This window comes from Marimonas lutisalis (assembly GCF_005434965.1).
Lineage (GTDB): Bacteria > Pseudomonadota > Alphaproteobacteria > Rhodobacterales > Rhodobacteraceae > Marimonas_A > Marimonas_A lutisalis.
Map to the genome: position 1 here is coordinate 473,808 of NZ_SKCI01000001.1, position 169,136 is coordinate 642,943.

The following is a 169,136-nucleotide window of genomic DNA, read 5'->3' on the forward strand; positions in this document are numbered from 1 at the left end:
GCGGCGAAATAGAGCCAGTGCACGCCGGCGATGAACATCACCGCACCGCCGCCCAGAACCAGCAGGATCGAGGTGCCGAGGTCGGGCTGCTCCAGCACGAGCGCGGTGGGCACGAGGATGATGCCCAACGGGAGGAGCACCCAGAGCGGGTGGGAGACTTTGGACACGGGCAGCCAGTCGTAATAGGCGGCCAGCAGCATCACCAGGGTGATCTTCATCAGTTCGGAGGGTTGCAGGCGCATGAAGCCGAGGTTGATCCAGCGCTGCGCGCCCATGCCCACATCGCCGATCAGCGCCACCAGCACGAGAAGCCCGAGTGAGCCGAGATAGGCCAGAAGCGCCACGTTGCGCCAGAAATAGATCGGCACCATCGCGAGGCCTACCATCAGCGCAAAGCCGAGGGCAAAGCGTTTCATCTGCGGTTCGGCCCAGGGGCTGTAGGAGCCGCCGGCGACCGAGTAGAGCATCAGGAAGCCGATCGCCGCCACGGCAGAGAGCAGGAGCGCGATGGGCCAGTTGAGGTAGAACACCTTGCGCGGGCCCGTCGGCACGTATTTGACGGTTTGTTCAAGATAGCTCATGCGCGGGTCGGCCTGTCGTCGTCCTGGGGCGGGCGCATCTGGCGCAGGCGTTCCTGCTGGGCGCGGATGCGGCCGTGATCCTTGGCCGGGTAGGCCGAAAGCGGCGGGTCTTCGCCATAGAGCGCCTGGAGGGTGATGTCGCGGGCGATCGGCGCGGCCGCGGTCGAGCCGCCGCCGCCATGTTCGACCACCACCGCCACGGCGATGCGCGGATTGTCATAGGGGGCGAAGTTGACGAAGAGCGCGTGATCGCGCCGGTTCCAGGGCAGGTCCTCGTTGCGGGTCACGCCGGCGCGGCGCTCGGCCTCGGTGATGCGGCGGACCTGGGAAGTGCCGGTCTTGCCGGCCATGCGGTTTTCCTCGGCCATGATGCGCGAGGAATAGGCGGTGCCCCGGCGCGAGTTCGAGACCGCGAACATCGCCTTGCGGACGGCGCGCAGGTGGTTTTCCTTGATGCCCAGCGGTTCGCCATGGCCGGTGGGTTGCTCCACGCCGTCGATGGATTTCAACAGGCGCGGTGTGACCGAGCGCCCGGTCGCGAGCCGTGCCGACATCACCGCCAGTTGCAGCGGCGAGGCCAGCACGAAGCCCTGGCCGATCGAGGCGTTGACGCTGTCGCCGATCACCCAGTCCGCGCCCTTGGATTCGCGTTTCCACTCGCGGGTGGGCACAAGCCCCGAAAGCACGCCTGACATCGGGATGTCGTAGCGTTCGCCAAGGCCCAGACGGTGGGCCATTTCCGAAATCCGTTCGATGCCGGCCTTCAGCGCCAGTTCATAGAAATAGACGTCGCAGCTTTCGCGCAGGCCGGTGTGCAGGTCCATGTTGCCGTGGCCCGCGCGTTTCCAGCAGTGGAAGCGGTGATCGGACACTTCGAGAAATCCGCGGCAGCGGAAGGTGTCTTCGAGGGTGACTTCGCCAGCTTCCAGCGCGGCCAGCGCGGTGACCATCTTGAAGGTGGAGCCGGGCGGATAGACGCCCTGCACCGATTTCGCCACCAGCGGGCGGTGATCGTTTTCGATGAGCGCCTTGTAGTCGCTGGAGGAGATGCCGTTGACGAAGAGGTTGGGATCGAAGGCGGGCGCCGAGGCGACGGCGAGGATATCGCCGGTTTCGGTGTCCATCACCACGGCGGCGGCGCTTTCTTCGCCCAGCCGCGCCTGGCAGTAGTTCTGCAGCATGTGGTCGATGGTCAGCTGCAGGTCGGCGCCGGGCTGGCCTTCGCGGCGGTCCAGTTCGCGCATGACGCGCCCGGCAGCGTTGACTTCGACCCGTTTGACGCCGGCCTTGCCGCGCAGCAGGTCTTCGCGGCGGGCCTCGACCCCGGTCTTGCCGATCTGGAAGCGGGGGAGCAGGAGAAGCTGGTCGGGGTCTTCGATTTTCGACAGGTCGTAGTCGGAGACAGGCCCGACATAGCCCACCACATGGGTGAAGTCCTGCCCCAGCGGGTAGGTGCGGGTCAGGCCCACCTCGGGGGTGACGCCGGGCAGGGCGGGGGCGTTGACGGCGACGCGGCTGAGCTCGTCCCAGGTGACGCGGTCGGCCACGGTGACGGGCGTGTCGCCGCGGCGTTTCTCCAATTCTTCGAGGGCTGTGGCGATTTCCTCGGGCTCGAGGTCGACCAGGGTGGAGAGCCGGGCGAGCACCGCTTTCACGTCGCCCGCATCCTCGCGCTTCATGATGATGCGGTAAGAGGGCACGTTGCGGGCGATGATCCGCCCCGTGCGGTCGAAGATTTCGCCGCGGGCGGGGGGGATGAGCTCGATATTGATGCGGTTTTCCTCGGCGAGGAAGCGGTACTGGTCGGCCTCTTCGACCTGCAGGAAGCGCATGCGCATGGCGATGCCGCCCATCACGCCCAGCTGCAACCCGCCCAGGACCAGGCCGCGCCGGGTGATCCGGCGCTGGCTGAGGGCGGTTTCACGGGGGCTGCGGCGCATCGGAGTCTCCTATTGGCGCTGGCCGAGGGCGTTGACCTCGCCCAGCTGGGCCTTGCGCAGGCCAAAGCCGAAGCGGGTGAGCACGACGGCCAGCGGATAGACGAGGATGGTGGCGAAAAGGCGCATCAAGAGCAAGCCGAGCGAGGGATCCTGGACCAGGAAAACGGCGAGCAGAAGCCTGTAACCCAGCATGACGGAGGCCATGGCGATGGCCACGGTCAGCCATTCGACGGTGAAGGGCATATCGCGCAGGCGCGGCGCGCGGGCGCGCAGGTTTTCGAAGGCGATCAGCGCGAGCGCCGCCCAGAGCCCGGGCGGACGGCCGAGCATAAGGTCGGCGAGAAAGAGCAGCACGGCGATGAGTGGCAGGGGCACGTATTCGGGACGGCGCAGCACCCAGGCAAAGCCGAAGGCCATCACCAGATCGGGACCCGCCCAGCGGCGCGGCGTGGTTTCGAGCGGCAGGAGGCTGAAGAAGATCACCGCAAGCGTCAGCGCGGTGAAGAGCGCGCGCATCAGCCACAGGCGGGTGATCGACAGCTCACTCATCGGATGCCCCGTTGGTGGCCTCGGCTGTGTTCTGCGGCAGCGGGTCGGGCAGGATCAGGTCGCCGGGGTCGACGATGCGTTCCTGGCCGTGGTGGCGCAGCACACGAAGGAATTCGAGCCGTTCGTAATCGGCCGCGAGGCGCACGCGCATCCGCCCGCCCGGGTCGATCGCGACCTCGCCCACCAAGAGCCCGGCGGGAAAGACCTGGCCGTCGCCCGATGTGACGACCCGGTCGCCGGGGCGCACCACGTCGAGGTTTTCAAGGAATTCGAGCGCCGGCGCCATCGTGTTGTCGCCGACCAGCAGCCCGCGCTGGCCCGAGGCCTGTACGGTGACGGGAATACGCGAGCTGGCGTCGGTGAGCAGGACGACGCGGCTGGTTTCGCGGCCGACGCCGGAGATGCGCCCGACGAGGCCTAGCCCGTCCATCGCGGCCCATCCATCGAGGATGCCGTCGCGCGTGCCGATATTGAGCACCACCGACTGGCGGAAGGGCGAGCCTGAATCGGCCATCACCACGCCGGTGATGAAGGTCAGGCGCGGATCGAGCCGGACCTTGTTGAGATCGAGTAGCTTGGCGTTTTCCTGGGAAAGCTGCACAGCGGCCTCTTTCCATTTCTTCATTTTCTGAAGTTCGCGCTTGAGCTCTTGGTTCTGTTCGTAAAGCGCCTGGTAGCTTTGAAAATCGCGGATCAGGTTCACCGTGGCGGTGACCGGAACCATGGCCCATTCGAAGCTGGGCAGGACGCGGTCGATCACCTGGGCGCGGAAGCGCTCGACGCGCGGGGAATCGATGCGCCAGACCAGGAACACCGCGAGAAAGAGCACGACGAGAATGCCGGTCAGCAACCGCTTGAGCGGGCCGGTGTAGTCTTCGGAATTCGAGCGGTCGCGTGCCATGCGCGCGTCTATAGCATGGGGTTGCGGCGGGGTTGAGGGGGAATCGGTTCACGACTGCGTTGCGGCAGTTGGACGACTGAACTCCGTGGGCGGAAAGCCGCCTTTCGTTACGATACGGCCGGATGACGGATGGCGGGCAGGGCGCATGTTGTAGCCATCCGGTACGGCGGTTCGATCCGCGCAAACCAGATTGAGGCTTCCCACGCGCGCCGCCGGGTGTAGTGTTGCCGTGAATAGACGTGCCAGGCATCAATCACGATCCGACGGGGAGAATGACCATGAAAGTCTTCATTGCGGGGCTTGCGACCGAGACCAATTCCTTTTCACCGATCCCGACCGGGCGGCTTGCCTTTGAAGACTCGTTCGTGAGCCGCAACGCGACGGCGGAGCCGGCCAACCTGTTTTCGGCGCCGTTGCACGAATGGCGCGCCATGGCCGAGGCGCGGGGATGGCAGGTGGTGGAGAGCTTGGCCGCCTTTGCCCAGCCCGCCGGGCCGACCATCCGCGAGACCTATGAGAGTTATCGCGACGAGATTCTGCGCGACCTGGCCGCGGCGCAGCCCGATATCGTGCTGTTGTCGATGCATGGCGCGATGATTGCCGAAGGGTATGACGATTGCGAAGGCGACATGCTGATGCGGGCGCGCGAGGTTGCGGGCAAGGATGCCGTGATCGGTCTGGAGATCGACCCGCATAACCACCTGACGCAGGAAATGCTGGACGCCGCCGACCTGATCGTGTCCTACAAGGAATATCCGCATGTCGACAGCCCCGACCGTGCGCGTGAGCTGTTTTCGATGGCGGCCGACACGGCGGAGGGCAAGGTCAGGCCGGTGATGCGCGATTTCGATTGCCGGATGATTGCGATGTTTCACACCACCCGCGCACCGATGCGCGGTTTCGTTGATGACATGCAGGCCCGCGAGGGGCGGGACGGCGTTTTGTCGCTGTCGCTGACGCACGGGTTTCCTTGGGGCGATTGCGCGCGGGTGGGCGCGCGGATGCTGGCGATTGTCGATGGCGATGCCGGCAAGGCCGAGGCCGTGGCCCGGGAGTTTGGCGAAAGGCTCTGGGGCCTGCGCGAACAGATCCGGGTTGACTGGCCGTCGATCGGCGGGGCGCTGGACCGGGCGGAAGCGGCGAACGCGAACCCGGTCGTGCTGGCGGATTTTGCCGACAATGCCGGTGGCGGGGCGCCGGCGGATTCGACCTTTGTGCTGCAGGAGGTGCTGAACCGCGGCCTGCGCGACGTGGCGCTGGGCATTTTCTGGGACCCGGTGGTGGTGCGCATGTGCCAGGATGCCGGCGTGGGCGCGACGATGCGCGTGCGGCTGGGCGGCAAGATCGGCGCGATGTCGGGCGATCCCGTTGACCTGACCGTGACCGTGCGTGGGGTGCGCGAGAACATGCACCAGATGATGGGCGAAAGCCGGATGCCGATGGGCACGGGCGTGTGGCTGGAGGCCGATGGCGTGCACCTGGTTCTGAGCGACAAGCGGACACAGGCCTTTCACCCCGTTGGCTTCACCGACCTGGGGCTTGACCTGTCGCAGATGAAGATGGTCGTGGTGAAATCATCGCAGCATTTCCACGCGGGCTTTGCGCCGATCGCCTCGGAAGTCATCTATATCTCGGGGCCCGGCGCGATTACCCCCGACTATGCCAAAATTCCCTACACCAAGCGCGACGGCAATTTCTGGCCAAAGGTTGAAAACCCGTTCGCAAATGCCTGATTTCTGGTCATTCCGTGGATGCCCAGCAATCGAGCAAACCTGCGCAAAAGCCGATCATGGCGGCATTTGACGGAACGTTCCGGAGCATCGAAAGATTTGACTCTACGTCAACTCGCCCGTTTACTTAATTCAGCGCATGCAAAAAATGCGCCTGACGACAACAGGGAGTTGAAAATGTTTGATACCGCAAGACGCGGCCTTCTGAAGGGTGCCGTGGCCGCGATGGTGATGAGCCTGGGCCTGACGGTCGCAGGGTCGGCCGCGCAGGCCGAAACCACCCTCAAGGTCGTTCCGCATTCGGACCTGAAGATCCTCGATCCGATCTGGACCACCGCCTATATCTCGCGCAACCACGGCTACATGATCTATGACACGCTGTTTTCGCTGGACGAGGCCGGGAATATCCAGCCGCAGATGGTCGACACAGTGACGACATCGGATGATGGCCTGACGATCACCATGACGCTGCGCGATGGGCTGAGCTGGCATGACGGCGCGCCGGTGACGGCGGCGGATTGTGTCGCCTCGATCAAGCGCTGGGGCTCGAAGGACGCGATGGGCCAGAAGATGATGAGCTTCGTCGATTCGCTGGAAGCGACCGACGACAAGACCATCACCTTCAAGCTGAACTCGCAGACCGGCCTGGTGACGCTGGCGCTCGCGAAGCCCAGCTCGAACGTGCCGTTCATGATGCCCGAGCGCGTTGCGAACACGCCGGCCTCGGAGCAGATTTCGGAATTCATCGGGTCCGGCCCGTTCGTTTTCAAGAACGATGAATGGGAACCCGGCACACGGATCGTGTACGAGAAATTCGCGGACTACGTGCCGCGTTCGGAGCCTGCATCGGGTCTTGCCGGTGGCAAGATTGCCAAGGTCGACCGTGTCGAGTGGCTTCCGATCCGTGACCAGCAGCAGGCGGTGAACGCGCTGAAGGCGGGCGAGTTGGACTACATCGAAGGCTTGCCGCATGACCTGCTGCCGCTGGTCGAGAGCGACGAGAACATCAAGATCGTCGACTTCAACCCGGCGGGTAACCAGTTCACTTTCCGCTACAACGTGCTGCATCCGCCGTTCGACAATCCGAAGATGCGCCAGGCGCTGCTTTATGCCTTCAACCAGGAAGATTTCCTGCAGGCGCAGATCGGCAACCCGGACTATTACAAGCTGTGCAAGGCGATGTTCGGCTGCGGCATGCCGTTCGAAACCACGGCCCATATGGACGGGCTGCTGGAATCGAACTTCGACAAGGCGCGCGAGCTGATCAAGGAAGCCGGTTATGACGGTACGCCGATCGTTCTGATGCACTCGACCGACCTGGCAGTGCTGACGAACCTGGCGCCGGTCGCCAAGGACCTGATGGAGGCCGTGGGCCTGAATGTCGACATGCAGTCGATGGACTGGCAGACGCTGGTGGCACGCCGCGCCAAGAAAGACGCGCCGGCCGATGGCGGCTGGAACGCCTTCATCACCTCGTGGACGGCGGGTGACCTCTTCAACCCGGTGGCCATGGCCTTCCTGAACTCGGGCTGCGACAAGGCTCTGTTTGGCTGGCCGTGCGACGAGAAGATCGAAGGTATGCGCGATGCCTTCGCCCGGGCGACCACGAAGGAAGAGCAGCTGAAGATCGTCGAGGATATCCAGGGGGCCTGGTTCGAATACCCGACCCATATCCACCTGGGCCAGTGGAACGGCCCGACGGCGACGCGTTCGAACATCGACGGCGTGCTGCCGACGGGTGCGGCGGTGTTCTGGAACATCGCCAAGAACTGAGCGAAACCGATCCGGCGCGGCGGCTGAACTGCCGCGCCGGTCCCTTTTTTCCCGCGCCATCAATCCCGTCGGAGTCCCATGCTCAGCTATCTTTTTCGCCGCCTGCTTGCGACCATACCGGTGATGCTGCTGGTCGCGGTATTCGTTTTCATGCTGCTGCGCCTCACGCCGGGCGACCCCGCGGCAATCATTGCCGGGGACTATGCCAGCGATGCGCAGATCGCCGAGATTCGCGGCAAGCTCGGCCTCGACAAGCCGCTGGCCGTCCAGTTCATGGTCTGGATCGGCAATATGTTCCAGGGCGATTTCGGCGAGAGCTTCTTCTACAAGAAACAGGTGGGTGAACTGATCGCGGCGCGGCTGGAACCAACGCTGTCGTTGTCGCTTCTGACCATTTTTCTGACCGTTTGCATCGCCGTGCCGATGGGAACGCTGGCCGCCTATCGCCAGGGGAGCTGGCTTGACCGCGGGATCATGGGCTTTTCGGTGCTCGGCTTTTCGCTGCCGGTTTTCGTGATCGGCTACATGCTGATCTATCTTTTCTCGATCGAGCTGGGCTGGCTGCCGGTGCAGGGCTATCAGCGCATCGGCGATGGATTGTGGGGATGGCTCTCGCGGTTGATCCTGCCATCGCTGGCGCTGTCGGTGGTTTTCGTGGCGTTCATCGCCAGGATGACCCGGACCAGCGTGCTGGAAGTGCTGGGCGAGGACTATATTCGCACCGCCCGCGCCAAGGGGCAGACCGAGACCCGGGTGCTGATGCGACATGCGCTGCGCAATGCCGCCGTGCCCATCGTCACGGTGATCGGCCTTTCCTTCGCGATCCTGATCGGCGGGGTGGTGGTGACCGAATCCGTCTTCAACCTTCCGGGTCTCGGCCTGCTGACGGTCGAGGCGGTGCTGGCGCGCGATTTCCCGACGATCCAGGCCGTCATCCTGCTTTTCTCTTTCATCTACGTGCTGATCAATCTGGCGATTGACGTCAGCTATACCCTGCTTGACCCGAGGATCCGGTACTGATGTCCACTGCTTCCATCTCTCCGGGCCGCCAGACGCTGTGGCGGATGATGCGAAACCCTTCTGTCATCATCGGCGGTGCGCTGGTTCTGGCGGTCGTTCTGATGGGGCTATTGGCCCCGCTGCTGGGCGCGCGCGATCCGGCCGATATCTCGCCCAAGGACCGCAACAAGGCGCCGGGGTATGAAACCACGGTGCGCGACAGCAGCGGCCAGAAGGTGCCGGTGGTCTACCGCCTGGGCTCTGACACGCTGGGCCGCGATGTCTATAGCCGCATCATCTATGGCGCGCGCATCTCGCTGATCGTGGGGGTCTCTGTTGCCGCCATCTCGATCGTGATCGGCATGGCCATCGGGGTGCTGGCGGGTTACGTGCGCTGGCTGGACGGGATCATCATGCGGGTGATGGACGGGCTCATGGCGATCCCCGCGATCCTGCTGGCCATCGCGGTGGTGTCGCTGTTCAGCGCCGGCCTGACAAGCGTGATCATAGCCATCGTCGTGCCAGAAGTGCCACGGGTGGTGCGCCTCGTGCGCTCGATCGTGCTGTCGATCCGGGAAGAGCCCTATGTCGAGGCGGCGATCACCGCGGGCACCCGCACGCCGGTTCTTCTGGTGCGGCATATCCTGCCCAATACCATTGCGCCGCTGATCGTGCAGGGCACGTTCATCGTGGCCTCGGCCATCATCGTCGAGGCGATCCTGTCCTTCCTGGGTATCGGGATTCCGCCCGAGATTCCGACCTGGGGCAACATCATGGCCGAGGGCCGTTCGGTGTTTCAGCTTTACCCGCACAACATCTTCTATCCGGGGCTGGTGCTGGCGCTGACGGTGCTGGCGGTCAACATGCTGGGCGACGGTCTGCGCGACACGCTGGATCCGCGCTTTGCCAAGCGGCTGTGAGGGGAGCGACGAGATGAGCCAGGAAAACGTCCTCGAGGTGAAGAACCTCACGGTGCGCCTGCCGAAGAGCGCCGACCGCACCAACGCGGTCGAAGATATCAGCTTTACCGTTGCCCCGGGCGAGATCGTCTGCGTGGTGGGCGAAAGCGGGTCGGGCAAGTCGGTAACCGCCTCGGCGGTGATGGGGCTTCTGCCCGAGGCGCTGAAACCCTCATCGGGCGAAACCCTCTTGCAGGGTGAAGACACGCTGAAGGCCAGCAAGACGCGGCTGCGCGACCTGCGCGGCACGCGCATGGCGATGATCTTCCAGGAGCCGATGACCGCGCTGAACCCGGTGACGCGAGTGGGCGAGCAAATCTCGGAGGTGCTGGAGATCCATACCGATCTGTCCGCCTCGGAGCGGCGTGCGCGGGCGATCGAGATCATGGAAGCGGTGCATCTGCCCGACCCGGAAAAGATGATCGACAGTTTCCCGCATCAGCTGTCGGGCGGGCAGCGTCAGCGGATCATGATCGCGATCGCGCTGGTGCTGGATCCGGCGCTTCTGATCGCGGACGAGCCGACAACTGCGCTGGACGTGACCACGCAGGCGCAGATCCTGAAACTGATCAAGGAAATGCAGGAGCGGCGCGGCACCGGTGTTCTGTTCATCACCCACGATTTCGGCGTGGTGGCCGAGATCGCCGACCGTATCGTGGTGATGCAGAACGGCAGGATCGTCGAACACGGCGACCGCGATGACGTGCTGCGCCGACCGAAAGAGCCCTATACCAAGATGCTGATGGCCTCGGTGCCGTCGATGACGCCGCCGGAACGGGTGCCACGCACCGGCGACATGGCGGTCGAGGTGAGCAAGCTCGACAAGATCTATGGCCGCACCGGCTGGTTGTCGAAGGATCGGATCGTGCATGCGGCGGCGGACGTGAACCTGCATGTGCGCAAGGGCGAGACGCTGGGGATCGTGGGCGAGTCGGGCTCGGGCAAGTCGACGGTTGCGCGCTGTATCGCGCGGCTGATCGATCCGACCTCGGGTTCGATCAGCCTGCACGGAATCGAGATCGCGAACCTGCCGCAATCGCAGTTGCGGGCGCATCGCAGGCGGGTGCAGATCGTGTTCCAGGATCCCTACCGATCGCTGAACCCGCGGCGCACCATCGGCCAGTCGCTGATCGAGGCGCCGGTGAATTTCGGCGTCCCGAAGGAGCAGGCGCTGCAGACGGCGCGCGACCTGATGGAGCTGGTCGGGCTGTCGGGAGATGCGCTGGAACGGTATCCGCACCAGTTTTCCGGCGGCCAGCGCCAGCGTATCTGCATTGCCCGCGCGCTGACCGTTGAGCCCGATGTGCTGATCGCGGACGAGGCGGTATCGGCGCTGGACGTGTCCGTTCAGGCGCAGGTGCTGGAACTGCTGGACGATATCCGCGAGCGGTATGACCTGGCGATGTTGTTCATCACCCACGACCTGCGCGTCGCGGCCCAGATCTGCGACCGCCTGATCGTGATGAAAAAGGGCGTGGTCGTCGAACAGGGGCCGACCAAGGAGGTCTATTCGAACCCGCAGCACGAATATACCCGGCTGCTGCTGGAGGCCGCGCCGGGACGCGATGTCACCTTCGGCTCGGACACGGCCGCCTGAGGCCCCGGGCTTACCACGAAAGGAAAATTCCCATGGGAACTCTTCCCGTCATCGAAGAAAGCAAGGACGAGCTGGAAGCGATCTTTAAGGACCTGCACGCGCATCCCGAGATCGGCTTTACCGAAACCCGCACCGCGGCCAAGGTGGCCGAAAAGCTGCGCGCCTATGGCGTGGACGAGGTGCATGAAGGTATCGGCAAGACCGGCGTCGTTGCCCTGATCAAGGGCAAGGGGGGCGGCAACCGCCGCGTCGGGCTGCGCGCGGACATGGACGCGCTGCCGATCAACGAGGAAACCGGGCTCGACTATGCCTCGCAGAATCCCGGGGTGATGCATGCCTGTGGGCATGACGCGCATACCACGATGCTGCTGGGCGCGGCCAAGCACCTGGCGGAGACGCGCGATTTCGACGGCACCGCCGTTCTGATCTTCCAGCCGGCCGAGGAGGGGCTGGGCGGCGCCCGGGGCATGCTGGCCGATGGGCTGTTCGAGAAGTTTCCCTGCGACGAGGTTTACGGCATGCATAACTGGCCCAATGGCCAGCCGCAGAAATTCGGCATCGTCAAGGGCGCGGCGATGGCCGGGTCGAGCTTTTTCGACATTCATATCAAGGGCAAGGGCAGCCACGGCGCCATGCCGCATGAATCGCGCGATCCGCTCATTATCGCCTCGTCGCTGGTGGGCGATATCCAGACCATCGTGTCGCGCAATGTGCCCGCGCTGGATGCCTGCGTGGTGTCGGTGACGCAGATCCATGCGGGATCGGCCTATAACGTGGTGCCGGACACGGCGACGCTGGCCGGCACGATCCGCTATTTCAAGGACGAGGTCTGTGAGCTGGCCGAGAAGCGGATGAAGGAGCTGTGCGACGGGTTCGCGCTGGCCTTCGGGGTCGAGATCGAACTTGAATTGCGCAACGTTTTCAACGTGCTGCAAAACGATGCCGAGCTTTCGGACGCCTATATGGAGGCGGCGGGCGACATCGTGGGCGCCGAGAACGTGATCGAGCGCAAGGAGCCGGTTACCGGGTCCGAGGATTTCGCCGACATGCTGCGCGTGGTGCCCGGTGCCTATTGCACGCTGGGCCATGCCGGAACGGTGGCGGTGCACAACCCGAAATTCGTGATCGACACGGGCATCCTGCCGGTGGGAGCCTCGATCATGGCGCGTGTGCTGGAACGCCGCCTGCCGCTGGCGGGGTAGGCCGATGTCCTATCTCGACCTGCCGTTCGACACAGATGAGATTCTGGCCGGGCTGAAGCCGTGGATCGAATGCGAAAGCCCGACTTTCGACGCGGGTGCCGTCGACCGGATGATGGACCTGGCGGCTTATGATCTGGCCGGGCTGGGCACGGTCGAGCGTATCCCCGGCCGCATGGGCTTTGGCGGGTGCCTGCGCGTGCGCCTGCCGCATCCGAACGCGGGCCAGCCCGGCATCCTGATCGCGGGGCACATGGACACGGTGCACCCCATTGGCACGCTGGAAAAGCTGCCGTTCCGGCGCGAGGGGGATATCTGTTACGGCCCCGGTATCCAGGACATGAAGGGCGGCAATTTCTGCGCGGTCGAGGCGCTGCGCCAACTGGCGCGCGCGGGGATGCAGACGCCGCTGCCCGTTACGGTGCTCTTCACCCCGGACGAAGAGGTGGGCACACCCTCGACCCGCGAGTTGATCGAGGCGGAGGCGGCGCGCAACAAATACGTTTTGGTGCCTGAACCCGCCCGCGACGATGGCGGCGCGGTGATCGGGCGCTATGCGATTGCGCGGTTCAACCTGCGTACGGTGGGAAAGCCCAGCCATGCCGGCGCGCGGCTGGCGGAAGGCAAGTCGGCCATTGCCGCGATGGCGCGCAGGATCCTGGAGATCGAGGCGATGACGGGGCCGGACTGCACCTTCAGCGTCGGCGTGATCCGCGCCGGGCAATGGGTGAATTGCGTCTCGTCCTCCTGCGAGGCCGAGGCGCTGAGCATGGCCAAGAAGCAGGACGACCTGGATGACGGGGTGGCGCGGATGCTGGCGCTGGCGGGGGAGGCCGACGGCGTGGAGTTCCAGGTGACCCGGGGTGTGACCCGCCCGGTCTGGGAGCCCGGCCAGCCCGGCACCATGGCGATGTTCGACCTGGCGCGCGAGATCGCCGGCGAGCTGGGCTTTGACCTGACGGCCGACAGTGCCGGTGGCGGATCGGATGGCAATTTCACTGGGGCGATGGGGATTCCGACGCTGGATTCGATCGGTGTGCGCGGCAAGGGCCTGCATACGCTGACCGAACATATCCAGGTGGAGAGCCTGCCCGAGCGCGCCCGCCTGATTGCCGGGTTGCTGATGCGCCTCAGCTGAGGCCCCGCGAGTTCAGCTGTCGTAGTCGATGGCGTGCTTGAGCTGCTTTTCGTATTCCAGCGCCTTGCCGGTGCCGAGCGCCACGCAGTTGAGGCTTTCGTCGGCGATGGAGACGGCAAGGCCGGTCTGTTCACGCAGCGCGAGATCGAGATCGCCCAGGAGCGCGCCGCCGCCGGTGAGCATCACGCCCCGATCGACGATGTCGGCGGCGAGGTCGGGCGGCGTGGTTTCCAGCGCGGTCATCACCGCTTCGCAGATCTGTTGCACGGGTTCCGAGAGCGCCTCGGCCACCTGGGCCTGGGAAATCTCGGTTTCCTTGGGCACGCCGGTCAGCAGGTCGCGGCCGCGGATCTGCATCGAGGTGCCGCGCCCGTCATCGGGCATGCGCGCGGTGCCGATCGAGGTCTTGATCCGCTCGGCGGTGCTTTCGCCGACGAGCAGGTTCTGCTGGCGGCGCAGGTAGGAGATGATCGCCTCGTCCATGCGGTCACCGCCGACGCGGACGGAGCGGGCATAGACGATATCGCCGAGCGAGAGCACGGCCACCTCGGTGGTGCCGCCGCCGATATCGACGACCATGTTGCCGGTGGGATCGGTGATCGGCATGCCGGCGCCGATGGCTGCGGCGATGGGTTCGGCAATCAGGCCAGCGCGGCGGGCGCCGGCGGCCAGTACCGAGGAGCGGATCGCGCGTTTTTCTACCGGGGTGGCGCCGTGGGGCACGCAGACGATGACCTTGGGCTTGTAGAAAGTGGAGCGCTTGTGGACCTTGCGGATGAAGTGCTTGATCATCTCTTCGGCCACGTCGAAATCGGCGATCACGCCTTCGCGCATCGGGCGGATCGCCTCGATCGAGCCGGGGGTGCGGCCGAGCATCAGTTTCGCATCCTCGCCCACGGCGAGCACCTTCTTGACGCCGTCCTTGACATGGTAGGCGACGACCGACGGTTCCGAAAGGATCACGCCGCGGCCCTTGACGTAGACGAGCGTGTTGGCGGTGCCGAGGTCGATGGCCATGTCGGAGGAAAACAGGCCGGGCATTTTATCGAAGAGCGACATGTGCGGTGGGCACCCCGTGGATCGAATTGAATTTGGCCCGCGACTCGGAACGAGTGACACGGGCGCCTCTATATAGGCGCGTGGCCGGATATGCGAAAGGGGGCAATCCCGGCCGGATCGGCGTGAACCTGCCGCAGGCGGGTGGGGGCGCTGCCCCCACACCCCCGGAGTATTTGCGGCAAGATGAAGCCAGGCGTGTGCGTTGGCCGCGGAGCATGCGCGGTGTCCTGTGCCCGGCGAGCGGGAGCGGAACAGACAGTGCCGCCGCGATGCGCGACCAGCCGCTGGGGCTGGCCGCCCTGCCGGGCGCGATGCGCCGGCGTCAGGAGCGATCAGCTCATGTCGCGGTAGCTGATTTCCTTCTGGTCCTCGCCCAGCTTGCCGCGGCGCACCAGCAGGCGGTTCAGGGCGTGGATATAGGCCTTGGTCGAGGCGACGACGGTATCGGTATCGGCCGACTGGCCGGTGGCGATATTGCCGCCTTCCTCGAGCCGGACAGAAACGGTGGCCTGGGCATCGGTGCCTTCGGTCACGGCGTGAACCTGGTAGAGTTGCAGATGCGCATCCGAGGGGTGCAGATCGCGCACCGCCCTGAAGCTTGCGTCCACCGGGCCGTCGCCCGACATGGTGGCGGTTTTCTCGGCGCCATCGATCTCCATCACAATCCGGGCCTCGGCAGGGCCGCCGGTGCCGCAGGTGACGCGCAGCGACTTGAGCTTGAGCCGGTCGTTTTCGCCGTCTTCGCCCACGCGCATCAGCGCGATGATATCGTCGTCGAAGACCTCTTTCTTGCGGTCGGCGAGATCCTTGAACCGCACGAAGATGTCCTTGAGCTGGTTGTCGCCCACGTCGAAGCCCAGATTGTTGAGCTTGTCGCGCAGGGCGGCGCGGCCGGAATGTTTGCCCAGCGGCAGCGAGGATTCCGAGAGGCCCACATCGGCGGGGCGCATGATCTCGAAATTCTCGGGGTTCTTCAGCATGCCGTCCTGGTGGATGCCGGATTCGTGGGCGAAGGCGTTCTTGCCGACGATGGCCTTGTTGAACTGCACCGGGAAGCCCGAGACGGTTGCCACGCGCCGGGAAATGCCCATGATCTTGGTGGTGTCGACGGCGGTGCTCCAGGGCATGATGTCATGGCGGACCTTGAGCGCCATCACCACCTCTTCGAGCGCGGTGTTGCCGGCGCGTTCGCCGAGGCCGTTGATGGTGCATTCGATCTGGCGCGCGCCACCGGCGACGGCGGCCAGCGCGTTGGCGGTGGCCATGCCAAGATCGTTGTGGCAGTGGGTGGCAAAGACCACCTCGTCGGCGCCGGGCACGGTTTCGATCAGCCGGCGGATCAGGTTGGCCGACTCCTCGGGCGCGGTGTAGCCGACGGTGTCGGGGATGTTGATCGTGGTGGCGCCGGCCTTGATCGCGATCTCGATCACGCGGCAGAGGTAATCCCATTCGGTGCGCGTGGCATCCATCGGCGACCATTGCACATTGTCGCAGAGATTGCGGGCATGGGTGACCGTTTCATGGATCCGGTCGGCCATTTCGTCCTGCGTGAGGTCAGGGATCTGGCGGTGCAGCGGCGAGGTCCCGATGAAGGTGTGAATGCGCGGCCGGGCGCTTTGCTTCACTGCCTCCCAGCAGCGGTCGATATCCTTGAAATTGGCGCGTGCCAGCCCGCAGATCACAGCATCCTTGGAACGCTGGGAAATTTCGGACACGGCGCGAAAATCGCCCTCTGAGGCGATGGGAAAACCGGCCTCGATGATGTCGACGCCCATGTCATCGAGCATCTCGGCGATCTCGAGTTTCTCTTCATGGGTCATGGTGGCGCCGGGGGATTGCTCGCCGTCGCGCAGAGTCGTGTCGAAGATCAAGACGCGGTCTTGGGAAATCGTATCGGTCATGTGGGGTCTCTTTCGTTTTTCCTTAGCCTCTTGGCGCGAATTCCATCCTCTGAGCGCTCGCGCCGATTGGCACGCTCAGAGGCGGCTAAGGAGAAGGAGCAGGGCAGCACGACGGGCACGCGCGCAGCATGCGGAAGGTGCGATATGGCCCCGAGTCATCATGGGCGCGAATATACGGCAAGATTCGCGAAAGAAAAGCGCGGAATTTCATTGTTTTGAACCGGGGCGCGGCGTGGTGCGTAAGAAAGGTATGACAGAACGCGCATTGATACTGGGATCGACAGGCGGGATTGGCCGGGCGATCTGCGCCGCGCTGGAGGCGCGGGGCGTGGATGTGACAGGGTTGAGCCGCGCGGATGGGATGGATTTTGCGCGGCCTGAGAGCGTTGAGACGGCGCTGGCCCGGCTGGAGCCGGGGTTTGACCTGATCTTCGTGGCCAGCGGCATCCTGACGGGCGTGGCCGAACGGCCGGAAAAATCGCTGAAGGAAGTGAGCGCGGAGGAGATGGCGGCGCAGTTCGCGGTCAATGCCATCGGTCCGGCGCTGGTGCTGCGCCATGCCGCGCGGTTGCTGCCACGCGATCGGCGGGCGGTGTTCGCGGCACTGTCGGCGCGGGTGGGCTCGATCGGGGATAACCGGGCCGGGGGCTGGTATTCCTACCGCGCATCCAAGGCGGCGCTGAACCAGGTGCTGCATACCGGGGGGATCGAGCTGGCGCGGACGCACAGCCACGCCGTTTGCGTGGCGCTGCATCCGGGCACGGTGGCGACGCGGTTCACGGCGGATTTTCCGGCGCATGACAAGCACAGCCCCGAGCAGGCGGCCGAGCACCTGCTGGCGGTGATCGACGGGCTGGCGCCCGAAGACACCGGGCAGTTCTTCGACTGGAAGGGCGAGAGGGTGGCCTGGTGAGGCTGATCCTGGTTCTGGGCGATCAGCTGAGCCATGACCTGACGGCGCTGCGCGCGGCGGAGCCGGGCGACGTGGTGGTGATGGCGGAGGTGGCCGACGAGGCGGGTTACGTTCAGCACCATCCCAAGAAGATCGCGCTGGTGTTTTCGGCGATGCGGCATTTCGCCGAGGAGCTGCGCGAGGCGGGGCGTGACCTGCTTTATACCCGGTCGGATGATCCCGGGAATGCCGGATCGATCATGAGCGAGCTGATCCGGCGGGCCGAGGAGACGGGCGCGGGCGAGGTGATTGCCACACGGCCCGGCGAATGGCGGCTGATCGCGGCGCTGGAAGACGGGCCGTTGAAAGTGACACTTTTACCCGACGACCGGTTTGTCTGTTCGCTGGAGGAGTTCGACGCTTGGGCCGAGGGGCGCAAGGAATTACGGATGGAGTGGTTCTATCGCGAGATGCGGCGCAAGACCGGCCTGATGATGGATGGCGACAAGCCTGCGGGCGGCAAATGGAATTATGACCATGACAACCGCAAGCGGGCGGAGCCGGACATGTTCCGCGCCAAGCCGATGCAGTTCACGCCGGACGATATCACGCAAGAGGTACTGGACGTTGTCGAGGCGCGGTTCGGGGACAATTTCGGCGAGCTGCACCCGTTCTGGTTCGGCGTCACGCGCAGGCAGGCGCTGCGCGCGCTGGACCATTTCGTGAAGTATTCCCTTCCGGGGTTCGGGGATGTGCAGGATGCGATGCTGCGCGATGACCGGTTCCTGAACCATTCGCTGTTGTCGATCTATCTCAACCTCGGGCTTCTGGGCCCGCTGGAGGTGTGCGAGCGGGTGGAGAAGGCGTGGCAAGCAGGGGGCGTGCCGATCAATGCGGCGGAAGGATTCATCCGCCAGATCATTGGCTGGCGCGAGTTCGTGCGCGGGGTTTATTTCCGGGAAGGGCCGGACTATGCGCAGCGCAATGCGTTGAATCATCAGCGCAAGCTTCCGGCGCTTTACTGGGGCGGGGAAACAAACATGGCCTGTTTGCGGGCGGCGGTGGACCAGACCCGCGAGGAGGCCTATGCCCACCATATCCAGAGGCTGATGGTGACGGGTAATTTCGCCCTGCTGGCCGGGGTGAACCCAGCGGAGGTGCATGAATGGTACCTGGCCGTCTATGCCGACGCGTTCGAATGGGTCGAGGCGCCCAACACGGTGGGCATGAGCCAGTTTGCCGACGGGGGTGTCGTGGGATCGAAGCCCTATGTGAGTTCGGGAAATTATATCAACAAGATGAGCGATTATTGCGTGGGCTGTTCCCATGACGTGAAAGCGAGGACGGGCCCCAAGGCTTGCCCGTTCAACCCGCTTTACTGGCATTTCCTGAACCGCCATCGCGACCGGTTCGCGAAGAACCCGCGCATGGCCAACATCTATCGCACATGGGAGCGGATGAAAGCGGTCGAGCAGAGCCGGATTCTGAAGGAGGCCGAGGCGATTCTGGACCGGCTTTCGACGGAGGAGGTGGTGTGAGCCACGATCTTTCCTTGACCTGAATCAATGTTGTTGCGCGAGAGCGCAATAATATGTCGCATATTGAAGCGCGCGCGAAACCATTATGCACGACGCTGACCGGCCGGGTCAGAAGGGTGTCCTGTGGCCGCGTACTCATGGCAAGCGGTGGCGGATTGCCGCCGTATTAGAAAGGACAAGACCAATGGCACATGTTGTCGTGCTGGGTGCCGGGCTGGGCGGCACCATTCAGGCCTATGAGCTGAAGGAAACGCTGTCGAACAGCGATCAGCTGACCCTGATTTCGAACAAGCCGTATTTCCAGTTCACGCCGTCGAACCCCTGGGCCGGCGTTGGCTGGCGCGAGAAGAAGGACATCACCGTCGACCTCGCGCCGATCATGAAGCGGCGCGGCATCGACTTCATCTGCGATGGGGCCGTGAAACTGGACCCCGAGGCCAACAAGCTGACGCTGGAGAGCGGCCGCGAGGTGGACTACGACTACCTGGTGATCGCGACGGGGCCGGAACTGGCCTTTGACGAGATCGAGGGGTTCGGGCCCGAGAACCACACCGCCTCGGTCTGCTCGATCGAGCATGCGGAAGTGTCAGGGCAGAACTGGGATGCGTTCTGTGCCGATCCCGGCCCGATCGTGGTGGGCGCGGTGCAGGGTGCGTCGTGCTTTGGCCCGGCCTATGAATACTTGCTGACCATCGACACCGACCTGCGCAAGCGCAAGATCCGTCACAAGGTGCCGATGACATTCGTTACCAGCGAACCCTATATCGGCCACCTGGGCCTGGGCGGTGTGGGCGACACCAAGGGGATGCTGGAATCGATCCTGCGCGACCGCGACATCAAGTGGGTGATCAACGCCAAGACCAACAAGTTCACCGAAGACGCCGTGCATATCACCGAGCATGACGAGAAGGGTGAGGCCATCGGCGACCACGAGATTCCGGCGAAATACAAGATGATGCTGCCCGCGTTCCGCGGCATTCCGGCGCTGATGGGGATCGAGGGTCTGGTCAACCCGCGCGGTTTCGTCATCACCGACGAATACCAGCGCAACCCGAAATACCCCAACATCTTCGGCATCGGCGTCTGCATCGCGATTGCACCCAAGGATCCGACGCCGGTGCCCACCGGCGTGCCGAAGACGGGTTTCATGATCGAGAGCATGGTCACCGCCACCGCGCATAACATCCCGCGGATCCTGTCGGGCGAGGAGCCCAACGAGAAGCCCACGTGGAACGCGCTGTGCCTCGCGGATTTCGGCGATCGTGGCGCGGCCTTCCTGGCGATGCCGCAGATCCCGCCGCGCAACGTGAACTGGGCGAGCGAAGGCAAGTGGGTGCACTGGGCCAAGCTGGCCTTTGAGTGGTATTTCATCCGAAAGGTGAAGCGCGGCGTCAGCGAGCCTTGGTACGAAAAGACCATCATGAAAATGATGAAGATCACCAAGCTGGAAGACGCCAAGTAGGGCTTTGACAAACAAGGAAAGCGGGCGCTTAGAGAGAGGCGCCCGTTTCATTTTCCGGCGTGGTTGGTGCGCTTGGGCCCGGCGTGGCATCGCCACGGAAACGCCGCGCCGACCCGCAGGGTATTTCCACAGGCTCGAAACTTTTTGGCCCTAATTTGGCCAACATCCCCGAACAGACTGTTTCCGATTGAGAAGCAGTTCAGCCGGGGACACATCGGTGCGCGACGACGACAGAAAAGAAAAGCTGGCGACATGGGCCGGAGCCGTGATGGCGGGTTTCCTTGTCATGGTGTTTTTCGCCTGGGCGGCGTTGCAGGCCCTGCTGCAACCGGCGACTGTCGGCGCGCCGGGGCGCGTGGCGCTGAACCTTGCGATGCTTCCCAGCAAGGTTGCGGAAGCCTGGGACGAGGCAAAAGGTATCGTGACCGGGCAGGAGGCGACGCGCTTTCTTTCGGTGCCGCGGCCGGATGTGGACATGGCGGGCTTTCGCCCCGTCCGCGGGCCTGAAGGCACGGCATTTTCCGAATTGATGGTGCGTGGCGATGCGCATGGTGCCGACCGGGGCTGGCGTCTGCTGGGGGGCGCGATGCAGGCGGACGGACGGGCCGGCAACATGGCGGTTCTGCTGGATCCCGATCTGCGCGTGGCGCGGGTGTGGGACCTGCATGAAGACGATGTAGAGGTCAGCAACAAGGCGCGCGAGTCGCGTCGGGTGGTGCACGGGTTGCAGATATTGCCGGACGCCTCGATCGTGTTCGGTTTTGATCACGGGGCGGGCCTGCAACGGCGCGATGCGTGCAATCGGCCGGTCTGGGTAACGCCGGGAACATATCACCATTCGGTCATGGTGCAGCCGGACCAGGAAACACTCTGGGCGCTGCGTGACTGGGGCTTTGCCGATGAGGGCGAGGGTGCAAATGCCCCGCCGGGCACTGGGCCGGTCGAGCTGGACCTGGCGACGGGCGCGGTCAGGCGCGAGATCAGCCTTGCCGCGATAATGGCGGCCAATCCGCGGCTGGGCCTGTTTGAACTGGCCCGCAAGGATGAAAACGCGGTCGAGACCAACGCGACCGAGACCATTGGTCAGTGGTTGGGCGACCCGGTGCATTTCAATGATGTCGAGCCGCTGCCTGCGGAAATGGCGGATGTTTTCGACGGATTTGCCGCGGGCGATCTGCTGATCTCGGCCCGCGATCTGAACACGGTTTTTGTGGTCGATCCCGAGACGCTGAAGGTCAAGTGGCATCACACCGGGGGTATGCTTCGCCAGCATGATCCAGACTGGCGCCCGGATGGCACGATTTCGGTTTTCGACAACGCGATGGGGCTGGGCACAAGCCGGATCATCACGATCGATCCCGAGACGCACGCCACCCAGATTACCTATGATGGCGAAGAAAACGGGTTCTATACCCGCATTCGCGGCAAGCACATGCGCACGGCCCGCGGCGATCTGGCGATCGTCAGCCCACAGCAGGGGCGGGCCTTTGAACTGGGACCGACGGGCGCGCCGGTTCTCGAGTTTATCAACCTCAAGCCGGGGGTGGCGGACAAGTCGTTCGTTCTGACCGAATACCTCTGGCTTCCTGAAACAGCGCTTGATCTGGAGGATGTGACATGCACAGACAGCTGATCCTTTTGACCTCGGTTTTCGCCCTGATGCCTGCCATGGCGCAGGCCTATATCGGCCCCGGCATGGGGCTGGGCGCGGTGGCGTCGCTTCTGGGGCTCGTCGCCGTGTTCTTCATGGTGATGATCGCCTTTATCTGGTTCCCGATCAAACGCCGGATCGCCAAGCGGCGTGCGGCGGCGGAACACGGCGTGAAATGATGCCGATGCTGGCCTCTGCGGCGGCGCTGGCGGCGCTGACGCTGATCCTGGTGCAGATTGCGCTGCGCCTGCCGCTGGTCCAGGCGGTGGGCGCGATCACGGGGCCGAGCCTGCGCTCGATCGCGGTTTTGCGGGCGCGGGGCATATCCGACCACTGGAAAGAGCGCGCGATGAAGCATTATGCGCGGCGCACCTTTGGCGGGGTGCTCTGGTTCTCAGGCCAGATCGTGCTGTTGGCGGTGGTCGCGCTGGGGATCGGGGCCGGGGTGGCCCGGATCGTTCCGGGATTTGTGGAATTCTCGTTCGGCTGGCAGGGATTGATCCTGTCGATTGTCGTGGCGACCGGCTGGATCATGCTGCGCGGCGTGCTGGACGGGCCGGCGGAAGCGTCTGCGAGTGCCTATACGCCGATGGAGCAGATGATGCACCGGCTGGCGCTGGGGAACGGGGCGGTCGCCGAGATGGCCTTTGGTCTCAATCAGGTGATCGCGCGGCCTGATCCGGAGGTTGCGAAAGACGGCGCGCATGTTTTCGTGGCGGGGCTGGCCCGCGCGGGAACGACGGTTCTGACCCGGGCCCTGCATGAGAGCGGAGCGTTCGGATCGCTGAGCTACCGCGATATGCCCTTCGTTCTGGCACCGAACCTGTGGAGCCGGTTGAACGGGGGCGGCGGTGTGGCCGCCGCCGAACGGGCGCATGGAGACGGGATTGCCGTGGATCTCGATAGTGTCGAGAGCCTGGAAGAGCCGTTCTGGCGCGTGTTCGATGGCAATGCCTACCTGAAATCAGACCGGTTGTTGCCGCACAGGCCGGGTGCCGCGCTGGTGCAGAAATATCGCTGCTACGTGGCGGCCATCCTGAAGGCGCGCCGGGCGAACCGCTACCTTGCGAAGAACAACAACAACACAATGCGGCTGAATGCACTGGCCGAGGCGTTTCCGAACGCGCATCTTCTGGTGCCGTTCCGCGATCCTGTTGCGCATGCCGGATCGCTTCACCGGCAGCATGCGCGGTTCGTGCAGATGCATCGTGACGACCCGTTTTCGCGCGATTACATGGGATGGCTGGGCCATCACGAGTTCGGCTCGGACCATCGCCCCTTCGCGCCCGGGGCGAAACCGCAAGGTGATCCGCAGACGCAGGAGTATTGGCTCGAGGAATGGTGCGCGGTTTATCAATGGCTGCTGGACACGGCGCCCGGGCAGGCGCGGTTCGTGTGCTACGAAGACCTGTGCAATGATCCCGGTGCATGGGATGGCCTGTGCGCCGAGCTGGACATAGAGGCGGTCGATGCAGCGTTCCGTCCGGCGCCGCTGGCATCGCGCAGTGAGCTCAATCCGCTTCAGATGCGGGCCTATGAGATCTATGACCGGCTGCGCATGCGCAGCCGGTGAGCCTTAGCCGCGTGCCACGTTGCCCGAGCGGGTGGGCAGGCCGAATTCCTCGAAGCAGACATCGGCGAGTTTCGCGACGCCTTCGCGGATGGTATCGAGCGGGGCATGGCCGAAGCAGAGCCGCATCCGGTGGCGGTGCTTTTCGCCCTCGACGGTCCACTGGCTGCCCTGGTTGATCTCGATCCCGTGTTTCAGCGCAGCCTCGTAGAGGCGATCGGTATCGACGGTTTCGGGCAGGGTGACCCAGAGATAGATTCCGCCAACGGGCCGGTCATAGCTGGCAGCGGCGCCGAAATGCTCATCCAGCGCGGCACAGAGCGTATCGGCCTTTTCCTGAAGCATCGGCAGCAGCGCGTCGACATGGGCGTCGAACCGGCCCGGCAGGTATTCGGCCAGCGCCATCTGTTCCAGTGCGCCGGACCCGGCATCGGTCTTGAGCGGCAGGATGTGCCCCATGAGCGGCCAAGGCGCGACCAGGAAGCCCATGCGCAGTGCCGGCGCGATGGTTTTCGAAAACGTGCCGCAATAGATCACGCGATCTTCGTCATCGAGCGCGTGGATCGCGGGCGGGCGGGTGCCGGAAAACACGAGATCGGCATAGCAATCGTCTTCGAAGATCGGCACGTCGTATTTCTTCGCCAGGGCCAGCATCTGGCGGCGGCGGTCTTCCGGCAGGACCGAGCCGGTAGGGTTCTGGATCGTGGGGATGGTGTAGATGAACTTGGGCTTGGTGCCCTGGTTGGCCAGCGTTTGCAGCGCCTCCTCCAGCGCATCCATGCGGATGCCGTGTTCATCGAGCGCGACGGGATAGGGCGTGACGCCAAGGGCGCGCAGCTTCTTGATTGCGCCCATGTAGTTGGCTTCTTCCAGCAGCACCACGTCGCCGGGATTGAGAAGCGCCTTGTTGACAAGGTCCATTGCCTGAAGCGAGCCGGTGGTTACCAGCACCTGTTCTGGCGGCACGTTCATCCCGGCGCGACGGTCGAGGATGGCGCAGATTTCCTCGCGAAGCGGCAGATAGCCCTGCGGGCCGCTGTCCATGAAATACTTGCCCATGGCGTGACCCTCTTCGCGGATCACGCGGGCGACGGCCTCGGCCAGAGCGTCGGCGGGCACGGTAGGTTCATCGATGTTGCCGCCGACGAAATGGTATTTCGGCAGGCCTTGGAACGGTTGGGCCTGCTGCGCGGCGGCGGTGGTGGAAAGGAAATCGTCGAAGGCGAAACTCATTTTGCGCTGTCCCTGTTGGTGGTGGCTTTTTGAAACGAGTTTAGGGCGGGCTTACCCGCCGGTCCATGCCATGTGACGCAACGAAAAAGGGCGCCCGGCGGGGCGCCCCTGTTGGTTGATCGCGAGTGGTATTCCGACGGTGATCAGGGTTTGATGTAGGTGTAGCCCTGAGCCTGCAGGTGGCTGAGCTCGGCGACGCCGGAGGGCACGACATCCTCATCGTAGGCGTCGAAGAGGTCGTTGTTGAGGTCGATGTTCCGGCCGCGCAGCGTGTTGGCGCAGATGTGGAAGGCAACCTTCTGATTCTTCAGTTCCAGAATGCGGCCCTGCATGTTCTTGTTGCCTTTGGCGGCCTGCAGAAGGCCGACGCCATTGCCGTGCATCACGACCTTGATTTCCATGTTTTCGGCGCCGACGGCGTTGATGTGGTTCTGGATGTTGCGCATCGCGCCCATGTACTTCTTGTTCTCGTCACCACCGGGATAGTTGATGTGGTAGACGACCTTTTGCTTGCTGTAGCGTTCGTTGGCGTCGGCTTGGCCGGCGCCGAAGCCCAGAAGCGCGAGGCCCAGCGACAAGGCGACGATACCCGCGGCGAATTTCTTGAGAATGGTCATTTGTGGTTCCTCCCTTTGGTCCGGTCCTGTGTTCGGATGTTCCGGATGGATAAAGTGTCGCAGGCGGGCGAAGGGCAGGAAACCCGCAGCATTACCGGAAAAAGCGGGAAAATACCCTAGGGGAATCCCTAGGTTGGCGCGGTCGGGGCCTGTTTGGCAAGGCTTTGCGCGGCCTTGTGCACGAGTTCGGCCGTTGTGTTGGTGTCATACTTGCGCAGGAGGTTCGAGCGGTGGAATTCCACGGTCTTTGGGCTGATGCCCAGCTGCCGGGCGATCTGCTTCGATGACAGACCTTGCGTAACCAGATCGAGGACTTCGCGTTCCCGCTGGGTAAGCGCCACGGCGGGCCTGTCGGCGGTGGGGGCCGGGGCGGCCGGGGCCGGTTTGCGCCGGCGCGACAGCATCCAAAGGCCAAGGAGCGCGCCGATCAGGGCCGCGCTTGCGATGAGTCCCGGCAGGAGAAGGCGGGAGATGCGTTGCTGCCGGTCGAGCCGCGCGGCATAGGCCTGCGACAGGGCCACGACGGCGTGATAGCTGCGCGGCGCGCCCCAGCCGTCGCGCAGGCCGTGGGTGGTGCGCAGCGTGGCGTCCTGCGTGGCCAGAAGCGCCAGCGCCATGCGGTCGCGCAGTCCTTCGTCCGTGCCCGACATCGCCAGGAAGGGCCATTCGGGATAGAGCCGGGTCGAAAGCGTGTCGGGGTAGGTATAGGAGGCGTTGGCGTTCAGCACCTTGATCTGCGCGGGATCGAGCTTGCCCTCTGCGGCCAGTTCCTCGATCAGGCCGCTGCGGATGATGCCGATCTCGGTGCGGCCGGCGCGCACATCGTCGATGATCCGATCCATCGGGAAGCCGACGAAATCGAGTGCTGCGAAATCCGAAAACGGGTCGATCCCCTGTTCGACGAAGGCGGCCCAGGCGACCTGGAACCCGCCGAAGGCATTGGGGCTGATCGCCGTGACGCGTTGGCCGGTGGCCTGCTTCAGGCTGTCGATCGGGCTATCGGCGGAGGTGATGATGGCGCTGCCGAATTCGGACACGTAGGAGCCATCCGAAAGCCTGCGCTTGCGCGTGGCAAGAACGCTCATCGGGCGGGTGCGGGCGAGATCCACGTAATGGCCCGGGTTGGTCACCAGGAAGTGCACGCCGCCATTGTCTATCAGCGGCCCGGCCGAGGCCAGCGTGACCGGAACGAGGCGGGTGGGCTGGCCCAGCTGCCGGGCGATATAGCGTTCCAGCGGTTTCCATTGCGGTTCGGTTGTGCGCCAGCCGCGAAAGGCCAGCACGCCGATGCGCACTTCGTTTTCCGGGGTGTCCTGCGCAAAGGCGGGGCCTGGCACGCCGGAAAACGCGGCGAGCACGATCAGCAAAGAAGCGAGCGCAATGCGCATGCGTATCCTCCCAGCCGGGCCGAAGGCGGGGTGAGCGGGATTAGTTCGATTTGAGCGCGCCGTTTTCCCAGGTGCCGCTTTCCTCGCCGCCTTCGGCATAGACCATGGTCCCGGTGCCCTGGCGTTTGCCGTTCAGGAACGTGCCGGTATAGACATCGCCGTTGGCATAAGTGGCCTTACCTTCGCCCGAAATTTCGCCGTCCTGCCACTGACCGGTATAGGTGAACCCGTCGGGCATGACGATTTCGCCTTGCCCGTGGCGCTGGCCGTTCGCGAATTCGCCCTTGTAGACGGTGCCATCGGGGTAGCTTGCCTGGCCCTGGCCGTGGCGCTGGCCCATCTGCCAGTCACCTTCATAGCGGTAGCCGTCGGCATAGGTCATCACCCCGAGGCCATGGTTCTTTGCGTCCTTGAACGCGCCTTCGTAGACCACGCCGTTGGCATAGGTGGCCTTGCCCTGGCCCTCGATCACGCCGGCCACCCAGAGGCCCTCATAGGTGGAGCCATCGGGGTAGGTGATCTTGCCGGTGCCATCGGCCAGGTCATTACGGAACTGGCCGGTATAGACCGAGCCGTCGGGATAGGTCACGGTGCCGTCGCCTTCGATACGCCCGGCGACCCAGGAGCCTTCGTAGCGATAACCATCGGCACCGGTGAAGATGCCCTGGCCTTCGCGCTTGTCGTCCTTAAATTCGCCTTCGTAGACATCGCCATTGGCATAGGTGACCTTGCCATTGCCTTCGCGGCGGCCGGCCACCAGCATGCCTTCATAGATGTCGCCATTGGGCTGCGTCAGCTTGCCGTCGCCGTTGATCTGGCCCTCTTTCCACAGCCCTTCATAGACCAGCCCGTCGGGCATGGTGAGCGTTCCCTGGCCTTCGCGCGCGCCCTGTACGATCTGGCCTTCGTAAATCGCGCCATCGGGATAGGTGATCTTGCCCATGCCATCCTTGACACCGTTCACCCAGTCGCCGTCGTAGACATAGCCGTTGGGCGAGGTCATCACGCCGCGGCCGTGATGCATCGCGTTGCGGAAACCGCCTTCGTAGCGCACGCCGTTGGCATAGATCGCAACGCCCTGGCCGGTAATCTTGCCATCGACCCAGTCGCCTTCGTAGGTGCCGCCATCGGAAAAGACGATCTTGCCCACGCCTTCGGGTTTGCCCTTGGCAAATTCGCCCTCATAGACCGAGCCGTTGGGAAAGCGCGCCACGCCTCGGCCGCGAATCTCGCCTTCGACCCAGTCGCCGGTATATTCATAGCCATTGGGCAGCCGATATGTGCCGGTACCATGCTGCAGGCCGTTCTTGAACGTGCCTTCGTAAACGCCGCCGTCATCATATTGCTTGGTCTGCGTTTCGCTGTCCTGCGCCAATGCGGGCATGGCCAGCGCCAGTGCCGCGGCAGAGGCGAACAGACCTGTGCGAAGCGGTGATGTCATCGTGCACGTCCCCCTGAACATCCCCCGCCTGCGGCAGGGGTGGGCGGAAATCTAAGCGAGGCGGGCGCGCTGGGCAACGCCCTTTTCCCGCGACCGGCCCAAATCGGCTTCCCCTCGGGCGGTGATCTGCTAAATCTGGCGGGCAAGAGCATGAGGAAAGCCGATGAGCGATCAATTCCGCCTGACACTGGCCCAGCTGAACCCGATCGTGGGCGATATCGACGGCAATGCCACCAAGGCGCGCGCCGCGTGGGAGGAGGGGCGTGCGGCCGGTGCGGACCTGGTGGCGTTTCCGGAGATGTTCATCACCGGCTACAACACCCAGGACCTGGTGATGAAGCCGATCTTTCACCAGACCGCGATCGCCGCGATCGAGGCGCTGGCGCGGGACTGCGCCGAGGGCCCGGCATTGGCCATCGGCGGTCCGGCGATCGAGGGCGCATCTCTTTACAACGCCTATTTCATCTGTTCGGGCGGGCGGATCGTGACCACGGTATTGAAACACCACCTGCCGAACGAGACGGTGTTCGACGAGGTTCGGATATTCGACAGCGGGCCGATTGGCGGGCCCTACGCGGTGGGCAACACCCGCATCGGCAGCCCGATCTGCGAGGATGCCTGGCACGAGGACGTGGCCGAGACGCTGGCCGAGACGGGCGCCGAGTTCCTGCTGGTGCCCAATGGCAGCCCCTATTACCGCAACAAGTTCGACACCCGCGCCAACATGATGGTCGCGCGCGTGATCGAGACGGGCCTGCCGCTGGTTTACCTGAACATGGTGGGCGGGCAGGATGACCAGGTGTTCGACGGCGGGTCCTTCGTTCTGAACCCGCATGGCGAGTTGGTGGTGCAACTGCCGGTCTTCGATGACTGCATCGCGCATGTGGATTTCGAGCGCGGGCCAGACGGCTGGCGCGCGAAGCCGGGCGAAAAGGCGCACCGGCCGGATGAGTGGGAGCAGGATTATCGCGCGATGGTCGAAGCGTTGCGCGACTATATGCGCAAGACCGGGTTCAGCAAGGTGCTGCTGGGTCTTTCGGGAGGGGTCGACAGCGCGATCGTGGCGACGATCGCGGTGGACGCGCTGGGCCCCGACAACGTGCGCTGCGTGATGCTGCCGTCGGAATATACCAGCGAAGCGAGCCTGGAGGACGCCAAGGCGGTGGCCGAGGCGCTGGGCTGCCGCTACGACTTCGTGCCGATCTCAGGTCCGCGCGCGGCGGTGACCGAGGCGCTGGCGCCGCTCTTCGAGGGGCGGGGCGCGGATATCACCGAGGAAAACATCCAGTCGCGGTTGCGCGGGCTTCTGCTGATGGCGCTGTCGAACAAGTTCGGCGAGATGCTGCTGACCACAGGCAACAAATCGGAGGTCGCGGTGGGCTATGCCACGATCTATGGCGACATGGCGGGCGGCTACAACCCGATCAAGGATCTTTACAAGACGCGGGTGTTCGAAACCTGCCGCTGGCGTAATGCCAATCACCGGCCCGACTGGATGATGGGCCCGGAAGGCGAGGTGATCCCGCCGCGGGTGATCGACAAGCCGCCAAGTGCCGAGCTGCGCGAGGATCAGAAGGACGAGGACAGCCTGCCCCCCTACGAGGAGCTGGACGCGATCCTGGACATGCTGGTGGACCGCGAGGCGAGCGTGGCCGATTGCGTGGCGGCAGGGTTTGACCGCGAGACGGTGAAACGCGTGGAACACCTGCTTTACATCAGTGAATACAAGCGCTTCCAGTCGGCGCCGGGCACGCGCCTGACGCCGCGCAGTTTCTGGCTGGACCGGCGTTATCCGATCGTCAACCGCTGGCGCGATCCGGGCTGATCCGGGCAACGGGGTGGCATGGCGCGCCGGATTTGCTAGGGTTCAGGGTATTGGATCAGCAATTTGGAGGGCACCATGCCGGGAATTTCGAGCCGAATGATTTCAGCATTTGCAGCGGTTCTGATCGCCGGGAGCGCGATGGCCGCCGATCTGACCGCGCCGTTCGAGAAGATCGGCGAGATGCAGGTGGACCTGGGCGGCGACACGATGATGCTGGTCGTTGCGCGGAACACTGAAAAAGGCAGCGCATATGCCGAGCAGAAGATGATCATGGGATCGTTTCTGACGGTGAACGTGGTGGGCCGCGCGGTGACGGACGAGGGCAAGCCGGGCCGCCCGATGCTGCAGATGACGTTCCAGAAACAGGGCGGCGCGCTGAACCTTCTGTCGGCGGAAGTGTTCGACGATCAGGGATTTGACGCGCCGATGGTGATGGACCCGGATTTCGGCGAGAAGGGCCCGGTCACGGTCAGCTTCGAGAATGACCATCTCGAGGCGACGGTGGAGGGCGCGTTTCTGCGCCTGACCGGATATGCCAAGGGGCAGCCCGTGCCGGCCGAGGGGGCCAAACCCGTTCCGGCAGCGATCAAGGTGAGCGTGGACGTGCCGCCGATGGAATGACGCCGGGCGGAAAGCGACGCCGGTGTCGGGGATGGGCGGGACGCCGGGGTGCAACTCCGGCATGAGCGGCGGAAAGCTCTACAGGATGGCCGCCGCCAATGCAGTTTCGCCCCGTTCCGGACGCGTTTTCGAAGGATCAGTGTGACAGGATCGTCGCCGCGGCCCGCGCGGCGAAGGCCAGTGACGCGCGGCTGGTGCGCGGCGACCGCGACCACAACCTGCGCCGGGCCGACCTGGTTTGGATCGACGACCTGGACGGCATGGGTTGGGTGGCCGAGCGTCTGTTCGAGGTGGTGCGCGAAGTGAACCGCGATTTCGGGTTCGACCTGGATGCCATGGCCGAGAGTCCGCAGGTGGCACGGTACGGGGCCGAACGCGAGGGGCATTTCGGCTGGCACAGCGATATCGGCGAGGGGGCGGCGGCGGGGCGGCGCAAGCTGACGCTGGTGGTGCAGCTGAGCGAGCCCGAAGGCTATGACGGCGGGGCGCTGGAGCTGATGCCGGGAGCGGGCATCCTGACGGCGCAGAGGGTGCGGGGCAGCGCAGTCGCGTTTCCGTCCTTCGTGATCCACCGGGTCACGCCGGTAACCCGCGGCGAACGCCATTCACTGACGATCTGGGCCCACGGGCCGGCCTTCCGGTAGGGGGTGGCAGGCTTAGGCCCGCCCTACGCCGGACGCGAGCGTGTTGTCTGCGGTCAGCCGGCGTTCACTCCCACCAGCGGTCGATGGTGGCGATGTCATCGTCGGACCAGCCGAAATGGTGGGCGAATTCATGCACGGTGACATGCGCCACCAGCTCTTCGATCGTGACATCGCCGCGATCGCGCCATTCCGCGAGGATGGGTTCGCGAAAGAGCCAGACCGTGTCGGGGCGCTGGGGCTGGTCGAACACGGATTTGTGGGTGAGCGGGATGCCTTCGTAAAGGCCCGTCAGCTCGATCGGGTCGGCGATGCCGAGATCGCGCAGCATCTCGGGTGCGGGCCAGTCGGTGACATGGATCACGACGCCCGAGGCCGGGCCGAGAAACGGTGCGGGAAAACCGGCCACGGTATCACGGGCGATCTGTTCGATGCGGGTGGCGGAAAAGAGCGGGCCTGTCATGCCCGCAGATATGGTGGGCCGCGGCGGCAAAGAAAAGCGCCGCGGCCCGGGGTTTTAGGAATTATTCCATCATCAGCTGATAGCTGGCGGGCACGTAGTGGAACCCGTCACCGCGGGTTTCGACATAGCCCTTGGCCGGCCAGGGCATATGGTAGCCGATGAAGGGGATCTTGTCGGCGGCCATCATGCCCAGCATGCGGCGGCGGGTTTGCGCTGCCATTTCCTTGTCGCGGTCGAATTTCACTTCCCAGTCGGGGTAGGCCAGCGACCACACATAATGGTTGGCGAAGTCGGCGCCGAGCACGAGTTGCTGGCCATCGCTTTCGATCATGTAGGCCATGTGGCCCGGGGTGTGGCCGAAGGCGGCCATGGCGGTGATGCCCGAGGCGACACTGCCGCCATCGTCGAGCATGGTCATCTTCTCGGCCAGCGGGCGGACCTTTGCTTCGAACCCTTCATTGCCTGACATGTCCCAGGCGTCGAACTCGGCCGCGCCGGTCATGTAGGCGGCATTGGCGAAGGTCGGCGTGGTGCCATCGGACAGACCGCCGATATGATCGCCATGCATGTGGGTGATGACCACCTTGTCCACCTGTTCGGGGCTGTAGCCAGCGGCCTTGATCGCGCCGGAGATGCCCCCGGGGTTAAGGCCGGTATCGAACAGGATCAGCTCGGACCCGGTGTTGACGACCGTGGGGGTGAAGAAGAACTGTGCTTTGTCCGTGGGAATGTGCGCGGCGGCGGAGGCGGCGGCGAACTCATCTGCCGAAACGTTCATGCCGAAGATCGACTGGGGCTCGGGCACGGTGCGGGTGCCGGCCAGCAGCGCGGTCACCTCGAAACTGCCCAGCTTGAACCGGTTGAAACGGGTGGTGGCCATGCCCAGCATTTCGGCCGCGGCAAAGGCGGGCGAGGTGGTGGCGGCGGCGAAAGGCAGGGCCGCAGCCCCCATCAGGGCCTGGCGGCGGGTGATTGAAAAGGCAGGTTTCGTCATGACTTTCTTCTCCCAGTTGATATGCAATTGCCAGGAGGATACGCGCGATGGGCTGAAATGGATGTCACGAGCGTGTGAAGAATGATGCACAGCAATGGTGCGGAAACGCGCATATCCCGAAGGCCGCGGACCGGCAGGCATGCCAGGCCCACGCATGGGTTTTCCTGCCGTGAACGAGCCGGGGCTTTTCTATCCTCGGCGTGCGGATAGGATGAGGCCATGATTGCGGTTCTTCTCCACCCGGTCTTCGGACGGCTTTTCGCGGCCCAGGTTGTGGCCCTGCTTGGCACCGGGTTGCTGACCGTGGCGCTGGGCCTGCTGGCCTATGAGCTGGCCGGGGCGCGGGCGGGCGTGGTGCTGGGCGCGGCGTTGACCATCAAGATGGTGGCCTATGTCGGCCTGTCGCCCGTACTGGGCGCGCTGGTTGCGCACTGGCCGCGCAAGGCGGTGCTGGTGGGCACCGATCTGGTGCGCGCGGCAGTGGCGCTGTGCCTGCCTTTTGTCAGCGAGGTCTGGCAGGTCTACGCGCTGGTCTTCGTGCTGCAGGCGGCCAGCGCGACATTCACCCCGGCGTTCCAGGCGACGATCCCCGATGTTCTGCCGGAGGAAGAGGACTACACGAGGGCGTTGTCGCTGTCGCGGCTGGCCTATGACCTGGAAAACCTGCTGAGCCCGGCTCTGGCGGGCGTGCTTTTGCTGGTGATGTCGTTTCACTGGCTGTTCCTGGGAACGGTGACGGGTTTTCTGGGGTCTGCCGTGCTGGTGCTTTCAGTGGCGCTGCCGCGGACCGAGCCACGCAGGCAACGCCCGTTCCGCGAGCGTCTGACACGCGGGATACGGATCTACCTGGCGACGCCCCGGCTGCGCGGTTTGCTGGCGCTGAATTTCGCCGCGGCGGCCGTGGGGGCCTTCGTGCTGGTCAACTCGGTCGTGATCGTGCGCGGAGTCTACGGGGGCAGCGAGGCGGATCTGGCGCTGGCGATGGCGGGGTTCGGCGGGGGATCAATGGTCATGGCGCTGGTTCTGCCGCAGCTGCTGCACCGGGTCAGTGACCGGCGGGTGATGATGCAGGCGGGAGCCGGACTGTCGATGCTGGCGCTGGCGGCGGGCCTTTTCGTCGTGTTGTTGGATGCGCCCGGCTGGCGCGTGTTCTGGCTGAGCTGGGTGGCGGTCGGCGCGCTGTATGCCGCGGTGCTGACGCCGGCGGGGCGCCTGCTACGGCGCTCGGCCCACGAGGAGGACCGGCCTGCGATCTTTGCCGCGCAATTCGCGCTGAGCCATGCCTGCTGGCTGATCGCCTATCCGTTCGCGGGCTGGGCCGGGGCCACGCTGGGCCTGGGGGCGGCACTGGCGCTGGCGGGGGCGGCCGGGGTTGTGGCCGTGGTCCTGGCTGGACGGTTCTGGCCCGAAGGATCGGGTGCGCCGATCGTGCATGAGCACCCGGATCTGCCCCCCGATCACCCGCATCTGAAGGCGCATGGCGGGCGCCGACACGCCCATGTTTTCGTGATCGATGACGAGCACCGGGCCTGGCCCACGCAGGGCTGAGGCCACGCGGTTTCTGGACAAAGGCGCGGCGTTGTGAGATGTGCCGCGGCAACACCCCAGGAGGCACTTATGGTCACCACACGTTTCGCCCCGTCGCCCACCGGATACATCCATGTGGGTAACCTGCGCACCGCGCTGATGAATTTCCTGATCGCGCGCAAGGCGGGCGGGCAATTCATCCTGCGCATCGACGATACCGACCCGGAACGCTCGAAAGAGGAATATGTCGATGCCATCAAGGAAGACCTTGAGTGGCTCGGGCTTCAATGGGACCGGGTGGAGCGGCAATCGGCACGGCTGGACCGTTATGCGGCGGCGGCCGACAAGCTGCGTGAGATCGGACGATTCTACGAGTGTTTCGAGACGCCGACCGAGCTGGACCTGAAGCGCAAGAAACAGCTGAACATGGGCAAGCCGCCGGTTTATGACCGCGCGGCGCTGGACCTGACGGACGAGGAAAAGGCCAAGCTGCGCGAGGAGCGCGGTGGCTACTGGCGTTTCAAGCTGGACCAGGAGCGGATCGAGTGGGAAGACGGCATCGCCGGGCCGGTGTCGATCGACGCGGCCAGTGTTTCCGATCCGGTGCTGATCCGGGCCGATGGGCAGGTGCTTTACACGCTCGCTTCGGTCGTGGATGACACAGAGATGGGGGTGACGCACGTGGTGCGCGGGGCGGACCACATCACCAATACCGCCACCCAGATCCAGATAATCGAGGCCCTGGGCGGTACGGTGCCGAATTTCGCCCATCACAGCCTGCTGACCGGGCCGCAGGGCGAGGCGCTGTCGAAGCGGCTGGGCACGCTGGCGCTGCGCGACCTGCGCGCGCGCGGCGTGGAGCCGATGGCGCTGTTGAGCCTGATGGCGCGGCTGGGATCGAGCGATCCGGTCGAACTGCAGGACGACATGGGCAAGCTGATCGACGGGTTCGACATCACGCGTTTCGGCACCAACCCCACGAAATTCGACGTCAACGACCTCTATCCGTTGACTGCGCGGGTATTGCACGCCGCGCCGATCGAAGAAATGGCCGAGGATATTCGCGCCGCCGGCGTGCCCGACGATCAGGCCGAAGCCTTCTGGGGCGCGGTGCGCGAAAACGTGGAAACGCGCAAGGATATCGCGGCGTGGTGGACGCTGTGCCGGGACGGTGCGAAGCCGGTGATCGACGAGGAGGATGCCGCGTTCGTGGCCGAGGCGATGGGGATGCTGCCCGAGGGTCCGTTCGATGGCGAGACCTGGGGAAAATGGACTTCCGCCGTGAAAGAGGCGACGGGCCGAAAGGGCCGTGGGCTGTTCATGCCGCTGCGCAAGGCCCTGACGGGCATGGACCACGGGCCTGACATGGGCAAGCTGATGCCGCTCTTGCAGGTGATCCGCGCGCGGGATTAGGCCCGCGCGCTTCCCTGATCGTGTTTCGTGGTCTCAGGGGATGTAGACCTGACGCACGTAGACCGGGATATCCATGATGGCGACGGCGTCCTGCGTTCCGTCGAGAAGGCCGGACAGACCTTTCAGCTTGTTGGTGATTTCGAATTCACCGGCCATCGGTTTGCCCAATCCGTCGCTTTTCAGTACGTCGACAAGTTGCGTGTAATCGAACAACCGCGCGATTGACGGGTCCGCGTTGGAGAATACCTTGGCCTTTGATGGCGCCCAGTTGCGGCGACCGGTTTTGAAGGCGAGTTTCATCTCAAGCCTGCCGTCATCCGTGCTTAGAGACCAGTGATCGGTGCGGTCCTGGCCACCGTCCTCGGCGGGCTGGCTGGTCGTTGCGCGGGTGATTTGCGACACGACCGTGTTGCCGTATGTGTCGAACGCGTCATTCGTCGTATAGACACGAAGCACGTAAAGGCGCACGTCGTCGCCGGCCTCTTGCTTGGCAAGACCAAGTATTGCGACTGCGCGGCTGGTTGCGGGCGGTCTGGGCTTGCCTTCGGCGTCAAGCGCCATCTGACGATCCTCGAACCCGACAAGCAGGTTGGCGCCCTTCATCGGTCCTGCGGGAAAGCCGATCGACCGCCATCCCTCGGGCATGTGGGACTGCACCGCTTCGGCGTTGGTTTTGAAGCCGACGAGAACGCGGCTGTCGATGTTGGAACCTTCGAGTGTCTGGCTGTACGCGGTGCCGGCAATCGTCGCCACCGCCAGAGCGGTGAGCATCATTTTGCAATGTTTGATGAGTGGTGTCATGGAACGTCCCCTCCCTTTGACGGTTATCAATCGCCGCCTTAGGCAAATGCCCGCTCCAAAAAAACTCGCTGATTTCGCCTTTTGGCAACGAACCAGATTATCAAAGGAAATCTGTCAAACGTCGTTGACCCTGCTCAAAGACGGCGGTGTTTCCCTTTGAACACCGGTCGAATTGCAGTGTCCTACCAGGCAAGCGCGGAAAAAACGAAGGCCGGCGCTGTGGCCGGCCTTCGAACAGGTGTCTTGGCTCTGGATCAGCCGAGCAGGGCCTCGAAGGCGTCGAGATGGTAGCTCGATCCGGTCAGCAGGTTTTCATAGACGCCGGCCAGAACCGTGCCTTCGACATCCTCGATGGCGGCGGCGATATCGACCATGTCTTTCTCTTCGATGATCACGCCCACCTCGAGCGCGGCGGTCAGCGACTCGCTGCCCATTTCGATCAGCGTGTCATAGAGTTCCTGCAACTCTTCGTTCTCGAAGGTGCCGGCCTCTTCAAAGACGAAGACATCAGTGTCGATCCCCAGGTTTTCGGCCTGTTGAATCAGCGCGTCGAAATGCCGGTCCTCGGACTGGGCGATGTTGTCGAAGATCGGCAGGCCATACATGTCGTAGAAGGCCTCGTAGACATCACCGGCGAGCTTTTCTTCCTCGATCATGAAGATCAGTTCCGCGATTGCCTCGTCGCTGTAGGTCACGGTCGTGGTTTGCGTGCTCGTATCGGTGGCGCCGATGTCTTTTGACGCCGTTCCGAAATCGGTTTGCCCGCCTTTATAGCCATATTTGAATTGAGCCTCAGCTTTCATTCTTGCTGCCATTCTCATCAGATTACCTCTTTGTTTTTCTTCGGGTAATCGCGCGTTTCCCGAATATCATGACTTTATAATGTGACTTTTTGGCGGCTGCAAAGCAGGGTGCGGCAAATTGCGCTGAAACTTGCCTTTGAGTCGGCGGGATGCAGCCGAGTCGGTTGCGCGGTTTTTGGTCGCAGGGTCTGGAAATCCGGACTGTCCGGCCGAACGGATTCCGCCGTCAGACCGGGTGCTGGTCGATGATGGTGACGTTCAGGCGGCGCAGCGCGGCATCGACGAAATCCCGCTCGTCCGGAGCAAGGACCTGGTGGCGCGAATAGACCGGGTTTTCGCGATCGTCCATCACAGGCGCGTCCCAGCCGGTGGTGGTATCGAAAAACCGTTGCGCGCCTTCTTCGCCGAATTCGCGCAGATAGCCCTGAATGACGACATCGACATAGGAGAGCAGCACCGGGTGGGCCGCATCAGGATGGCCGTGGGCGTCATGCGGGATCGAGTAGATCGCTACGTCGAGACGGTGCGGCAACGGGTGGTCGATATCGTCGGGCACGCGGACCCGGGCATAGGCGTGTTCGCGTTCGTCGAGCGCGGTCCAGTCATCGCCCGGCACATGGGCGATCATGCCGTCGATGGTGCAGGCGGGATCGGGCACGGCGGTGAGAAAAGCCACGGGGCGCAGATGCGTGTGCCGCCAGGCCCGGCGCCAGCCGCGCGCCTTGGCCGGATGGGCATCGGCGTAATCATGTGTGGCAAGGTTCACCAGCGAGCCGTAGCCGAAGAAATATGCGCCATTGGGATCGGACATGCGGCCAATGTGCGCATGGATTGATCCATGTCAAACAGGTATTGGCAGTAAATAATTATAAGTTCCACATCTTTTCACCTGCGGGGGCCAGCCACGTGCGGATCACCAAGAGAACCAACATCGCCATTCGTGTCCTGATGTTCTGCGAGGTCAATCGTGGGCGATTGGTGACCAAGGCCGAGATCGCCGAGTGCTGCAACACGAGCGAGAACCACCTGGCGCAGGTGATCAACCAGTTGGGCCAGTTGGGGTATCTGCACACGCAGCGCGGCCGTAACGGCGGAATCGAACTGGGCCGGCCGTCGCGCGAGATCGTGATCGGCGAGGTGTTTCGCGCGCTGGAAGGGCATGTGCCGCTGACGGAATGCTTTGCCGATGTCGACAATACCTGCCCGCTGGTCGATGCGTGCCGCCTGCGCCTGGCCATTCAGGACGCGGCCGAGGCGTTCTATGCACAGCTGGACGAGGTCACGCTTGATGCGCTCGTATGCGACAACGACCCGCTGAGAGCTATCATGGCGCCGGGCATGTGCGGCAACCGGAAAGCCGCCGAGGACACCGCCGGTTGAACCCGCGCCCCGGCCAAGCATGAGCCGGACGGCAATATCAATATGAACCGAATGACGGATCAGCCCCCTTGCGGCGCAAGGGGCGGTATACTAGCGTATGCGCATCATCGGACCGGGAGAACCGTGATGCACGGTGCCGAAGGAGCAACCGCCCCGGAAACTCTCAGGCCAAAGGGACCGGCCGGTGAAAAGGACTCTGGAGAGACCCCGGATAATCCGGGGCGCCGAAGGGATAGCGATCTCAGGCAAAAGGACAGAGGGGGCATCAGGACGCGTGGAACCCCACGCGTAACAATGATGCCGGTTGCCCCAGACCAGGACCGGTGAACGCAAGGGAGCACGCGATGCCGGACCTGCTGAAAACGCCGCTGTTTGATCTGCATGTCGAACTGGGGGCCAAGATGGTGCCCTTTGCCGGATACGAGATGCCGGTGCAGTATCCGCTGGGAGTGATGAAGGAGCATCTGCACACCCGCGCCCGGGCCGGATTGTTCGACGTGAGCCACATGGGCCAGGTGATCGTGCGCGGAGCGGATGACAATGGCGCCGGCGCATTCGAGGCGCTGGTGCCGCAGAGCATTAAGGGCCTGCCGGAAGGGCGGCAGCGATACGCGTTTTTCACCGATGAGAATGGCGGCATTCTGGATGACCTGATGGTCGCCAACCGGGGCGATCACCTGTTTGTCGTGGTCAATGCCGCGTGCAAGGCCGATGACATCGCGCATATGAAGGCGCGTCTGCCCGGCTGCGAGGTGGAGGAGTTGACCGACCGGGCGCTGCTGGCGCTGCAGGGGCCGGAGGCCGCCACCGTGATGGCCGATATCGTGCCGGCGGTGTCGGATATGCGCTTCATGGACGTGATCATCGCCGACTCGGTTTTCGGCGAGCTGTGGGTTTCACGCTCGGGCTATACCGGTGAGGACGGGTTCGAGGTTTCGGTTGCAGCGGGGCAGGCGATGAACCTGGCGCATGTGCTGCTGGCCTATGACGAGGTCGAGCCGATCGGCCTGGGCGCGCGGGATTCGCTGCGCCTGGAGGGTGGGCTGTGCCTTTATGGCAATGACATCGACACCGGGACGAGCCCTATCGAAGCGGCGCTGGAGTGGGCGATACAGAAGGTGCGGCGCCGCGGCGGCGAGCGCGAGGGTGGTTTTCCGGGCGCCGACCGTATCCTGGCGGAGCTGGAAAACGGCGCGGAGCGGCGGCGCGTAGGCTTGTCACCGGAGGGACGCGCGCCGATGCGGGCCGGAACCGAGCTATACGAAACGAACGAGGGTGGTACGCCGGTGGGCGCCGTCACCTCGGGCGGATTCGGGCCGAGCGTGGGCGCGCCGGTGGCGATGGGCTATGTGCCGGCGCGCTTGTCAGGAACCGGAACACGTCTTTACGGTGAGGTGCGTGGCAAGCGCCTGCCCGTCACGGTGGCGCAGCTGCCATTCGTGGCCGCGAATTTCAAACGTTGAAACAGAGGGGATGAAACCCATGAAATACACCGAAGAACACGAATGGCTGCGCGAAGAGGATGGCGTGATTGTCGTGGGCATCACCGAGCACGCCAGCGAGCAGCTGGGCGACGTGGTGTTCGTCGAACTGCCCGAAGTCGGCGCCGAAGTGACCAAGGATGACGAAATTTGCGTGATCGAAAGCGTCAAGGCGGCGAGCGACATTCTGGCCCCCCTCGATGGCGAGATCGTCGAAGTGAACGAAGCCATCGTCGAGGACCCCGGCAAGGTGAACGAGGATCCGCTGGGCGATGCGTGGTTCTTCAAGATCAAGCCGTCGGACCTGTCGCCGATGGACGATTACATGGACGAAGCCGCCTACAAGGATTTCATCGGCTGAGTATGGGCCCGCCGGAGGTTTTCGGCGGGCATTTTTGGGCAAGATGCAGCAGGGGTGCGGATGATCCGGCCCCGGGGGAATTGAAATGGCTTTCACACCGACCGACTACCTGCCTTACGATTTCGCGAACCGCCGCCATATCGGGCCCAGCCCGGCAGAAATGGAGGAAATGCTAAAGGTCGTGGGCGCGGACAGCCTCGAGGGGCTGATCGACGATACCCTGCCCAAGGCGATCCGTCAGAGCGATCCGCTGAACCTTGGAAAGGCCAAATCAGAGCGGGAGCTACTTTATCACATGCGGGTGACGGCCTCGAAGAACAAGGTGCTGAAATCGCTGATCGGGCAGGGCTATTACGGCACCGTCACGCCCCCTGCGATCCAGCGCAATATCCTGGAAAACCCGGCTTGGTACACCGCCTATACCCCCTACCAGCCCGAGATCAGCCAAGGCCGGCTCGAGGCGCTTTTGAATTTCCAGACCATGGTGAGCGACTTGACAGGGCTGGAGATCGCCAATGCGTCTCTGTTGGATGAGGCAACGGCCTGCGCCGAGGCGATGACCATGGCGCAACGGGTCGCGAAATCGAAGGCGACGGCGTTTTTCGTCGACCGCGATTGCCACCCGCAGAACATTGACGTGATCCGCACGCGGGCCGAGCCACTGGGCATCGAAGTGATCGTCGGCAACCCCGACAAGATGGACCCCGAAAAGGTGTTTGGCGCGATCTTCCAGTATCCCGGCACCTATGGCCATGTGCGCGACTTCACCAAACTGGTCGAAAAGCTGCACGCGGCGAAAGCGATTGCCATCGTGTCGGCAGATATCCTGGCGCTGACCCTGCTGAAAGAGCCGGGCGCGATGGGCGCCGATATCGCCGTGGGCAACACCCAGCGCTTTGGCGTACCGATGGGATATGGCGGTCCGCACGCGGCCTACATGTCGTGCCGTGAGGCCTATAAACGGGCGATGCCCGGGCGGCTGGTGGGGGTTTCAATCGACAGCCACGGCAACCGCGCCTACCGCCTGGCGCTGCAGACCCGCGAGCAGCACATCCGGCGCGAAAAGGCCACGTCGAACGTTTGTACCGCGCAGGCTCTGTTGGCGGTGATGGCCAGCATGTATGCGGTTTACCACGGGCCCGAAGGGCTGAAGGCCATCGCCCAGCGTATCCACCGCAAAACGGTGCGCCTCGCGAAAGGGCTGGAAGAGGCGGGCTTCAAGGTCGATCCGAAGGTGTTTTTCGACACGATCACGGTGGATGTCGGCCCGCTGCAGGCGGCGGTGATGAAATCGGCCGTCGATGAAGGCGTCAACCTGCGCAAGGTGGGCGAGCGGCGCGTCGGTATTTCCATCGACGAAGCCGTGCGCAGCGCCGATATCGAAGCCGTCTGGCGGGCCTTCGGAATCGTCCGCAAGGATGACGATTTCACCCCCGAATACCGCGTGCCGGAGGACCTGCACCGCCAGAGCGATTACCTGACCCACCCGGTTTTCCACATGAACCGGGCCGAGACCGAGATGATGCGCTACATGCGCCGTCTGGCCGATCGCGACTTGGCGCTGGACCGCGCGATGATCCCGCTGGGCAGCTGCACGATGAAGCTGAACTCGGCCGCCGAGATGATGCCGGTCAGCTGGCGCGAGTTTTCGATGCTGCACCCGTTCTGCCCTGAAGACCAGGCGCTGGGCTACAAGGAGCTGATCGACGACCTGAGCGCGAAACTGTGCCAGATCACCGGTTATGATGCCTTCTCGATGCAGCCCAATTCGGGGGCGCAGGGTGAATATGCCGGTCTGTTGACGATCGCCGATTATCACAAGTCCCGCGGCGAAGGACATCGCAAGGTCTGCCTGATCCCGATGAGCGCGCATGGCACAAACCCGGCCAGTGCCCACATGGTGGGCTGGGACGTGGTGCCGGTGAAATCCGCCGAAAACGGGGATATCGACCTGCAGGATTTCCGCGAAAAAGCCGAGAAATACAGCGAGAACCTGGCCGGCTGCATGATCACCTATCCCAGCACCCATGGCGTGTTCGAGGAAACCGTGATCGAGGTCTGCCGCATCACCCATGATCACGGCGGGCAGGTCTATATCGACGGGGCCAACCTGAACGCGATGGTGGGGCTCAGCCGCCCTGGTGATCTGGGCGGCGACGTCAGCCACCTGAACCTGCACAAGACCTTTGCAATCCCGCATGGCGGTGGCGGGCCCGGCATGGGGCCGATCGGGGTGAAAGAGCACCTCGTCGCCCACCTGCCGGAAAAATCCGGCGCGGTCAGCGCAGCGCCTTTCGGCTCGGGCTCAATCCTGCCGATTTCATGGGCCTATATCCTGATGATGGGCGGCGAGGGCCTGACCCAGGCCACGCGGGTGGCGATCCTCAATGCCAACTATATCGCTCGGCGCCTCGAAGGCGCTTATGACGTGCTCTACAAGGGGCCCACGGGCCGGGTGGCGCATGAATGCATCATCGACACGCGCCCCTTTGCCGACAGTGCGGGCGTGACGGTTGATGACATCGCCAAGCGGCTGATCGACAACGGGTTTCACGCGCCCACGATGAGCTGGCCTGTGGCCGGCACGCTGATGATCGAGCCGACGGAGAGCGAGACAAAGGCCGAACTGGACCGGTTCTGCGATGCGATGCTGTCGATCCGCGAGGAGATCCGCGCCATCGAGGAAGGCCGGATGGACCCGGAGAACAACCCGCTCAAGAACGCGCCGCACACGATGGAAGATCTGGTCAAGGACTGGGACCGGCCCTACAGCCGCGAAGAGGGCTGTTTTCCTCCGGGCGCTTTCCGGGTCGACAAGTACTGGCCGCCGGTCAACCGCGTCGACAATGCCTGGGGCGACAGGCATCTCGTGTGCATATGCCCGCCGGTCGAAGCCTATGGCGAGGCGGCGGAATAGTCTGGCGCCGCGTCCGGGCCTGTCGCGGAAAAGATGACGCCGGTAACGATCCCCTGCTTCATCTGACGGCAAATACCTCGGGGGTCCGGGGGCTGGCCGCCGGTTCCGGCGCTACGGCGCAAGCGCCGGTGCGATCTTGTCGCGCAGCCGGGTCCAGCTATCCTCGGACGCGGCGCAGAGCAGATGGCCTTCGGTCACCGTGATGTCGTAGTCGCGCCCGTCGAGGAAGCGGGCGACGCCGCCTGCGCGCCGGCAGATCATCGCGCCGGCGGCATGGTCCCATGGGTTGAGCGTGCCGGACAGCACGAAATCCACCGCCCCTTGCGCCAGGAGCCGGTATTCGTGGCACGAGCAGCGCAGGGCGCCGATACGGGCGAAGTCGGGAATCAGCGGGGCCAGTGCCGCTTGCTGGTCCTTGGGCAGCAGCGACAGATGCACGATGCCCGAAAGATCACCCAGCGGTCCGCCTGCCGATGTCGAGAGCCTGCGCGGGGCCTGGGCCACTTCCGATTGCAGGGCCGGCCCGTCCTCGGTCGCGGTGATCCAGTCATCGGTGATCGGATCGTAAAGCATACCGAAGATCGGGTGGCCGAAGCGGGTGACCGACAGGATCACGCCGAAGAGCGGCAGGCCATGGGCGAAATTCCAAGTGCCGTCCACGGGATCGATGATGATGGCAAGTTCGGCCTCGGCGGCGCGTTTGCGCAGCGATGCGTCTCGCGAGGCGGCCTCTTCGCCGAGGATGGCGGCGTTGGGAAAGAGCTGCCGCAGTCCGCGTTCGATCATCGCCTCGGCGGCATGATCGGCATCGGTCACCAGGTCTGCCGGGCCGGTTTTTTGCGAAATCTGGCCTTCGGTCAGGTTGCGAAAGCGCGGCAGGATCTCGGTTTTCGCGGCGCGACGCACCAGGTTGATGATGGTGGAAATCTGCGCCTCGGTCAGGCGCGTGATGGGTTGGGGCAGGGTTTCGGCGGTCATGGGGTCATGCAACTGGGAACTGTCGGCATAGGGATCGCATCTGGGTGCGGGCTGTGCAAGCAAGAAGGGGGCGGGCCGGCTATTCGCGGGCCCGCAGCACCTTGGCCGGGCGCAGGACGAGGGCCCGCGCGGCAAAGCCCGCGCTGGCGGCAAGCGTGGCAAGGATGCCGCCCAGAACGATTGCCATGGCCGACGGCCAGATCACCTGGAACCCTGTTTCGAACACGAAATGGCTGACTGCCCAGCCGCCGGCGATGCCAGCGGCCATCGCGACGACGCCCGCCGTCAGGCCCAGAAGGCCCGCGCGGAGCAGGAAGCTCGTCAGGATGCGCGCCCGGCTGGCGCCCAGCGTCTTGAGCACCGCGGCCTCATGCGCACGGGCCGGCGTGCCGGCCGCCGCGGCGCCGATCAGCACCAGGAAACCGGTGAGCAGCGTGGCCGCCGCGCCCCAGGATGTTGCGGCAGCGATGGAGCCCAGAACCTCGGCCACGCGGTCGATGGCATCCTTCACGCGGATCGCGGTTATGTTCGGATAGGCGGTCGACAGATCGCGCAGGATGGCGGCCTCGGCCTGCGGGTCGGCATAGACGGTGGCAATGAAACTGTGCGGGGCGGCGGCGATGGCAGCGGGGTTCATCGACATGATGAACCCCATGCCCGCGGTGGAGAAATCGACCTCGCGGAACGAGGCGATGCGCGCGGTGATATCGCGGCCGAGGATATTGATGGTGAGCGTGTCACCAAGAGCGAGGCCCATTTCGGCGGCTTCCTCGGCGGCGAAGCTGACAAGCGGCGAACCGGCGTAATCGGCCGGCCACCACTCGCCCGTCGTCACGGTTGTGGTTTCGGGTTTGTCGGCGGCATAGGTGATGCCGCGGTCACCGTTCAGCACCCAGTGATCCCCCGCGACCTCCTTGGCCGGGCGGTCATTGATGTGGGTGATGACGCCGCGCAACATCGGCGCGCTTTCGATGCGACTGACCTGTGCGTCGCTTTCCAGGCGATCAAGGAAGCCCGGCATCTGGTCCTTCTGGATGTCGACGAAGAAGAAGGATGGCGCGCGGGTGGGCAGATCGCGCTGGATCGCGCCGCGCAGGTTACCGTCGATCTGGCCGACGGCAGCCAGAACCGAGAGCCCGAGGCCCAACGACAGAACCACCGGCCGCGCGTCCGAACGCGGACCGCCGATGGCTGCCAATGCCCAGCGCAGCGCCGGACGGCCATGGGCGCGTACATGGGCGCGGCGTGCCAGGAATTGCGCCACCAGCGCGGCGATTGCCAGGAAGAAGAGCGCAGCGATCAGCCCGCCCGCCGTCCAGAGTGTCAGCCGGAACGAGCCCGAGAAGAGCCCGGCGGCGGCAACAAGCCCCAGGAGCAGCGCCGCCGTGGCCAGGGCATAACGTGCCCGGGGCAGGGAAGGTGTGCCGCCGAGCGCATCGCGAAAGAGCGTTGCCGCGCGGATCGTTTCGGTGCGTGCGAGCGGCCAGAGGGTGAAAAGCGCGGCGGTCAGCAGGCCATAGGCAGCGGCCTCGGCCAGGGGCCGGGGATATAGCGCGAAGAGCGCGGGCACGGGCAAAAGCGCGGTGAGCAGGGGTGCAAGCAGAAGCGGGACCAGTCCGCCGAGCGCCAGGCCGATGGCGATACCCAGGGCCGAGAGAGCGGTGATCTGCAAAGCATAAGCGGCAAAGATCGTGGCATTGGTGGCACCCAGCGTGCGCAGGGTGGCGATGGTTTCGGTCTTGCCGGCGAGATAGGCGCGCACCGCCGCCGAGACGCCGACGCCCCCCACCGCGAGACCGGAGAGGCCCACGAGGATCAGGAACGCCGAGAGCCGTTCGACAAATCGCGCCACCCCCGGCGCGCCGTTGCGGGCATCGCGCCAGCGCAGGCCGGATTGATCGAGTGCCGCGCGCGCGGCCTGCTCGGTGGCGGGCAGATCGCTGCCTTCGGGCAGGTCGAGCCGGTATTTCGTGGAAAAGAGCGTACCGGGTTGCAGAAGCCCCGACCGGGCCAGATTCGATGTCCGCACCAACGTGCGCGGGCCGAGGCCGAACCCGCCGGTGGCATTGTCAGGCTCGCGCGTGAGCGCGGCGTTGAGGCGGAAGTTTTGTTCGCCGAGTTTGAACGTATCGCCAATTTCCAGTCCCAGCCGCGCGATCAGCACCGGGTCCATCACGGCGCCGGGCAGGTCGCTGCCGGAAAGTGCCCGTGCAAGAGGTTGGGGCGGGTCGAGCTGAACCTGACCCATAAGCGGGTAAGCCGCATCGACGGCCTTGACCTGGGTCAGGGCCCGGGTCTCGTCCGTGGTGGCCATCGAGCGGAAATCGACGATTTCCGAGACGGCATCGGCCCGGTCCTGCATCCAGCTGCGTTCCTCGCCGGTTGCGAAGCGATATGTCAGCTCGATCTCGGCGTCGCCACCAAGCAGGGCCGCGCCTTCCTGCGCCAAACCGGCCTCGATGGCGGCTCGGACCGAGCCGATGCCCGCGATAGCGGCCACGCCGAGGGCAAGGCAGGCAAGGAAGATGGAAAAGCCGCGCAGGCCCCCTCGCAATTCGCGCCGGGCGATCCGGGCGGCCATGGCAAGGCTCATTGCGCGGCCTCGGCATGTGCGACGAGCCGACCATCGCGCAGGTGCAAAATGCGGTCGCAGCGCGCGGCCAGCGCTTCATCATGGGTGACGAGCACCAGCGTGGCGCCGTGTTTCGCGCTGAGATCGAAGAGCAGGTCGATGATCTGTGTCCCGGTGGAGCTGTCGAGATTGCCGGTGGGTTCGTCCGCCAACAGGATGTCCGGCCGTGGTGCTGCGGCACGGGCAAGGGCCACGCGTTGCTGCTCGCCACCCGAAAGCTGGCTGGGATAGTGATTGGCGCGATGGGCAAGGCCGACGGATTCAAGTTCGGACAGGGCACGGGAAAAGGCATCGGCGTGCCCGGCCAGTTCCAGCGGGGTGGCCACGTTTTCCAGCGCTGTCATCGTCGGGATCAGGTGGAAAGACTGAAAGACGACACCCATGTGATCGCGCCGGAGCCGGGCTAGCGCGTCTTCGGACATCGCGGTCAGGTCATGGCCCAGGGCGGTGATCTGTCCGGACGTCGCGCGTTCCAACCCGCCCATGAGCATCAGAAGGGAGGATTTGCCCGAACCCGACGGGCCAACCATTGCAAGCGTTTCGCCGCGGTTTACATCCAGGGTGATGCCATGGAGAATTCCGATGCGGCCCGCGTTTCCATCAAGCGAAAGCGAGGCGTCGGTCAGCGAAAGTGCAGGAGATGTCATGCGGGTAAATCTTTGTCTCGGGGCCTTGTTTCCATATGGGGTGGTGCGCGCTGTGGGCAAGGCGCTGGCGGCAGGGATTTTCGCGCTGGTGCTGGCGGGGCAGGCCGCAGCGGAAAAGGTGCACCTGATCGCTTTCGGCGACAGCCTGACGGCGGGATGGGGCCTTCTGGACCACGAAGGCTTCGTGCCGCAACTGCGCCAATGGCTTGAGGCGCAGGGCGAAGATGTGCGCATCGTGCTGGCCGGCGTGTCTGGCGATACCACCGCTGGCGGGCTGGCGCGGATGGACTGGACGCTGACGGATGAATTGCAGGGCATCATTTTGCAGCTGGGTGGCAACGATGCATTGCGTGGAGTTGATCCGGCAGTGACGCGCGAAAACCTGGACCGGATGATGCGGATTGCCAGCGACAGGGGGCTGGAAATTCTGCTGGTGGGAATCGCGGCGCCAGGCAATTACGGGGCCGACTACCAAACGTCGTTCGCGGCGACCTACCCCGAGCTCGCCAAGGCGCATGACGCGCTGGTCTACCCCGATTTCTTTGCCGCGCTCGGCGACACGCCGGCCGGGGCGTTGCCCTACATGCAGGAGGACGGCATTCACCCGAATGCCGAGGGGGTACAGCGGATTGTCGGGGATATCGGACCCGAGGTGCAGGCGTTGATCGCGCGTATCCGGGCGGGCGACTAGGGCCCACGCAAAACGGGCGCCCGATGGGCGCCCGCTGCAATCGCTGGCTTGCGGAAAACCCGCCGGCGATCAGGCCAGCGCGATGTTCACCGCAGCTTCGCGGCCGTCACGGCCGGCTTCGACGTCGAAGGTGACCTTCTGATCGTCTGCCAGACCGGTGAGGCCCGAACGCTCAACGGCCGAGATGTGTACGAACACATCCTTGCCGCCCGATTCCGGTGCGATGAAGCCGTAGCCTTTGGTGGTGTTGAACCATTTGACGGTGCCATTTGCCATCGTCGTTTCTCCTTTTTGTCTGCCCGCGGAATTGCGGCAGGTCGGCGTAGTCAGTGCAAGATCGAGTGACTGAGCCGATAAAGGAGCAGTGGTCGATAGTGGTAACGTCGCAAAAGCGCATATGGGGGTTGTGCACTGACATAGCAAGAAAAACTTTTTCGACGGGTGGTTAACGGCATATCCATGCCGCTCGGGGACAGGAAAGCCTTCAGCCGTTGCTGTGCACCTCGGGTTCCGCCTCGAGGGCGGCGGCGAGCGATTGAAACCGGGACTCGGCGACCTCGCCGAAAAGGGGTGTGGCCTCTTGCGAGAGGGTCAGTTCGAGGACCTTTTTCTTGGGGTAGAGCTTCATCTGTCCCAGCTTCGCATCCTTTTTGAGCCAGAGCATGGCGCCGAAGCGCATGGCCTTGCCGACGACTTCTGCTGCTTTCTGGTCGGCTTCGGGCAGCAGCTCATAGAAAGGCTCGAAGCGCGCGCCGCTGCGCGAGTTCGAGTAGCGGTGCAACAGGGCAAGTCCGAGGAAGATGCGTTCGGAATGGCGCAGGCCACCCATGTTGGCGCGGGTGGCATAGTCGAAACAGACCTCGCCGCGGTAGTCGGGGTGGGCGCGCCATGTCACGTCGTGCAGGAGGCAGGCGGCCTTGATCAGGCGGAGGCGGTCGCGGGTGGCTTTCTTGAACAGCGGTTCGATGAATTTGTAGAGCACGCGGCCGAATCCGGGCAGGCGCGCGTCTTTCGATTCGGCGAAATAGCAGGCCTCGATCAGCGGGTCGCGATCGCGCAGTTTCTTAGGCATTTGTTCATACAGCATGCCTTCGCGGATGCCGTAGGAGCTGATCGCGATGTCGCGGGGGCCGAAGGTCTTGACCACTTCCTTGAGCACTTCGGCGGCGATCGGCACTAGGGCCATGCGGGACGAGGAAATACCGCAGCGCGCGCGCAGTTCCTCGGGATCGTTCTCGGCGATGAACCGGGCGGTGGCGGTGACGGCCTTGCGGCTCATCCTATATTCGTGAAGCACGCGCAGGGGGTAGCCACGGCGCTCCATATCGACCCTGGCGATGGCCCGCCAGGACCCGCCGACGAGAAAGAGGCGGTTGTGCTGTTCGCCCATTTTTTCATGCAAATCGCTGAGAACATTGCGGATATGTTCCTTGCGCGCTTTCTTGCCGCCCTTGATACCGCGCAGACGCAGGGGGCCGAGCTGAGAACTGACGCGACGCCCGACCTGACCGTCATTGATCTCGGCCAGTTCCATCGAGGCACCGCCGATATCGCAGACGAGCCCGTAAGAGCCGGGCCAGCCCAGAAGCACGCCCTGGGCCGAGAGGCGCGCCTCTTCGAGCCCGTCGATCACGTGCAGCTTCAATCCGGTCTCGGATTCCACCAAGTCCCTGAATTCCGGACCATCTTCGGCATCGCGTACGGCGGCGGTGGCGACGGCGGTCAGCGGGCCAGTACCCATGCCTTCGGCCAGGCGTTGAAAGCGCCGAATCGCCGACAGCGCGCGAACGCGGCCCTGGGGATTGAGGCGGCCGGTTTCGGCGAGGCCATCACCGAGCGCACACATAATCTTTTCGTTATAGAAATAGGCCGGCGAGCGCGCGGCGCCGTCGAAAACGACGAGGCGCACCGAGTTCGAGCCGACATCGACCACACCGACGCGCGACAGGGCGCGGGCCTCGGGATCGGCGAAGAGCGGGCGGCCAAAAGGCCCCCAATCGGTTGATGTTGCTGGGTTTTCCGCGTCCATGCATTCCCCCGGGGCCGTTCCATACCTGTTATGGCAAGGGGGGCGGCAGCGGTCAACGCCAAGGACCGATTAAGGCCGTCTTGCCGCACCGTCCCGCCGGGTTAACGCCGCTGGCAGGCCGAAAAGAGGGGGGTGATTTGCGTGCACAGCGCGTGCACCGCCCGGCTGCCCCCGGATTTGACCGCGGGATTGCGGAATTTGGTTAACCGGGCGTGCGCTGCGCTTGATCCCGGGCGGCGCGCGCCCGTAAGCTCAAATCGAATTCGGGAGTTCTGATAGGAAATTCCAATCATGATCGACAAACTGGAAATGTTCATCGCCCTGTCGCGCGAGAGCCATTTCGGCCGCGCGGCCGAAAGCCTGAATATTTCGCAACCAACCCTGTCGGCGGGGATCAAGCAGCTGGAGGAACAGCTGGGCGTGCAGCTGGTGTTTCGCGGCTCGCGCTTTGGCGGGCTGACGCCCGAAGGGCAGAGCGCGCTGGTCTGGGCGCAGAAGATCGTGGGCGATGCGCGCCAGCTGCGCGACGAGATGCGCGCGAAACGCCACGGTCTGTCGGGCGAGTTACGCCTGGCGGTGATCCCCACCGCGCTGACCTGGGCGGTGGAGTTGACCACGGCGTTTTCGCGAAAGCATCCGAACGTGCGGTTCACAATCCTGTCGCGCAATTCGCGCGAGATCCTGTCGATGCTGGAAAACTTTGAGGCGGATGCGGGCCTGTCCTACCTGGAGAACGAACCGCTGGGGCGGATGGACAGCGCGAAACTCTACGATGAGGTTTACATGCTGGTCTGCGCGGCAGGATCGAAACATGCCGGGCGGAAATCGGTCGCGTGGCGCGAACTGGAAGGCGAGGCGTTGGCGCTGCTAACACCGGACATGCAGAACCGCCGGATCATCAACCAGCACCTGGCCGAGGCGGGGATCGCGCCCGAAACGGTGATCGAGTCCAATTCGATCATCGCGCTGGTGGCGAGCGTCGTGTCGGGACAGTGCATGTCGGTGCTGCCGTCGGATATCGCGGAGTTCCTGGCCACCGGCAAGGATGTCACGCTGATCCCGCTGGAGGGGGCGGGGCGGGGGCATCCGGTGGGGCTGGTCGTGCCGCATCGGGACCCCAGAACGCCGGTTCTGGAGGCGCTGATCTCCGAGGCTGTGCGATTGAAAAAGCCCATGTGACCGTCGATTCCTGATAGGAAATCCTGATCAATCGACGCGACAGCTTTATTGATCGGACCCGGTCCGAAATGGGATACTGCGCCAAAGGAAAGGACGAACCTGCCATGGCATCAGACATGTCCGCCGCGTCGCTGGAGGAACTCCGGCAGATCATAGACGCGCATCTGCATCTTGAAGGGCCGCTTCTGCCGATGCTGCACGGCATCCAGGAGGCGTTCGGCCATATCCCGGCCGAGGCGCATGCGCCGATTGCCGAGGCGCTGAACATCAGCCGCGCGGAACTGCATGGCGTGATCAGTTTCTACCATGATTTCCGCGAGAAACCGGCGGGCCGGCACGTGCTGAAGATCTGCCGCGCCGAGGCCTGCCAGGCGGTGGGCGGCGAGGCGCTGGCCGAGGCGACGCTGAGTAAGCTGGGGCTGGACTGGCACGGCACCACGAAAAACGGCGCGGTGACGGTTGAGCCGGTTTATTGCCTGGGCCTGTGCGCCTGCGCGCCCGCGGCGATGATGGATGACCGGGTGGTGGGCCGCGTGGACACGGCGCGGATGGACGAAATGCTGACGGAGGCCGGGGCATGAAGATCTGGGTTCCGATAGACAGCGCCGCGAAGGCGCTGGGGGCCGACGCGGTGACCAGGGCGCTGGCGGCCGAGGCCGAGGCGCAGGGCATGGATGTCGAGATCATCCGCAACGGCACGCGCGGGATGATCTGGCTGGAACCGCTGGTCGAGGTCGAGATCGACGGGGTGCGCCACGGCTATGGCCCGGCCGAGCCCGGCGATGCGGTGGGTATCCTGTCGGGCGACAGCGCCAAGGCGCTGGGCCCGGTCGAAGACCTGGACTGGATGAAGCGGCAGACGCGGCTGACATTCGCGCGGGTGGGCGTGATCGACCCGCTGTCACTGGCCGAGTACGAGGCGCATGGCGGGCTGGCCGGGCTACGCCGCGCGGCGGCGATGAGCGGCCAGCAGATCGTGGACGAGGTGAAAGAAAGCGGGCTGCGCGGCCGCGGCGGCGCGGGCTTTCCCACCGGTATCAAGTGGCAGACGGTGCATGACGCCGAGGCGGCGCAGAAATACATCGTCTGCAATGCCGACGAGGGCGACAGCGGCACCTTTGCCGACCGGATGATCATGGAGGGCGACCCCTTTACCCTGATCGAGGGCATGGCGATTGCCGGGCTCGGCGTGGGGGCCACCAAGGGCTATGTCTATCTGCGCTCGGAATACCCGGATGCGATCCGGGTGATGCGCCGCGCCGTCGAGATCGCGCGGCATGCGCGGGTGCTGGGGGCCGATGTGCTGGGATCGGGCCGGGCATTCGACATGGAGATCCGCGTGGGCGCGGGCGCCTATGTCTGCGGCGAGGAAACTTCGCTTCTGAATTCGCTGGAGGGCAAGCGGGGCGTTGTGCGCGCGAAACCGCCGCTGCCGGCGCTGGAGGGGTTCCTGGGCCGGCCGACGGTGGTGAACAACGTGATTTCGCTGGCCACGGTGCCGGTGATTTTCGAGAAGGGCGCGCAGGCCTATGCGGATTTCGGGCTGGGCCGGTCGCGCGGCACGGTGACCTTGCAGATCGCGGGCAACGTGGCGCGGGGCGGGCTTTTCGAGACCGCCTTCGGCATCAGCCTGGGCGAGGTGGTGAACGAGCTGGGCGACGGCACCGCCACCGGGCGGCCGGTGAAGGCGGTGCAGGTGGGCGGGCCGCTGGGCGCCTACCTGCCGGTGTCGAAATTCGATGCGCCGCTGGGTTATGAGGAACTGGACGCGGAAGGCGGGCTTCTGGGCCATGCCGGGCTGGTGGTGTTCGACGATAGCGCCGACATGCTGAAGATGGCGCGGTTCGCCATGGAGTTCTGCGCAGTGGAGAGCTGTGGCAAGTGCACGCCCTGCCGGATCGGCGCGGTACGCGGTGTCGAGACGATCGACCGGATCGCGGCGGGCGATGCGGGCGCGGTGCCGCTCCTGAGCGATCTGTGCGAGACGATGAAGGAGGGCTCGCTCTGCGCGCTGGGGGGCTTCACGCCGTTCCCGGTGATGTCGGCGCTGACGCATTTCCCGGACGAGTTCACGGGCCAGAAGGAGGCTGCGGAATGAAGGATTTCATCATCCCCTGGGACGATCGTGACATGGGCACGCCCGCGAAAGAGGGCGCGCCGGTGACGCTGAGCATCGACGGGTTCGAGGTGACGGTGCCCGAGGGCACGTCCGTGATGCGGGCGGCGGCCGAAGCGGGCATCCAGGTGCCCAAGCTGTGCGCCACCGACAGCGTTGAGGCGTTCGGCTCGTGCCGGCTGTGCGTGGTGGAGATCGAGGGACGGCGGGGCACGCCGGCCTCGTGCACGACGCCGGTGGCCGAGGGGATGGTGGTGCACACGCAATCCAGCAAAGTGCGCAAGATCCGCAAGGGCGTGATGGAGCTTTACATCAGCGATCACCCGCTGGACTGCCTGACCTGCGCGGCCAATGGCGATTGCGAGCTGCAGGACATGGCCGGCGCCGTGGGGTTGCGCGACGTGCGCTATACCGCGCCCGGGAATGCGGGGCTGGCCAACCATTTCGAGGCGCGCAACACCTCAGGCGAGGCGAATGCGCAATGGATGCCCAAAGACGAGAGCAACCCCTATTTCACCTATGATCCCAGCAAGTGCATCGTCTGTTCGCGCTGCGTGCGCGCCTGCGAGGAAGTGCAGGGCACGTTCGCGCTGACCATCGCGGGGCGCGGCTTTGACAGCCGTGTGAGCGCGGGCGGCGCAGCCGACGATTTCCTCTCCTCCGATTGCGTCAGCTGCGGCGCCTGCGTTCAGGCCTGCCCGACCGCGACCCTGCAGGAAAAGAGCGTGATCGAGATGGGCACGCCGGACCGCTCGGTCGTGACCACCTGCGCCTATTGCGGGGTGGGCTGTTCGTTCAAGGCCGAGATACAGGGCGACCAGCTGGTGCGGATGGTGCCCTACAAGCATGGCAAGGCCAACCGCGGCCATAGCTGCGTGAAGGGGCGGTTCGCCTATGGCTATGCCACCCACCGCGACCGGATCCTGCACCCTATGATCCGCGACAGCATCGACGAGCCGTGGCGCGAGGTGAGCTGGGACGAGGCGCTGAGCTTTGCCGCCGCGCGGATGCGCGGGCTGCAGGAAAAATACGGGAAGAAGAGCATCGGGGTCATCACCTCGAGCCGCTGCACCAACGAGGAGACCTTCCTAGTGCAGAAGCTGACCCGGGCGGTGTTCGGCAACAACAACACCGACACCTGCGCGCGGGTCTGCCATTCGCCCACCGGCTACGGGTTGGGCCAGACCTTTGGCACCAGTGCGGGCACGCAGGACTTCGACAGTGTCGAACATACCGACGTGGTGATCGTGATCGGCGCCAACCCCACCGACGGCCACCCGGTCTTTGCCAGCCGGTTGAAGAAACGCCTGCGGCAGGGCGCGAAACTGATCGTGATCGACCCGCGGCGGATCGACCTGGTGAAATCCGCGCATATCGAGGCGGCGCATCACCTGCCGCTGCGCCCCGGCACCAACGTCGCGGTGGTGACCGCGCTGGCCCATACGATCGTGACCGAGAAGCTCTATGACGAGGCCTATATCCGCGAGCGCTGTGACTGGGACGAATTCCAGGACTATGCGGAGTTCGTGAGCGATGCGCGCCACAGCCCGGAAGCGACCGAGATGCTGACCGGCGTGCCGGCGGACGAGCTGCGCGCGGCGGCGCGTCTGTTCGCGACCGGCGGCAATGGGGCGATCTATTACGGGCTGGGCGTGACCGAGCACAGCCAGGGCTCGACCACGGTGATGGGGATCGCCAACCTGGCGATGCTGACCGGCAACGTGGGCCGCAAGGGCGTGGGCGTGAACCCGCTGCGCGGGCAGAACAACGTGCAGGGCAGCTGTGACATGGGAAGTTTCCCGCATGAATTGCCGGGCTATCGCCATGTGAAACTGCCCGAGGTGCGCAAGATTTTCGAGGAGGCCTGGGGCGTGGAGATCGACCCGGAGCCGGGGCTGCGCATCCCCAACATGCTGGATGCGGCGGTGGATGGCACCTTCAAGGGGCTTTACTGCCAGGGCGAGGACATCCTGCAATCGGACCCGGACACGAAACACGTGGCCGCGGGGCTGGCGGCGATGGAATGCGTCATCGTGCATGACCTGTTTCTGAACGAAACCGCCAATTACGCGCATGTGTTCCTGCCCGGCTCGACCTTCCTGGAGAAGGACGGGACGTTCACCAATGCCGAACGCCGGATCAACCGCGTGCGCGAAGTGATGAAGCCGATGAACGGCTACGCGGACTGGGAAGTGACCCAGATGCTGGCCAATGCGATGGGCGCGGGCTGGAATTATACCCATCCCAGCCAGATCATGGCCGAGATCGCCGAGACCACCCCGTCCTTTGCGGGCGTGAGTTACGAGGCACTTGAGGAAAAGGGCAGCATCCAGTGGCCCTGCAACGAGGCGCACCCGGACGGCACGCCGCTGATGCATGTGGACGGGTTCGTGCGCGGCAAGGGGCGGTTCATCGTCACCGAATACGTGGCGACCGATGAAAAGACCGGCCCGCGTTTCCCGCTGTTGCTGACCACCGGGCGGATCCTGAGCCAGTACAACGTGGGGGCGCAGACACGGCGCACCGAGAACGTGGTCTGGCACGATCAGGATATCCTGGAAATCCACGCCCATGACGCGGAAAACCGCGGGGTCAAGGATGGCGACTGGATCAGGCTGGCGTCACGCTCGGGAGAGACGACACTGCGCGCGCATATCACCGACCGGGTGAGCCCGGGCGTTGTTTACACCACCTTCCACCATCCCGACACGCAGGCCAACGTGGTGACCACGGACTATTCCGACTGGGCCACCAACTGCCCGGAATACAAGGTGACGGCGGTGCAGGTGAGCCCGTCGAACGGGCCGACGGACTGGCAGGAGGATTACGCCGCGCAGGCCGAGAAGGCCCGGCGTATCCTGCCGGCGGCGGAGTGAGCGCCATGCCGTTCAAGCGCGCACAGAGCATTCCGGGCCGGTCGCATCAGGGCGATGGCGCCTTTGCCGTGCACCGGGCGCTGCCCGAGGAGGTGCCAGTGGCGATGGTCTATAACGGCACGAGCCACGCGGTGATGATGGCGACACCCGCCGATATCGAGGATTTCGCGCTGGGGTTTGCCCTGACCGAGGGCGTGGTGGAGCGCGCGGACGAGTTCGAAAGCTTTGAGGTGGTGCATCACGAGGCGGGCATCGAGGCGCGCGCCTGGCTGAGTGAGGAGCGCGCCGGCGCGCTGGGCCGGCGGCGCCGGGCGATGGCCGGGCCGGTGGGCTGTGGCCTGTGCGGGATCGACAGCCTGGAAGAGGCCAGCCGCGCGTTGCCGCAGGTCGGCGGGCGCGGCGTGCGCCTGAGCCGGGCCGAGGTGGCGGGCGCGACCGATGCGCTGCGTGGCCACCAGCCGCTGCATGACCGCACGCGAGCGACCCATGCCGCGGGCTTCCTGCGCCCGGGCGGGGGCATCGTGATGGCGCGCGAGGACGTGGGCCGGCACAACGCGCTCGACAAGCTGATCGGCGGGTTGCAGCGCGCCGGGATCGACCCGGCCGAGGGCGCCTTCGTGATGACCTCGCGCCTGTCGGTCGAGCTGATCCAGAAGGGCGCGATGGCGGGCTGCCCGGTGATGATCGCCGTGTCGGCGCCCACGGCGCATGCGCTGCGCCTGGCCGAGGGGGCGGGCATGACTCTGGCCGCCTTTGCCCGCGGCGGCGGGTTCGACCTTTATGCCCACCCCCATCGCATTATCGACGAGGTAACGGATGTCGCCTGAGAAAATGGTTCGGATGGCGAACCAGATCGCCACGTTCTTCAAGACCCAGCCGGGCCAGGATGCCGCCGAGAAGGTGGCAAGCCACCTGCGTGATTTCTGGGAGCCGCGGATGCGCGCGCAGCTGAAGACCTATGTCGAGGAGGGCGGCGCGGGGCTGGATGACGCGGTGATCGGGGCCGCGCGCCAGCTGTGAGGCCCGTCAGCGGGCCAGCAGCGCCTCGATCTGCCGGGTGATCGCGGGGGACAGCGGTTTGACCGGGGAGCCGTAGGTTTTGACCACGCGGCCATCGGGGCCGATCAGCACCTTGTTGAAATTCCAGCCCGGCTCGAACCCGGTTTCGGCGCGCAGCGTTCGGTAGAACGGGTGCGCCTTGCCGCCACGCACATGGGTAATGGTGGTCATCGGCATGTCGAGGCCGAACTGCACGTCGCAGAATTCCTTGACCGCGGCGTCGCTGGAAAGCTCCTGCCTGAAATCATCCGACGGGACGGCGAGCACGACAAGGCCGCGATCGCGGTAGCGGTCATAGAGCTTCTGCAGCCCGTCATATTGCGGGGTGAAGCCGCATTGCGAGGCGGTGTTCACCACCAGCACCGGCTGGCCCGCCCATTGCGAGATCGAAAGCGTGCCGCCGTCGATATTGTCGAACGGCGCGTCGAGATCGAGCGCCTGGGCCTGGGTGCCCAGAAGGATGGCGACTGTCAGGGCCAATATGCGAAGCATGGGGGCCTCCTTTCACTACTGGTGTTACGGGACCTGCACGCCCGTGGATCAATACAAGCCGGTGCGGGACGAACGCCCCGGCCGTGAGTGACACCCGGCCTGCATGGCCGTGCCGTACGCCTCAGGCACGGTTGTTCGCATGCTCGATCACGAAGAGCTGTTTCTGAAGCGAGGCTTTCTGCACGGCCTGACCCGTCGTCTCGACGCCCAGTCTTTCGCGCGCCAGCCGCAGGTGCTTTTCAACCGTGACAGAGCTGAGCTTCATGAGTTTGGCGATGTCGTTCACGGTCTTGCCATCCGCCACCCACTGCAGGACCTCGCGTTGCCGCGGCGACAGAGGATTGCGCTGGCCGGCATGGGGCATCTGCGAAATCTTCAGATGCATGAGGTTGTTGAGAAGGAAAATCTCGTGGCCCTTCTCGTTCCAGAGGGCATCGACATCATCTTGCGACAGCCCCCGGCGGGCACACAATCCGATGACACTCCTGCTACGTTGGTTGAATTCGTCGAACCAGATCGTATAGCCCGCGACGATTCCCCATTTGGCACGCAAGGTGCTGAGTTCCTGTTCAGCCTCGGTCAGGTCTCCGGTTTTTTCCCGCTCGGCGAACGCGCGCCAACTGTGCGCGCCCGGTTCGTATTTCTCACGCGGCACGACGGCAGCCCTGTTGTTCAGTCCGCCGCGCACAATGACATCCGTGACTTCCTGTTCGTAACTGCTGAGAAACAGCATGTCGGACACGTCACCCCAGGCGCCATGGGTCCAAAGATTGGTCGTGCCATAGATCAGGCGATCGAAGCCGTAGTCCTTCATTTTTTCCAGGTGGAGGTCCCAGACTTCCTCAATCGACCGGCATCGGAGAACGCGTTCGGCGTGCTCGAAGAAAGGCGGAATTTTCCCCATGCGTTGAAACAGCTCTTAGCAGTTGCAAGTAAGGTGTTTCCGTCAGAAATGGGCTTTTCTCTGACCGGATTCAATCGCAATTGCCGGTTTCAGCCCCCGCGTGGCCTCAATCCTCGCTATGGGTCAGCTGCGGCACGTCCGAGGCGCCGGCGGAGCCGCGTCCGGAAAGCGAGGGATGCTCCATGAAGAAGCGGTGGGCCGAGAAGGCGAGGCTGTCTTCGGGTAGCCTTGCCCGGGAGAAATGGCCATCGGGGGCCATGACCCAGCTTTGCGCGACATCAGCCATGTTGGCGGCCATGATCTGTTCGGTGATCTGCGCCTTGACGGTCGGGTTCTGAATCTCGACCAGGGTTTCCACGCGGCGGTTGAGGTTGCGGCCCATCCAGTCAGCCGACGAGATGAACACGCGCGCCTTCTTGTGCGGCAGGCCCTTGCCGTTGCCGAAGCAGACGATGCGCGAATGTTCCAGGAAGCGGCCGATGATGGATTTGACACGGATGTTTTCCGACAGGCCCTTGATGCCGGGGCGAAGCCCGCAGATGCCGCGCACCACGAGCGAGATTTTCACGCCCGCCTGAGAGGCGGCATAAAGGGCGTCGATCACCTCGGAATCGATGAGCGCGTTCATCTTGGCCCAGATTTCAGCGGGCTTGCCGGCCTTGGCGTGCTCGATCTCGGCGGCGATCATTTCAAGAAGCTTGGGTTTCAGGCTGAGCGGTGAGATCGAGAGGTTTTCCAGCGCCTCAGGCTGGGCATAGCCCGAGAGGTAGTTGAACACCTTGGTGGCGTCGCGGCCAAGTGCCGGATCGCAGGTGAAAAGCGACAGGTCGGTATAGATGCGCGCGGTGATCGGGTGATAGTTGCCAGTGCCGTAATGGGTGTAGGTGACCAGCCGGTCGCCTTCGCGGCGCACCACGGTGGAAATCTTGGCGTGGGTCTTGAGGTCGAGGAACCCGTAGACAACATGCGCGCCCGAGCGTTCCAGCCGGCGCGACTGGCGGATATTGGCGGCCTCGTCGAAGCGGGCCTTGAGCTCGACCAGCGCCGTTACGGATTTGCCGTCTTCGGCGGCTTCGCAGAGCGCCTCGACGATCGGGCTGTCGCGGGATGTGCGGTAGAGCGTCTGCTTTATCGCCACCACGTCAGGATCGGCGGCGGCCTGCTTCAGGAAGCGCACCACCATGTCGAAGGTTTCGTAGGGGTGGTGCAACAGCATGTCCTTTTGCCGGATGGCGGCGAACATGTCGCCATCGAAATCCTGCACCCGTTCGGGCACGCGGGGCGTGAAGGAGGGCCAGAGCAGGTCGGGGCGTTCGTCGAGCACCAGCTGGCCCAGGTCGGCGATGCCGATCAGCCCGTCGATCTCGACGATCTCGTCGTCGGTGACGTGCAGTTCGCGCTTGATGAGTTCGAGCAGGGCAGGTGGTGCATCGGCGGAGATTTTCATGCGCACCACCTCGCCACGGCGGCGGCGCTTCAGGGCGGTTTCAAACTCGCGCACCAGGTCTTCGGCCTCTTCCTCGACCTCGAGATCGCTGTCGCGCAAGACGCGGAAGGCGCAATGGCCCCGGAGCGTATAGCCGGGAAAGAGCGAAGAGATATGTTCGAGCAGCAGGTCTTCGAGCGGCAGGAAGCGGTGGGTGCCATCGGCGGCGGGCAAGCGCACAAAGCGGTCGATCTGCTGCGGGATCGGCAGGAGCGCCTTCAACTCGCGCTTGTCGGTTTTGCGTTCGAGCTGAAGCGCCAGGGCAAAGCCGGTGTTGGGGATGAAGGGAAAGGGATGTGCCGGGTCGATCGCCAGCGGCGAGAGCACCGGGAAAACACGCGACAGGAACACGTCGCCGAGATAGGCGCGGTCGTCCTTGCTGAGCGTGTCGCGGGTGCAGAGCGAGATGCCGGCCTGCTGCATTTCGGTGGTCAGGCGGTCGAAGGTTTCCTGCTGGTGCGCCATCAGGCGGCGGGCATCTGCGTTGATAAGGACCAGCTGTTCGGTGGGCGAGAGGCCGTCGGCGGCGGGCGTGGTCACGCCTTCGCGGGCCAGTTCGCGCAGGCCGGCGACGCGGACGGTGTAGAATTCATCGAGGTTGGTGGCCGAGATCGAGAGAAAGCGCAACCGTTCGAGAAGCGGCACACGGGGGTTTTCGGCCTCTTCCAGCACACGCCAGTTGAAGCCCAGCCAGCTGAGTTCGCGGTTGTAGAAGCGGCCCGGGCCGGTGATGTCGACGTCGGGCAGATCGACCGGAGCAGCAAAGGGAGCGGCGAGGAAATCAGCGTTGGACATGGGCGACGATTACGAAGCCTTTGCGACAGATGCATAAACGGGCGGATCGGGATAGTGCGCCTTGTGCGGGGGGATGTCCAGATGCTGCCTGTTTCAGTAGAAACCGATTTCGCGGACGTCGACCTGTGCCTGGTGATCGCGCCCGAAGGCGACGATGCCCACCGATTTGATCCCGGTGGTGCGCGGCGTGTTGCGCAGCAGGCGACCCGAGGGTTTGAAAGCCGAGAATGGCAGGCGGATATCGGTCCACTCGCCGGGCGCGTCGAATCCCGCCTGGTAGTATTGCCAGGGCAGGACGGTGCCGGCGGTGCGCAGGTGTATGAAATAGCGCTGGTCGTTGCCGCGGACGATCAGGCGCAGGCCGGTGGCATCGGCGGGCGGCGGCGCGGGCAGGTCCATCCGCATCTGGATGAAACCGCCATTGTTGGCGGTGCTGACGGTGCCGGTGAGACGGGCGAAGGCGTTGCTACCTTCGGCAAGAAAGGAGACCTGGCCGCGCGAGAGGCCGCCCATCACCGTATCGGCGATGAAGCGCCAGCGGGTTTCGGGGGTGTTTTCGAAGGTTTCGAGCATCGTGGACTGAGCGGTTGCCGTGAGAGGGATGCCCAGGGTCAGCAGGGCGATGGCGGCGATTTTCAGGAGCGGGCGCATGCGTGTGGGATGATCCGGCTGGTGTGGCGGTTGGGAAAGATATGGGCGCATGGGCCGGCGCGCGCAAGCGGAGCGCCTAGCCGATCAGCCCGCCCACGACCTCGGCGGCGAGGTTGCGGTTGATCTCGCGCCCTTTTTCCAGCGCGGCATCGTCGAGCGCGGCGACCACGCGGCGGGCCATGTCGAAACTGCGGTCGATATGGCGGACAAGATAGGGAATGGTGTCGGGCGTGGGCGAAAGCTGCCGATCGGTGAAGAGCTTCATCAGCACGGCTGAGAGAAGCTGGTCATCGGGGCTTTCGACGATGACGGCCGAGGTGCCTTCAACGCGGCTTTTGAGATCGGGGAGAACGAGGCCCCAGCGCGAAGGCGCGATATGGGCTGTCATCAGGAGCGAATGGCCCTCGGCCAGCGCCATGTTGTGAAGGTGGAAGAGCGCCACTTCGGCCTGGGGATTGCCGGCGATCACGGGGGCGTCCTCGATCACGATGTTGCCGCGGGCGAGGGTGGGAATGTCGAGCGTGGGCAGGCTGCGCGCGGGCACGATCACGGCGCCAGACAATTCGGCCCAGACATGGGCGAGATGGGTCTTGCCCGCGCCCGACGGGCCGATCAGCGCCAGTTTATGGCTGGGCCAGTTGGCCCAGTTTTCGATCATCGCGACGGCTGTGGCATTGGCGGGCGAGACGAAGAACTCCTCGCGCCCGAGCGCCGTTCTGGCGGGCAGGTCGAACGTCAGTTGCCGGGCCATTATTCGGCGTCCTGCTCCGCGGCGGCCTCGCGCTCGGACAGTCCACGGTAGAGGCGGCTTTTGCGGTAGCGGTCGGCGAAGAAGCGGGTGAGCACGCCGATGGCAGCCGCGAGCGGCACCGCGACCAGCATGCCCACAAAACCGAAGAGCGAGCCGAAGACCGAAAGCGCGAAAATGAGCCAGACCGGATGCAAGCCGACCGATCCGCCGACGAGTTTGGGGGTCAGCAGGTTGCCTTCGATCACCTGGCCCAGCACGAAGATGCCGGCGACGAGGCCCAGCGAGATCCAGTCGCCCCAGAACTGGAAAAGCCCAAGCCCGATGGCCAGCGCGCCGCCGAGAATGGCGCCGACATAGGGGATGAAGGTGAGCGCGCCGGCGACGAAGCCCACAACGAGGCCGAATTGCAGGCCCACCAGCATCAGCGCCACGGCGTAATAGGTGCCGAGGATCAGGCAGACGGTGCCCATTCCGCGAATGAACGAGGCCAGCACGTTGTCGATCTGGCCGGCCAGATCGCGGATCATCGGGGCGTGGTCGCGCGGCAGGAGCTCGTCGATCTTGGCGACCATGCGATCCCAGTCATAGAGCAGGTAGACCGCGACCACGGGCACGATGACGAAAAGAAGCGCGATGTTGATGATCGAATAGGCCGAGCTGAGCACCGCCTCGAGAAGCTGGCCGCCGCGTTCCTGCACCTTTTCGCCCACCGTCAGCAGCGACTTGCGCAGCGTGCTGTCGGCATCCATCAGCGAGGGAAATTTCTCGGTCAGGAAAGCCTGAAGATCCTGCGCGAGCCGTGGGGCGGTGTTGAACAGTGCGATCGACTGTTCGACCAGTGTCGGGATGACGAGCAGGGCCATGATGACGAAGATCAGCACGGCGAAAAAGGCGATGATCCCGGTGGCCACGGCGCGGCTGGCGCCCATGGCTTCTAGGCGGTCGGCCACGGGATCGAGGAAATAGGCGACCGCGCCGCCCAGGACGAAGGGCAGGATCACATCGCCCAGGTACCAAAGCGCCAGCACGAAGACGAGCGTCGCGATGCCCCAGTATTTCAACTGATCCCGAACCGGAAGTGCCATGTCGTTCCTTACCCTTGCCGCCCCTATGTCGCCGCTGGGCGGGTGCAATTCAAGGGCTTATTGGCTGGCGTGCTCTTCCCGGCGCTTGCCCGCAACGTGAAGACCCCGCCCCCGGGGGAGGGCGGGGCCGTCTTTCGCCGCGGGGACCGCGCCGATGTCAGGCGGGTCGCATGCCGGGCAAAAGAACCTTGCCGATCATTGCCGTCCTCGCCGCGATGGTGCGATCGTGGCGGCGACGAGCAGGTTACATGCAGGACGGATCGTTGCCCGGCAGGATCACCTTGTCGATGACGTGGATGACGCCGTTCGAGGCTTCGATATCGGCGATCACCACCTTGGCCATGCTGCCGGAACCGTCATCGAGCATGACGCCGTCATCACCCTTGGTCACGCAGACCTTGGCGCCATCAAGCGCGGTGTCGGCGCCCATCGTGCCCGCGGCGATATCGCCCGACATCACCTTGCTCGGCACCACGTGATACATCAGCACATTGGTCAGATCGCCCTTCATTTCCGGTTTGAGCAGGTTTTCGACGGTGCCCGCGGGCAGGGCGTCGAAGGCGTCATCGGTGGGGGCGAAGACGGTGAACGGGCCTTCGCCGGCGAGCGTTTCGCCAAGCCCCGCGGCGGTGACGGCGGCGACCAGCGTTTCAAAGCGGTCGTCGCCCGCGGCGATGTCGACGATGGATTGGGAATGCGACCCGGCATGCGCGGCGCCTGCGGCGGCAGCAAATGCGGTGGCAGCAAGAGTGGTCTTCAGAAACGTCTTCATTGTGGTCCTCCTATAAGGGCCGTTGATCGAGCCCGTTGCTGTTGATCGTGTGGGCACTACGCGCAGAGGGGGCGGGGCGGATCACCATCCTCAAGCGTGTGTGAAGCGATGTCAGGTGCGCGTGATCGGGACGCGGTGCTTGTATGCCTGCGCGCAAGCGCCTAAACGGAGATCGAATGCGAAATGACCAGAGGTTCGTGATGCGCCTGTCCCGCTATTTTCTTCCCGTTCTCAAGGAAAACCCCGCCGAGGCCCAGATCGTCAGCCACCGGCTGATGTTGCGGGCTGGCATGATCAAGCAGGCCAGTGCCGGCATCTATTCCTGGCTTCCCTTGGGCTTCAAGGTGCTGCGCAAGCTGGAAAACATCGTGCACGAGGAACAGGTGCGCGCGGGCCATATCCCGATGCTGATGCCGACGCTGCAATCGGCCGACCTGTGGCGCGAGAGCGGACGCTATGACGATTATGGCGAGGAGATGCTGCGCATCACCGACCGGCACGGGCGCGACATGCTTTACGGGCCCACGAACGAGGAACTGGTCACCGATATCTTCCGCGCGCACGTGAATTCCTACCGTGACCTGCCGCTGACGCTCTATCATATCCAGTGGAAGTTCCGCGACGAGATCCGCCCGCGTTTCGGCGTGATGCGGGGGCGCGAGTTCCTGATGAAGGACGGCTATAATTTCGACCTGACCAAGGAAGACGCGCTGCATGCCTATAACCGCCACCTGGTTACCTATCTGCGCACCTATGAGCGCATGGGGCTGCAGGCGATCCCGATGCGGGCCGACAGCGGGCCCATTGGCGGCGACGACACGCATGAATTCCTGGTGCTGGCCGAAACCGGCGAGTCGGAGGTGTTCTATGACAGTGCCGTCACCGATATCCGCCTGGGCGAGCGCGAGATCGATTACGACAGCGTTGAGCAGTGCCGGGCGGTGATGGAGGAGTTCACCTCGCTTTACGCGCGGACGGACGAGACCCATGACGAGGCGGCCTTCAACGAGATCCCCGAGGAGCGCCGCCGCGTTGCGCGCGGTATCGAAGTGGGCCAGATCTTCTATTTCGGGACCAAGTATTCCGAACCGATGGGGGCCACTGTGCAGGGCCCGGACGGCAAGCCGGTGCCGGTGCACATGGGCAGCCACGGCATCGGGGTGAGCCGCCTTGTCGGCGCGATCATCGAGGCGAGCCACGACGACAAGGGCATCATCTGGCCCGAGGGCGTGACGCCGTTCCATGCGGGGGTGGTGAACCTGAAGGTGGGCGATCCGGAGGCCGACCTGGCCTGCGACGCGATCTGCACGGCAATGGAGGCGGTGGGCCTTGAGCCGCTTTACGACGACACTGACGAGCGTGCAGGCGCGAAGTTTGCCACTCAGGACCTGATCGGCCTGCCGTGGCGGATTACCGTGGGGCCGCGGGGCCTGAAGAACGGCGTCGTGGAACTGACCAGCCGCCGCACTGGCGAGAGCGAGGAGCTGTCGCCCGAGGAAGCGGTGAAGAAGCTGGCGAAGATCTACGAAGGTCATCTGGTGCGCGGGCTCTGAGCATGCTGGCGCGCCTGCTGACCCTGCTGCTGTGCCTTGGCGTGGCGGCGGGTGCGGCGGGGGCGCAGGACCGGGCCACGATCGACCGCGTAAACGCGGCTGTTGAGAGCTGGGCGAACGGGATCGGTGCGCGGGAAACAGCCCACGCCGTAACCTATCGCGGCGCTTTGGTTGCCCGTGAGGGCGAGGACCGCCCGGTCGAGCTGGCCAGCCTGTCGAAGATGATCGCCGCCGTCTGCGTGGCGCAGGCGGTGACGGCCGGGCGCCTGACCTATGACGACACGCTGGGCGAACTGCTGGGTGAACGGGTGCGCTTTGGCGATCCGCGCGTGGCCGGGGTGACGGTGGGCCAGCTGATCACCCACAGTTCCGGGATATGGCCCGATGGCACGCAGACGGTGATGCACGAGTGGGTGGATGACCCGGAGCCGCGTCACTGGCAGGTGGCCGAGGCGGCGCTGGAGCGCGGCTGGCAGGCGGGCACGCCAGGTGCATTTCGCTATAACAACGAGAATTACGCGATCCTGGGGGCCGTCTATGATGCTGTGACAGGTGGGCAATACGCGGCAGAGTGTGGAGCAATGTCAGGCGCGACGCCCTCGCCCAGGGCGGGCGCATACCTGGCTTGGGGCGGCTGGCAGATGCCGATTGCCGAGCAGGCGTTATTCTGGGCCCGCTGGTTCGGCGATGGGGGCGAGATTTCGGAAGCGCCCGAAACCTATCCGCATATCGTGGTCGAGGGCGGCGCGGGCTATGGCATGGGTGTGTTCCAGCGCAGAACGGGCGAGGCATGGAATTTCTGGCATGCCGGGGCGCTGTGCATGCCCGGGCGACTGAACGCCGGAAGCTGGGCGGTGATCTGGCAGGGCGAGTGGGGCGTCAGCGTGGCGGTCGATACCTGCCCCGCCTGGGAGGATTTCGGCGCATTGGACCGGGCGCTGATCGCGGCGGTATTCAGGTAGCGCCATTACTGGTATGATCTGCGGAAAACGAGGCAGAGCATGTTCCTGAGAGCGATCACTTTGGCCGGCGGACTGGCCGGGGCGGCGGGGCTGTCGCAGTTTCCCGAATTCAGCCAGCAATACGTGCAGCGGCTGGGCGGCGCGGTGGACGAGCTGGCGCGCTTTGTCGCCGAGTTCGATGCGGATGCCGCCGCGGTGGGCATGGAGCGCAGCGCGGCGCTGGCCGACTTGGCGCAGGGTGGTGCGATGGGCGCAAAGCGAGCCGAAACCATGGGGCGCACGATCACCCGGTATGAGCGGCTGTCGGGCGACCTGGCGGCGCTGAAGGCGGCGGGGCCGTTCACGCGGGCCTATCGCGCGGGCCACCTGGGCGATGCCGAGATTGCGGCGGCCGCGTGGAAAGAGTTCAAACCGGCGCTGCCCCTGAATTTCGAGGGGGCCGTGTTCGGCGGCGCCGGGTTCGTGGCGGGTTTCGCGATCGTGGGCGCGGCGTTGGGATTGCTGGGCCGGCTGTTTAGGCGGCGGAAACCGGCATCGGGCGCGGCATCAGCTTGACCTGACCCGCCCCGCGGCGCAGATTGCGCGCAAACAACCCTGAGAGCAGGCATGGCAGGCAGCACACCCCCCTTTGCCCCCTTCGAATTCATGATCGCCTGGCGATACTTGCGGGCGCGTCGGGCCGAGGGCGGCGTGAGCGTGATGACCTGGATCAGCCTGATCGGCATCACCCTGGCGGTGATGGCGCTGATCGCGACACTGGCGGTGCGGTCGGGCTTTCGCGCGGAATTTGTCGACACGATCCTGGGCGCCAATGCGCATGTGACGATCTACAATTCGGCGCAGGTGGACGAGCGCGGACGTGTCGACCGCACGATCCGGGATTACGAGGACATGGCCGAGCGGGTGCGCGCCGTGCCGGGCGTGGAACGCGTGGCGCCGCTGGTCAAGGGCCAGGTGATGGCCAATGCGGGCGGGCGCAATGCAGGTATCGAAGTGTTCGGGATCAGCGCGGCGGACCTGAAAACAATTCCGCGCATCGTCGAGCCGCAGGCGGCCTTTGGCGATATCGAGCGCTTTGGCGGCGACAACGCGGTTGCGATCGGATCGGGGGTGGCGCGCGAACTGGGCGTGGCGGCGGGCGACCGCATCAAGATCATCAGCCCCAACGGGGTGAAGACCGCCTTTGGCACCAGCCCGCGGGTAAAGGCCTATGAGGTGGTCTATGTCTTTACCGCCGGGCGCTATGACATCGACCGGACACGGGTTTACATGCCCTTTGCCGAGGCGCAGGCGTTTTTCAACCGCGAGGGCGTGGCCGACGAGCTGGAAGTGATGGTGGCCGATCCCGAGAGGATCGAGGAGATGAGCGTGCCGCTGCTGAAGGCGGCGGGCGAGAGGGCGCTTTTGTGGAGCTGGCGCGATGCCAGCGGCAGTTTCCTGCGCGCGCTGGATATCGAGGACAACGTGATGTTCGTGATCCTGTCGATCCTGGTGCTGATCGCGGCGATGAACATCACTAGCGGGCTGATCATGCTGGTCAAGAACAAGGGGCGCGATATCGGCATCCTGCGCACGATGGGGCTGACCGAAGGATCGGTTCTGCGGGTGTTTTTCATCTGTGGGGCCTTCACCGGCATCATCGGCACGGCGATGGGGGTGCTGCTGGGCTGCCTTTTCGCGATCTATATCGATCCGATCTTCGCCGTGATAAACGCGCTGTCGGGCGGCAATGTGTGGGATCCGGCGGTGCGGGGGATATCGTTCCTGCCCGCCAAGCTGCAACTGGGCGACGTGATGAGCGCGGTGCTCTTGTCGCTGGGCCTGTCGTTCATCGTCACCATCTTCCCGGCGCGCCGGGCGGCGCGGATGAACCCGGTGGAGGCGTTGCGCTATGAGTGAGGCGGCGCTGGAGCTGAAAGGGGTCGAAAAGACTTACAACAAGGGCAAACCCAACGCGGTCGAGGTGCTGTCGGGCGCCGATCTGCGGGTGGCCGAGGGCGAGCTGGTGGCGCTGGTGGCGCCATCGGGGGCGGGCAAATCGACGCTGTTGCACATTGCCGGGCTGCTGGATGTAGCGGATGCGGGATCGGTGCGGATCGGCGGGCATGAGATGGTGGGGCTGAGTGATCGCCGGCGCACCGCGGTGCGGCGTCAGGAGGTGGGTTTCATCTACCAGTTCCACCACCTGCTGCCGGAGTTCACCGCGCTGGAAAACATCGTGCTGCCGCAACTGGCCAATGGCGTTGGCCGGGCCGAGGCCGAGACCCGTGCCGCCGACTTGCTGGCGCGGGTGGGGATCGGCAACCGGGCCGATCATCGCCCGGCGGCGATGTCGGGCGGGGAGCAGCAGCGCGTGGCCTTTTGCCGGGCCTTGGCGAATGAGCCGCGGCTCTTGCTGGCCGACGAGCCCACGGGCAACCTTGATCCCGCAACCTCGGACACGGTGTTCGAGACTCTGATCGAGCTGGCGCGCGGCACCGGCCTGTCGGCCCTGATCGCGACGCATAACATGGAGCTCGCGGCGCGGATGGACCGGGTGCTGCGGATGGAAAACGGGGTGCTGGTGGCGGACTGAGGCCCCGGCCCCGGACACGGCGCCCACCCACCCACCCCGCCGTGCCCGGGGCCGGGCGCACCCCGCCGGTGCCTGCGCGGTTTGGCAGCGGCGGGAAAATGAGTATTTTTGCCAAGAAAGAGCATGGGGAGAGACGAGATGGTGAGCGTGACGCGGACCGAGATCGAGGCGCAGACGAAAAAGGCGCTGGTGGCGCACGGTGCCGAGGACTGGGTCGCCGCAAGCGTGGCCGACGCGGTGGGCGAGGCCGAAGCGGCCGGCAACCGGATCTGCGGGCTGTATTACCTGGAAAGCTATTGCCAGCAGCTGCGCAGCGGCCGGGTGAAAGGCGATGCCGTGCCCGAGGTGTGGCGGCCGAAACCGGGCGCGGTGATGGTGGATGCGAAGCTGGGCTTTGCCCAGCCCGCGTTCGAGCGCGGGTTGCCCGAGGCCCTGGCCGCGGCGCGCGAATGCGGGGTGGCGAGCCTGGCGGTGGGCCATGCGCATACCTGCACGAGCCTTGGTTATTTCACCGGCCAGATCGCGCGGGCGGGTATGATCGGGCTGGGGTTCACCAATGCCTCGCCCATCGTGGCGCCGCCGGGCGGCAAGACGCGGGTGATCGGCACCAACCCGATCGCCTTTTCGGTGCCGGACGGCAAGGGCGGCGTGGCGATGCAGTTCGACCAGTCGACGACGACGGTGGCGCTGGGCAAGATCACCATGGCCAAGGCCGCGGGCGAGAGAATTCCGGAAGGCTGGGCCGTGGATGCCGAGGGGCGGCCGACCACCGATCCGGAGGCCGCGCTGGGCGGGTCGCTGGTGAGCGTGGGCGGCTACAAGGGCTGGGGGTTCGGCCTGATGGCCGAGTTGCTGGCGGCGGGGCTGACCGGCGGCGTGGTGAGCCGGGACGTCAAGCCGCTGAAGGCGCCCGAAGGGCCGCCGCATGATCTGGGCCAGTATTACCTGCTGATGGACCCAGACCTGTCGGGCGTGTTTATGGAGCGTCTGGCCCAGGTGGCCGAGGGGGTGGCGCTGGACGAGGGCGCACGGATGCCGGGGCAGGGCAAGGTCCTGGCCGACCCGATCGAGGTGGAAGACAAGGTCTGGGCGCAGACGCTGGAGCTGGCGGGGGTCTGAGCGCTGGTGCGGGCCAGCTCAGGGTAGGAAGAAAGTCGCGGTCGCGGTGGCCACGGGTTTTTCCGACGGCTCGGCGATTAGGGAGGCGCGGGTGAAGATCAGCGCCTTGCCGGCGCGCACGATCTCGGCTTCGCAGCGGATGCGGTCGCCGGTGCCGGGGCGCAGGAACTGGGTGTCGAGATTGGTGGTGGCGACGGGGCGAAACTCGCCCAGCATCCCGGCGCAGGCAAAGACCATCGCGGTATCCGCCATCGCGGCGAGCGCCTGACCCGAGACGATCCCGCCGACGCGCATCAGCTGATCCGAGACCGGCATGGTGAGCGTCGCGCCCCGGGCGTCGATGCGTGCGATGGTGAGATCGAGCGCCTTGACCCAGGGGGCGAAATTTTCGTCGAGAAAGCGTTGCGCGACGTCGGTGGTGAGAGACATGGCCTGGTCCTGTATCTGGTGCACACGGAGTTTTGCACGCGGCGGGTTGATGATCCAGATCATTGATTTCGTGCAGGTAAGCGGCCATGGTGGGATGACAGACGCTAAAGAAAGGCGCGAGCAATGAGCAGGACGGCGTGGAGTATCGCTGTGGCAGGGACAATGGCCGCGATGGTGGCGGCCTGCACCGACATGGCGCCGCATCCCGGGCGACAGACCTTCAATCTTTATTGCGCGAGCTGCCACGGGCAAAGCGGTATGGGCGACGGGGCGATGGCCGACGGCCTGCCGGTGCCGCCAGCCGATCTGACCGTACTGAAGGCCGGCAATGACGGGGCGTTTCCGACCGAGTTCGTGATGGCGACAGTCTATGGCTATCCCGGTAAGCACGAGTTTTCTGTGATGCCGGAATTCGGCCCGCTGCTGGAGGGGCCCAAGCAGATCTGGGTATCGCCCAAGGGCGAGGAACTGATGACACCCGTGGCGCTGATGGAACTGGTCGGTTATCTGGAAACGATCCAGCGCTAGGGCATGATCGGGATCAAATGGCCCGGCGTGAAAGTTGTGTTAGAGTTAATTCGATAAACTTGGGGCGATGGTTTGAAGGAGAGGCCCATGATCTGGCCGATGGAACGAAAATGGCGGCAGCTGGTCGCGGGTGTGATGATGCTGGCGGCGGTACCGCTGGCGGTGCGTGCACAGGATGCCGGCGAGGGTCAGCGGCTTTATGAGCAGCATTGCGCCACCTGTCACGGGCTGGATGGCAAGGGCGCGGGGCCGATGGCCTCGGTCCTGCTGGTGCAGCCGGTGGACCTGACGCGGCTGGAGGCGGACAATGAAGGCGCCTTTCCACTGTTGCGGGTGATCCGCAGGATCGACGGGCGCGACCCGCTGGTCAGCCACGGCAGCCCGATGCCGGTTTACGGCGATTTCTTTGAAGGTGACGACACGCCGATGAAAACGCAAAGTGGCCAGCCGGTGATGACCAGCAGGGCGATTGCCGATCTGATCGCCTATCTTCAGGGGCTGCAGGCCGCACCGGAATAAGGGCCGAGACGAACAGGGAGACGGCGATGACCGCAGGATGGAAAAGCGTACTGGCGGGCAGCGGTGCCACGCTGGCGCTGGTCGGATGCATGAGCCAGGAAATGCCGGGGCCAGGCGAGGGCGCCCTGCTGTTCGCGGAGAATTGCGCGATGTGCCATGGCGTAACGGCGACCGGTGATGGAGAGCTGGCCCGCGAGTTCAAGGCCGAGACCGGGCGGGCGCCGAGCGACCTGACGACGATCACGCGGCGGCACAAGGGCACGTTTCCGCGGGCCTATGTGCTCTCATACATCGACGGCTATACACGCGGGCGACTGCCGCAGCAGAACATGCCCGAGTTCGGGTTGCTGCTGGAAGGGCCCGAGGTGCCGCTGGATACGGGCGATGGCGTGATGTCGCCGGTGCCGCGGCCGCTGGCGGCGTTGCTGGCCTATCTGGAGAGTATCCAGCGCTGACGTGGCTGGGTTTCAACTCGCGGCCGTGATGGCGCGCGCTGCTGCGATGGCGGAGCTCCACGCCCATTGGAAGTTGAACCCGCCGAGCCATCCCGTGACATCGAGGCATTCGCCGACGAAGTAGAGGCCCGGCAGATTGGCCGACATCATGGTTTTCGAGCTGATCCGCGCGGTGTCGACGCCGCCGCCGGTCACTTCGGCGGTGCGCCAGCCTTCGGTGCCCGACGGGATGAGCGCCCAGTGATGCACGTGGTCGCACAGGGCGCGCAGGGCGGTGTCGGACTGATCGGCGAGGTTGCCGGAAAGCGCCCACTCTTCTGCCAGGGATTGCGCAAGGCGCGCGGGCAGGAACTGTGCCAGGGCGGTTGCCATGGATTTGCGGCCGGCCTCGTGGCGCAGGGCGCGCAGCTGGTCGAAAATGTCGGTGGCCGGCGCGAGGTCGACCTCGATAGGTGTTCCCTCTTGCCAGAAGCTGGAAATCTGCAGGATCGCGGGGCCCGAAAGGCCGCGATGGGTGAAGAGCATCGCTTCGTCGAAATGCATGTCGCCAGCCGTGGCGCGCACCGGGAGCGAAATGCCCGCGAGCGGCGCGAAACGGTTCTCGGGGAAGGTGAGCGGCACGAGGGCGGGGCGGGGGGTGACGATATCGTGGCCGAACTGGCGCGCGATGTCATAGGCGAGCCCGGTCGCACCCATTTTCGGGATCGATTTGCCGCCGGTGGCAACAACGAGGTTGCGCGACCGCACGGTTTCATGCCGTCCCGCGCTTTCGAGCGTGGAGACAAAGCGCGCGCCGTCATGTGACAGATCGACCAGCGCGGTTTGCAGCTGCAGCAGTGCGCCGGCCTGCGCCATCAGGCCGCGCAGCATGTCGACCACCTGGGTGGATTTGCCATCGCAGAAGAGTTGGCCCAGCGTTTTTTCGTGCCAGGCGATGTTGTGGGCATCCATCAGCGCGATGAAATCCCACTGAGTATAGCGTGCGAGCGCAGACTTGGCGAAATGCGGGTTCTGGCCGTGAAAATTGGCTGGTTCCGTCCACATGTTGGTGAAGTTGCAGCGCCCGCCGCCGGAGATGCGGATTTTCTCGCCCGGGGCTTTGGCGTGGTCGATCACAAGCGTGCCCGGGCCGGCATGGGCCGCGCACATCATGCCGGCGGCGCCGGCGCCAAGGACGAGGGTTTCGAGTTCCATGGGCGGGAGGTGGCGCAGGGCTGGCCTGAGATCAAGGGAAAATCTGCCCGGTCCAAGCAACGGATCGGGCGTGGATTTGCTTTATCGTCCGGGCGCGGTGCGCTAAGGGAAGCCGAGCGATCAGTGCGACGGGAGCAGGTGCATGAAGAAATTCGGAGAGTTCTGGGTGCCTGACGCGGATGCGCGCGGAGCGAGAAATCGCCGGAAGATGGAAGGCGCGTTCGTGGGCAAGCAAGGCTCGATCGAGCCTCTGCTGAAGGCGATCGAGATCATGCAGGCGCAACCGGGCGCCGAGACGCTGGCGGACAGGAGCGCCATTGACGCGGGGGCCAATGTCGGCTCGTACACGCGGGTCATGGCGCGGCATTTCGCCCATGTCCTGAGCCTTGAGCCGTCGCCCGATACCTTTGCCTGCCTGGAGCGCAACGTCTTTGAATGGGGCATCCTGCCCAAGGTGCAGCCCTACATGGCTGCCGTGTCCGACAGCCGGTCCTACGTGCGTATGGGCACATCCTTTGGGCGTCTGTCGATCACCCGCAAGGTGACGGGCAAGGGCAACATCCCGGCGTTGGCGCTGGACAGTTTCGGACTGCAAAACGTGGGTCTGCTGAAGCTCGATGTTGAGGGATTTGAGGAAAAGGCGCTGATCGGGGCCAAGGCGCTGATCGCGGACTCCCGGCCATATGTTTTCATGGAGGTGAAGCCGAAGGAAGAAGAGGCGAGCGAGCGCCCCTATGCGGCGCAGAACCTGCTGCTTGGCATGGGCTATGAGGTGATCGCCGAACTGGGGGCGAACCGGCTGTACAAACCCGTGTGAGGCCAAAGGCCGCCGCCGGCGCGAATCGCATGCTTCCCTTGAGCGAATCGCCGTGATAGAGTGCCGGAAACGACCCCGAAAACGGGGCGGATGAGGCAGATTTGGCGGTGATTTATCCATGACGGAAATGGTCTATGGCGCGGTGCCCGTGCAATCGGGCGAACCGATCTTGCCCAAGTGGTGGCGCACGGTGGACAAGTGGACCTTGTCCTGCATCATGATCCTCTTTGGTATCGGCCTTCTGCTGGGGCTGGCCGCCTCGGTGCCGCTGGCCGAGAAGAACGACTTTGGCGCGTTCCATTACGTGACCCGGCAGGCCGTTTTCGGCGGTGCGGCGCTGGTGGCGATGCTGATCACCTCGATGATGAGCCCGAACCTGGTGCGGCGCCTGGCGGTGCTGGGCTTCCTGGCGGCCTTCATCGCGATCCTGGGCCTGCCGTTCCTGGGCACCGATTTCGGCAAGGGCGCGGTGCGCTGGTATTCGCTGGGCTTTGCCAGCGTGCAGCCGAGCGAGTTTCTGAAACCCGGTTTCGTGGTCGTGGCGGCCTGGATGATGGCGGCAAGCCAGGAGATCAACGGACCGCCGGGCAAGAGCCTGTCGCTGATCCTGGCGGGGGTCATCGTGATCCTGCTGGCGTTGCAGCCCGATTTCGGGCAGGCGGCGCTGATCCTGTTTGGCTGGGGCGTGATGTATTTCGTGGCCGGCGCGCCGATGATCCTGCTGGTGGTGCTGGCCGGCCTGGTGGTTCTTGGCGGGTCCTTCGCCTATAATTCGTCCGAGCATTTCGCCCGCCGGATCGACGGTTTCCTGAACCCCGATGTCGATCCCCGCACGCAGCTGGGCTATGCCGCCAACGCGATCCGCGAGGGCGGATTTTTCGGTGTTGGCGTGGGCGAAGGCCAGGTGAAGTGGAGCCTGCCCGACGCGCACACCGATTTCATCATTGCCGTGGCCGCCGAGGAATACGGGCTGGTCCTTGTCCTCGTGATCATCGCGCTATATGCGAGCGTCGTCGTGCGCTCGCTGATGCGGCTGATGCGCGAGAGGGATCCGTTTATCCGGCTCGCGGGCACGGGGCTGGCGGCGATCTTCGGCGTGCAGGCGATGATCAACATGGGGGTCGCGGTGCGGCTCTTGCCGGCCAAGGGGATGACCCTGCCTTTTGTCAGTTACGGCGGATCCTCGCTGATTGCCGGGGGGATCGCGGTGGGCATGCTTTTGGCCTTTACGCGGACGCGGCCGCAGGGTGAGATCGACGAGATTTTCCGGGGGCGGGGACGCTGACCGGCGGACGGTGCGCGATGGCGCGCACCTTACGGAGTGAGAGATGGCAGAGAAGCAACCGCTTCTGGTAATCGCGGCGGGCGGCACGGGCGGGCATATGTTTCCCGCCCAGGCGCTGGCCGAGGTGATGCTGCGCAAGGGCTGGCGGGTGAAACTGTCGACAGACGCGCGCGGGGCGCGCTACACGGGTGGGTTCCCGCATAGTGTCGAGATCGAGCAGATGGCGAGCGCGACCTTCGCGCGGGGCGGGGTGCTGGCCAAGCTGGCGGTGCCGTTTCGCATTCTTGGCGGTGTGCTGGCGGCTACCTGGCGGATGCGGCGCGACCGGCCCGACGTGGTGGTAGGCTTTGGCGGATACCCGGCGATCCCGGCGATGGGTGCGGCGTGGCTGTTGCGCCTGCCGCGGATGATCCATGAGCAGAACGGCGTGCTGGGCCGGGTGAACCAGGTTTTCGCCAAGCATGTGGACAAGGTCGCCTGCGGAACCTGGCCCACCGATCTTCCTGAAGGCATAGAGGGCGTGCATGCCGGCAACCCGGTACGCGGTGCGGTGCTGGAACGCGCGGCGGCCCCCTATATCGCGCCCGGAGATTACCCGATGTCGGTGCTGGTGATCGGGGGCAGCCAGGGCGCGCGCATCCTGAGCGACGTGGTTCCGCCGGCGATCGCGTCGCTGCCGGTGGAGATGTTGCACAACATCCGCGTGAGCCACCAGGCGCGCGACGAGGATGGCGAGCGGGTGGCCCGTTTCTATGAGGAGCACGGGATCGCGGCGGATGTGCAGCCGTTTTTCCAGGATGTGCCGCGCCGTATGAGCGAAGCGCAGCTGGTGATTTCGCGCTCGGGCGCGTCAAGCGTTGCCGATATCAGCGTGATCGGGCGCCCGGCTATCCTGATCCCCTATGCATATGCGGCGGGCGATCATCAGACAGCGAATGCACGGGGCCTCTCGGGGGCAGGCGGTGCGATCGTCATTCCCGAAAGCCAGCTGGGCGTCGAGGTGATGGCTGAGCAGATTGCCAACGTGCTGGGAAATCCCGACGGAGCGTCGCAGATGGCGCGGGCCGCATTGTCGGTTGGCAAGCCTGAGGCGACCGAGGAACTGGTGGCGCTGGTGGAAGAGTTGGCAGGGAAAGACAAGGCATGAATGCAGCGACGAAACTTCCCGGGGACGTGGGGCCCATCCATTTCGTTGGGATCGGCGGCATTGGGATGTCGGGGATTGCCGAGGTGCTCTTGAACCACGGCTACGTGGTGCAGGGCAGCGACCTGAAACGCTCGAAGATCACTGAGCGGCTGGAAGGCATGGGCGCGACGATCTTCGAGGGCCAGACCGCCGAGAACCTGGAAAACGCCGAGGTGGTGGTGATTTCGAGCGCCATCAAGCCGGGCAATCCCGAGCTGGACGAGGCGCGCCGGCGCGGTCTGCCGGTGGTGCGCCGGGCCGAGATGCTGGCCGAGCTGATGCGGCTGAAATCGAATGTCGCGGTTGCCGGAACGCACGGCAAGACGACGACCACGACGATGGTCGCGGCACTGCTGGATCATGGCAATTTTGACCCGACGGTGATCAACGGCGGTATCATCCATGCCTATGGATCCAACGCACGCGTGGGCGACGGCGAATGGATGGTGGTCGAGGCCGATGAAAGCGACGGCACCTTCAACCGGCTGCCTGCGACGATCGCCATCGTCACCAATATCGACCCCGAGCACATGGAGCACTGGGGCACGGAGGAGAACCTGCACCGCGGGTTCTATGACTTCGTGTCGAACATCCCGTTCTACGGGCTGGCGGTGTGCTGTACTGACGATCCGGACGTGCAGGCGCTGGTGGGCAAGATCACCGACCGGCGGGTTGTGACCTTTGGCTTTAACGCGCAGGCGGATGTGCGGGCGGTCAACCTGAGCTATGAGAAGGGCGTGGCGCATTTCGATATCGCGCTGCAGGCCGAAGACAAGGTGATCGAGGGCTGCACCCTGCCGATGCCGGGCGACCACAATGTCAGCAATGCGCTGAGCGCAGTTGCGGTGGCGCGGCACCTGGGCATGAAAACCGACGAAATCCGCGAGGCGCTGGCCGCGTTCAAGGGCGTCGGACGGCGATTCACCCGCGTGGGCGAGGTGAACGGCGTCACGATCATCGACGATTACGGCCACCACCCGACCGAGATCGCCGCCGTTCTGAAGGCCGCGCGGCAGGCCACGGAGGGCCGGATCATCGCCGTGCATCAGCCGCATCGCTATACCCGGCTGCATCACCATTTCGACGAGTTCTGTTCGTGTTTCAACGAGGCCGACGTGGTGGCGATTGCCGAGGTTTATGCCGCCGGCGAAGAGCCGATCGAGGGCGCGAACCGCGATGCGCTGGTGGCCGGGCTGATCGCGCATGGGCACCGGCATGCCCGCGCCATCGACGATCTGGACGATCTGGTGCGGCTGGTGAAGGAACAGGCGCAGCCGGGCGACATGGTGGTCTGCCTTGGCGCCGGCACGATCAGCGCCTGGGCCAATGCGCTGCCCGAGAAGCTCAAGGTGTGACGTGGAACTGGCCTGGGCGATTGTCGGGATTGTCGTGCTGCTGGCGCTGATCGCCGCGTCACGGCTCTTGCGGCGGTTGGTCCTGGCGTTTGCAATTGCGGCCGTGGGGCTTTTGTTGTTGCATATGCAGACCGCGCCGGGCGAGGCACTGGTCGCGCTGGGCGCAATGGGCGGCGGCGTGGTGCTGGCGCGGCCGCTGCGGCGGATGTTGTGGGGTGGTTTCCCGACCTGACCGCCGGAAGCGGGGGGGGTGGAGCGAAACACGGCGTTGCGCCGGGACGCGCTGACGGGAATTGATGCGGGCAATGGGGCGCTGATGGCGGAGCAACTCAAACGCGAGATCGGAACCGGACTTCTGACCGCCTATGGCGTTGGCATCATGGTGGGCGCGGGGATCTACGTGCTGACCGGGGCCGCAGCGGGCCAGGCGGGGATGTGGGCGCCGGTGGCGTTCCTGATCGCCGCGCTGGTCGCGGTGCCGACGGCGCTTTCGTTTTCCGAACTGTCCGCGCGCATTCCCGAGGCGGCGGGTGACAGCGCCTATGTCGAGATCGGACTGAACCAGCATTGGCTGGCCGTGCTGGTGGGCTTCATCAACGTGGTGGCGGGCACGATAGCGGCCGCGGCGGTTCTGCGCGGCGGCGTGGGATACCTGATATCCTTTGTCGATATTCCCTTTGCCTGGGCGGTGGTCGGCTTGGGCATCGCCCTGACGGCGATTGCCATCATAGGTGTGGTCGAGAGCCTGGCCTTTGCTTCGCTTTTGACGCTGATCGAGGTGACGGGCCTGATGCTGGTGATCTGGGCGGGGTTCAATGCCGCACCTGTTGAGGCCTATGCCCTGCCTTTGCCCGCGCCGGAATGGAACGGGATCACAACGGCGGTGCTGTTTGCCGTTTTCGCCTTTATCGGCTTCGATGACGTCGTCAACATGGCCGAGGAAACGCGTCAGCCCGGGCGCACGATGCCGCGCGCGATCCTGCTGGCGCTGGCGATCACCGCGGTGCTTTACGCGCTGGTGTCGCTGGCCGCGGTGCGGGCGGTGCCGCGCGAGGTGCTGGGCGCGTCCGAACGGCCGCTGGCGCTGGTCTGGGAGGCGGGTATGCATTCGAACCCGGCCTTCCTGGCGGCGATTGCGGTGGCGGCGGCGCTGAACGGGGTGCTGGCGCAGATCGTGATGGCAAGCCGGGTGCTGTTTGGGCTGGGGCGGCGCACGCCCTGGCTCGAGATGTTCTATCACGCGCATCCGCGTTTCGGCACGCCAGTCCTGGGCTCGGCGATGATCGGCGGTGTGGTGATCGTGGCCGCGCTGGCGCTGCCGGTGGCGACGCTGGCCGAGGTGACGACCCTGGCGCTTTTGATCGTTTTTTCCATCGTCAATGCCGCCCTGATCGGGGTAAAACGCACGCAGCCCGAGGCCGAGTTCTCGGTTTCGGTGATCTGGCCGTGGCTGGGCATATTGCTTTGTCTCGGCGTGTTCGTGGCATCGATTGCTAGGAACCTGATATGAGCCTTCCGCTGTTGCTGGGATGTCTTTGGGTGGTTGCGGCGACGGTGGTCGCGTTTCTGCCGATGCGCCGGCAATACGCGCCGGGGATCGCGCTGCTGATCGCGGCGCCTGCGCTGATCGTATGGATCGGTTTTACGCACGGGATGTGGATTGCCGTGGCGGGGTTGGCGGCCTTCGTGTCGATGTTTCGCAACCCGCTGCGGTACCTGTGGCGGCGCGCGAAGGGCGAGAGGCCGGAATTGCCGAAGGAGTTTCGCAAGTGAACCTGTCGCTAATCGCGCTTTTCGTGTGGCTGGTGGCCGCCAACCTGGCCGCGATGATCCCGTCGAACGACAACCACTGGCGCCGGGCCTATGTGCTGATGGGCACCGGGTTTCCGCTGCTGGTCTGGATTTTTTGGGAAAATCCTTGGTGGGTTGGCCTGCTGGCACTGACGGCAGGGATGAGCGTGCTGCGCTGGCCGGTGATCTACCTGATGCGGTGGATCCGGCGGAAGCTCGGGGCATGAGCCGGAAACAGGCGGGGCTTCGTGCCGTCGCCGTCCTGGTCGTGGCCGAGTTCGGCCTCTTCGCGGTGAGCGACAACGAGGATCAGTGGAAGGCCTACAACCTGCTTGCCGGCGGGATCTTGGCACCCGCTGTCGCGACCGGGGTTCTGGTGCGGCTGGAGTGGTGGTGGGTGGCCGTGGCCCTTTGTGTGCTTATCGGGCTTGTGGGGGTGGTCGTTCCCATATGGATCGTGGCGGACGGCGCGCCCTGGTCCGAGGTGCTTGCGTTGATGGCGCTGGCCTGGATTGTCCTGATGCTGCTGGCAGCTTTGGCCGGTTTCTGGAGCGGGCGGCGCTGGCTGCGGCGGGCTTCTCCAAAAAGCAGGGTGGGTTGAAAACCCACCCTACGGGTTTCGCGGGGTCATATCTTGTAGTATGAGGCCGAAAACAACGCGAGCGGTGGCCCATGACTGACATGCCCGAGGTGCGGGGGAAGCTGATCCCCGGCAAGGCGCTGAGCGAGCTGACCTGGCTGCGCGTGGGCGGGCCCGCGGACTGGCTGTTCATGCCGGCGGATGTGGAGGACCTGGCGCAGTTCCTTGCTGCCCTTGATCCGGGCATCCCGGTTTTTCCGATAGGAGTGGGTAGCAACCTGATCGTGCGTGATGGCGGCATCCGCGCGGTGGTGATCCGTATGGGGCGCGGTTTCAACGCGATCGAGATCGAAGGCGCGCGCGTGCGCGCCGGGGCTGCGGCGCTGGATGCGCATGTGGCCCGCAAGGCCGCGGAGGCGGGGACCGACCTGACCTTCCTGCGCACCATCCCGGGCAGCATCGGCGGGGCAGTGCGGATGAATGCGGGCTGCTATAGCTCTTACGTGGCTGACGTATTCGTCGAGGCGCGGGCGGTGACACGCGAGGGCGAGATCATCACCCTAACGGCGGAGGACCTGAATTTCCGCTATCGCCAGACCGACCTGCCCGAGGGGTGCGTGATCGTCGAGGCCACGTTCGAGGGGGACGCGGGCGATCCGGAAACGCTGGCCGCGCGGATGGAGGAACAGCTGCGCAAACGCGACGAGACGCAGCCCACGAAGGACCGCAGCGCCGGCAGCACCTTTCGCAACCCGGCGGGATTTTCCAGCACCGGGCAGGCGGATGACACGCATGACCTGAAAGCCTGGAAGGTGATCGACGAGGCCGGCATGCGCGGTGCGACGCGCGGCGGTGCGCAGATGAGCGAAAAGCACTCCAATTTCCTGATCAATACCGGGCAGGCAACCGCCGACGACCTGGAATCCCTGGGCGAAGAGGTGCGAAAAAAGGTTTACGATTCAAGCGGTATCACGCTAGAATGGGAAATTATGAGGGTTGGCGAACAGAGCCCCGAAAAGGACCCGGACGACTGACAGGCATGTCCGGGCGATAAAACGAAACAAGGGCCACCAAAAAGGCCCGGGACATTGAGGCGGTGAACGAGGGCATGTCGGGCAGGGCACCCCTGAAAGTTGCGGTATTGATGGGCGGTCCATCGGCCGAGCGCGAGGTATCGCTTGCGTCGGGCAAGGGCTGTTCCGAGGCGCTGCGCGGCGAAGGCTTCGACGTGGTTGACGTGGATGCCGGGCGCGACCTGGCCGCGCGCCTGGACGAGATCAAGCCCGATGTCGTGTTCAACGCGCTGCATGGCCGCTGGGGCGAAGATGGCTGCGTGCAGGGGCTGCTGGAATGGATGGGCCTGCCCTACACCCATTCGGGCGTTCTGGCCTCGGCGCTGGCGATGGACAAGCAGCGCACCAAGGATGTGTACCGTGCCGCCGGATTGCCCGTTGTCGACAGCCGCCTGGCCTGCCGCGAGGAGGTCGCCGCGCGCCACGTGATGGAGCCGCCCTATGTGGTCAAACCATACAATGAAGGCTCGTCGGTTGGCGTTTACATCGTGCACGAGGCGGCGAACGCGCCGCCAAAGCTGGCCGAGGACATGCCCGAGATACTGATGGTGGAACAGTTCGCGCCGGGCCGTGAACTGACCACGACGGTGATGGGAGACCGGGCGTTGACGGTGACGGATATCATCACCGAGGGCTGGTACGACTATCACGCCAAGTATTCCGAGGGCGGATCGCGCCACGTGGTGCCCGCCGAGGTGCCGGGCGAGATTTTCGAGGCCTGCCTGGACTATGCGCTGCGCGCACATCGGGCGCTGGGTTGCCGGGGCGTGAGCCGCACCGATTTCCGCTGGGACGAGGCGAAGGGCCTTGCGGGTCTGGTGCTGCTGGAGACCAATACCCAGCCGGGCATGACGCCTACGTCGCTGAGCCCCGAACAGGCGCAGGCCTGCGGCATGAGTTTTGGCGAGCTGTGCCGCTGGATGGTGGAGGATGCCTCATGCAATCGCTGAGGGGCGACAAGCGGATGGCCAAGGCCGACCCGGCGCCGAGCCGCTGGGCCTATCGCTTTCAGCGGCTGATGCTGACGCCGGTGTTTCGCAAGCTGTTGCGGGTGGGTGTGCCCTTCACGCTGAGCCTGGCGGTGGGCACCGCCTATCTGGCCGATCAGGATCGCCGCGACGCGATCCAGTTGGCGATTGCCGATTTCCGCGCCGAAATCCATTCGCGCCCAGAATTCATGGTGCGGTTGATGGCGGTGGACGGCGCGAGCGAGAGCGTGAACGAGGATATCCGCGAGATCGTGCCGATCGATTTCCCGATCTCGTCCTTCGACCTGGACCTTGAGGCCATCCGGCAGGAGGTTTCCGGCCTTTCCGCGGTGAAGACGGCAAGCGTGCGGATCCGCAATGGCGGCGTGTTGCAGATCGACGTGGTGGAACGCCAGCCCGTGGTGCTGTGGCGCACGGCTGAGGGACTGTTCCAGGTTGATATCGAAGGCGTCGTTCTGGGAGAGGTGCAGGCGCGCGGCGATCATGCCGGGCTGCCGCTGCTGGCCGGGGCAGGGGCGGAACGGGCGCTGCCCGAAGCGCTGGAGATTTTCGCGGCGGCCGAGCCGCTGAACGCGCGGCTGCGCGGACTGGTACGCATGGGCGAGCGGCGCTGGGACGTGGTGCTGGACCGCGATCAACGCATCCTGCTGCCCGAGGCGCGACCGGTGCAGGCGCTGGAGCGCGTGATCGCGCTGAGCGCGGCGCAGGACATGTTGGCGCGCGATCTTGTGACGGTGGATATGCGTCTGGCCGAGCGCCCGACGATCCGCATGAACAAGGACGCGGTCGAGAACTGGTGGAAAATCCGGAACATTTCGGTGGGGAACGACGGACAATGATCGAGCTCTATGAATCCCAACGGGCGATGCGCAACATGCGCAAGGCGGCGATGCAACGCGGCGTGGTGGCCGTGCTGGATGTGGGCACATCGAAGATCGCCTGCCTGGTCCTGCGCTTTGATGGTGGCGACCCGGCAGGCGGCGATGTCGGCTCGATGGCGGGGCAGGCGGGTTTTCGCGTGATCGGGGCCGCGACGACACGGTCGCGCGGCGTGCGCTTTGGTGAAATTGAGGCAATGGCCGAAACCGAGCGCGCGATCCGCACCGCGGTGCAGGCGGCGCAGAAGATGGCCAACATCCGGGTCGATCATGTCATCGCCTGTTTCTCGGGGGCCGAGCCGCGCAGCTATGGCCTTGCCGGGGAAGTGGATCTTGAGGGACATGTCGTGACCGAGCAGGATGTCAGCCGGGTGCTGAGCGCCTGCGACGTGCCTGAATACGGAGCGGGGCGCGAGGTGCTGCATGCCCAGCCGGTGAATTTCGCACTCGACCATCGCTCGGGGCTGATCGACCCGCGCGGGCAGATGGGCCAGCGGCTGGCCACCGACATGCACATGGTTACGATCGATGCGGCGGCCGTGCAGAACCTTGCCCATTGCGTGCGCCGCTGCGACCTGGAACTGGCGGGCATTGCCAGCTCGGCCTACGTGTCGGGCGTGTCCGCGCTGGTCGAGGACGAGCAGGAGCTGGGCGCGGCCTGTATCGACCTGGGCGGCGGCAGCACGGGTCTGTCGATCTTCATGCGCAAGCACATGATCTATGCCGATGCTGTGCGCATGGGTGGTGAGCATGTCACGAGCGACATCTCGATGGGGCTGCAGGTGCCGGTTTCGACCGCCGAGCGGATCAAGACCTTCTATGGCGGGGTCGTGGCTACGGGCATGGACGACCGCGAGATGATCGACCTGGAAGGCGAGACCGGCGACTGGGAACACGATCGCCGACAGGTGAGCCGCGCCGAGCTGATCGGAATCATGCGGCCGCGGGTCGAGGAAATCCTGGAAGAGGTGCGTGCGCGGCTGGATGCGGCAGGGTTCGAGCATCTGCCCAGCCAGCAGATCGTGCTGACCGGTGGCGGCAGCCAGATCCCCGGTCTGGATGGTCTGGCGTCCAAGATTCTGGGCCAGCAGGTGCGGCTGGGCCGGCCGCTGCGCGTGCACGGGTTGCCGCAGGCGGCGACCGGGCCGGGATTTGCCAGTGCTGTGGGGATGTGCCTGTTCGCGGCGCATCCGCAGGACGAATGGTGGGATTTCGAGATCCCCGTCGACAAATACCCCGCACGATCGCTGCGCCGGGCCGTCAAGTGGTTCAAAGACAACTGGTGATCAATCTGCCCCAGGCGTGGCCCGGAAGGTCGACCGCAGGGCAAGCCAGATCGCAACGAGGCTGAGCAGAAGCCAAAGCCCGCCCCAGAGCATCGTGGCGCCGCCGAATTCCTCGGCCAGCATGCGCGCATCGGATCGCAGATGCGCGCGGCTGAGCGTGTCGGAGAAAATATCGAGCGGGACATAGATGATCGAGGTCAGGCCGATGAGGCGCAAGAGCAGGTCGTTAGGGCCATGGCCGAGCCAGCGGGCCGAGGCCAGCATCAGCACGCCCGCCCCGGTGCAGAAGGCAAGGCCGAAGGGATCGCGCACGTAAAGCAGAGTGACCAGCAGGATGACGAGGCCAAGTGCGCCGGTGATCCAGTGATCAAACCGGCCGGAAAGCGCGGCGCGAAACAGCGCAAGGCCGATCAGCAGCGAGCCGAGATAGCCCGCGGACAGCGTGAGAAACCGGTTGCCCCCGCGCGACAGCACCGCCCCGCCCTGGTGCGGGGTGAGCGACAGGCTTTCGGGGGTTCCGCCGGTCAGGAGCACGGTGACGAGATGGGCCAGTTCGTGAAACAGAACCACGAGCAGCTTGAGCGGCAGCAGAACGGGCGTCTGCCAGAGCGCGACGATGATCGCGGCCATCGCGAGAAGGGGCCATTTGACGCGAAGGAACTGCGAGTTATCGCCGATCTGGTTGGGTTTTCGCGCAGTCTGCAGGTTTTCGCGGCGTGAAAAACCCCTAGATTGAAAACGCGCACGTTAAAGGAGGCCACGAGATGCAGATCACCGTCAATGGCGAAACCCGCGAGGTGGATGTCGAAGAGGACATGCCGCTGTTGTGGGTGCTGCGCGATGAACTGGGCATCAAGGGCGTGAAATACGGCTGTGGCATCGCGCAATGCGGTGCCTGCACCGTGCATATCGATGGTGAGGCGGTGAAATCCTGCCAGGTGTTCGCCGGCGATGTCTGGGGCGAGGTGACGACGATCGAGGGGCTGGGCACTCCGGACGCGCTGCATGCGGTGCAGGCGGCCTGGATCGAGCACCAGGTCGCGCAATGCGGCTATTGCCAGTCGGGCCACATGATGCTGGCCGCGTCGTTTCTGAGCGAAACGCCCGACCCGAGCGAGACGCAGATCGACGCGGCGATGAGCGCGAACCTGTGCCGCTGCGGCACCTATCCGCGTATCCGCGAGGCGGTGAAGACCGCCGCGAAGATGATGAGGGAGGGCTGATCATGGGCAAGGTTGGAACAATCGCGCGACGCACGTTCCTGATCGGCTCGGCGGCGGTGCTGGGGGGCGTGGCCTTTGGCTATTACATGTACAAGCGGCCGGCGGCGAACCCGCTGCTGCATGGCCTGGGCGAGGGTGAGGCGGCGCTGACGCCCTATGTCCTGATCAACGCCGACGGCGTGACGCTGATCACGCCCAGGGGCGACAAGGGGCAGGGCGCTTATCACGCGCAGGCGGCGCTGATCGCGGAGGAACTGGACGTGGACCTGGCGGCGATCAACGTGGACCCCGGCCCGCCCAGCCCGGCCTATTACAACACCGCGCTGAGCAGCGAGGCGGTGCCGTTCGCGTTTTACGATGATGGCTTTTTGGCCGAAACGATGCGGGGCGTGATGGATGCGCCGATGAAGTTCATCGGCATGCAGATCACCGGCGGCTCAACCACGGTGCCGGACGGCTGGGAAAAGCTGCGTGTTGCCGGCGCCGTGGCACGCGAGACGCTGAAGGCCGCGGCGAGCCAGCTTTCGGGGATCAACACCACGGCGATCAAGACGGAAAATGGCCGGGTCATTCTGCCAGATGGGCAGGAGATGACCTATGAGGAGCTGGCGCCGGTGGCCGCGGGCATCGCGCCGGTGACCAAGGTCCGGCTGCGCGGGCCCGATGAGTGGCGTTACATCGGCAAGCCGATGCAGCGTATTGATATCGTGGCGAAATCCACCGGCACACAGGAATATGGCATCGACGTGGATCTGCCGGGCATGGTGCATGCGGCGGTGAAGCTCAATCCGCGGCAGGGCGGTGACCTGATCGCCTTCGACGCGGCCGAGGCGCTTAAGCTGCGCGGGGTGAGCGACGTTTTGCAGATCACCGGTGGTGTGGCGGTGATCGCCGACAATACCTGGCGCGCGTTCCGGGGGGCGGAGGCCGTATCGTGCGACTGGGGGCCGGCGCTGTTTCCGCCCGAGCAGGAGGAGCATTGGACAGCCCTGGCGCAAGCGATCGAGACGGGCGACCATGACAGCCGCCAGCGCGATGACGGCGCCGCCGCCGAGGCGGTGCAGGGCGGGATCGAGGCGGAATACCGCGCGCCTTACCTCGCGCATGCGCCGCTGGAACCGGTGAATGCGACCGTCTGGGTGCAGGAGGGTCGCGTGGACGTGTGGACCGGCACGCAGGTGCCGCGTTTTGCCCAAGCGCATGTGGCCGAAATCTGCGGCGTCGACGCCGAGGACGTGCATGTGCACGTGCTGATGATGGGCGGCAGTTTCGGCCATCGGTTGGAAGATGACGTTGTCCGGCGCGCGGCCGAGGTTGCGGCGCAGCTGAAAGGCACGCCGGTCAAGCTGACCTATTCGCGCGAAGAGGACATGCTGCATGATTTCCTGCGGCCCGCCGCGCTGGGGCGGATGAAGGGTGCGGCAAAGGCTGGCCAGGTGGCGGCGATGGACTATCACGTCGCAGCCCCGTCGATCGCCGACAGCCAGTTTGCGGAACGGCAGGGGTTGGGCTTTCCGGGGCCGGATTCGACCATCGTGCAGGGCGCCTGGGACCAGCCCTATGCGATCCCGGATTACCGCGTGACGGGATACCGCGCGCCGAAGCTGGCGCCGGTCAGTTCCTGGCGGTCGGTCGGGGCCTCGGTCAACGGGTTTTTCCACGAGGGGTTCCTGGATGAGTTGATCCATGAGGCCGGCGCGGACCCTTTGGAAGAACGGCTGCGGCTTTGTTTCCATGAGCCCACGCGCAAGGTGCTGGAGGCGGTTGGCGAGATGTCGGACTGGTCCGGGCCGCGCCCGGCCGAGGGCGTGGGCCGGGGCGTGGCGATGGTGGCCTCGTTCGGGGTGCCCTGCGCGCAGGTGGTCGAGGTGCGGATGACCGGAGATGGTCTTCGCATCGATAAGGTCTGGGTGGCGGCGGATGTCGGCCGCATTGTCGATCCGGTGAATTTCGACGGGTTGGTCAAGGGCGGCGTGGTCTTCGGCCTGGGCCATGCCATGCTGGGCGAGATCACGATTGCCGATGGCCGGGTGGAACAGGAGAACTATGACCTGTTCGAGGCGATGCGGATGGACCGGTGCCCCGACATCTTCGTTCGCGGGCTGGAAACCGGGGAAAAGATCCGTGGCATCGGCGAACCGCCGGTACCCCCGGCCGCACCGGCGCTGGCCAACGCGATTTTTGCCGCGACGGGGCAGCGCCTGCGGGAAATGCCTTTCGCAAGATTTGTCGATTTCGCCTGAGGCAGACCCGAGAGCGCCCCCCTTTCCGGCGCGCCCACCCACCCGCCCCGCGCCGAAAACGGCGGGCCGGGATCGGGCGGGCGAGGTGGGGGCGCTGCCCCCGCACCCCCGAGGTATTTATGGTCAGATGAAGCAGGGGATCATGCTTGAAGCATCGCGGGCCGCGGCCTAGGGTTGGCGGCGTGGCGAGGGGAGTTGCGATGATCTACAAGCTGCCGATCCGGGTTTACTACGAAGATACCGACATGGCCGGTATCGTCTATTATGCCAATTACCTCAGATACATAGAGCGCGGGCGCAGTGAGTGGGTGCGCGAGGTCGGGCTGGACCAGAACAGGATGAAGGACGAGGACGGGATCGTGTTTGCCGTTCGTCGCGTGGAGGCCGATTACCTGGCGCCGGCGCGCCTGGATGACGAGCTGGTGGTCGAGACCTGGGTGGAAAGCCGCAAGCCGGTGCGCATGGTCATGGGCCAGGAGGTCAAGCGCGGCGATCAGGTGCTGTTCCGCGCGATGGTGACGGTGATCTGCATGACGCTGGATGGCAAGCCCGTGCGCCTGCCGCACTGGGACGAACCGGCCGCCTGAGCGGCGGGTTTTCGCCGGGCGGGGTGGCGCTTGGGCGGAATGATGCAAAGCCCATGGCTTTCCCCTTGGAAATAAGATAGTTTCGGCTGCAATAAGGGCCGCCAAAGACGGCCGAAACAACGAGCAGGCAGATGGAAGCAGAAACCCTTGCCCTGGCGCAGGAGATTGATTTCTCCCTGTGGGCCCTATTCGCGCGCGCCACGATCACTGTGAAACTGGTGATGATCATGTTGATCGTCGCTTCGTTCTGGTCGTGGGCGATCATCGTTCAGAAACTCATCGACTATCGCAAGGCGCGGCGCGAGGCATCGGCGTTCGACCGGGCCTTCTGGTCGGGCGAGCCGCTGGACCAGCTGTTCGAGCAGATCGGCGCGGATCCGGGCGGACATTCGGAAAAGATATTCGCCGCCGGCATGATCGAATGGCGGCGGTCGCACCGGGCGGATGGCAAGTTCATCGCCGGGGCGCAGGCGCGCATCGACCGCAGCATGGACGTGTCGATCGCCAAGGAGGCCGAGGGGCTGCAGCGCGGGTTACCGGTGCTCGCCACCGTGGGCTCGACCGCGCCGTTCGTGGGACTCTTCGGCACGGTGATCGGGATCATGAACTCGTTCATCGAGATCGCGCAGCAGCAGAACACCAACCTGGCCGTCGTGGCGCCGGGGATTGCCGAGGCGCTTCTGGCCACGGGTCTGGGCCTGCTGGCGGCCATCCCGGCGGTGATCTTCTACAACAAGCTGAGCGCTGACAGTGATCGGATCATCGCCGGCTACGAGGCGTTCGCCGACGAGTTCTCGACCATTCTCAGCCGCCAGCTGGACGCCTGAGCCATGGGCGCGGGTGTAATCAAATCGAGCGGGGCAGGCGGTGGATCACGCCGCCGCCGCCGTGGTGGGCGCGCGGTGCCGATGAGCGAGATCAACGTCACGCCATTCGTCGACGTGATGCTGGTGCTGTTGATTATCTTCATGGTGGCGGCGCCGCTGATGACGGTGGGCGTACCTGTGGAACTGCCCAAGACGGCGGCCAACGCGTTGCCGACCGAGGCCGAGGAGCCGCTGACCGTGACGATCACCGCCGAGGGCACGGTGCTGCTGCAGCGTACCGAAGTGGCGCGCGACGAGTTGATCGGAAAGCTGCGCGCGATTGCGGCCGAGCGCGAGAGCGACCGGGTGTTCCTGCGCGCCGATGGCGCGGTGCCTTATGAACAGGTGGTGCAGGTGATGGGCGCGCTGAACCGTGGCGGATTTTCCAATATCGGGCTGGTGACGGATACCGGCGGCCCGGATCTGGATTCGGGGAACTGACAGGTTCATCCATGAATGCCGGCCAGGTCATATCGGGGATGGGGCATATCGGCCTCATCGGCTGGCTGCTCTTCGGGGGGCAGTTCCAGTCCGAACCCCTGCCCTTCGAGGTGACGGATGTGGCGGTGATCTCGGGCGAGGAGTTCGAGGCGATGATGGCCGCGCAACGGGCGCCCGAGACGGTGACGGACGTGGCGATGCCACAGGCCCCCGAACCCGATACGCCGCCCGCGCCGCAGATCGAAGCCGCGCCGGAAAGCGCGCCGGACCAGGTGGAGCCCGAGGTAGCCGAAATTCCCCCGCAGGACGACACCCCGGCACCTGTCGAGCCCGCGCCGCCGACGCCGACCGAGGTGGAGGACCGTCCGCCCGAAATCGCGCCGCCGACCGAGGAAGATGTCGCCGCGCTGGTGCCGCAGACCTCGCCCCGGCCGCAGGCACGACCGGTGGAGCGCGTGGCACCGACACCGGTGGCCCAGCCGCCCGAGCCCGAGGCCGCGCCGGACAACGTGGTGCGCGAGGAAACATCGGACGCGCCAGCCGAAGAGGCGCGTCCCGAAGAAGAGGCGACGGCGCCCGAGGAAACCGTGACCGAGATCACGCCGGAAGCGGCAGACGAGGTGACGGCGGCGCCGACACGCTCGGTCCGCCCGAAAACACGGCCGCAGCGAACCCAACCGCCGACCGAGACCGCCGAGAGCGGAAGCAGCACCTCGGATGCGGTCAACGCGGCGCTGCAGGCCGCGCAGCAAGGCGGCGGCGAAACCGAGGCGCAATCGACCGCGCCGCAGTTGAGCCAGGGCGAGCGCGATGCGCTGATCGTGGCGGTGTCGGATTGCTGGGCCGTAGATCCCGGCGCCCCTGCCGCGCAGGTGACAGTTGTGGTATCGGTGGAACTGAACCGTGACGGTACGTTGGCGGGGACACCCAAACTCGTCGGTGCCGAGGGCGGGGACGGGGCGGCGCAGGCCGTGGCCTTCCGCAATGCGCGCACGGCGGTGATTGCCTGCGGACGGGGAGGGTTTAACCTGCCCGAGGACAAGTACGAAGCATGGCGCGAAATCGAAATGACGTTCAATCCGGAGAAAATGAGGCTCAGATGATGATGAGACTGCTCGGAACCTTCCTGTTGGTGTTGTGTGTTTTGGGGTTGCCCGCGCAGGCGCAGAACGGACCGCTTCGGATCGAGATCACGGATGGCGTGATGGAACCCTTGCCGTATGCGGTGCCGGATTTCGTGCCCGAGAACGGCGCGGCCTCGGAGATGGCGATGCAGATCGCGCGGGTGGTGGCCGATGACCTGACCGGCACCGGGCTGTTCCGTGAGGTTGGCAAAGAGGCTTATATCAGCCAGATCACGAGTTTCGCGAGCCCGGTTCAATTCCCCGACTGGAAGGCGATCAATGCGCAGGCGCTGATCACCGGGGCGGTGGCGGTGAACGGCGATAGCGTGACGGTGAAATTCCGTGTCTGGGACGTGTTCGCGGGCCAGGAACTGGGCAACGGGCTGCAGTTCGCGGGTACCACCGCCGGTTGGCGGAGGATGGCGCACAAGGTGGCCGACGAGGTCTATTCCCGCATCACGGGCGAGGCCGGCTATTTCGACAGCCGGGTGGTGTTCGTCAGCGAGACAGGGCCGAAGAACGAGCGCAAGAAGCGGCTGGCGATCATGGATTACGATGGCGCCAACGTGCAGTACCTGACCGACAGTTCGTCCATCGTGCTGGCGCCGCGCTTTTCGCCTACGGGCGACCGGGTGCTTTATACCGGCTTCGAGACCGGTTTCCCGCGTATCTATGTGCTGGATGTCGCGAATGTCGGCCGCCGCGTGCTGCAAAGCCAGGAAGGCACGATGAGTTTTGCCCCGCGGTTCAGCCCGGACGGCCAGCGCGTCGTGTTTTCGCTTGAGGCGGGCGGCAACACGGATCTCTACGTGATGGATATCGCCAGCGGCGGACAGTCGCGGTTGACCAATGCGCCCTCGATCGAAACCGCGCCCAGCTATTCGCCCGATGGCAGCCAAATCGTGTTCGAAAGCGACCGGTCGGGCTCGCGGCAGCTTTATGTCATGTCGGCCGGCGGCGGCGAGGCGCGCAGGATCAGCCAGGGCACGGGCAATTACGGCACGCCGGTCTGGAGCCCGCGTGGCGACCTGATCGCGTTTACCAAGCAGTCCAAGGGACGGTTTCACATCGGCGTGATGAAAACCGATGGCAGCGCCGAGCGCCTGTTGACGGCGTCGTTCCTGGAGGAGGGGCCGACATGGTCGCCCAATGGCCGGGTGATCATGTTCACCCGCGAAACGCAGGGGGCGCAGGGGCAGGCGAGCCTTTACACGGTGGATATCACCGGGCGGAACCTGAAGAAGGTGCGCACCCCGGGCGGTGCATCAGACCCGTCCTGGAGCCCGCTGCAGAAATGAACATCGGCAGCGCCCCGCGCATCGCCCGGGGCGCACCGGACGAGATTCACACGGGCGTTTGCCTGTGCTAGAAGATGCAACAGCAGAAAAACGCATATGAGGCGCGTAACATGACCTATCTGGCAAAATCCATGATGCTGGTGGCGGGGCTGAGCCTGGCCGCCTGCACGAATGCAGGCCGTTTCGACAACGATCCGGCGGCGGGCGCGGGCAGCGGGGTGAACACTTCGTCGGCCATCGCAGGCACGGCGAGCGATCCGCTGTCGCCGCTCTATTTCCAGCAGACAATCGGTGACAGGGTGCTGTTCGCCGTCGATCAGCACACGCTGAACGAAGATGCCAAGCGCACGCTGGATGGGCAGGCGAGCTGGCTGACCACGAATACGGACTACAACGTCGTGATCGAGGGCCACGCCGACGAGCAGGGCACGCGCGAATACAACCTTGCCCTGGGCGCGCGCCGCGCGAATGCGGTGCGTGAATACCTGTTGTCACGGGGCCTGGCCGGCACGCGGATGAAGACCGTGAGCTATGGCAAGGAGCGTCCGATCGAAATCTGCAGCGAGGAAGCCTGCTATGCCAAGAACCGCCGGGCGGTGACCTTGCTTTCCAGCGGTCTGAGCGGTTAAGCGGAGGATCCGATGCGCTGGTTTCTGGGTGCTGTTCTGAGTGTCGTGCTTGTGCTGCCGGTGGCGGCACAGGAGCGCGAAGAGACGTTGGCCGATATCCGTCAGGAACTGACGGTGCTGCATGTCGAGATCCAGAAGCTCAAGCGTGAGCTGTCGACCACGGGGGCGACGGGCAACGCGACGCAGGGCGGTTCGGCGCTTGATCGAATCAACGCGATCGAGGCCGAGTTGCAGCGCCTCACCGCCAAGACCGAGCAGTTGCAGTTTCGTGTCGATGCCATCGTGACGGACGGGACCAACCGGATTGCTGATCTGGAATTCCGGCTGGTCGAACTGGAAGGTGGCGATGTCAGCCAGCTGAAGGAAACAACGACGCTGGGCGGCGAAGCGGCCAAGCCCGAGACGCCCGTCGCGCCGGTGCCATCGGCCCAGCAGGACGGGACTGCGCCGGCGGGCCCCGAACTGGCGATGGGCGAGCGCGCCGATTTCGACGCGGCACAGACCGCGCTTAACGAAGGCCGCCATGCCGAGGCGGCGCAGGCCTTTGCCCGCTTCAACGAGACATACCCCGGCAGCCCCATGGCCGTGCCTGCGCATCTGGGGCGTGGCCGCGCGCTTGAAGCCGCGGGCGATCTGACCGGCGCGGCGCGGTCCTATCTGGAAGCGTTCAGCTCGGATCCCAATGGCAGCAATGCCCCCGAGGCGCTCTATGAACTGGGCCGCGGGCTGGGCCGTCTGGGCCAGACCAACGAGGCCTGCGTGACGCTTGAAGAGGTGGGCGTGCGGTTCCCGGGGGGTGAGGCGGCAACGAAGGCGCGCGATGAGATGGCGCGCCTTGGCTGTTCGTGAGCGCCACAACCGCGGAACTTGAAGCCCTGATCGAGGGCGCGTTTGCGCCCGATCCGCCGGCGCGGCTAGGTGTTGCCGTCTCCGGTGGGGGTGATTCGGTGGCCCTGATGCATCTTTTGGCGGCCTGGGCGAAAAAGACCGGCGTCGTGTTGAAGGTAGCGACCGTCAATCACGGGCTGCGCAAGGAAGCGGCAGACGAGGCGGAATTCGTGGCGCAGGTGGCACAGCAACTGGGCCTCGCACACGAAACGCTGACATGGCAGGGCTGGCAGGGCGATGGAAACCTGCAGGATGCCGCCCGGCAGGCGCGTTATCGGTTGTTGGCCGATTGGGCCGTCCGCGAGGAGCTGGCGGCGGTCGCGGTCGCCCATACCCGCGACGACCAGGCCGAGACGGTGTTATTGCAGCTGGCGCGCATGGCCGGCGTGGATGGGCTGGCCGCGATGCCGGCACGCAAGTGGCAGCACGGCATGTGGTTCCAGCGTCCGCTGTTGCGGGCTGGACGTGCGGATTTGCGGGACTACCTGCGCGCGATCGGCCAGCGCTGGATCGAGGACCCGTCGAACGAGGATCGCAGCTTTGACCGGATCAAGGCGCGCGATACGCTGGCCGTGCTGTCGGAGCTGGGAATCGATGCCGCGACGCTTGCCGGTGTGGCCGCCAACATGGCCAAGGCGCGCGATGCGCTGGACTGGCACGCGTTTCTGTCGGCGAAAGAGGTGGTGCGCATCGACCGCGGCGACGTCGTGATCGACCGCAAGGGCTGGCGCGCGTTGAATGACGAGATCGCCCGCCGCATCCTGAAGCGCGCGTTGCTGTGGGTGGGGCGCGCGCCTTATCCGCCGCGGCAGGCAAAGCTGGCGCAGCTGATCGGGGCGTTGAAGCGCGGACAGGGCCAGACGCTGGGCGGTTGCCTGGTGGTCGTTGAAGAAACGCAGATCCGGATTTGCCGCGAAGCGTTGGCGCTGCGGGGTATCCGGCTGCCGCAGCACGCCATCTGGGACGGGCGCTGGCGGGTGATCGGCCCGGTCGAGGAGGGCGCCGAACTGGCCGCGCTGGGTGAGGCTGGCCTGCGCGCCTGCCCCGAGTGGCGCGCAAGCGGCTTGCCGGCCGCATCCCTGAAATCCTCACCGGCGATCTGGCGGAAAGACGAGCTGGTCGCGGCCCCACTTGCCGGTTTCAACCCGCTTTGGCGGGCCGAGCTTCTGGGGGGATCGGAAAGTTTCTTTGCCGGAATGCTGCCACAAGCGAAATAGCGCATTGAAGATGCCGGTCCGATCTCTATTTTAGACGGGTGGGCGCGCGCCGGGCGCCGCGCCAAAAGAATTCGAAGGAGAGTATCCTTGGGCAACGCGAGAAATATCGCCTTCTGGGTCGTGCTTTTTCTGCTGATCCTGGCGCTGTTCAACCTGTTCAGCGGTGGCGGCAACACGCTTCAGAGCCGCGAGATCAGCTATTCCGAGTTCGTCGCAGCCGTGGGCGAAGACCGGGTCAGCTCGGTCACGCTTGACGGGGAACAGGTGCGGTTCCGGGGCAGTGACGGCAAGGACTATGTTGCCATCAAGCCCGAAGACGCCGAGATCACCAACCTGCTGATCGACAACAACATCCCGATCAAGGCCGAAAGCCAGGAGCAATCGGGCTTCCAGACCTTTATCCTGAGCCTGCTGCCGTTCCTGCTGCTGATCGGTGTGTGGATCTATTTCATGAACCGCATGCAGGGCGGCCGCGGCGGCGGAGCGATGGGATTTGGCAAGAGCCGCGCCAAGCTTCTGACCGAGAAGCATGGCCGGGTGACCTTTGACGACGTCGCCGGCATCGACGAAGCCAAGGAAGAGCTGGAAGAGATCGTCGAATTCCTGCGCAACCCGCAGAAGTTTAGCCGCCTTGGCGGCAAGATTCCCAAGGGCGCGCTGCTCGTGGGCCCTCCGGGTACCGGTAAGACGCTGCTGGCGCGCGCCATCGCGGGCGAGGCGGGCGTGCCCTTCTTCACCATCTCGGGCTCGGACTTCGTCGAGATGTTTGTTGGTGTCGGCGCCAGCCGTGTCCGCGACATGTTCGAACAGGCCAAGAAGAACGCGCCTTGCATTGTGTTCATCGACGAGATCGACGCCGTGGGCCGGCACCGTGGTGCGGGCTATGGCGGCGGCAATGACGAACGCGAACAGACGCTGAACCAGCTTCTGGTGGAAATGGACGGGTTCGAGGCCAATGAAGGCGTGATCATCATCGCCGCGACGAACCGCAAGGACGTGCTGGACCCTGCGCTGCTGCGACCGGGACGCTTCGACCGCCAGGTGACGGTACCGAACCCCGATATCAAGGGCCGCGAGAAGATCCTGAGCGTTCATGCGCGCAAGACGCCGCTGGGCCCGGATGTCGATCTGCGCATTATCGCGCGCGGCACGCCCGGGTTTTCGGGCGCGGACCTGGCCAACCTGGTGAACGAGGCGGCGCTGATGGCGGCCCGCGTGGGCAGGCGTTTCGTGGCGATGGAAGATTTCGAGATGGCCAAGGACAAGATCATGATGGGCGCCGAGCGCCGCAGCATGGTCATGACACCGGCGCAGAAGGAAATGACCGCCTATCACGAGGCGGGCCATGCCATCGTCGGCCTGACGCTGCCCAAATGCGATCCGGTCTACAAGGCTACGATCATTCCGCGCGGTCAGGCCCTGGGCATGGTGATGAGCCTGCCGGAAATGGACCAGCTGAACTATTTCAAGGACGAGCTGGAGCAGAAGATCGCCATGACCATGGCCGGCAAGGCCGCCGAGATCATCAAATATGGTGACAACGCGGTCTCGAACGGGCCGTCGGGCGATATCATGCAGGCTTCGGGGCTGGCGCGCGCGATGGTGATGCGCTGGGGCATGTCCGACAAGGTGGGCAATATCGACTACCAGGAAGCGGCCGAAGCCTTCCGCGGCAACGGGGCCGGTGGCTTTTCGATCTCGGCGCATACCAAGGAGCTGATTGAGGAAGAGGTCAAGCGCATCATCGACGAGGGCTACTCGGAAGCGCATCGTATCCTGACCGAACGCCAGGAAGACTGGGAGCGCTTGGCGCAGGGTCTGCTGGAGTACGAGACCCTGACCGGCGAGGAAATCGAGCGGGTGATCCGGGGCGAGCCGCCGCACAAGGAAGATGACGAGGACGACAAGCCCGATACCGGCAGCGCGCCCTCTGTCACCGCGATCCCGAAGACCAAGCCGCGCAGCAAGCCCAAGGGCGGCGAGGGCGGCATGGAGCCCGAGCCGACCTGATGGCGGCGGTATCCGTTCAGAAAGACTGGAATCCCGGAGCCTATGCCAGGTTCCGGGGTTTGCGTTTGCGCCCCGCGCTTGACCTGATGCTGGCCGTCCGCTCGGTGGGCGGCGGTGACGTGATCGACCTGGGCTGTGGCAATGGCGCGATGGGCCAGAGCCTGAGGGAGCGTTACCCGGGGCATCGGATCGTCGGTGTGGATGCCAGCCCGGCGATGCTGGCAAAGGCGCGGGAGACGGGCGCCTATCACGCGTTGGATGAGAGCGACATTGCCGATTGGTCGGAGGACCGGGCCGGGTTGATCTATTCCAATGCTGCGCTTCACTGGCTGGCCGGGCACGAGGCGCTGTTCCCGAGGCTGGCCGGCATGCTGGCGCCGGGAGGAACCCTGGCTGTGCAGATGCCGCATCAGAACAACGCGCCCTCGCACCGTGTCTGGGTGAGCCTGGCTGACGAGCTGTTCCCGGGGCGTGTGGACATGTCGACGGGCCCGGGCGTGATGAAGGCGCCGCGCTATCATCACATGCTGGCGGAAGTTGGCGAATTTTCCCTGTGGGAGACCGAGTATTACCAGGTGCTGGGAGCCGACAAAAGCGGCCACCCGGTGCGGCGCTTTACCGAGAGCACCTTTGCCCGCCCGATCCTGGCGGCGCTGGAGCCGGATGAACAGGCCGAACTGGTCCGGCGCTATGAAGAGGTGATGGAGACGGCCTATCCGAGGCGCGACGACGGCACGGTTCTTTTCCCGTTCCGGCGGATGTTTTTCACACTGACGGTATGAAAGACGCCCGAGAGCGCCGCCCGCCCACCCGCCCCGGCGCCCTCGGGCGTCTTTGGTGACGGCGCCAACGGCCCGGCCCGCGCTGAGCAGAGCGGTGGACATTCGAGTATTTTCACCAAGAAAGAGCCGCAGATCAGTTGCCGATCTCGATCGTCGTGCTGGCCTGGCTGAGGGTTTGGTTGTCGCGCTGGAGCGTGACCGTGCCGTGGTAGGAGCCCGGCGGCCAGGCCGAGGTGCTGCGTTTCTTGCCCGAGGCGCGGAAGTAGAGCGCGGTCGGTTTGGACAGGTCGTGGAGATGGCGATGATGGAAACCGTCGGGGCCGGTGATGTCGATCTGCACAGCATCACCTGCGCGGCCGCCAAAGCCCAGCCCCCAGACCACCAGCGCCGGGGCATCACCGGGCAAACCGGCCGCTGCGGCGGTACCTGCCTTGATCGCATCATAGTCTGGCACATGATCGGCAAAGCCGACGGCAAGGACGCCGCCGGGAACATAGTCCGGCGGTGACTGCCAGAGGGTGTTTTCGGGTACTGTGCCGCAGCGCGCCGCTCCGTCGGGTTTGAACGGATCGACGACCGCGCCATTGTGCCGGACCGAAAGGTGCAGATGGGGGAATTCGGTTTTCCCCGAGAGGCCCACTAGGCCCAGAACATCCCCGGTATCGACCTGCTGGCCCTGGCTGACGGCGATGCTACCGAAGCGCATATGGCAATATTGCGTGCGCCAGCCATCGCCGTGGTCAATGGCAACGCCGTTGCCGCATTCGCGCCCATCGACCGAACCGGGATCGGCGAGAAAGGCGCCATCCGCCATGCCGTCGCGCAGACCGACCACGCGGCCCGGGGCCGCGGCGTGCACGCGAACCCCGCGCGCCATGTCGGCGCGGGAGGGCAGAGCGAAATCGGTCCCCTTGTGCCCATCATAGGATAGCTTGTTGCAGGTGAAATCGGCATAGCCGGGACCGGGATCGGCATCGACGAAATTCTGGATGTAACAGGTTTGGCCCAGGTCACAGTCGATCGGCAGGGCCAGCCTTGGTGCATCGGCCCGGACCACCGGGGCGGCAACGCTGGCAACCCAAAGGGCAAGCCCAAACGCCACCCGCGCGGCGGGGTGCCCTGCCGCGCGGGAGTGTTTTGAAAACTGGGGGCGCATCGGAGAGCGGGCTTAATCCGCCGTCAGAAGCCGCGGCTTGTCGCCCTTGAGGCGGGGTTTGCCGGGGCCTTCGATACGCAGATCCAGTTCGCCATCCTTGACGCCGACCTTGACGACACCGCCCTTGGACAGTTTGCCAAAGAGCAATTCCTCGGCGAGGGGTTTCTTGATGTGTTCCTGGATTACGCGGCCCAGCGGACGGGCGCCCATCTTGTCGTCGTAACCCTTGTCGGCCAGCCACTCGGCGGCGGGCCGGGTGAGCTCGATCGTGACGCCACGGTCGAGGAGCTGAACCTCGAGCTGGAGCACGAATTTTTCGACCACCTGCAGGATGACTTCCTTGGGCAGCGGTGCAAAGGACACCACGGCATCAAGGCGGTTGCGGAATTCCGGCGTGAACGTGCGCTCGATCGCGGCGGTGTCCTCGCCCTCGCGCCGGTCGCGGCCGAAGCCGATCGCGGCCTTGGCCTGCTCGGCGGCGCCGGCGTTCGACGTCATGATCAGGATCACGTTGCGGAAGTTCACCGTGCGGCCGTTGTGATCGGTCAGCTCGCCATGGTCCATCACCTGCAGCAGGATGTTATAGACATCCGGGTGGGCCTTTTCGATCTCGTCAAGCAGCAGCACGCAATGCGGGTGCTGATCGACGCCATCGGTGAGCAGGCCACCCTGATCGAAGCCGACATAGCCCGGCGGCGCGCCAATCAGGCGCGAGACCGCGTGTTTCTCCATGTATTCCGACATGTCGAAGCGCAGCAGTTCCACCCCGAGGATATCGGCCAGTTGCTTGGCGACCTCGGTCTTGCCCACCCCGGTGGGACCGGCGAAGAGGTAGTTGCCGATGGGTTTCTCCGGTTCGCGCAGACCGGCGCGGGCCAGCTTGATCGCCGAGGCGAGGGTTTCGATCGCCACGTCCTGGCCGAAAACCACGCGCTTGAGCGACTTCTCGAGATCCTTGAGCACGGCGCTGTCGTCCTTGGAGACGCTTTTCGGCGGGATCCGGGCGATCTTGGCGACGATGGCCTCGATGTCCTTGACGCCGATCGACTTGCGCCGCTTCGAGGCGGCCAGCAGATGCTGGGCCGCGCCGGCTTCGTCGATGACGTCGATCGCCTTGTCCGGCAGCTTGCGGTCATTGATGTAGCGCGCAGAAAGCTCCACCGCGGTCTTGATCGCGTCAGCGGTGTATTTCACGCCGTGATGCTCCTCGAAATAGGGTTTGAGGCCCTTGAGGATCTTCACCGTGTCATCGACCGAGGGTTCGTTCACGTCGATCTTCTGGAACCGGCGGGACAGCGCGCGGTCCTTCTCGAAATGCTGGCGAAACTCTTTGTAGGTGGTCGAGCCCATGCAGCGCAGCTTGCCGCCCTGCAGGGCGGGCTTGAGCAGGTTCGAGGCGTCCATCGCGCCGCCCGAGGTGGCGCCGGCGCCGATCACGGTATGAATCTCGTCGATGAAAAGCACCGCATCGGGATGCTCTTCGAGCTCCTGCACGACGGCCTTGAGCCGTTCCTCGAAATCGCCGCGGTAGCGGGTGCCGGCCAGAAGTGCCCCCATGTCGAGCGAATAGATCGTGGTGTTGGCGAGAACCTCGGGCACTTCGCCATTGACGATCTTGTGGGCGAGACCTTCGGCGATGGCGGTTTTGCCGACACCGGGATCACCGACCAGAAGCGGGTTGTTCTTGCGCCGGCGGCACAGCACCTGGATGCAACGCTCGACCTCGTGGGCGCGACCGATCAGCGGATCGACATCGCCCTTCCGAGACTTAGCGTTGAGGTCGACGCAGTACTTCGCCAGCGCCGAATCCTTGCCTTCGCCCTCGGCAGCGTTCTGGGCTTCTTCTTCGATATCAGCACCTTGCACGGGGCGCGCTTCGCCAAAGGCGGGGTCCTTGGCCACGCCATGGGCGATGAAATTGACCGCGTCATAGCGGGTCATGTCCTGTTCCTGCAGGAAATAGGCGGCGTTCGATTCGCGCTCGGCGAAGATCGCCACCAGCACGTTGGCGCCGGTCACCTCGGTGCGGCCGGAGCTTTGCACGTGGATGGCCGCGCGTTGAATCACGCGCTGGAAGGCGGCGGTGGGCACGGCCTCGGAGCCTTCGATATCGGTGACGAGGTTGGATAGGTCGTCATCGATGAACTCCACCAGCGTCTGGCGCAGCTCTTCGAGATCGACCGAGCAGGCCTGCATCACGCGGGCGGCGTCGGGCTCGTCGATCAGCGCCAGAAGCAGATGCTCCAGCGTTGCGAATTCGTGGCGGCGGGCATTGGCGAGCGCGAGGGCGCTGTGAATGGCCTGCTCAAGAGTGGTCGAGAATGAAGGCATGGTTACCTCATGCTCCTTTTTGCTGCGATGCCGAAGGGCCCGGCGATCTTGGCCTCATGGTCTTAAAGTTTGGTCGATTGTGCCGTGGCTTCAAGGCTTTTCTGGGAAAAACCGATCACATTTCCGGATTCGGCCGCAGGAAATCGTGATTTGCGGGCAGAATCCCACGGCGCACAACGCGCGGAATGGTTAACGCCAGCGCACGCTCGAAAACCGGGGGGTGACTCGCGTGCACCCCCCGGCTGACATCCGGCTGCCGTCAGAAACGGCCCTGGTTAACGCGCGTTAAGGTTAATCGGGCGTGCGCTGCGCCCGGACCGCGCGGGGCGGGACCGGCTCAGAAATGCCGGTCGAAGGCGTTGGCGATGTCGGAGACAAGCGCGCCGCCGCCATAGGTGACGCCGTTGAGTTCCCACTCTTCCTTGCCGTTGACGAAGATCACGAAGCCATTGCCGGTCTTGCGGTCGATCAGGAAGCGCGAGCGGAAACCATCCTGAGCGCCACCGTGCCAGATGGTGCGGGGATAACCATCGTGAATGGTCGTCGACAGGTGAACGCCGAGGCCATACCAGTCGTCGCTGTCGGTGACCAAGGGCTTGCGGCACTTGCCGACCAGGCATTGCTCGCCCCCCGCGCAGGCGCTGTCGGCTGTGCAGGCCTGAAGCGACGAGCCGATGTTCCAGATCGGGATGAGCATCTTGTCGACATGCGCGGCAGGGATCACCTGCGCGCCGGTTTCATCGCGGCCCATGTTGCCGAGCATCGCCACCAGGCGGGCGAATTCCTCGGGGTGGGCGAGAAGACCGCCGGCGAATTTCACCACCGTGTGCTTCACGTCGAAGCCGCAGATCGAGCGCGAGCAGCCGCGCGCGAGATTGTCCATGTCCTTATCGGCGGTATCGAAGGTGGATTTGGTGAGGCCGTAGGGTTTGAGAATCTCGTTGTTGAGATAGACCCGCGCGGATTTGCCCGACGCCAGTTCGAGCATGTGTTCGGCCACCACGTAACCGCCGCCAGAATAGTCCCATTTGGTGCCCGGCGCATGGATCGGGTTGGTCGCCGAGATGCCGCAGGTCAGTTCTCCCATCATCAGGTTGCGCATCTTGGTGGGGCAGTCGGTCTTGGCGGTGCCGATGCCGTGCTTGTCGAGCCCGGCTGTATGGGTCATCAGGCGGCGCACCGAGATGTCGGGCAGGTAGTGCTCTTCCGCGCGGTCGAACTTGCGCCGGGTCCAGTCATCGAGGTGGCTGTTTGGATGTGCTGCCGCCGCCTTGTTGACGCGCCGGCCCAGCGTGGGGCCGTGGCCCGAGAAATGCGCCTTGGCCATGGCGAGACCGGCCACCATTTTCGACATCGAAGCGGCCTGCCAGAGGGTCTGCGAATTGGCCGGCAGGTTGTCCTTGTAATCGCGCAGGCCGTAGGTGCGCACGGTCGTGACCTTGAAATCCTCGATGATGGCGACGGCGGCGCCGGCGACGCGGTGCACATCGATCGCTTCGTTGATCGTCATCGTGGTGGTGCGATCATCGGTGCTGACCTTGACGCGGATGTCCTGTTCCATCTCGGAATAGGCGACGGTCGTGGGCTCCTGGATAATGCGGAAGGTGGGTTTGGCGCAGTGCAGCGCAAGGCCGACGATTTCGTCGTCGTTGTATTCGATGTCGAAGCCGACGGCGGCCTGGCCCGTTGGGCAATCACGCACCTTTTTCCAGTCCTTGCAGTTGGCGCGCGAGAATTGCCGGATGGTGTTGGCATCCGTCACCTTGCCGGAATTGTTCCTGTCGATGTAGCCGCCCCAGAGTTTCACGCCCTTGAGGCGGCTGTTGTTCTTGTTGTTGGTGCAGACCTGGAGCGAGGTCACCGCCTTGCGGTCGCGCACGGCGTCGGTCAGGATCGCCTCCTTGTCGCCGTTCACCGTCTTGCCGCAGACGTTGAAACGGGTGGTGAAATCCTGGCGCAGGTCCTGATCGGTGAAGCGCCACCAATAGGCCTCGACAAAGCAGGGACGGTCGCCCACTTCGTCCATCTTCATCCCGTAGAGCCAGGCATGCTGGCCCGGCCGCTTGGTGGTGTCGTCATCGCCATGCGGGCCCGAGACCTTGGTCTTGGTGTCCGAGCCGGGGGTCCATTCGATCACCCGGGTGACCGGGTCGTTTTTGGACATGGTGGTCTGGGCCAGCGCCGGCATGCAGCAAAGCACGGCGGCAGCAAGGCCCGAAATAAGCCCTTTGAAAGCCATTTGGGTATCCCTTTCTGAAAATGGTTGGGTCCTTGAAATGACACAACCCTAGCGGGATACCCGGTGGCCCGGAAAGTCAGGAATTCCGGAAGGCCGGGGCCTAGAAATTGTCCTTCGCGTTGCGCACCGCGGCAAAGACCTGCGCCGGGTCGGCGCCTTCGAGCCCGACCGACTTCTGCACTTCGGCGACGTGGCCGCGCAGGAAGGGGTTGGTATCGAGCTCGAGCTGCAGCAGCGAGGGCACGGTGAATTTGCCCTTGGCGCGGGCGGCCTCGGTATCGCTGGCGCGTTGCTGCAGGGCCGCGTTGCCGGGTTCGATGGTCAGCGCGAAACGGGCATTGGCGGCGGTGTATTCGTGGCCCGAGCAGATCAGCGTATCGGGCGCGAGGCTGGCAAGTTTCGTCAGGCTGTCGAACATCTGGTCGGCCGTGCCTTCGAAGAGCCGCCCGCAGCCGAGCGCCATCAGGCTGTCGCCGGTGAAGGCATAGCCGGATTCGGGGAAGTGATAGGCGATGTGGCCGACGGTGTGGCCGGGCACCTCGATCACGTGGATCCATTCGATGCCGACGGTCACCGTGTCGCCCTCTTTCACCTTGATGTCGAGCGGCGGCAGGCGGTGGGCGTCGGCCGCGGCGCCGATCACGACCGCGTCGGGGTAATCCTGTTTCAGCTCGTCCAGCCCATCGATGTGATCGGCGTGGTGGTGGGTAAGCAGCACATGGGTCAGCGTCCAGCCCCGTTTTTCCAGCGCGGCGGCGATGGGCGCGCTTTCGGGCACGTCGACAACGGCGGTATCGCCGGTTTCCTCGCAATGGACGAGAAAGGCGTAGTTGTCGTTGAGGCAGGGAATGGTGACGAGGTCTAAGGCCATGGCTTTTCACATCGCTGTTGTTATGGTGGGCCCCAGAGTGACCGATCCGGAGCCGGGCTGCAATGCATCTCGATGTGCAGGACCTGCGCAATTTCTATTACCGCAGCACGCTGGGGCGCGCGGTGCAGCAGGTGATCCGTGAACAGATGCTGGAACAGTGGCCCGAGGCGAAGGGCCAGACGGTGCTGGGCTTCGGCTTTGCCGTGCCGCTGCTCAGGCCCTACCTGGAGCAGGCGCGGCGGGTGATCGCGCTGATGCCCGGGCCGCAGGGCGTGATGCCCTGGCCCGCGGGCCAGCCCAACGTGAGCGTGCTGTGCGAGGAGACCCACTGGCCGGTCGAGACGGGCCGGGTGGACAAGCTGATCGTGATGCACGGGCTGGAAACGAGCGAGATGCCAAGCGCGGTCCTGCAGGAGTGCTATCGGGTGCTGGGGCCGGGGGGCAAGGCGCTGTTCATCGTGCCGAACCGGGCCGGGCTGTGGAGCCGCAACGACCGCACGCCCTTTGGCTATGGCCGGCCCTACACGCTGGGCCAGCTGGATGCGCAGCTGAAGAGCCACGGGTTTCTGTCCGAGGACCAGCGCACGACGCTTTACCAGCCGCCGAGCGGGCGGCGGTTCTGGCGCAAGACGGCGGCGTTCTGGGAGCGCACGGGCCGCGCGCTGCCGGTGATCGCGGCAGGCGGCGTTCTGATGGTGGAGGCGAGCAAGCGCGTGCCGGCGCCCAGCGGCGGGCTGGGCGAACGGGTGAAGCGGCCGATCTCGATCCTGAACCCGGTGCCCAAGCCCACCACCTCGCGCCTGGGCGAGGGGTGAGGGGGCTCAGGCCGCGGTGGCGGCCTGGGTCACGGTGATGTCGCCAAGCAGCGTGCTCGGCGAGGCGGGGTTGACGAAGACCACCAGCGCCTCGCCGTCGTCGGTCTGGATGATGGCCAGATCGTTGGTGCCGTCGCTGGTTTCAAACACCGAAAGCGGGCCTGTCACCTCGGGTGGCAGGTTGATGGTGAGCTGCGAGGGCAGGATGTATTCGCCGAGCGCCAGCGGGGTCTGGTCGCCGGCGAGATCCTCGGCGGTGACGTTGAGGGTGATCTGATCGCCATCGACGAGGGTGGAATCCTCGATATCGCCCAGCCGGTTCATCAGCGTGAGTTCGATCACGTCGGCGCCTTCGCCGCCCGACAGGGTGGTGTCGAAGGTATCGAGGGCTGTCAGGGTATCGTCGCCCTCGTCGCCGAAGAGCTGGAAGGCGCTGCCCGCGGTGGCGGTGATCTGGTCGTTGCCGGCATCGCCATGGACGATCTGGTTGAAGCCGTCGACGGTGATCTCGTCGTCGCCGGTGCCGCCCAGGATGTCGAGCCCTTCGGAGGAGGCCGCAAAGATCGTGTCGGCGCCTTCGCCGCCTTCGATCAGCACGAACTGCTGCCCCGACATCTGGAAGCTGTCGTCGCCGTCTTCGCCCAGGAATTCGGCGCCGGTGGCATCGTCGGATTGCAGGAGGTCGTTGCCCTCGCCGCCGAAGGCCAGGAAGTTCGACCCGGTGGCGATGATCGTGTCGTTGCCGGCGTTGCCGAAGGCCTCGAACTCGGTGTTCGACACTTCGAGCAGGTCGTTGCCATCGCCGCCGCGCGCGAAATAGGACGAGCCGTCATCGACGTCGATCGTGTCGTCGCCCGCGCCGCCATCGAGGGTGAGGCTGCTGCCCGAGGAGATCAGCACATCGTTGCCGGCATCGCCATAGGCCTGGCTGTTGTCGCCGATGGTGATCGTGTCGTCACCGTCGCCGCCGCGGCCGATGGCGGTATCGAGCAGGTTGATCACGTCATTGCCGCCAAACCCGAACACCTCGACATTGCTGCCGCCGTTGATCGTATCGTCGCCGTCACCGGGGCCGCCGCCGGTTCCGCCGCCGCCGTCATCCCCGCCGCCGGTCGAGCTGAACTCATCCGCGCCGCCTGAACCGGTGTCGGCCAGGCTGAGCAGGGCACCCAGCCCCAGCAGCACAAGTATCGCGTATCCCATGATTTCCCCCCCAGGAAATGCAAATGAAAAATATCTTTTCAGGCTAGGGCCTTCGCCACGCAGCGGTCAACTGGCTATGGCGGGCAATTGTTTCCCATCGGGAAACTAAGCGTTTTGTCGCAGAGGCGCCTAACGATCGATCTCGACCGATCCGGCGATGGCCCCCGAGATCGACAGGGCGGGGCTGTCGTTGATGTGGCCAAAGGTGTGGCGCTTGCCGGTTTCGGGGTCGGTATAGTAGCCACCATTGCCCAGCCAGATCCAGGCGATGGCGCGGAAATCGGGGGCGCCGAGGCTGCTGGCGAAGCGCCGGGCGAGTTCGCCGGAAGTGAGCGGATCGCTGCCAGGCGGCGTCTGCACCAGAACGATCGAGGCGTGGAGATCGCGGCTGCCATTGGTGCCGGACTTTTCATTGAAGCGCACGGCATAGATCGGACCGCCGGAGACCGGCGCGAGCCGCAAGGTGAGGCTCGAGCCGGGGTGCGACAGGTCGAAGAAGCGTTCCGGCGGCGGACCGTCGTGGCGCCAGTCATGGGTGTAGTCGAACACCATGTCGGCCGGATCTTGCGTGGCGTCCCCGGCCGGCATCCGGGTGCTGGGATAGAGCCCGTTTCCGGTCGGCGTGGCGGTGTCTTCGCTTTGGCGCCCGTGCATCAGGCTGTCGCCATCCGTGAGCGAGATGATCGCAACAGCATCGGCCGTGACATGCCTGACCCCGGGCAGGCGCAGGTGATAGCGCGGACCGGTGCGGGTGGTGATCACGGTGACATCGAAACAGTCGAGCGCGGGGTGACGGTGCAGAACCAGGCGCGGCTCGGCCCGGGCCAGCACGGTGTCGGGCAGGGCGATGACAAGTATGTCATCGTCCGGATCGAAATCGCGGACTTCGCAGGAGCGGCCGGGAAGGGCATCGAGAAAGATCATTCAGGCAAACCGGTCAATCGCAACCACAGTCATCGGCACAAGCGCCGGATGACCGGCAGAGTGGGGGGCACTTTCGGCATCGGTTAACGCAGAGTCAATTCCGGATCTTGCAGAGCTTCACGAGGCAACGCCGCCCTGCTTTTGCATGGTAGCGTTAACGGATTTGCCCGCACTTGTGCAAGGAATCGCGAAAAGATGTGCATTTGCCGGGTTTTTTCGCTGCCTGTTTTTCGCGCAAACGGTCGCACTTGCGTCAAGTAACTGAAATATAAGGATTTCCGCGAGAGTCGTTTTCGTCTGTAGCAGGTTGCTAGGCAACACGGGCTCTGCTACACCCGCCCCGATTTCGATGCTTTGTGAATTCAAGGCGAGCAAACGCCCCCGGATGCCAAGCGGCACGAGCGATCGCTCTGCGCCGCGACGGCTGTGAAAACCGGGGCCAGAAAATCGGAAGGGTGGACGTGTCCGAACCAGCTTCGATCTCAACCGGCATTGCCGCACGCTATGCCACGGCCGTGTTTGAACTGGCCAAGGAATCCAAGAACGTGAAAGCGCTGGAAGGCGATATCGCGGCGCTGGAGGAAGCGCTGGCTGGCAGCGCCGATTTCAACGCTTTGATTTCTTCGCCGATCTACACGCGTGATCAACAGGCCGCCGCGGTGACTGCCATCGCCAACAAGATGGGCCTGTCGGAACTCATGAGCAACACGCTGAGTCTGATGGCCGGCAAGCGGCGCCTTTTCGTGCTGCCGCAGCTCGTGCGGGCCCTGCGCGCCGCGATTGCCGAGGACAAGGGCGAGGTGACGGCCGACGTGGTCAGCGCCAAGCCGCTGACCAAGGCCCAGCTCACCAAGCTTGCCAAATCGCTGAAAGCCAGCGTCGGCAAGGATGTGAATATCAATGCGACCGTCGATGAAGCGCTCATCGGCGGTCTTGTCGTCAAAGTGGGTTCGAAAATGATCGACACGTCGATCCGCTCGCGCCTCAACTCTCTCCAGAATGCAATGAAAGAGGTCGGATAAATGGGTATCCAAGCAGCAGAGATTTCTGCGATCCTGAAGGACCAGATCAAGAACTTCGGCAAGGAAGCCGAAGTGGCCGAAGTTGGCCGCGTGCTGAGCGTCGGCGACGGGATCGCCCGCGTTTACGGTCTGGACAACGTCCAGGCCGGTGAGATGGTGGAATTCCCCGGCGGCATCCGCGGCATGGCGCTGAACCTGGAGGCCGACAACGTCGGCGTCGTGATCTTCGGTTCCGACCGCGACATTAAAGAAGGCGACACCGTCAAGCGGACCAACGCGATCGTGGACGTGCCCGCCGGTGACGCGCTGCTGGGCCGCGTTGTCGACGCACTGGGCAACCCGCTGGACGGCAAGGGCGAGATCAAGGCCAGCGAACGCCGCCTGGCCGACGTGAAGGCCCCGGGCATCATCCCGCGTAAATCGGTGCACGAGCCGATGGCGACCGGCCTGAAGGCCGTTGACTCGATGATCCCGATCGGCCGTGGCCAGCGGGAGCTGATCATCGGTGACCGTCAGACCGGCAAGACCGCCGTGGCGCTGGACGCGATCCTGAACCAGAAATCCTATAACGACGCCGCGGGCGACGACGAGAGCAAGAAGCTCTACTGCGTCTACGTCGCCGTCGGTCAGAAGCGTTCGACCGTGGCGCAGCTGGTGAAAAAGCTGGAAGAAACCGGCGCGATCGACTACTCGATCGTGGTGGCCGCCACCGCTTCCGACCCCGCGCCGATGCAGTTCCTGGCGCCCTATGCCGCGACGGCGATGGCCGAATATTTCCGCGACAATGGCCGCCATGCGCTGATCATCTATGATGACCTGTCGAAACAGGCCGTGTCGTATCGCCAGATGTCGCTGCTGCTGCGCCGTCCGCCGGGGCGTGAAGCCTATCCGGGCGACGTTTTCTACCTGCACTCGCGTCTGCTGGAACGTTCGGCGAAGCTGAACGAGGATCACGGCGCAGGTTCGCTGACCGCGCTGCCGATCATCGAAACGCAGGGCGGCGACGTGTCGGCCTTTATTCCGACGAACGTGATTTCGATCACCGACGGCCAGATCTTCCTGGAAACGGAACTGTTCTACCAGGGTATCCGCCCGGCCGTGAACACCGGTCTTTCGGTGAGCCGCGTTGGTTCGTCGGCTCAGACCAAGGCGATGTCGTCGGTTGCCGGTCCGGTGAAACTGTCGCTCGCGCAGTATCGCGAGATGGCGGCCTTTGCCCAGTTCGGTTCCGACCTCGATGCCGCGACGCAGCAGCTTCTGAACCGGGGCGCACGCCTGACGGAACTGATGAAGCAGCCGCAATACTCGCCGCTGACCAACGCCGAGATCGTCGTCGTGATCTTTGCCGGCACCAACGGCTACCTCGACAAGATCAACGTTCGCGAAGTGGGCCGGTTCGAGGCCGGGCTGCTGGCGCATATGCGTCAGAAGCACCAGGACGTTCTGGACTGGATCACCAACGAGGATCCGAAGATCAAGGACGAGGCCGCTGACCGTCTCAAGGCAGCGATTGACGAGTTCGCCGCTGACTTCGCGTAAGGGGAGACGAGGCAATGCCAAGTCTTAAGGACCTTAAAAACAGGATCGAGTCGGTCAAATCGACCCGCAAGATCACCAAGGCCATGCAGATGGTTGCGGCGGCCAAGCTCCGCCGTGCCCAGGAATCGGCCGAGCAGAGCCGGCCCTATACCGAGCGTTTCGCCGCCGTTCTGACGGCGGTGGCGCAATCGGCCAAGGGCTCGGATGATGCGCCGCTTCTGCTGCGGGGCACGGGCAGCGATCAGACCCATCTTCTGGTGGTGATGACCGCGGAACGTGGCCTGTGCGGCGGCTTCAACAGTTCGATCGTGAAAAAGGCCAAGGCCCAGATCGACGAGCTTCAGGGCAAGGGCAAGACGGTCAAGATCCTGACTGTCGGCAAGAAAGGCCGTGAGCAGCTCAAGCGTGACCACGCGGACAAGTTCGTGGGTCACGTCGATCTGAGCGATGTGAAGCGCCTGGGCTATGACAACGCCAAGGACATCGCCACCGACCTTCTGGCGCGGTTCGATGCCGGCGAGTTCGATGTCGCGACGATCTTCTATTCGCGCTTTGAATCGGTGATCAGCCAGATCCCGCAGGCCCAGCAGATTATCCCGACCCCGGTGGATGCCGAGGCGGGCGATGGCACGGTTTACGATTACGAGCCCGATCAGGACGAGATCCTGGCCGAACTGCTGCCCAGCGGCGTGGCCACGGCGATCTTCAGCGCGTTGCTGGAGAACGGCGCGTCCGAGCAGGGCGCGCGGATGAGTGCGATGGACAACGCCACGCGCAACGCCGGCGAGATGATCGAGAAACTGACCATCGAGTTCAACCGTTCGCGTCAGGCCGTGATCACCAACGAGCTGATTGAAATCATTTCGGGCGCCGAGGCGCTCTAAGAGACAACCGGAGACGAAACACATGGCAAATGCAAAAGGCAAAATCACCCAGGTGATCGGCGCTGTCGTGGACGTGCAGTTCGATGATCACCTGCCGGCGATCCTGAACGCACTGAACACCGACAACAACGGCAACAACCTGGTTCTGGAAGTGGCCCAGCACCTTGGTGAGAACACCGTGCGGACCATCGCGATGGACGCCACCGAAGGTCTGGTGCGCGGTCAGGAAGTCGTGGACACCGACGGCCCGATCACCATGCCGGTGGGGAACGCCACCCTGGGCCGCATCCTGAACGTCGTGGGTGAGCCCGTGGACGAAAAAGGCCCGGTCAACGCCAAGGAATTCCGCGCCATCCACCAGCCCGCCCCGGATTTCGAAGAGCAGTCGACCGAGTCGGAAGTTCTGGTGACCGGCATCAAGGTGGTTGACCTGCTGGCCCCCTACGCAAAAGGCGGCAAGATCGGCCTCTTCGGCGGCGCCGGCGTGGGCAAGACGGTTCTCATCATGGAACTGATCAACAACATCGCCAAGGTGCACTCGGGCTTCTCGGTGTTCGCCGGTGTGGGTGAACGGACCCGTGAAGGTAACGACCTGTACCACGAGATGATCGAATCCAACGTTATCAACCCCGATAACCTGGAAGAGAGCCAGGTGGCCCTGGTTTACGGCCAGATGAACGAGCCTCCGGGAGCACGGATGCGCGTGGCACTGTCGGGCCTGACGCTGGCTGAGCAGTTCCGTGACCAGTCGGGCACCGACGTTCTGTTCTTCGTCGACAATATCTTCCGCTTTACCCAGGCGGGTTCCGAGGTGTCGGCGCTTCTGGGCCGGATTCCTTCGGCTGTGGGTTACCAGCCGACGCTGGCCACCGACATGGGCGCGATGCAGGAACGCATCACCTCGACCAAGGGTGGCTCGATCACCTCGGTGCAGGCGATCTACGTGCCTGCGGACGACCTGACCGACCCCGCGCCGGCCACCTCGTTTGCGCACCTCGACGCAACCACCGTTCTGTCGCGTGCGATTTCGGAACTGGGCATCTACCCCGCCGTGGACCCGCTCGACTCGACTTCGCGTCTGCTGGACCCGGCCATCGTGGGCGAAGAGCACTACAAGGTCGCCTCGGACGTGCAGGAGATCCTTCAGCGCTACAAGTCGCTGCAGGACATCATCGCGATCCTCGGGATGGACGAACTGTCGGAAGAAGACAAACTGACGGTTGCCCGTGCCCGTAAGATCCAGCGTTTCCTGTCGCAGCCCTTCGACGTTGCGAAAGTGTTCACCGGCTCGGACGGTGTGCAGGTGCCGCTGGAAAAAACCATCGCGTCGTTCAAGGCCGTTGTGGCCGGCGAATACGACCACCTGCCCGAAGCCGCCTTCTACATGGTCGGCGACATCGACGAGGTGATCGCGAAAGCCGAGAAACTGGCCGCGGAAGCCGCGTAATCTCAGCCGCCCCCCGGGCCGCCATGGCGGGTGGGGGGGCAGGCTCCGGAAAGGAGACAGACATGGCTGACACGATGCAGTTCGATCTGGTGAGCCCCGAGCGCAGCCTGGCATCCTACCAGGCCTCGGAAGTCCAGATCCCGGGCGCCGATGGCGACCTGACGGCGATGCCGGGCCACACGCCCGTCGTTACCACGCTGCGCCCCGGTGTTCTGAAGGTCAAGGGCCCCGAGGGTGAGCACGATTACCTGGTCACCGGCGGGTTTGCCGAGGTGAATGCCGAGGCGACCAGCATCCTGGCCGAGATGGCCAAGCCGCTGGGCGATGCCAAGGCCGCGGACCTGGAGCCGCTGATCGAGGCCGCGACGGCCGCGGCGGCGGAAGCCACCGGTGCCGCGCGCGACATGGCCGACAAGCAGCTGGCCGATCTGCAGGCGCTGCGCGACACCGTCGGCGCCTGAGCCCGCGCCAGAGCATGAAATCGAAGGCCCCGCATTGCGCCGGGGCCTTTTTCCTTTGCAATACCCGAATTTTGCCGGAATTTTAAGGCAGGTATTGGTTATTGATGAATTCAGGTCGGATGCATGAAGAAGATCAGCGCGCATAGCATCGGGATCGCGCAGGGCAGCGACACGATCTTTGAGGATTTCGAGGATGGCGGCGAGATGTGGACCGGCACCGGCCACCGCGAACGCCGCAAACGGGTGGCGTTCCGCGAGCCGTTCAAGGAGCCGCCCGCGGTGCATTGTTCGCTGACGTTGTGGGACGTTGACAGCGCCACCAACGTGCGCGCCGACATCGAGGCCGAAAACGTGGGCGAGGATGGTTTCGACCTTGTGTTCCGGACCTGGGGCGACACCAAGGTTGCCCGGGTGCGCATCGGCTGGATGGCGGTCGGGCCGGTCGGAAACGAGGACGACTGGGAGCTTTACTGAGGCGGCGGCAGGTGCCTCAGAAAATGCCTTCGTAGATCGGCTCGAGCATGTCGGTGTCGAAGAGCGAGCTGACCGAGGTGCCGTTCCAGATATTCAGGATCGCCTGGGCGAAAAGCGGGGCGGTGGGCAGAATACGGATATTCGGCGCGGCCTGCACGGCCGCGTTTGCTTCGATCGAGTCGGTGATGACCAGCGATTTCATAACCGATTTGGTGATCCGCTCGACCGCGGGGCCCGAGAGCACGCCGTGCGAGATATAGGCGTGCACTTCTTTCGCGCCACTGTCCTTGATCACCTCGGCGGCCTTGCACAGCGTGCCGGCGGTATCGCAGATGTCATCGACGATGATGCAGCGCTTGCCCTCGACATTGCCGATCACCGTCATCTCGGCCACTTCGCCGGGTTTTTCGCGGCGTTTGTCGACGATGGCGAGCGGCGCGTTGATCCGTTTCGCCAGTTCACGGGCGCGGGCCACGCCGCCCACGTCGGGCGAGACGATCATCACGTCGGCCATCTGCTTGGCGAACTGTTTCTTGATGTCGAGCGCGAAGATCGGCGAGGCGTAGAGGTTGTCGACGGGGATGTCGAAGAAGCCCTGGATCTGGGCGGCGTGCAGGTCCATCGTCAGCACGCGTTCGATGCCGGCCTCGACGATCATGTTGGCGACCAGCTTGGCCGAGATGGGCGTGCGCGCCTTGGTGCGGCGATCCTGGCGGGCATAGCCGAAATAGGGGATCACGGCGGTGATGCGACGGGCCGAGGAGCGGCGCAGCGCGTCGGACATGATCAGAAGTTCCATCAGGTTGTCATTTGCCGGGTTCGACGTGGACTGGATGATGAACATGTCTTCGTCGCGGACATTGTCGAAGACCTCGACAAAAATTTCGCCGTCGTTGAAGCGTTCGACGCGGGTATCGACCAGCTGCGTATTGACGCCGCGGTGCATCGACATGCGACGGGCAATACCCTTGGCCAGAGGCATGTTGGAATTGCCCGAAATGAGCTTCGGTTCATTGATTGTCGGCATGGTTGCGTGGTCCCCGGCGGTGGCGTTCCGTGACAGAATCGTGACGTTGACACCGCTTAGCATCTCTCTAGGGTCGGGCAAAGCTTTGGCATCCCGACAGTCGCGCAAAGGACGGAAATTGTGGCACATATCGACTATTTTTTCTCCACGCTGAGCCCGTTTGCCTATTTCGCCGGGACGCGGCTGGAGGAGATCGCGGGCCGGCATGGCGCGGGCATCACCTACAAGCCCTATGACATTCTGGCGCTTTATGACCGGCTGGGCGCGCCGCGCCCGCAGGACCGGCCGCAGGGCCGCAAGGATTACCGCCTGCAGGAACTGCGCCGGATCTCGAAAAAGACCGGGCTGCCGTTGAACATGCAGCCGGCCTTCTGGCCGACCAACGCAGCACCATCCTCCTATGCGATCATCGCGGCGCAGAAGGCGGGCGGCGGCGACATGGGCGCGCTGGTGCATGGGCTGTTGCGCGCCTGCTGGGTCGAGGAGAAGGACATTGCCGACGACGCGGTGATCGGCGCCTGCCTGGAGGCGGCGGGATTCGACAAGGGGCTGAGTTTTTCCGGGATGCTGTCGGGCGCGGAGGAATACGCGGCCAACCTGGAAGAGGCGCATACAAGGGGCGTATTCGGCGCGCCTTTCTATATCTGCGACGATGATGAGCGGTTCTGGGGGCAGGACCGGCTGGCCGACCTGGACGCACATCTGGCCGGTGAGTTGTGACATGACGCAGGACATGCGGGGCGGTCACCCGACCTATTGGACCGAGTTCGGACAGGGGTCGCGCAAGGCGCTGATGATCCATTGTTCGCTGGCCCATTCCGGCGCCTGGAAGGGTGTGGCGGGCCTCATGGGCGAGCGGCTGACGATGCGCGCCTATGATCTGCCGGGGCATGGCCGCAGCGGCGACTGGACGCCCGCGCGCGACATGCAGGAGCTGTCGGTGGCGATGGCGGTGGACGTGATCGGCGCGGACGGGCCGATGGACATCATCGGCCATTCCTTCGGCGCCACGGTGGGCCTGCGACTGGCGATTGAACGCCCCGACCTGGTGCGGTCGCTGGTGATGATCGAGAGCGTGTTCGTGGCGGCTGCGCTGGCGGACGACCCGGCGCTGGCCGAGACCCATCATGACATGAACGCGGGCTATATCGAGGCGCTGGAGCGCGGCGACCGGATGGCGGCGGCGAAGTCTTTCATGACCGAATGGGGCGACGGGCGACCGTGGGAGGCATTGCCCGATGAACACAAGGCGTTCCTGGCAAGCAAGATCCACCTGATCCAGGCGAACCAGGCCACCGTGCTGGAGGACCGGCCCGGCATCCTGCGCGACAAGCGGATCGAGGCGCTGGACGTGCCGGCGCTGCTCATTCGGGGGGCCGAGAGCTCGGCCTTCGTGGAGCCGATCCACGCCGCCATTGTCCGGCGATTGAAGGGATCGCGCGATATTGCGCTGGAGGGGGCGGGGCACATGGTGCCGATCACGCACCCGACCGAGACGGCGGCGCTGATTTCGGAGTTTCTGGATACGGTACCGGAGCAGCCTGTGGTGGCGTGAGGTTGTGGGGGCCAGCCCCACACCCCCGGGATATTTGGGGCAAGATAAAGGGGCTGGTGTGTTTAGCCTATTGCCGTTTCGATGAAGCGGTCGATGGTGGCGTCGGTGACCGACCAGTCGCAGACAAGGCGCGCGGGCAGGGGTTCGTCGGGATCGCCCGATGTCACGTCGCCGGCCATGATGTAGTAGACCGCGCCGGCGGCCTGCAGGCGCTGGTGCGTGGCGCGCGGCATGTGCAGGAAGATGATATTGGCCTGCGGCTCAAAATCGAAGCTGACGCCGGGCAGGTCGCGCAGACCGGCCGCGAGCCGGGCGCAGGCGGCATTGGCGCTTGTGGCGTTGCGGGTCCAGAGATCATCGGCGAGATAGGCCTGCATCTGCGCCGAGAGGTAGCGGTGTTTCGAGAAGAGGTGACCGCCGCGTTTGCGCCGCAGTTCGAACTCCCAGGCGTGGGCGGGATCGAAGAAGATCACCGCTTCGACACCCATGCAGCCGTTTTTCGTGCCGCCGAACGAGACCGCGTCGATCCCGGCCTTCCAGGTCATCTCAGCGGGCGTGCAGCCGAGCGCGGCAAGCGCATTGGCGAAACGCGCGCCGTCGAGATGGGTGTTGAGGCCGTATTCGCGAGCGACGGCGGTGAGTGCGTTGAGCTCCTCAAGCGAATGGACCTGGCCGCGTTCGGTGACCTGGGTGATCGAGACCGGGCCACGTTGGGGGCCGTGGACGCCGCGGGTTTCCTCGCCCTCGATGGCGGCGCGGAGCGCGTCGGGCGTCATCTTGTCCTCGGTACCCGCGAGGGTGAGCTTGGCGCCGCCGGTGTAGAATTCGGGGGCGTTACACTCGTCTTCGTGGATATGCGCGGTGGGCGAACAGAAGATCGTTTCCCAGGGGTTGGTCAGCGTGGCGAGCGCAAGAGAATTCGCCGTGGTGCCGGTGGCGACCAGATGGATGCTGGCCAGCGGCGCCTCGAAGATCTCGCGCAGCTGCGCGCGGACTTCGTCCATGATCGCGTCGGCGCCATAGCCCATGGCATAGCCTTCGTTTGCGCGGGTGAGCGCTGCGAGGATTTCGGGGTTGGCAGGGCCGCCATTGTCGGAAGCAAAGAACATCAGGTCGGCTCCTCTATGATGTGATCTTCCCAGTCGTCTTCGTCGATTTCGAATTCGGGCACGGTGCGGTGGCGCATCGACACGCCGGCATCATGCACCGATTGCGCGGTACCTGAAAGCAGCGGGTGCCAGTCGGGCAGGGGATCGCCCTGCCACAAGAGTTTGTAGGCGCAGGTCTGCGGCAACCAGTAGGCGTGTTTCTCGATCGTCGAGGGATCGAGGGTGATGCATTCGGGCACGAATTGATGGCGGATCTCGTATTGCGCGCAGCGGCAGGTTTCGTCGTCGAAGAGCCGGCAAGCGACGCGGGTGAGGGCCACTTCGCCGGTATCGGCGTCCTCGAGCTTGTTCAGGCAGCACTTGCCGCAGCCGTCGCAGAGCGCCTCCCATTCCTTGCGGGTCAGGCGTGAAAGCGGCGTGGTTTCCCAGAAGCGCGGGCGCAGGCCGGTGCGGTCGATCGGGTCGCTCATATGCTTTTCAGGATCTCGCGGGCGCGGGCGCAATCGGCATCCATCTGGGCGATCAGCGCATCGAGGCTGTCGAATTTTTCCTCGGGGCGGAGATAGTCGACAAGGCCGATGGAGACGGTCGCGCCGTAAAGATCGCCGGAGAAGTCGAAGAGGAAGGTTTCGAGGTTGGGCTTGTTCACGCCGAACATCGGGCGCACGCCCATCGAGGCGGCGCCGTGGTAGCTGCCCTTGTGGGGGCCATCGAGCACGTCGGCCAAGACGGCATAGACGCCGAAACGGGGCGGGTGCAGGCCGTCGATCGACATGTTGGCGGTGGGATAGCCCAGTTCGCGGCCGCGCTGATCGCCGCGGATCACGCGGCCTTCGATCCGGTGCCAGTGGCCCAGCATCGCGGCGGCGTCGCGTGGGCGGCCCTCGGACAACGCGTTGCGGATGGCGGTGGAGGACACCTGTTCGCCGTTGCCTTCCAGCAGTTCGGCGATGGTGACACCAAAACCCATTTCCGCGCCGAAGCGCAGGAGATCCTCGACATTGCCGGCGCGGCCCTTGCCAAAGCAGAAATCGGCGCCGACGACCACGTGCCGGAGGCCCAAACCATCGGTGATGACCTTGCGCGCGAACTCGTCCGGCGTGAGCGCCGAGAGCGCGGCGTTGAAATTGAGCTCGTAGAGCCGTTCGACGCCGAGCTTTTCGAGCCGGTGGGCGCGGGCGGCGGCGCTCATCAGGCGGAAGGGCGGGGCGTCGGGGGCGAAGTATTCGCGGGGGTGCGGCTCGAAAGTGACGATGCCCAGGGGCGCGCCGGTCTGCGCGCCTGCGTTGCGCGCGATGTCGATCACCGACTGGTGGCCCAAATGCACGCCATCGAAATTGCCGATGGCGGCAGAGGCGCCCTTGTCGGCGGCGTCAACGAATTGATAGTCGCGGATGATACGCATGAAGGCTGGTTAGCGGCCTGTCGCGACGGGTGCAAGTACGGATGCTTTTGCGGCGTGTCAGTCGAACTTGCCCGAGGGGGCGAGCACGGTGGCCTCGCCGATCAGGACCTTCTTGCCGTTGACCATGCAGCGGCAATCGAGCTGCACCCGGCGCTTGGCGTGGTCGATGCCGATCACCTCGACCTCGGCCAGGACGGTGTCGCCGGGGCGCACGGGGGCGAGGAACTTGAGCGTCTGGCCCATGTAGACGGTGCCGTGGCCCGGGAGCTGTTCGCCGATCACCGCGGAGATGAGCCCGGCGGTAAGCATGCCGTGGGCGATGCGGCCTTCGAAGATGGTGTCGTTGGCGTAATCGTCATCGAGATGCACCGGGTTCCGATCGGTCGAGACCTGGGCGAACATCTCGATATCTTCGTCGGTGACCACTTTGCGCAGGTGGCGCGTCATCCCCATCTCGATTTCCTCGATGGTGATGGTTCCGCGTGGCAGGTTATCCAACATTCCGCCCTCCAAAGGCTCCGGCTTTGCGCAATTTTCGGACGCTGACGCGCCCGGTGTTGGAACTTTATTACTTTGCAGGCGCAGAAAATCAAGCCCCAAATTGGCCTAGCGCAGTTGCCCGATCGCGTAGGAAGGAGAGATCATTTCCTTTTCAATATAGGCGTTTAGCGCATCCGGATCGGGCTGATGCGACGTTTTGGTGATCTCGCGGGCGAGCCCGCCGGTGATGAAGAGAGAATCGATGTCCTCGCCCATCGCCCCCTGGATGTCGGTGTGCAGCCCGTCGCCGATGGCCAGAATGCGCGAGTCGGGCACGGATTTGCCGAGGCTTGCCATGCGGCGGCGTGCCAGATCATAGATCGGCGGGTGGGGTTTGCCGAAATAGAGGCTTTCGCCCCCCATTTCCGTATAAAGTCGCCCCAGCGCCCCGGCGCACCATTCGCGCCGTTCGCCGCGGTCGACCACGATATCGGGGTTGGCGCAGAGCAGTTTCAGGCCCTTCTGCTTGGCATAGAGGAAATCGGGGCGGTTTACGTCCGGGTCGGCCATCGGGTCGAAGGGGCCGCAGCAGACGATGCCCTCGGCCTCGGGCAGCGGGACGAGCTGGATATCGACCGGATCGTCGATCACTTCGAGCGGTTCGAAGAATTCCTCGTCGCGTGCCCACTCGCCCATGAAATAGACCTTCTGGCCGACCACGCCGCGGAACATGGCAGCGCGGGCGGAATCGCCGGAGGTGGCGATTACGTCCCAGCTGTCGCGGGCGACGCCAAACCCGTCGAGCTGCACCGCGACGCCGGCGCGCGGTTTGGGCGAGTTGGTGACCAGCACCACGGTGCCGCCCTTGCGGCGATACTCTTGCAATGCGGCGACGGCGGAGGGGATGGCACGGACCCCGTCATGCACGCAGCCCCACAGATCGACGAAGATAACGTCGTAACGGTCAGAGATGTCGGAAAGGGCATTGATGATGCGTGTCATGAGCTGGGTCGTTCTCCTGATTTGCGTCCTTCCATCTATGACGCAGTGCCCGGGGCTTGGCCACCGGGAATCGGCAAGTGGAATGCGCAGGATTCTGCGAAAAGCTGTGCGGAAAATGGCCATAAACGAATGGCTTAAAGCGCAGCTTTAGAGAGGCAGTTTAGGACGCCCTTCTATTTTCGGCCACAATTCGGGGATAGCCATCGGGGCACGCACAACAACTGAAAAACACGAGGTAACACAATGAAAACACTTATTCTTGGGGCAGTCGCCACGATCGCACTTGCAGGTCCTCTTATGGCTGCGCATGCCAATCCTTGGGCAACCGATGACGATACGGTTCTGTCGAAAGAGCATGATGACAACCAGGCCCGCAGCATCGGCACGCCGGGCGAAGACGAGATGCTGGGCAACATGGTGCAGAACGTCAGCCCGCTGGCCGGAAGCGGCGCCGCGGGGCGCGGCGGCGAAGGTGATGGCTCCGGTGGGGGCAGTACCGGCGCAGGTGGAGGCGCCGGAGCAGGTGGTGCAGCTGGCGCTGGCAACGGGGGTGGCCACGGTGGCGGCGGAAATGGTGGCGGCCAAGGCGGCGGTGGCCACGGTCGCAACTAAGCCCGGGCAAGACTTGTCGAAGGCACCCGCGGTTTCGTCCGCGGGTGTTTTCTTTTCGCGCTCAGGCGAGGGTGGGATGATCGCGCAGCTCCTGTGCGAGCAGGCCCGCCCAAAGGCGATAGGCTGGTTCGCTGGGATGAAAGCCGTCTTCGGCGACATAGGCCGCGTCGAAGGGTAGATCGAGCGGCACGTGAGTGAGATCCGGGTCGCCCGCGCAGAGCCCCGCCAGGGCGGTGTTGAAGCGCCGGGCGGTGCGCCCCATCGTCCAGCGTAGCGGTTGCGGCAGAAGCGGGAAATGGCCCATCGGCGGCAGGCCCGAGCGCAGGATGAGGCGCGTCCCATGCCGTTCGCGCAGCGTATCGTGCAATGCCCGTTGCCCGGCCAGCCAGCGCGGGAGCGGCACCGACCGGGTGACATCGTTGACTCCGATCGCGATGATCGCGACGTCGAATTTGGTTGTATCTTCAATGGTCTGCAGGCGGTGCAGGCTGTTGCGCGTGGTGTCGCCGGTGCGGGCGAGCAGGCGCCAGTCGAGCGCGTATTCGGTGGAAAGCAGGCTGCCCAGCTGCCCCGAGAGGGCGCGGGCCTGATCCGTTGCGCCAACGCCGGCGGCGGAACTGTCGCCAAGGATCAGAAGGCGCAAGGGCGCGCCGGTGCCGATGCGGCCCTGCCGCGGGCCGGGCGGTTCCGGCAGGATGAGCGCGCGGCGCCGGACCTGCAGGGCCTGGGCCACGAGCAGAGGCGCGAGGGTGATCTTGGCCAGCGTGTCGATCATGAGGCCCCCGGAAATGACGAAAGGGCGCCGATGCGGCGCCCTTTCGTGCGGGATTTCAACAGATTACACCGCCAGGTTCGGGATGATCTGCTTTTTGCGCGACATGACGCCGGGCAGCACCACGGTGTCGCCGCTCGCATCTGCGCCAAAGCTTTTCTTGGCGACGGTTTTCACCAGGTCGTTCGGCACCAGCAGCGTGGCCTCTTCGTTCAGGATGTCGACGACGAAAAGCAGGACCTGGTCAACGCCGTCTTCTTTCGCCACATCCGCCATCGAGGCCATCAGGCTGTCCTTGCGGTCGAGCACGGTGGCGGGGGCGGTGGTTTCCAGCACCGAGACGCGGAACTTGGTGCCCGAAACCTCGTATTCCTTGCTGTCCATGCGGATCAGCTCGGCATCGGAGAAGGCCGACACGTCGGATTTGGCGGCGAACATCTCGGCGGCGTAGTCGGGGATCGAGATGCCGAGGTCGGCGGCCAGTTTCTCGGCTACTTCGCGGTCGTGATCTGTGGTGGTCGGGCTGCGGAATTCCAGCGTATCGCTGAGAATGCAGGTAAGCGCCGCGCCTTTCATGTCATCCGGCATCTTGCTGTAATCATTGCCGATCTTGTCGATCATGATCGTCGCCGTGCAGGCCAGCGGGCGGATGGTGATGTCGATGGGGCCGCGGGTTTCGAGGCCGCCGACGAGTTTGTGGTGGTCGATGATCTCGCGCACGTCCGCGCCGTTGATGTTGGCGGGCAGCTCGGCGGGGTTGTTGGTGTCGACGACAACGCAGGGCTGGTCGTCGGCGACGTCGGAGATGATCTCGGGCTTGTCGAGCATCCAGCGCGTCAGCATGAAGGCCGCCTCGGTGTTGGGTTCACCCAGAAGAACAGGTTCGGCCTCCACCCCTTTGATTTCATTGAGATACCAGGCCCAGAGAATGGGCGATCCGGTGGAGTCGGTGTCGGGCGATTTATGGCCGAAAACAAGCGTGGTCATGGCGGGTCAGTCCTTCGGAAATCGTGAATTTGCGCGCCTTATAGGCCGCGCGGGCGCGCTTGTCACGGGGGGCTGGGGCGCGAATTTGCCGCGCTGCGGCATGGGTGGGTTAACGCCACCGCGCGGTCGAAAATCGGGGGGTGATCTGCGTGCACCCCCCGGCTGCCTTCCGGCTGCCGGGGAAATCGGCCCGGGTTAACGCGCGTTAAGGTTAACGCGGCGCGCGGCGGGGCTTTCGCAAGGGGCACACGGCGGCTAGTCTCGCGCCATGGGCAAGCCAACGGAAACCGATCTTTACCCGCCGGTGAAGGCGTATCTGGAGGCCCGGGGCTATGAGGTGAAGGGCGAGGTGGGCGCCGCCGACGTGGTGGCGCTGCGCGGGGAAGAAGAGCCGCTGATCGTCGAGCTGAAAACCGGGTTTTCGCTGACGCTGTTGCAGCAGGCGGTGGCGCGGCAGGCGGTGAGCGATACGGTCTACGTGGCGGTGCCGCGCTGGAGCGGCAAGCCGGGCTGGCGGACCTTCAAGGGCAATATGGGACTATGCAAGCGGCTGGGCGTCGGCGTTCTGTCGGTGCGGGTGAGTGATGGCCATGTACAGGCGCATTGCGACCCGGTGCCGTTCCAGCCGCGCAAGTCGAAGCCCAGGAAGGCGGCGCTGCTGAAGGAGTTCGCCGCGCGCGAGGGCGATCCGAACCACGGCGGCATGGCGCGCGAGACGATCATGACCGCCTATCGGCAAGGCGCGATGAAATGCGCGGCCTACCTGGCCGAGCATGGGCCCTGCAAGGGCGCGGTGGTGGCGCGCGAAACCGGCGTGGCGCGGGCGACGACGATGATGCGCGACAACCATTATGGCTGGTTCGAGAAGGTCGAAACCGGGATTTACGGGTTGAGCGAGGCCGGAAGACGCGCACTGGAGTGAGGCGCCGCGGCATCTGTTGTTGCGCGCCGGATGGTGCTAGAGCGCGCGCAACACCACGGAGGAGGGAGAACGGCAGATGGGTGAATCGCGGGTGATGATCGCGGGCGGCGGGATTGCGGGGCTGTCGCTGGCGCTGACGCTGCACCAGATCGGGGTGAAGGCAACGGTCTTTGAAAGTGTCGAGGAACTGCGCCCGCTGGGCGTGGGTATCAACCTGCAACCCAATGCCGTGCGCGAGCTCTATGACATGGGGATCGGCACCGGAGAGCTGGACAAGGTCGGCGTGCCGGCGCTGGAATGGGCGCTGGTGGGGCTGAACGGCAATGACATCTATGCCGAGCCGCGCGGGCTGGAGGCCGGATACAACTGGCCGCAATACGCGGTGCACCGGGGCAGGTTCCACATGGCGCTGTATCATGCGCTGGTCGAGCGCGCCGGGGCCGAGAGCGTGGTGCTGGGCGCGCGGGTGACGGGATACGAGAACAACGCCGACGGCGGCGTGACGGCGATTGTCGAACGCGCGGACGGGCGGGTTGAACGCGAGAGCGGCACGCTGTTGATCGGGGCCGATGGCATCCATTCGGCCATTCGGGCGCAGATGCATCCCGATCAGCCGCCGATCCACTGGGGCGGGGCGGTGATGTGGCGCGGCACGACGCGCGCCAAACCCATTCGCACGGGATCGTCCTTTGTCGGGCTGGGCACGCATAGACAACGCATGGTGATCTATCCGATCAGCCATGTGGGCGCGGACGGCATGGCCGATATCAACTGGATTGCCGAGGTGACCTATGACGATCCCGACGCGCGCGACAGCGGCTGGTTCCGCCCGGTCGAAATCGATGCGTTCGTGCATCATTTCGATGGCTGGTCCTGGGACTGGCTGGATGTGCCCGAGCTGATCCGGGGCGCCGATATCGCCTATGAAAACCCGATGATCGACCGCGACCCGATCCCGACATGGCGCGATGGCGCGGTGGCGCTGATGGGGGATGCGGCGCATGCGATGTATCCGACCGGGTCGAACGGGGCGAGCCAGGCGATCGTCGATGCGCGGGTGATGGGCGCGAAGATGCTGGCGCATGGCGTGAGCGCCGAGGCGCTGGCCGCCTATGACGACACGCTGTGCGGCCCGGTTTCGGAGCTTATCCTGCGCAACCGCGGGGCGGGGCCGTTTGGCCTGCTGAACCTGGTGGATGAACGCTGTGGCGGGGAGTTCGAGGATATCGATGCCGTGATCTCGGCAGAAGAGCGCGCGGCGTTCATGGCCGGCTACAAGGCCGCCGCCGGTTTTGCCATCGAGAAGCTGAACAGCGCGCCGCGCACGATTGCCGAGGGCGCGACAGTGACGGGCTAGGGCGGCCGTTTCGCTGTGCGCCGCGTTGCGGGGACGGCGATTTTTCTGCGAAAAATCGGACGGGCGGCGGCGCCTGTGACCGCTAGCCCTGCCGGCGGATGAAATCGGCCACGAGCGAGACGACCTGCGGCGCCAGCATGGGCGTGATGATATGGCCCATGCCCTTGATCGCGTGATATTCCGAGCCGGGGATATGGGCGGCGATTTCGGCACCCAGTTCGACCGGGATCAGCGTGTCATCGACGCCGTGGATGACCAGGCAGGGGATGGTGACGGATTTCAGCGCCGGGCGGCGATCCTGCGCCGCCATGGTGGCCAGAAGCTGCCGGTTGACGCCATCGGCATCGTTGCCGCGCGACCAGGCCAGGCGGGCCTCGGCGCGGATGTCTTCCTCGGCCATGGGGAAGCCGGGTGAGCCGAAGCTGGCATGGCCCGCGACCCAGTTGTCCTGCGCCTCGTCCAGCGTTTCGGGGCGCATCAGCAGGCGCGGCAGCAGATCGCGCACGGCGCCGCGTTCCACCAGCGGGCGGCAGGCGGTCATCACGATGGTATCGGTGAGGATCCGGTCGGCATGGTCGATGGCGAGGATCTGGGCAATGGCGCCGCCCATCGAGATGCCGAAGACATGGGCGCGGGCGATGCCCAGCGTATCCATCAGCCCGGTCACGTCGCGCGCCATGTCATCGAGCGTATAGGCCGGGGCGATCTCTTCGCCGGCCATCACGCGGGCGGTGATTTCATCGGCGTCGCCGGGCACGCCGGGGGCGGGGCAACGCTGGCTGAGGCCCACGTCGCGGTTATCGAAGGTGATGGTGCGAAAGCCCGCGTTGACGAAGCCCTGCACGAAGTTGGCCGGCCAGTGGACGAGCTGCGTGCCGAGGCCGCGGATGAGGATCATGGTGGGGGCGTCTCGGGGGCCGTGATCTTCGACCTCGAGGGTGATGCCGTTGGCGGTGAGTTGCATGGGGGCGGTCCTTCAGTCGAACGAAAGGGGGGTGATGGTGTAGCCATCGCCTTCGAGCAGGGTGAGCAGGCCATCGGGGCCGGGCAGGTGGGCGGCGCCGACGGCGACGAAGACATCGCGGCCCGGCGCCTCCTGGCGCAGCACCTGGTGCCAGGCATGGTTGCGCTGGGTCAGCAGGACGCGCTCGAACTTGGCGAAATCGGCCTCGGCGGTGGGGCCGCCATATTCGATCGAGAGGGAGCGGCCGAGCTCCCACAGGAGCGCGGTCTTGCCGTCGGCATAGGCGTTGAACATGGTCGCGGCCATGTCATCGGGATCGAGCGGCAGGTCGAGCGCGAGGCGCAGCATGTCGATCTGTTCCTCGCGGGAGAAGGCATCAAAGACCTTCAGGGTGGTCAGGTAATCCTCGATCGAGCGGGTATCGCGGCCTTCGGCATGCAGGAATTCGGCCAGGGCGTGGTCGATCCCCTTGGCGCCGGATTGCTGCCGGCGCATCTGGCAGGGGCTTAGGCCCAGCATCATCGAGACGAAGATCGGTTTGAGCTTGGCCGCCATGAAGCCGGGAAAGCCGCGCTCGGCCAGGCGGGTGCGCAGGGTTTGCCATTCGTCCTCCTCGAGCTGCTCGGGCAGGGTGGGGCCGGTGGCGTTGAAGATCACATCGGGCCGGGTGGAGGCGGCGCGCTGGAAGCGGTCGATATCGGGCGCGGCCATTTCGAAATAGACGATGTCGGCGGCCTGCGCGCGTGGCAGGAGCCGGTCGAAATGCGCCTGCGTTTCGGCATGGGGCAGGTGGTAGGTGCCAAAGAGCGTGATCGTGCCGTCGGCGCGGCTGGCCTGCCAGTAGAGCCCTTCGCCATAGCGCGTCTGCGCCGCGCGGGTTTCGATGGCGGCGCGCTTTTGCGGGGCCATGGTGGTGAAGAGATCGCTGCCGCCGCACTCGAAGGCGCGAAGTGGCGTGGCGAGCAGGAACAGGAAGGTCAGGAGATATCGCACGTCGGGTCGTTATCCTGGGCTGGTTTCGCTTTGCTGCAGGCTAGCGGGTTCCGGCGCGAAGCTGAATCGGTTTTTCGGCGATGTCCGTTGACGGATATTGATCGGGCGCAACGTCATCGCCCCGCATCGTGGTAAGAATGGCGGTGATGACTGGAGCGAGACGCGCGCGCGCATTCCTGCTGATGGCCGGGCTTTGCCTGGCCGCGACGCCCGCGATGGCGGATATCCCGATGACATGGGTCATCGGGATCCTGAAGTTCGGCGCGTGGCCCGTGCTGCTGCTGATCGTGCTGATCGAGGCCGTGGCGCTGGCCCTGGCCTGTGGGTTGCGGGCGGGGCGGGCCGTACGCCTGTCGCTTTATGCGAACCTGTTTACCGCGGCACTCGGGGTCGTGCTTTATCCGCCATTCGCGGGCGTGATCTATCCGCTGTTCCAGGCGGCCCTGCCGGGATCGGTTGCCCAGGGCTGGTCGATGGAATGGATCATAACGCGCGCCGCCGGTGTGACGTTGTTGTTCACGGTGATCGACACGGCGCTGGAGCTGCCTTTCCTGGCGCATGTGGGCAAGCTGAGGATCACGCTGAAGGCGGCGGCGCTGTATTTCCTTGCCAATTTCATCGGCATGGCCATTCTCGTCGGGGTGGTGTTGTCGGGCGAGGGTGTGTTCAAGCCGCCGATCCCGGACGAGGAGATTGCGCGGTTCGAGCAGCACTATGCCCCCGAGATCGCCTTTATGCAGAAGACACTTGGTGAGTTCGAGGCGCTGACATCGCGGCCGGGCTGGAAACGTGAGGACGAAAATGGCACCAGCCCCGTGGATACGTGGATTGCACAGGTTGAGGCCGAGGCCCGGGAATACCGGTTTCGCTGGCTGACCGTTTCGCGCCAGTACATGTACCCGATCTATCGCGACGAGGCGGCAAAGGGGGTGTCGCAGTGGACGGGCGAGCAATGGTACAGGCGCGGCAACGTGGAGGTCTATGCCAGCAAGGCAAACCGGGGCATATGGTATTTCGTTTACAAGATCACCGTCCCCGGCACCCCACATGATGCGCAGATCCGGGCTTGGCTGGACCCGTTGTGACGGGTCTGAGCATTCCCCGGCGAACCGGCAAAATTTCCCCGATCGATGTCTTGACTCGCGCAATCCATCTCCCTAGCTATGCGCCGTTAGCACTCGGAGGAGTCGAGTGCTAATAGGCGCTCCGTGCCAATCGGGCGGGGCGGCTTAGGGAGAAACAGAGATCTCATTCAAGAGAGGAGCCAAAAGATGGCATTTACTCCGCTTCATGACCGCGTGGTGGTTCGCCGCGTCGAAAGCGAAGAGAAAACCGCAGGCGGGCTGATCATTCCCGACAGCGCCAAGGAAAAGCCGGCGGAAGGCGAAGTTGTTTCGGTTGGCGCTGGCGCGCGCGACGATGATGGCGACCGCATCCCCATGGACGTGAAAGCCGGCGACCGCGTGCTGTTCGGCAAATGGTCGGGCACCGAGGTCACGATCGACGGCCAAGAGCTGCTGATCATGAAAGAATCCGACATCATGGGCATCATCGGCTGATCGGCCGGATCCCTGAATTCCAACGCTAACTAGGAGCAAACAACGATGTCCGCAAAAGACGTGAAGTTTGATACCGACGCCCGCAACAAGATGCTGAAGGGCGTGAACATCCTGGCCGATGCCGTGAAGGTGACCCTGGGCCCGAAAGGCCGCAACGTGGTCCTGGACAAGGCCTTTGGCGCACCGCGCATCACCAAGGACGGTGTTTCGGTCGCCAAGGAAATCGAGCTGGAAGACAAGTTCGAGAACATGGGCGCGCAGATGGTGAAAGAAGTCGCCAGCCGCACCAATGACGAAGCCGGCGACGGCACCACCACCGCGACGGTTCTGGCCCAGGCCATCGTCAAGGAAGGCATGAAGGCGGTTGCCGCCGGCATGAACCCGATGGACCTGAAGCGCGGCATCGACATGGCGACCGACAAGGTGGTCGAGGCCATCAAGGCCGCTGCCCGCGAAGTGAAGGACAGCGACGAGGTTGCACAGGTCGGCACCATCTCGGCCAACGGCGAAGCCGAAATCGGCCGCCAGATCGCCGACGCGATGCAGAAAGTGGGCAACGAGGGTGTCATCACCGTCGAGGAAAACAAGGGTCTGGAAACCGAGACCGACGTCGTGGAAGGCATGCAGTTCGACCGCGGCTACCTGAGCCCCTACTTCGTGACCAACCCCGACAAGATGATTGCCGAGCTGGAAGACTGCATGATCCTGCTGCACGAGAAGAAACTCTCGTCGCTGCAGCCGATGGTGCCGCTTCTGGAAAGCGTGATCCAGTCGCAGAAGCCGCTGCTGATCATTGCCGAGGACGTGGAAGGCGAAGCGCTGGCCACCCTCGTGGTGAACAAGCTGCGCGGTGGCCTGAAGATCGCCGCCGTCAAGGCGCCGGGCTTTGGCGATCGCCGCAAGGCCATGCTGCAGGACATCGCCATCCTGACCGGTGGTCAGGTCATCAGCGAAGACCTGGGCATGAAGCTGGAATCGGTGACCATGGACATGCTGGGCACCGCCAAGAAGATCCAGATCACCAAGGACGAAACCACCATCGTTGACGGTGCCGGCGAGAAGGCCGAGATCGAAGCCCGCGTGGCCCAGATCCGCACCCAGATCGAGGAAACCACCAGCGATTACGACCGCGAGAAGCTGCAGGAGCGTGTTGCCAAACTCGCCGGTGGCGTCGCCGTCATCCGCGTGGGCGGCATGACCGAGGTCGAGGTGAAAGAGCGCAAGGACCGCGTCGATGACGCGCTGAACGCAACCCGTGCCGCCGTTCAGGAAGGCATCGTGGTCGGCGGCGGCGTGGCGCTGGTTCAGGCCGGCAAGACGCTGGAAGGCCTGGAAGGCATGAACGCCGACCAGAACGCCGGTATCGCCATCGTGGCCCGCGCCATCGAGGCACCGTTGCGCCAGATCGCCGAGAACGCCGGCGTCGACGGTGCCGTGGTGGCTGGCAAGATCCGCGAATCGAGCGACGTGAAGTTCGGCTTCAACGCGCAGACCGAGGAATATGGCGACATGTTCAAGTTCGGCGTGATCGACCCGGCGAAAGTGGTGCGCACCGCGCTGGAAGACGCATCGAGCGTCGCCGGCCTGCTGATCACCACCGAAGCCATGGTGGCCGACAAGCCCGCCAAGGAAGGCGCAGCCGCCGGCGGTGGCATGCCCGACATGGGCGGCATGGGCGGCATGATGTAAGCCGTCCTGTCAGGACAAAGGGAAAGGGGCCGCGGTTCGCGGCCCCTTTTTCGTTGGGCGGACGGATCAGAAATTGCCCGCACTGGCGCCGGATTTCAGCGCAAGGCGCAGCGCCGCGTCGGTGCTGGGCGAGATGCTGGACGGTGTTCCGGGGGCGGGCAGCCGCGTGAGGCGGCCGTCGCAGGATTTGCGGCGCGCCGGCAACTGCATCCGCCGTACGATACGGCGCAGCAGAGCGGATAGGTGCAAGCGTGCGAATTCCGGCTGCGGGCTGCGGGTGATGTGGTTCGTCGTGATCAGGGTCATGGTGGATACCTTTCCTTGGCGGGTGGTTGGATTGTCGATGTGTCCAGCCTGCCGGAGAGGCTTGGCCTGCGGGTAGTGCAGGGGATGAACCGCCCCCGCTACACATCGTGAACTGGATCGGAGGAAAGGGTTTCGGCTAGGCTGTGACCAAGGAGGTGCTGACGATGTCAAATGGCCCTTACGGCATGATCTGCCCGATCACCCATGCCTGCCAGGTTTTGGAACCGAAATGGACGATCCCGATCCTGACGGAGCTGTGGGCGGGTTCGACCCGGTTCAACGAATTGCGGCGGGGGATAGGTAATATCTCACCGGCGCTTTTGACGCGGCGGCTGAAGGAACTTGAAGCCTTTGGCCTGGTGGAACGGGTCGAGGATCCGGCGACCGGCAGCGTGGATTACATCCGCACCCAATCGGCCATTGATCTCGAACCGGCGCTGAACGCGCTGGCGATGTGGGCGCAGAAACATGTCGAGGCCGAGACCGTCCTGTGTGATATCGACGTATCGGGCCTGATGTGGCAGATGCGCAAGCGGATCGCCGTCGAGGAGTTGCCCCGGCGCCGGATCGTCATGCAGTTCCGCTTTGCAGACGAGGGCCTGGACTATGACACCTACTGGGCGTTGATCCAGGACGGGACGGCGGTAGAAGTTTGCACCGCTATCCCGGGCTATGACGTGGACCTCTATGTCGAAACCGACTCGGTCTCGCTGGCGGCGGTCCTGACCGGGCGCAGCACGGTCGCCCGCGAGTGTGACGCGGGAGCCTTGTTTCTGAGCGGAGATGCGCTTTTGATCAGGACCATCGAACGCTGGCTGAAGAAATTTCCCTATGAACCCGAGGGCGGCGCTGCGCAGCTGATGCGCGGGACGGGCCGTTGCCGGACCGCCGCAGGCGGCTGAGCTGTTCGCTCTGAACGCGATGGTGGCCTTTCCCTTTCCTGCCCGCCCGGTAGGGTGGAGCATGAAAGGAGCGACCATGGTTCAATCCCACGATTTCATGCGCGAGATGCGGGCCGGCGAGGAGGCGGAGGTCGAACGGCTGTTGCAGAAGGCGTTTGGCGGCAATGACGAGGCGCGGCTGGTGCGGCTCTTGCGCAAGCAGGGCGCGATTGCGGGCGAGATGGTGATCCCGGGCGAGGACGGGATCGCGGCCTATTACGCGCTGAGCCATTTCGTGAAGCCCAAGGGGTGGCTGTGCCTGGCGCCGGTGGCGGTGCGCCCTGACCTGCAGGGCAAGGGCATCGGGCGGCGGATGATGGGCCTTTTGACCGAATGGGCCAGGATTTCGGGGAACACCGTGGTGGTTCTGGGCGAAGTCGGGTTCTACGAGCGTGGCGGGTTTTCGCAGGCGCGCGCCGCGCGGCTGAGTTCGCCCTATCCGGTGGAACATACGCTGCTGGCGGGGCCCGGCAGTGACGTGCCGGAGGCCGAGTTGGTCTATCCGACGGCGTTTTCTGCGCTTTGATGCGCAGACCCCTTGCGCGCATGCAGGGCGACAGGATGCGCGATCTTTCCTAAATGGAATGCAAAGGAGACAGGAAACATGCGCAAGATCCAGACCCAGGGGGTGCATCACATCACGCTGACCGGCGCCGACCGGCAGACCAGTATCGACTTCTGGGAAGGGGTGCTGGGCATGCCGTTCGTGTTCGACCAGCCGAACCTGGACAACCCCGACGAGGGGCATTTGTATTTCGATCCGGGCGACGGGCGGCTGATCACCATCTTCACCAATGAAAACCGCACGCCGGACCGCCGCCGCACGCCGACCGAGCCGGGCTGTGTGCATCACCTGGCGTTCAACGTGAGCCGGGCGACGTTTTCGCAAGCCATCGAGCGGTTGGAGGCGCGCGGTATCGGGCATTCAGGGGTGAAGGACCGCGGCTTCATGGACTCGATCTATTTCAAGGATCCGCTGGGCCTGCTGATCGAGCTGGCGACCTACAAGTTCGAGCCGCCGGTGGGCTGCACCCATGCCGACGTGATGATCGAGGCGCACAGGCTGCGCGTCGAGCGCGGTGACTACAACATCGGGGAAGTGCACCTGGCCGACGCGATCGAGATGCTGGTGGAGCGCAAGCAGCAGAGCCTGAGCGAGGACCGCGGCGCGAAGAACCCGTATTGAATGCAGCACCCGGGGATGCCCCGGGTGTGACGCAACCATTCAGCGAATTCCGGTTATTTCCTCACCTTTCGCAAAAGTTTGCCAGATTTGCCCGCTAACCATGGGGGCGTGGCAAGTGAAGGTGAGACCCATGGAACAGATGAGCTTTGAGGATCGGTTGGCCAAGATCGAGGACCGGTCGCGGCAGGATTTGACCGAGCGCCGCTTCGACTCTGAGCTGCAAGGGATGCGTGGAAAAGCCCGCCGCCAGGCCGGGCATGTCCCGGAGGACGAGGATGAGGACAGCGACGTGGTGTTCTGGGTCATCTACGCGGCGCTGGCGATCCTGATGGCCGCGGCCTATGTGCAGGTGCCGCAGTTTGCCTATGACATCAAATGGCATGTGTTCCCGGTTTTCGCCCTGGTCGGGATCGTGAAAGTTTTCCTGACCATGCGCCGGCGGGGCCTGTCGATCACGCGCGACGGCGACAATCTTCTCGACCTGGCGGATACGATTTCGGGGCTTTACAGGCTGTTCAAGTAAGCACCGGCCAGGTCAGGCCAGGGTGTGTTCTGTAGACGGGCACCCGGCGGTCGCCTAGACTGCCGCGATGCGCCTTTTCCTGCTGACAACGCTGACGATGGTGGCCTTTGCCGCCAATTCGATCCTGAACCGCCTGGCGCTTGATGCGGGCGGGACGGGACCGGCGAGTTTTGCCGCGATCCGGCTGGCGGCGGGGGCCGGGATGCTGGCCCTGCTGGTGGCGTGGCGCAGCGGGGCGCCGCGCTGGCGCACCGGGGCCGGCGGGCCGGCGGCGCTGGCGCTTTACGTTCTGGGGTTTTCCTTTGCCTATCTCAGCCTGCCGGCCGGGGTGGGCGCGCTGATCCTTTTTGGCGGGGTGCAGGTGACGATGTTCGCGGGCGCGATCCTGAGCCGCGAGGCGGTGCCGGTGCAGCGCTGGCTGGGCGCGGGGCTGAGCCTGGCGGGGCTGGGTTATCTGATGTGGCCAGCGGGCGGCGCGGCGCCAGATGCGATGGGCGCGGGCCTGATGGCGGCGGCGGCGCTGGGCTGGGGCGTCTATTCGCTGATCGGGCGCGGCGCGCGTGACCCGCTGGCGGCGACGGCGGCGAATTTCCTGTGGGCGATGCCGGTGGGGCTGCTGATCTGGCTGATCCGGCCGGACGGGGTGGACGGCGCCGGGGCAGCGCTGGCGGTGGTGTCGGGGGCCGTGACCTCGGGGCTGGGCTATGCGCTGTGGTACAGCGTTCTGCCGGCGCTGGGCGCCAGCCGGGCGGCGGTGGCGCAGCTGACCGTGCCGGTGATCGCGCTTGCCGGGGGGATCGTGTTGCTGGGCGAGGCGCTGAACCTGCGGATCGTGCTGGCCTCGGCGCTGGTGCTGGGGGGCGTGGCGCTGGCCAATTACGCCTTTACCAGCCGTTCCAGGGGGTCATAGGCGCAGGCCGCGCCGTCCCAGGCCGCGCCGGGCAGGGCATCGGGTTTGAAGCGGATCTTCGACATCTCGTCGCGCGTGAACCAGCGGCGGCGATGCACGATGCCCTCGGGATCAGTCCAGCTGTCTGACAGCGCGCCGTCGGTGACGGTGCAACGGAAGAACACCTCGACCTGGTGAAAGCCGTCCTCGGGATTATGGAACTCGTTCACGAGCGCGGGCGGGCCGACGGCGATCGTCAGGCCGGTTTCCTCGAACACCTCGCGGGCGAGGTTTTCGGGCATGGAGGCGTGTTTTTCCATGCCGCCGCCGGGCGCGCACCAGAGCGTCGCCTCGGGGCCGGGAAAGGCGTTGACCAGCAAGAGCCGGTTGTCCTGCAGGATGAGCGCGCGGGTGGCGAGGCGGATGGGGCGTGACGTCATGCGGTCTTTCATAGTCACGGGTTTGAGCGTATCTCAAGCATTATGCGATGGTTGATTGCCCTTCTGATGTTTCTGCCCGTGGCGGCGCGGGCCGACTGCGTGATCCTGCTGCACGGGCTGGCGCGGACGGAAAACTCGTTCCTGCTGATGCAGGAGGTGCTGGAGAACGAAGGCTACAAGGTGGTGCGGCCGGGGTACCCGTCGACGGAAGAGACCATCGTTTCGCTGGTGGTGAAGACGCTGCCGCGGGCGGTGGACGATTGCGGCGATCAGAACGTGCATTTCGTCACCCATTCGATGGGGGGCATCCTGGTGCGCACCTGGCTGAAGACCTACACACCGCCCAAGCTGGGCCGGGTGGTGATGCTGGCCCCGCCCAATCACGGCTCGGAACTGGTGGACAAGCTGGGCGATATCGCGGTTTTCGGCTGGGTCAACGGGCCGGCGGGGATGCAGCTGGGCACGGGGCCGGATGCGCTGCCCCAGCACCTGGGGCCGGTCGATTTCGAGCTGGGGGTTATCGCGGGCGACCGCAGCCTGAGCCCGGCCTATTCGGTGCTGCTGCCCGGGCCGGATGACGGCAAGGTGTCGGTCGCCTCGACCAGGGTGGAGGGGATGAAGGACCACCTGGTACTGCCGGTGACGCATACCTTCCTGATGAACAGCCCGGTGGTGATCGCGCAGGTGGTGCATTTCCTGAAACACGGCAAATTTGACCCCGAACTGGGGCTGAGCGACCTGGTCTGGGGGAAGGACGAGTGAGCCTGAGCCTGAGACTGACCGGGGCGCAGGTGCTGTGGCCCGAGGGGATGGGTGAGGGTGACCTGGCCCTGGCCGCGGGCGTGATCGCCCCGCAGGCCGACGCGCGCGCGGTGGACCTGTCGGGCTACACGGTGCTGCCGGGGATCGTCGACATTCATGGCGACGGGTTCGAGCGGCACGTCGCGCCGCGGCGGGGCGCGATGAAGGACATGGCCGGCGGGCTGGAGGCCTGCGCCGCGGAGCTGGCCGCGAACGGGATCACCACAGCCGTCCTGGCGCAGTTCTTCAGCTGGGAGGGGGGGCTGCGCGGGCCGGACTTTGCCCGCGACATGCTGGACGCGCTGGCGGCGATGCGCGACCGGGTCGAGAGTGACCTGCGGGTGCAGCTACGGCTGGAGACGCACCTGCTGGACGACTATGACGCCTTCGAGGCGCTGGTGGCGGCGCATGATGTCGACTACGTGGTGTTCAACGACCACCTGCCGCATGACCGTCTGGCCGCCGGCAGGAAACCGGCGCGGCTGGCAGGCACGGCGCTGAAATCGCGGCGCAGCCCCGAGGCGCTACTCGCGCTGATGCAGGAGATGCACGCGCGCAGGGAAGAGGTGCCCGGCGCGGTGGCGGCGCTGGCCGACCGGCTGGCGGCGCGGGGGGTGCGATTAGGCAGTCATGACGACCACACGGCCGGGGACCGCGCCGCGTGGCGGGCGCGGGGGGCCGGAATATCCGAGTTTCCCGAGACCGCAGAGGCGGCGGAAGCAGCGCGCACAGGCGGCGACGGGATCGTGCTGGGGGCGCCGAACGTGATGCGGGGGGGCTCGCACAAGGGCAATGCCTCGGCGCTCGACCTGATCGCGATGGGGCTGTGCGATGCGCTGGCCTCGGACTATCACTACCCGTCGCTGTGGCGCGCGGCGTTGTTTCTGGAGCAGGCGGGCGTTGTCGACCTGGCGGGGGCCTGGGCGCTGGTGTCGGAGGGGCCTGCGCGGCTTCTGGGACTGGAGGATCGCGGGACGCTGGCGCCGGGCAAGCGCGCCGATTTCGTGGTGCTGGAGCGCGACAGTGGCCGGCTGGTGGCGACCTTCGCCGGTGGCCGGGTGGCGTGGATGGCGGGCGACGTGGCGGGGCGGTTCCTGGGCGCGCGCACTTGACCTTCCTGCGTGGGAGGGGCGCAAGAGCGGCGTGCGCAAAAGGACCGGTGGGACGAAATGAACCTGAAACAGGGGATCGGCGCGGCGATCGTAATCGCGGCGGCGGCGGGGCTTTGGTGGATCGGCCGGGCGCCGGGGCCGGGCGAGGCGGTGCCGCGCGCGATGACGAGCACGGATCTGGGTCGGATCGCCGCGGGCGCGGCGATCGTGGCGCCCGCGCTGCCCGCGCGGCTGAGCGCCGAGGCGGAGGCGGGCCGGGTGCTCTTCGAGGCCAATTGCATTGCGTGCCATGGGCGGAACGCCGCAGGCGTGAATGGCAGCGGGCCGCCGTTGATCCACAAGATTTACGAGCCTTCGCATCACGCCGATTACGCCTTCGTCCTCGCGGTGACGCAGGGCGTGCGGGCGCATCACTGGCCGTTCGGGGACATGGCGCCGGTGGCGGGGCTGACCCAGGAAGATGCGCTGTTGATCGCGGCGTATGTGCGCGACGTGCAGAGGGCCAACGGGATCGGCGTGAAGTGACATGGCGCGCCTGGCCGCAGCGTCGATGCGGGGGCCAGCCCCCAAGGTGCAAAACGCAGGGCGTTTTGCACCATCCCCCGGGATATTTGCAGCAAGATGAAGGGGCGGGTCAGGTGACGTGGAGGTCAGGCGAAGTGGCAGGTGACGTGGCCCCAGGGGCCGAAATCGGCGTCAATCTCGGTGCCGGGCGGGCATTCGAGTGGGCGGATGAAGCTGCCCGAGAGGATGACCTGGCCCGGCTCGATCGACTGGCCGTATTGAGTCATCCGTTCGGCCAGCCACACGATCCCCATGACTGGATCGCCCAGAACGCCCGCGCCGAGGCCGGTTTCCTCGACCGTGCCGTTTGCCGAGACGATGGCGCCGGCCCAGCGGAGGTTTTCGGTGGCCGGGTCGAACCGGCCGTCGCCCAGCACGATGCCGGCATTGGCGGCATTGTCGGCGATGGTGTCGAAGATTTTTCGCGGTTGGCCGGTGGCAGGATCGGCGCGCAGGATGCGGGTATCGAGGATTTCGATCGCGGGGGCCACGTAGTCGGTGGCGGCGAGGATCTCTTCGCGGGTCGCGGCGCCGCGGAGGGGGGCCTTCATGACGAAGGCGATTTCGGCCTCGATGCGGGGCTGTATGAAGCGGCCGGCGGGGATGGTGGCGCCGTTGGCAAAGGCCATGTCATCGAGGAGCACGCCACTGTCGGGGGTGGTGATGCCCAGCGCCTGTTGCATGGCGCGCGAAGTGAGGCCGATTTTCCAGCCGATGACGGAGCGGCCAGCGGCGATTTTCTTGTCGATCAGGGCGGACTGGATGGCATAGGCGTCATCCATGGTGATGCCGGGATGGGCGACCGAGAGAAGCCCGGTTTGTGTGCCGGTTTCCTCGGCCTCGAAGAGCGCGTGCGCCGCCTTGGCGATCTCATCGGGGGTCATGCCTCGTCCTCCACGCCGTTCACCAACGTGCCGATGCCTTCGGCGGAGACCTGCACCTCGTCGCCGGGTTCGAGGAAGCGGGGCGGATCGAAGCGGGCGCCCGCGCCGGTGGGCGTGCCGGTGACGATGATGTCGCCGGGGGCGAGCGTCGTGAAGGTGGAGATGTATGCGATCTGGCGGGGGATGGAGAAGATCATCCGGCTGGTGCGGTCATCCTGGCGCAACTCGCCGTTCACATGGGTGGTGAGACGGATATCGTCGAGCTGTGCGGGATGGGTGAAGGGGACGAGCCAGGGGCCCATGGCGCCGGAGCGGTCCCAGTTCTTGCCTTGCGTGACGTTGAATTTCGCATGGCGCACCCAGTCGCGCAGCGTGCCTTCGTTGCAGAGCGTAATGGCGGCGATGTGATCGTAGGCCCGGTCAGCGGGGATACGGCGGCCGCCGGTGCCGATGACCACGGCGATCTCGCCCTCGTAATCGAGCTGGGGTGTTTCGGGCGGGCGGACGAGGTTTTGCCCGTGGCCGACGAAGCTTTGCGGGAAACGGATGAAGAGCGAGGGGTTGGGCGGGGCCTCCTGCCCGTCCTTGTATTCGGCGTTGCGGTCGGGGAAGTTGACACCGACGCAGATGATTTTCCCCGGGTCGGGCAGGGGGATGTCATAGGTGAACTGGCCGGTTTCATGGGTGACGGCACGGCCCATGGCGGCCTGGGCGAGATCCTTGAGCGCGCCGGCGCGGATGACGTCGGTCAGGGTTTCCCACTGCGGATAATCGGGCGAGAGGGCGATGAAGCCCGCATCGGTGACGATGCCGTATTGCCGGCCCTGGTCGGTGGTGACGGTGGCGTAGCGCATGCGGGTTACCCTTTCCGGTCGAGAAGTTCGATTTCGATGAAGGCACAGGGAAAATCATTGCCGCTTTTGACATCGTGTTCGACGCCGAGTTCGCGGTAATAAGGCTCGCCCGTGCGCAGGTCGGCGGTCACGGTTTCGCCGCCGGGCAGGTCGATCTCGAGCGTGCCGTCGAATTGCGGGACGACGACATAGTCATGTTCGTGGCGGTGCCAGCCGGTGTTGTCGCCCTTTGCCGCGAAGGACCAGCGGGTGACGCGCACGCGGCCATTGTTGATCAGGACGTCGCCGGTGGCGGTGCCTTGGGTGGTGTCGCACATGGGCTGTCCTTTCAGGGGGCGATGATGGGTTGGGCCTTGAGCTGGGCCGGGACGGGCTCCTGACCCTCGAAAAGCGAGCCTTCCTCGAACCAGGAGCGTGGGGCGGGGGCGCCCCAGAGGGTCTGGCGCTGGGGATCCTTGAGGTCCCACTTGATCGGTTCGAGATCGGGATCGACGGTCTGGTAGTCGGAGCAGTAGATCTCGATCCGGTGACCGTCGGGATCGCGGATATAAAGAAAGAAGGCGTTGGAGATGCCGTGGCGGCCGGGGCCGCGCTCGATATTGGCGACCCAGCCGGTGGTGGCCATGAGATCGAGAAGGTCGATGATATTGAGCGGCGTGGGCACCCAGAAGGCGGTGTGATGCAGGCGCGGGCCGGTGCCGTTGGTGAACGCGATGTCATGCACGCCGCCCTTGCGATGGGTCCAGGCGGCCCAGAGGCGGCCGCTTTCCTCGTCCTCGGTATACTCGGTCACGCGGAAGCCCAGATCGTTGTAGAAGGCCACGCTTTCGTCGACATTGGGCGAGAAGACGTTGAAATGGTCGATCCGGAGCGGTTTGACGCCCTTGTAGAGCGCGTATTTCTGGTGGATCGGCGGCAGGCGATCCATTTTCACGTAGAATTCCAGCGGGATGCCGTGCGGATCGCGGGTGCGGAAGGTGCGCGACTGGTAAGGGCGGTCGACCCAGTCCACGGGGAGCGATTTTTCTGCGAAAAATCGGGCGGCGCGGTCGAGGTCGTCCTCGGAATAGAGCTTGAAGCCGAGATCGCGGGCGCAAGGCGCCTCACCCTTGCGCAGGACGAGGCAATGGTGGCCGCGTTCCTCCATCGCGCGGAGATAGATAGTTTCGCTGTCTTCGTCCGTGACCTGCAGGCCGAGCGTATCGACGTAGAAGGCGCGGGAGCGGGCAAGATCGGTGACCACCAGTTCGACATGGCTGAGCCGGACGATGTTGAATTCCGGGTAGAGGTTCGGGGCGGGGATAGGCATGGTGCGTTTCCTTTGGCGGTGCGGTGGGGTGAAACCCCACCCTACACGGGAAAGATGACGTTGGTCTGGCCGGTGCCGGACGAGGGGAAATACTCGGTCACGACCTCGCATTTGCCGTCATACTGATCCCAGCCGAGCGCGCCGTAAAGCATGGCGGTGTCATGCATCGAGCCTTCGCCGCAGCAGTGATCGGCATAATCCTTGAGCATTTTCAGGAAGGTGGCGTGATCGCCGCGCTGCCACATGTCGAGCACGTGCAGGTCCATCTGGCGGTTGAACTCGGACGAGATGGTGAAGGTGCCGTTATTGGCGGCGTAGTCCTTGTTCGGCCAGATCTTGTGGCTGAGCGAGCCCGAGGCGACGAGCAGGACCTTGGAGTCGCTGGCTTCGACCGCGTCGCGGATGGCTTCGCCGATGACGCGGGATTCATCGTGGTCGTGCACGGTGCACCATGCGGCGATAGAGACCACTTTCATTTCATGTTCGCGCGACATGAAGCGCATGGGCACCAGCGTGCCGTATTCCAACTCGAGACTGTCGAGATGGTGGGAGAGGGTGAAAACGCCCTTGTCGCTGGCGGATTTGGCGATCGCGTCGCCCAAGCCTGGGTTGCCGTCATAGGCGTAGGGCAGGTCCTGAATGAACTGCGGAAACTCGTTCGAGGTAAACAGCCCCTCGAAGCGGGCGTTGGCGTTGATGTGAAAGCCTGCGTTGATCACCCAGTGGGTATCGCAGATCACCACCGTGTCGGCGCCGAGCGCGCGGGCGCGGCGGGCGATTTCCATATGCCCGTCGATGGCGGGCTGGCGGGTGCCTTTTAAAGGGCCCTCCTGCTCGGACATGAGCATGGTGGGCACGTGGGTGCATTTGGCAGCGAGAACGATCTCTCCCATGGTCTCCTCCCGTTTTTTGGGTCGCATTTTCGAACGGAAAACCGGAAACCACTTTTCCTGAAAATGCTCGTGTCTGCGCGTTTCCTCAGAGTCCCAGTTGCGGAATCTTGTGTTGGCCGGTGGCCAGGCCGATATGTTTCTGCTCCATGTAGAATTCGAACGACCAGTCGCCGCCATCGCGGCCGATGCCGGATGCCTTGACCCCGCCGAAGGGGGTGGGCAGGTGGCGGACGTTTTCCGAGTTCACCCAGATCATGCCGGCCTCGAGCCTTTCGGTAAAGCGGAGCGCGCGGGTGAGATCGTTGGTCCAGACATAGCCGGTGAGGCCGTATTCGATGGCATTGGCCATTTCGAGCGCTTCGTCCTCGGTCTCGAACGTGAGGGCGGTGAGGACGGGGCCGAAGATCTCTTCGTTCGCGATGCGCATGTCCTGGGACGCGCCGGTAAAGAGTGTGGGGGCGACGAACCAGCCGGTGTCACCCACGCGGGTGCCGCCGCAGGCGATGGTGGCGCCGTCCTTTTGGGCCACGTCGAAATAGCTGGTCACCTTGTCGAAATGGGTCTTGTGGATAAGCGGGCCGACCTCGGTTTTCGGGTCGAGCGGGTGGCCGACACGGATGTTTTCCACGCGTTTCTTCAGCTTTTCGATGAAGTCGCTGGCGATCGTGGATTGCAGCAGGAGCCGCGAGGACGAGGTGCAGCGTTCGCCGTTCAGCGAATAGATCATGAAGATCGCCGCATCGAGGGCGCGGTCGAGGTCGGCATCGTCGAAGACCACGACCGGGTTCTTGCCGCCCAGTTCGAAATGCACGCGTTTGAGGGTGTCGGCGCCCTGTTTCATGATCATCGAGCCGGTTTTCGACTCCCCGACAAAGGCGATGGCCTTGATTTTCGGATGCTCGGTGAGCGCGCGGCCCGCGTCTTCGCCAAACCCGTTGACGAGGTTCCAAACGCCCGGCGGCAGGCCGGCCTCTTCGGCGATTTCCAGCAGGATGCGGGCGGTGATGGGCGAAAACTCCGCCGGTTTGTGCACCACGGTGCAGCCGGCGGCGAGGGCGGGTGCGATTTTCCAGGTGCTGAGCATGAAGGGCGTGTTCCACGGCGTGATGACGCCCACCGGGCCGATCGGCACGCGGGTGGTGATGTTCATCAGCGTGGGCGAGGGGAGCGTCTGGCCATCGCGGGCCGAGGGCGCGCGGTCGGCGAAGAAACGGAAGTTTTCAGCGCCGCGCAGGGCGGCCTTTTGCATGAAGCGCAGGGCCTGGCCGGTGTCGAGGCATTCCGCGAAGGCGATCTCCTCGGCGCGGGCGACGATGGCGTCGGCGATCTTGTGCAGGATCTTCTTGCGTTCGGCGCCGGAAATCGCGGCCCAAGCCGGGAAGGCCTCATGCGCGGCCTGGGCGGCGGCGTCGATATCGGCGGCGTCCGAGCGGGCGACCTTGCACAGGAATGCCTCGTCCACTGGCGAGTGGTTGTCGAAACTGGCGCCCGAGGCGGCGGGGCGGTCGGCGCCGCCGATGCGGTTCATCACGCCGGTTTCCTTGAAGCGGGCGAGGTAGGTTTGCGCCTTGGCGATGTTGTCTTGAAGCTCGGACATGTCAGGTCTCTTTCAGGTGGTCGCGAATGGTGCCGGTTTTTGGGCTGAGGTCTGGGTCGATGTCGCGCATTTCCATCGAGAGCGCGATGGAATGGCGGGCCAGAGCAGGGGCCATGAACGCCTGCAGGGCCTTGAAGATATGGTCGGTGGCGCGTTTGCGGGTATCGAGATCGCGGCCGCCGCGCAGGCGGACCGAGAGATCGAGGAAGGCGTGTTTGTCATCGCCATCGGCGATCGAGACATGGGCGGCGCGAAAGGCGCGGACGCGGATGCCGGGCACGAGGAAAACGCCGGTTTCGATGGCCGCGCGGCGCAGGTGATCGCAAAGCGCGGCGATGTCGACCATGTCTTCGAGATTGGCCGAATACTCGATGCTGAAATGCGGCACGTCGATTGCTCCTCCCAGTTCAATTAACATGTTAAGTAACTTGTGCGCGTGAGTCAACAATCATGCCATGAGCCGTTGTCTTCGCGGGTGACAGCACGGAATTGGAGTGATAAGATTATTAAATATCGTCCGAAAGAGACGTGACCGAGGGTCGAGCAGGGACCCCAAAAACCAAACTCGAACTGCGACTCGCGCGATCTTTGCAGATTCCGCGAGGGGAATCGTATATTTGTGTCAGTAATGCGATGACCCGCAATATCTGCGCAGATCGGCGAAATACCGCGTAAGTTGGGCGTTTTTTGACGATATTTTGTGGTTTTCCCGTGTTTTTTTGGTGACGATTGGGGCGCCAAAGGTTAAGAGAAGAGCGGAACAGGCAGAAAAAACCCGCTTTGGCGGGTCAACAAATCAGGCGGACAGTAGCAATGACTTTGAACCTCACCATGCCCGGACAGGAAGATTTGAAGCCCCGGATCACCGTTTTCGGTGTGGGTGGCGCCGGTGGCAACGCGGTCAACAACATGATCGAAAAAGCGCTGGAGGGCGTTGATTTCGTGGTCGCGAATACCGACGCGCAGGCGCTGCAGCAAAGCCAGGCGTCGAACAAGATCCAGATGGGCGTGAAGGTAACCGAGGGTCTGGGCGCGGGCGCCAAGGCCAGCATCGGCGCCGCAGCCGCCGAGGAATCGATCGAACAGATCGTCGATCACCTGGCGGGCGCGCATATGTGTTTCATTACCGCCGGCATGGGCGGCGGCACCGGCACGGGCGCCGCGCCGATCATCGCACAGGCCGCGCGTGAACTGGGCGTTCTGACGGTTGGCGTTGTCACCAAGCCGTTCCAGTTCGAAGGTGGCAAGCGCATGACCCAGGCCGAGGACGGCGTCGAGGCGCTGCAGAAGGTCGTCGATACGCTGATCATCATTCCGAACCAGAACCTGTTCCGCCTGGCCAACGAGAAAACCACCTTTACCGAAGCGTTCAGCATGGCTGACGACGTGCTCTACCAGGGTGTGAAGGGCGTGACCGACCTGATGGTGCGGCCGGGCTTGATCAACCTGGACTTTGCCGATGTGCGTGCCGTGATGGACGAGATGGGCAAGGCGATGATGGGCACCGGCGAAGCCACCGGCGAGGATCGCGCCACGCAGGCCGCGGAGAAGGCGATTGCCAACCCGCTGCTGGACGAGATCAGCCTGAAAGGCGCCAAGGGCGTTCTGATCAACATCACCGGCGGGCACGACCTGACCCTGTTCGAGCTGGACGAGGCCGCCAACCGCATCCGCGAGGAAGTGGACGCGGACGCCAACATCATCGTCGGCAGCACGCTGGATACGGGCATGGAGGGCATGATGCGGGTGAGCGTCGTCGCCACGGGTATCGATGCCAGCGCGATCGTGCATGACGTTCCGGTGCCGCGCCGGTCGCTGGCCGAGCCGCTGAAGCCCACCGTGTCGGCGGAAGAGCCGCAGGACGAGTTTGCCGAGGCACCGCAGCCGCAGGTGGCGGCGCGCGCCGCCGAGGAGCCGTCGCTGTTCGAGGATCTGGAGGATGCCGAGGCCGCCGCTGCCGAGGACCAGATGGAAGACATCTTTGGCGAAGACGCGCCGCAGGTTGCCGCGCAGGTGCAGGATGACCTGCCGCCGCCGGCCTATCAGCCGCGGGTGGCGCAGTTCCAGCCGCAGCCCGATGCGCTCGAGGCCGAGCCCGAGGAGTTCGTGGCGCCCCGTGCCCCGGCCCCCGGCACGCCGAGCCCGGATGCGCTGGCCCGTCTGCAGGCCGCTGTGCAGCGTGCGCCGCAGGCAACTGCCAACCGCCGCGCCGATCCGGCACCGGAGCAGCCCGCCGCCGCGCCGCGCAACGAAGCCGAGAAGCCGCGGTTCGGCATCAACTCGCTTATCAACCGGATGACCGGGCATGGCGCCGAACAGCCGCAGCAACCGCCGCGCCAGCAGCCGCAGGTGCAGGCACAGCGCCACGCGCCGGCACCGTCCGCAGAGGACGAAGCCGAGCAGGAGCGGATCGAAATCCCCGCATTCCTGCGCCGTCAGGCCAACTGACCCAAGGTCACAACTGATCCGGAAAAGCCGCCCGATGGGCGGCTTTTTCTTTTCGGGGCAGGGGGTTGGCTCATGTGTGGCGGTTATCCGCCGATCCCGCCGGGGGGATGTTTCATACCGTTACAAAGATTGAATTGAGGGCTGGCACCCCTTCCTTTACGTTCCCGTCAGATTGCAGGAACAGCCTGCGACACCCTGAGGATTTTCGTGCAGACCACGATCAAAACCCCCGTAAGCTTTACTGGTGTAGGGCTTCATTCCGGCAAACCTGCGCGGGCCACGATCCATCCGGCTTCGGCCGAGCATGGCATCTGGTTCAAGCGCAGCGATATCGCCGTTGGGGATGCCCTCGTGCCGGCGCGCTGGGACGCGGTGAACCAGACCCCGCTCTGCACCCGGATCGAGAATGCCCGGGGCGTTTCGGTGTCGACCATCGAACACATCATGGCGGCGCTGGTGGGCTGCGGGGTGCACAATGCGCTGATCGAGATCGACGGCCCGGAAGTGCCGATCCTGGATGGCAGCGCGGCGAGCTTCGTGAAGGGCATCCTGTCGCGCGGGGTGGTGCGGCTGGCCGCACCCGTGCGCGCGATCGAGGTTCTGCAGCCGATCGAGGTGCGCAAGGGCGAGTCGCTGGCACGGCTGGAGCCGGGCCGGGGGCTGACCATCGATTTCCGCATCGAGTTCGAGGATGCGGCCATTGGCGTGCAGCGCAAGGTTCTGAACATGTCGAACGGATCCTTCGTGCGCGAACTGTGTGACAGCCGCACCTTCTGCCGCAAGGCCGATGTGGATGCGATGCGGGCGCAGGGGCTGGCGCTGGGCGGTACGCTGGACAATGCCGTGGTGGTCGATGGGACCGAGGTCCTGAGCCCGGGCGGGCTGCGCCATGCCGACGAGGCGGTGCGCCACAAGATGCTGGATGCGCTGGGTGACCTTGCACTGGCAGGGGCGCCGATTCTGGGTCGTTACATCGGTCATCGCGCGGGACACGCCCTGACCAACGACCTGTTGCACAAGATGTTTGCCACGCCGGGCGCCTTCCGCATGGTGGTTTGCGACGCGGAAACCGCCGAACAACTGCCCGGTGCCGGGGTGCATCTGGGCGAAGTGCCGGCCGTCGCCTGACGCCCGTACCGGCAAAATCCGCACAAGATTTTGTAATCCGCGCCAAATTGCCTGCTGCAATCGGTGTCAAAGGCGTTTTGCACCGGAATTTTCTGTGCTAGGAAGTGCCAGAGCAGAGGGGCAAAAGGCCCACCATCTGGATCGGACAAGGGTGAGATCGGCGATGACAGGCGGCAGATTCCGGGCAGGGGCGCTGAGCGCTGTTGTGGCGGCGGCATTGCTGAGCGGCTGTGGTGACACGGCCGAGCTGGCCCGCCGCGGCGATATCCCGATGGAGAGCTTTACCGCCGAGCAGATCTTTGAACGCGGCGAATACGAGTTGAACCGGCGCCAGGCGGATCAGGCGGCCTTCTATTTCGGCGAGGTCGAGCGGCTTTATCCCTATTCGGACTGGGCGAAGCGCGCGCTGATCATGCAAGCGTATTCCTATCACCAGGGAAAAGACTACGAGAACAGCCGCGCCAGCGCGCAGCGCTATATCGATTTCTACCCGACAGATGACGATGCCGCCTATGCGCAGTATCTGCTGGCGCTGAGCTATTACGACCAGATCGACGAGGTGGGCCGCGACCAGGGGCTGACCTTCCAGGCGCTGCAGGCGCTGCGCGCGGTGATCGAACGCTACCCCGACAGCGAATACGCCAAATCGGCGGTTCTGAAGTTCGACCTGGCCTTCGACCATCTGGCGGCCAAGGAAATGGAGATCGGGCGCTATTACCTGCGGCGCGATCATTACACCGCGGCGATCAACCGGTTCCGCGTCGTGGTCGAGGATTTCCAGACCACGAGCCACACCGCCGAGGCACTGCACCGGCTGGTGGAAGCCTACCTGTCACTGGGCCTGACCGACGAGGCGCAGACCGCAGGCGCCATCCTGGGCCATAACTTCCGCGGGACCGACTGGTACGAGGACAGTTACAAGCTGTTGACCGGACGAGGCCTGGAGCTGAAGGCGGCTGGCGACAGCTGGCTGCGGCAGATCTATCGCCAGATGATCAAGGGGCAGTGGTTGTAGGCCATGGGGGATGGTGGGGTGCACCCACCCGACGGGTGACATGCTGCGCAGCCTTGAAATTCGTGACATGCTGATCATCGACCGGCTGGACCTGGATTTCCAGCCGGGCCTGAACGCGTTGACCGGCGAGACCGGGGCAGGAAAGTCCATCCTGCTCGACTCGCTTGGTTTCGTGCTGGGCTGGCGCGGGCGCGCGGAACTGGTGCGCGCAGGGGCCGAACAGGGCGAGGTGATGGCCGTGTTCGACCTGCCCGAGGGGCACGCGGCCCATGCCATCCTGGAGGAAGCGGGCCTGCCGGCGGGTGACGAGCTGATCCTGCGGCGGGTGAACACCCGCGACGGGCGCAAGACGGCCTGGGTAAATGACCGGCGCTGTTCGGGCGAGGTGCTGCGGCAGCTGTCGGAGGTTCTGGTCGAGCTGCATGGCCAGCATGACGATCGCGGGCTGCTGAATCCGCGCGGGCACCGGGCGCTGCTGGATGCGTTTGCCGGCGCCGAGGAGCAGTTGGCGGGGCTGCGCGCGTTGTGGAATGCGCGTTCCAAGGCCTTGAAAGAGCTGGAAAAAGCACGCGAGCGGATTGCCGCGGCGCGCGAGGAGGAGGATTTCCTGCGCCACGCGGTGGCCGAGCTGGACATGCTGGACCCGCAGCCGGGCGAGGACGAGGCGCTGGACACGCAGCGCCGCCGGATGCAGGGGGCCGAGAAAGTGCGCGAGGATATCGCGCGCGCCCTGCAGGTGCTGCAAGGCGAGGGCGGTAACGCCGAGGGCGCGGCGGGCGATGCGCTGCGCTGGCTGGAAGGTGCGGCCGGGCCCACCGAGGGCCTGCTGGACGAGCCGATCGAAGCGCTGGGCCGTGCCCTGAACGAGCTGGCCGAGGCCAGCGACGGGGTGAGCCGGGCGCTGGATGAGCTGTCGTTCGATCCGCATGAGCTGGAGGCGTGCGAGGAGCGGCTGTTCGCGATCCGGGCCCTGGCGCGCAAGCACGGGGTGCTGCCCGACGAGCTGGGCGGCTTTGCCGGGGAGTTGCGCGGCCGGCTGGCGGCGCTGGAGCAGGGCGATGCCGACCTTGCCGAGCTGGAGAAGGCGGCGAGGGCCGCGCAGGCCGCCTATGACAAGGCCGCGGGCGAGATGCGCGACATCCGCCGGAACGCGGCAGGAAAGCTGGACAAGGCGGTGATGGCCGAACTGGCACCGCTGAAGATGGAGCGCGCGGTGTTCGCCACCGAGATCACCGAAGCCGAACCGGGCCCCGAGGGCATCGACGCGGTGAGCTTTACCGTGGCCACGAACCCCGGCGCGCCGTCGGGGCCGCTGGCCAAGATCGCCTCGGGCGGGGAGCTGAGCCGGTTCCTGCTGGCGCTGAAAGTGTGCCTTGCGCAGGGTAACAGCGGCATCACCATGATTTTCGACGAGATCGACCGCGGCGTGGGCGGAGCCACGGCCGATGCGGTGGGCCGCCGCCTGGCCGAGCTGGCCGAGGGCGCGCAGGTTCTGGTGGTGACGCATTCACCGCAGGTGGCGGCCAAGGCGGCGCATCACTGGCGGGTGGAAAAGCGGGTCGAGCGCGACATGACGCTTTCGACCGTGGTGCCATTGATGAGCGGTGAACGGGTGGACGAGATTGCCCGGATGATCTCGGGTGATCAGATCACCGACGAAGCCCGCGCCGCGGCGGAACGCCTGATCGGATAAGCGAAAAGCGGCCCCGTCAGGGTTAGCGCCAATACGCTGCGCCATTGCCCATCGGGGACCGCTTTCCGTTGGCCGGGGGACACCGACCGGATTTGAAACCGCATGCCCGGAAACCCGAAGCTGCGCATTAAGTAAAATTTCTGGCCCTGAGGCAGTTTGAAAATGTCTTTGTGAGGTCACATTGGCCGAGTCGCGGACGGCTGTCATACCCCATATGGGGTAAACCCCGCGTTTCAGAGATATCTTTCCACCAATTCAATCACTTCAGGCCATCTTTGGAAGAAGATCAGCTGACCTGAATCCTCGTAGGTGGTGAAATCGATCCAGGGGTAGTCCTGCCTCAGTTCGGTCAGCGTGTCGCGCGGGATCTGCGGATCCTGTAAGCCGTTCAGGAAATGCACGGGCACCTTGCCGCGGATACGCTCGACCGGGCCGCGCCAGTCGGTGGTTTCCTGTTCGATCACTTCCGCCGAGAAGGCGGCATGGGCGATGTGGTCCTTCGACAGCGAGACCTCGGAGCCGACGACCATGGCTTCGAACACCTCGGGGTTTTCGAAGGTTTCGACATCGGCGGGCGAGTTACCATAGACTGCGTGCACGAAGGCGCGTTTGCCCAGCCGGCGCGCCAGCGCGAAGCCGGCCTTGACCATGAAGGGCAGCAGATGCGGGGTGTAGCGCGCGCCTGCGAGGATGAAGCGGTGCCATTTCTCCATCCGCTCATACTGTTCGGCCCGGGTGAGGGGCAGCACGCCGGCACAGGCGATCAGGGCGCTGACGCGGTCGGGGTAGGCATCATGGAAATGGGCGGAAAAGAAGAAATCGCCGCCAAGCGAGATCATCGGCAGGCGGTCGATGCCCAGGTGATCGAGCAGGTGGGCATAATCCTGGGGGATGACCCTGGAAAGTTCACTGCCACGCGGCAGGGGCGTGGATTGCCCGAAGCCCGCGCGCACCGGGACGACCACCTTGATCCCGCGGCGCGCGGCTTCGGCTTCGGCCGAGGCGGGCCAGCGGGTGAGGCCGTAATCCTGCGGACCGAAGAAACAGGGCCGTCCATCGGGATCACCGAGGATCAGGTAGTCGAACCGCCGCCCGTCCGGCAGGGTGAGCGTTTGGAAGGGGCGCGGTTCAAGCGATTGGAAGCCCCTGGAGTGGCTGGGTGCCGCGGCTGCCGCGTCCTGGGTGAAGGTGGCGATGTCCATGGTCGAGAGCGTGAGCCGCACCAGTTCGGCCTGGCTTCGGGTTTCGGTTTTCGACTGGAGCGATTTAAGCTGCGCGCGCACGGTTTCCACCGAGCGGCCACGTATATCGGCGATTTCCTTGAGTGAATGGCATTCGGAGAGTGCGCGCAGGATCTCGGTTTCCGCATCGGTCAGTTCAAACACGCTCTTGAGAAAACCGTCGAACCCGTCGGGCCAGATCAGTTCGGAGGTGACGGCGACAACGAAGGGGGCGGCATCGGCCGGGCGGATGACGCGAAGCTGGATCACCATAATGCGCGATTTGCCGGTGACACGGGCGCGGAACATGGTGGGCAGATCGACATTCGATTGCAGCATCCGCGCGATCTGCGCCTGCAGGGCATCGAGATCATCCTCGTCCAGCGGCAACTGGCCGAGCGACTGGCCCGGGCCGAGCGACAGGATCGCGGCAGCGGGCGGGTTGACCGCGCCGATAGAGAGATCGCGCATCACGGTAAAGGCAGCGGATTTCTCGAACCGCGAGAGAAGGTCGGCACTGTCGCTTTCGGCGCTGCGGTCGGGGTCGATGCTGTCGAGCAGTTTCGAGGCGCGCTGGAAATGAGATTCGAAATCGATCGCGGTCAGCGCGATGGGCGTATCGAGGCCCTTTGCACGCCGATAGGGGCTGATCATGGTTTCCCACTGATCGAGCAGTTCCTCGTACCGGATCGGATCGACGGCGACGTCATAAAGCCGGTCGATTACGTCCTGCGCGAGCGCGTTCGGATTTTCCGCGCGCGTGCCGTTGGTTGGCAGTTTGGCATTCATGATGCCGTTGTCCCCCTGATCACCGGGCGAAACTATAGCGCAGATCGGGTTTTTCCAAGGGAAACAGACTGTTTCGGTTTTGGGCGCGCTCAGAGCCGGCGCGGGGCGGATATCGAGAAGAGCTCGGACGGGTGGAGCACGAGATCGAGCCCGAGCTTGAGGCAAACGGCGAGCACCAGCAGGGCGAGCAGGATGCGCAGCTGTTCGGCCTTGAGCAAAAGGCCGATGCGGGTGCCGATCTGGGCGCCGATCACCCCGCCCACGAGCAAGAGAACGGCCAGCACCGTGTCGACCGTGTGGCTGGTATAGGCGTGCATCATCGTGGTGTAGGCGGACACGAAGATGATCTGAAAGAGAGAGGTGCCGACTACGACCTTGGTTGGCATACCGAGGATGTAGATCATCGCGGGTACGACGACGAAACCGCCGCCCACCCCCATGATGGCCGAGAGGACGCCGACGAAGAAACCGACGAGCAGGGGCGGGAAGACCGAGATGTAAAGCCCGGAGGCGCGGAAACGGAACCGCACCGGCATGGCATGCACCCAGTCGCGCCCGCCTTTCCTGCGTTTGGGCTGGGGGCCTTTGACCCGGGCCTTGCGGATGGCGTTCAGGCTTTCCACGAACATCAGCGCGCCGATCAGGCCGAGAAATACGACGTAGAAGAGATTGACCAGCAGATCGACCTGGCCGAGTTGGCGCAGCAGGTTGAAAATGTAGACCCCGACGGTCGAGCCGGCGAGGCCGCCCACCATCAGCGCGATGCCCATCGGGAAATCGACGGTGCGGCGTCGGATATGGGCGAGGATCGCCGAAAAGGACGAGGCTACGATCTGGTTGGCGGATGTGGCCACGGCAACGGCGGGCGGAATGCCGATGAAGAACAGAAGCGGCGTGATCAGGAACCCGCCGCCCACGCCGAACATGCCTGAGAGCAGGCCCACGACGAGTCCGATCGAAAGAAGGAGTGGGCCGTTCACCGACACTTCGGCGATGGGCAGATAGAGTTCCATGGGACCCGGATGTGCCTGTTTGGATATGCGCCGCGCCTACGCCTGTGCCGGGGCGGTGGCAAGAGAGCGGGCCCGTCAAACCCCGGGTCTGCGTCAGTTCGCCCCGCTCGGAGCCGGCGCCATCAGTTGCGGGGTGGGACCATCTTGCCGGGGTTGAGGATATTCTGTGGGTCGAGCGCCTGCTTGATCGCGCCCATTACCTGCCAGCCCTGGCCGTGTTCCGCCTGCATGTATCCCATCTTGCCCACGCCGATGCCATGCTCACCGGTCATCGTGCCGCCCATGGCCAGAGCCCGTTCGACCATCCGGTTCGAGGCGGCCTTGACCCGTTCGAGCGCGGCCTGATCCGCGGGGTCGAACATGATGACCGAGTGGAAATTGCCATCGCCGACATGGCCCAGGATGGGGCCGTAAAGGCCGCTGTCGCGCAGGTCGGCGGCGGTTTCGTTCACCGCTTCGGCCAGCCGGGAAATGGGCACGCAGACATCGGTGACCAGCGATTTCCAGCCCGGCCGCGCCGCGTAGATCGCATAGGCGCCATTGTGGCGCATGGTCCAGAGCGCGTTGCGGTCTTCGGGCCGGGTGGCCCAGTCGAAGCCGTGACCGTTGTGATCGGCGATGATCGCGCCGAAGGTTTCGGCCATTTCGGCCACGCCCGTTTCCGAGCCGTGAAACTCGACCATCAAGTGCGGGCATTCGGGCATGGAGGCACCGGCATAGGCGTTGAACGCCTTGGCGGTTTCGGCATCCAGCAGCTCGATCCTGGCCATGGAGAGGCCCATCTGGATGGTGTCGATCACCGCGCGCACGGCATCGTCGACGGTATCGAAGGCGCAGATCGCGGCGGTGATCGCCTCGGGCTGGCCGTGAAGTTTGAGGGTGAGCTCGGTAATCAGGCCGAGCGTGCCTTCGGCGCCGACGAAGAGGCCGGTAAGATCGTAGCCCGCAGCAGTTTTGCGGGCGCGGGTTCCGGTGCGGATGATGCGGCCATCGGCGAGCACCACTTCGAGCCCCAGCACGTTGTCGCGCATGGTGCCGTAGCGCACCGCGGTGGTGCCGCTGGCTCGGGTCGAGGCCATGCCGCCGATCGAGGCGTTGGCGCCGGGATCGACGGGAAAGAACAACCCCGTAGCGCGCAGTTCCTCGTTCAGCGCCTCGCGGGTGATGCCGGGCTGCACCGCCACGTCCATGTCGCCCTGGCGCAGGTCGAGCACCCGGTTCATGCGCGAGAAATCGACGACCACGCCGCCGGAGAAGGCCACCGCCTGACCTTCAAGCGAGGTGCCGGTGCCCCAGCCCACGACCGGCAGTTTGTGCGCGGCGCAGATCCTGACCAGGTCCGAGACCTCTTGCGTGGTTTCGGGATAGGCCACGGCATCGGGGGGCGTGGTGGGGAAATACGTCTCGGAGCGGCCATGCAGTTCCAGATCGGACTTGGACAGGCTGAGCCGTTGGCCTAGTAATGTGGACAACTCGGCAAGTGCAGCTTGAATCGGCATAATTTCCCCCGGCATGTGTTTGCCGAAAGCCTAAGGGAAGCGGGTGGCGCGGGGAAGGGGAGCCCTTTTCAATTTGCTTAAAATTGCCCGAAGTTGAGGAGCGATGACGCAGAAACGGGGATCCTTCCTGTCCGAAAGCCTGGCCAAGGGCTGGCAGGACCTTTGCCGGGGCGTCGAGGTGTTGCGGGACCGCGGGCCGAGCCATTTCCAGTTCTGGCTGATCGCGCTGGGTATCGGGATCGGCGCGGGGTTTGCGGCGCTACTGTTCCGCACCGGGATCGAGGCCTTGCAGAGCTGGGCCTATGGCACGGAAAACGTGAACCGCCTGCATTCCTTCGTCGAAACGCTGCCCTGGTACTGGGTGCTTGCCATCCCGGCGCTGGGGGGCTTGGCCGTGGGGCTGATCCTGCATCATTTCACGGATGACGGGCGGGTGCGCTCGGTCGCAGAGGTGATCGAGGGATCGGCGCTTTACCAGGGGCGGGTCGAGGGCAAGGCGGGGCTGGCCTCGGCCGTGGCGTCTATGATCACGCTGGGCACCGGCGGATCGACCGGGCGCGAGGGGCCGGTGGTGCATATGGCCGCGCTTGTGTCGACCTGGGTAAGCGACCGGATCCACGCCAATGGCGTGACTGGGCGCGATCTGCTGGGCTGTGCGGTGGCCGCGGCGGTATCGGCCAGTTTCAACGCGCCGATTGCCGGGGCGCTTTTCGCGCTGGAGGTTGTGTTGCGCCATTTTGCCCTGCATGCCTTTGCGCCGATCGTGATCGCATCCGTCGCCGGCACGGTGATCAACCGGCTGGCCTTCGGCGATGTGACCGAGTTCACGCTGCCCGGCACCTCGGCGCTGGAATTCTATGTCGAGCTGCCGGCCTACCTGATCCTGGGGCTGGTCTGCGGCGTGGTGGCGGCGGCGCTGATGCGATCGGTGTTCTTCGCCGATGACGTGGCCAGCCACATGCAGGCGCGGGTGGGGCTGCCGCGCTGGCTGCGCCCGGCGATCACCGGGCTGATGCTGGGCGGGCTGGCGATCTGGTTTCCGCATATCGTCGGCGTGGGATACGAGACGACGAGTGCCGCGCTTACCGGGCAGCTGGTGCTGCACGAGGCGGTGGTGTTCGCGGTGCTGAAGGTGGTGGCGGTGGCGATCACCATGGCGGGCCGGATGGGGGGCGGGGTGTTTTCGCCCTCGCTGATGCTGGGGGCGCTGACCGGGCTGGCCTTTGGCCTGATCGCCACCTCGATCTTCCCCGAGGTTTCGGGCTCGCACACGCTTTATGCGCTGGCGGGCATGGGGGCGGTGGCGGCGGCGGTGCTGGGTGCGCCGATCTCGACCACGCTGATCGTGTTCGAGATGACCGGCGACTGGCAGACCGGGCTGGCGGTGATGGTGGCGGTCAGCATGTCGACGGCGCTGGGATCACGGCTGGTGGACCGGTCGTTCTTCCTGACCGTGCTGGAACGGCGCGGCGTGCACCTGGCGGCGGGACCGCAAGCCTATCTGCTGGCGATGTTCCGGGCGGCGGGCCTGATGAAACCGCTGGGCGACCGCGAATGCCCCGAGGAGGCCGAGCTGTGGGAGATGGTGCAGGACGGCGTTTACGTGGACGCCAATGCCACGTTGGAAACCGCGATGCCGGTCTTCGAGCGTTCGGGCGCGGCCTATCTGCCGGTGTTGAGCATCGCGGGCGAGGATCAGCCCCCCGAGCTGTGGGGGGCATTGTGGCATGTCGATGCTCTGAAGGCCTATAACAAGGCGCTGGCGGCGACGGCGGCGGAAGAGCATTCGTGAGATGGCGAGAGGTGGGTTGAAAACCCACCCTACGCTGTCAGACGCGTTCGACGGCGACCTTGTCGCTGACGTAGAAGGCCAGGTGATCCTTGATGCGCGCGACGTCCTCGTTCGGGGTCTCGTAGGACCAGGCGGCGTTTTCCAGGGTGGTCGATTTCGTCACGATCGAGAAATAGGTGGCCTCGCCCTTCCAGGGGCAGGTGGTCTTGTGATCGCTGGCATCGAGAAAGGCCGTGGCGATATCTTCGCGCGGGAAATAGATCACCGGGGGCAGGTCGCCCTCGGTAAGTTCCAGGGCATTGCGGGTTTCGCCCAGAACGGCGCCGCCGGCGCGGACGACCCAGGTGCCGGGCGCACGGACGATGGTGATTTTCGGAGCCATTGGCCAATTCCTTCCCATTTCGGATTGCCCCGCAATAGCGCGTGAATGTTGCGCAATCGTGTCAGAGGGGCTCGGTTGCTTGCGCCAACCATAGACGAGCGGCATCGGAAACCCGAGGGCTGATTTTGTCGCGGCAGGCAGCATGGTAGCGGTTGAGCCAGTCGATCTCGCCCGCGGCCATCATCGCGGGCAGGATCAGCCGGCGGTCGATCGGCACATAGGTGAGCGTGCGGAAATCGAACATCTCGCGATCATCGGCGCCGTCGAGGGCGGCCGCCTCGTGCACGACGATCAGGTTTTCGATGCGGATGCCGAAGGCGCCTTCGCGGTAGTAGCCCGGCTCGTTCGACAGGATCATGCCGGGTTTGAGCGGCACGTCAGAGACCCGCGAGAGCCGTTGCGGGCCCTCGTGGACGCAGAGATAGACGCCGACGCCATGGCCCGTGCCGTGGTTGAAATCGAGCCCGGCAAGCCACAGCGGGTAGCGCGCCAGCGCATCGAGATCGCGGCCGGCGAGGCCCTTGGGAAAGCGTGTGCGGGAGATGGCGATCATGCCCTGCAATACGCGGGTGAAGCAGCGGCGTTCCTCGTCCCCCGGCGCGCCGACAGGCAGGGTGCGGGTGATGTCGGTGGTGCCGTCGATATACTGGCCACCCGAGTCGACGACGATGAGCTGGCCCTCATCCAGCCGCGTGTTGCTGTCTTCGGTCACGCGGTAATGCATCACCGCGCCATTGGGGCCGGTGCCGGCGATGGTGTCGAAGCTGACATCGAGAAGCGCGTTGGTGGCGCGCCGGCAGCCCTCGAGCGTGGTGACCACGTCGATCTCGGTGATCGTGCCAGGGGGCTGTGCGTCGAACCAGGTGAGGAACTCGACCATCGCAGCCGCGTCGCGCAGGTGCGCCTCGGTCGTGGCGGCGATCTCGGCCGGGGTCTTGCAGGCCTTGGGCAGGATGCAGGGATCTTCGCCCCAGGCGTGGGAAACGCCGGCCTCGTCGAGTTCCTGCACGATGAGGATCGGCGCGGTCTTGGGATCGACGCGCACGGTGCCGGTGAGCGAATGCAGCGCGGGCGCCAGCGCCGCGGGCGGGCGGATGGTGACCTGGGTGCCCAGATGCGCGCGCAGGCTGTCATCGACCTTGGCGGCATCGGCAAAGAGCGTCAGATGCGCGTTGTCGTGCAGGATGGCGAAGGCGTGTGGCACCGGGTTGCGCGGAATATCCGAGCCGCGGATGTTGAGCAGCCAGGCGATGGAATCGGCCAGGGTGATGACAGCGGCCGATTGCCCGGCCTCTTTCAGGGCCTGCGCCAGGCGGGCGCGTTTGGCCTCGTGCGTTTCGCCGGCGAGATCGGCGGGATAGGGGGTGATGCGGCCCCTGGGCGGTTCCGGCTGATCGGGCCATATCATGTCGACGAGGTTGGCATGTGGCGCGAGCGTGATGCCCTTGGGCGCAAGCGCGGTTTCCAGGGTGCTGATCTCGTCCGGAGTGTGCAGCCAGGGATCGTAGCCCACCGTGCCACCGCCGGGCAGGTGATCGGCGAGCCAGTGCTTGAGCTGGGTTTCGGGCCAGGGCACGGGGGTGAAATGCGCCAGGTCGATCTGGCGTTTCACCTGCGTGCGATAGCGCCCGTCGATGAAGACGCCGGCAATGTTGGGCAGCACGGCGCAGAACCCCGCCGAGCCGGTGAAGCCGGTGAGCCAGGCGAGCCGCGCGTCGCGGTCGGCTACGTATTCGCCCTGGTGCGCGTCGGCGCGCGGCACGAGGAACCCGGCGAGCCCCTCGGTTTTCATCAGCGCGCGGAGCGCGGCGAGGCGATCGGGCCCCTGGGAGGGGTTTGCGGTGTCTTCGAAGCTCTGGAACATGGAATCCCCTGTCGTTTCGGGTATCGAACCGCGAAACGCCGCGCGGCGCAACGGGGAATGGGAGAAGATGGCAGGCCGACACAGGCCCCTTGGGCGGCGGGTGGGGGCCAGCCCCCACACCCCCGGGATATTTCTGGCAAGATGAAACAGGCGGACGGCGCCGCCCGCGCGGCGACGCGCCGGGCTGTCATGCCGTGCGGGGTCAGCCTGCCTTTTTGATACCGAGGAAGCGGGCGCGGGCGCGCGGATCGGTGTCAAACAGAGCGGCGAGCTGTTCGGTCATGGCGCCGGCCAGCTGTTCGACATCGGTGATGGTGACCGCACGTTCATAGTAGCGGGTTACGTCATGGCCGATGCCGATGGCCAGCAATTCGACGATCTTCTTCTTCTCGATCATCGCGATCACGTCGCGCAGGTGTTTTTCGAGATAGTTCGCCGGGTTGACCGAGAGGGTGGAATCATCGACCGGGGCGCCATCGGAGATCACCATCAGGATGCGGCGCGCCTCGGGGCGCATCAGCATCCGGCGGTGTGCCCATTCCAGCGCTTCGCCGTCGATGTTTTCCTTCAATAGCCCCTCTTTCATCATCAGGCCGAGGTTGGGCCGGGTCCGACGCCAGGGGGCATCGGCGGATTTGTAGATGATGTGGCGCAGGTCATTGAGGCGCCCGGGCTGTTGCGGGCGACCGGTGCCGAGCCATTTCTCGCGGGATTGGCCGCCTTTCCAGGCGCGGGTGGTGAAGCCCAGGATCTCGACCTTCACGTCGCAGCGTTCGAGCGTGCGCGCAAGCACGTCGGCGCAGATCGCGGCGATCGAGATCGGGCGGCCGCGCATCGAGCCGGAATTGTCCAGAAGCAGCGTGACGACCGTGTCGCGGAACTCCATGTCCTTTTCGATCTTGAAGGAGAGCGGCGTGGTCGGGTTGGCGACGACGCGGGCCAGGCGGCCGGCGTCGAGTATGCCTTCCTCGCGGTCGAACTCCCACGAGCGGTTCTGCTGGGCCTGAAGCCGGCGCTGCAGCTTGTTCGCGAGCCGTCCGACGGCGCCTTTGAGCGGGTCAAGCTGCTGGTCGAGATAGGCGCGCAGGCGTTCGAGCTCGGCCGGTTCGGCCAGGTCCTCGGCGGCGATTTCCTCGTCGAACTCGGTCTCATAGGCAGTGTAGTCGGGATCGGCATCCGAGAGCGGCGCGGGTGGCGGCGGTTCGAGCGGGGCCTCGCCATCGGGCATGTCGGCCTCTTCGCCCATTTCCTCGTCGGCCATCTCGTCCATCGAGACCTGGGCCTCGGCAGCGTCTTGCTGCTCGTCCTGGGTCTGGTCGGGGTCGGCTTCGCCGGTCTGGTCCTGGCTCTGCTCTTCGCCGGCGTCGTCCTGGTTTTCCTCTTCCTCGGCCTCGTTGTCCTGATCGTCCTGGTCTTCGTCGGGCGCGTCGGGGTCATCGCCAAGCTGATCGCCATAACCCAGGTCGGTAATCACCTGGCGCGCGAAGCGGGCGAAATCAGCTTGGTCGGAGATCTTGGCCTGGAGGTCTTCGAGCGTGCCGCCGGCTTGTTCCTCGATGAAGCCTTCCCAGAGCTGCATGACGTTTTTCGCGCCTTCGGGCAGGTCGCGGCCGGTGGCCATGTGACGGACGAGATAACCGGCGGCGGCAGCCAGCGGCGCGTCGGCGGCATCGGTGATCTGGTCGTAACCGCGGCGGCGGGCCTCGTCCGCGATCTTGACGTCGATATTGCTGGCGGTGCCGGGCATTTCGCGGGCGCCCATCGCCTCGCAGCGGGCGGTTTCCATCGCCTCGTAGATGTCGCGGGCCATGTCGCCGGCGGGGGCGAATTTCGCATGGGTGGCGGCATCGTGGAATTTGTGGCGCAGCGCCAGTGCATCGGCGGTGCCACGGGCGAGCAGCACCTCGTCGCGGGTCATCCGGCGGCTGACCTGCGGCAGGCGCATGTTGTCGCCCGAGAGCCCAGCGGGATCGACCGAGTAGGAGACCGACAGTTCCGGATCGTCGGCCATGACCTTGGTGGCCTCGGCCAGCGCCTTCTTGAACGGATCGGCGGGGTTGTCGGAGGGTTTGCTCATCAGATCATCCTTGGCCACGCGCTCATCGGTCCTTGCGGACCGCCTCGCGAGGCCCGCGCGCAAGGGCGGGATGAGCGATCCCGGCTCACCCCAGGCTCACGCTGGCCGCGCTTTCGGGCAGCTCTTCGTCGAAGCAGCGCTGGTAGAACTCGGCCACGGTCTGGCGTTCGAGCTCATCACACTTGTTGAGGAAGGTCACGCGGAAGGCATAGCCGACGTCGCGGAAAATCTCGGTGTTCCAGGCCCAGTTGATCACCGTGCGCGGGCTCATCACGGTCGACAGGTCGCCGTTCATGAAGGCAGTGCGGGTCAGGTCGGCGACCGTGACCATCTGGCTGACCTGCTGGCGGCCTTTTTCGGTGTTGAAATGCGGCGCCTTGCCCAGCACGATCATGGTTTCGGCGTCGTGGCTGAGATAGTTCAGCGTGGCCACCAGGCTCCAGCGGTCCATCTGCGCCTGGTTGATCTGCTGAACGCCGTGATAGAGACCGGTGGTGTCACCGAGGCCCACGGTGTTGGCGGTGGCGAACAGGCGGAAATACTTGTGCGGGGTGATGATCTCGTTCTGGTCGAGCAGGGTGAGCTTGCCATCGGTTTCCAGCACCCGCTGGATGACGAACATCACGTCGGCGCGGCCGGCATCGTATTCGTCGAACACGATCGCGGTGGGATTGCGCAGGGCCCAGGGCAGGATGCCCTCGTGGAATTCGGTGACCTGCTTGCCGTCTTTCAGCTTGATCGCGTCCTTACCGATCAGGTCGATCCGGCTGATGTGGCTGTCGAGGTTTACGCGCACGCAGGGCCAGTTGAGCCGCGCGGCGACCTGTTCGATATGCGTGGATTTCCCGGTGCCGTGGTAGCCCTGAATCATCACCCGGCGGTTATGCGAAAAGCCGGCGAGGATGGCGAGCGTGGTGTCGGGGTCGAACTTGTAAGTCGAGTCGATGTCCGGCACGCGGTCCGAACTGTCGGCAAAACCCTTGATTTTCATGTCCGTATCAATGCCGAACACGTCACGAACCGAGATTTCCTCGGTCGGTTTTGCATTGATGTCGATCGATCCGTCCGCCATGTCTTTTCGTCCTTCAAGTCCGGGCCATCTGCCAACCTCGCTGTGGTGCAACAAATCGCGGCCAAGGGCAAGGGGAAGGGGGCACTGCAGCAACGCTACCGCCATATGACGCGGCGGCGCCGGGGATGCCCCGCGGCAACTTGCACGCTGTGCGGGGCTGGTCAACCGCGCGGTGTTGCGGCCATAAAAGGGTATATAGGCAGCACGGAGTGCAGGCTCAATGGCGGAACGGTTCGCTCTTTTGCACGAGCTTTACGAGGGCAGCAGCGCGCGGGCGCACCGGTTCCGCTATGCGCTGTTGATCTTCGACCTGATCACGATCGCCTTCGTCATCGTTACCTCGTTCTTCGAGCATACCCTGGCGATCGAAATCGTCGACGCGGTGTTCGGCGTTCTGATCCTGACCGATTTCATCATCCGCTTCCTGATCGAGCCGAGGAAGAGCCAGTATTTCCTGCGTCCGGTCATCTGGGCGGATATCGTGGCGATGATCTCGTTCCTGGCGCCGATCGCGGGCGAGGGCTTTGGGTTCCTGCGTATCCTGCGCACGCTGCGGCTGTTGCATACCTATCAGCTTACGGCGCGGCTGCGGCAGGATTTCCGCTATTTCCGCGATCATGAGGACGTGATCCTGGCCACGGTCAACCTGAACGTATTCCTCTTCGTTATGACCGGGCTGATCTATGCCACGCAATACGGCCATAACGACCAGATCCGGAACTATGCCGATGCGCTTTACTTTACCGTCACGACGCTGACGACGACGGGGTTCGGCGATATCACGCTTGACGGCACGGGGGGGCGGCTTTTGTCGGTGGCGGTGATGATTGTCGGCATCACTCTTTTCCTGCGGCTGGCGACGGCGCTCTTTCGCCCGCGCAAGGTGCGCCATACCTGCCAGACCTGCGGGCTGAGCCTGCATGACCCGGATGCGATCCATTGCAAGCATTGCGGCGCGCCGGTGCGCATCGAGACCGAGGGGATGGTGTAACGCCCAAGTGTCGGGGATGTGATTTGCCTTGAGCGGCGCGCGCCCGCACCCTGCGCGGCAGGAGGGACGGCCATGAAACGACGTTTTCTGATCGGCACCGGCATTTCGGCGGCGGCGCTTGGGCTGGCGGGGATGATGCCGCGCGCGGCCCGCGCCTTCGAGGTTGAGCGCAGCGACGCGGAATGGCGCGCTATGCTGAGTCCGCTGGAGTACAAGGTGATGCGCCGGCAGGGCACCGAACGGGCCTTTACCTCGCCGCTGGACAAGACTTACGCGAAGGGCACCTATCACTGCCGCGGCTGCGACCTGCCGCTTTATTCCAGCAAGCACAAATTCGACAGCGGCACCGGCTGGCCCAGCTTCTGGAAGGCGCTGCCCAAGGCGATCGGCACCATGCCGGACCGCACCATCTGGGGCGTGCACACGGAATGCCATTGCCGCCGCTGCGGCAGCCACCTGGGCCACATCTTTGACGACGGCCCCAAGCCCACGGGCAAGCGGCACTGCATCAATGGCGTGAGCCTCGTGTTCAAGCCGGCGTGAGCGTAATTTGCCCTTCTGTACCCGGGATTTACCGAATATGCAGAAAGTTTATGGCGGTGACCGGCGCAATTCATAATTATCGGGGGCGTCATCGTCCCTTACAATTGACGCAATAGGCGGCAGGGCCATCGAAAACAGCCCCCCAGCGTTTCGAACGGGCCCTGTCGCCACCTTTTTCACGACATGCTGAAAAACTGCGAAAACGCTGCACGCGGACTGTGCGCCGCGCGTCGATGCTGAATGCGAGAGACACGAGCGGAGGCAGCGATGAAGTGGAATTTCGACTGGGGTTATGTGGGCGCCATGGGCGCGGTCGTGGGGCTGTGCGGGGTTGTGGTGGCCGGGGCGATGCTGGCGGTATTCGGTTGGAGCATCACATCATCGGTTCCGGCCTGGCTGTTCCTGCCCGGCGCGGGCGCGGGCGCGGCGCTGGCGGGGATGGCCACGGCGGGCCTTTTCGGACATCAGGGTGTCCGGGGGTTCGCGCTGGCGATCCTGGGATCGCTGGCCGCGACGGTTCTGGGGGCGACGCTGGCGGGGATCCTGCTCTTGTCCCCGCACAGGATGGACCTGGTTGCGGCGGCGCTGTTGTTTTCGCTCTTCTCGCCGGTGGTTCTGTTGTGGCTGGGGGCAATGGCCCTGGCACATTGGGCCGCGACGCGCCTGAGGGACGCGCAAGGATAAGCGGCCCTGGGCCCAACTACTTGAAGTTGCGGCTGTCTTTCAGCTGATCCCAGGCCCACATGACCTCTTGCAGCTGGTCTTCCTGGCTGCGGTCGCCGCCGTTCATGTCGGGGTGCAGCACCTTGATCAGCGCCTTGTAGGCCTTGCGCACCTCGATCTTGGTGGCGGTGTCCTTGATCTCGAGAATCTCGACCGCACGGCGTTCGGTGGGCGGCAGGCGGCGGCTGCTGCCGCCTCGGGCCTTGCCGGGGTTCTGCGTGGCATTGGCGCCGAGCACCTGGTGCGGATCCTCGATGCCGAGGCGGGCCCAGGCGCGGGCCTCGGGGTCGCCCAGCGGCTTGGTCTGGCGTTCCCAGACCTTGTCCTTGGACATCTGGGCGTTCAACTCGGCCTCGGTGGTGCCGTCGAAGAAGTTCCACTTGAGGTTATATTCGCGCACGTGGTCCTTGCAGAACCAGAAGAAATCATCGAGCACGTCGGGCGCTTTCGGCGCGCGGTACTTGCCGGCCTCGGTGCAGCCGTCCTTCTCGCAGACGCGGACCGAGGTTTCGGACGCACCGGACATACCACGACGCCCGCGAGGATTTTTCTTCTTCGCGGACGAGACGGACATATCGAAACCGAAGGGATCGGGTTTGCGCATTTCTGAACACCTTTTCGACTCGGACCCGGGAGTTTACCGTAATGAGCGGAAACCGGAAGAGGGCAGGGAGCAAAAAATGGGGAAGGAAGCGGAGATCCGCAAGGCCCTGGAGGCGGCTTTTTCAGTACAAGAACTTGAAATCGTGAATGAATCGCATCGCCATGCGGGCCATGCCGGCGATGATGGCACCGGCGAGAGCCATTTCGCGGTGCGCCTGCGCGCGCCGGAACTGGCGCCGATGAGCCGCGTGGCGCGCCATCGCGCGGTGCACAAGGCGCTGGGACCGGACCTGGTGGCGTCGATTCACGCGCTGGCGCTGGATCTCGGGTAACCTAGTCGCGGTCGGGGCGGAGCTCGGGGTCCGGCTCTTCTATGCGCTCGTCGGCCCAGGCCGGATCCTGGTGATCCTCGGCGTAGTCGGCTTCGGGCAGGATGTCTTCGGCGGGCGCGTCGATCTCGGGTTCGTCCGACTCTAGCGGGGCGGCGTTAACGGTATCTTCCTGCGCCGGGCGCGCGGCGTCGAGGGCGCGGCGGAAGACCAGCATGTCGCGGTAGACGGTGTGCGAGGAGGTCAGGCCCTGGCGTTCGTCCGAGGGCAGGGTTTCGGCGCGCTGGAACTCCCAGCCTTCGGAGGCGTGTTCGTTCATAAGTTCCTGGATTGCAAAGGCAAAGCGGGCTTCGGGCCCCTTGAGACCCTTGCCCTTGCGCCCTTTGCGCGGGGCCGGGACGACCTTGTATTCGTAGCGTGTCATGCGCCCGTTCCGTCAGTTCACATCCGCGCCGTCATAGCAGGACGTGCAGGCGGTTTCCAGCACGGGTTAACGGGGCATTCTGGCACCGTGCAACGGGGTTAAGACGAATTTTCTGCGAAAATTCGGGGGGTGACATGCGTATGACATCCGGCTGCCCTCTGGCTGCCGGGCAATTGGCAAGGTTTCATTGACAAAGAGATGAACGCGGCGCGCGGCAGGGGTGGCGGGCTGAAGCCCGCCTTACTTGCGGCGGATGCCGATGGGGTGGCCGACATGGGCGGGCACGGGCATGTCGCGATGGGCCGCCATCAGCGCCTCCAGGTTGGCCTGGATGTCGGGCGGCATCGGGACGACCTTGGGGCCCGACTGGTCGACATGCAGCGAAAGCCCTTCGCCGGTGGCGGAAATCCAGCCCTCTTCGTGAATGAGTTCCTGGTAGAAGTGGAAGCTTTTCGGCGTGTGGTCGAGCAGCTGGAAGGTGACGACGACCTTGTCGCCTTCGTGGATCTCGCGGACGTAGCGCATGTGGTATTCGGCCGAGAACGTGGTGCAGCCGGTGCGCGCGCGATACTCGGGGCCGAAGCCCAGCTCCTCCCAGATCTGGTCGACGCCGCGATCCATCAGCACGTTGTAGAAGGCCATGTTGAGATGGCCGTTATAGTCGATCCATTCCGGTTCGACCGTCATCGGGGTTGAGACGAAGGGTTTGGCGAAGTCTTTGGTCATCAGAAGGGTTTTACCACGACCGCCCAGAGGATGGCGATGGCCACCAGGACGGAAATTTCGTTGAAGACGCGCAGGAAGAGGTCGCTTTCGCGGAACTCGCCGCGCCTGGCGCGGATCACCAGCGCCCCGGTCCAGACGTAGTGGACGGCGAGCAGGGCGACGAGGCCCAGTTTCAGATGCGTCCAGGGGGCGAATTCCCAGATCGACCAGGCGAGCCACAGCCCGGTGATCACCCCGATCACCGCGAGCCCCGCCGAGAAGCGGTAGAGCCGGATGGTGAGATCGCCCAGCGGGCCGAACGCGCCCAGGCGCGCGTATTCGCGTTTCCAGTAGATCAGCGCGCGCGGCACGGCGAAGACGGAGGTCATCCATCCCATGACGCAGAGAATGTGAATGATCTTGAGCCAGTCCATGGCCGATGTGTGCCCTGTCGGCCACGGCGGTGCAAGTGCCTTTGCGCCGCGCTGCGGCGGGATGCAGAGGTGCATTTCCCAGCAGAATAATACAATCTCAGGTTGTTTTTGTGTCTGAATATGGAGGGTAACATGAAGACGACACTGATCCGCTGGAGCAATATCCATGAGCATGGGCCGCTTTGGTACAATCACCACAAACTGCGCAAGCAGATCTTCGTGGACGAGGCGGGATGGGACATTCCGCATAGCGAGGAAGTCGAATGGGATCAATATGATACGCCGCTGACGACCTATGTCATCACGCATGCGGGGGACCGGGTTCTGGCGGCCACGCGCATCCTGCCGTGCAGCTTTGCCGCGCGGGGGCAGAGCTATATGATCCGGTATGCAACCCTGGGTAGACTTGATTCGATTCCCGAGACGATTCTCGATCGTCCGGCGCGGACCGGGAAAAACGACTACGAGATCACCCGATTCACCACCGACATGAGCCTGCCGCGCGACGAAAGGACCGAGGCGCTGCGGGTCTGCGCCGTGGAGTCGGTGCATTTCCTGAACGCGGTCGGCGCCGAGCACGGGCTGATCCTGATGCCGCCGGGCTTTGCCGGGTGGTTTCGGCGGATCGGCATTGGCGTGCGCCGTGTGGGGCCGGTGACGGAAAACGCGCGCGGCGAGCGGTTCTGCGTGATGGAGGGGCGGGCGCCCTTCTGGCTGGAGGCGAAGGAGCCCGGGCGCGAGGCGGCCTGATCACGAAAAAGAAACACGGCGGCAACCGGGTGGCCGCCGCCGTGTTTCGTTCCGGTGCGTGCAGGCCCAGGCGGCGGAGCGCCCCACCAGCGGCGCGGCGAAGTGGCGATGCCCGCGCGGGCCGCGCCGCCCGATACTGTTCTTGGCTAGGATCGGGTCAGAGCCCGAGTTTCGCCTGCACCAGGTCGTTCACCGCCTTGGGGTTGGCCTTGCCGCCGGTGGCCTTCATCACCTGGCCGACGAACCAGCCGGCAAGTTTCGGGTTCACCTTGGCCTTTTCGACCTGGGCGGGGTTGTCGGCGATGATCTGGTCGAGCGCGGCTTCGATCGCGCCGGTGTCGGTGACCTGTTTCATGCCGCGCTCTTCGACGATCTGCGCCGGGTCGCCGCCTTCGGTATAGACGATCTCAAAGAGGTCCTTGGCGATCTTGCCCGAGATGGTGTCGGACTTGATCAGCTCGATGATGCCGCCCAGCTGCGCCGGCGAGAGCGGGCTTTCGGAAATGTCCTTTTCGTCGGTCTTGAGACGGCCGAAAAGCTCGTTGATGACCCAGTTGGCGGCCAGTTTGCCATCGTCGCAGGCCGCGACGACCTGTTCGAAATAGCCGGCCGAGGTGGTGTCGGCGGTGAGCACCGAGGCATCGTATTCGGTCAGGCCGTAATCACCCATGAAGCGCGCCTTTTTCTCGTCGGGGAGTTCCGGGAGGTTTGCGGCGATGTCGTCGACCCAGGCCTGCTCGATCTCGAGCGGCAAGAGGTCGGGGCAGGGGAAGTAGCGGTAGTCATGCGCCTCTTCCTTCGAGCGCATGGAGCGGGTCTCGCCCTTGTCGGGATCGTAGAGGCGGGTTTCCTGCACCACTTCGCCGCCCTCTTCGAGGATCTTGATCTGGCGGCGGGCCTCATACTCGATCGCGGCCTGGATGAAGCGCATGGAGTTCATGTTCTTGATTTCGCAGCGCGTGCCGAGGTGGCCGAAATCCTGGGTTTCCTGGTAGCGTTCGTAATCGCCCGGGCGGCAGACCGAGACGTTGACGTCGGCGCGCAGGTTGCCGTTCTGCATGTTGCCGTCGCAGGTGCCGAGGTACCGCAGGATCTGGCGCAGCTTGGTGACATAGGCGGCGGCCTCTTCGGGGCCGCGGATATCGGGGCGGGAGACGATCTCCATCAGCGCCACGCCGGTGCGGTTCAGGTCGACGAAGGACATGTGCGGGTCCATGTCATGGATGGATTTGCCGGCGTCCTGTTCGAGGTGGATACGCTCGATCCGGACCTTGCGGGCCACGCCCGGGCCCATGTCGACGAGAATTTCGCCTTCGCCGACGATCGGTTCGTAGAGCTGGGAAATCTGGTAGCCCTGCGGCAGGTCGGGGTAGAAATAGTTTTTCCGGTCGAAGGCGGATTTGAGATGGATTTCCGCTTTGAGGCCGAGGCCGGTGCGCACCGCCTGCTCGACGCAGAATTCGTTGATGACGGGCAGCATGCCGGGCATGGCGGCATCGACGAAGGCGACGTTCGAGTTGGGTTCGGCGCCGAATTGGGTGGAGGCGCCGGAAAAGAGCTTGGCCTTGGAGGACACCTGGGCGTGCACTTCCATCCCGATAACGAGTTCCCAGTCATGCTTCGCGCCCGCGATAACCTTGGGCTTCGGGGTTTCATAGGTGAGATCGAGCATCGGCTTACCCTCTGTCTGCGCAACGCTGAGCGTTCTAGGACAGGGGCGCGCCATGGGCAAGCTGGAAAGGCGGGCGCGCAGGCGCGGCATGGGCGAGGGCCTGAACCCCATCGCGGGGTGCGGGATGCGGCCCGTGGTGGCGGGCGCTGCCGGCGCGCGGCGCCGGAACCGAACCGGCCGGACGCTGATCCCGCCTTGGGCTTTCAGGTTTTTCGCGGGTATTCGTTGCCGGGCCAATCCGTTTCGCGGGTCACGGTCCCGCGCGCGCATGACAGCGCCTGTCTGACAGCATCCTTGTCACTTCAAGCCCTTCTGATAACCTGACGGTATCTTGGTTGTTCAGCATTGTGCGCTTGGCGGACGTCGTTTCCGTATGAGCAGTTTTCTTTCGACGCGAAAAACCGGGGCGCGCAGATCGGCGCGACTTGTCCGGCGTGATCGTAATTGAAGATGAGATTTTCTTGGGGGCGGAAATGGCGACGTATTATTTCTATTGGTATAACGGATATGATTATGCCTACGGGTACACCCACGACACCGATGGCAGTCAGGGGCTTTATACAGGCTTCACCTACAACAGCACTGACGAGAACGGGTTCCAGTTAACCTACTACGTCTATGACGTGGCGGATGGAGATGTCGAAGGTTTGGGTGGCGAGGACTACACCGCATATTACTCCTACTACGACTTCGAGACTGGCCAGACCGATACGCCCTACTACTTCGAGAATTACGGGTACTCTACCACGTCGGCGATGCTGGGCAGTTATGAATACGTGGATTTCGGCGACGGCGATTATTCCGAAGGTTTTTTCGGATATTTTGGCTACTACGAGGCCGACGACGAAACGTTCAGCGTGTTCGACATCTCGGGGACGATGTACACGGACGTGAACGGCGATGGACAGGGCGCGGACGACCAGGCCGGGACGCCCGGTCAGACCTTTACCATTGGCCTCTACAACTGGATTGATACCGGCGATGGCACCGTCCAGGAAGGTGAGCTGACGTGGCTCGACGAGACCGAGACCGACGAAGCGACAGGCGTCTGGTCCTTCAATGGCCTCGGCGCGCTGGCGGCCGGGCATGTACTTCGTGCGCGCGGAGGGCGAGGATGGCTGGACCCAGACCTTCGGCAATGACGGCTACACCATCGTCGCGCGTTCGGGGAGCGACGTGACCGGCAACGATTTCGGCGCGCAAGAATTGAACACGGCGCCGGTCGCCAACGACGACAGCTACACGATGCGCCCGGGCGACGTGCTGAACATCGCGTCGCCGGGCGTTCTGGCGAATGACACCGACCCGGATGGCGATGCGCTTGTCGTCGTCTCCTACCAGTCGCCGAGCAACGGGTCCCTGGTGATGCGGACGGACGGTTCGTTCGACTACACGCCGGACTCCGGCTTCATTGGCAGCGAGACGGTGACCTACACGATCAGCGATGGCTTCGTCACGAGTTCGGGGAGCCTCACGATCGAGGTTGCCAATGCGGCGCCGGT

General features: G+C 64.8%; 165 protein-coding genes, 1 pseudogene and 1 riboswitch (2 of these 167 cut by a window edge). Of the genes and pseudogenes, 99 read left to right on the forward strand and 67 right to left on the reverse strand.

Features of this window, described 5'->3' with window-relative positions; all coding sequences use genetic code 11:
• The 4 genes in view from rodA to mreC are tightly spaced (at most 9 nt apart) and all read right to left on the reverse strand, a layout consistent with a single transcriptional unit that may run on beyond the window.
• Window positions 1-581: the 5' portion of a rod shape-determining protein RodA gene (rodA, locus tag E0501_RS02325; protein ID WP_137699734.1), read on the reverse strand. Its footprint begins 559 nt before the window's first position; only the first 581 of its 1,140 coding nucleotides appear in the window; the start codon lies at window positions 579-581; the stop codon falls past the left edge of the window.
• Window positions 578-2,521, reverse strand: coding sequence for a penicillin-binding protein 2 (gene mrdA / locus E0501_RS02330; protein WP_137699735.1), 1,944 nt, complete (start codon window positions 2,519-2,521; stop codon window positions 578-580). Before mrdA ends, rodA begins: the two co-directional genes overlap by 4 nt.
• Window positions 2,522-2,530: 9 nt before the next feature.
• Window positions 2,531-3,070 (reverse strand): rod shape-determining protein MreD, encoded by a 540-nt coding sequence (locus tag E0501_RS02335; RefSeq protein WP_137699736.1) that lies wholly within the window; start codon window positions 3,068-3,070, stop codon window positions 2,531-2,533.
• The gene (gene mreC, locus E0501_RS02340; RefSeq protein ID WP_137699737.1) at window positions 3,063-3,971 is read right to left on the reverse strand and encodes a rod shape-determining protein MreC; all 909 of its coding nucleotides are present in this window, start codon (window positions 3,969-3,971) and stop codon (window positions 3,063-3,065) included. The genes E0501_RS02335 and mreC overlap by 8 nt, the downstream gene beginning before the upstream one ends.
• Before the next feature lie 278 nt (window positions 3,972-4,249).
• Between mreC and E0501_RS02345 the strand changes: the two genes are divergently transcribed.
• The 7 genes from E0501_RS02345 (at window position 4,250) to E0501_RS02375 (ending at window position 13,366) form a co-directional block, all read left to right on the forward strand.
• Window positions 4,250-5,704, forward strand: coding sequence for a M81 family metallopeptidase (locus E0501_RS02345; RefSeq protein WP_137699738.1), 1,455 nt, complete (start codon window positions 4,250-4,252; stop codon window positions 5,702-5,704).
• A 174-nt stretch (window positions 5,705-5,878) separates the two neighbouring features.
• Window positions 5,879-7,474: an ABC transporter substrate-binding protein gene (locus tag E0501_RS02350; protein ID WP_137699739.1), complete on the forward strand. Its 1,596-nt coding sequence runs from the start codon at window positions 5,879-5,881 to the stop codon at window positions 7,472-7,474.
• 78 nt (window positions 7,475-7,552) lie between these two features.
• The gene (locus tag E0501_RS02355) at window positions 7,553-8,494 is read left to right on the forward strand and encodes an ABC transporter permease (RefSeq protein WP_137699740.1); all 942 of its coding nucleotides are present in this window, start codon (window positions 7,553-7,555) and stop codon (window positions 8,492-8,494) included.
• On the forward strand, window positions 8,494-9,393 hold the full coding sequence (locus E0501_RS02360) for an ABC transporter permease (RefSeq protein WP_137699741.1): 900 nt from the start codon (window positions 8,494-8,496) through the stop codon (window positions 9,391-9,393). Before E0501_RS02355 ends, E0501_RS02360 begins: the two co-directional genes overlap by 1 nt.
• 13 nt (window positions 9,394-9,406) lie before the next feature.
• Entirely contained in the window at window positions 9,407-11,029 is a 1,623-nt protein-coding gene (locus tag E0501_RS02365) for an ABC transporter ATP-binding protein (protein ID WP_137699742.1), read from the forward strand.
• A gap of 32 nt (window positions 11,030-11,061) precedes the next feature.
• Window positions 11,062-12,231, forward strand: a complete 1,170-nt coding sequence (locus tag E0501_RS02370) for a M20 aminoacylase family protein (RefSeq protein ID WP_137699743.1) — start codon at window positions 11,062-11,064, stop codon at window positions 12,229-12,231.
• A 4-nt stretch (window positions 12,232-12,235) separates the two neighbouring features.
• Complete coding sequence (locus E0501_RS02375) at window positions 12,236-13,366, forward strand: M20/M25/M40 family metallo-hydrolase (protein WP_137699744.1); 1,131 nt, start codon at window positions 12,236-12,238, stop codon at window positions 13,364-13,366.
• A gap of 12 nt (window positions 13,367-13,378) precedes the next feature.
• On the opposite strand, the gene E0501_RS02380 is transcribed toward E0501_RS02375, so the two are convergent.
• Together E0501_RS02380 and E0501_RS02385 are read right to left on the reverse strand one after the other, a co-directional pair.
• A complete protein-coding gene (locus E0501_RS02380; RefSeq protein ID WP_137699745.1) occupies window positions 13,379-14,425 on the reverse strand; it encodes a rod shape-determining protein in 1,047 nt (348 codons plus the stop codon).
• A gap of 332 nt (window positions 14,426-14,757) precedes the next feature.
• Window positions 14,758-16,326 carry a 2-isopropylmalate synthase gene (locus tag E0501_RS02385; RefSeq protein WP_137699746.1) on the reverse strand — a complete coding sequence of 523 codons (1,569 nt, stop codon included), beginning with the start codon at window positions 16,324-16,326 and terminating at the stop codon, window positions 14,758-14,760.
• 250 nt (window positions 16,327-16,576) lie between these two features.
• Between E0501_RS02385 and E0501_RS02390 the strand changes: the two genes are divergently transcribed.
• The 6 genes from E0501_RS02390 to E0501_RS02415 all read left to right on the forward strand — a co-directional run bounded on the left by E0501_RS02390 (window position 16,577) and on the right by E0501_RS02415 (window position 23,442).
• A complete protein-coding gene (locus E0501_RS02390) occupies window positions 16,577-17,239 on the forward strand; it encodes an SDR family NAD(P)-dependent oxidoreductase (RefSeq protein ID WP_137699747.1) in 663 nt (220 codons plus the stop codon).
• On the forward strand, window positions 17,233-18,756 hold the full coding sequence (locus E0501_RS02395; protein WP_137699748.1) for a cryptochrome/photolyase family protein: 1,524 nt from the start codon (window positions 17,233-17,235) through the stop codon (window positions 18,754-18,756). Before E0501_RS02390 ends, E0501_RS02395 begins: the two co-directional genes overlap by 7 nt.
• Window positions 18,757-18,940: 184 nt before the next feature.
• On the forward strand, window positions 18,941-20,218 hold the full coding sequence (locus tag E0501_RS02400; RefSeq protein ID WP_137699749.1) for an NAD(P)/FAD-dependent oxidoreductase: 1,278 nt from the start codon (window positions 18,941-18,943) through the stop codon (window positions 20,216-20,218).
• 217 nt (window positions 20,219-20,435) lie between these two features.
• The gene (locus tag E0501_RS02405) at window positions 20,436-21,851 is read left to right on the forward strand and encodes an arylsulfotransferase family protein (RefSeq protein ID WP_137699750.1); all 1,416 of its coding nucleotides are present in this window, start codon (window positions 20,436-20,438) and stop codon (window positions 21,849-21,851) included.
• Window positions 21,836-22,048: a hypothetical protein gene (locus E0501_RS02410; protein ID WP_137699751.1), complete on the forward strand. Its 213-nt coding sequence runs from the start codon at window positions 21,836-21,838 to the stop codon at window positions 22,046-22,048. The genes E0501_RS02405 and E0501_RS02410 overlap by 16 nt, the downstream gene beginning before the upstream one ends.
• Entirely contained in the window at window positions 22,048-23,442 is a 1,395-nt protein-coding gene (locus tag E0501_RS02415; RefSeq protein ID WP_161594530.1) for a sulfotransferase, read from the forward strand. The genes E0501_RS02410 and E0501_RS02415 overlap by 1 nt, the downstream gene beginning before the upstream one ends.
• A 3-nt stretch (window positions 23,443-23,445) precedes the next feature.
• Here the strand turns inward: E0501_RS02415 and E0501_RS02420 are convergent, their stop codons facing one another.
• The 4 genes from E0501_RS02420 to E0501_RS02435 form a co-directional block, all read right to left on the reverse strand.
• On the reverse strand, window positions 23,446-24,672 hold the full coding sequence (locus E0501_RS02420; protein ID WP_137699753.1) for an aminotransferase-like domain-containing protein: 1,227 nt from the start codon (window positions 24,670-24,672) through the stop codon (window positions 23,446-23,448).
• A gap of 143 nt (window positions 24,673-24,815) precedes the next feature.
• Window positions 24,816-25,289: a DsrE family protein gene (locus E0501_RS02425; protein ID WP_137699754.1), complete on the reverse strand. Its 474-nt coding sequence runs from the start codon at window positions 25,287-25,289 to the stop codon at window positions 24,816-24,818.
• Between the two features lie 128 nt (window positions 25,290-25,417).
• A complete protein-coding gene (locus tag E0501_RS02430) occupies window positions 25,418-26,677 on the reverse strand; it encodes a PhnD/SsuA/transferrin family substrate-binding protein (RefSeq protein ID WP_161594531.1) in 1,260 nt (419 codons plus the stop codon).
• A gap of 40 nt (window positions 26,678-26,717) precedes the next feature.
• The gene (locus E0501_RS02435; protein WP_193555869.1) at window positions 26,718-28,118 is read right to left on the reverse strand and encodes an MORN repeat-containing protein; all 1,401 of its coding nucleotides are present in this window, start codon (window positions 28,116-28,118) and stop codon (window positions 26,718-26,720) included.
• Window positions 28,119-28,281: 163 nt separating this feature from the next.
• On the opposite strand from E0501_RS02435, the gene E0501_RS02440 reads away from it, so the two are divergent.
• The 3 genes from E0501_RS02440 (at window position 28,282) to E0501_RS02450 (ending at window position 31,208) form a co-directional block, all read left to right on the forward strand.
• On the forward strand, window positions 28,282-29,943 hold the full coding sequence (locus E0501_RS02440; RefSeq protein WP_137699756.1) for an NAD+ synthase: 1,662 nt from the start codon (window positions 28,282-28,284) through the stop codon (window positions 29,941-29,943).
• 96 nt (window positions 29,944-30,039) lie between these two features.
• The gene (locus E0501_RS02445; RefSeq protein ID WP_137699757.1) at window positions 30,040-30,564 is read left to right on the forward strand and encodes a hypothetical protein; all 525 of its coding nucleotides are present in this window, start codon (window positions 30,040-30,042) and stop codon (window positions 30,562-30,564) included.
• A gap of 98 nt (window positions 30,565-30,662) precedes the next feature.
• Window positions 30,663-31,208: a 2OG-Fe(II) oxygenase gene (locus E0501_RS02450; RefSeq protein ID WP_137699758.1), complete on the forward strand. Its 546-nt coding sequence runs from the start codon at window positions 30,663-30,665 to the stop codon at window positions 31,206-31,208.
• A gap of 64 nt (window positions 31,209-31,272) precedes the next feature.
• Here E0501_RS02450 and E0501_RS02455 read toward each other — a convergent pair whose 3' ends face one another.
• Entirely contained in the window at window positions 31,273-31,668 is a 396-nt protein-coding gene (locus E0501_RS02455) for a metallopeptidase family protein (RefSeq protein ID WP_137699759.1), read from the reverse strand.
• 61 nt (window positions 31,669-31,729) lie between these two features.
• Window positions 31,730-32,662 carry an MBL fold metallo-hydrolase gene (locus E0501_RS02460; RefSeq protein WP_137699760.1) on the reverse strand — a complete coding sequence of 311 codons (933 nt, stop codon included), beginning with the start codon at window positions 32,660-32,662 and terminating at the stop codon, window positions 31,730-31,732.
• Window positions 32,663-32,881: 219 nt separating this feature from the next.
• On the opposite strand from E0501_RS02460, the gene E0501_RS02465 reads away from it, so the two are divergent.
• Both E0501_RS02465 and gltX read left to right on the forward strand, forming a co-directional pair.
• The gene (locus E0501_RS02465) at window positions 32,882-34,210 is read left to right on the forward strand and encodes an MFS transporter (protein WP_137699761.1); all 1,329 of its coding nucleotides are present in this window, start codon (window positions 32,882-32,884) and stop codon (window positions 34,208-34,210) included.
• A 69-nt stretch (window positions 34,211-34,279) separates the two neighbouring features.
• Window positions 34,280-35,602 carry a glutamate--tRNA ligase gene (gene gltX, locus E0501_RS02470; protein ID WP_137699762.1) on the forward strand — a complete coding sequence of 441 codons (1,323 nt, stop codon included), beginning with the start codon at window positions 34,280-34,282 and terminating at the stop codon, window positions 35,600-35,602.
• A gap of 33 nt (window positions 35,603-35,635) precedes the next feature.
• On the opposite strand, the gene E0501_RS02475 is transcribed toward gltX, so the two are convergent.
• From E0501_RS02475 to E0501_RS02485, 3 genes are all read right to left on the reverse strand, one after another.
• Window positions 35,636-36,403: a hypothetical protein gene (locus E0501_RS02475; protein ID WP_137699763.1), complete on the reverse strand. Its 768-nt coding sequence runs from the start codon at window positions 36,401-36,403 to the stop codon at window positions 35,636-35,638.
• 254 nt (window positions 36,404-36,657) lie between these two features.
• On the reverse strand, window positions 36,658-37,206 hold the full coding sequence (locus E0501_RS02480) for a DUF2202 domain-containing protein (RefSeq protein WP_161594532.1): 549 nt from the start codon (window positions 37,204-37,206) through the stop codon (window positions 36,658-36,660).
• 226 nt (window positions 37,207-37,432) lie between these two features.
• Window positions 37,433-38,017 (reverse strand): gamma-glutamylcyclotransferase family protein, encoded by a 585-nt coding sequence (locus E0501_RS02485; protein ID WP_137699765.1) that lies wholly within the window; start codon window positions 38,015-38,017, stop codon window positions 37,433-37,435.
• 95 nt (window positions 38,018-38,112) lie between these two features.
• Between E0501_RS02485 and E0501_RS02490 the strand changes: the two genes are divergently transcribed.
• The 4 genes from E0501_RS02490 to gcvP all read left to right on the forward strand — a co-directional run bounded on the left by E0501_RS02490 (window position 38,113) and on the right by gcvP (window position 43,345).
• The gene (locus E0501_RS02490) at window positions 38,113-38,586 is read left to right on the forward strand and encodes an RrF2 family transcriptional regulator (RefSeq protein WP_137699766.1); all 474 of its coding nucleotides are present in this window, start codon (window positions 38,113-38,115) and stop codon (window positions 38,584-38,586) included.
• Between the two features lie 103 nt (window positions 38,587-38,689).
• Window positions 38,690-38,776: riboswitch (glycine riboswitch) on the forward strand.
• 154 nt (window positions 38,777-38,930) lie between these two features.
• Window positions 38,931-40,049: a glycine cleavage system aminomethyltransferase GcvT gene (gcvT, locus tag E0501_RS02495; protein WP_137699767.1), complete on the forward strand. Its 1,119-nt coding sequence runs from the start codon at window positions 38,931-38,933 to the stop codon at window positions 40,047-40,049.
• A gap of 19 nt (window positions 40,050-40,068) precedes the next feature.
• Window positions 40,069-40,428 (forward strand): glycine cleavage system protein GcvH, encoded by a 360-nt coding sequence (gcvH, locus tag E0501_RS02500; protein ID WP_137699768.1) that lies wholly within the window; start codon window positions 40,069-40,071, stop codon window positions 40,426-40,428.
• A gap of 85 nt (window positions 40,429-40,513) precedes the next feature.
• Window positions 40,514-43,345 (forward strand): aminomethyl-transferring glycine dehydrogenase, encoded by a 2,832-nt coding sequence (gene gcvP, locus E0501_RS02505; RefSeq protein ID WP_137699769.1) that lies wholly within the window; start codon window positions 40,514-40,516, stop codon window positions 43,343-43,345.
• A 111-nt stretch (window positions 43,346-43,456) separates the two neighbouring features.
• On the opposite strand, the gene E0501_RS02510 is transcribed toward gcvP, so the two are convergent.
• The 3 genes from E0501_RS02510 to E0501_RS02520 form a co-directional block, all read right to left on the reverse strand.
• A complete protein-coding gene (locus tag E0501_RS02510; RefSeq protein ID WP_137699770.1) occupies window positions 43,457-44,323 on the reverse strand; it encodes an inositol monophosphatase family protein in 867 nt (288 codons plus the stop codon).
• A gap of 79 nt (window positions 44,324-44,402) precedes the next feature.
• Window positions 44,403-46,916, reverse strand: coding sequence for an ABC transporter permease (locus E0501_RS02515; RefSeq protein WP_137699771.1), 2,514 nt, complete (start codon window positions 46,914-46,916; stop codon window positions 44,403-44,405).
• On the reverse strand, window positions 46,913-47,602 hold the full coding sequence (locus E0501_RS02520; protein WP_137699772.1) for an ABC transporter ATP-binding protein: 690 nt from the start codon (window positions 47,600-47,602) through the stop codon (window positions 46,913-46,915). The genes E0501_RS02515 and E0501_RS02520 overlap by 4 nt, the downstream gene beginning before the upstream one ends.
• Here E0501_RS02520 and E0501_RS02525 point away from each other — a divergent pair.
• Window positions 47,601-48,293 (forward strand): arylesterase, encoded by a 693-nt coding sequence (locus tag E0501_RS02525; protein WP_137699773.1) that lies wholly within the window; start codon window positions 47,601-47,603, stop codon window positions 48,291-48,293. The two genes, E0501_RS02520 and E0501_RS02525, sit on opposite strands and share 2 nt — an antisense overlap.
• Before the next feature lie 69 nt (window positions 48,294-48,362).
• Here the strand turns inward: E0501_RS02525 and E0501_RS02530 are convergent, their stop codons facing one another.
• Both E0501_RS02530 and E0501_RS02535 read right to left on the reverse strand, forming a co-directional pair.
• On the reverse strand, window positions 48,363-48,569 hold the full coding sequence (locus E0501_RS02530; RefSeq protein WP_137699774.1) for a cold-shock protein: 207 nt from the start codon (window positions 48,567-48,569) through the stop codon (window positions 48,363-48,365).
• Between the two features lie 208 nt (window positions 48,570-48,777).
• Complete coding sequence (locus tag E0501_RS02535; protein ID WP_137699775.1) at window positions 48,778-50,322, reverse strand: Ppx/GppA family phosphatase; 1,545 nt, start codon at window positions 50,320-50,322, stop codon at window positions 48,778-48,780.
• A gap of 291 nt (window positions 50,323-50,613) precedes the next feature.
• Between E0501_RS02535 and E0501_RS02540 the strand changes: the two genes are divergently transcribed.
• The 6 genes from E0501_RS02540 to E0501_RS02565 all read left to right on the forward strand — a co-directional run bounded on the left by E0501_RS02540 (window position 50,614) and on the right by E0501_RS02565 (window position 57,513).
• Entirely contained in the window at window positions 50,614-51,501 is an 888-nt protein-coding gene (locus E0501_RS02540; RefSeq protein WP_137699776.1) for a LysR family transcriptional regulator, read from the forward strand.
• A 104-nt stretch (window positions 51,502-51,605) separates the two neighbouring features.
• Entirely contained in the window at window positions 51,606-52,082 is a 477-nt protein-coding gene (locus E0501_RS02545) for a formate dehydrogenase subunit gamma (RefSeq protein WP_407943393.1), read from the forward strand.
• Window positions 52,079-53,599 (forward strand): formate dehydrogenase beta subunit, encoded by a 1,521-nt coding sequence (locus tag E0501_RS02550; protein ID WP_137699777.1) that lies wholly within the window; start codon window positions 52,079-52,081, stop codon window positions 53,597-53,599. The genes E0501_RS02545 and E0501_RS02550 overlap by 4 nt, the downstream gene beginning before the upstream one ends.
• On the forward strand, window positions 53,596-56,493 hold the full coding sequence (gene fdhF / locus E0501_RS02555; protein ID WP_137699778.1) for a formate dehydrogenase subunit alpha: 2,898 nt from the start codon (window positions 53,596-53,598) through the stop codon (window positions 56,491-56,493). The genes E0501_RS02550 and fdhF overlap by 4 nt, the downstream gene beginning before the upstream one ends.
• Window positions 56,494-56,498: 5 nt before the next feature.
• The gene (gene fdhD, locus E0501_RS02560; protein WP_137699779.1) at window positions 56,499-57,320 is read left to right on the forward strand and encodes a formate dehydrogenase accessory sulfurtransferase FdhD; all 822 of its coding nucleotides are present in this window, start codon (window positions 56,499-56,501) and stop codon (window positions 57,318-57,320) included.
• Entirely contained in the window at window positions 57,310-57,513 is a 204-nt protein-coding gene (locus tag E0501_RS02565) for a formate dehydrogenase subunit delta (protein WP_137699780.1), read from the forward strand. The genes fdhD and E0501_RS02565 overlap by 11 nt, the downstream gene beginning before the upstream one ends.
• Before the next feature lie 6 nt (window positions 57,514-57,519).
• On the opposite strand, the gene E0501_RS02570 is transcribed toward E0501_RS02565, so the two are convergent.
• The 7 genes from E0501_RS02570 to E0501_RS02600 form a co-directional block, all read right to left on the reverse strand.
• Window positions 57,520-58,044: a glutathione peroxidase gene (locus E0501_RS02570; protein WP_137699781.1), complete on the reverse strand. Its 525-nt coding sequence runs from the start codon at window positions 58,042-58,044 to the stop codon at window positions 57,520-57,522.
• 121 nt (window positions 58,045-58,165) lie between these two features.
• Window positions 58,166-58,948, reverse strand: coding sequence for a helix-turn-helix transcriptional regulator (locus tag E0501_RS02575; protein WP_137699782.1), 783 nt, complete (start codon window positions 58,946-58,948; stop codon window positions 58,166-58,168).
• A gap of 106 nt (window positions 58,949-59,054) precedes the next feature.
• The gene (locus E0501_RS02580; protein ID WP_137699783.1) at window positions 59,055-61,229 is read right to left on the reverse strand and encodes an RNA degradosome polyphosphate kinase; all 2,175 of its coding nucleotides are present in this window, start codon (window positions 61,227-61,229) and stop codon (window positions 59,055-59,057) included.
• Window positions 61,230-61,322: 93 nt separating this feature from the next.
• Complete coding sequence (locus E0501_RS02585; protein WP_235857729.1) at window positions 61,323-61,931, reverse strand: CIA30 family protein; 609 nt, start codon at window positions 61,929-61,931, stop codon at window positions 61,323-61,325.
• A 25-nt stretch (window positions 61,932-61,956) separates the two neighbouring features.
• Complete coding sequence (locus tag E0501_RS02590; protein WP_137699784.1) at window positions 61,957-62,631, reverse strand: P-loop NTPase family protein; 675 nt, start codon at window positions 62,629-62,631, stop codon at window positions 61,957-61,959.
• Entirely contained in the window at window positions 62,631-63,716 is a 1,086-nt protein-coding gene (locus E0501_RS02595) for an AI-2E family transporter (RefSeq protein WP_137699785.1), read from the reverse strand. Before E0501_RS02595 ends, E0501_RS02590 begins: the two co-directional genes overlap by 1 nt.
• A gap of 244 nt (window positions 63,717-63,960) precedes the next feature.
• Entirely contained in the window at window positions 63,961-64,488 is a 528-nt protein-coding gene (locus E0501_RS02600) for a fasciclin domain-containing protein (protein ID WP_137699786.1), read from the reverse strand.
• A 200-nt stretch (window positions 64,489-64,688) separates the two neighbouring features.
• Between E0501_RS02600 and proS the strand changes: the two genes are divergently transcribed.
• The 6 genes from proS (at window position 64,689) to E0501_RS02630 (ending at window position 70,697) form a co-directional block, all read left to right on the forward strand.
• Window positions 64,689-66,041: a proline--tRNA ligase gene (gene proS / locus E0501_RS02605; protein WP_137699787.1), complete on the forward strand. Its 1,353-nt coding sequence runs from the start codon at window positions 64,689-64,691 to the stop codon at window positions 66,039-66,041.
• 2 nt (window positions 66,042-66,043) lie between these two features.
• The gene (locus E0501_RS02610) at window positions 66,044-67,003 is read left to right on the forward strand and encodes a serine hydrolase domain-containing protein (protein WP_137699788.1); all 960 of its coding nucleotides are present in this window, start codon (window positions 66,044-66,046) and stop codon (window positions 67,001-67,003) included.
• Window positions 67,004-67,042: 39 nt separating this feature from the next.
• Window positions 67,043-67,558, forward strand: a complete 516-nt coding sequence (locus tag E0501_RS02615) for a DUF2937 family protein (protein ID WP_137699789.1) — start codon at window positions 67,043-67,045, stop codon at window positions 67,556-67,558.
• A gap of 51 nt (window positions 67,559-67,609) precedes the next feature.
• Window positions 67,610-68,902 (forward strand): lipoprotein-releasing ABC transporter permease subunit, encoded by a 1,293-nt coding sequence (locus E0501_RS02620; protein ID WP_137699790.1) that lies wholly within the window; start codon window positions 67,610-67,612, stop codon window positions 68,900-68,902.
• Window positions 68,895-69,578 (forward strand): ABC transporter ATP-binding protein, encoded by a 684-nt coding sequence (locus E0501_RS02625; RefSeq protein ID WP_137699791.1) that lies wholly within the window; start codon window positions 68,895-68,897, stop codon window positions 69,576-69,578. The genes E0501_RS02620 and E0501_RS02625 overlap by 8 nt, the downstream gene beginning before the upstream one ends.
• Window positions 69,579-69,701: 123 nt before the next feature.
• Window positions 69,702-70,697: an Ldh family oxidoreductase gene (locus tag E0501_RS02630; RefSeq protein ID WP_407943394.1), complete on the forward strand. Its 996-nt coding sequence runs from the start codon at window positions 69,702-69,704 to the stop codon at window positions 70,695-70,697.
• An 18-nt stretch (window positions 70,698-70,715) separates the two neighbouring features.
• Here E0501_RS02630 and E0501_RS02635 read toward each other — a convergent pair whose 3' ends face one another.
• Complete coding sequence (locus tag E0501_RS02635) at window positions 70,716-71,126, reverse strand: PaaI family thioesterase (RefSeq protein ID WP_137699792.1); 411 nt, start codon at window positions 71,124-71,126, stop codon at window positions 70,716-70,718.
• A gap of 123 nt (window positions 71,127-71,249) precedes the next feature.
• Here E0501_RS02635 and E0501_RS02640 point away from each other — a divergent pair, with 123 nt between their 5' ends.
• The 3 genes from E0501_RS02640 (at window position 71,250) to E0501_RS02650 (ending at window position 72,628) form a co-directional block, all read left to right on the forward strand.
• The gene (locus E0501_RS02640; protein WP_137699793.1) at window positions 71,250-71,654 is read left to right on the forward strand and encodes a c-type cytochrome; all 405 of its coding nucleotides are present in this window, start codon (window positions 71,250-71,252) and stop codon (window positions 71,652-71,654) included.
• 87 nt (window positions 71,655-71,741) lie between these two features.
• A complete protein-coding gene (locus tag E0501_RS02645; RefSeq protein ID WP_407943395.1) occupies window positions 71,742-72,173 on the forward strand; it encodes a c-type cytochrome in 432 nt (143 codons plus the stop codon).
• A gap of 26 nt (window positions 72,174-72,199) precedes the next feature.
• Window positions 72,200-72,628, forward strand: a complete 429-nt coding sequence (locus E0501_RS02650) for a c-type cytochrome (protein WP_137699794.1) — start codon at window positions 72,200-72,202, stop codon at window positions 72,626-72,628.
• Between the two features lie 12 nt (window positions 72,629-72,640).
• On the opposite strand, the gene E0501_RS02655 is transcribed toward E0501_RS02650, so the two are convergent.
• Window positions 72,641-73,822: a BaiN/RdsA family NAD(P)/FAD-dependent oxidoreductase gene (locus E0501_RS02655; RefSeq protein ID WP_137699795.1), complete on the reverse strand. Its 1,182-nt coding sequence runs from the start codon at window positions 73,820-73,822 to the stop codon at window positions 72,641-72,643.
• Between the two features lie 142 nt (window positions 73,823-73,964).
• Between E0501_RS02655 and E0501_RS02660 the strand changes: the two genes are divergently transcribed.
• The 13 genes from E0501_RS02660 (at window position 73,965) to ftsA (ending at window position 85,062) form a co-directional block, all read left to right on the forward strand.
• Window positions 73,965-74,639, forward strand: a complete 675-nt coding sequence (locus E0501_RS02660) for an FkbM family methyltransferase (protein ID WP_137699796.1) — start codon at window positions 73,965-73,967, stop codon at window positions 74,637-74,639.
• Between the two features lie 118 nt (window positions 74,640-74,757).
• Window positions 74,758-75,924 carry a putative lipid II flippase FtsW gene (ftsW, locus tag E0501_RS02665; protein ID WP_137699797.1) on the forward strand — a complete coding sequence of 389 codons (1,167 nt, stop codon included), beginning with the start codon at window positions 74,758-74,760 and terminating at the stop codon, window positions 75,922-75,924.
• 43 nt (window positions 75,925-75,967) lie between these two features.
• Window positions 75,968-77,071: an undecaprenyldiphospho-muramoylpentapeptide beta-N-acetylglucosaminyltransferase gene (gene murG, locus E0501_RS02670; RefSeq protein WP_137699798.1), complete on the forward strand. Its 1,104-nt coding sequence runs from the start codon at window positions 75,968-75,970 to the stop codon at window positions 77,069-77,071.
• Entirely contained in the window at window positions 77,068-78,465 is a 1,398-nt protein-coding gene (gene murC, locus E0501_RS02675) for a UDP-N-acetylmuramate--L-alanine ligase (RefSeq protein ID WP_137699799.1), read from the forward strand. Before murG ends, murC begins: the two co-directional genes overlap by 4 nt.
• 1 nt (window position 78,466) lies before the next feature.
• On the forward strand, window positions 78,467-78,697 hold the full coding sequence (locus E0501_RS02680; RefSeq protein WP_137699800.1) for a hypothetical protein: 231 nt from the start codon (window positions 78,467-78,469) through the stop codon (window positions 78,695-78,697).
• Between the two features lie 84 nt (window positions 78,698-78,781).
• The gene (locus E0501_RS02685; protein WP_137699801.1) at window positions 78,782-79,975 is read left to right on the forward strand and encodes an APC family permease; all 1,194 of its coding nucleotides are present in this window, start codon (window positions 78,782-78,784) and stop codon (window positions 79,973-79,975) included.
• Window positions 79,972-80,238, forward strand: coding sequence for a DUF2484 family protein (locus E0501_RS02690; RefSeq protein ID WP_137699802.1), 267 nt, complete (start codon window positions 79,972-79,974; stop codon window positions 80,236-80,238). Before E0501_RS02685 ends, E0501_RS02690 begins: the two co-directional genes overlap by 4 nt.
• Window positions 80,235-80,483: a DUF2484 family protein gene (locus E0501_RS02695; protein WP_137699803.1), complete on the forward strand. Its 249-nt coding sequence runs from the start codon at window positions 80,235-80,237 to the stop codon at window positions 80,481-80,483. Before E0501_RS02690 ends, E0501_RS02695 begins: the two co-directional genes overlap by 4 nt.
• Window positions 80,480-80,857: a hypothetical protein gene (locus E0501_RS02700; RefSeq protein ID WP_137699804.1), complete on the forward strand. Its 378-nt coding sequence runs from the start codon at window positions 80,480-80,482 to the stop codon at window positions 80,855-80,857. The genes E0501_RS02695 and E0501_RS02700 overlap by 4 nt, the downstream gene beginning before the upstream one ends.
• A 71-nt stretch (window positions 80,858-80,928) precedes the next feature.
• Complete coding sequence (gene murB, locus E0501_RS02705; protein ID WP_137699805.1) at window positions 80,929-81,870, forward strand: UDP-N-acetylmuramate dehydrogenase; 942 nt, start codon at window positions 80,929-80,931, stop codon at window positions 81,868-81,870.
• Between the two features lie 110 nt (window positions 81,871-81,980).
• A complete protein-coding gene (locus E0501_RS02710; protein WP_235857730.1) occupies window positions 81,981-82,859 on the forward strand; it encodes a D-alanine--D-alanine ligase in 879 nt (292 codons plus the stop codon).
• Window positions 82,847-83,737, forward strand: a complete 891-nt coding sequence (locus E0501_RS02715) for a cell division protein FtsQ/DivIB (protein ID WP_137699806.1) — start codon at window positions 82,847-82,849, stop codon at window positions 83,735-83,737. The genes E0501_RS02710 and E0501_RS02715 overlap by 13 nt, the downstream gene beginning before the upstream one ends.
• On the forward strand, window positions 83,734-85,062 hold the full coding sequence (ftsA, locus tag E0501_RS02720) for a cell division protein FtsA (protein ID WP_137699807.1): 1,329 nt from the start codon (window positions 83,734-83,736) through the stop codon (window positions 85,060-85,062). The genes E0501_RS02715 and ftsA overlap by 4 nt, the downstream gene beginning before the upstream one ends.
• Here ftsA and E0501_RS02725 read toward each other — a convergent pair whose 3' ends face one another.
• Window positions 85,063-85,692: a M50 family metallopeptidase gene (locus E0501_RS02725; RefSeq protein WP_137699808.1), complete on the reverse strand. Its 630-nt coding sequence runs from the start codon at window positions 85,690-85,692 to the stop codon at window positions 85,063-85,065. It lies immediately after the preceding gene.
• Between the two features lie 134 nt (window positions 85,693-85,826).
• Between E0501_RS02725 and E0501_RS02730 the strand changes: the two genes are divergently transcribed.
• The 12 genes from E0501_RS02730 (at window position 85,827) to E0501_RS02785 (ending at window position 98,370) form a co-directional block, all read left to right on the forward strand.
• Complete coding sequence (locus E0501_RS02730; RefSeq protein WP_137699809.1) at window positions 85,827-86,285, forward strand: (2Fe-2S)-binding protein; 459 nt, start codon at window positions 85,827-85,829, stop codon at window positions 86,283-86,285.
• 2 nt (window positions 86,286-86,287) lie between these two features.
• Window positions 86,288-88,528 carry a xanthine dehydrogenase family protein molybdopterin-binding subunit gene (locus E0501_RS02735; RefSeq protein WP_137699810.1) on the forward strand — a complete coding sequence of 747 codons (2,241 nt, stop codon included), beginning with the start codon at window positions 86,288-86,290 and terminating at the stop codon, window positions 88,526-88,528.
• Between the two features lie 200 nt (window positions 88,529-88,728).
• Entirely contained in the window at window positions 88,729-89,115 is a 387-nt protein-coding gene (ybgC, locus tag E0501_RS02740) for a tol-pal system-associated acyl-CoA thioesterase (RefSeq protein WP_137699811.1), read from the forward strand.
• A 131-nt stretch (window positions 89,116-89,246) separates the two neighbouring features.
• Window positions 89,247-89,942 carry a protein TolQ gene (tolQ, locus tag E0501_RS02745; RefSeq protein WP_137699812.1) on the forward strand — a complete coding sequence of 232 codons (696 nt, stop codon included), beginning with the start codon at window positions 89,247-89,249 and terminating at the stop codon, window positions 89,940-89,942.
• 3 nt (window positions 89,943-89,945) lie between these two features.
• Window positions 89,946-90,422 carry a protein TolR gene (gene tolR / locus E0501_RS02750; protein ID WP_137699813.1) on the forward strand — a complete coding sequence of 159 codons (477 nt, stop codon included), beginning with the start codon at window positions 89,946-89,948 and terminating at the stop codon, window positions 90,420-90,422.
• An 11-nt stretch (window positions 90,423-90,433) separates the two neighbouring features.
• Window positions 90,434-91,525, forward strand: a complete 1,092-nt coding sequence (locus E0501_RS02755) for a ribonuclease E domain-containing protein (RefSeq protein WP_137699814.1) — start codon at window positions 90,434-90,436, stop codon at window positions 91,523-91,525.
• On the forward strand, window positions 91,525-92,844 hold the full coding sequence (gene tolB, locus E0501_RS02760; protein WP_137700824.1) for a Tol-Pal system beta propeller repeat protein TolB: 1,320 nt from the start codon (window positions 91,525-91,527) through the stop codon (window positions 92,842-92,844). Before E0501_RS02755 ends, tolB begins: the two co-directional genes overlap by 1 nt.
• Window positions 92,845-92,954: 110 nt before the next feature.
• Window positions 92,955-93,473, forward strand: coding sequence for a peptidoglycan-associated lipoprotein Pal (gene pal / locus E0501_RS02765; RefSeq protein WP_137699815.1), 519 nt, complete (start codon window positions 92,955-92,957; stop codon window positions 93,471-93,473).
• A 12-nt stretch (window positions 93,474-93,485) separates the two neighbouring features.
• Entirely contained in the window at window positions 93,486-94,322 is an 837-nt protein-coding gene (ybgF, locus tag E0501_RS02770; protein ID WP_137699816.1) for a tol-pal system protein YbgF, read from the forward strand.
• On the forward strand, window positions 94,319-95,578 hold the full coding sequence (gene tilS / locus E0501_RS02775) for a tRNA lysidine(34) synthetase TilS (protein WP_235857731.1): 1,260 nt from the start codon (window positions 94,319-94,321) through the stop codon (window positions 95,576-95,578). Before ybgF ends, tilS begins: the two co-directional genes overlap by 4 nt.
• Window positions 95,579-95,665: 87 nt before the next feature.
• On the forward strand, window positions 95,666-97,588 hold the full coding sequence (gene ftsH, locus E0501_RS02780; protein ID WP_137699817.1) for an ATP-dependent zinc metalloprotease FtsH: 1,923 nt from the start codon (window positions 95,666-95,668) through the stop codon (window positions 97,586-97,588).
• Complete coding sequence (locus tag E0501_RS02785; RefSeq protein WP_137699818.1) at window positions 97,588-98,370, forward strand: methyltransferase domain-containing protein; 783 nt, start codon at window positions 97,588-97,590, stop codon at window positions 98,368-98,370. The genes ftsH and E0501_RS02785 overlap by 1 nt, the downstream gene beginning before the upstream one ends.
• Before the next feature lie 133 nt (window positions 98,371-98,503).
• Here E0501_RS02785 and E0501_RS02790 read toward each other — a convergent pair whose 3' ends face one another.
• The 4 genes from E0501_RS02790 to gloB all read right to left on the reverse strand — a co-directional run bounded on the left by E0501_RS02790 (window position 98,504) and on the right by gloB (window position 104,967).
• Window positions 98,504-99,427 carry a M23 family metallopeptidase gene (locus E0501_RS02790; protein ID WP_235857732.1) on the reverse strand — a complete coding sequence of 308 codons (924 nt, stop codon included), beginning with the start codon at window positions 99,425-99,427 and terminating at the stop codon, window positions 98,504-98,506.
• A gap of 111 nt (window positions 99,428-99,538) precedes the next feature.
• Window positions 99,539-101,857, reverse strand: a complete 2,319-nt coding sequence (gene clpA, locus E0501_RS02795; RefSeq protein ID WP_137699820.1) for an ATP-dependent Clp protease ATP-binding subunit ClpA — start codon at window positions 101,855-101,857, stop codon at window positions 99,539-99,541.
• Between the two features lie 337 nt (window positions 101,858-102,194).
• Window positions 102,195-104,096, reverse strand: coding sequence for a serine hydrolase domain-containing protein (locus E0501_RS02800; protein WP_137699821.1), 1,902 nt, complete (start codon window positions 104,094-104,096; stop codon window positions 102,195-102,197).
• A 100-nt stretch (window positions 104,097-104,196) separates the two neighbouring features.
• The gene (gloB, locus tag E0501_RS02805; RefSeq protein WP_137699822.1) at window positions 104,197-104,967 is read right to left on the reverse strand and encodes a hydroxyacylglutathione hydrolase; all 771 of its coding nucleotides are present in this window, start codon (window positions 104,965-104,967) and stop codon (window positions 104,197-104,199) included.
• A gap of 62 nt (window positions 104,968-105,029) precedes the next feature.
• On the opposite strand from gloB, the gene E0501_RS02810 reads away from it, so the two are divergent.
• Window positions 105,030-105,782, forward strand: coding sequence for a class I SAM-dependent methyltransferase (locus tag E0501_RS02810; RefSeq protein ID WP_137699823.1), 753 nt, complete (start codon window positions 105,030-105,032; stop codon window positions 105,780-105,782).
• Between the two features lie 6 nt (window positions 105,783-105,788).
• Here E0501_RS02810 and E0501_RS02815 read toward each other — a convergent pair whose 3' ends face one another.
• Both E0501_RS02815 and E0501_RS02820 read right to left on the reverse strand, forming a co-directional pair.
• Window positions 105,789-106,985, reverse strand: a complete 1,197-nt coding sequence (locus E0501_RS02815) for a calcium-binding protein (protein ID WP_137699824.1) — start codon at window positions 106,983-106,985, stop codon at window positions 105,789-105,791.
• Between the two features lie 129 nt (window positions 106,986-107,114).
• Window positions 107,115-107,909 (reverse strand): hypothetical protein, encoded by a 795-nt coding sequence (locus E0501_RS02820; protein ID WP_137699825.1) that lies wholly within the window; start codon window positions 107,907-107,909, stop codon window positions 107,115-107,117.
• Between the two features lie 461 nt (window positions 107,910-108,370).
• On the opposite strand from E0501_RS02820, the gene E0501_RS02825 reads away from it, so the two are divergent.
• The 6 genes from E0501_RS02825 (at window position 108,371) to E0501_RS02850 (ending at window position 113,736) form a co-directional block, all read left to right on the forward strand.
• Window positions 108,371-108,931, forward strand: coding sequence for a F0F1 ATP synthase subunit delta (locus E0501_RS02825; protein ID WP_137699826.1), 561 nt, complete (start codon window positions 108,371-108,373; stop codon window positions 108,929-108,931).
• Complete coding sequence (gene atpA / locus E0501_RS02830) at window positions 108,932-110,470, forward strand: F0F1 ATP synthase subunit alpha (RefSeq protein ID WP_137699827.1); 1,539 nt, start codon at window positions 108,932-108,934, stop codon at window positions 110,468-110,470.
• A 14-nt stretch (window positions 110,471-110,484) separates the two neighbouring features.
• Window positions 110,485-111,354: a F0F1 ATP synthase subunit gamma gene (locus tag E0501_RS02835; protein WP_137699828.1), complete on the forward strand. Its 870-nt coding sequence runs from the start codon at window positions 110,485-110,487 to the stop codon at window positions 111,352-111,354.
• A gap of 22 nt (window positions 111,355-111,376) precedes the next feature.
• Window positions 111,377-112,801 carry a F0F1 ATP synthase subunit beta gene (gene atpD / locus E0501_RS02840; RefSeq protein WP_137699829.1) on the forward strand — a complete coding sequence of 475 codons (1,425 nt, stop codon included), beginning with the start codon at window positions 111,377-111,379 and terminating at the stop codon, window positions 112,799-112,801.
• Window positions 112,802-112,863: 62 nt separating this feature from the next.
• Window positions 112,864-113,262: a F0F1 ATP synthase subunit epsilon gene (locus E0501_RS02845; protein ID WP_137699830.1), complete on the forward strand. Its 399-nt coding sequence runs from the start codon at window positions 112,864-112,866 to the stop codon at window positions 113,260-113,262.
• A 123-nt stretch (window positions 113,263-113,385) separates the two neighbouring features.
• Window positions 113,386-113,736, forward strand: coding sequence for an H-type lectin domain-containing protein (locus E0501_RS02850; protein ID WP_137699831.1), 351 nt, complete (start codon window positions 113,386-113,388; stop codon window positions 113,734-113,736).
• 16 nt (window positions 113,737-113,752) lie between these two features.
• Here the strand turns inward: E0501_RS02850 and E0501_RS02855 are convergent, their stop codons facing one another.
• Window positions 113,753-114,763, reverse strand: coding sequence for a ribose-phosphate pyrophosphokinase (locus tag E0501_RS02855; protein ID WP_137699832.1), 1,011 nt, complete (start codon window positions 114,761-114,763; stop codon window positions 113,753-113,755).
• Between the two features lie 120 nt (window positions 114,764-114,883).
• Here E0501_RS02855 and E0501_RS02860 point away from each other — a divergent pair, with 120 nt between their 5' ends.
• Entirely contained in the window at window positions 114,884-115,483 is a 600-nt protein-coding gene (locus E0501_RS02860; protein WP_137699833.1) for a 2-hydroxychromene-2-carboxylate isomerase, read from the forward strand.
• Window position 115,484: 1 nt separating this feature from the next.
• Window positions 115,485-116,318, forward strand: a complete 834-nt coding sequence (locus E0501_RS02865) for an alpha/beta fold hydrolase (RefSeq protein WP_235857733.1) — start codon at window positions 115,485-115,487, stop codon at window positions 116,316-116,318.
• A 62-nt stretch (window positions 116,319-116,380) separates the two neighbouring features.
• On the opposite strand, the gene E0501_RS02870 is transcribed toward E0501_RS02865, so the two are convergent.
• The 5 genes from E0501_RS02870 to E0501_RS02890 all read right to left on the reverse strand — a co-directional run bounded on the left by E0501_RS02870 (window position 116,381) and on the right by E0501_RS02890 (window position 120,314).
• Window positions 116,381-117,427, reverse strand: a complete 1,047-nt coding sequence (locus E0501_RS02870; RefSeq protein ID WP_137699834.1) for a threonine aldolase family protein — start codon at window positions 117,425-117,427, stop codon at window positions 116,381-116,383.
• Window positions 117,427-117,897, reverse strand: a complete 471-nt coding sequence (locus tag E0501_RS02875; RefSeq protein WP_137699835.1) for a YcgN family cysteine cluster protein — start codon at window positions 117,895-117,897, stop codon at window positions 117,427-117,429. The genes E0501_RS02870 and E0501_RS02875 overlap by 1 nt, the downstream gene beginning before the upstream one ends.
• The gene (locus E0501_RS02880) at window positions 117,894-118,832 is read right to left on the reverse strand and encodes a bifunctional riboflavin kinase/FAD synthetase (protein ID WP_137699836.1); all 939 of its coding nucleotides are present in this window, start codon (window positions 118,830-118,832) and stop codon (window positions 117,894-117,896) included. Before E0501_RS02880 ends, E0501_RS02875 begins: the two co-directional genes overlap by 4 nt.
• Window positions 118,833-118,889: 57 nt before the next feature.
• Window positions 118,890-119,333: a MaoC family dehydratase gene (locus E0501_RS02885; RefSeq protein WP_137699837.1), complete on the reverse strand. Its 444-nt coding sequence runs from the start codon at window positions 119,331-119,333 to the stop codon at window positions 118,890-118,892.
• 105 nt (window positions 119,334-119,438) lie between these two features.
• The gene (locus E0501_RS02890) at window positions 119,439-120,314 is read right to left on the reverse strand and encodes a TIGR01459 family HAD-type hydrolase (RefSeq protein WP_137699838.1); all 876 of its coding nucleotides are present in this window, start codon (window positions 120,312-120,314) and stop codon (window positions 119,439-119,441) included.
• 243 nt (window positions 120,315-120,557) lie between these two features.
• Here E0501_RS02890 and E0501_RS02895 point away from each other — a divergent pair, with 243 nt between their 5' ends.
• Window positions 120,558-120,926: a hypothetical protein gene (locus E0501_RS02895; protein ID WP_137699839.1), complete on the forward strand. Its 369-nt coding sequence runs from the start codon at window positions 120,558-120,560 to the stop codon at window positions 120,924-120,926.
• Between the two features lie 61 nt (window positions 120,927-120,987).
• Here the strand turns inward: E0501_RS02895 and E0501_RS02900 are convergent, their stop codons facing one another.
• Together E0501_RS02900 and E0501_RS02905 are read right to left on the reverse strand one after the other, a co-directional pair.
• Entirely contained in the window at window positions 120,988-121,701 is a 714-nt protein-coding gene (locus E0501_RS02900) for an SGNH/GDSL hydrolase family protein (protein ID WP_137699840.1), read from the reverse strand.
• Between the two features lie 63 nt (window positions 121,702-121,764).
• Window positions 121,765-122,685 carry a manganese-dependent inorganic pyrophosphatase gene (locus tag E0501_RS02905; protein ID WP_137699841.1) on the reverse strand — a complete coding sequence of 307 codons (921 nt, stop codon included), beginning with the start codon at window positions 122,683-122,685 and terminating at the stop codon, window positions 121,765-121,767.
• A gap of 268 nt (window positions 122,686-122,953) precedes the next feature.
• Between E0501_RS02905 and E0501_RS02910 the strand changes: the two genes are divergently transcribed.
• Window positions 122,954-123,607 carry a DUF2161 domain-containing phosphodiesterase gene (locus tag E0501_RS02910; protein ID WP_137699842.1) on the forward strand — a complete coding sequence of 218 codons (654 nt, stop codon included), beginning with the start codon at window positions 122,954-122,956 and terminating at the stop codon, window positions 123,605-123,607.
• A 76-nt stretch (window positions 123,608-123,683) separates the two neighbouring features.
• Complete coding sequence (locus E0501_RS02915; protein ID WP_137699843.1) at window positions 123,684-124,964, forward strand: flavin-dependent oxidoreductase; 1,281 nt, start codon at window positions 123,684-123,686, stop codon at window positions 124,962-124,964.
• A gap of 82 nt (window positions 124,965-125,046) precedes the next feature.
• On the opposite strand, the gene E0501_RS02920 is transcribed toward E0501_RS02915, so the two are convergent.
• Together E0501_RS02920 and E0501_RS02925 are read right to left on the reverse strand one after the other, a co-directional pair.
• Window positions 125,047-125,928, reverse strand: coding sequence for an alpha/beta fold hydrolase (locus E0501_RS02920; RefSeq protein WP_137699844.1), 882 nt, complete (start codon window positions 125,926-125,928; stop codon window positions 125,047-125,049).
• Window positions 125,929-125,940: 12 nt separating this feature from the next.
• Window positions 125,941-126,921, reverse strand: a complete 981-nt coding sequence (locus tag E0501_RS02925) for a TraB/GumN family protein (RefSeq protein WP_137699845.1) — start codon at window positions 126,919-126,921, stop codon at window positions 125,941-125,943.
• A gap of 146 nt (window positions 126,922-127,067) precedes the next feature.
• Here E0501_RS02925 and E0501_RS02930 point away from each other — a divergent pair, with 146 nt between their 5' ends.
• The 3 genes from E0501_RS02930 to groL all read left to right on the forward strand — a co-directional run bounded on the left by E0501_RS02930 (window position 127,068) and on the right by groL (window position 130,169).
• Window positions 127,068-128,006 (forward strand): hypothetical protein, encoded by a 939-nt coding sequence (locus tag E0501_RS02930; protein ID WP_137699846.1) that lies wholly within the window; start codon window positions 127,068-127,070, stop codon window positions 128,004-128,006.
• A 186-nt stretch (window positions 128,007-128,192) separates the two neighbouring features.
• Window positions 128,193-128,480 carry a co-chaperone GroES gene (gene groES / locus E0501_RS02935; protein ID WP_137699847.1) on the forward strand — a complete coding sequence of 96 codons (288 nt, stop codon included), beginning with the start codon at window positions 128,193-128,195 and terminating at the stop codon, window positions 128,478-128,480.
• A gap of 45 nt (window positions 128,481-128,525) precedes the next feature.
• Window positions 128,526-130,169, forward strand: a complete 1,644-nt coding sequence (gene groL / locus E0501_RS02940) for a chaperonin GroEL (protein ID WP_137699848.1) — start codon at window positions 128,526-128,528, stop codon at window positions 130,167-130,169.
• A 66-nt stretch (window positions 130,170-130,235) separates the two neighbouring features.
• On the opposite strand, the gene E0501_RS02945 is transcribed toward groL, so the two are convergent.
• The gene (locus E0501_RS02945; protein ID WP_137699849.1) at window positions 130,236-130,475 is read right to left on the reverse strand and encodes a hypothetical protein; all 240 of its coding nucleotides are present in this window, start codon (window positions 130,473-130,475) and stop codon (window positions 130,236-130,238) included.
• Between the two features lie 164 nt (window positions 130,476-130,639).
• On the opposite strand from E0501_RS02945, the gene E0501_RS02950 reads away from it, so the two are divergent.
• The 5 genes from E0501_RS02950 (at window position 130,640) to E0501_RS02970 (ending at window position 134,035) form a co-directional block, all read left to right on the forward strand.
• On the forward strand, window positions 130,640-131,377 hold the full coding sequence (locus E0501_RS02950) for a winged helix-turn-helix transcriptional regulator (protein ID WP_137699850.1): 738 nt from the start codon (window positions 130,640-130,642) through the stop codon (window positions 131,375-131,377).
• A 76-nt stretch (window positions 131,378-131,453) separates the two neighbouring features.
• Window positions 131,454-131,942, forward strand: coding sequence for a GNAT family N-acetyltransferase (locus E0501_RS02955; RefSeq protein ID WP_137699851.1), 489 nt, complete (start codon window positions 131,454-131,456; stop codon window positions 131,940-131,942).
• A gap of 78 nt (window positions 131,943-132,020) precedes the next feature.
• Window positions 132,021-132,602, forward strand: a complete 582-nt coding sequence (locus E0501_RS02960; RefSeq protein WP_137699852.1) for a VOC family protein — start codon at window positions 132,021-132,023, stop codon at window positions 132,600-132,602.
• A gap of 130 nt (window positions 132,603-132,732) precedes the next feature.
• A complete protein-coding gene (locus E0501_RS02965; RefSeq protein ID WP_137699853.1) occupies window positions 132,733-133,125 on the forward strand; it encodes a hypothetical protein in 393 nt (130 codons plus the stop codon).
• Between the two features lie 67 nt (window positions 133,126-133,192).
• Window positions 133,193-134,035: a DMT family transporter gene (locus tag E0501_RS02970; RefSeq protein WP_137699854.1), complete on the forward strand. Its 843-nt coding sequence runs from the start codon at window positions 133,193-133,195 to the stop codon at window positions 134,033-134,035.
• Here E0501_RS02970 and E0501_RS02975 read toward each other — a convergent pair.
• Window positions 134,002-134,454, reverse strand: coding sequence for an NUDIX domain-containing protein (locus E0501_RS02975; RefSeq protein ID WP_137699855.1), 453 nt, complete (start codon window positions 134,452-134,454; stop codon window positions 134,002-134,004). The two genes, E0501_RS02970 and E0501_RS02975, sit on opposite strands and share 34 nt — an antisense overlap.
• A 42-nt stretch (window positions 134,455-134,496) precedes the next feature.
• Here E0501_RS02975 and E0501_RS02980 point away from each other — a divergent pair, with 42 nt between their 5' ends.
• The 3 genes from E0501_RS02980 to E0501_RS02990 are packed head-to-tail and all read left to right on the forward strand — an operon-like array spanning window position 134,497 to window position 136,892.
• Window positions 134,497-135,216: an esterase/lipase family protein gene (locus tag E0501_RS02980; protein ID WP_137699856.1), complete on the forward strand. Its 720-nt coding sequence runs from the start codon at window positions 134,497-134,499 to the stop codon at window positions 135,214-135,216.
• On the forward strand, window positions 135,213-136,367 hold the full coding sequence (locus E0501_RS02985) for an alpha-D-ribose 1-methylphosphonate 5-triphosphate diphosphatase (RefSeq protein WP_137699857.1): 1,155 nt from the start codon (window positions 135,213-135,215) through the stop codon (window positions 136,365-136,367). The genes E0501_RS02980 and E0501_RS02985 overlap by 4 nt, the downstream gene beginning before the upstream one ends.
• Before the next feature lie 57 nt (window positions 136,368-136,424).
• Window positions 136,425-136,892, forward strand: a complete 468-nt coding sequence (locus tag E0501_RS02990) for a c-type cytochrome (RefSeq protein WP_137699858.1) — start codon at window positions 136,425-136,427, stop codon at window positions 136,890-136,892.
• 125 nt (window positions 136,893-137,017) lie between these two features.
• Here E0501_RS02990 and hpaH read toward each other — a convergent pair whose 3' ends face one another.
• The 7 genes from hpaH to E0501_RS03025 form a co-directional block, all read right to left on the reverse strand.
• A complete protein-coding gene (hpaH, locus tag E0501_RS02995) occupies window positions 137,018-137,815 on the reverse strand; it encodes a 2-oxo-hept-4-ene-1,7-dioate hydratase (RefSeq protein ID WP_137699859.1) in 798 nt (265 codons plus the stop codon).
• Window positions 137,812-138,669: a fumarylacetoacetate hydrolase family protein gene (locus E0501_RS03000; protein WP_137699860.1), complete on the reverse strand. Its 858-nt coding sequence runs from the start codon at window positions 138,667-138,669 to the stop codon at window positions 137,812-137,814. Before E0501_RS03000 ends, hpaH begins: the two co-directional genes overlap by 4 nt.
• A 5-nt stretch (window positions 138,670-138,674) precedes the next feature.
• The gene (locus tag E0501_RS03005) at window positions 138,675-138,986 is read right to left on the reverse strand and encodes a cupin domain-containing protein (protein WP_137699861.1); all 312 of its coding nucleotides are present in this window, start codon (window positions 138,984-138,986) and stop codon (window positions 138,675-138,677) included.
• Between the two features lie 11 nt (window positions 138,987-138,997).
• Window positions 138,998-139,978: a 3,4-dihydroxyphenylacetate 2,3-dioxygenase gene (gene hpaD / locus E0501_RS03010; protein ID WP_137699862.1), complete on the reverse strand. Its 981-nt coding sequence runs from the start codon at window positions 139,976-139,978 to the stop codon at window positions 138,998-139,000.
• A gap of 41 nt (window positions 139,979-140,019) precedes the next feature.
• Window positions 140,020-140,871, reverse strand: a complete 852-nt coding sequence (gene hpaD / locus E0501_RS03015) for a 3,4-dihydroxyphenylacetate 2,3-dioxygenase (RefSeq protein WP_137699863.1) — start codon at window positions 140,869-140,871, stop codon at window positions 140,020-140,022.
• Window positions 140,872-140,956: 85 nt separating this feature from the next.
• The gene (gene hpaE, locus E0501_RS03020) at window positions 140,957-142,468 is read right to left on the reverse strand and encodes a 5-carboxymethyl-2-hydroxymuconate semialdehyde dehydrogenase (RefSeq protein WP_137699864.1); all 1,512 of its coding nucleotides are present in this window, start codon (window positions 142,466-142,468) and stop codon (window positions 140,957-140,959) included.
• A 1-nt stretch (window position 142,469) separates the two neighbouring features.
• Entirely contained in the window at window positions 142,470-142,886 is a 417-nt protein-coding gene (locus E0501_RS03025) for a 5-carboxymethyl-2-hydroxymuconate isomerase (RefSeq protein WP_407943396.1), read from the reverse strand.
• 395 nt (window positions 142,887-143,281) lie between these two features.
• Here E0501_RS03025 and ftsZ point away from each other — a divergent pair, with 395 nt between their 5' ends.
• The 4 genes from ftsZ (at window position 143,282) to recN (ending at window position 148,752) form a co-directional block, all read left to right on the forward strand.
• On the forward strand, window positions 143,282-144,916 hold the full coding sequence (gene ftsZ, locus E0501_RS03030; protein ID WP_137699865.1) for a cell division protein FtsZ: 1,635 nt from the start codon (window positions 143,282-143,284) through the stop codon (window positions 144,914-144,916).
• Window positions 144,917-145,123: 207 nt separating this feature from the next.
• Window positions 145,124-146,044, forward strand: a complete 921-nt coding sequence (gene lpxC / locus E0501_RS03035) for a UDP-3-O-acyl-N-acetylglucosamine deacetylase (RefSeq protein WP_137699866.1) — start codon at window positions 145,124-145,126, stop codon at window positions 146,042-146,044.
• 163 nt (window positions 146,045-146,207) lie between these two features.
• On the forward strand, window positions 146,208-147,059 hold the full coding sequence (locus E0501_RS03040; RefSeq protein WP_137699867.1) for an outer membrane protein assembly factor BamD: 852 nt from the start codon (window positions 146,208-146,210) through the stop codon (window positions 147,057-147,059).
• A 40-nt stretch (window positions 147,060-147,099) separates the two neighbouring features.
• On the forward strand, window positions 147,100-148,752 hold the full coding sequence (gene recN, locus E0501_RS03045) for a DNA repair protein RecN (RefSeq protein ID WP_137699868.1): 1,653 nt from the start codon (window positions 147,100-147,102) through the stop codon (window positions 148,750-148,752).
• 233 nt (window positions 148,753-148,985) lie between these two features.
• On the opposite strand, the gene E0501_RS03050 is transcribed toward recN, so the two are convergent.
• The 3 genes from E0501_RS03050 to E0501_RS03060 all read right to left on the reverse strand — a co-directional run bounded on the left by E0501_RS03050 (window position 148,986) and on the right by E0501_RS03060 (window position 153,273).
• Entirely contained in the window at window positions 148,986-150,761 is a 1,776-nt protein-coding gene (locus E0501_RS03050) for a LuxR C-terminal-related transcriptional regulator (RefSeq protein ID WP_137699869.1), read from the reverse strand.
• Window positions 150,762-150,850: 89 nt separating this feature from the next.
• Window positions 150,851-151,774: a sulfite exporter TauE/SafE family protein gene (locus tag E0501_RS03055; RefSeq protein ID WP_137699870.1), complete on the reverse strand. Its 924-nt coding sequence runs from the start codon at window positions 151,772-151,774 to the stop codon at window positions 150,851-150,853.
• A 122-nt stretch (window positions 151,775-151,896) separates the two neighbouring features.
• Window positions 151,897-153,273: an FAD-binding oxidoreductase gene (locus E0501_RS03060; protein ID WP_137699871.1), complete on the reverse strand. Its 1,377-nt coding sequence runs from the start codon at window positions 153,271-153,273 to the stop codon at window positions 151,897-151,899.
• Between the two features lie 103 nt (window positions 153,274-153,376).
• Between E0501_RS03060 and E0501_RS03065 the strand changes: the two genes are divergently transcribed.
• The gene (locus E0501_RS03065; protein ID WP_137699872.1) at window positions 153,377-155,065 is read left to right on the forward strand and encodes a chloride channel protein; all 1,689 of its coding nucleotides are present in this window, start codon (window positions 153,377-153,379) and stop codon (window positions 155,063-155,065) included.
• A 37-nt stretch (window positions 155,066-155,102) separates the two neighbouring features.
• Here E0501_RS03065 and E0501_RS03070 read toward each other — a convergent pair whose 3' ends face one another.
• The 4 genes from E0501_RS03070 to cobS all read right to left on the reverse strand — a co-directional run bounded on the left by E0501_RS03070 (window position 155,103) and on the right by cobS (window position 160,460).
• On the reverse strand, window positions 155,103-155,447 hold the full coding sequence (locus E0501_RS03070; protein ID WP_137699873.1) for a DUF427 domain-containing protein: 345 nt from the start codon (window positions 155,445-155,447) through the stop codon (window positions 155,103-155,105).
• Window positions 155,448-155,508: 61 nt separating this feature from the next.
• A complete protein-coding gene (locus E0501_RS03075; RefSeq protein ID WP_137699874.1) occupies window positions 155,509-157,311 on the reverse strand; it encodes an aminopeptidase P family protein in 1,803 nt (600 codons plus the stop codon).
• A 202-nt stretch (window positions 157,312-157,513) separates the two neighbouring features.
• Window positions 157,514-159,388: a cobaltochelatase subunit CobT gene (gene cobT, locus E0501_RS03080; RefSeq protein WP_137699875.1), complete on the reverse strand. Its 1,875-nt coding sequence runs from the start codon at window positions 159,386-159,388 to the stop codon at window positions 157,514-157,516.
• Window positions 159,389-159,473: 85 nt separating this feature from the next.
• The gene (cobS, locus tag E0501_RS03085; protein ID WP_137699876.1) at window positions 159,474-160,460 is read right to left on the reverse strand and encodes a cobaltochelatase subunit CobS; all 987 of its coding nucleotides are present in this window, start codon (window positions 160,458-160,460) and stop codon (window positions 159,474-159,476) included.
• Window positions 160,461-160,680: 220 nt separating this feature from the next.
• Between cobS and E0501_RS03090 the strand changes: the two genes are divergently transcribed.
• The 3 genes from E0501_RS03090 to E0501_RS03100 all read left to right on the forward strand — a co-directional run bounded on the left by E0501_RS03090 (window position 160,681) and on the right by E0501_RS03100 (window position 162,678).
• A complete protein-coding gene (locus E0501_RS03090; protein WP_193555870.1) occupies window positions 160,681-161,451 on the forward strand; it encodes a potassium channel family protein in 771 nt (256 codons plus the stop codon).
• A gap of 72 nt (window positions 161,452-161,523) precedes the next feature.
• Window positions 161,524-161,994, forward strand: coding sequence for a peptide-methionine (R)-S-oxide reductase MsrB (msrB, locus tag E0501_RS03095; RefSeq protein ID WP_137699877.1), 471 nt, complete (start codon window positions 161,524-161,526; stop codon window positions 161,992-161,994).
• Between the two features lie 267 nt (window positions 161,995-162,261).
• The gene (locus tag E0501_RS03100; RefSeq protein ID WP_137699878.1) at window positions 162,262-162,678 is read left to right on the forward strand and encodes a hypothetical protein; all 417 of its coding nucleotides are present in this window, start codon (window positions 162,262-162,264) and stop codon (window positions 162,676-162,678) included.
• 16 nt (window positions 162,679-162,694) lie between these two features.
• Here the strand turns inward: E0501_RS03100 and E0501_RS03105 are convergent, their stop codons facing one another.
• Entirely contained in the window at window positions 162,695-163,321 is a 627-nt protein-coding gene (locus E0501_RS03105; RefSeq protein ID WP_137699879.1) for a J domain-containing protein, read from the reverse strand.
• 76 nt (window positions 163,322-163,397) lie between these two features.
• Here E0501_RS03105 and E0501_RS03110 point away from each other — a divergent pair, with 76 nt between their 5' ends.
• Window positions 163,398-163,652, forward strand: coding sequence for a BolA family protein (locus E0501_RS03110; protein WP_137699880.1), 255 nt, complete (start codon window positions 163,398-163,400; stop codon window positions 163,650-163,652).
• 1 nt (window position 163,653) lies between these two features.
• On the opposite strand, the gene E0501_RS03115 is transcribed toward E0501_RS03110, so the two are convergent.
• From E0501_RS03115 to E0501_RS03125, 3 genes are all read right to left on the reverse strand, one after another.
• Window positions 163,654-164,073, reverse strand: coding sequence for a DUF4177 domain-containing protein (locus tag E0501_RS03115; protein ID WP_137699881.1), 420 nt, complete (start codon window positions 164,071-164,073; stop codon window positions 163,654-163,656).
• Window positions 164,074-164,313: 240 nt separating this feature from the next.
• Entirely contained in the window at window positions 164,314-164,799 is a 486-nt protein-coding gene (locus E0501_RS03120; protein WP_137699882.1) for a thioesterase family protein, read from the reverse strand.
• The gene (locus E0501_RS03125; protein ID WP_137699883.1) at window positions 164,799-165,212 is read right to left on the reverse strand and encodes a CopD family protein; all 414 of its coding nucleotides are present in this window, start codon (window positions 165,210-165,212) and stop codon (window positions 164,799-164,801) included. Before E0501_RS03125 ends, E0501_RS03120 begins: the two co-directional genes overlap by 1 nt.
• Window positions 165,213-165,344: 132 nt before the next feature.
• Between E0501_RS03125 and E0501_RS03130 the strand changes: the two genes are divergently transcribed.
• Entirely contained in the window at window positions 165,345-165,962 is a 618-nt protein-coding gene (locus tag E0501_RS03130; protein ID WP_161594533.1) for an acyl-homoserine-lactone synthase, read from the forward strand.
• Window positions 165,963-166,119: 157 nt separating this feature from the next.
• On the opposite strand, the gene gatB is transcribed toward E0501_RS03130, so the two are convergent.
• Window positions 166,120-167,634: an Asp-tRNA(Asn)/Glu-tRNA(Gln) amidotransferase subunit GatB gene (gene gatB / locus E0501_RS03135; protein ID WP_137700829.1), complete on the reverse strand. Its 1,515-nt coding sequence runs from the start codon at window positions 167,632-167,634 to the stop codon at window positions 166,120-166,122.
• Window positions 167,635-168,107: 473 nt separating this feature from the next.
• Here gatB and E0501_RS03140 point away from each other — a divergent pair, with 473 nt between their 5' ends.
• The 3 genes and pseudogenes from E0501_RS03140 to E0501_RS03145 all read left to right on the forward strand — a co-directional run.
• Window positions 168,108-168,776 carry a hypothetical protein gene (locus E0501_RS03140; RefSeq protein ID WP_205123438.1) on the forward strand — a complete coding sequence of 223 codons (669 nt, stop codon included), beginning with the start codon at window positions 168,108-168,110 and terminating at the stop codon, window positions 168,774-168,776.
• Window positions 168,721-169,107: pseudogene (locus tag E0501_RS21795) on the forward strand (Ig-like domain-containing protein); the annotation flags it as partial. The gene E0501_RS03140 and the pseudogene E0501_RS21795, both read left to right, overlap by 56 nt.
• A gap of 16 nt (window positions 169,108-169,123) precedes the next feature.
• A protein-coding gene (locus E0501_RS03145; RefSeq protein WP_407943397.1) for an Ig-like domain-containing protein crosses the window boundary here: on the forward strand, window positions 169,124-169,136 show its 5' end (the start). It continues 1,877 nt past the right edge of the window; only the first 13 of its 1,890 coding nucleotides appear in the window; the start codon lies at window positions 169,124-169,126; the stop codon falls past the right edge of the window.

Excerpts from the sequence above, each read along its gene's own strand:
- mrdA (WP_137699735.1), bottom strand. The coding sequence starts at position 2,521 with ATGCGCCGCAGCCCCCGTGAAACCGCCCTCAGCCAGCGCCGGATCACC.
- E0501_RS02335 (WP_137699736.1), bottom strand. The coding sequence starts at position 3,070 with ATGAGTGAGCTGTCGATCACCCGCCTGTGGCTGATGCGCGCGCTCTTC.
- mreC (WP_137699737.1), bottom strand. The coding sequence starts at position 3,971 with ATGGCACGCGACCGCTCGAATTCCGAAGACTACACCGGCCCGCTCAAG.
- E0501_RS02345 (WP_137699738.1), top strand. The coding sequence starts at position 4,250 with ATGAAAGTCTTCATTGCGGGGCTTGCGACCGAGACCAATTCCTTTTCA.
- E0501_RS02350 (WP_137699739.1), top strand. The coding sequence starts at position 5,879 with ATGTTTGATACCGCAAGACGCGGCCTTCTGAAGGGTGCCGTGGCCGCG.
- E0501_RS02355 (WP_137699740.1), top strand. The coding sequence starts at position 7,553 with ATGCTCAGCTATCTTTTTCGCCGCCTGCTTGCGACCATACCGGTGATG.
- E0501_RS02360 (WP_137699741.1), top strand. The coding sequence starts at position 8,494 with ATGTCCACTGCTTCCATCTCTCCGGGCCGCCAGACGCTGTGGCGGATG.
- E0501_RS02365 (WP_137699742.1), top strand. The coding sequence starts at position 9,407 with ATGAGCCAGGAAAACGTCCTCGAGGTGAAGAACCTCACGGTGCGCCTG.
- E0501_RS02370 (WP_137699743.1), top strand. The coding sequence starts at position 11,062 with ATGGGAACTCTTCCCGTCATCGAAGAAAGCAAGGACGAGCTGGAAGCG.
- E0501_RS02375 (WP_137699744.1), top strand. The coding sequence starts at position 12,236 with ATGTCCTATCTCGACCTGCCGTTCGACACAGATGAGATTCTGGCCGGG.
- E0501_RS02380 (WP_137699745.1), bottom strand. The coding sequence starts at position 14,425 with ATGTCGCTCTTCGATAAAATGCCCGGCCTGTTTTCCTCCGACATGGCC.
- E0501_RS02385 (WP_137699746.1), bottom strand. The coding sequence starts at position 16,326 with ATGACCGATACGATTTCCCAAGACCGCGTCTTGATCTTCGACACGACT.
- E0501_RS02390 (WP_137699747.1), top strand. The coding sequence starts at position 16,577 with ATGACAGAACGCGCATTGATACTGGGATCGACAGGCGGGATTGGCCGG.
- E0501_RS02400 (WP_137699749.1), top strand. The coding sequence starts at position 18,941 with ATGGCACATGTTGTCGTGCTGGGTGCCGGGCTGGGCGGCACCATTCAG.
- E0501_RS02410 (WP_137699751.1), top strand. The coding sequence starts at position 21,836 with ATGCACAGACAGCTGATCCTTTTGACCTCGGTTTTCGCCCTGATGCCT.
- E0501_RS02415 (WP_161594530.1), top strand. The coding sequence starts at position 22,048 with ATGCCGATGCTGGCCTCTGCGGCGGCGCTGGCGGCGCTGACGCTGATC.
- E0501_RS02420 (WP_137699753.1), bottom strand. The coding sequence starts at position 24,672 with ATGAGTTTCGCCTTCGACGATTTCCTTTCCACCACCGCCGCCGCGCAG.
- E0501_RS02425 (WP_137699754.1), bottom strand. The coding sequence starts at position 25,289 with ATGACCATTCTCAAGAAATTCGCCGCGGGTATCGTCGCCTTGTCGCTG.
- E0501_RS02430 (WP_161594531.1), bottom strand. The coding sequence starts at position 26,677 with ATGCGCATTGCGCTCGCTTCTTTGCTGATCGTGCTCGCCGCGTTTTCC.
- E0501_RS02435 (WP_193555869.1), bottom strand. The coding sequence starts at position 28,118 with ATGACATCACCGCTTCGCACAGGTCTGTTCGCCTCTGCCGCGGCACTG.
- E0501_RS02440 (WP_137699756.1), top strand. The coding sequence starts at position 28,282 with ATGAGCGATCAATTCCGCCTGACACTGGCCCAGCTGAACCCGATCGTG.
- E0501_RS02445 (WP_137699757.1), top strand. The coding sequence starts at position 30,040 with ATGATTTCAGCATTTGCAGCGGTTCTGATCGCCGGGAGCGCGATGGCC.
- E0501_RS02450 (WP_137699758.1), top strand. The coding sequence starts at position 30,663 with ATGCAGTTTCGCCCCGTTCCGGACGCGTTTTCGAAGGATCAGTGTGAC.
- E0501_RS02455 (WP_137699759.1), bottom strand. The coding sequence starts at position 31,668 with ATGACAGGCCCGCTCTTTTCCGCCACCCGCATCGAACAGATCGCCCGT.
- E0501_RS02460 (WP_137699760.1), bottom strand. The coding sequence starts at position 32,662 with ATGACGAAACCTGCCTTTTCAATCACCCGCCGCCAGGCCCTGATGGGG.
- E0501_RS02465 (WP_137699761.1), top strand. The coding sequence starts at position 32,882 with ATGATTGCGGTTCTTCTCCACCCGGTCTTCGGACGGCTTTTCGCGGCC.
- gltX (WP_137699762.1), top strand. The coding sequence starts at position 34,280 with ATGGTCACCACACGTTTCGCCCCGTCGCCCACCGGATACATCCATGTG.
- E0501_RS02475 (WP_137699763.1), bottom strand. The coding sequence starts at position 36,403 with ATGACACCACTCATCAAACATTGCAAAATGATGCTCACCGCTCTGGCG.
- E0501_RS02480 (WP_161594532.1), bottom strand. The coding sequence starts at position 37,206 with ATGAAAGCTGAGGCTCAATTCAAATATGGCTATAAAGGCGGGCAAACC.
- E0501_RS02485 (WP_137699765.1), bottom strand. The coding sequence starts at position 38,017 with ATGTCCGATCCCAATGGCGCATATTTCTTCGGCTACGGCTCGCTGGTG.
- gcvT (WP_137699767.1), top strand. The coding sequence starts at position 38,931 with ATGCCGGACCTGCTGAAAACGCCGCTGTTTGATCTGCATGTCGAACTG.
- gcvH (WP_137699768.1), top strand. The coding sequence starts at position 40,069 with ATGAAATACACCGAAGAACACGAATGGCTGCGCGAAGAGGATGGCGTG.
- gcvP (WP_137699769.1), top strand. The coding sequence starts at position 40,514 with ATGGCTTTCACACCGACCGACTACCTGCCTTACGATTTCGCGAACCGC.
- E0501_RS02510 (WP_137699770.1), bottom strand. The coding sequence starts at position 44,323 with ATGACCGCCGAAACCCTGCCCCAACCCATCACGCGCCTGACCGAGGCG.
- E0501_RS02515 (WP_137699771.1), bottom strand. The coding sequence starts at position 46,916 with ATGAGCCTTGCCATGGCCGCCCGGATCGCCCGGCGCGAATTGCGAGGG.
- E0501_RS02525 (WP_137699773.1), top strand. The coding sequence starts at position 47,601 with ATGCGGGTAAATCTTTGTCTCGGGGCCTTGTTTCCATATGGGGTGGTG.
- E0501_RS02520 (WP_137699772.1), bottom strand. The coding sequence starts at position 47,602 with ATGACATCTCCTGCACTTTCGCTGACCGACGCCTCGCTTTCGCTTGAT.
- E0501_RS02530 (WP_137699774.1), bottom strand. The coding sequence starts at position 48,569 with ATGGCAAATGGCACCGTCAAATGGTTCAACACCACCAAAGGCTACGGC.
- E0501_RS02535 (WP_137699775.1), bottom strand. The coding sequence starts at position 50,322 with ATGGACGCGGAAAACCCAGCAACATCAACCGATTGGGGGCCTTTTGGC.
- E0501_RS02540 (WP_137699776.1), top strand. The coding sequence starts at position 50,614 with ATGATCGACAAACTGGAAATGTTCATCGCCCTGTCGCGCGAGAGCCAT.
- E0501_RS02545 (WP_407943393.1), top strand. The coding sequence starts at position 51,606 with ATGGCATCAGACATGTCCGCCGCGTCGCTGGAGGAACTCCGGCAGATC.
- E0501_RS02550 (WP_137699777.1), top strand. The coding sequence starts at position 52,079 with ATGAAGATCTGGGTTCCGATAGACAGCGCCGCGAAGGCGCTGGGGGCC.
- fdhF (WP_137699778.1), top strand. The coding sequence starts at position 53,596 with ATGAAGGATTTCATCATCCCCTGGGACGATCGTGACATGGGCACGCCC.
- fdhD (WP_137699779.1), top strand. The coding sequence starts at position 56,499 with ATGCCGTTCAAGCGCGCACAGAGCATTCCGGGCCGGTCGCATCAGGGC.
- E0501_RS02565 (WP_137699780.1), top strand. The coding sequence starts at position 57,310 with ATGTCGCCTGAGAAAATGGTTCGGATGGCGAACCAGATCGCCACGTTC.
- E0501_RS02570 (WP_137699781.1), bottom strand. The coding sequence starts at position 58,044 with ATGCTTCGCATATTGGCCCTGACAGTCGCCATCCTTCTGGGCACCCAG.
- E0501_RS02575 (WP_137699782.1), bottom strand. The coding sequence starts at position 58,948 with ATGGGGAAAATTCCGCCTTTCTTCGAGCACGCCGAACGCGTTCTCCGA.
- E0501_RS02580 (WP_137699783.1), bottom strand. The coding sequence starts at position 61,229 with ATGTCCAACGCTGATTTCCTCGCCGCTCCCTTTGCTGCTCCGGTCGAT.
- E0501_RS02585 (WP_235857729.1), bottom strand. The coding sequence starts at position 61,931 with ATGCGCCCATATCTTTCCCAACCGCCACACCAGCCGGATCATCCCACA.
- E0501_RS02590 (WP_137699784.1), bottom strand. The coding sequence starts at position 62,631 with ATGGCCCGGCAACTGACGTTCGACCTGCCCGCCAGAACGGCGCTCGGG.
- E0501_RS02595 (WP_137699785.1), bottom strand. The coding sequence starts at position 63,716 with ATGGCACTTCCGGTTCGGGATCAGTTGAAATACTGGGGCATCGCGACG.
- E0501_RS02600 (WP_137699786.1), bottom strand. The coding sequence starts at position 64,488 with ATGAAGACGTTTCTGAAGACCACTCTTGCTGCCACCGCATTTGCTGCC.
- proS (WP_137699787.1), top strand. The coding sequence starts at position 64,689 with ATGCGCCTGTCCCGCTATTTTCTTCCCGTTCTCAAGGAAAACCCCGCC.
- E0501_RS02610 (WP_137699788.1), top strand. The coding sequence starts at position 66,044 with ATGCTGGCGCGCCTGCTGACCCTGCTGCTGTGCCTTGGCGTGGCGGCG.
- E0501_RS02615 (WP_137699789.1), top strand. The coding sequence starts at position 67,043 with ATGTTCCTGAGAGCGATCACTTTGGCCGGCGGACTGGCCGGGGCGGCG.
- E0501_RS02620 (WP_137699790.1), top strand. The coding sequence starts at position 67,610 with ATGGCAGGCAGCACACCCCCCTTTGCCCCCTTCGAATTCATGATCGCC.
- E0501_RS02625 (WP_137699791.1), top strand. The coding sequence starts at position 68,895 with ATGAGTGAGGCGGCGCTGGAGCTGAAAGGGGTCGAAAAGACTTACAAC.
- E0501_RS02630 (WP_407943394.1), top strand. The coding sequence starts at position 69,702 with ATGGGGAGAGACGAGATGGTGAGCGTGACGCGGACCGAGATCGAGGCG.
- E0501_RS02635 (WP_137699792.1), bottom strand. The coding sequence starts at position 71,126 with ATGTCTCTCACCACCGACGTCGCGCAACGCTTTCTCGACGAAAATTTC.
- E0501_RS02640 (WP_137699793.1), top strand. The coding sequence starts at position 71,250 with ATGAGCAGGACGGCGTGGAGTATCGCTGTGGCAGGGACAATGGCCGCG.
- E0501_RS02645 (WP_407943395.1), top strand. The coding sequence starts at position 71,742 with ATGATCTGGCCGATGGAACGAAAATGGCGGCAGCTGGTCGCGGGTGTG.
- E0501_RS02650 (WP_137699794.1), top strand. The coding sequence starts at position 72,200 with ATGACCGCAGGATGGAAAAGCGTACTGGCGGGCAGCGGTGCCACGCTG.
- E0501_RS02655 (WP_137699795.1), bottom strand. The coding sequence starts at position 73,822 with ATGGAACTCGAAACCCTCGTCCTTGGCGCCGGCGCCGCCGGCATGATG.
- E0501_RS02660 (WP_137699796.1), top strand. The coding sequence starts at position 73,965 with ATGAAGAAATTCGGAGAGTTCTGGGTGCCTGACGCGGATGCGCGCGGA.
- ftsW (WP_137699797.1), top strand. The coding sequence starts at position 74,758 with ATGACGGAAATGGTCTATGGCGCGGTGCCCGTGCAATCGGGCGAACCG.
- murG (WP_137699798.1), top strand. The coding sequence starts at position 75,968 with ATGGCAGAGAAGCAACCGCTTCTGGTAATCGCGGCGGGCGGCACGGGC.
- murC (WP_137699799.1), top strand. The coding sequence starts at position 77,068 with ATGAATGCAGCGACGAAACTTCCCGGGGACGTGGGGCCCATCCATTTC.
- E0501_RS02685 (WP_137699801.1), top strand. The coding sequence starts at position 78,782 with ATGGCGGAGCAACTCAAACGCGAGATCGGAACCGGACTTCTGACCGCC.
- E0501_RS02690 (WP_137699802.1), top strand. The coding sequence starts at position 79,972 with ATGAGCCTTCCGCTGTTGCTGGGATGTCTTTGGGTGGTTGCGGCGACG.
- E0501_RS02700 (WP_137699804.1), top strand. The coding sequence starts at position 80,480 with ATGAGCCGGAAACAGGCGGGGCTTCGTGCCGTCGCCGTCCTGGTCGTG.
- murB (WP_137699805.1), top strand. The coding sequence starts at position 80,929 with ATGACTGACATGCCCGAGGTGCGGGGGAAGCTGATCCCCGGCAAGGCG.
- E0501_RS02710 (WP_235857730.1), top strand. The coding sequence starts at position 81,981 with ATGGGCGGTCCATCGGCCGAGCGCGAGGTATCGCTTGCGTCGGGCAAG.
- E0501_RS02715 (WP_137699806.1), top strand. The coding sequence starts at position 82,847 with ATGCAATCGCTGAGGGGCGACAAGCGGATGGCCAAGGCCGACCCGGCG.
- ftsA (WP_137699807.1), top strand. The coding sequence starts at position 83,734 with ATGATCGAGCTCTATGAATCCCAACGGGCGATGCGCAACATGCGCAAG.
- E0501_RS02725 (WP_137699808.1), bottom strand. The coding sequence starts at position 85,692 with ATGGCCGCGATCATCGTCGCGCTCTGGCAGACGCCCGTTCTGCTGCCG.
- E0501_RS02730 (WP_137699809.1), top strand. The coding sequence starts at position 85,827 with ATGCAGATCACCGTCAATGGCGAAACCCGCGAGGTGGATGTCGAAGAG.
- E0501_RS02735 (WP_137699810.1), top strand. The coding sequence starts at position 86,288 with ATGGGCAAGGTTGGAACAATCGCGCGACGCACGTTCCTGATCGGCTCG.
- ybgC (WP_137699811.1), top strand. The coding sequence starts at position 88,729 with ATGATCTACAAGCTGCCGATCCGGGTTTACTACGAAGATACCGACATG.
- tolQ (WP_137699812.1), top strand. The coding sequence starts at position 89,247 with ATGGAAGCAGAAACCCTTGCCCTGGCGCAGGAGATTGATTTCTCCCTG.
- tolR (WP_137699813.1), top strand. The coding sequence starts at position 89,946 with ATGGGCGCGGGTGTAATCAAATCGAGCGGGGCAGGCGGTGGATCACGC.
- E0501_RS02755 (WP_137699814.1), top strand. The coding sequence starts at position 90,434 with ATGAATGCCGGCCAGGTCATATCGGGGATGGGGCATATCGGCCTCATC.
- tolB (WP_137700824.1), top strand. The coding sequence starts at position 91,525 with ATGATGAGACTGCTCGGAACCTTCCTGTTGGTGTTGTGTGTTTTGGGG.
- pal (WP_137699815.1), top strand. The coding sequence starts at position 92,955 with ATGACCTATCTGGCAAAATCCATGATGCTGGTGGCGGGGCTGAGCCTG.
- ybgF (WP_137699816.1), top strand. The coding sequence starts at position 93,486 with ATGCGCTGGTTTCTGGGTGCTGTTCTGAGTGTCGTGCTTGTGCTGCCG.
- E0501_RS02785 (WP_137699818.1), top strand. The coding sequence starts at position 97,588 with ATGGCGGCGGTATCCGTTCAGAAAGACTGGAATCCCGGAGCCTATGCC.
- clpA (WP_137699820.1), bottom strand. The coding sequence starts at position 101,857 with ATGCCTTCATTCTCGACCACTCTTGAGCAGGCCATTCACAGCGCCCTC.
- E0501_RS02800 (WP_137699821.1), bottom strand. The coding sequence starts at position 104,096 with ATGGCTTTCAAAGGGCTTATTTCGGGCCTTGCTGCCGCCGTGCTTTGC.
- gloB (WP_137699822.1), bottom strand. The coding sequence starts at position 104,967 with ATGGCCTTAGACCTCGTCACCATTCCCTGCCTCAACGACAACTACGCC.
- E0501_RS02810 (WP_137699823.1), top strand. The coding sequence starts at position 105,030 with ATGCATCTCGATGTGCAGGACCTGCGCAATTTCTATTACCGCAGCACG.
- E0501_RS02815 (WP_137699824.1), bottom strand. The coding sequence starts at position 106,985 with ATGGGATACGCGATACTTGTGCTGCTGGGGCTGGGTGCCCTGCTCAGC.
- E0501_RS02820 (WP_137699825.1), bottom strand. The coding sequence starts at position 107,909 with ATGATCTTTCTCGATGCCCTTCCCGGCCGCTCCTGCGAAGTCCGCGAT.
- atpA (WP_137699827.1), top strand. The coding sequence starts at position 108,932 with ATGGGTATCCAAGCAGCAGAGATTTCTGCGATCCTGAAGGACCAGATC.
- E0501_RS02835 (WP_137699828.1), top strand. The coding sequence starts at position 110,485 with ATGCCAAGTCTTAAGGACCTTAAAAACAGGATCGAGTCGGTCAAATCG.
- atpD (WP_137699829.1), top strand. The coding sequence starts at position 111,377 with ATGGCAAATGCAAAAGGCAAAATCACCCAGGTGATCGGCGCTGTCGTG.
- E0501_RS02845 (WP_137699830.1), top strand. The coding sequence starts at position 112,864 with ATGGCTGACACGATGCAGTTCGATCTGGTGAGCCCCGAGCGCAGCCTG.
- E0501_RS02850 (WP_137699831.1), top strand. The coding sequence starts at position 113,386 with ATGAAGAAGATCAGCGCGCATAGCATCGGGATCGCGCAGGGCAGCGAC.
- E0501_RS02855 (WP_137699832.1), bottom strand. The coding sequence starts at position 114,763 with ATGCCGACAATCAATGAACCGAAGCTCATTTCGGGCAATTCCAACATG.
- E0501_RS02865 (WP_235857733.1), top strand. The coding sequence starts at position 115,485 with ATGACGCAGGACATGCGGGGCGGTCACCCGACCTATTGGACCGAGTTC.
- E0501_RS02870 (WP_137699834.1), bottom strand. The coding sequence starts at position 117,427 with ATGTTCTTTGCTTCCGACAATGGCGGCCCTGCCAACCCCGAAATCCTC.
- E0501_RS02875 (WP_137699835.1), bottom strand. The coding sequence starts at position 117,897 with ATGAGCGACCCGATCGACCGCACCGGCCTGCGCCCGCGCTTCTGGGAA.
- E0501_RS02880 (WP_137699836.1), bottom strand. The coding sequence starts at position 118,832 with ATGCGTATCATCCGCGACTATCAATTCGTTGACGCCGCCGACAAGGGC.
- E0501_RS02885 (WP_137699837.1), bottom strand. The coding sequence starts at position 119,333 with ATGTTGGATAACCTGCCACGCGGAACCATCACCATCGAGGAAATCGAG.
- E0501_RS02890 (WP_137699838.1), bottom strand. The coding sequence starts at position 120,314 with ATGACACGCATCATCAATGCCCTTTCCGACATCTCTGACCGTTACGAC.
- E0501_RS02895 (WP_137699839.1), top strand. The coding sequence starts at position 120,558 with ATGAAAACACTTATTCTTGGGGCAGTCGCCACGATCGCACTTGCAGGT.
- E0501_RS02900 (WP_137699840.1), bottom strand. The coding sequence starts at position 121,701 with ATGATCGACACGCTGGCCAAGATCACCCTCGCGCCTCTGCTCGTGGCC.
- E0501_RS02905 (WP_137699841.1), bottom strand. The coding sequence starts at position 122,685 with ATGACCACGCTTGTTTTCGGCCATAAATCGCCCGACACCGACTCCACC.
- E0501_RS02910 (WP_137699842.1), top strand. The coding sequence starts at position 122,954 with ATGGGCAAGCCAACGGAAACCGATCTTTACCCGCCGGTGAAGGCGTAT.
- E0501_RS02915 (WP_137699843.1), top strand. The coding sequence starts at position 123,684 with ATGGGTGAATCGCGGGTGATGATCGCGGGCGGCGGGATTGCGGGGCTG.
- E0501_RS02920 (WP_137699844.1), bottom strand. The coding sequence starts at position 125,928 with ATGCAACTCACCGCCAACGGCATCACCCTCGAGGTCGAAGATCACGGC.
- E0501_RS02930 (WP_137699846.1), top strand. The coding sequence starts at position 127,068 with ATGACTGGAGCGAGACGCGCGCGCGCATTCCTGCTGATGGCCGGGCTT.
- groES (WP_137699847.1), top strand. The coding sequence starts at position 128,193 with ATGGCATTTACTCCGCTTCATGACCGCGTGGTGGTTCGCCGCGTCGAA.
- groL (WP_137699848.1), top strand. The coding sequence starts at position 128,526 with ATGTCCGCAAAAGACGTGAAGTTTGATACCGACGCCCGCAACAAGATG.
- E0501_RS02945 (WP_137699849.1), bottom strand. The coding sequence starts at position 130,475 with ATGACCCTGATCACGACGAACCACATCACCCGCAGCCCGCAGCCGGAA.
- E0501_RS02950 (WP_137699850.1), top strand. The coding sequence starts at position 130,640 with ATGTCAAATGGCCCTTACGGCATGATCTGCCCGATCACCCATGCCTGC.
- E0501_RS02955 (WP_137699851.1), top strand. The coding sequence starts at position 131,454 with ATGGTTCAATCCCACGATTTCATGCGCGAGATGCGGGCCGGCGAGGAG.
- E0501_RS02960 (WP_137699852.1), top strand. The coding sequence starts at position 132,021 with ATGCGCAAGATCCAGACCCAGGGGGTGCATCACATCACGCTGACCGGC.
- E0501_RS02965 (WP_137699853.1), top strand. The coding sequence starts at position 132,733 with ATGGAACAGATGAGCTTTGAGGATCGGTTGGCCAAGATCGAGGACCGG.
- E0501_RS02970 (WP_137699854.1), top strand. The coding sequence starts at position 133,193 with ATGCGCCTTTTCCTGCTGACAACGCTGACGATGGTGGCCTTTGCCGCC.
- E0501_RS02975 (WP_137699855.1), bottom strand. The coding sequence starts at position 134,454 with ATGACGTCACGCCCCATCCGCCTCGCCACCCGCGCGCTCATCCTGCAG.
- E0501_RS02980 (WP_137699856.1), top strand. The coding sequence starts at position 134,497 with ATGCGATGGTTGATTGCCCTTCTGATGTTTCTGCCCGTGGCGGCGCGG.
- E0501_RS02990 (WP_137699858.1), top strand. The coding sequence starts at position 136,425 with ATGAACCTGAAACAGGGGATCGGCGCGGCGATCGTAATCGCGGCGGCG.
- hpaH (WP_137699859.1), bottom strand. The coding sequence starts at position 137,815 with ATGACCCCCGATGAGATCGCCAAGGCGGCGCACGCGCTCTTCGAGGCC.
- E0501_RS03000 (WP_137699860.1), bottom strand. The coding sequence starts at position 138,669 with ATGCGCTACGCCACCGTCACCACCGACCAGGGCCGGCAATACGGCATC.
- E0501_RS03005 (WP_137699861.1), bottom strand. The coding sequence starts at position 138,986 with ATGTGCGACACCACCCAAGGCACCGCCACCGGCGACGTCCTGATCAAC.
- hpaD (WP_137699862.1), bottom strand. The coding sequence starts at position 139,978 with ATGCCTATCCCCGCCCCGAACCTCTACCCGGAATTCAACATCGTCCGG.
- hpaD (WP_137699863.1), bottom strand. The coding sequence starts at position 140,871 with ATGGGAGAGATCGTTCTCGCTGCCAAATGCACCCACGTGCCCACCATG.
- hpaE (WP_137699864.1), bottom strand. The coding sequence starts at position 142,468 with ATGTCCGAGCTTCAAGACAACATCGCCAAGGCGCAAACCTACCTCGCC.
- E0501_RS03025 (WP_407943396.1), bottom strand. The coding sequence starts at position 142,886 with ATGTTAATTGAACTGGGAGGAGCAATCGACGTGCCGCATTTCAGCATC.
- ftsZ (WP_137699865.1), top strand. The coding sequence starts at position 143,282 with ATGACTTTGAACCTCACCATGCCCGGACAGGAAGATTTGAAGCCCCGG.
- E0501_RS03040 (WP_137699867.1), top strand. The coding sequence starts at position 146,208 with ATGACAGGCGGCAGATTCCGGGCAGGGGCGCTGAGCGCTGTTGTGGCG.
- recN (WP_137699868.1), top strand. The coding sequence starts at position 147,100 with ATGCTGCGCAGCCTTGAAATTCGTGACATGCTGATCATCGACCGGCTG.
- E0501_RS03050 (WP_137699869.1), bottom strand. The coding sequence starts at position 150,761 with ATGAATGCCAAACTGCCAACCAACGGCACGCGCGCGGAAAATCCGAAC.
- E0501_RS03055 (WP_137699870.1), bottom strand. The coding sequence starts at position 151,774 with ATGGAACTCTATCTGCCCATCGCCGAAGTGTCGGTGAACGGCCCACTC.
- E0501_RS03060 (WP_137699871.1), bottom strand. The coding sequence starts at position 153,273 with ATGCCGATTCAAGCTGCACTTGCCGAGTTGTCCACATTACTAGGCCAA.
- E0501_RS03065 (WP_137699872.1), top strand. The coding sequence starts at position 153,377 with ATGACGCAGAAACGGGGATCCTTCCTGTCCGAAAGCCTGGCCAAGGGC.
- E0501_RS03070 (WP_137699873.1), bottom strand. The coding sequence starts at position 155,447 with ATGGCTCCGAAAATCACCATCGTCCGTGCGCCCGGCACCTGGGTCGTC.
- E0501_RS03075 (WP_137699874.1), bottom strand. The coding sequence starts at position 157,311 with ATGTTCCAGAGCTTCGAAGACACCGCAAACCCCTCCCAGGGGCCCGAT.
- cobT (WP_137699875.1), bottom strand. The coding sequence starts at position 159,388 with ATGAGCAAACCCTCCGACAACCCCGCCGATCCGTTCAAGAAGGCGCTG.
- cobS (WP_137699876.1), bottom strand. The coding sequence starts at position 160,460 with ATGGCGGACGGATCGATCGACATCAATGCAAAACCGACCGAGGAAATC.
- E0501_RS03090 (WP_193555870.1), top strand. The coding sequence starts at position 160,681 with ATGGCGGAACGGTTCGCTCTTTTGCACGAGCTTTACGAGGGCAGCAGC.
- msrB (WP_137699877.1), top strand. The coding sequence starts at position 161,524 with ATGAAACGACGTTTTCTGATCGGCACCGGCATTTCGGCGGCGGCGCTT.
- E0501_RS03100 (WP_137699878.1), top strand. The coding sequence starts at position 162,262 with ATGAAGTGGAATTTCGACTGGGGTTATGTGGGCGCCATGGGCGCGGTC.
- E0501_RS03105 (WP_137699879.1), bottom strand. The coding sequence starts at position 163,321 with ATGCGCAAACCCGATCCCTTCGGTTTCGATATGTCCGTCTCGTCCGCG.
- E0501_RS03110 (WP_137699880.1), top strand. The coding sequence starts at position 163,398 with ATGGGGAAGGAAGCGGAGATCCGCAAGGCCCTGGAGGCGGCTTTTTCA.
- E0501_RS03115 (WP_137699881.1), bottom strand. The coding sequence starts at position 164,073 with ATGACACGCTACGAATACAAGGTCGTCCCGGCCCCGCGCAAAGGGCGC.
- E0501_RS03120 (WP_137699882.1), bottom strand. The coding sequence starts at position 164,799 with ATGACCAAAGACTTCGCCAAACCCTTCGTCTCAACCCCGATGACGGTC.
- E0501_RS03125 (WP_137699883.1), bottom strand. The coding sequence starts at position 165,212 with ATGGACTGGCTCAAGATCATTCACATTCTCTGCGTCATGGGATGGATG.
- E0501_RS03130 (WP_161594533.1), top strand. The coding sequence starts at position 165,345 with ATGAAGACGACACTGATCCGCTGGAGCAATATCCATGAGCATGGGCCG.
- gatB (WP_137700829.1), bottom strand. The coding sequence starts at position 167,634 with ATGCTCGATCTCACCTATGAAACCCCGAAGCCCAAGGTTATCGCGGGC.
- E0501_RS03140 (WP_205123438.1), top strand. The coding sequence starts at position 168,108 with ATGGCGACGTATTATTTCTATTGGTATAACGGATATGATTATGCCTAC.